This window comes from Streptomyces sp. SDr-06 (assembly GCF_003324565.1).
Classification (GTDB): domain Bacteria; phylum Actinomycetota; class Actinomycetes; order Streptomycetales; family Streptomycetaceae; genus Streptomyces.
Window position 1 is genome coordinate 1 of sequence record NZ_QOLA01000017.1, and the last position, 185652, is coordinate 185652.

166 protein-coding genes, 2 tRNA genes and 2 pseudogenes are annotated in these 185652 nt (G+C 72.5%); 97 read left to right on the forward strand and 73 right to left on the reverse strand.

Annotated elements, in window-relative coordinates; translation table 11 throughout:
• The 7 genes and pseudogenes from DT019_RS39195 to DT019_RS27820 all read right to left on the reverse strand — a co-directional run.
• Nucleotides 1-249: pseudogene (locus DT019_RS39195) on the reverse strand (hypothetical protein); the annotation flags it as partial.
• A gap of 53 nt (nt 250-302) precedes the next feature.
• The gene (locus DT019_RS27795; protein WP_114039682.1) at nt 303-872 is read right to left on the reverse strand and encodes a GNAT family N-acetyltransferase; all 570 of its coding nucleotides are present in this window, start codon (nt 870-872) and stop codon (nt 303-305) included.
• A 7-nt stretch (nt 873-879) separates the two neighbouring features.
• On the reverse strand, nt 880-1968 hold the full coding sequence (locus DT019_RS27800) for a sensor histidine kinase (protein WP_114039683.1): 1089 nt from the start codon (nt 1966-1968) through the stop codon (nt 880-882).
• Nucleotides 1961-2647, reverse strand: a complete 687-nt coding sequence (locus DT019_RS27805; protein ID WP_114039684.1) for a response regulator transcription factor — start codon at nt 2645-2647, stop codon at nt 1961-1963. Before DT019_RS27805 ends, DT019_RS27800 begins: the two co-directional genes overlap by 8 nt.
• Before the next feature lie 68 nt (nt 2648-2715).
• On the reverse strand, nt 2716-3411 hold the full coding sequence (locus tag DT019_RS27810; RefSeq protein ID WP_114039685.1) for a VanZ family protein: 696 nt from the start codon (nt 3409-3411) through the stop codon (nt 2716-2718).
• A gap of 129 nt (nt 3412-3540) precedes the next feature.
• Nucleotides 3541-3789: a DUF397 domain-containing protein gene (locus DT019_RS27815; RefSeq protein WP_114039686.1), complete on the reverse strand. Its 249-nt coding sequence runs from the start codon at nt 3787-3789 to the stop codon at nt 3541-3543.
• On the reverse strand, nt 3786-4622 hold the full coding sequence (locus tag DT019_RS27820; RefSeq protein ID WP_114039687.1) for a helix-turn-helix transcriptional regulator: 837 nt from the start codon (nt 4620-4622) through the stop codon (nt 3786-3788). Before DT019_RS27820 ends, DT019_RS27815 begins: the two co-directional genes overlap by 4 nt.
• A gap of 228 nt (nt 4623-4850) precedes the next feature.
• Here DT019_RS27820 and DT019_RS27825 point away from each other — a divergent pair, with 228 nt between their 5' ends.
• A complete protein-coding gene (locus DT019_RS27825; RefSeq protein WP_223279798.1) occupies nt 4851-5183 on the forward strand; it encodes a hypothetical protein in 333 nt (110 codons plus the stop codon).
• 5 nt (nt 5184-5188) lie between these two features.
• Here the strand turns inward: DT019_RS27825 and DT019_RS27830 are convergent, their stop codons facing one another.
• Nucleotides 5189-5884, reverse strand: coding sequence for an SDR family NAD(P)-dependent oxidoreductase (locus tag DT019_RS27830; RefSeq protein WP_114039689.1), 696 nt, complete (start codon nt 5882-5884; stop codon nt 5189-5191).
• 230 nt (nt 5885-6114) lie between these two features.
• Between DT019_RS27830 and DT019_RS27835 the strand changes: the two genes are divergently transcribed.
• A complete protein-coding gene (locus tag DT019_RS27835) occupies nt 6115-6714 on the forward strand; it encodes a TetR/AcrR family transcriptional regulator (protein ID WP_114039690.1) in 600 nt (199 codons plus the stop codon).
• An 18-nt stretch (nt 6715-6732) separates the two neighbouring features.
• Here the strand turns inward: DT019_RS27835 and DT019_RS27840 are convergent, their stop codons facing one another.
• A complete protein-coding gene (locus DT019_RS27840) occupies nt 6733-8340 on the reverse strand; it encodes a serine/threonine-protein kinase (RefSeq protein ID WP_114039822.1) in 1608 nt (535 codons plus the stop codon).
• A 95-nt stretch (nt 8341-8435) separates the two neighbouring features.
• Complete coding sequence (locus DT019_RS27845; RefSeq protein ID WP_223279799.1) at nt 8436-10586, reverse strand: MMPL family transporter; 2151 nt, start codon at nt 10584-10586, stop codon at nt 8436-8438.
• Between the two features lie 393 nt (nt 10587-10979).
• Here DT019_RS27845 and DT019_RS27850 point away from each other — a divergent pair, with 393 nt between their 5' ends.
• The 6 genes from DT019_RS27850 (at nt 10980) to DT019_RS27875 (ending at nt 18379) form a co-directional block, all read left to right on the forward strand.
• Nucleotides 10980-12200 carry a sensor histidine kinase gene (locus tag DT019_RS27850; protein WP_114039692.1) on the forward strand — a complete coding sequence of 407 codons (1221 nt, stop codon included), beginning with the start codon at nt 10980-10982 and terminating at the stop codon, nt 12198-12200.
• Nucleotides 12197-12889, forward strand: coding sequence for a response regulator (locus DT019_RS27855; protein ID WP_114039693.1), 693 nt, complete (start codon nt 12197-12199; stop codon nt 12887-12889). The genes DT019_RS27850 and DT019_RS27855 overlap by 4 nt, the downstream gene beginning before the upstream one ends.
• Nucleotides 12890-12985: 96 nt before the next feature.
• Nucleotides 12986-14347, forward strand: a complete 1362-nt coding sequence (locus DT019_RS27860; RefSeq protein WP_114039694.1) for an aspartate aminotransferase family protein — start codon at nt 12986-12988, stop codon at nt 14345-14347.
• A gap of 93 nt (nt 14348-14440) precedes the next feature.
• Nucleotides 14441-15112, forward strand: a complete 672-nt coding sequence (locus tag DT019_RS27865) for a GntR family transcriptional regulator (RefSeq protein ID WP_114039695.1) — start codon at nt 14441-14443, stop codon at nt 15110-15112.
• A complete protein-coding gene (locus DT019_RS27870) occupies nt 15109-17532 on the forward strand; it encodes a dolichyl-phosphate beta-glucosyltransferase (protein WP_223279800.1) in 2424 nt (807 codons plus the stop codon). The genes DT019_RS27865 and DT019_RS27870 overlap by 4 nt, the downstream gene beginning before the upstream one ends.
• 196 nt (nt 17533-17728) lie before the next feature.
• The gene (locus DT019_RS27875) at nt 17729-18379 is read left to right on the forward strand and encodes a hypothetical protein (protein WP_114039696.1); all 651 of its coding nucleotides are present in this window, start codon (nt 17729-17731) and stop codon (nt 18377-18379) included.
• Nucleotides 18380-18403: 24 nt separating this feature from the next.
• On the opposite strand, the gene DT019_RS27880 is transcribed toward DT019_RS27875, so the two are convergent.
• Nucleotides 18404-19144, reverse strand: coding sequence for an SLATT domain-containing protein (locus tag DT019_RS27880; RefSeq protein ID WP_388972532.1), 741 nt, complete (start codon nt 19142-19144; stop codon nt 18404-18406).
• A 382-nt stretch (nt 19145-19526) separates the two neighbouring features.
• On the opposite strand from DT019_RS27880, the gene DT019_RS27885 reads away from it, so the two are divergent.
• From DT019_RS27885 to DT019_RS27915, 7 genes are all read left to right on the forward strand, one after another.
• On the forward strand, nt 19527-19862 hold the full coding sequence (locus DT019_RS27885) for a YbaB/EbfC family nucleoid-associated protein (protein WP_114039697.1): 336 nt from the start codon (nt 19527-19529) through the stop codon (nt 19860-19862).
• A gap of 115 nt (nt 19863-19977) precedes the next feature.
• Nucleotides 19978-20577, forward strand: coding sequence for a recombination mediator RecR (recR, locus tag DT019_RS27890; protein ID WP_114039698.1), 600 nt, complete (start codon nt 19978-19980; stop codon nt 20575-20577).
• 47 nt (nt 20578-20624) lie between these two features.
• Nucleotides 20625-21284, forward strand: coding sequence for a DUF5063 domain-containing protein (locus DT019_RS27895; RefSeq protein ID WP_114039699.1), 660 nt, complete (start codon nt 20625-20627; stop codon nt 21282-21284).
• 252 nt (nt 21285-21536) lie between these two features.
• Complete coding sequence (locus tag DT019_RS27900) at nt 21537-22817, forward strand: aspartate kinase (protein WP_114039700.1); 1281 nt, start codon at nt 21537-21539, stop codon at nt 22815-22817.
• Nucleotides 22814-23872 carry an aspartate-semialdehyde dehydrogenase gene (locus DT019_RS27905; RefSeq protein WP_114039701.1) on the forward strand — a complete coding sequence of 353 codons (1059 nt, stop codon included), beginning with the start codon at nt 22814-22816 and terminating at the stop codon, nt 23870-23872. The genes DT019_RS27900 and DT019_RS27905 overlap by 4 nt, the downstream gene beginning before the upstream one ends.
• Before the next feature lie 267 nt (nt 23873-24139).
• A complete protein-coding gene (locus DT019_RS27910; protein ID WP_114039702.1) occupies nt 24140-24811 on the forward strand; it encodes a SigE family RNA polymerase sigma factor in 672 nt (223 codons plus the stop codon).
• A gap of 113 nt (nt 24812-24924) precedes the next feature.
• Nucleotides 24925-26031: a hypothetical protein gene (locus DT019_RS27915; RefSeq protein ID WP_114039703.1), complete on the forward strand. Its 1107-nt coding sequence runs from the start codon at nt 24925-24927 to the stop codon at nt 26029-26031.
• A 106-nt stretch (nt 26032-26137) separates the two neighbouring features.
• Here DT019_RS27915 and DT019_RS27920 read toward each other — a convergent pair whose 3' ends face one another.
• The 4 genes from DT019_RS27920 to tatA form a co-directional block, all read right to left on the reverse strand.
• On the reverse strand, nt 26138-26920 hold the full coding sequence (locus DT019_RS27920; protein WP_114039704.1) for an SURF1 family protein: 783 nt from the start codon (nt 26918-26920) through the stop codon (nt 26138-26140).
• Between the two features lie 522 nt (nt 26921-27442).
• Nucleotides 27443-29209, reverse strand: a complete 1767-nt coding sequence (locus DT019_RS27925) for a prolyl oligopeptidase family serine peptidase (protein WP_411292745.1) — start codon at nt 29207-29209, stop codon at nt 27443-27445.
• Between the two features lie 17 nt (nt 29210-29226).
• Entirely contained in the window at nt 29227-30240 is a 1014-nt protein-coding gene (locus tag DT019_RS27930) for a threo-3-hydroxy-L-aspartate ammonia-lyase (RefSeq protein ID WP_114039706.1), read from the reverse strand.
• Between the two features lie 22 nt (nt 30241-30262).
• Nucleotides 30263-30529, reverse strand: coding sequence for a Sec-independent protein translocase subunit TatA (gene tatA, locus DT019_RS27935; RefSeq protein ID WP_114039707.1), 267 nt, complete (start codon nt 30527-30529; stop codon nt 30263-30265).
• Between the two features lie 160 nt (nt 30530-30689).
• Between tatA and DT019_RS27940 the strand changes: the two genes are divergently transcribed.
• From DT019_RS27940 to DT019_RS27950, 3 genes are all read left to right on the forward strand, one after another.
• On the forward strand, nt 30690-32201 hold the full coding sequence (locus DT019_RS27940; protein WP_114039708.1) for an LCP family protein: 1512 nt from the start codon (nt 30690-30692) through the stop codon (nt 32199-32201).
• Nucleotides 32202-32346: 145 nt separating this feature from the next.
• Nucleotides 32347-33864 (forward strand): alkaline phosphatase, encoded by a 1518-nt coding sequence (locus DT019_RS27945; protein ID WP_114039709.1) that lies wholly within the window; start codon nt 32347-32349, stop codon nt 33862-33864.
• 98 nt (nt 33865-33962) lie between these two features.
• Complete coding sequence (locus DT019_RS27950; RefSeq protein ID WP_114039710.1) at nt 33963-34469, forward strand: hypothetical protein; 507 nt, start codon at nt 33963-33965, stop codon at nt 34467-34469.
• 15 nt (nt 34470-34484) lie between these two features.
• Here DT019_RS27950 and DT019_RS27955 read toward each other — a convergent pair whose 3' ends face one another.
• Both DT019_RS27955 and DT019_RS27960 read right to left on the reverse strand, forming a co-directional pair.
• Entirely contained in the window at nt 34485-35576 is a 1092-nt protein-coding gene (locus tag DT019_RS27955) for a type III polyketide synthase (protein WP_114039711.1), read from the reverse strand.
• Between the two features lie 29 nt (nt 35577-35605).
• Entirely contained in the window at nt 35606-36811 is a 1206-nt protein-coding gene (locus DT019_RS27960) for a cytochrome P450 (RefSeq protein ID WP_223279801.1), read from the reverse strand.
• 632 nt (nt 36812-37443) lie between these two features.
• Between DT019_RS27960 and pcaH the strand changes: the two genes are divergently transcribed.
• The 3 genes from pcaH to DT019_RS27980 all read left to right on the forward strand — a co-directional run bounded on the left by pcaH (nt 37444) and on the right by DT019_RS27980 (nt 39470).
• Nucleotides 37444-38184 (forward strand): protocatechuate 3,4-dioxygenase subunit beta, encoded by a 741-nt coding sequence (gene pcaH, locus DT019_RS27970; protein ID WP_114039712.1) that lies wholly within the window; start codon nt 37444-37446, stop codon nt 38182-38184.
• Complete coding sequence (locus DT019_RS27975; RefSeq protein WP_114039826.1) at nt 38181-38765, forward strand: protocatechuate 3,4-dioxygenase subunit alpha; 585 nt, start codon at nt 38181-38183, stop codon at nt 38763-38765. The genes pcaH and DT019_RS27975 overlap by 4 nt, the downstream gene beginning before the upstream one ends.
• Before the next feature lie 162 nt (nt 38766-38927).
• Nucleotides 38928-39470, forward strand: a complete 543-nt coding sequence (locus DT019_RS27980; protein ID WP_189389995.1) for a GNAT family N-acetyltransferase — start codon at nt 38928-38930, stop codon at nt 39468-39470.
• Nucleotides 39471-39527: 57 nt separating this feature from the next.
• Here the strand turns inward: DT019_RS27980 and DT019_RS27985 are convergent, their stop codons facing one another.
• Nucleotides 39528-40928 (reverse strand): PLP-dependent aminotransferase family protein, encoded by a 1401-nt coding sequence (locus DT019_RS27985; protein ID WP_114039714.1) that lies wholly within the window; start codon nt 40926-40928, stop codon nt 39528-39530.
• Between the two features lie 298 nt (nt 40929-41226).
• Between DT019_RS27985 and DT019_RS27990 the strand changes: the two genes are divergently transcribed.
• The 10 genes from DT019_RS27990 to DT019_RS28035 all read left to right on the forward strand — a co-directional run bounded on the left by DT019_RS27990 (nt 41227) and on the right by DT019_RS28035 (nt 51159).
• A complete protein-coding gene (locus tag DT019_RS27990) occupies nt 41227-42750 on the forward strand; it encodes an anthranilate synthase component I family protein (protein ID WP_223279802.1) in 1524 nt (507 codons plus the stop codon).
• A complete protein-coding gene (locus tag DT019_RS27995; protein WP_114039716.1) occupies nt 42747-43331 on the forward strand; it encodes an anthranilate synthase component II in 585 nt (194 codons plus the stop codon). The genes DT019_RS27990 and DT019_RS27995 overlap by 4 nt, the downstream gene beginning before the upstream one ends.
• A 233-nt stretch (nt 43332-43564) precedes the next feature.
• Complete coding sequence (locus DT019_RS28000; protein WP_114039717.1) at nt 43565-44353, forward strand: B3/4 domain-containing protein; 789 nt, start codon at nt 43565-43567, stop codon at nt 44351-44353.
• 47 nt (nt 44354-44400) lie between these two features.
• Nucleotides 44401-45615, forward strand: a complete 1215-nt coding sequence (locus DT019_RS28005; protein WP_114039718.1) for an ATP-grasp domain-containing protein — start codon at nt 44401-44403, stop codon at nt 45613-45615.
• 2 nt (nt 45616-45617) lie between these two features.
• Nucleotides 45618-46847 (forward strand): MFS transporter, encoded by a 1230-nt coding sequence (locus DT019_RS28010; protein ID WP_223279803.1) that lies wholly within the window; start codon nt 45618-45620, stop codon nt 46845-46847.
• Nucleotides 46848-46905: 58 nt separating this feature from the next.
• Nucleotides 46906-48210 carry a TrpB-like pyridoxal phosphate-dependent enzyme gene (locus tag DT019_RS28015; RefSeq protein WP_114039719.1) on the forward strand — a complete coding sequence of 435 codons (1305 nt, stop codon included), beginning with the start codon at nt 46906-46908 and terminating at the stop codon, nt 48208-48210.
• Nucleotides 48211-48314: 104 nt separating this feature from the next.
• The gene (locus DT019_RS28020; RefSeq protein ID WP_114039720.1) at nt 48315-48989 is read left to right on the forward strand and encodes a flavodoxin family protein; all 675 of its coding nucleotides are present in this window, start codon (nt 48315-48317) and stop codon (nt 48987-48989) included.
• A gap of 75 nt (nt 48990-49064) precedes the next feature.
• Nucleotides 49065-49409 carry an AraC family ligand binding domain-containing protein gene (locus DT019_RS28025; RefSeq protein WP_114039721.1) on the forward strand — a complete coding sequence of 115 codons (345 nt, stop codon included), beginning with the start codon at nt 49065-49067 and terminating at the stop codon, nt 49407-49409.
• Nucleotides 49406-49747, forward strand: coding sequence for a chorismate mutase (locus tag DT019_RS28030; RefSeq protein WP_114039722.1), 342 nt, complete (start codon nt 49406-49408; stop codon nt 49745-49747). Before DT019_RS28025 ends, DT019_RS28030 begins: the two co-directional genes overlap by 4 nt.
• Nucleotides 49744-51159, forward strand: coding sequence for a UbiD family decarboxylase (locus tag DT019_RS28035; RefSeq protein ID WP_114039723.1), 1416 nt, complete (start codon nt 49744-49746; stop codon nt 51157-51159). Before DT019_RS28030 ends, DT019_RS28035 begins: the two co-directional genes overlap by 4 nt.
• On the opposite strand, the gene DT019_RS28040 is transcribed toward DT019_RS28035, so the two are convergent.
• From DT019_RS28040 to DT019_RS28065, 6 genes are all read right to left on the reverse strand, one after another.
• Nucleotides 51140-52702 carry a PLP-dependent aminotransferase family protein gene (locus tag DT019_RS28040; RefSeq protein WP_114039724.1) on the reverse strand — a complete coding sequence of 521 codons (1563 nt, stop codon included), beginning with the start codon at nt 52700-52702 and terminating at the stop codon, nt 51140-51142. The two genes, DT019_RS28035 and DT019_RS28040, sit on opposite strands and share 20 nt — an antisense overlap.
• A 72-nt stretch (nt 52703-52774) precedes the next feature.
• Entirely contained in the window at nt 52775-55339 is a 2565-nt protein-coding gene (locus DT019_RS28045; protein ID WP_114039725.1) for an ABC transporter permease, read from the reverse strand.
• A gap of 72 nt (nt 55340-55411) precedes the next feature.
• Nucleotides 55412-56155, reverse strand: a complete 744-nt coding sequence (locus tag DT019_RS28050; RefSeq protein WP_114039828.1) for an ABC transporter ATP-binding protein — start codon at nt 56153-56155, stop codon at nt 55412-55414.
• A 168-nt stretch (nt 56156-56323) separates the two neighbouring features.
• The gene (locus tag DT019_RS28055) at nt 56324-57730 is read right to left on the reverse strand and encodes a sensor histidine kinase (RefSeq protein WP_114039726.1); all 1407 of its coding nucleotides are present in this window, start codon (nt 57728-57730) and stop codon (nt 56324-56326) included.
• 5 nt (nt 57731-57735) lie between these two features.
• Nucleotides 57736-58470, reverse strand: a complete 735-nt coding sequence (gene cseB, locus DT019_RS28060; RefSeq protein WP_223279804.1) for a two-component system response regulator CseB — start codon at nt 58468-58470, stop codon at nt 57736-57738.
• Nucleotides 58471-58896: 426 nt separating this feature from the next.
• Nucleotides 58897-59469 (reverse strand): hypothetical protein, encoded by a 573-nt coding sequence (locus DT019_RS28065; RefSeq protein WP_114039727.1) that lies wholly within the window; start codon nt 59467-59469, stop codon nt 58897-58899.
• A 226-nt stretch (nt 59470-59695) separates the two neighbouring features.
• Between DT019_RS28065 and DT019_RS28070 the strand changes: the two genes are divergently transcribed.
• Nucleotides 59696-60919 carry an amidohydrolase family protein gene (locus DT019_RS28070; protein ID WP_114039728.1) on the forward strand — a complete coding sequence of 408 codons (1224 nt, stop codon included), beginning with the start codon at nt 59696-59698 and terminating at the stop codon, nt 60917-60919.
• Nucleotides 60920-61021: 102 nt separating this feature from the next.
• Nucleotides 61022-61966, forward strand: coding sequence for an FkbM family methyltransferase (locus tag DT019_RS28075; RefSeq protein ID WP_114039729.1), 945 nt, complete (start codon nt 61022-61024; stop codon nt 61964-61966).
• 25 nt (nt 61967-61991) lie between these two features.
• On the opposite strand, the gene DT019_RS28080 is transcribed toward DT019_RS28075, so the two are convergent.
• From DT019_RS28080 to DT019_RS28100, 5 genes are all read right to left on the reverse strand, one after another.
• The gene (locus DT019_RS28080) at nt 61992-62753 is read right to left on the reverse strand and encodes a glycosyltransferase family 2 protein (protein ID WP_114039730.1); all 762 of its coding nucleotides are present in this window, start codon (nt 62751-62753) and stop codon (nt 61992-61994) included.
• A gap of 592 nt (nt 62754-63345) precedes the next feature.
• On the reverse strand, nt 63346-67404 hold the full coding sequence (locus DT019_RS28085) for an AAA family ATPase (protein ID WP_114039731.1): 4059 nt from the start codon (nt 67402-67404) through the stop codon (nt 63346-63348).
• A gap of 662 nt (nt 67405-68066) precedes the next feature.
• Nucleotides 68067-68140: transfer RNA gene (locus DT019_RS28090), tRNA-Pro, on the reverse strand.
• Nucleotides 68141-68169: 29 nt separating this feature from the next.
• Nucleotides 68170-68922 carry a Pr6Pr family membrane protein gene (locus tag DT019_RS28095; protein WP_114039732.1) on the reverse strand — a complete coding sequence of 251 codons (753 nt, stop codon included), beginning with the start codon at nt 68920-68922 and terminating at the stop codon, nt 68170-68172.
• A 159-nt stretch (nt 68923-69081) separates the two neighbouring features.
• Nucleotides 69082-70011, reverse strand: coding sequence for a metallophosphoesterase (locus DT019_RS28100; protein ID WP_114039733.1), 930 nt, complete (start codon nt 70009-70011; stop codon nt 69082-69084).
• Nucleotides 70012-70087: 76 nt separating this feature from the next.
• Here DT019_RS28100 and DT019_RS28105 point away from each other — a divergent pair, with 76 nt between their 5' ends.
• The gene (locus DT019_RS28105; RefSeq protein WP_114039734.1) at nt 70088-70552 is read left to right on the forward strand and encodes a GatB/YqeY domain-containing protein; all 465 of its coding nucleotides are present in this window, start codon (nt 70088-70090) and stop codon (nt 70550-70552) included.
• Between the two features lie 247 nt (nt 70553-70799).
• On the opposite strand, the gene DT019_RS28110 is transcribed toward DT019_RS28105, so the two are convergent.
• The gene (locus tag DT019_RS28110) at nt 70800-73064 is read right to left on the reverse strand and encodes a transglycosylase domain-containing protein (RefSeq protein WP_114039735.1); all 2265 of its coding nucleotides are present in this window, start codon (nt 73062-73064) and stop codon (nt 70800-70802) included.
• A 415-nt stretch (nt 73065-73479) separates the two neighbouring features.
• Here DT019_RS28110 and DT019_RS28120 point away from each other — a divergent pair, with 415 nt between their 5' ends.
• Nucleotides 73480-73848 carry a WhiB family transcriptional regulator gene (locus tag DT019_RS28120; protein WP_189390014.1) on the forward strand — a complete coding sequence of 123 codons (369 nt, stop codon included), beginning with the start codon at nt 73480-73482 and terminating at the stop codon, nt 73846-73848.
• Between the two features lie 13 nt (nt 73849-73861).
• Here DT019_RS28120 and DT019_RS28125 read toward each other — a convergent pair whose 3' ends face one another.
• Nucleotides 73862-75265, reverse strand: a complete 1404-nt coding sequence (locus DT019_RS28125) for an ArsA family ATPase (RefSeq protein WP_114039737.1) — start codon at nt 75263-75265, stop codon at nt 73862-73864.
• Nucleotides 75262-76224, reverse strand: a complete 963-nt coding sequence (locus tag DT019_RS28130; protein WP_114039738.1) for an ArsA family ATPase — start codon at nt 76222-76224, stop codon at nt 75262-75264. Before DT019_RS28130 ends, DT019_RS28125 begins: the two co-directional genes overlap by 4 nt.
• A 96-nt stretch (nt 76225-76320) precedes the next feature.
• Between DT019_RS28130 and DT019_RS28135 the strand changes: the two genes are divergently transcribed.
• From DT019_RS28135 to DT019_RS28150, 5 genes are all read left to right on the forward strand, one after another.
• Entirely contained in the window at nt 76321-76482 is a 162-nt protein-coding gene (locus DT019_RS28135; RefSeq protein WP_003975360.1) for a DUF4177 domain-containing protein, read from the forward strand.
• Nucleotides 76479-76946 (forward strand): RidA family protein, encoded by a 468-nt coding sequence (locus DT019_RS28140; protein ID WP_114039739.1) that lies wholly within the window; start codon nt 76479-76481, stop codon nt 76944-76946. The genes DT019_RS28135 and DT019_RS28140 overlap by 4 nt, the downstream gene beginning before the upstream one ends.
• A gap of 401 nt (nt 76947-77347) precedes the next feature.
• Nucleotides 77348-78232, forward strand: a complete 885-nt coding sequence (locus tag DT019_RS28145) for an NUDIX hydrolase (protein ID WP_114039740.1) — start codon at nt 77348-77350, stop codon at nt 78230-78232.
• Entirely contained in the window at nt 78229-78363 is a 135-nt protein-coding gene (locus DT019_RS40780) for a hypothetical protein (protein ID WP_262985343.1), read from the forward strand. Before DT019_RS28145 ends, DT019_RS40780 begins: the two co-directional genes overlap by 4 nt.
• Nucleotides 78360-79190, forward strand: coding sequence for an MBL fold metallo-hydrolase (locus DT019_RS28150; protein ID WP_114039741.1), 831 nt, complete (start codon nt 78360-78362; stop codon nt 79188-79190). The genes DT019_RS40780 and DT019_RS28150 overlap by 4 nt, the downstream gene beginning before the upstream one ends.
• Before the next feature lie 126 nt (nt 79191-79316).
• On the opposite strand, the gene DT019_RS28155 is transcribed toward DT019_RS28150, so the two are convergent.
• The 3 genes from DT019_RS28155 to DT019_RS39810 all read right to left on the reverse strand — a co-directional run bounded on the left by DT019_RS28155 (nt 79317) and on the right by DT019_RS39810 (nt 81811).
• Complete coding sequence (locus DT019_RS28155; RefSeq protein WP_114039742.1) at nt 79317-80108, reverse strand: nucleotidyltransferase domain-containing protein; 792 nt, start codon at nt 80106-80108, stop codon at nt 79317-79319.
• A gap of 265 nt (nt 80109-80373) precedes the next feature.
• Nucleotides 80374-81048 (reverse strand): Crp/Fnr family transcriptional regulator, encoded by a 675-nt coding sequence (locus DT019_RS28160; protein WP_017947815.1) that lies wholly within the window; start codon nt 81046-81048, stop codon nt 80374-80376.
• Between the two features lie 169 nt (nt 81049-81217).
• The gene (locus tag DT019_RS39810) at nt 81218-81811 is read right to left on the reverse strand and encodes a hypothetical protein (protein ID WP_189389997.1); all 594 of its coding nucleotides are present in this window, start codon (nt 81809-81811) and stop codon (nt 81218-81220) included.
• Here DT019_RS39810 and nth point away from each other — a divergent pair.
• The 4 genes from nth to DT019_RS28185 all read left to right on the forward strand — a co-directional run bounded on the left by nth (nt 81759) and on the right by DT019_RS28185 (nt 86283).
• Entirely contained in the window at nt 81759-82592 is an 834-nt protein-coding gene (gene nth, locus DT019_RS28170; RefSeq protein ID WP_223279805.1) for an endonuclease III, read from the forward strand. The two genes, DT019_RS39810 and nth, sit on opposite strands and share 53 nt — an antisense overlap.
• A gap of 427 nt (nt 82593-83019) precedes the next feature.
• Nucleotides 83020-83697, forward strand: coding sequence for an NUDIX hydrolase (locus DT019_RS28175; RefSeq protein ID WP_114039831.1), 678 nt, complete (start codon nt 83020-83022; stop codon nt 83695-83697).
• Between the two features lie 12 nt (nt 83698-83709).
• Nucleotides 83710-84909, forward strand: coding sequence for a MarP family serine protease (locus tag DT019_RS28180; RefSeq protein ID WP_114039743.1), 1200 nt, complete (start codon nt 83710-83712; stop codon nt 84907-84909).
• A gap of 21 nt (nt 84910-84930) precedes the next feature.
• Nucleotides 84931-86283, forward strand: coding sequence for a 6-phospho-beta-glucosidase (locus tag DT019_RS28185; RefSeq protein WP_114039744.1), 1353 nt, complete (start codon nt 84931-84933; stop codon nt 86281-86283).
• 12 nt (nt 86284-86295) lie between these two features.
• Here DT019_RS28185 and DT019_RS40420 read toward each other — a convergent pair whose 3' ends face one another.
• The 6 genes from DT019_RS40420 to DT019_RS28215 form a co-directional block, all read right to left on the reverse strand.
• Nucleotides 86296-86493, reverse strand: a complete 198-nt coding sequence (locus DT019_RS40420) for a hypothetical protein (protein ID WP_114039745.1) — start codon at nt 86491-86493, stop codon at nt 86296-86298.
• A gap of 116 nt (nt 86494-86609) precedes the next feature.
• Nucleotides 86610-87557: an alpha/beta fold hydrolase gene (locus DT019_RS28195; RefSeq protein ID WP_114039746.1), complete on the reverse strand. Its 948-nt coding sequence runs from the start codon at nt 87555-87557 to the stop codon at nt 86610-86612.
• On the reverse strand, nt 87554-88030 hold the full coding sequence (locus DT019_RS28200; protein WP_114039747.1) for a phage holin family protein: 477 nt from the start codon (nt 88028-88030) through the stop codon (nt 87554-87556). The genes DT019_RS28195 and DT019_RS28200 overlap by 4 nt, the downstream gene beginning before the upstream one ends.
• A gap of 74 nt (nt 88031-88104) precedes the next feature.
• Entirely contained in the window at nt 88105-89496 is a 1392-nt protein-coding gene (gene nhaA, locus DT019_RS28205; protein ID WP_189389999.1) for a Na+/H+ antiporter NhaA, read from the reverse strand.
• A gap of 254 nt (nt 89497-89750) precedes the next feature.
• Nucleotides 89751-91706 carry an acetate--CoA ligase gene (gene acs / locus DT019_RS28210; protein WP_114039749.1) on the reverse strand — a complete coding sequence of 652 codons (1956 nt, stop codon included), beginning with the start codon at nt 91704-91706 and terminating at the stop codon, nt 89751-89753.
• A 205-nt stretch (nt 91707-91911) separates the two neighbouring features.
• Nucleotides 91912-94236 carry a bifunctional SulP family inorganic anion transporter/carbonic anhydrase gene (locus DT019_RS28215; protein WP_114039750.1) on the reverse strand — a complete coding sequence of 775 codons (2325 nt, stop codon included), beginning with the start codon at nt 94234-94236 and terminating at the stop codon, nt 91912-91914.
• Between the two features lie 281 nt (nt 94237-94517).
• On the opposite strand from DT019_RS28215, the gene DT019_RS28220 reads away from it, so the two are divergent.
• Complete coding sequence (locus DT019_RS28220; RefSeq protein ID WP_114039751.1) at nt 94518-95822, forward strand: hypothetical protein; 1305 nt, start codon at nt 94518-94520, stop codon at nt 95820-95822.
• On the opposite strand, the gene DT019_RS28225 is transcribed toward DT019_RS28220, so the two are convergent.
• A complete protein-coding gene (locus DT019_RS28225; RefSeq protein ID WP_114039752.1) occupies nt 95800-96798 on the reverse strand; it encodes an ATP-binding protein in 999 nt (332 codons plus the stop codon). The genes DT019_RS28220 and DT019_RS28225 overlap by 23 nt on opposite strands.
• 102 nt (nt 96799-96900) lie before the next feature.
• Between DT019_RS28225 and DT019_RS28230 the strand changes: the two genes are divergently transcribed.
• Complete coding sequence (locus tag DT019_RS28230) at nt 96901-97719, forward strand: oxidoreductase (RefSeq protein WP_114039753.1); 819 nt, start codon at nt 96901-96903, stop codon at nt 97717-97719.
• Nucleotides 97720-98172: 453 nt separating this feature from the next.
• Here the strand turns inward: DT019_RS28230 and DT019_RS28235 are convergent, their stop codons facing one another.
• Nucleotides 98173-99009, reverse strand: coding sequence for an HAD family hydrolase (locus tag DT019_RS28235; protein WP_114039754.1), 837 nt, complete (start codon nt 99007-99009; stop codon nt 98173-98175).
• 457 nt (nt 99010-99466) lie between these two features.
• Here DT019_RS28235 and ssd point away from each other — a divergent pair, with 457 nt between their 5' ends.
• The 7 genes from ssd (at nt 99467) to DT019_RS28270 (ending at nt 104731) form a co-directional block, all read left to right on the forward strand.
• Nucleotides 99467-100570, forward strand: a complete 1104-nt coding sequence (gene ssd / locus DT019_RS28240) for a septum site-determining protein Ssd (RefSeq protein ID WP_114039755.1) — start codon at nt 99467-99469, stop codon at nt 100568-100570.
• 5 nt (nt 100571-100575) lie between these two features.
• Nucleotides 100576-101808 carry a TadA family conjugal transfer-associated ATPase gene (locus DT019_RS28245; RefSeq protein WP_114039832.1) on the forward strand — a complete coding sequence of 411 codons (1233 nt, stop codon included), beginning with the start codon at nt 100576-100578 and terminating at the stop codon, nt 101806-101808.
• Between the two features lie 11 nt (nt 101809-101819).
• On the forward strand, nt 101820-102692 hold the full coding sequence (locus DT019_RS28250; protein ID WP_114039833.1) for a type II secretion system F family protein: 873 nt from the start codon (nt 101820-101822) through the stop codon (nt 102690-102692).
• A complete protein-coding gene (locus tag DT019_RS28255) occupies nt 102689-103480 on the forward strand; it encodes a type II secretion system F family protein (RefSeq protein ID WP_223279806.1) in 792 nt (263 codons plus the stop codon). Before DT019_RS28250 ends, DT019_RS28255 begins: the two co-directional genes overlap by 4 nt.
• A 225-nt stretch (nt 103481-103705) precedes the next feature.
• A complete protein-coding gene (locus DT019_RS28260) occupies nt 103706-103906 on the forward strand; it encodes a DUF4244 domain-containing protein (protein ID WP_223279807.1) in 201 nt (66 codons plus the stop codon).
• Nucleotides 103907-103940: 34 nt separating this feature from the next.
• The gene (locus tag DT019_RS28265; protein ID WP_189390001.1) at nt 103941-104270 is read left to right on the forward strand and encodes a TadE family type IV pilus minor pilin; all 330 of its coding nucleotides are present in this window, start codon (nt 103941-103943) and stop codon (nt 104268-104270) included.
• Nucleotides 104271-104347: 77 nt separating this feature from the next.
• Nucleotides 104348-104731, forward strand: a complete 384-nt coding sequence (locus tag DT019_RS28270; RefSeq protein ID WP_223279808.1) for an Rv3654c family TadE-like protein — start codon at nt 104348-104350, stop codon at nt 104729-104731.
• Nucleotides 104732-104743: 12 nt separating this feature from the next.
• Here the strand turns inward: DT019_RS28270 and DT019_RS28275 are convergent, their stop codons facing one another.
• Nucleotides 104744-107221 (reverse strand): DEAD/DEAH box helicase, encoded by a 2478-nt coding sequence (locus DT019_RS28275; protein WP_114039759.1) that lies wholly within the window; start codon nt 107219-107221, stop codon nt 104744-104746.
• Nucleotides 107222-107300: 79 nt separating this feature from the next.
• Here DT019_RS28275 and DT019_RS28280 point away from each other — a divergent pair, with 79 nt between their 5' ends.
• From DT019_RS28280 to DT019_RS28335, 12 genes are all read left to right on the forward strand, one after another.
• Complete coding sequence (locus DT019_RS28280) at nt 107301-107654, forward strand: STAS domain-containing protein (RefSeq protein WP_053728100.1); 354 nt, start codon at nt 107301-107303, stop codon at nt 107652-107654.
• 105 nt (nt 107655-107759) lie between these two features.
• Nucleotides 107760-108206: an ATP-binding protein gene (locus DT019_RS28285; protein ID WP_114039760.1), complete on the forward strand. Its 447-nt coding sequence runs from the start codon at nt 107760-107762 to the stop codon at nt 108204-108206.
• 262 nt (nt 108207-108468) lie between these two features.
• Nucleotides 108469-110862 (forward strand): sodium-translocating pyrophosphatase, encoded by a 2394-nt coding sequence (locus DT019_RS28290; RefSeq protein WP_114039761.1) that lies wholly within the window; start codon nt 108469-108471, stop codon nt 110860-110862.
• A gap of 168 nt (nt 110863-111030) precedes the next feature.
• Nucleotides 111031-111690, forward strand: a complete 660-nt coding sequence (locus DT019_RS28295) for a small secreted protein (RefSeq protein WP_114039762.1) — start codon at nt 111031-111033, stop codon at nt 111688-111690.
• Nucleotides 111691-111786: 96 nt separating this feature from the next.
• Nucleotides 111787-113286, forward strand: coding sequence for a methyltransferase (locus DT019_RS28300; RefSeq protein ID WP_114039763.1), 1500 nt, complete (start codon nt 111787-111789; stop codon nt 113284-113286).
• 229 nt (nt 113287-113515) lie between these two features.
• Complete coding sequence (locus tag DT019_RS28305; protein WP_114039764.1) at nt 113516-113740, forward strand: hypothetical protein; 225 nt, start codon at nt 113516-113518, stop codon at nt 113738-113740.
• Between the two features lie 147 nt (nt 113741-113887).
• Complete coding sequence (locus tag DT019_RS28310) at nt 113888-114103, forward strand: hypothetical protein (protein WP_223279809.1); 216 nt, start codon at nt 113888-113890, stop codon at nt 114101-114103.
• A 188-nt stretch (nt 114104-114291) separates the two neighbouring features.
• Nucleotides 114292-117123 (forward strand): type I DNA topoisomerase, encoded by a 2832-nt coding sequence (gene topA / locus DT019_RS28315; protein WP_114039766.1) that lies wholly within the window; start codon nt 114292-114294, stop codon nt 117121-117123.
• A 140-nt stretch (nt 117124-117263) separates the two neighbouring features.
• A complete protein-coding gene (tmk, locus tag DT019_RS28320; RefSeq protein ID WP_114039767.1) occupies nt 117264-120602 on the forward strand; it encodes a dTMP kinase in 3339 nt (1112 codons plus the stop codon).
• Between the two features lie 179 nt (nt 120603-120781).
• Nucleotides 120782-121987: a DNA polymerase III subunit delta' gene (locus DT019_RS28325; RefSeq protein WP_114039768.1), complete on the forward strand. Its 1206-nt coding sequence runs from the start codon at nt 120782-120784 to the stop codon at nt 121985-121987.
• A 120-nt stretch (nt 121988-122107) separates the two neighbouring features.
• The gene (locus tag DT019_RS28330; protein ID WP_114039769.1) at nt 122108-123667 is read left to right on the forward strand and encodes an alpha/beta hydrolase; all 1560 of its coding nucleotides are present in this window, start codon (nt 122108-122110) and stop codon (nt 123665-123667) included.
• A 95-nt stretch (nt 123668-123762) separates the two neighbouring features.
• Nucleotides 123763-123836 (forward strand) — tRNA-Thr (locus DT019_RS28335).
• 67 nt (nt 123837-123903) lie between these two features.
• Here DT019_RS28335 and DT019_RS28340 read toward each other — a convergent pair.
• Nucleotides 123904-125163 carry an MFS transporter gene (locus DT019_RS28340; RefSeq protein ID WP_411292743.1) on the reverse strand — a complete coding sequence of 420 codons (1260 nt, stop codon included), beginning with the start codon at nt 125161-125163 and terminating at the stop codon, nt 123904-123906.
• Nucleotides 125160-126593, reverse strand: coding sequence for a GH1 family beta-glucosidase (locus tag DT019_RS28345; protein WP_114039770.1), 1434 nt, complete (start codon nt 126591-126593; stop codon nt 125160-125162). The genes DT019_RS28340 and DT019_RS28345 overlap by 4 nt, the downstream gene beginning before the upstream one ends.
• Nucleotides 126594-126678: 85 nt before the next feature.
• Here DT019_RS28345 and DT019_RS28350 point away from each other — a divergent pair, with 85 nt between their 5' ends.
• From DT019_RS28350 to DT019_RS28360, 3 genes are all read left to right on the forward strand, one after another.
• Nucleotides 126679-127338 carry a histidine phosphatase family protein gene (locus DT019_RS28350; protein ID WP_114039771.1) on the forward strand — a complete coding sequence of 220 codons (660 nt, stop codon included), beginning with the start codon at nt 126679-126681 and terminating at the stop codon, nt 127336-127338.
• Nucleotides 127339-127472: 134 nt separating this feature from the next.
• Nucleotides 127473-128000, forward strand: a complete 528-nt coding sequence (locus DT019_RS28355; RefSeq protein ID WP_223279811.1) for a SigE family RNA polymerase sigma factor — start codon at nt 127473-127475, stop codon at nt 127998-128000.
• Between the two features lie 83 nt (nt 128001-128083).
• Entirely contained in the window at nt 128084-129322 is a 1239-nt protein-coding gene (locus DT019_RS28360) for a hypothetical protein (protein ID WP_114039772.1), read from the forward strand.
• Between the two features lie 157 nt (nt 129323-129479).
• Here DT019_RS28360 and DT019_RS28365 read toward each other — a convergent pair whose 3' ends face one another.
• On the reverse strand, nt 129480-131198 hold the full coding sequence (locus tag DT019_RS28365; RefSeq protein WP_114039773.1) for a bifunctional 3'-5' exonuclease/DNA polymerase: 1719 nt from the start codon (nt 131196-131198) through the stop codon (nt 129480-129482).
• 91 nt (nt 131199-131289) lie between these two features.
• Entirely contained in the window at nt 131290-132594 is a 1305-nt protein-coding gene (locus DT019_RS28370; protein ID WP_114039774.1) for a LuxR C-terminal-related transcriptional regulator, read from the reverse strand.
• Nucleotides 132595-132757: 163 nt separating this feature from the next.
• Between DT019_RS28370 and DT019_RS28375 the strand changes: the two genes are divergently transcribed.
• Nucleotides 132758-133663 (forward strand): NADP-dependent oxidoreductase, encoded by a 906-nt coding sequence (locus tag DT019_RS28375; protein ID WP_114039775.1) that lies wholly within the window; start codon nt 132758-132760, stop codon nt 133661-133663.
• A 70-nt stretch (nt 133664-133733) separates the two neighbouring features.
• Here the strand turns inward: DT019_RS28375 and DT019_RS28380 are convergent, their stop codons facing one another.
• Nucleotides 133734-134414, reverse strand: coding sequence for a GDSL-type esterase/lipase family protein (locus tag DT019_RS28380; RefSeq protein WP_114039776.1), 681 nt, complete (start codon nt 134412-134414; stop codon nt 133734-133736).
• Between the two features lie 87 nt (nt 134415-134501).
• Here DT019_RS28380 and DT019_RS28385 point away from each other — a divergent pair, with 87 nt between their 5' ends.
• Nucleotides 134502-135476, forward strand: coding sequence for a WD40 repeat domain-containing protein (locus DT019_RS28385; RefSeq protein WP_114039777.1), 975 nt, complete (start codon nt 134502-134504; stop codon nt 135474-135476).
• A 57-nt stretch (nt 135477-135533) separates the two neighbouring features.
• Here DT019_RS28385 and DT019_RS28390 read toward each other — a convergent pair whose 3' ends face one another.
• The 8 genes from DT019_RS28390 to DT019_RS28425 form a co-directional block, all read right to left on the reverse strand.
• Entirely contained in the window at nt 135534-136193 is a 660-nt protein-coding gene (locus DT019_RS28390) for a DUF4360 domain-containing protein (protein ID WP_114039778.1), read from the reverse strand.
• A gap of 336 nt (nt 136194-136529) precedes the next feature.
• Nucleotides 136530-137648 (reverse strand): phosphoserine transaminase, encoded by a 1119-nt coding sequence (gene serC / locus DT019_RS28395; protein WP_114039779.1) that lies wholly within the window; start codon nt 137646-137648, stop codon nt 136530-136532.
• A gap of 353 nt (nt 137649-138001) precedes the next feature.
• Nucleotides 138002-139243 carry a cytochrome P450 family protein gene (locus tag DT019_RS28400; protein WP_114039780.1) on the reverse strand — a complete coding sequence of 414 codons (1242 nt, stop codon included), beginning with the start codon at nt 139241-139243 and terminating at the stop codon, nt 138002-138004.
• Nucleotides 139240-140469, reverse strand: a complete 1230-nt coding sequence (locus tag DT019_RS28405; protein ID WP_114039781.1) for a cytochrome P450 — start codon at nt 140467-140469, stop codon at nt 139240-139242. The genes DT019_RS28400 and DT019_RS28405 overlap by 4 nt, the downstream gene beginning before the upstream one ends.
• On the reverse strand, nt 140466-141065 hold the full coding sequence (locus DT019_RS28410) for a GTP-binding protein (RefSeq protein WP_114039782.1): 600 nt from the start codon (nt 141063-141065) through the stop codon (nt 140466-140468). The genes DT019_RS28405 and DT019_RS28410 overlap by 4 nt, the downstream gene beginning before the upstream one ends.
• Nucleotides 141046-141393, reverse strand: a complete 348-nt coding sequence (locus DT019_RS28415; RefSeq protein ID WP_114039783.1) for a DUF742 domain-containing protein — start codon at nt 141391-141393, stop codon at nt 141046-141048. Before DT019_RS28415 ends, DT019_RS28410 begins: the two co-directional genes overlap by 20 nt.
• The gene (locus tag DT019_RS28420; protein WP_114039784.1) at nt 141390-141791 is read right to left on the reverse strand and encodes a roadblock/LC7 domain-containing protein; all 402 of its coding nucleotides are present in this window, start codon (nt 141789-141791) and stop codon (nt 141390-141392) included. Before DT019_RS28420 ends, DT019_RS28415 begins: the two co-directional genes overlap by 4 nt.
• Complete coding sequence (locus DT019_RS28425) at nt 141788-143218, reverse strand: sensor histidine kinase (protein ID WP_114039785.1); 1431 nt, start codon at nt 143216-143218, stop codon at nt 141788-141790. The genes DT019_RS28420 and DT019_RS28425 overlap by 4 nt, the downstream gene beginning before the upstream one ends.
• Before the next feature lie 328 nt (nt 143219-143546).
• Between DT019_RS28425 and DT019_RS28430 the strand changes: the two genes are divergently transcribed.
• The 10 genes from DT019_RS28430 (at nt 143547) to DT019_RS28475 (ending at nt 158658) form a co-directional block, all read left to right on the forward strand.
• Nucleotides 143547-146417, forward strand: a complete 2871-nt coding sequence (locus DT019_RS28430; protein WP_114039786.1) for an FAD-binding and (Fe-S)-binding domain-containing protein — start codon at nt 143547-143549, stop codon at nt 146415-146417.
• Nucleotides 146418-146575: 158 nt separating this feature from the next.
• The gene (locus DT019_RS28435) at nt 146576-147526 is read left to right on the forward strand and encodes an EamA family transporter (protein WP_223279812.1); all 951 of its coding nucleotides are present in this window, start codon (nt 146576-146578) and stop codon (nt 147524-147526) included.
• Nucleotides 147527-147840: 314 nt separating this feature from the next.
• Nucleotides 147841-148656: a TIGR03084 family metal-binding protein gene (locus DT019_RS28440; protein ID WP_114039788.1), complete on the forward strand. Its 816-nt coding sequence runs from the start codon at nt 147841-147843 to the stop codon at nt 148654-148656.
• Entirely contained in the window at nt 148653-150347 is a 1695-nt protein-coding gene (locus DT019_RS28445) for an acyclic terpene utilization AtuA family protein (protein ID WP_114039789.1), read from the forward strand. The genes DT019_RS28440 and DT019_RS28445 overlap by 4 nt, the downstream gene beginning before the upstream one ends.
• Nucleotides 150348-150884: 537 nt before the next feature.
• Nucleotides 150885-152486: an acyl-CoA carboxylase subunit beta gene (locus DT019_RS28450; RefSeq protein ID WP_114039790.1), complete on the forward strand. Its 1602-nt coding sequence runs from the start codon at nt 150885-150887 to the stop codon at nt 152484-152486.
• Nucleotides 152487-152491: 5 nt separating this feature from the next.
• Nucleotides 152492-154396, forward strand: coding sequence for a biotin carboxylase N-terminal domain-containing protein (locus tag DT019_RS28455; RefSeq protein ID WP_114039791.1), 1905 nt, complete (start codon nt 152492-152494; stop codon nt 154394-154396).
• 47 nt (nt 154397-154443) lie between these two features.
• The gene (locus DT019_RS28460) at nt 154444-155595 is read left to right on the forward strand and encodes an acyl-CoA dehydrogenase family protein (RefSeq protein ID WP_114039792.1); all 1152 of its coding nucleotides are present in this window, start codon (nt 154444-154446) and stop codon (nt 155593-155595) included.
• 126 nt (nt 155596-155721) lie between these two features.
• Nucleotides 155722-157326 (forward strand): 4-coumarate--CoA ligase family protein, encoded by a 1605-nt coding sequence (locus tag DT019_RS28465; protein ID WP_114039793.1) that lies wholly within the window; start codon nt 155722-155724, stop codon nt 157324-157326.
• Nucleotides 157327-157348: 22 nt separating this feature from the next.
• Nucleotides 157349-158083 carry an enoyl-CoA hydratase family protein gene (locus DT019_RS28470; RefSeq protein WP_114039794.1) on the forward strand — a complete coding sequence of 245 codons (735 nt, stop codon included), beginning with the start codon at nt 157349-157351 and terminating at the stop codon, nt 158081-158083.
• On the forward strand, nt 158071-158658 hold the full coding sequence (locus DT019_RS28475; RefSeq protein WP_114039795.1) for a TetR/AcrR family transcriptional regulator: 588 nt from the start codon (nt 158071-158073) through the stop codon (nt 158656-158658). Before DT019_RS28470 ends, DT019_RS28475 begins: the two co-directional genes overlap by 13 nt.
• 71 nt (nt 158659-158729) lie before the next feature.
• On the opposite strand, the gene DT019_RS28480 is transcribed toward DT019_RS28475, so the two are convergent.
• Nucleotides 158730-159137 carry a rodlin gene (locus DT019_RS28480; RefSeq protein ID WP_114039796.1) on the reverse strand — a complete coding sequence of 136 codons (408 nt, stop codon included), beginning with the start codon at nt 159135-159137 and terminating at the stop codon, nt 158730-158732.
• 155 nt (nt 159138-159292) lie between these two features.
• Between DT019_RS28480 and DT019_RS39200 the strand changes: the two genes are divergently transcribed.
• Entirely contained in the window at nt 159293-159487 is a 195-nt protein-coding gene (locus DT019_RS39200; RefSeq protein ID WP_147267358.1) for a hypothetical protein, read from the forward strand.
• 141 nt (nt 159488-159628) lie between these two features.
• Here DT019_RS39200 and DT019_RS28485 read toward each other — a convergent pair whose 3' ends face one another.
• The gene (locus DT019_RS28485) at nt 159629-160039 is read right to left on the reverse strand and encodes a rodlin (protein ID WP_114039797.1); all 411 of its coding nucleotides are present in this window, start codon (nt 160037-160039) and stop codon (nt 159629-159631) included.
• Between the two features lie 312 nt (nt 160040-160351).
• Here DT019_RS28485 and DT019_RS28490 point away from each other — a divergent pair, with 312 nt between their 5' ends.
• From DT019_RS28490 to DT019_RS28505, 4 genes are all read left to right on the forward strand, one after another.
• Nucleotides 160352-160762 (forward strand): rodlin, encoded by a 411-nt coding sequence (locus DT019_RS28490; RefSeq protein WP_114039798.1) that lies wholly within the window; start codon nt 160352-160354, stop codon nt 160760-160762.
• 289 nt (nt 160763-161051) lie between these two features.
• Entirely contained in the window at nt 161052-161276 is a 225-nt protein-coding gene (locus DT019_RS28495; protein WP_114039837.1) for a chaplin, read from the forward strand.
• A 168-nt stretch (nt 161277-161444) separates the two neighbouring features.
• Nucleotides 161445-162518, forward strand: a complete 1074-nt coding sequence (locus DT019_RS40950) for a chaplin (RefSeq protein ID WP_147267359.1) — start codon at nt 161445-161447, stop codon at nt 162516-162518.
• A 363-nt stretch (nt 162519-162881) separates the two neighbouring features.
• On the forward strand, nt 162882-164111 hold the full coding sequence (locus DT019_RS28505) for a glycosyl hydrolase (protein WP_114039800.1): 1230 nt from the start codon (nt 162882-162884) through the stop codon (nt 164109-164111).
• Here DT019_RS28505 and DT019_RS28510 read toward each other — a convergent pair.
• Genes DT019_RS28510 through DT019_RS28545 form a run of 8 tightly spaced genes read right to left on the reverse strand, consistent with a single transcriptional unit; the run spans nt 164097 to nt 173466 of the window.
• Nucleotides 164097-165230, reverse strand: a complete 1134-nt coding sequence (locus tag DT019_RS28510) for a GNAT family N-acetyltransferase (RefSeq protein ID WP_114039801.1) — start codon at nt 165228-165230, stop codon at nt 164097-164099. The two genes, DT019_RS28505 and DT019_RS28510, sit on opposite strands and share 15 nt — an antisense overlap.
• Complete coding sequence (locus tag DT019_RS28515) at nt 165227-165895, reverse strand: lipopolysaccharide biosynthesis protein (protein WP_189390003.1); 669 nt, start codon at nt 165893-165895, stop codon at nt 165227-165229. The genes DT019_RS28510 and DT019_RS28515 overlap by 4 nt, the downstream gene beginning before the upstream one ends.
• Nucleotides 165892-167127, reverse strand: a complete 1236-nt coding sequence (locus DT019_RS28520) for a glycosyltransferase (protein ID WP_114039802.1) — start codon at nt 167125-167127, stop codon at nt 165892-165894. Before DT019_RS28520 ends, DT019_RS28515 begins: the two co-directional genes overlap by 4 nt.
• Complete coding sequence (locus DT019_RS28525; RefSeq protein ID WP_114039803.1) at nt 167124-167909, reverse strand: polysaccharide deacetylase family protein; 786 nt, start codon at nt 167907-167909, stop codon at nt 167124-167126. Before DT019_RS28525 ends, DT019_RS28520 begins: the two co-directional genes overlap by 4 nt.
• On the reverse strand, nt 167899-169515 hold the full coding sequence (gene murJ, locus DT019_RS28530) for a murein biosynthesis integral membrane protein MurJ (protein WP_411292744.1): 1617 nt from the start codon (nt 169513-169515) through the stop codon (nt 167899-167901). The genes DT019_RS28525 and murJ overlap by 11 nt, the downstream gene beginning before the upstream one ends.
• Nucleotides 169512-170834 (reverse strand): O-antigen ligase family protein, encoded by a 1323-nt coding sequence (locus DT019_RS28535; RefSeq protein WP_114039804.1) that lies wholly within the window; start codon nt 170832-170834, stop codon nt 169512-169514. Before DT019_RS28535 ends, murJ begins: the two co-directional genes overlap by 4 nt.
• 2 nt (nt 170835-170836) lie before the next feature.
• Entirely contained in the window at nt 170837-172261 is a 1425-nt protein-coding gene (locus tag DT019_RS28540; protein ID WP_114039839.1) for a sugar transferase, read from the reverse strand.
• 50 nt (nt 172262-172311) lie between these two features.
• Complete coding sequence (locus DT019_RS28545) at nt 172312-173466, reverse strand: glycosyltransferase family 4 protein (protein WP_114039805.1); 1155 nt, start codon at nt 173464-173466, stop codon at nt 172312-172314.
• Nucleotides 173467-173751: 285 nt separating this feature from the next.
• On the opposite strand from DT019_RS28545, the gene DT019_RS28550 reads away from it, so the two are divergent.
• From DT019_RS28550 to DT019_RS28590, 9 genes are all read left to right on the forward strand, one after another.
• Nucleotides 173752-174006: a chaplin gene (locus DT019_RS28550; protein WP_114039806.1), complete on the forward strand. Its 255-nt coding sequence runs from the start codon at nt 173752-173754 to the stop codon at nt 174004-174006.
• Between the two features lie 196 nt (nt 174007-174202).
• The gene (locus tag DT019_RS28555; RefSeq protein WP_114039807.1) at nt 174203-174442 is read left to right on the forward strand and encodes a chaplin; all 240 of its coding nucleotides are present in this window, start codon (nt 174203-174205) and stop codon (nt 174440-174442) included.
• A gap of 225 nt (nt 174443-174667) precedes the next feature.
• A complete protein-coding gene (locus DT019_RS28560; protein ID WP_114039808.1) occupies nt 174668-175276 on the forward strand; it encodes a hypothetical protein in 609 nt (202 codons plus the stop codon).
• A 300-nt stretch (nt 175277-175576) separates the two neighbouring features.
• Nucleotides 175577-175867 carry a hypothetical protein gene (locus DT019_RS28565; RefSeq protein WP_317617813.1) on the forward strand — a complete coding sequence of 97 codons (291 nt, stop codon included), beginning with the start codon at nt 175577-175579 and terminating at the stop codon, nt 175865-175867.
• 159 nt (nt 175868-176026) lie between these two features.
• Nucleotides 176027-176266 carry a chaplin gene (locus DT019_RS28570; RefSeq protein ID WP_114039810.1) on the forward strand — a complete coding sequence of 80 codons (240 nt, stop codon included), beginning with the start codon at nt 176027-176029 and terminating at the stop codon, nt 176264-176266.
• Between the two features lie 199 nt (nt 176267-176465).
• Nucleotides 176466-176966: a DUF5949 family protein gene (locus tag DT019_RS28575; protein ID WP_114039811.1), complete on the forward strand. Its 501-nt coding sequence runs from the start codon at nt 176466-176468 to the stop codon at nt 176964-176966.
• Nucleotides 176967-176999: 33 nt separating this feature from the next.
• On the forward strand, nt 177000-177647 hold the full coding sequence (locus tag DT019_RS28580) for a vitamin K epoxide reductase family protein (protein ID WP_223279814.1): 648 nt from the start codon (nt 177000-177002) through the stop codon (nt 177645-177647).
• Between the two features lie 312 nt (nt 177648-177959).
• Entirely contained in the window at nt 177960-178496 is a 537-nt protein-coding gene (locus DT019_RS28585) for a tyrosinase family oxidase copper chaperone (protein WP_114039812.1), read from the forward strand.
• Nucleotides 178480-179349: a tyrosinase family protein gene (locus DT019_RS28590; protein WP_114039813.1), complete on the forward strand. Its 870-nt coding sequence runs from the start codon at nt 178480-178482 to the stop codon at nt 179347-179349. Before DT019_RS28585 ends, DT019_RS28590 begins: the two co-directional genes overlap by 17 nt.
• 103 nt (nt 179350-179452) lie before the next feature.
• On the opposite strand, the gene DT019_RS28595 is transcribed toward DT019_RS28590, so the two are convergent.
• The 6 genes and pseudogenes from DT019_RS28595 to DT019_RS28620 all read right to left on the reverse strand — a co-directional run bounded on the left by DT019_RS28595 (nt 179453) and on the right by DT019_RS28620 (nt 183663).
• Nucleotides 179453-179725 carry a chaplin gene (locus tag DT019_RS28595; protein ID WP_114039814.1) on the reverse strand — a complete coding sequence of 91 codons (273 nt, stop codon included), beginning with the start codon at nt 179723-179725 and terminating at the stop codon, nt 179453-179455.
• 138 nt (nt 179726-179863) lie between these two features.
• Nucleotides 179864-180586 (reverse strand): hypothetical protein, encoded by a 723-nt coding sequence (locus DT019_RS28600; RefSeq protein ID WP_114039815.1) that lies wholly within the window; start codon nt 180584-180586, stop codon nt 179864-179866.
• A gap of 182 nt (nt 180587-180768) precedes the next feature.
• Nucleotides 180769-181629 (reverse strand): annotated as a pseudogene (locus DT019_RS28605) (glycoside hydrolase family 26 protein); the annotation flags it as partial.
• Between the two features lie 107 nt (nt 181630-181736).
• The gene (locus DT019_RS28610) at nt 181737-181967 is read right to left on the reverse strand and encodes a hypothetical protein (protein WP_147267360.1); all 231 of its coding nucleotides are present in this window, start codon (nt 181965-181967) and stop codon (nt 181737-181739) included.
• Between the two features lie 58 nt (nt 181968-182025).
• A complete protein-coding gene (locus DT019_RS28615; protein WP_114039818.1) occupies nt 182026-183297 on the reverse strand; it encodes a cytochrome P450 in 1272 nt (423 codons plus the stop codon).
• An 87-nt stretch (nt 183298-183384) separates the two neighbouring features.
• The gene (locus tag DT019_RS28620; protein WP_114039819.1) at nt 183385-183663 is read right to left on the reverse strand and encodes a hypothetical protein; all 279 of its coding nucleotides are present in this window, start codon (nt 183661-183663) and stop codon (nt 183385-183387) included.
• 165 nt (nt 183664-183828) lie between these two features.
• Between DT019_RS28620 and DT019_RS28625 the strand changes: the two genes are divergently transcribed.
• From DT019_RS28625 to DT019_RS28635, 3 genes are all read left to right on the forward strand, one after another.
• Nucleotides 183829-184329, forward strand: coding sequence for a hypothetical protein (locus tag DT019_RS28625; RefSeq protein ID WP_114039820.1), 501 nt, complete (start codon nt 183829-183831; stop codon nt 184327-184329).
• Between the two features lie 52 nt (nt 184330-184381).
• Nucleotides 184382-184987, forward strand: a complete 606-nt coding sequence (locus DT019_RS28630; RefSeq protein WP_189390007.1) for a hypothetical protein — start codon at nt 184382-184384, stop codon at nt 184985-184987.
• 236 nt (nt 184988-185223) lie between these two features.
• Nucleotides 185224-185517, forward strand: coding sequence for a hypothetical protein (locus DT019_RS28635; protein WP_114039821.1), 294 nt, complete (start codon nt 185224-185226; stop codon nt 185515-185517).
• The last annotated feature ends 135 nt before the right edge of the window (nt 185518-185652 follow it).

A 185652-nucleotide genomic window follows, 5' to 3' on the forward strand; every position in this document is an offset into this window, starting at 1 on the left:
CGCGTGCGCCTTGAACGAGTCGAACGCGACCTTCCCGGCCCCGTTGAACTTCCCCTCCAGCGGATCAGCGGCCGCGATCAACTGCCGGATCAACGCACCGAGATCACCACTCGACCCCTCGGTGCTCTTTCCCAGGTCGGACAGAGTCGTGGACCCCATGTCGAACTTCACGCACACACCCCCGTAATCGTCCTTGTCGTGATCTTCGCGGTTTCCGCGAATCGCCTCACGAGCCTCGTGCGACGACATATATGTCTATCGAACGCGTGTCGCGGGTGCAACGCGCTTCCGTCGCAGTTCTGTCACCAGAGTTTGTCGATGGGGCCCGGGTGCAGGGGGATGCGGGCTGATTGCAGGGTGGGGTGTGCCGTGTGGGACTTGGGGGTGAAGAAGGCGGCCAGGGTCACCTTGTCGAAGCCCGGGGCGTCGCTCGGGAAGGGGTCCTGCGGGGTGCCGCCCACGAGGACGGTGTCCGGCAACCGGCGCCAGCCCGCCGCCTCGTAGAACCCCGCGAGCGGGCGGTCGCAGGTGAACAGGCCGAGGTCGATCCCGTACCCGGGCATCGCCTCCCGGGCCGCGCTCACCAGGCGGTGGCCGTGGCCCCGGCCGCGTGCCGACCGGCGGGTGACCACCGTGCTGAGGCCGCCCGCGCGCAGCCGGTGGCCCGCGTGCTCGATGCCCTTGCGCAGGATGTCCAGCGCGGCCAGCACCACGCCGTCCTCCACCAGCAGCATCGACAGCGGGTCGAGCGCCGGGTCGTGGCTCGGCCCGCTGCTCGGTACGTCCGGCGGCCACGCCTCGTCCTGGAGCGCGAGCACCTGGGCACGCAGCGGGGCCGGGGTCTTCGCCTCGGGGTACGTCAGGATCGGCATCGCTCGATTATGAAGCCCCCGGCAGCCCCGGCAGCGTGACCGTGACCAGGAGGCCGCCCGCCGGGCGGGCGGCGAGGTGCAGGGTTCCGGCGTGGGCGCGCACGACGCTGTGCACGATGGCGAGGCCGAGGCCCACACCCGCGTGCTCGTCGCCGCGTACGCGTTCCGTGCCGCGCTGGAAGGGCTCGGTGAGGGTGGGGACCAGTTCCGGCGCGAGCGGCGGGCCCGTGTTCTCGACCCGCAGCACGCTCGCCCCGTCCCGCACCCCGGTGTGGACCGTCACGGCGCCGCCGTCGGGGAGGTTGTGCACGATGGCGTTCTGGACGAGGTTCGTCACCATCCGCAGCAGGAGCTCCGCGGACCCGCCGGTCCGGGCCGCCGTGCCGGTGACGTCGAGCGTGATCCGGCGCTGTTCGGCGAGCGGGAGCAGCGTTTCGGCGACCTCTTCCGCGATGAGCGAGAGGTCGACGCTCTCGCGCGTGAAGGAGCCTTGGTCGCTGCGGCTGAGCAGCAGGAGGGCCTCGGTCAGGTCGATCGCGCGCGTGTTGACGCTCTGGAGGCGGGCGAGGAGCTCGTCCCGGTCCCGCGTCGGGTCCTTGCGGGCGACGTCGAGCAGGGTCTGCGAGATGGCCAGCGGGGTGCGCAGCTCGTGGGAGGCGTTCGCCGCGAACCTCTGCTGCTCGGCCACGTGCGACTCGACCTGTTCCAGCATCGCGTCGAAGGCGTCCGCGAGTTCACGGAACTCGTCCTGGCGGCCCTCCAGGCGGATCCGGTGGGACAGCGACCCGCTCCCGGCCAGCCGCGCCGCCCCCGTGATCCGTGTGAGCGGCGCGAGCATCCGGCCCGCGAGGACCCACCCGCCGACCAGCCCGAACACCAGCAGGAAGGCCATCGCCACGGCCGCGGCGGGCATGAAGACCTGCAACAGGACGTAGCGGCTGGGCGAGATCCCCAGCAGCCCTTTCGGGTTGTTCGGTACGTAGCGCAGCAGGAACCACCACACCACCCCCAGCAGCAGCGCCCCCGCCACCGCGACGAACCCGGCGTAGCTGAGGGTGAGTTTCAGGCGGGCGCTGAGCCCCGGGCGTCTACGCATCCGTACGGTCCCCGGGCCCGGTGGTATCGATGCGGTAGCCCACCCCCGGCACCGTGGCGATCACCCAGGGTTCGCCCAGCCGTTTGCGCAGGGCGGAGACCGTGATGCGGACGGCGTTGGTGAAGGGGTCGGCGTTCTCGTCCCAGGCCCGCTCCAGGAGTTCCTCGGCGCTCACGACCCCGCCCTCGGCGGCCACCAGGACGTCGAGCACCGCGAACTGCTTGCGGGTCAGCGCCACATAGCGCCCGTCGCGGAAGACCTCCCGGCGGAAGGGGTCCAGGCGCAGCCCCGCGATCTCGCGCACCGGCGGCCGGGCGTGCCCGCGCCTGCGGTCGAGCGCCCGCAGCCGCAGCACGAGCTCCCGCAGTTCGAACGGTTTGGTGAGGTAGTCGTCGGCGCCGAGCTCGAACCCGGACGCCTTGTCGTCGATCCGGTCGGCCGCGGTCAGCATGAGGATCGGGATGCCGCTCCCGGAGGCCACGATGCGCCGGGCCACCTCGTCGCCGGAGGGGCCCGGGATGTCGCGGTCCAGGACCGCGAGGTCGTAGGAGTGGGTGGCGAGCAGTTCCAGGGCCGAGTCCCCGTCGCCGGCGATGTCGGCGGCGATGGCCTCCAGGCGGAGCCCGTCCCGGACGGCCTCCGCCAGGTAGGGCTCGTCCTCCACGATCAGTACGCGCACGTCCGCAGCCTAAGCACCCCGACATATCGCCGACGTATGCGACGACGCGTACACAGCGGACACGCCCCTCAGCTCACCAGTGCCGACGCGGGGCCGGGGGCCTCCTGCGGCGCCGTGCGCCACCAGCGGCGCGACGCCAGCGCGGCCAGTACGGCGCCCACGGTGTTGACCAGGACGTCGTCCACGGACGACACCCGGTCGAGCCGCAGCACGTACTGGGCCACTTCCACCAGGGTCGAGCACCCCGCCCCGAGCGCCAGCACCCTCGGCAGGGACGCCAGCGCCGCGAACCGCATCGGCGCGAAGAACCCCAGCGACGCGAAGACCAGCAGATTGCCCACGATCCCCAGCGGCCCCATCGTGACCAGGTCCCGCAGCGGCACCAGGCTCACCCGGCCCGGCACGACGCCCGCCCCCTGCCCCGGCATCATGGTCAGCCAGACGAACGGCACCGTCCCGTGGACCATGCCCACCTCCGCCAGCGACAGCCGCCCCGCCCCGGCGACACCCGCCGCACGCCGACGCAGCGCCAGGGCCCAGGCCACCAGCGCGGCCAACGGCAGCGTCACCAGCGTCATGAGCACCACGCCGTTGAACGTGTCGTAGCAGCCGTGCCACCGCCCGGCCATGCAGCGCGGAGCGGACATCATGAGCGGGCGCCGCATCACGACGAGGATGCCCGCCAGGGCGAGGACCGCCAGGACCGGAGGCACGAGGCCACCCACCCGGCGGAGCGGCTTCGACGGAGACGCATTCTGATTCATGCCCCCATGAGAGAGGGAGCGCGGTTGCGGGGGCGTATGCGGTTTTCGATACGTCCGCGATATGCGGCGGCGCCAGCGGTGTGCTCGCTCCGCCGGCGCCGCCTCAGCTCCGGTCGGACCGGCGCCGCCTCAACCGGCCGCAGTGCCTTCCCAGTTCAGGAACGCCGTCCACGCACCCGGCTCGACGGCCAACGAGGGCCCGTCACTCACCTTCGAGTCCCGTATGTGGACGGCTTGGGGGCAGGCGGCCACCTCTACGCAGTTCCCGCCGCTGTCACTGCTGTACGAGGACTTGCGCCAGGCGACGGCCACCTCGATGCACTGCCCGCCGCTGTCGTCGCTGTAGCTGGACTTGAACCACCGCAGGGCGTTGCTCATCTCTGCTCTCCTGCCAACTCCTCGATGAGGCCCATCGATTCGCGAGGACCCAGGGCCTGTGCTCGGATCTTCGCATAGCGCTGCGTGAACGTACTCACCTTTGCGGGGTCGGTGATGAGCAGGCTTTCGCCTTGGACTTCCAGGTACGCGAGGTGGTCGTGCTCCGGCGTCTCCACCAAGGTGATTCCGCCACGAGCTCCTGCGTGTTCACCGCCTGTGCCACAGTCCAAGGGGAGCACGAAGACGCTCACATTGCGCTTGCGTGTGCATGCGATGAGGTGGTGCATCTGAGCGCGCATGATCTCCGGGCTTCCGATGACCCTTCGCAGCACCGCTTCCTCCAGGATCAGCTCGATCGTGGCGACAGGGTGCCGGTCGAAGATCGTCTGGCGTTCCATGCGCGCCTGGACCAGTTCCTCGACCCTTTGCTCGGAGAGCGGCGGATAGCCTCCACCGATCAGGGCTCGCGCATATTCCTCGGTCTGGAACAGCCCGTTGATCACCAAGGTCTCGTACATCTGGAGCGCTACGGCCTGCTGCTCCAAGAGGGCGAAGTCCTTGAACTGCTCCGGGTACTTCTCAAGCCGTACCGGCGTCCGGGCGTCCTCGAAGATCTCCATGCCATCGCCGAGCACCCGCTCCAGCTCGACCAGCATCTGGTCGCTGGCGGGCTGGGCCAGGGTCTCCATCGCGCTGACCGCCGCCGCGGAGAAGCCGATTTCGGTGCCCAATTTCTCCTGCGTCCACCCCTTCCGCAGGCGCAATTTGCGGGCCAGTTTGGCCACCATCTGGGCGGTCGGACCCGCCGTCTCCTTGTTTTCCGCTCGTGCCATTTTCGATCACGCTCCGACTCAACCGGTCTCAACCGGTCTGTACTCAGCCCCGCCGAATTCAACTCGCCTCAAAGGGAGTTGGGGCTGATCAACGGCTGCCCGACGGTCCCCATGCGGCCATGGAAAACGCTAGCGGCGCGGATCGAAACTGTCCTTGTGGATACGCAAACTGGTGAGGTAAACCTCGACTGGATTCCGCTCTCCGGGTTCCATCTCAGAAAGGCGGGCGTGGAATTCGATGCCGTACGGATCGACGGGGACGCCGGGCGGTGCGTGGCGGACGTGATGGAGGAGCTGACCGGGGGCGACCCGGGTCCGATCGTCGCGGACGCCGCCGGGCGGCGGGCGGTGTACTTCCTGGTGCCGCCGCGCAGCACGTCCCACCGGTCGTGGCCCGCCTGTGCCGTGCCGTTCAACTCGGCTCCGGGGAAGGTGAGTTACGTACCGGTCCCGGCGATCGGTGGGAGGACCTGGCCGCTGTCGTGGTGGTGCCTGCCGTCGGGGCCTGACCGGTTCGTGCACACCCCGCTGCTGTGCTCGGTGGTGCGGCAGCTCCGCTGAGGGGGCTACCAGGGGACGGTCTCGCCGTGGCGGTCGAGGAACTGGAGCCCCGGGGCGCCGGCCTGGGCTTCGAGGACGTCGACGACGGCCGGGATGCTCTCCTCGGGGGCGAGCGGGGCGTCGGGTCCGCCGAGCCGGGTCCGGTTGTGGCCGGGGTCGATGAGGAGCTTGGTGTGCCCGTCGTCGCCGTGGCGGGTGGCGTAGCTGCGCATCAACTGGTTGAGCGCGGCCTTGCTCGCCTTGTAGAGCTCGTACCCCTCCTCGGTGTTGCGCGAGACGCTGCCCTGCTCGGAGGACATGACGGCGACGGTGCCGCCGGGTGCGACGAGCGGGCGCAGCGCTTCCAGGGCGCGCAGCGGGCTCAGCGCGTTGGTGGTCATGACCTCGGTGAACATGTCGGTCGGGACCTGGTCGATGGGCAGGTCGCCCCGGTCGATGGCGGCGTTGACGAAGAGCAGGTCCAGCCGGGTGCCGTGCAACGCCTGGCGCAGGGTGGCCAGTTGCTCGGTGCTGGTCATCTCCAGGGAGACGATCTCCAGCCGCTCCTTCCAGATGTCGGCGCGCTTCTTCAGCTCGCTGCCGTCCTGGCGGGTGGTGGCGATGACGTGCCAGCCGCGCCGGGCGAGTTCGTCGGTGAGGGCGAGCCCCAGCCCCCGGGAGGCTCCGATGACCAGGGCTTGACGGTGGGGCGTGGTGGACATGACGTGCTCCTTCTCGGTGCCTGCGGCGGCGGCCGTCTTCGGGGGCCGTCTCCGGCGTGCGTGGTCGGCGGTCGCGTGCGGCGTTCGTCTTCGGTGGTCGTCTTCCGGGTCTTCCGGGGTCGGCCTCGGAGGGTGCGTCTTCGAATCTAGACGAGACGGTGCGTCTCGTCTAGACGGTACGGTGCGTCTAGACAGCCGTGGGCCACGCCTCCCCGGGTACTGTGGTGCGCATGCCCGCCACCAGCCCATCGCCGGCCGCCAGACCCCGCTCCGGCCCCCGGCGCGACGAAGCCGCACGCCTGGCCGTGCTGCACGCCGCGGACGATCTGCTCGTCGAGCACGGCTTCGGCGGGCTGACCGTCGAGGCCATCGCGCGCCGTGCGGGCGTCGCGAAGCAGACGATCTACCGCTGGTGGCCCTCGAAGGTCGAGATCCTGCTCGACACCCTCATCGAGGACAGCGGAAAGAGCCTGCCCGTCCCGGAGAGGGCGACGGCGGCGAGCATCCGCGGCTATCTGCGCGGCTTCGCGCGATTCCTGACCCGCGACCCGGCGGGCAAGGTCCTGCTCGCACTCCTCGCCGAGGCGCAGCACGACCCGGCCACGGCCACGAGCTTCCACCAGCGCTATCTCGGCCCGCGCCGTGCCCAGGAACGCGAGCTGCTGAAGCGGGCGGCCGACGCGGGCGAGATCTCGCCCGCGCTCGGTCCCGACGCCGCGCTGGACGCGCTGCTCGGCCCGATCGTCTACTGCGCCCTGACGGGTTCCGCCGTCCCGCGCGCGCTGGTCGACACCCTCGTCGAGGAGCTGCTCAGGCCTCGCGCGAAGTGAGGCCCGCCGGGCGCGGGGCTACTGGCCGTCCGCGCGCGTGTAGTCGAGGAACTCGCCGGTGCCGTCGGTCTGGCGGTGCAGTCGGCCGTCCGGCAGCAGGCTGAGGGTGCTGGCCCTGCCCGGGTTGCAGGCGCCGGTCGAACCGGGGCCGACCTCGGACGGCCCGAGCCGGAGCGGACCGTCGCCCGACGCGGGCGCGGACGTCAACTCGGCCTGGAACACGCAGTGGTAGCCGCTTCCGTCGGCGGTGAGGGTGAGCACGGTGTCGCCCACCCGACCCGCGCGGATCACCAGGCGGCGCGGGTCGCCGCCGCTGCCGGTGGGCACGGTGGCCGTCCAGGCGCCCACGTAGCGCTGCGGCACGTCGTTGGTGGAAGGGGTGGGCTGTGCGCTCGAACTGGCTGAAGGTGAGGGTGGGTTGGGCTTGCTCGGGGCGGTGCTCGCCGTGCTGGTACCGGTGTCGTCCTTCGCGTTCCTCGGGTCGCCGCTGCTCATGAACGCGTACACCGAGCCGCCCGCGCCGACCGCCACCACCAGGGCCACCGCGATCAGCGCCACCGTGGACTTCGCGCTGCGGCGGGGCGGCGGCTCGGGGGCGGGGGAGGGGTAGTACGGGTCGTACGGCGCGGGCGCGGGGGCGCTGTACGGGGTCGGTATGAGGTCCGGGGCGGTCCGGGTGGGGGCGGCTGGCGCGGCTGGGGGTGGCGCGGCTGTGTCCGGCGGGCTCTCGATGTCCAGCAACTGGGCGGCGTGACTGCCCAGTTGGGCCACAAGGGGCGCGGGCAGCCACGGGTCCGGGGCGGTGTCCGGGACGCGTTCCAGGATGCGGTCGAGGCCGGGGCGGGCCGCCGGGTTCTTGTGGAGGCAGTCGCCGATCAGCTCCTGGAGGGACTCGGGGACGCCTGTGAGGTCCGGCGGCTCCTGCGCGATGCGGAACATCAGCGCGTGCACCCCGCTCGCCGCCTCCCCGAACGGCAGCCTCCCGCTCGCCGCGTACGCCAGGACCGAGCCGAGGCAGAACACGTCGCAGGCCGGGGTGATCCGGTCGCCGCGCACCTGCTCCGGCGCCATGAAACCGGGCGATCCGACCAGCGCGCCGGTCCGCGTCAGGCCCGCCTCGGTGCCCGCCTCCAGGGCGCGGGCGATGCCGAAGTCGATCACGCGGGGGCCGTCGATGGTGATCAGGACGTTGGAGGGCTTGAGGTCGCGGTGGACGAGCCCGGCCGCGTGGATGTCCTTGAGGGCATGGGCGAGGCCGCGTGCCAGGGCGCCAACGGAACGTTCCGGCAGGGGGCCGTGCGGGCCCGTCACCACGGACTGGAGGGAGGGGCCCGGCACGTAACCGGTCGCGACCCACGGCACCGGCGCCTCGGTGTCCGCGTCGAGCACCGGCGCCGTCCACCGGCCGCCGACCCTGCGCGCCGCGACGACCTCCTGGCGGAACCGGCCCCGGAACTCGTCCTGCTCGGCGAGGTCGGGGCGGACCAGTTTGACCGCCACGGTGCGGCCCCGGTCCGAGCGGGCGAGGTAGACCTGTCCCATCCCGCCGGACCCGAGCCGGGCCAACAGCCGGTAGCTGCCTATTCGTTCCGGATCGCCCGGTTCCAGCCGCTGTGTGCCGCCCATGCCCATGTCGGATGCGCCTCCCCGCTCACACCGCTCCAACGGGCCGAGGATAGTGCCGCCTCTCGGCCCGCGGAGCCGGGGGCGCCTTCGCGGGTTCAGTACGCCGTCACCCGGTCTGGCTCGGGGGCGGGGTGCGGGTGGGGGTCCGCGGTGCGGCGCGGGCGGACCGGCCACCACAGGGCCCGGCCCAGGAGGGCGGCCAGGGCGGGGACGAGGACCAGCGACAGGACGAGCGCGGAGAGCATGATGCCGAGCGCCATCGCGAAGGCGACCTGCTCGCTGCCCGGGGTCGTGGCGAGACTGGCGAAGGACGCGGCGAGCACCAGACCGGCCGTCGCGACGGCCGGGGCGGTGTGCCGCACCGCGCGGGCCACGGCGGCGCGGCCCGGGCCGGGGCGCCGCATCTCCTCCCGGATCCGGTCGGAGATCAGGATGTTGTAGTCGGTGCCGAGCGCCACGACGAACAGGAACAGCACGAGCGGGAGCGTGAAGCTGACGCCCGGCCTGCCCAGGGTGTGCTGGAAGAGCAGGGTGGCGGCGCCGAGGGTGGCGGCGAAGCCGAGGCTCACCGAGACCATGAGGACGACCGGCGCGAGCAGGCTGCGCAGGAGCAGCAGCAGGATCAGCGCGATCAGCGCGGCCGCGACCGGGAACACGACCTTGAGATCGTGGTCGACGGCGGTCGCGATGTCGGCGATGATCGCCGGGGTGCCGCCCACGTGCGCCGTCGTCCCGACGGGCGTATGCCGGGCCACCGCGTCCCGCACCGGCCCGGACGCCAGGTCGCGGGCCTCGTTGCTGTGCGGGTCGGCCGTCGGGTAGACGTCGATGCGGGCGGCGCGGTGATCCTTGTTCAGGACGGTCGGAGCGACCTGGCCGACGCCCTGGACCCGGCCGAGCGCACGCGCGAGGCCGTCGAGCCGGGCGGTGGTGAGGGTGGCGCCGTCGTCGGCGGTGACGAACACGCTGGTCGGGTCCGACACCCCGGCGGGCAGCGCGCGCGAGATCTCGGCCGCGGTGCCGGCGGCGGCGGTCTTGGCACCGGCATCGCCCTGGCCGTAGTCCATGCGGATGCCGATCAGCCCGGCGGCCAGCGCGGCGAGCAGGGCGACCGAGGCGCAGAGCATGGCCACGGGCCGCCGGGTCACCAGGGCGCCCAGCCGGGCGGCGCTGCCCTCGCGCGGCGCGCGGCGCAGGGCCCGGGAGGGCCAGAACATCTTGCGTCCGGCGGCCGCGAGCAGCGCGGGCATCAGGGTGAGACTGCCGAGCAGCATCACCAGGACCGCGACGGCGATGGCGGGGCCCAGCGAGCGGAACTGCCCGAAGCTCGCCACGCCCAGCGTCGCGAACGCGGCCACGATGGTGAGCGCCGCCGAGGTGATCGCGGTGCCCACCCGGGCGCAGACCTCCGCGGCCGCCTCGCGTGCGGGCTGCTCGGGCCGGGCCCGCAGATGCTCGCGGAAGCGGAACAGGAGGAACAGCAGGTAGTCGATGCCGATGCCGAGCAGCACCACGTTGATCAGGCCCGGGGTGCTCGCGTCCAGCTTGAGCCCGGTCAGCGTCGCCGCGCCCGCGACCGCCCCTGACGCGGCCCCACCGATCACGGCCACCGCGAGCAGCGGCAGCACGGCCGCGAGCACGCTGCGGAACACCAGGACGTTGAGCAGGACGATGAGCCCCGTGACGAGGACGCCCCCGATCGTGGTGGCGGTCTTGTTGGCATCGGCGTCGTCCACGGTGTCGGCGAGCGCGCCCGTGAACCCGGTCCGCATCCCCGCCTCCGAGAACTGCGTGCGGGCGGCGTCCCGGAAGGCCCGGTAGACGTCCTGGACGCCGGGGTCCGCGGCGTTTCCGGTCAACTCGACGGAGAGCAGTTCGAAGCTCCGGTCGGGCGCGGTCATCGCGGGGGCGACCCGGGGCGTCTGGGAGCGGTCCGGGAGCAGGAACTTCGGCTCGCCGTCCTTGACGGGCATGACGACCCGCCGCCCGGCCAGCTTCGCCGCCTCCGCCGCGACGCGCTCGTGATCGGCGGCGCCGAGGGGGGTGCCGTCCGCACGGGCGACCAGGACGGTCACGGTGGTGGCGTCGGGGTCCACCCCGAACCGCTCCTCGGCCATGCGCAGGGCCGCCGCGGAGTCGTAGCTCGGGGGCAGAAAGTTGCCGGTCTGGTTCTGGGTGACGCGGGCGAACAGGGTCGGGGTCAGGGCGATCAGGGCGAAGCCCAGCACGGCCCAGAGGGCGATCACCTTCCAGGGATGGCGAGTCGAGCATCTGGTCAGGGCGCGGATCACGGTGTCCTCCGAGGAGACGGGCTGGGTCGGGCCGGGGCTTTTGGCGGATCGGTCGGCAGGCACCGGCCCGGTGGCTGCCGGGGTTCTCCCGGACGTTCTCCAGACCATCAGCCGCGGGGGCGGGTCGGCGTCCTGGCAGCGGATGATCCGTACCGGGGCCCTGGGTCCCCGCCCGGTCCCCGACCAGGACCCTGGTCCTGGTCGCGATCCCGTCCCGCCGCCGGCGCGGTCGCCGTGGGCGACGTGACAGGCTGGTGCGGGGGCAGGAGGCGGCCGGACCGGACACAGAGGGCGGGCATGAGCGGGAGTCGAGACATGGGGTCCGGTGCTGCGCCGGGACCGGTGGGCATGGCCGGTGCGCAGGCGCCCGGCGGCCCGAGGCAGTGGTCGCGCGCCGGGGTGCTGTCGCTCCTGGACGGCATCGATCCGCCCTGGAACCGCAACGACGCCCTCGTGGCCGGCGGGGCCTGCGCGCTCAACCTGCTCAGCTACGTGTTCGCGAACGAACCCGGCGGTCCGGGTGCGGTGAGCGTGCCCGGGTTCCTCCTCGTCGCGCTGGCCGGCGTGCCGCTGCTCGCCCGGCGCACCCACCCGGTGGCCACGCTCGCCGCGGTCCTCGCGCTGGACGCGGTGGCCTCCCTGACGCTGCCGCTCTCCACCCACTTCGGCGCGGTCCTGATCGTCGCCCTGTACTCGGTCGCCGGGACCGGCCGCGTGCGGGTGACGGTGTCGGCGACCGCCGCGACGTTCGCGGTCACGCTGGTCAGCCAGAGCGGCGGCCGGGTCCCGCCCTGGCAGGACACCGTGTCCGCGATCCTCTCCCCGCTGATCGTGGTGGGCGCCGCCCTGGCGGTCGGCCGCTGGCAGCGCGAGGTGGCGGCCAACCGCAGGCTCCTGGCCGACCGGGCGGTGGCCGAGGAACGCCGCCGCATCGCACGGGAGTTGCACGACATCGTCGCGCACCACATCACCACCATGCAGCTGATGTCCGGCGGGGCCCGGGCCAACCTCGCCCGGCCGGAGGTGGCCCGGGACGCGCTGGTCACCCTGGAGGCCTCGGGGCGGCTCGCGCTGAGCGAGATGCGCCAGCTCCTCGACGTGCTGCGGGCCGGGGACGAGCCCGAGGCCGCCTCCGCGCAGCCCCAGCCCGGCGCCGACGACCTCGAACGCCTGGTGGCCGAGTCCCAACACGCGGGACTACCAACGGATTTGAGCGTGCACGGGACACCGCGCCCGCTGCCGCCCACCGTCGGCCTCACCGTCTTCCGGATCGCCCAGGAGGCCCTCACCAACGCCCGCAAGTACGCGGGGCCCGCCCGCGCGACCGTACGCCTGACGTACCGTCAGGACGGGGTCGGTGTCGCGGTGCTGGACGACGGCAGGGGAGCGCCGCAGGATTCGGCGGGCTCCGGCGGGTACGGCCTCATCGGCATGCGCGAGCGGGTCGCCCTGCACGGGGGCACCCTGACCGCCGGGCCGCGGGCCGACGGCGGGTTCGCCGTGGTGGCCGACCTGCCGCTGAGCACGGCCGAGGCGGACGCCGCGGCCGAGGAAGGGGTACGCCGATGACCGGGACCCCGATCAGGGTGCTGATCGCCGACGACCAGCCGCTGGTGCGGCGCGGCCTGTCGCTGATCCTCTCCCCCGACCCGTCCTTCGAGGTGGTGGGCGAGGCCGGGAACGGGGCGCAGGCCGTCACGCTGGCCCGCGATCTGCGGCCCGACGTGGTGGTGATGGACATCCGGATGCCCGTCCTCGACGGGGTCGCCGCGACCGGCGAGCTCACCGCCGCCGTGCCCGGCTGCCGGGTCCTCGCGCTGAGCACCTTCGACCTGGACGAGTACGTGGTGGGCGCCCTGCGCGCCGGGGCCTGCGGGTTCCTGCCGAAGGACAGCTCGCCCGAGGAGCTGAGCGCGGCGATCCGCACCGTCCACGCGGGCGAGGCCGTGGTCGCGCCGCGCCTGCTGACCCGGCTGATCTCCACCTACGTCACCGCGCCCCGGGAGGCGCGCCCCGCCCCCAGGGGCCTCGGCGAGCTCACGCCCCGCGAGGTCGAGGTGTGGCGGCTGATGGCCACCGGCCTCGACAACAGCGAGATCGCGCGTGCCCTGGACATCAGTGTGTCCACGGTCAAGAACTACATCACCAGCATCTTCGACAAGCTCGCCGTCCGTGACCGTGCCCAGGCGGTCATCGCGGCCTACGAGTCGGGTCTGGTGACCGCGCGCCCGGCGCCCGGCGAGGGGTCGGCCCGATAGCGGTGGCGCCGCACCCGACACCTTGCCGAGCGGGACCGGTCTCGGTGGACAGGATGGCCATGGCCGTTCCCACCTGGGCGTCCTTACCCTGGGGGCATGACCCCTCAAGGCACTCCCGATCCCCAGGCCGGCGCGGCAGTGAAGGCCGCCGACCGTGCGCACGTGTTCCACTCCTGGTCCGCCCAGGGATTGATCGACCCGCTCGCCGTGGCCGGCGCGGAGGGGACCTACTTCTGGGACTACGACGGCAACCGCTACCTCGACTTCACCAGCGGTCTCGTCTTCACCAACATCGGGTACCAGCACCCGAAGGTCGTCGCCGCGATCCAGGAGCAGGCCGCGACGATGACGACCTTCGCGCCCGCGTTCGCCGTGGAGGCCCGCTCGGAGGCGGCCCGGCTGATCGCCGAGCGCACCCCCGGCGACCTCGACAAGATCTTCTTCACCAACGGGGGCGCGGAGGCCGTCGAGAACGCGATCCGCATGGCCCGGCTGCACACCGGGCGCCACAAGGTGATGAGCGCGTACCGCTCGTACCACGGCGGCACGCACACCGCGATCAACCTCACCGGCGACCCGCGCCGCTGGGCCTCGGACAGCGGCGCGGCCGGTGTCACCCGGTTCTGGGCGCCGTTCCTGTACCGCTCGCCCTTCCACGCCACCACCGAGGCGGAGGAGTGCGAGCGGGCCCTGAAGCACCTTGAGGAGACCATCGCCTTCGAGGGCCCCGCGACCATCGCCGCGATCATCCTGGAGTCGGTGCCGGGCACCGCGGGCATCATGACGCCGCCGCCCGGCTATCTGCCCGGGGTGCGCGAGATCTGCGACAGGTACGGGATCGTCCTCGTCCTGGACGAGGTCATGGCCGGGTTCGGCCGGACCGGCAGGTGGTTCGCCTGCGAGCACTTCGACGTCGTACCGGACCTGCTGACCTTCGCCAAGGGCGTCAACTCCGGCTATGTGCCGCTCGGCGGCGTCGCCATCAGCCAGAAGATCGCCGAGACCTTCGAGCACCGGCCCTTCCCCGGCGGGCTCACCTACTCCGGGCACCCGCTGGCCTGCGCCGCCGCCGTCGCCACCATCAACGTGATGGAGGAGGAGGGCGTCGTCGAGCAGGCCGCGCACATCGGCGCGAGCGTGCTGGAGCCGGGCCTGCGCGAGATCGCCGAGCGGCACCCCTCGGTCGGCGAGGTGCGCGGCCTGGGCGTGTTCTGGGCCCTGGAGCTCGTCCGCAGCAAGGAGACGCGCGAGCCGCTCGTGCCGTACAACGCGACCGGCGCGGACGCGGCGCCGATGGCGGCGTTCGGCGCGGCCTGCAAGAAGAACGGGCTCTGGCCCTTCATCAACATGAACCGCACCCATGTCGTGCCGCCCTGCAACATCACCGAGGCCGAGGCCAAGGAGGGCCTCGCGGCGCTCGACGAGGCGCTCACGGCGGCCGACGAGCACACTGTGTGACGCGCCCCTGATCCGGGGGAAAAACCCGCTCTCCTTTGTCCGGTTTCCGGGCACCCCATAGGGTGGCCCGAAGCCGGAGGAGGGGAGCGAGTCATGCCCGCTAGCGGAGCGGTCACCCGCAGCACCCTTCGACAACAGATCGCGGACGCGCTGCGTGACGAGGTGCTCGCGGGGCGTATGCAGCCCGGCGAGGCGTTCACGGTCAAGCAGATAGCGGAGCAGTACGGCGTCTCCGCCACTCCGGTGCGCGAGGCGCTCGTCGACCTCTGCGCCCAGGGCCTGCTCGACTCCGACCAGCACCGGGGCTTCAGGGTGCGGGTGTTCTCCGTCGAGGACTACAAGGGCATCGTCGAGGCGCGGGCGCTGGTGGTCGACGGGATATTCCGGCGGGCCGCGGTCCCCGGCTCGATCGAGGCGTACGGACCGGCCCTGGTGTCGGTGCGACGGCGCGGCGAGGAGGCAGCGCGGGCCGCCCGCGGCGGTGACCTGAACATCCTGGTCGGCTACGACCTGCGCTTCTGGCGGGAGTTGTGCGCGCTCGCCGGGAACTCCTACATCTCCGAGTTCCTGCACCGCCTGCGCATGCAGAGCTGGGTCTTCGCGGTGCCCTATCTGCGCGGCCACGGCGAGCTCAGCGACTGGCTCTGGACCGGGCACGACGAGGTGGTCTCCGCGCTCGCGCTGGGCGACTTCGAAGCCGCGCGGGCCCTGATCGCCGCGTACAACGACGAATCCCTGATGTGGGCGGAGCGGCTGCCCCGGTGATCACAGACCCGGCCGGACAGGTCGAACTGAGCGTGGTGGTCCCCGCGTACAACGAGGAGCAGCGCCTCGCGCCCACCCTGGAGGCGATCCGCGGCCACCTCGGCGACAGCTGCTCCTGGGAGCTGATCGTCGTCGACGACGGATCGGCCGACGAGACGGTGCGGGTGGCCCGCGAGGCCGCCGCCGTCGACCCCCGCATCCATGTGGTGGTCAGCGAGTCCAACCGGGGCAAGGGCCACGCCCTGCGGCTCGGGGTGCTCGCCTCGTACGGCCGCCGCGTCCTGATCACGGACGCCGATCTGGCCACCCCCATCGAGGAGTTGGACCACCTCGCCAAGGCGATGACCGAGGGCGAGACGGCCGCCGCGATCGGCTCGCGCGCCCACCCCGAGGCCAACATCGAGGTCCACCAGAGCCGGCTGCGCGAGGTGCTCGGCCGGATGGGCAACCGGCTGATCCGGGCCGTGGCCGTGCCCGGCATCCGCGACACCCAGTGCGGCTTCAAGCTGTTCGACGGCGACAAGGCGCGCGCCGCGTTCGCCGACGCCCGCCTGGACGGCTGGGGCATCGACGTGGAGATCCTCCAGTTCTTCCGCCGCAAGGGCTGGGCGGTGTCCGAGGTGCCGGTGCGCTGGGCGCACCAGGAGGGCTCGAAGGTGGGGGCGGCGGACTACGGCAAGGTGCTGTGGGAGCTGGCCCGCCTCAAGGCGCGGGCGATACGCCGCGCCGACCTGGTGCTCGGCGCCCTCTACCTGCTGTCCTCGGTGCTGCTCTACAAGAACCTGTGGGGCGACCTCGGGCGGAGCTACCTCAGCGACTCGATGCAGGACCAGAACCAGTGGGAGTGGTTCTTCGCGGTCACCGCCGACAACGTGGCCCATCTGCGCGACCCGCTGTTCACGACCGTCCAGAACTTCCCCGACGGCGTGAACCTCATGGGCAACACCCCGATGCTGGGCCTGTCCGTGCCGCTGGCGCCGGTCACCCTCGCGTTCGGGCCGACCCTCACCTGGGCGCTCGTCCTCACCCTGGGGATGTCCGCGACCGCGTACGCCTGGTACTGGCTCTTCGCGCGCCGGGTCACCGAGAACCGGTGGGCGGCCGGGCTCGGCGGGGCGCTCGCGGCCTTCGCGCCGCCGGTGATCTCGCACGGCACCGCCCATCCGAACTTCTGCGTCCTGTTCATGATCCCGCTGATCATCGACCGCGCGCTGCGCCTGTGCGAGGGCCGGAACGTGCGCCGCGACGGCGTGATCCTGGGCCTGTTCACGACGTACCAGATCTTCCTCGGCGAGGAGGTGCTGCTGCTCGCCTCGCTGGGCATGGCCCTGTTCGCCCTCTCCTACGCCCTGGCCCGGCGCGACACGGCCCGCGCGGCGATCCGCCCGCTGGCCACGGGACTCGGGTACGCGCTCGGGGTCTGCCTGGTCCTCGTCGCGTATCCGCTCTACCGGCAGTTCGCCGGGGCGCAGAGCTACCACAGCGTCCTGCACGGCGACGACGCGGGCAATTCGCCGCTGGCGCTGATCGAGTTCTCCGGCCGCTCGCTGTTCGGCGACGAGGCGACCGCCGACAAGCTGGCCCTCAACCGCACCGAGCAGAACGCGTTCTACGGCTGGCCGCTGGTGGCGCTGGCCTGCGCGCTCGTCATCCGGCTGTGGCGGCGCCCCCTGGTCAAGGCGCTGGCGTTCACGGGCGCGGCGGCCGCGGTCCTCTCGCTCGGGCAGAAGATCCGCATCCCGTACACCGGTGTGGTCCTGCCCGGACCCTGGAAACTGCTGGCCCACAGGCCGCTCTTCGAGTCGGTGATCGAGGGCCGGGTCGCGATCATCTGCGCGCCGGTGCTCGGCGCGCTGATCGCGCTGGCCGCCGGACGGCTCGCGCTCGCCCGGACGCGGGCGACCCGGGTGGCCGGCTTCGCCGCCATCGCGCTGGCCCTGCTCCCGATCGTGCCGACGTCGTACCCGACGCACGCCCGCCCGGAGATACCCGAGTTCATCTCCGCGGGCCTGTGGAAGAAGTACGTGCGGCCGGGGGAGTCGCTCGTCCCGGTGCCGCTGCCCGACCCCGGCTCGGCCGAGGCCCTGCACTGGCAGTCGGCGACCGGCCTCGGCTTCTCCGTCCCGGGCGGCTACTTCAACGGCCCCTGGGGCCCGGACCGCATCGGCATCTACGGCGCCTCCCCGCGCTGGACGTCGAACCTGTTCAACGACATCCGCTCCGGCAAGCCCCTGCCGGACATCGGCGCCGACTGGCAGAACCAGGCCCGGGCGGACCTCGCGTACTGGCGGGCGGGCGTGCTGGTCCTGGAACCCCAGCCGCAGGCGCCCCAGTTGTACGAGGCGGTGACCCGGCTCGTGGGCCGCGAGGGCACGAAGGTCGGCGGGGTGTGGATCTGGGACGTCTCGCGGGTGCGCTGAGGTCGCGCGGCCGAACGGCCGGCGGGCCTTCGCCGGGTCCGAGTAACGGACGGCACCGTGGGTAAACCCTCCCGACCGGGGCGCGGGGGGATCCGGTCACCCCGCACCGGGAGTTGACGGGCACTCTTCGCGCGGCGTGCCCGGCGCACTACGCTGTCCCGACCATCGCATGAAACGAGTTGAGAGCGAGCCCGTCTTGGCCTGTGACCTGTGGCTGGTCCCCCTTGTCGATGTGCTGTGCCACAGCCCCGACAATCCGTTCGCGGAGGAGATCGCCTCGTACGACAAGGCGCTCGGCGACGCCGGGCTCCCGCCCGTACCGGTCTTCGCGTACATGCCGGGCCTCTCCGGTGACGTGGCCCCCGTGGCGGGGTTCGACTACGACGCGCTGCACTTCCTGCGCCGCGCCTACCTGCTCCAGCTGTGCGGCCTCGCGGTGACGCCCGTCGACGAACTCGGTGGCGACTACGAGCAGCTCCTGGAGATGTTCGAGCCGACCGCCCAGCAGTCGCACCTGGTGTGGCACTACGACCACGCCGGGGCCTATGTGCCGGTCGACTTCGCGGTCCCGCTCTCCAACGAGGAGCTGCTCGCGGGCGGCGGCCCGCTCGGCTCGGCCCAAGGGCTGCTGCGCGAGCTGGAGTTCGTGGCGCCCGCGATCGGGATAGATCCGGCCAACCCGCCGACCGCCCCCGCCCCGCCGGACCGGCCCACCTCCCTGGAGGAGCCCGCGGGTCCCATCCCGTACGACGAGAGCCCCTTCGCGCGTGAGCGGCACGTGTGGCTCGGGCTGCACGCGGCGGCGACCCGCAGCCTCGCCCAGGGCTCGATGATCATCTTCAGCTGAGGGCGCCCGCCCCCGGCCCCGTCCCTACCGCGGTCCCTCCGGCGGACGCTGGCGCGGCATGTTCGGCCGGGTGGCCGGGGGGAGGGGGAGGCGGCCGGGCCCGGGGGCCCCGTCCGTACGCGGGGCCGCCGCGCTCAGCGTCTGCATGACGAGCGGCGCGGGCCCCGAGCGGAACTCCACCATCCAGTCCGCCGTCTCCGAGCGCACCAGCTCCGTCACGTCCTCGGTGAACCGGCGCAGCACCGAGAGGCAGCGCTCGGCCGCCTCGCTCGCGGTGCCCTCGGTCGGCCCGAGCACCTCCCGCACGCTCTCCGAGGCCCAGTCGAACTGGAGGGCCTGGAGCCTGCGCTGCACCGCCTGCGCGGTGGCCACGTCCCGCATCCAGCCCGAGGTGAGCCCGAAGTAGCGGTCGCAGGCCATGCAGGCCGCGCCGAGCAGCAGGCACAGGTAGCCCCAGCCCGCCGCCCCCTCCAGGGCGTGCGTCAGATCGAGCAGCGGCAGAACGGCCCCCGCGATCGCGCCGGTGGCCGTGCCGCAGCGCAGGGCGCGGGCGCCGCGGCGCTTCCAGAGCCGGTCGGCGAGGTACCAGTCCGCGATGCGCAGGGCGTCGTTCTCGACCCAGCGGTACAGCTCGGCGAGGCGCTCGGCCGGCTCGCCCCAGTCGCCGAGCGGGAACGGCCTCCCGGTCAGATCGCCCGTCTGTGCGCCCTCGTCCCGCCGGGCCGGGCCCGGAGGCCCCTCGGGCTGCATGTCCGGCTGGCTCACCCGGCCGCTCCCTCCGCGCTTGCTGTGACCCTCTGTGACGTCGAGTGACGTAAGGGCACCTGGCTGTGTGCCTGACGCACTGGACGTCTACAGGACGTAGTAAATGACGTCACGCCCGGCGGCACCGGAGGTGCGCCTGCGCGTATTGACGCGTAGTGATGCGCCCGACCGCCATTCCTACCGCCGAATGGAGGGCCCAGGGGGCGATATCCAGGTATTTCCCCCCGGAAGGGGCCCTTGATCAGGTATAGGAACCCGCACGGCATCACTCGAAAGAGTTGCGGAGCAGGGCGCCTGTCGACCACGTAGGCTCGGAGTGCCGAAAGGGACGGCGCGGTGTGGCCGTCCTTGTGAACCGTTCTACCGAAACCCGGAGTGAAACGTGATCCCTGGTGGTGGCCAGCCCAACATGCAGCAGCTTCTCCAGCAGGCCCAGAAGATGCAGCAGGATCTCGCCCTCGCCCAGGAAGAGCTGGCGGCGACCGAGGTCGAAGGCCAGGCCGGCGGCGGTCTCGTCAAGGCGACCGTGACCGGCTCGGGCGAGCTGCGTGCCCTCGCCATCGACCCGAAGGCGGTCGACCCGGAGGACACCGAGACCCTCGCGGACCTGATCGTCGCGGCCGTGCAGGCCGCCAACGAGAACGCCCAGCAGCTCCAGCAGCAGAAGCTGGGCCCGCTGGCGCAGGGCCTCGGCGGCATGCCGGGCCTGCCGTTCTAGGTCCGCGACACCGGGTGTACGCCCGGCCTTCGGGGCCCGGCCGTGCGCCTGCCCTACTGAGGCGGACGCACACCAACTACCGTAGGCATCAGAGCAACCCACGAGAGGCGTTCCGTTGTACGAAGGCGTGGTTCAGGACCTCATCGACGAACTGGGCAGGCTGCCCGGCGTCGGTCCCAAGAGCGCGCAGCGGATCGCCTTCCACATCCTGCAGGCCGAGCCGACCGACGTGCGCCGCCTCGCGCACGCCCTCCTCGAGGTGAAGGACAAGGTCCGGTTCTGCGCGGTGTGCGGCAACGTGGCGCAGGAGGAGCGGTGTGCCATCTGCCGCGACCCGCGCCGCGACCAGAGCGTCATCTGCGTCGTGGAGGAGCCCAAGGACGTGGTGGCCATCGAGCGGACCCGCGAGTTCCGCGGCCGCTACCACGTGCTCGGCGGGGCCATCAGCCCGATCGAGGGCGTCGGCCCGGACGACCTGCGCATCCGCGAGCTGCTCGCCCGCCTCGCGGACGGGACGGTCACCGAGCTGATCCTGGCCACCGATCCGAACCTGGAGGGCGAGGCCACGGCGACGTACCTCGCCCGCATGATCAAGCCCATGGGTCTCAAGGTCACCCGGCTCGCCAGCGGCCTGCCGGTGGGCGGCGACCTGGAGTACGCCGACGAGGTCACCCTGGGCCGGGCCTTCGAAGGAAGGCGGCTGCTCGATGTATGACGCCCAGCAGGAGTACGCCCGGCAGGGCTACGAGGAAGGTCGACTCGATGTCTGACGCAACGCTGCACGCGACCACCCAGGACCCGGACTCCTTCGCGGTCCAGATCGCCGACCAGGTCGAGTCCTTCATCGTCGCCGTCACGGAAGTGGCCAAGGGCGACGAGCCCGACAGCGCGGTGCCGTTCCTCCTCCTGGAGGTCTCCCAGCTCCTGCTGGCCGGCGGCCGCCTCGGGGCGCACGAGGACATCGTCCCCGACGAGCGCTACGAGCCCGACCTCGGCCCGGAGGCGGACGTCGACGAGCTGCGCGAGCGGTTCGCCCGGCTGCTCGAACCCATCGACGTGTACTCCGAGGTCTTCGACCCGTACGAGCCGCGCAAGGCGCCGGTGCCGTGCCGGATCTCCGACGACCTCGCCGACGTCGTCACCGACCTGCGCCACGGCCTGGCCCACTACCGGGCGGGCCGCACCACCGAGGCCCTGTGGTGGTGGCAGTTCTCGTACTTCTCCAACTGGGGCTCGACGGCCTCCGCCGCGTTGCGCGCGCTCCAGTCGCTCGTCGCCCACGTCCGCCTCAACCAGCCGCTCGAAGCGCTGGACGGCCTCGACACCGACGAGGACCTGACGGAGGACGCCCTGGAGGAGGAGGCCGGCCGCGTCATGATCGAGGAGCTCTCCGGCCCGCTGGGGCTGCGCGACCTCAAGTAGGCCTGGTCCCGCGCGCGTTGGCGCGGGCCCCGGTCCGCGCCCGCCGCGAGGCCGGTCGCTCCCCCTTCTGTGACCCCGCCCACAAGTCGCGTACAACGGACCGGTCCGGGCAGATGGACCTCGCGAGCGGTCCGGAGAAACGCCCGGTGATCATGGTGTGAGCGGGACATCTCACGAAGTGATACGGCGCGGGCGATTCCGGCCCGCTCGTTAGACTGAGCCGACCAGGAATGAACTGAGCGAGGAGCGCACGTGGGCCTTGTCGTGCAGAAGTACGGAGGCTCCTCCGTTGCCGATGCCGAGGGCATCAAGCGCGTCGCCAAGCGGATCGTGGAAGCCAAGAAGAACGGCCACCAGGTGGTCGTCGTGGTTTCCGCGATGGGCGACACGACGGATGAGTTGATCGAGCTCGCGGAGCAGGTGTCGCCGATGCCTGCCGGGCGGGAATTCGACATGCTGCTGACCGCCGGAGAGCGGATCGCCATGGCCCTGCTGGCCATGGCGATCAAAAGCCTGGGCCACAAGGCCCAGTCCTTCACGGGCAGCCAGGCCGGTGTCATCACCGACTCGGTCCACAACAAGGCGCGGATCATCGACGTCACCCCGGGCCGCATCCGGACCTCGATCGACGAGGGCAACATCGCCATCGTCGCCGGGTTCCAGGGCGTCAGCCAGGAGGGCAAGAACATCACCACGCTCGGGCGCGGTGGTTCGGACACGACGGCCGTCGCGCTGGCCGCGGCCCTCGACGCCGAGGTCTGCGAGATCTACACCGACGTCGACGGCGTCTTCACCGCGGACCCCCGCGTCGTGAAGAAGGCGAAGAAGATCGAGTGGATCTCCTTCGAGGACATGCTGGAGCTGGCCGCGTCCGGCTCCAAGGTGCTCCTGCACCGGTGCGTCGAGTACGCCCGCCGCTACAACATCCCGATCCACGTGCGGTCGTCCTTCAGCGGACTGCAGGGCACCTGGGTCAGCAACGAACCACGTTCCCAGTCGGAGGGTCAGCAGGTGGAGCACGCCATCATCTCCGGAGTCGCCCACGACGTCTCCGAGGCGAAGGTCACGGTCGTCGGGGTGCCCGACAAGCCGGGCGAGGCCGCGGCGATCTTCCGCACCATCGCGGACGCCGAGATCAACATCGACATGGTGGTGCAGAACGTCTCCGCCGCGTCGACCGGGCTCACCGACATCTCCTTCACGCTGCCGAAGGCCGAGGGCCGCAAGGCGATCGACGCCCTGGAGCGGTCCAAGCCGGCCATCGGCTTCGAGTCGCTGCGCTACGACGACCAGATCGCCAAGATCTCCCTGGTCGGCGCCGGCATGAAGACCAACCCGGGCGTCACGGCGGGCTTCTTCGAGGCCCTGTCCGACGCGGGCGTCAACATCGAGCTCATCTCGACCTCCGAGATCCGCATCTCGGTCGTCACGCGTGCCGACGACGTGAACAACGCCGTCCGCGCGGTGCACTCCGCCTTCGGCCTCGACTCCGACAGCGACGAGGCCGTCGTCTACGGGGGCACCGGGCGATGACCCGCAGACCGGCGCTCACGGTCGTCGGAGCGACCGGGGGCGCCGGTGCGGTGATGCTCCAGATCCTGTCCGAGCACGCCGACGTGTGGGGCGAGGTCCGCCTCGTCGCCTCGGCGCGCTCGGCCGGCCGCAAGCTGCTCGTACGGGGCCAGGAGTGCGAGGTCCTCGCGCTGAGCGAGGAGGCCCTGGACGGCTCCGACGTCGTCGTCTTCCTCGTGCCCGCCGACATCGCCGCCCGCTGGGCGCCGGTCGCCGCCGCCAAGGGCGCGGTGGTGGTGGACAGTTCGGCCGCCTTCCGGATGGACCCGGACGTGCCGCTCGTGGTGCCCGAGCTCAATCCCCATGCCGTACGGATGCGTCCGCGCGGCATCGTCGCGAGCCCGCACGCCAGCACCCTCGCCATGATCGTGACGGTCGGCGCGCTGCACGCCGAGTTCGGCCTGAGCGAGCTGGTCGTCTCCACGTACCAGGCGGTCAGCGGGGAGGGGCAGCCCGGGGTCGAGGCGCTGCGCCGGCAGATCTCGCTGGTGGCCGGGACGGGGCTCGGCACGAGTCCGGGCGATGTGCGCCGGGCCGTGGGCGACGACCTCGGCCCGTTCCCCGCGCCGGTCGCCCTGAACGTGGTGCCCTGGACCGGCGAGCTCGCCGAGGACGGCTGGTCCTCGCAGGAGCTGGGGCTGCGCGACGAGTTGCGCAAACTGCTCGACCTGCCGCGGCTCCCGGTGTCCGCGACCTGTGTGCGGGTGCCGGTCGTCACCACGCACTCGGCGTCCGTGCACGCCCGCTTCGAGAACGAGGTGGACGTGGCGCGGGCCCACGAGATCCTGGCGACCGCGCCCGGCGTGGTGCTCTTCGACAACCCCGCCGTCGGCGAGTTCCCCACGCCCGCGGACGTGGTCGGCACCGACCCCACCTGGGTCGGCCGGGTGCGCAGCTCGCCGGACGATCCGCACGTACTGGAACTTTTCGTCTGCGGCGACAACCTGCGCAAGGGGACGGCGCTGAACGCCGCGCACATCGCCGAGTTGGCGGCTCGCGAATTCACCGCGCGATGAGCTCCACCCATTTGTAGGATCTGTGAACGCTCTGTGAGCAAGTCGCTGGTCTGTACCACTTGAACTGCGCCAAGCCCTTGTTACACGATTCATTTCCGTGTCCCTGCAACCGCAGTCCGGCATGGAGCGTCTATGCGGTCGCCCCTCAAGGTGCCGTAAAAATCGGGGCATTGGGGAAGAGCGGGTACGGATGAGGGTATGTGGCGCACCGCCAAAAACAGTGTCGTACGCGTACAACCCTGACGGGGAGGAACGTGTCCAACAGGCGTGGCAGAGGTACTCGACTTCAGAGCGGTACCGACGCGCGGTGGCACGGTCGTCCGCCCGCGTCGGCGACTCGGCGCGCCCGGTGGCATGCCGGTGATCGCGCCGATGCCCGCCACCCGTCCGGCCCGCGTTCCCGCGCAGACGACCTCGCGCGAGAGCGCTGACGAGGCCATGGCGGCCGGCACCACCGTCGATCACCTCACCGAGACCTACCGCGCGCACTACCGCTCGCTGCTCGGACTCGCGGCCCTGCTCCTGGACGACACCGCCTCCTGCGAGGACGTCGTGCAGGAGGCCTTCATCCGGGTCCACTCGGCCCGCAGCCGGGTGCGCGAGCCGGAGAAGACCCTCGCCTACCTCCGCCAGACCGTCGTCAACCTGTCGCGGTCCGCGCTGCGCCGCCGCATCCTCGGGCTCAAGCTGCTCTCCAAGCCGATGCCCGACATGGCGAGCGCCGAGGAGGGCGCGTACGACCAGCTGGAGCGCGACGCGCTGATCAAGGCGATGCGCGGGCTCCAGCGCCGCCAGCGCGAGGTGCTCGTGCTGCGGTACTTCGCGGACATGACCGAGGCCCAGGTCGCCGAGACGCTCGGCATATCCCTGGGCTCGGTGAAGGCGTACGGATCGCGCGGCATCGCCGCCCTGCGCGTCGCCATGGAGGCAACGGCATGAAAGGGCCCGACGGCAACGGCGACAGGTGGCAAGGGGAACACGGGGCATACGGAAAGAAAGGGCCGGACCAGCGGCCCAGGAATGACCTGAACGACCTGACTGGATACGGATTCGTGGACAAGACGCCGGAAAAGAACAGCACCGGCACCCCTCCCTTCGGCCTTCCTCCGGCCGCGTCGGGCCCCGACGCGGCCGACGAACAGGCGCTGCGCAGGCTGCTGCACGGCGCGGTGGACGGGCTGACGCCCTCGGAGGGGGCGCTCGACCACCTGCGGGCCGCGGTGCCCGTGCGGCGGGCCCGCAAGCGGCAGGCCGTCGTCGGCTCGGTCGCCGCGGCGCTTCTGGTGGCCACCGCGGTGCCCGCGTTCATCCATGTCGCCAACACCTCGGGCAGCGCGGGCGACCAGCCGGCCGTCGCCGGGCACGGCGAGCGGACGCACGGCACCTCCGGCGGCGCCTCGGGCGCGGCGGACGGCGTGCGGGAGGGCGACCAGCCCCCCGGCGCCTGGAGCCGGCCCGGCAGCCCCGACGCCAAGGGCCCCACGGCACAGCCCAGCAAGGGCGCCACGGGCGGCACCGCCGGCGGCGCGACCGGCGCGGGCAGCGGTCCCGTGCAGGCGAACTCGCCGGTGTGCGAGGCGGGCGAGCTGAGCGTGAAGTCGGCGAAGGTCGGCCGGCCCGACTCGACCGGCAAGGTGTACGGCGCGTTCCGCATCGTCAACGCGTCCAACAAGCAGTGCGCCATAGGCGGGGTCGGCAAGTTCAACGTCAAGGCGCAGGGTGCGGCCGACCCGGCGAAGATCACGGTCGTCGAGCACGCGGTGGGCGACCCGGCCCCCGGCCTCCCCGACCCTTCGCAGGACACCACCCGCCTGGTCCTGAAGCCGTCCGGGGCGTACGAGGTGCGGTTCGCCTGGGTGCCGTCGGACACCTGCCCGAAGACCCCGCCGTCGCCCGACCCGAGCCCGTCGGGCGGCAGCTCCGGCAGCACCAGCGGGGTCGTCGCCCCGACCACGGCGTCGGGCGGCGCGATGACCCAGCTCGGCGCGGACGGCGGCGCCCCCACGGCCGCGGCGGGCGGCACGGTCGCGGTCACCCACGTCGCCGAGCCGGGCGCGCCGTCCGCGGAGGCGAAGATCCCGAACGCCTGCGCCGGAACGATCTACAAGACGGGCGTCCTGGACGCGGGCACGGGCACGCCCGCGGCGGTCACGCCGTAGCCGGCGGCAGCACGACGGCTCCTCGTTCGCGGAGGGGGAGGAGCACGAAGGGGGCCGCCGACAGCGGCCCCCTTCGCTCGTTTTCGCCTCTGTGGTGCGCTGTTCGCTACTTGAGGACAGGCGCCGCGGGCGCCTCGTCCGCGTCCGGGACGAGCCCGAGCTCGGCGTCCTCCAGGGCCTCCGCCTCGCGCCGCACCAGGCGGAACCACATGAAGACCACGAACCCGGCGAAGACGAACCACTCGCCGGTGTAGCCGAGGTTCTGGAACGCCTTCAGGTCGAGCCCGCTGTTCTGCGGGGCGCTGGCGGGCACGGCGGTCATCCCGGCGTCCGCGCGGGGCAGGGTCACCCAGGCGTCGTACACCTGGTACGGCACCAGGTTGACCAGGGCCGCCGCGCTGATCATGCCGACCTGGCCCCGGGGCAGTCCGCCCTGCGCGTGCACGCCGTCGGAGCCCGCGTTCTCCGAGGCCTGGAGCACCCCGGTGACGTCCACCTCACCGGCTGGCGGGGCCGGGGCCTCGGCGCCCTGCGGGATCCAGCCCCGCACGACGGGGAGCGCCTTGCCGCCGTCGGTGCGCAGCAGGGTCAGCACATAGCTGCCCGACTTGCCGTCGACCTGACGGCCGGGGACCAGGAACTGCTCGGCGTACCGTCCGTGGGCCGCGGCGGGGCGGCCGGAGGTGCGCTGGTCCACGGGGAGCAGCGAGGCGAGCGGCTCCGCCTTTTGCGTGGCGGGGTCGGGGGCCTTCGCGGCCGCGTCGTGGGACTGCACGCGGTCCTCGAAGCGGCCCAGCTGCCAGGAGCCCATGAAGACGCATACGGGGATGGCGAGCAGGACGAAGACGTGGATTCCCCACCAGCGGGGTGTGAGCAGGAACCGGTACACACCCCCACGGTACGGCCCCCCTTCCCCCCGGGCTCCCCCCGACCCCCTCCCGGCGCTCCGCCCCGGGCCCCTCCCGGGGCTCCGCCCCAGACCCCCCGCGGGCTCCGCCCCCGGGCCCCTCATGGGGCTCCGCCCCAGGTCCCCTTACGGGGCTACGCCCCAGAACCCGCGCGGGCTGCGCCCCCGGGCCCCGGCTTCTGTTCATCCGCGGACCGTGCGGGGCTGGTCGCGCAGTTCCCCGCGCCCCTGGCGGTACGGGTGCTGGCCAGCATGGGCATCTTCAGCCCGTCATGGGGGTCCCCCCTGGCCCTTAAGGCCTTGGGGGAGTTTGAGGACGAGCGCCGTTCAGGCGCGAACGGGGGCTGGGGCGGAGCCCCAGGGGCGCCTGCGGACCGTGGACGGCTGGTCGCGCAGTTCCTCGCGCCCCTGTAGGGGGCCCAGCATGGGCATCCTCAGCCCGTCCGGCGTTTGAGGACGAGCGGCCTCAAGGCGCGAACGGGGGCTGGGGCGGAGCCCCAGGGGTCAGGGGGTCAGGTGGCGGGCGGCGAAGTCGAGTTCGAGGCGGACCTGCTTGATGCGCTCCTCCACCACCAACGACCCGTGCCCCGCGTCATAGCGGTAGACCTCGTGCCGAGCCCCCCGCGCGGCGAGCCGGTCGACATAGTTCTCGACCTGCCGGATCGGGCAGCGCGGATCGTTGACCCCGGCCGAGATGTAGACCGGCGCCCGCACCGCGTCGACGTACGTCAGCGGGGACGACGCGCGGAACCGGTCCGGCACCTCCTCCGGCGTGCCCCCGAGCAGCGTCCGGTCCATCGCCTTCAGCGCCTCCATCTCGTCGTGGTACGCCGTGACGTAGTCCGCGACCGGCACCGCCGCGAGCCCCAGCGCCCACGCGTCCGGCTGGGTGCCGAGGCCGAGCAGGGTCAGGTAGCCGCCCCAGGAGCCGCCCGCCAGGACGAGCCGCTCGGGGTCGGCGAGGCCCGAGGCGACCGCCCAGTCGCGGACCGCCGCGATGTCCTCCAGCTCGATGAGCCCGACCCGGTGCTTGAGCGCGTCGGTCCACGCCCGCCCGTACCCCGTGGAGCCGCGGTAGTTGACCCGGATCACCGCGTACCCGTGGTCGACCCAGGCCGCCGGGCCGGAGGCGAAGGCGTCGCTGTCGTGCCAGGTCGGGCCGCCGTGGATCTCGAACAGGGTGGGGAAGGGGCCGTCCCCGGCGGGGCGCTGCACCAGGGCGTGGATGCGCCCGCCCGGACCCTCCACCCAGGCGTCCTCGACGGGCACGGAGGGCGGCGCCTTGAAGCCGGGCGGGTCGAGCACGACCTCGCCGGTCGTGGAGCGCACCTCGGAGGGGCTCTGGGCCGACGACCACAGGTACTCCACCGTGCCGTCCGGCCGGGCCGTCGCCCCGGACACCGAACCGGCCGGGGTGTCGATCTCGATCAGCGAGCGCGTGGCGAGGTCGAAGCGGAACAGGCCGCTGCGGGCCTCGAAGCTGTGCACGACGAGCAGCGCCGAGCCGTCCGGGTACCACTCGGCCGAGACGTCGCCCGGCAGGTCGAGCGCGAGGTCGCTCTCCTCGCCGGTGGCCACGTCCCAGATCATCGGCTCCCAGCGGCCGCGCCGCTGGTGGGCCACGAGCAGCCGGGAGTCACCCGCCAGCGGCGCGAAGCCGAGCACTTCGAGGCCGAGCTCCTCGGTGCCGCCCTTCGTGTCGTCGAGTTCGGCGACCGGCGTACCGTCCAGTCGCACCACGCGCACCGCCGAGTGCATCGCGTCGCCGTGCTCGGTGTGCTCGACGGCGATCAGGGTGCCGTCGTGCGAGAGGTCGCCCACGCCCGCCGACTCGCGGTGCCGGTAGATCTCGACGGGGGCGGAGCCGGGGCGCACGACGTGGATCGTGGAGCCCTCGTCGTCGGTGGAGCGGCCGACCACCGCCGTGCCGTCCCGGCCGAGCGCGAGGCCCGCCGGGTAGGACGGGGCGAGGCCGGGCACGGCCGGCTCGTCGGCGCCGCCCCTGAACGGCTGGCGCTGCCACACCCCGAACTCGTCGCCGTCGGTGTCGCAGAACCACCAGATCCACTCGCCGTCGGGCGTCAGCACCCCGTCCGTGGTGCCGTTGGGGCGGTCGGTGGCCCGCCGCTGCGACCCCGTGGCCCGGTCCCACGCGTACAGCTCGTACGTCCCGGTCGCGTTGGACACGAACAGCGAGCGGTCCGGGGCGTCCTCCGCCCAGTCGGGGAGCCCCACCCTGGGCGCCCTGAACCGCTTCTCCCACTCCGGCATCTCGTTCATGCCCCCCATCATGCGCCGAACCGCTCCGCCGGGGTGGACAGGCTTCCGGCTCGTTGGCCGTCAGGGGCCACCAGCTCCGCGAACCGCGCCACGTCCACGTTCCCGCCGCTGATGATCACGCCCACCCGCGCGCCCCGGTACCGCTCGGCCAAGTCGCGGGCGGCGGCCAGGCCCAGGCAGCCGGTCGGCTCGACGACGATCTTCATGCGGCTCGCGAACAGCCGCATGCAGTCGGTGAGTTGGGCGTCGGTGGCCGTGAGGACGTCGGTCACGTGGTCGCGGATCACGGGGAAGGTGTGGGCGCCCAGGTGCTGGGTCTGGGCGCCGTCGGCGATGGTCGCCGGGGTGTCGATGTGCACGATCCGGCCCGCGCGCAGCGACTGCCGCCCGTCGTCACCGGCCGCGGGCTCGACCCCGTACACCGCGCAGGACGGCGAGAGCGCGCCCGCCGCGAGCAGGGTGCCCGACAGGAGTCCGCCGCCGCCGAGCGGGACGAACAGCGCGTCCAGGGGGCCGGTGTCCTCGAAGAGCTCCTTGGCGGCGGTGCCCTGGCCCGCGATCACGTCGGGGTGGTCGTAGGGCGGGATCAGGGTGAGGCCGCGCTCCTTCGCCAACGCCGCGCCGATCTCCTCGCGGTCCTCGGTGTAGCGGTCGTAGGGGACGACCTCCGCGCCGTACCCCCGGGTCGCGGCGAGCTTGGCCGCCGGGGCGTCGTGGGGCATGACGATGGTGGCCGGGATGGAGAGCAGGGCGGCGGCGAGCGCGACGGCCTGGGCGTGGTTGCCGGACGAGTAGGCGACCACGCCCGCGCGGCGCTGCTCCGCGTCGAAGCGGGACAGCGCGTTGAAGGCACCGCGGAACTTGAAGGCCCCCATCCGCTGGAGGTTCTCGCACTTGAAGTGGAGGCTCAGGCCGAGTTCGGCGTCGGTGAGCCGTGACGTCAGGACCGGGGTGCGGTGGGCGTGCGGGGCGATCCGCTCATGGGCGCGGACCACGTCGGCGTACGTCGGCAGCTGTTCCATGCCTGCCGAGCGTACGGCCGCGTCACTGGGCCGGGCGCGGGGGCGCGTCCGTGGTGGTGTGGACCGTCTGGACCGGGGCCGGAGCCGGGGTGACCTGCGGGGCCGGGGCGGCGGCGGGGGCCGGCTCGGTGCCGTCCTCGCGCATCGCCTTGGTCTCGCTCTTGAGGATGCGCAGGGACTTGCCCAGCGCGCGTGCCGTGTCGGGCAGCTTCTTCGAGCCGAACAGCAGGATCAGTACTACGGCCACGATCAGCAGGTGCCAGGGCTCGAGCCCGTTGCGCAGGAACATCCCGCCGTCCTCCCTCGTTCGCGTCCTACAGTCGTTTTCTCAGAACGACTGGGGCTGATGACTCTCCATGAGACTTGCTACATTGCGCAACTGTACAACCAGAGTGTGCGACTCACCGTCTCCTCTACAGAAGAGGCGTGAATGAGGGATGAGGGGTCCGATGGCCGGCAGCCACAAAGCGGGAGCGGCAAGCAGGCGTGAGAGCGGCGGCGCCGCCACGCCACGGCGCCGCAACAGACGCAGCCGAGCCCGTCTCGTCGGCGTCACGGTGCTGTCGGTCCTGGTCCTGGCGCTGGCGGGCGGTGGCTGGATCTACTTCCAGCTGAACGGCAACATCAGGACCTTCGACGACGGCGGCGTCTCCGCCAACCGTCCCGCCGCCTCGACCAAGGGCTCGAACGTCCTGGTCATCGGCTCGGACACCCGCTCCGGGGACAACGCGCAGTACGGCCACGGCACGGGCGACATCGGCCGCTCGGACACCGCGTTCCTGATGCATGTGTACGCCGACCAGAAGCACGCCGTCGCGGTGTCCATACCGCGCGACTCCCTGGTCGACATACCCTCCTGCAAGCTGCCGAACGGGAGCTGGACCAAGGAGAAGCACGATGTGATGTTCAACTCGGCCTTCGAAGTAGGAGAAACGGTTCAGGGCAATCCGGCCTGCACCCAGAACACCGTCGAGAAGCTGACCGGGCTGCGCGTGGACCACACCGTGGTGGTGGACTTCGCGGGCTTCGCGAAGATGACCGAGGCGGTCGGCGGCGTCCAGGTCTGCGTCCCCAACGACGTCTACACCGGCGACCTCAACCCCAACCTGCACCACAAGGGCACCCTGCTCTTCTCCAAGGGCCCGCAGACGGTCTCCGGCCAGAAGGCCCTCGACTACGTGCGCATCCGGCACGGCATCGGCGACGGCTCGGACATAGGCCGCATCCAGCGCCAGCAGGCCTTCGTCGGCAGTCTGCTCAAAAAGGTGAAGAGCAACGGCCTCGATCCGACCAGCCTGCTGCCGCTCGCCAACGCCGCCACCAAGTCGATGACCGTCGACCCGGGCCTCGGCTCCCCGAACAAGCTGATCTCGTTCGCGATGGGCATGAAGGACATCGACCTGCACAACACCAAGTTCGTGACCCTGCCCTGGCGGTACGAGGGCGCGCGCGTCGCGGTGGTCAAGCCCGAGGCCGACGCCCTGTTCGCGGCGCTCCGGGCGGACCGCACGGTGGACGGCCAGAACGCCTCCGCGAAGGGGTCCGAGGCCTCGTCGAGCCCGTCCCCGTCCGCCGAGGCCCCCGCCTCCGGCAAGGGGATCAGCGTCGCCGTCTACAACGGCACCACCGGCAAGGGCCTGGCGAGCAAGGCCGCCGACGAGCTCAAGAGCGCGGGCTTCACGGTGACCGGCACCGCGACCGCCGCCACCCAGGATTACACGCACACCGTCGTCGAGTACGGAGCCGGTGACGAGGCCAAGGCCAAGACGCTGGCCACGCACTTCCCCGGAGCGCTGCTGCGCCAGGCGAAGGTGCCGGGCCTGAACGTGATCCTCGGCACCCAGTACAAGGCGGGCGGGGCGGACGCCGCGCCCAGCGCCCCCGCCGCGGTGCCGTCCTCCGTAGCGGACAAGGCCCGCTCGGCCGACGACAACATCTGCTCCAACCTCTCCTACGGGTGAGGGCGGCCCGGGCTCCCCGGGTAAGGGCCGAGCACAGAGCGGGCAAAGGGCAGGGGCGGGAAGGTTATGGGAAGAGTAAAGGCGTTCGCCTCGCGGCCGCCTGAACCTCCCGGTCCGTTCACATGCGACTCATAGCTTCACGGCCATGACACACAAGGCACTGAAGACGCTCGCGGTCCTCGCGGCGGCCTCCGCGGTCGCCGCGGGCCCGGCCGTCACCGCCAACTCCGCGCCCCAGCACGGCGGTCACGGCGGCCGCGAGATACGCAACGTCATCTACCTGCTCGGCGACGGCATGGGCCGCACCCACGTCACCGCGGGCCGCGAGCGCTACTACGGCGCCCAGGGCAAGCTGAACATGGAGCGCCTGCCCTACACCGGCGCCGTCGCCACGTACGCCGTCGAGAAGGGCGGCGACCAGCCCGCCCTGGTGACCGACTCGGCGAGCGCCGCCACCGCCTGGGCCTCGGGCGTCAAGACGTACAACGCCGCGATCGGCGTGGACAGCCGCGAGAAGAAGCGCGCCACGCTGATGGAGCAGGCCAAGGCGGCCGGCTTCGCCACCGGCAACGTCTCGACCGCCGAGATCACCGACGCCACGCCGGCCGCCCAGTTCAGCCACGCGCTGCTCCGCGGCTGCCAGGGGCCCACGTACTCGGACGCGGCCTGCCTGCCGAAGAACGCCGACGGCAGTTACGAGAAGGCGCCCGCCGACAAGACGCTGATCACCCCGATCGCCGAGCAGATCGCCCGCAACGGCACCGCCGACGTGGTCCTCGGCGGCGGCCTCGCCCGCTTCGAGCCGGACGACCAGAAGGCGCTCCAGGCGCAGGGCTACCAGGTGCTCGGCTCGTTCGGCGACCCGAAGCTGCCCGCGCAGACCGCCGCCACCCAGAAGGTCGCCACCAAGGCCGACCTCGACAAGGCGCGCGGCCGGAAGGTCGTCGGGCTGTTCAACCGGGGCAACCTGACCGTCGAGCAGGCGAAGGCCTCGCTGCCCGCGGGCGCCCCGCAGAAGCAGGAGCCGACGCTCGCCGAGATGGCAAAGAAGTCGATCGACCTGCTGGACGGCCGCTCCAAGAAGGGCTTCTTCCTCCAGATCGAGGGCGCCCAGATCGACAAGCGCTCGCACGCCAACGACGCCGCCCAGACGCTCGCCGAGGTCAAGGCGTTCGACGACGCGGTCAAGGCGGCCACCGACTTCGCGAAGAAGGACGGCCACACGCTGGTCGTCGTGACCGCCGACCACGAGTGCGCGGGCTTCAACATCATCGAGAAGGGCACCTACACCAACGCCGAGGCGGCGGCGCCCCCGGCGAACACGGACGCGGGCAACCCGGCCAACAACTCCCTCCCCTCGCGCGCCACTTCGGGCGCCAAGGACCCGGCCCGCTCGACCGGCATCGTGAACGGCACGGGCTCCGGCGACGCGAAGAACTTCGGCCCGGCCACCTTCCGCACCCCCGACGACCCCCGGGGCGTCAAGGACGGCAGCCCCGAGGCGAGCCTGTGGCTGACCTATCTGTCCGGCAACCACACCGGCGCGGACGTCCCGATCTTCGCCTACGGGCCGGGCGCGGACCGCTTCGCGGCCAGCCAGCTCAACACCGACCTGTACGGGAAGATGTACGGCTCGCTGTTCGGCCGCGCCCCGCGCGGCTGACCACCCCGCCCCGCCGTCGCGGGGCCGCTTCCGGGGCCCGGGCGCGCTGCCCCCGAGCCCCGTTCACCGCAGCACCCGCAGGAGCAGGAGCACCCATCATGCGACGCACCGCCCCGGCCGTCCTGGCCGTCCTCACCCTCGCCCTGGCCACCGCGTGCGGCGGCGGCACCGGCGAGCGCGACGAGGACTCCCCGAGCCCCGTCCCGCCGGTGAGCTTCGCCGCCCCGAAGCAGGCCGCCGCCCCGGCCGCGTACCAGAAGCTGGGCCGGGGCGAAGTCCGCCTGGAACAGGGCCCGTTCACCGACCGCGTGAAGGTGAGCGGCAGCGCGCTCGGCGCGGGCTCCGCCGTCACCGGGCACCTCGCCGTCACCTCGGACGTCAGCGAGCTCATCGCCCTGGAGCTGCGCGCCGCCTACTACGACGCGGACGGCAGGCTGCTCGGCACCGGGTCGTTCCAGTACGCGGAGGAGGGGCACGACGAGCACAAGGGCGGCCACACCCCGGCCGCCGAGGGGCCCGGCATCGACTTCAAGGTCGAGCCCGGCGCGCTGACCGGCACGCCGACCAGCGCGGTGCTCTCCATCCCCGTGCTGGTCAACGAGTAGCAGTCCGGCGGCGGTTCAGAGCCGGGCGGCCACCGCGCTGAGCTCGCGCTCGATGTCCGGCCCGGCGTTCCAGCTGCCCACGCCGATCTCCGCGGTGATGCCGGGTCCGAAGCCCGCGATCAGGCCGCGGGCGCCGTCCTCCATGCCGCCCTCGTCGAAGAGGCGGGCCAGCGCGTCGAAGACCACCGAGCTCGCGATGTTGCCGCGTTCGGTGAGGGTGCTGCGGCTGAACCGGAACATCTCCGGACCGAGGTCCAGGAAGTGGCACAGGTCGTCCAGGATGCGCGGACCGCCCGCGTGCACGATGTAGAAGTCGAGCGCCCCTACCTCCCAACTGTGCTGCGCCACCAGCGTTTTGAGGGCCGGGGCGAGCATCTCCATGGTGCCCGGGACCCGCTTGTCGAGCTGGAAGTGGAAGCCCGTCTCGCGCACCGCGTACGAGATCCAGTTCTCGGTGTCCGGCACCAGGTGCGAGCCGTTGCGCTCGATCCGCATGCCGGTGCCGCCCTCGCCGCGTACCACCGCGGCCGAAAGGGCGTCCCCGAACAGGCCGTTGGACAGCAGCGAGCCCACCCCGATGTCGGTGGGCTGGTAGAGCAGCGAGCAGAACTCGCACGACACGATCAGCACGTTGGAGCCCGGGTAGGCGGTGATGAAGTCGTGCGCGCGGTTGATCGCGGCGCCGCCCGCCGCGCAGCCGAGCTGGGCGATGGGCAGCTGGCGGGTGTCGGAGCGGAAGCCCATCGTGTTGATCAGCCAGGCGGTGAGCGAGGGCATCATGAAGCCCGTGCACGACACGTAGACGATCAGGTCGATGTCGGTGGCCTCGACCTCGGCGTGCGCGAGCGCCTCGCGCACCACCGCGGGCACCCGTCTCTTCGCCTCGGCCTCGTACACCCGGTTGCGGGCCTCGAACCCCGGGTGGGACAGGGTCACTTCGAGCGGCTGGACCAGGTGGCGGGTGAGGACGCCGGTGTTCTCGATGAGGCGCAGGACCAGATCGCGCTGCGGGTGCCCGCCGTGCATCTCGCGGGCGAGCGCCAGGGTCTGCTCCTGGGTGATGACATGGTCGGGAACGGCGACCGCCGGTCGGCACAAGGTGGCCATCTGACTGCCTTTCTACGATGGGGGGTTGGTCACCAGGCGACCGGAAGGCTCAGCGGGTGGCGCCAGATGGAGTGGGTGTTCCAGGGCACGTCGCCGGGGGCGGCGACCAGGCGCAGGTCCGGGAAGTGGGTCAGCAGGGAGGTGAACGCCACCTCCAGCTCCATCTGGGCGAGCGGGGCGCCGAGGCAGTGGTGCGCGCCCCAGCCGAACGTCATGTGCGGGACGGAGCCCCGGTCGAGGTCGACCTCGTGGGGGCGGTCGAACTTGCGGGAGTCCCGGTTGGCGGTGAGGTAGGAGACGTGGACGATGTCCCCGGCCCGGATGGTGACCCCGCTCAGCTCCACGTCCTCGGTGGCGACGCGGGGGATGCCGACGCCCTTGCGGAACGGGATGAAGCGGAGCAGTTCGTCGAGGACGGCGGGGAAGCGCTCGGGGTGCGCACGCAGGGCATCGAGGATGCCGGGCCTGGTCAGGAGCGTGTACGCGATGTTCCCGAGTTCGTAGGTCGTGGTGTCCTGGCCGGTGATGAGCAGGACCATCGCCATCACGGCGAGCTCCTGGTCGTCGAGGAGCTCGTCGCCGTCGCGGGCGGTGGCCAGGGTGGAGATGAGGTCGTCGCCCGGGTCGCGGCGGCGGGCAGCGGTGAGGTCGGTGAAGTAGGCGCGCAGCTCGGCCTTGGCCCGTACGGCCGCCTCCCGGCCCGCGGCGCCGATGTTCATCATGGTCAGCGCGTGGCTGCGCAGCCAGTCCCGCTCGCCGTCCGGGATCGCGAGGACCTCGCAGATCGTGACGAGCGGGAGCGGGGCGGCGACGTGCTCGACGAAGTCGGCGGGCGAACCGTGCGCGGCCATCGTGTCGAGCAGCTCGTCCACCACCCCCTGGGTGCGCTCCCGCATCCGGGCCACGTGCTTGGGCGCGAAGCTCTTGGCGACCAGGCTGCGCAGCCTGCTGCTGGCCGGCGGGTCCATGAGGTTGATCGACTCGGCCTGCACGATGGGCTCGGGGGTCATCCGCGGGAAGTCCCGCCCGATGACCGCGCTGCGGCTGAAGCGGCGGTCGGTGGTCACCGTCCGCACGTCCTCGTACCGGGTGACCAGCCAGGCCTCGCCCTCGCCGTACGCCATCCGGATCCGCGCGACCGGTTCCTCGGCCAGCATCCGCTGGAGCTGCGGGTCGAATTCGAGCGCATCCGCAAAGTCGAAAGGGCAGCTCCACACGGTGTCTGTGGTCTCCACGAGGCGTACTCCGGGGGGTCAGGGACAGACTGGGCAGCGGACTAGCCCTGTATCCCCGACCAGCGTCATGGGCATGTCCGCATTCCCCTGAATTAACCGATTAGAGGGAGAGCTCGGGGAGCCGGGATGACAAACGCGCGCCGGGTGACCCGTGCGCTGCGGTGACCCGCGGAACCGGTGTCACAGGCGTTCCGGGCACGGCGGAGGGGGCCGGACGGCACGGGCGGTGCGTCCCGGCGGCGCGGGTCCGGGGGGCGCGACCGCGGCGACCAGGCCCAGATGGTCCAGTGTGATCAGGGCGCGCCGGGCGGTGGCGCGGGCCGGGCCCGTGGACTCGGCGCCCAGGAAGGGGCGCGTTCGGCGGCCACCGTGTGAGCCTCGGCATCGGGCTGCCCCCTGGCCCCGGCCATCTACCCCCGGGGGTGGATGGGGTGCTCCACTCGGAGAGCGGCATCCTCGCGTCGGTGGACGGCCATCTCGCCAACTGGGCGGTTCCCGGCGCCTGATGAAGGGGGCGGGCGGCGCGATGGACCTGGTGCACGGGGTGCGCCGGGTGATCGTTCGCGCGAGTCGGGGGCGCCGGTTCACCTCCGTACGGAGATCGGGTCGGGAGAGGGAGAGGTGGCAGGGCGATGACGCTCACGCAGGAGGGCCTCGCGAAGGGCCAGGACGCCACGGGGGCGGAGGGGGTGCCCGCGCCGCGCCGCGTGGACGCGTACCGCAGCGGCGCGTTGCGGGTGCCGACGCGGGCGCCCCTGGCCCTGGGCGGCGACCCGGAGGCGGTCGAGCTGTACGGCCCGGTCTTCGGCGCCACCGAGGTCACGGCGCTCGACGCGGACCTGACCCGCCAGCACGCGGGCGACCCGCACGGCGAGCGCATCACCGTGTCCGGACGGGTCGTCGACCGCGCGGGCCGGCCGGTCGGGGGCCAGCTCGTCGAGATCTGGCAGGCGAACGCGTCGGGCCGCTACGTCCACCGACGCGACCGGCACGCGGCCCCGCTCGACCCGAACTTCACCGGGGTGGGCCGGTGTCTGACGGACACCGAGGGGAGGTACGCGTTCACCACGATCAGGCCGGGCGCCTACCCCTGGGGCAACCGCGAGAACGCGTGGCGCCCGGCGCACATCCACTTCTCGCTCTTCGGCCGGGCCTTCGCCCAGCGCCTGGTCACCCAGATGTACTTCCCGGGCGATCCGCTCCTCGCCCACGACCCGATCCTGCACATGATCACCGACCAGGCGACCCGCGACCGCCTGGTGGCGGCGTACGACCCCGAACTGTCCGTCGTGGAGTGGTCGTTGGGCTACCGCTGGGACATCGTGCTCGACGGCCCGGCCGCCACGCTGCCCGACCCGGAGGTGACCGCGTGACCCCCGCACCCCGGGACCTCGCCCCGACCCCGGCCCAGACCGTCGGCCCGTACTACGGACACGCCCTGCCCGTCCCCGGCGGCGGGGAGATCGCGCCCACCGGCCACCCGGAGGCGATCACGGTCCACGGGTGTGTGTACGACGGCCACGGCGAGCCGGTGCCGGACGCGCTCCTGGAGTTCTGGCAGGCCCGCCCCGACGGCTCACGCGCGGGCGCCCCCGGCTCCTGGCGCCGGGACCCGGCCACCGGTGGCCACCTCGGCCGCGACGGCATCGGCTTCACGGGCTTCGGCCGGGTGCCGACGGGAGCGGACGGCCACTGGTCGGTACGCACCCTGCCCCCGCCGCCGTCCGCGCCCTACCTCGCGGTGTGCCTGTTCGCACGCGGCCTCCCGCGCCACCTGTTCACCCGGGCCTACGTCGAAGGGCTGGTCGCGGACGGCGAGTTGAAGGCGCTCGCGGGGGAGCGGGGCGAGACGCTGCTGGCCCGGCGCGACAGCGGCCGGGAGGGGCTCTTCCGCTTCGACCTCCATCTCCAGGGCGAGAAGGAGACGGTCTTCCTCGACTTCGGCGCCGCGTGAATGGGGGCCGGAGGCCGCGTACGGGGACGTCGGTCCGCTCGCCCCGGTGAGCGCGGGGAGCCCGGCCGACGCGTCGGCGAGGGGCGGGAGCGAGGGCGTCCTCGATCGATCCCCTCCTCGCCCCCTGTTCCGAGAACCGCCGTGACCTGCCACGCTGTTGCGATGACAGAGGTGTTCTTGCGGCGGCTGTCCCGATGGCAGGCCGAGCAGCAGCGGGAATCCGTCGCGGATCTGTACGTAGCGGCGTACGAGGGTGTGCGGGGCGCGGAGCCGCTGGAGCGGGGGGAGTTCCTGCGCCGGTTCGCGCAGGACGTGCAGCGGCCGGGCTTCGACATGGTCATCGCGGGCGACCCGTTCCTGGTGGGCTGCGCCTACGGCTACCCGCCCGGGCGCGAGGGCGAGTGGTGGCACGGCTTCCGGGGCGCGGAGACCGACGGCGACGCGGAACTCGCCACCGCCGACCGGGTGTTCGCGCTCGCCGAACTGATGGTGCTGCCCTCGCGCCGGCGCACCGGCATCGCGACCCGCTTGCAGCAAAGGCTCCTGGAACGCCAGGAGGCCGACATCCTGACCGCTTTGATCACCCCCGACAACGCCCCGGCGGCAGCGGCGTACAGGTCCTGGGGCTGGACCAGAACCCCCCGCCCGGCCACCCCCACGTCCACCCCGCCCCTGGACGCATGGAGCCGCCGACACCCGGGGTGACCGATCACCGATGCGTACGGGCCGGCCCGCCGGCCCGCCGGGACGGCGGTGGCGGGGTCAGCCGCCCACCTCGCGGTATGCCTCGCCCAGCGCCAGCATGCTCTGGGTCAGGCCCGAGCACGGGACCGTGGCGTAGCTCAGGACCAGGGCGGGTGGGCGGGTCGGGTCGGACAGGGTGTAGAAGGCGCCGCCCCGGGTGAGGACCGAGCGCTGGCGGGCGGCGCGCACCAGCAGCTGCTCGGGTATGTGGGGCGGGAGTTGGACGTAGGCCTGGAGGCCGCTGTCGCCTCCGGTGAGGCGCGCGCCGGGCAGGCACGCCTCCAGCTGGCGGCGGACGGTCTGGCGGCGCCGGTGCAGTTCCGTACGCAGCTGGCGCTGGTGGCGGTCGAGGGCGCCGGTGTCGATGAAGCGGGCGAAGGCGAGCTGCTCCAGGCCCGAGCAGCCGATGTCCCAGCCCGCGCGGACGTACTCGACGGAGGCCATCAGCTCCGAGGGCGCCGCGAGCCAGCCCAGGCGCAGCGCGGGGGCGAGTGTCTTGCTGGCGCTGCCCGCGTACACGACCCGGTCGGGCGCGAGGCTCTGGAGGGCCGGGAGCCGGTCCGAGCGGTGCAGGAAGGCGTTGTCGAAGTCGTCCTCGATGACGTAGCCGCCGACCTCGCGGGCCCAGGCGATGAGCCGCTCGCGGCGCGGCACGCTGAGCCGGACCCCGGTGGGGAACTGGTTGGCGGGGGTGAGCAGCACGGCGCGTACACCGCTCTGCTCCAGGAGGTCCACGCGCATCCCGTCCTCGTCGACGGGGATGCCGATCACCTTCAGGCCCGAGCTGGTGACGAACTCGCGCTCACCGGGGTGTCCCGGGTCCTCGACCGCGAGCCGGGTGTGCCCGCGGTCGAGCAGCACCCGGCAGATCAGGGCGAGCCCCTGGGCGAAGCCCGCGGTGACCATCAGGTCCTCCGGGCGGCTGCGCACGCCGCGCACCCGGCCGAGGTAGCCGGTCAGCACCCGCCGGGTCTGGGAGACCCCGGCCGGCGGGGAGTAGCCGAGCTCCTGGTGGCCCGCGTCGGCCACGACCGCGCTCATGCAGCGGATCCACTCCTGGCGGGGGAAGTCCACCACGTTGGACGTGCCGGTGCGCAGGTCCCACATCGCCTCGGGCGCGGACTCCGGGTCCGGCGGCACGAGGGTGGAGGCGGTGTGCGGGGCTCCGGCCCGCTCCGAGACCGTCGTGCCCGACCCGTGCCGCGTCTGCAAATAGCCCTCCGCCGAGAGCTGCTCATACGCCTCCACCACGACGCTGCGGGAAACCCCGATATCAAGGGCGAGTTGGCGGCTCGACGGGATCCGCGTGCCCGGCCATAAAGTTCCGTCCTCAATTAGTTTGCGCAGCGAATTGCGGATCTGAACGGCCAGCGGGAGGCGTGATTCGCGGTCCAGGGCGACGTCGAGCTGCAACGACAAAGTGGTCTCCTCTCGGAAGGCCGAAGTGGTATGGCTGACCCAGTGCCCCTTTTGATGAAGTCCTCACGAACACACATTCGTCGCCGGGGGGAAATCGCCGGGTGGGTGGCACGGGGGGGGGGGTCCGGACAGAGCGGTCCGGACCGCTGTGACGTGCGGAGCCGGGTCTTCGGTGCACCGCTGACGTGCTTGCTCATTCCCGAAGCCCCTACGGTCCGGTCGGATCAGGAAGGCTTTCGACGTGCCCTTGTTGTCGGACCCATCAGAAGTGCTGGAACTGCCAGCTTACGATGACGAATTGAGCCGCACACAAGTGGCCGCCACCATTCCGGTCCGGGTCGTTTCCGAGGAACTCCCGCAGGTCGACGCCCTGGGCCTGTACGAAGCCCTGGCCCGCACGCGGCAGGACGGCGATGTCTATCTTTTCGAAAGCCTCGACGGCCCCGACCAGGACCGGCACTACGCCGCCGTCGGCTACGGCCGCCTCGCCGAACTGCGCGTTCACGCCGACCGGCTGGAACTCGTCGCCGCCGGACTCCTGGGCGACCGGCTTGCCCACGCCCTCTCGTCGGCCGTGGGGGAGCCGGGCACGGTTGCGGACGCGACGGGCCGCGTGCGGCAGTGGGTCGTGGCCGACCCGGGCACCGTCTGGCGCGTCCTGCGGTCCGTCCAGGCCCTGTTCGCGGTCGACACCGCCCTGCCCACCGGCACCTTCGCCTTCGGCTTCCTCACCACGCTGTCCTACGAGGCGGCCTGGGCGATGGAGGAACTCCCCTCGGGCCAGGCCGAGTCGGGGCTGCCGCGCTGCACGCTCACCCTGTTCAGGGACACCGTCTGGTACGACCTGAAGCGCGGCGGCGTCCACCACCTGGCCGCCTCCGGGCCCCAGCTCCCCGACGACGCGGGCCAGGAACCGCTGCGCTCCGTCGTCGACGCCGTCCGCGCCCGGGGTGCGCACGACGACCTCGTACCGGAGGCCCCCGTCGCGATCTCCGTACGGGACACCGTCGACGAGGCCACGTTCATCGAGCGCGCCGAACGGTGCCTGCACCACATCGGCATCGGCGACAGCTACCAGATCCAGATCGGCCACCGCATCGACGTCGAGACCGAGTTGACGCCCCTCCAGGTCTACCGGCGGCTGCGGCACCGCAACCCGTCCCCCTACATGTACCTCGTCCCCTGGGCGGACCGCACCGTCATCGGCGCCAGCCCCGAGCTGTTCATACGGGTCGAGGACGACGCCATCTCCATGCGGCCCATCGCCGGGACCGCCCGCCGCGCCGCCGACCCGGCCGAGGACGCCCGCCGGGTGGCCGAGCTGCGCGACAGCGCCAAGGAACAGGCCGAGCACATCATGCTGGTCGACCTGTGCCGCAACGACATCGGCCGGGTCTGCGAGCCCGGCACCCTCTCCGTCGACACGATGATGGAGGTCGAGCCCTTCGCGTACGTCCACCACCTGGTCTCCACCGTGTCCGGCAAGGTCAGGAGCGGTACGGACGTGTGGGCGGCGATCTGCGCGACCTTTCCCGCCGGCACCATGACCGGCGCGCCGAAGCTGCGTGCCATGGAGATCATCAACGACCTGGAGGACCAGCCGCGCGGCATCTACGCCGGGGCGCTCGGCCTGGTCGACGTCCGGGGGTTCGCGGTGCTCGCGCTGTGCATCCGCACCGCCGTCCACGACGGCGCCCGCTACAGCACCCAGGCGTCGGCGGGCCTCGTCGCCGACTCCGAGCCCGCCGCCGAATGGCGCGAGACCCTGGCCAAGATGAGCGCCACGTACTGGGCGCTGACCGGCGAGGAGCTCCAGAAGTGAAGGTCCTCCTCGTCGACGCGTACGACAGCTTCAGCCACATCATCGACCAGTACCTGCTCAGCCTCGGCGCCGAGACAGACGTGGTGCGCTCGCGCACCCGCACGGTGGCCCAGCTGCTCGCCTCGGCGCCGGACGCCGTGGTCCTCGGCCCCGGGCCCGGCCACCCGGCGGACTCCGGACACGTGGAACTCGTGCACGCCTTCGCCGGGCGGGTGCCGCTGCTCGGCGTGTGCCTCGGACACCAGGCGATCGGGCTCGCGTACGGGGCGCGGATCGCCGTCGCCCAGCGTCTGATGCACGGCAAGACCAGCCCCGTCGACCACGACGGGCAGGGGGTGTTCGCGGGCGCCGCGCAGCCCCTGACGGTCACCCGCTACCACTCGCTGATCGTCACCGACCCCCCGGCCGAACTGACCGTGACGGCGACCTCGGGGGACGACGGCTACGTCATGGGAGTACGCCACCGAACCCTCGCCGTGGAGGGGGTGCAGTTCCACCCGGAGAGCGTGATGACCCAGGACGGCACACGCCTCTTCGCCAACTTCCTGGAGTCGGCGCAAGCCCCGGTCGTGGTCGGCTGAGGCGAGCGGGCGGGCGGGCGGGCCCGGTCCGGCAGCGGAGCCACCGCACCGGCTCGGTCCGGCCGTGGCGCCCCCGCACATGCGGCCATCCCACATGACCCCGCAAGTGGACTTCTGGAATTGCCGGGAATTGGCCACAGCCGGACCCCCGCCCGCTCCCTACTGTCGGACCGTCATCAGCGGTCCGCCTGGCACCAGCCAGGGAATCGACGGAATCGAAGGAACCCACGTTCATGGAGACCCCCCTCAGCAGCACCGGCAGCACCGGCAGCGTCACGGCTCTGACCGTCACGATCGACGCGCGGCTCTCCGAGCGGGTGCCCGGATATGTGCTCGGTCTGATCGCGGTGCCGGACGTCGACGTCGTCCGGGAGTCCGGTCTCGTGGCCCAGTGGCTCACCGCCGCCGAGGACGCGCTGCACGAGGCCGGTCTCAGCAAGGCCGACGTCTCCGCGCTGCCCCCGATCGCCGCCTGGCGGGACGCCTACCGCACGGTCGACGTCAACCCGAACAAGTTCCCCTGCGCCGCCGAGTCGGTCCTGCGCCGGGTCGCCAAGGGCGACCGGCTGCCCCGGATCAACGCCCTCGTCGACCTCTGCAACGCGGTCTCCCTGGACAGCCGCCTGCCCGTCGCGTCCTGCGATGTGGGCGACATCCAGGGCGAGTTGGAGGTGCGGCTCGCGCACGGGAACGAGGTCTTCGCGCCGCTGGGCGCGCCCGACGCCACCGAGAACCCCGACCCCGGCGAGGTCGTCTACGCCGACGGCCGGGGCCGTGCCCACTCGCGGCGCTGGAACTGGCGCCAGGGCGACGTGGTCAGGACCGACGTCGGCCGGCGCAGGCTGCTGCTCACCGTGGAGTCCGCGCACGAGGGCGGCCGGGCCGTCGTCGAGGAGGCCCTCGACCGGCTGGTGTCGGCGCTGACCGAGCTGGGCGCCGAGCCCGGACGGCCGCTGGTCCTCGACCGGTCCACCCCGGCCGGGGACCTGTTCACCGCCGCCTCGCCCGCGAGCGTCCGCTGATGGCGCATCCCACTCCGCTGGACCCGGACTCGCCTGAGGAGCACCGCATGAACCCCTCGATCCTGGTGGTCTACCGCCCCGCCGCGGGGCGCTACACCGCCCAGTTCCGCAGTGTCGTCGCGGCCGCCGCCGAACTCGGCCGGGCCACCGTGGTGCTGCTGCCCACCGGCTGGGAGGCGCCCGAGGCCGACGGGCTGCCCCAGTACCACGCCGACCTGGACGACACGGCGGCCGTGCGCGCGGCCGTCGACACCATCGTCGCCGAGCACCGCATCGAGCGGATCTTCCCGCTGTTCGAGGGCGACGTCCTGCCCGCGAGCCGCGCCCGCCGGGACCACGCGATCCCCGGCCTGACGCCCGACCAGGCCCTCAACTTCCGCGACAAGAACGTGATGCACCGCAGGGCCGAGGAGCTCGGCGTGCGGGTGGCCCGCTCCTGCCGCCCCGACACCGTCACGACGGTCGCGGAATTCGCCGACGAGGTCGGCTACCCGGTCGTCATCAAGCCGTACGCGGGCTGGGCGTGCGGCAACACCTACCGCGTCGACGGCCGGGCCGAACTCGACCGGGTCTGGGCGGAGATGGGGGACGACCGCCATGAGTACCGGGTCGAGGAGTTCATCCGCGGCACCGAGTTCCACGTCGACTCGCTCTTCCAGCGCGGCGAGGCCGTCTTCGAGCAGCTCTCCCAGTACACGTACTCCGTCCTCGACTACCGCGACGAGCCCGGCGGCACCATCTCCCGCAAGCACGACCTCACGCCGAGGGAGCGGCGCATCCTGGAGCTGAACACCGTGGTGCTGCGCGGCTTCGGCCTGAGCACCGGCGTCGTGCACGCCGAGTTCTTCCTCCTGGACGACGGCGAGATCGTCTTCGGCGAGGCGGGTGCGCGGGCCGGTGGCGGTTCGATCGTGCCCGCCATCGAGGCCGGGCGCGGCATCAACCTGGCGGGCGAGTGGTGCCGTCTCGAACTCGACCCCGACCACCGCCCCGCGGCCCGGCTCGGCCCGGAGATCGGCACCGAGTACCTGTCGTCCGGCGAGTACGGGCGGATCACCGCCATCACCTCGGCGGCCGAACTGACCGCCCTGGACGGCGTGGTGGACGCGGACGTGTGGAAGCGCGTCGGCGACGTGCTCGCCCCGCCGACCGCCTCCAACGACGTGCTCGGCTGGTACGTGTGCGAGGGCGCCGACTTCGAGGACGTGAAGGCCCGCTTCAAGACGGTGCGCGACAGCTTCCGCGTAGAGACCGGGGCGTAGCCATGGTGTGGATCGCGCGGTTCAAGGAACTCCCGCTCGCCTTACGGGTGTTGTTCCTCGCCTCCTTCGTCAACCGCGCCGGGATGTTCGTCTTCCCGCTGCTCGCCGTCTACCTGGTGCGCGGCAAGGACCTCAGCCCCGGCGAGGCGGGCCTGCTCATCTCCGTCGGCAGCACGGGCCTCCTGGCCGGCAGCCTGCTGAGCGGCCCGCTGTGCGACCTGAAGGGCAGGCGCACGGCGCTCCTGAGCGCGCTGATCCTCAACGCCGCCGGCTACCTCGGTCTCGCGCTACTCGACGGCGCGCCCTGGACCTACGCGGCGCTCCTGTTCGTCGCCCTGGTCGGGATGGGCATGTTCAGCCCGGCGTCCAACACACTGGTCGCCGATCTGACCACCCCCGAGCAGCGCCCGTTCGCGTACACGATCAGCTACGTCGGCAACAACCTGGGCATGGGCGTGGGCCCGCTGCTCGGCGGGGTCGCGGCCGCGTACTCCTACCACGTCATGTTCGCCGGGAACATCCTGGCGGGCCTGCTGTGCGCAGCGATGATCACGCTCTGGGTGCCGCGCGACCGCAGGGGGGCGGGCGCCAAGTCCCGTACGAAAGAGGCTCGTTCGGGTCCGCTCGGGCACGGTCATGTGTTGCTGATCGTGCTGGTCTCGTTCTTCTACGTCGTGCCGCTCATCGGCCTCGAATACGCGCTGCCGCTGGCGGTCACCACGGTGCTGCACGACTCGGCCGGTCTGGTCGGGGCCGTGTACACGATCAACAGCGTCGTCGTGGTGAGCCTCGGACTGCTCATGGAGAAGCACATGCGCGGGCGGGGCACCAAGGCGCTGCTCCTGGTCGCGGGGGCGCTGTGGACGCTCGGACTCTCGGTGATCGTCTTCGGCTTCTCGCTGCCCGCGCTGCTCCTGTCCACCGTGGTGTGGACGCTCGGCGAGATCATCGTGTCCGTCGTCGTGCCCACCTATGTCGCCGACCACGTGGACGAGGGCCGGGTCGGCAGCTTCATGGCGCTCAACGGTTTCGTCCTGGGCCTGGCCCGGCTCGTCGTGCCGGTCGGCCTGGGCGTCCTGTGGACGGCCGACGGCTACCGCCCCGTCTTCGTGACGCTCCTGATCGCCCCGCTCGTGGGCATGGCCGCGTTCGCGCTGCTGCGGATCAGGCCCTCCACCACCGCCCCCGCCGCCCCCGCGCCGGAGCCCGACGCGGCCCCGGCCGGCGCCTAGACCTCCCGCACGCTCCACCGCTCCGCACCGGTTCCACTTCACTCACAGGAAAGTTTTCATGTCCCAGACGAAGTTCCTGCTGTCCGAAGCCCAGATCCCCACCACCTGGTACAACGTGGTCGCCGACCTGCCCAAGCCGCTGGACCCGATGCTGCACCCCGGGACCCGCGAGCCCCTCACGCCGGCCGACCTGGAGCCCCTGTTCCCCGCGGAGCTGATAGCCCAGGAGTTCTCCACCGACCCCGAGATCGACATCCCGGGCGCCGTCATCGACGTCTACCGACAGTGGCGGCCGAGCCCCCTGGTGCGGGCGCGGCGCCTGGAGAAGGCCCTCGACACCCCGGCCCGCATCTACTTCAAGAACGAGGGCGTCAGCCCGGCGGGCAGCCACAAGCCCAACACCGCGATCCCGCAGGCGTACTACAACAAGCAGGCGGGTGTGGAGCGCCTCACCACGGAGACCGGCGCCGGCCAGTGGGGCTCCTCCCTCTCGCTCGCCTGCCAGTACTTCGGCCTCGTCTGCGAGGTCTACATGGTGAAGGTCAGCTACCAGCAGAAGCCGTACCGCCGCGGTCTGATGGAGACCTTCGGGGCCAGCGTCACCGCCAGCCCGAGCGAGCTCACCGAGGCGGGCCGCGCGGCCCTGGCCGCCGACCCCGACTCGCCCGGCAGCCTGGGCCTGGCCATCTCCGAGGCGGTCGAGGCGGCCGTGAAGAGCGGCGGCACCGCCAAGTACGCCCTCGGCTCGGTGCTCAACCACGTCCTCATGCACCAGACGATCATGGGCAAGGAGGCCCTGCTCCAGATGGAGCTGGCCGAGGACTACCCGGACATCGTGATCGGCGCGGCCGGCGGCGGCTCCAACTTCGGCGGGCTCGCCCTGCCGTTCCTGGGCGAGCAGCTGCGCGGCGGGCGTCCGGTGCGGGCCATCGCGGTCGAGCCGTCGTCCTGCCCGACCCTGACGAAGGGCACGTTCGAGTACGACTTCGGTGACACGGCCGGCATGACCCCGCTCACCAAGATGCACACGCTTGGCCACGACTTCGTGCCGCCGAGCATCCACGCGGGCGGGCTGCGCTACCACGGCATGTCGCCGATCATCAGCCAGCTCAAGGAGCTCGACCTCCTTGAGGCACGGGCCGTGCCGCAGACCGCGTGCTTCGAGGCCGGGGTGACCTTCGCGCGCAACGAGGGCATCGTGCCCGCCCCCGAGTCGACGCACGCGGTGCGCGCGGCCATCGACGAGGCGCTGGCCTGCAAGGAGTCCGGCGAGTCCAAGAGCATCCTGTTCTCGCTCTCGGGCCACGGCCACTTCGACATGCAGGCGTACATCGACTACTTCGCCGGAAAGCTCAAGGACTGACGGTTCGGGCCCAACGTGCCGGCGGCCCGGGGGTACCGGCCGCCGGCGGGAGGGGCGGGCAGGGATGCCCGCCCCCGTGGGACCCGTAGGCAGGGGGGAAGCACATGCAGGACGCAGTACGCAGTGAGACGCCCGTCATCCTCGGCATATCGGGGTCCGAGCGGGCGGGGGGCAACACCGATCTCGCACTCGACTACGCGGGGGAGCTGGTGCGGGCCAGGGGAGCCACGTTCCGCGCCATCCACCTGCGCGACCACCGCATCTCGCCGTGCAGCCCGTGCGGCGACTGCAACAACCGGACCAGCCCGTGCGCGCTGCCGGACGACATGCCCGCCATCGTCGAGGAGATGAAGCGCGCCGACGGGATCATCTACGCGGTGCCGGTGCACGGGTTCGGCCTCGCGCACCTGATGCAGATCTTCATCGAGCGGGCGGGCGTCGGCTTTCTGCGCTTCGACCGGCCGCTCGCCAACAAGGTCGGCGGCATCATCGTGACGGGCCGCCGCTACAGCGACGCCTCCGTGCACAACCAGCTCGTCGACAATCTGCTGCTCAACCGAATGATCCTGGTGGGCAGCGGCTTTCCCGCGCTCCTTCGCAACACCTCGGCGGAGCCGGGCCTGCACGACACCGAGGGCATCGACGCCCTGGAGCGGATGGCCCACCGGATGATCGACATGACCCTGCTGCTGCGCAAGCACCGCTCGGCCACGGGGGATCCGGTGCTCCCGCTGGACGACCGCAACGAGCGCGTGGCGCGCAGCCGTTCGGCGTCCTGAACCAACCGGGGGCGGCCCGCACGGGCCTCCCCCGGCACACCCTTCGCAACGACCGACTTGAGGAGAGCCCCGCCCATGACCACCACCACCCCCGCCCTGGTCGGCATCGACTTCGACGCCATCCCGTGGGAGAAGTGGCACAAGCCCGGTGCCGACGGCCGCGTGAAGATCGCCTACACCGGCGGGCTGCGGGTGCGCCTGATGGAACTGCCCGCCGGATTCAACGAGTTGGAGTGGTGCGAGCGCGGCCACCAGGGCTACGTCCTCCAGGGCGAGTTCACGATCCACTTCGACGACCGCTCGGTGCCCTGCCGCCCCGGCATGGGCTTCATCATCCCCGGCGACGAGCGGCACCGCTCGCAGGGCTCCGACCGCGAGCAGACCGTGGTGTACGTGATCGACGAGGTGCCCGCGCCGTGACCGGGCCGGAACGCATCGACGAGCTGCGGCTGTCCATCGACGCGCTGGACCGCCAGATCATCGCCCTCCTCGCCCAGCGCACGTCTGTCGTGCGGGAGTTGACGGAGTTCAAGAACGACGAGGAGACCGTGCGCTCGCCCGGCCGGGTGGCGCAGGTCATCGAGAAGGTGCGGCGCATCGCGGCCGACGAGGGCATGCCCCCGGGCATCGCCGAGGCGGTCTACCGCACCCTCATCCACGAGCTGACGGAGCTTCAGCTGGAGCGGCTGGCCGAGCGCAGGGCCGCCGCGGGCCGGGGCGAGGGAGCGCAGGACGCCGCCCGCGAGGGCGCGGCATGACACGCCGGTTCGCCGATCTGCGCACCGCGCTCGCCGGTCTTGACCTCCTGCCCGGCGAGCTGGTGCGGGAGCGGGAGGAGGTCCCGGCCCGGTTCGGGGTCTCCTCCCGGTACGCGAAGTGGGCCGGAACGCCCGCCCCGCCGCCGACCGGGCCGGGTCCCGCCGTGCTGTTCGAGCGGGTCACGCCCGGCGGCGACGCCGCCTCCCGGGCCGTCCTGATCGGCCTGTACGGGACCCGCCGCCGGGCGGCGGCCCTGCTCGGCACCACCCCGGCCGAGCTGCCGGGGCGCATCCTGGACGCGGTCGCCGCCCCGGTGCCCCCGGTGCGCGGCCGGGGGCCGGTGCGCACGCTCCTCGCCCCGGACCTGACGGCGCTGCCCGTGCCGGTCCTCACCGACCAGGACGCGGGCCCGTACCTGACCCTGGGCGCGGTCCTGGCGACCGACCCCGACACCGGCGTACGCAACCTCTCGGTCCACCGGATGTGCGTCCAGGGCCCCGACCGGCTCTCCCTGTGGATGGTGCCGGGCCGCGACCTGGAGGCCGCGCACCTCGCGGCGCGCCGCCGGGGCGAGAACCTGCCCGTCGCGATCCACCTCGGCCTGGGCCCGGCCGCGCTGCTCTCCTCGTGCTGCCCGACCTCCCTGGTCCCGGCGGAGGTGGACGAGCTCGCGGTCGCGGGCGCGCTGGCCGGGGCGCCGGTGGAGCTCACGGACTGCCGGACCGTGGCGGCGGAGTGCGTCGCGCACGCGGAGTACGTGATCGAGGGCGAGCTGCTGGGCGAGCTTGCGCCCGAGAACCCCCAAGGGCCCTACGCCACACCGGAGTTCCTCGGCTACCAGGGCCGGGCGCATCCGGCGCTGCCGAGCGTGCGGGTCACCGCGATCACCGCCCGCGAAGGCGCGATCTTCCAGACCGTCTCGGGCCCCGGGCACGAACAGTCGGTGCTGCTCGGCTTCGGCATGGAGTCGGCGGTCCTGGCCCGGCTGCGGGAGCTGGACGCGCCGGTGCGGGCCGTGCACTGCCACACGGCGGGCGGCGGGCAGCTCATGGTGGTGCTCCAGTGGCGGGCCAAGCGCTCGCCCGCGGACGACGAGGCGGTCCGCAAGGCGGCCGAGTCGGTCCTGGAGGAGTTCCGCATGGCCAAGCTGGTGGTCTCGGTGGACGAGGACGTCGACGTGGAGTCGGACGCCGACCTGTGGTGGGCCATGACCACCCGGCTCCAGGCCGACCGCGACGTGGCGGTGCTGCCCGACCGCCTCGGCTTCCCGCTGGACCCGACGCAGTCCCCCGCCTACTCGCCCACCCTGTCGGCGGACGGCCGCACCGCGAAGGCGCACTTCGACTGCACCGTCCCGCACGACCAGCGGTCCCGCTTCCACCGCCCGCGCTTCACCGAGCCTTCGGCGTAAGGGAGTTGGCCTCCCCGGGGCCGCCGTCGCCCGCCCGTCCCGTCGCCTCCCGCACCGCGTCGGCGAGCAGGGCGACGCCGCGGGTGATGCGCGGGGCGGGCAGGGCCGCGTAGCCCATGAGGAAGGTGGGTTCGGCGGGCGGATCCTGGACGAAGTAGCCCGACGCGGGGTAGATCCGTACCCCCCGCCCGGCCGCGACCCGGGCGATCCGCTCCTCCGGGACGCCGCGCGCGCCGGTCAGCGTGACCAGGACGTGCAGGCCCGCCGCCTCCCCGGAGATGCGGACCTCGGCCCCGAAGTGCTCGTACAGGGCCTCCAGGAGGCGGCTCCGGCGCTGGCGGTACAGCCGTGTCATGCGGCTGATGTGGCGGGCGTAGGCGCCGGTGGCGACGAAGTCGGCGAGCGCGTCCTGGGCGACCGTCGGCGTGAGCCGGTCGGTGATCCACTTGATGCCGAGGAAGGGCTCCACCAGGTGCGGCGGCAGGACCGCGTAGCCGATGCGCAGCGCCGGGAAGAGCGTCTTGCTGAAGCTGCCCACGTAGACGACGGTGTCGCGGTGCCGCTCGGCGGCCAGTGCGGGCAGCCGTTCGCCGGTGAAGGTGAACTCGTTGTGGTAGTCGTCCTCCAGGACGATCGCCCCGTGGTCGTAGGCCCATTGCAGCAGCCCGCGCCGCCGGGCGCCGGACAGGATGAACCCGGTGGGGAACTGGTGCGAGGGCGTCACGTACACGAGCTTCACGCGCGCCGGGTCGTGCCCGTGGGCGCGCACGCAGGCGTCGATGTCGCCGACGCGCAGCCCCTGTTCGTCCACCGGGACCGGCACCACGTGCGCCTGCGAACAGCCGAAGACCTGGCGCAGCACGGTGTGGCTGGGGTCCTCGATCACCACGACGTCACCCGGCCCGACCAGCATGCGGACCAGGATGTCGAGGGCCTGGGTGGCGCCGCTGGTCACCATGATGTGGTCGGGCGAGGCGTCCAGGGCCCGGCTCTGGCGGACCAGCGTGGCGATCTCGGTGCGCAGGGTGGGCGAGCCCTCGGCGGGCCCGTAGCCGAGGGAGGCGACGTCGGCGCGGCCGTAGGCGTCGTGCAGCGACTGGCGCCAGCGGGCCACCGGGAACTCGGCGAGTGCCGGGGTGCCGTGCCGGAAGTCGAGGGCGCTGCTCGGGTGGTGGGTGGGCGGCGGCTCCCAGGGCTGCCACAGTGCGCTGCTGCCGTCGGTGGCTCGGGGCGGCTGGGGCGCCAACGGGGCCTTCGCTGAAGGTGGTTGGGCCGGGGCGGCGGCAGCCGCCCGCTCGGCGACCTTGGTCCCGGAGCCGCGTTTCGCGGTGATGACGTTGTTGGCGCGCAGCAGCTCGTAGGCCCGGGTGATCACGGTGCGGGACACGTCGAGCTGGTGGGCGAGCTCGCGGGAGGCGGGCACGCTGTCCCCCGGCCGCAGCTGCCCGGCCCGGACCAGCGCCGTGATCTGGTCGCAGACCTGCTGCTGCAACGGCGTACCACCGTCCCGGTCGAGGACGATGAGCAACTCCGACGACCCCACGGCCTCCCCCTCCGCCGGCTGACCCTGCCGAGTCTGCCACTGCCGGGGCGGGAAGCCGTGGGGCGGGCCGGATCACCGCTCGGCAACCGCCTCCAGCGGGCCGAGGGCGGCGGCCCGGCGGGCCGGTAGGGCCGCCGCCAGGGCGCCGACCGCCAGGGACACCAGGCACACCAGGAGCAGGGTGCCCCAGGGCGGCGCGAGGGAGTACTCGCTCATCGCGCCGTTCGCCAGGGCGCCCACCGCCCACGCCCCGAACAGCCCGCCCGCCAGGCCCAGGAGCGTGCCGAAGGCGGCCACGGTCACGGCCTCCAGGCGGATCATCCGCCGGACGGCCGCCCGGCCCATGCCGACGGCGCGCAGCATCCCGATCTCGCGGGTGCGCTCGCCGACCGACATGGCCAGCGTGTTCACGATGCCGAGCAGGGAGATCACCCCGCCGATGGCGAGCAGCCCGTACATCAGGGTCAGCAGCTCGCCCATGGTGCCCGCCGCCTCGTCGACGAGCTCCGCCCGGTCCTTGACCTCCACCAGCGGGCTGTTGCCGGTGGCGGCGCGCAGCCGCTCCTCGGTCGCCCGCGCGTCCGCGCCGCCCTCGGTGCGGACCAGGATGCGCTGCACGGAGCCGGGCAGGAAGCTGCCGCGCTGCACCTCGGTGCGGTCACCGAGGGCGTCCTGGGCGGTGGGGTTGTCCCGGTAGACGCCGACGACGGTGTACGGCGTGAACCCCTGGCCGGGGCCGATGCGGGCGTCGACCACGGCGCCCGTGTCGATGCCCTGCTCCCGGGCCACGCTGCTGGAGAGCGCGATCCGGCCCGGCCCGAGGTCCTGGGCGGAGCCGCTGACGAAGTCGAGCTTCATGACCGTGTCCACGGTGGCGGGGTCGACGCCGGAGACGGACCGGACCCGGCCGCCGGTGAACAGGGTGGAGTCGGCGACGGCGGACGCGGTGCGCACCCCGGGGAGGTCCGCCACCCGGCGCTGGGCCGCCGGGTCGATCGCGGTCGTGGGGGTGCGGCTCGCGATCACGTAGTCGGCGCCGAGACCGGCCGCGGCCTGCCGGTCGAGGGCCTGCCCGCTGGAGTGGCCGATGACGGCGAGCCCGGCGACCAGCGCCGTGCTGACCATCAGCACGGAGGCGGTGGCGGCGGTGCGCCGCGGGTCGCGCAGCGCGTTCTCGCGGGCGAGCCGCCCGGTGATCCCGAAGCGTCCGGTCAGCCGCCCGGCGATCCGGATCACGGGGACGGCGAGCAGCGGCGCCAGCGCGATCAGGGCGGCGACGAGCAGGGCGCAGCCGGCCATCGCGTTCTGGAGGTTCGCGTCCGAGGCGTCCTTCGCCCCGGTCAGCGACACCAACAGCCCCGCGCCCGCGACGAGCAGGACCAGGCCCGCGATACCACGGCGGCGCGACGCGGTGGCGGTCGGCGGCTGCTCGGCCGAGCGCAGCGCCTCGATGGGCGCGATCCTCGCGGCCCGCCGGGACGGCAGCCACGCGGCGAGCACCGTGACGCCCACGCCGACGCCGAGCGCCGCGACAACCGGACGCGATCCGATCACCAACGGGCCGTGGGGGAGCGGGCCTTGAGCCGTGCCGAGCAGGTCGGGCAGCACGGAGGCGATGCCGAGCCCGAGCACGAATCCGGCCGCCGAGGCGGCGAGCCCGACCAGCACGGCCTCCCACAGGATCGAGCGGACCACCTGGCGGCGCGAGGCACCGATCGCCCGCAGCAGCGCGATCTCACGGGTGCGCCGCGAGACGAGCATGGTGAAGGTGTTGACGATGAGGAACGACCCGATGAACAGCGCCACCCCGGCGAAGATCTTCGGCATCTTCTGGTAACCCCGGGTCCTCAGGTCCACGCTGGTGGCCTGTTGGGCGGCCTGGGCCGCGCCGCTGGTGGCCTCGGCCCGGTCCGCCGGGAGTGCGGCGGCGACCTCGGCGGCCAGCGCGGACGGGGCGGTGCCGGGCGCGGCCGCCAGGTCGATCGCTCTGTAGTGACCCGGGGACGCGAACAGCTTCTGCGCAGTGGCCAGGTCGAACACGGCGAGCGTGCCCCCGGCGGTCACCCGGGTGTCCCCGGTGGAGACGACGCCGACCAGCCGCTTGGTCATGACGGGCCCGTCGACGGCCAGCGTCACCGTGTCGCCGATGCGCAGGCGCCCGGCCTCGGCGGTCCCGCGGTCCACGGCGAGCTCACCGCCGTTCACCGGAGCGCGGCCCTCGACCAGCGGATACCGGGCGTCCCTGCCGTCCTGGCCCGGTACGTACCCGGCGGCGAGGTGCGCCCACCCCCGGCCCGCCCGCAGTGGGCTGCCGTCGGAGGCGTTCAGGGTGGCCGAACCGTCGGCCGACGGCCGTACCGAGGCGACCCCGGGCAGCCCGGCCAGCTTCCGTACGAGCGCGTCGTCGAGCACCTCACCGCGCGGGCCCGCGGCGGCCCCGGGCGGGGGCGCCTTCGCGGTCACGGTGACCGCGATGTCCGCGAAGTCCTTCGACGCGGCCGCGCGGTGGGCAGCGGCGGAGGAATCGGCGAAGACGAGGGTGCCGCAGACGAACGCGACCCCCAGGCAGACCGCGAGCACGGTCATGACCAGACGGGCCTTGTACGCGAGGACGTTGCGCAGGGCGGTTCTCAGCATGGGGGGCTTTCGGTGTATGGGTGGGCGGCGGAGAAGCGGAACAGAATCGGCGAAAGATGAAGTGACGCATCGTCAACTGACGTGCGCACGCGCGTCGAAGGCCTTCATCCGGTCCAGGACGCGATCCGGGGAGGGGCGGATCATCTCGTCCACGAGGCGGCCGTCGGAGAGGAAGACCACCCGGTCGGCGAAGCCCGCCGCGACCGGGTCGTGGGTGACCATGACGACGGTCTGGCCGAACTCGCGCACGGAGCGGCGCAGGAAGCCGAGGGCTTCGGCCCCGGCGCGGGAGTCGAGGTTGCCGGTGGGCTCGTCGGCGAAGACGATCGAGGGCCGGGAGGCCAGCGCGCGGGCGACGGCGACGCGCTGCTGCTGCCCGCCGGAGAGCTGGGCCGGACGGTGGCCGAGCCGGTCGGAGAGGCCCACCATGGCGATGACCTCGTGGAGCCAGTCCCGGTCGGGCGCGCGGCCCGCGATGTCCATGGGCAGCGTGATGTTCTCCAGGGCGGTCAGCGTCGGCAGCAGGTTGAAGGCCTGGAAGACGAAGCCGAGCCGGTCCCGGCGCAACTCGGTGAGCTGCCGGTCGTCGAGCGTGCTCAGCTCGGTGGTGCCGATCCGCACGGACCCGGAGCCGGGCGTGTCGAGCCCGGCGGCGCAGTGCATCAGGGTGGACTTGCCGCAGCCGGAAGGCCCCATGATCGCGGTGAACTCGCCCTCCCGGAACCCGATGCTGACCTGGTCGAGAGCGACGACCCGGGTGTCGCCACTGCCGTACACCTTCGAGAGGTCGGTGGTGGCGGCCGCGATGCCGGGCATCTGATGCGGCGCGTACGGGGCAAGGGGTTCGGCGGTCACGAGGACTCCTCTTCGGGTGCGCGGGGCTGCACTTCGAAGGGTGTCCGGGCTACGTATCGGAGCCTGGGCCGGTGTGTATCGGCGCGGGCGCTGGTTCGTAGCGGTTGCGTAGGGACGGCGCCCGGGGTGTCAGTCCGGCAGTCGCAGGGTGGCGACGGCGCCGCCGTCCGGGGCGTTGTCCAGGAGGAGCTCGGCGCCGAGGAGGCGGGCCTGGCCGAGCGCGATGGTCAGCCCGAGCCCGTGGCCCGAGCCGCGCTCCCGGGCACCCGTGTGGAACCGGCGCGGACCGTCGCGCAGCAGCTCGGCGGGGAAGCCGGGGCCGTGGTCGCGCACGACGACCGTGCGGCCCTCGACGGTGACCTCGACCGGGGCCGCTCCGTGCCGGTGCGCGTTGACGACGAGGTTGGCGACGATGCGTTCGAGGCGGCGCGGGTCGGTCTCGACGGTGGCGCCGGTGCCGGTGCCGGTGCCGGTCCTGCTCCCAGTGCCGGGCGCGGGGCCGGTCTCGGTGGACTCCGCGCCGGACTGGGCAGGGGCTACGGTCTCGGTGGACTCCGCGCCGGGTCGGGCAGGGGCCACGGTCTCGGTGAGCTCCACGTCGAACCCGGTACGTGGCACGGCCCTCGTGAACTCCACGTCGAACCCGGTGCGTGCCACGGCCTCGCGTACGACGGCGTCGAGCGGGACGTGGGCGCGGACCGGCTGTTCGGCGCCGGCGTCGAGGCGCGAGATCTCCAGGAGGTCCTCGACCAGGGCGCGCAGATCGCGGACCCGCCCGCGCACCAGGTCCTCGGTCTCGCCCGGCGGCAGCAGGTCGACGGCGGCCAGCAACCCGCCGACGGGGGTGCGCAGTTCGTGGGCGACGTCCGCGGTGAACTGCCGCTCGGTGCGCAGTCGTCGGCCGAGGCTGTCGGCCATGAGGTCCACGGTGGCCGCGATGTCGGCCACCTCGTCGCCGCCCTTGGTGGGCCCGGTCCGGGCGTCGAGGTCGCCCGCGGAGATCCGGCCCGCGGTCTCGGAGACCCGCCGCAGCCGACGGCCGAGCAACCCGGCCCCGTACACCGCCAGCGGCGCGGCCGCGGCGAGGGCGACGAGCGAGGCCACCGCCATGACCGCGTCGAGCCGGCGCAGGTCGTGCAGTTCCGAGCTCATGTTGGCCCGGACCGCCAGCAGCGGGCTGCCCGGTCCGCCGGTCCGCTGGGCGGCCCAGACGCTGGGCCCGATGTTGCCGTCGACGCGCCCGTCGTAGGCGGTGTGCCGGGTGCCGTCGGAGGGGTGGCGCAGGGCGTCGGGCAGCTCGGGGGGATCGAGCTCGGCGCCGTCGGCGAGTGCTCCGGTGCGCCGGTAGACGTCCATGGCCGAGTACACGGCGTTGAAGGCCCGCATCCCGGCCCGCTCGCGGATGTCGGTCGCGGTCCACACGTGGACGAGGACGCCCACCGCGGCGGCGACGAGACAGGCCGTGGCGGCGGCAAGGGCGGCGATCTTCCAGCGCAGGGATGCCCGGGAGGGCCGCGGCCGGGGGAGGGAGGGCACCGGTCTCAGCGCCTGAACTTGTAGCCGAAGCCGCGGACCGTCTCGATGCGGTCCCGGCCCAGCTTCCGGCGCAGCCGCTGCACACACAGGTCCACGACCCGGCTGTCCCCGTCCCAGCCGTACTCCCAGACGTCGCGCAGCAGGGTGTGCCGTTCCAGGACGACGCCGGGGTGGGCGGCGAACTCGAGCAGCAGCTTCAGCTCGGTCGGGGTGAGCGCGACGGGGCTCCCCGCGACGAACACCTCCAGGCCCTCGGTGTCGATGCTGAGGTCCCCGAAGACCAGCGGCTCCCCCTCGGCGGGGCCCGTCCGCCCGTCCGCCGCGGCGGTGGCGGGCGCGTAGGTGGCCCGCCGCAGCAGCGAGCGGATCCGCGCCACCAGGACGTAGGTGTCGACGGGCTTGACCACGTAGTCGTCGGCCCCGGCTTCGAGCCCGGCGACGACGTCGAGCCCGTCGCCGCGCGCCGACATCATCAGCACGGGCACCAGGCTGCTCTCCCGCACCCGGCGGCACAGGCCGATCCCGTCGAGGCCGGGCAGCATCACGTCGAGGATGAGCAGATCGAAACCGTCGTCCCGGAAGGCCTCAAGACCGGCCAGCCCGTCGGCCGCGACCCGCACCTCGTAGCCGTACCGCTCAAGGGCGGTGGCGAAGGACCGGCGCATCAGGTCGTCGTCCTCCACCAGCAGCACGCGTACGGGACGCGGAGAGGCCGGGGCCGGGGTGGGCGACGACGACACGGGGTGGCTCCTTGCTCGACGGTCCGGTCGACCCGCCGCCCGCACGCGACTCGCCTGGTACGCGGATGGCGGCTCGAAGGGGTCGAAAGGAACGATACGACAGAGACCGGGCAGGGAGCCCGCCCGCGAAACGGACACGCACCCCCTCCCCGACGAACAAACGCGCAGGCCACGCCCTCGCCGAGCCCGCCCAGGCCGCCCGCCCCGACGCCGAACGGAGCGCTGGGCGATACACACCGGATGCAATCGCGCTGCCGGTCGAGCTTCCGCCGGACCGCGGCCTGCTCGTGCTCCGGGCCTGCGCCTCGCGCTGGGCCTCCCTCTCCTCTTCCTTCTTCCGCAGGAAGTCGGCGGTGGTGGTACTTCGGTGCTCCGGATGTGCCTGGTGGCGCCAAGCCGCGCGATCGTCTCGCGACCCAAGATGGGTCAGAAGTGCATCATCGCCATCACGTCGCCGCTGCGCGTGCCGGTCGGGACCTGGGGGATCTGCTCTCCCGGGCGCATCCAGCCCGCTGCCTCGGCGGCTGTGACGGCGGTCTTCTCGGCGGTGTCGGCCTGGGAGTTCAGGGTCTCGTTCGCTCCGAGGGCCGCCGCGGCCGAGGCGGCACCGGCGGCCTGGGCCGCTGTGACGGCGGCCTGGAAGGCGGCTGCGGAGAGCTCGGTGTCGCCGTCGTGGAGCCTGCCCATCTGGGCCGCCTGGGAGGCCGCCGCGGCGCAGTTCCTCGCGCAACGGGAGTCGGCGGCGGGGTTGGGGGTGCCTTCGGAGAGCACCGCGAGTGCTTGGGCCGCGATGCGGGCGGCGTGGGTGGTCTTGAAGAGGATCTCGGCCCTTTGGGACTCGTCGGGGGTCTCCGCGTCCGGTGCTTCGATGTGGCGGAGGACCGCGGCGGCGCGGGAGGCCGCGCTCCGGGCGCGCGCCGCGTGGCCCGCCCTGAGAGCCTCCGCCGTCCCCTGAGGCGCGGGCGCGCCCGCTTCTTGGTCGTGGTGCTGCTCGCTCATGCCGTCTCCTCGTCGACCAGGCCCGACCGTGCACACGCCGCTCTCCACCCCCGGCCCACCCCGAAGAGCACACGATGCGGGGCAGAGTGACATGCCGGGCGTCAACTGGCCAGGGGTGTGGGGGGATTCGGTGGGGCGCTTGCCGTCAGGGTCGTCGCGCCCATACGCTGAATCTGATGGGTCGTCAGAAACGGTCGGGAACGGGCAGGCAGTAGGGGGCAATCGCGTGGGCAGCAACGAAGCCGGCACCAAGGAACTTCCCCGGGTCATCAGCGTGGACGACCATGTGATCGAGCCTGCGCACCTCTTCGAGCGGTGGCTGCCGGCCAAGTACCGGGACCGGGGGCCGAAGCCCTTCACCGCGGGCATCGGCGAGCTGGCCTACGTCGGGGGGAAGTACCGGTTCACGACGGATCCGGAAGGCCAGGTCACCGACTGGTGGGAGTACGACGGCGCGATCTTCCCGTACAAGCGCATCATCGCGGCCGTCGGCTTCTCGCGGGACGAGATGACGCTCGACGGCATCACGCGCGAGCAGATGCGCCGCGGGTGCTGGGACCCCAAGGCGCGGCTTGCGGACATGGACCTCAACCACGTCGAGGCCTCGCTCTGCTTCCCGACCTTCCCGCGCTTCTGCGGGCAGACCTTCGCCGAGGCCAAGGACAAGGAGGTCGGCCTCGCCTGTGTGCGCGCGTACAACGACTGGATGGTGGAGGAGTGGTGCGGGGACAGCGGGGGGCGGCTGATTCCGCTGTGCCTCATCCCGCTGTGGGACGTGGAGCTCGCCGTCGCCGAGATCAGGCGCAACGCCGCGCGCGGGGTCCGCGCGGTGACCTTCTCCGAGATCCCGACCTATCTCGGCCTCCCGTCCATCCACTCCGGGTACTGGGACCCGTTCTTCGCGGCCTGCGAGGAGACGGGGACCGTGGTGAACATGCACATCGGCTCGTCGTCGCAGATGCCCGCGGCGTCCCCCGACGCGCCCCCGGCGGTCCAGGCGGCGCTCAGCTTCAACAACGCCATGGCCTCGATGATGGACTTCCTCTTCTCCGGTGTGCTCGTGAAGTTCCCGCGCCTCAAACTGGCCTACAGCGAGGGGCAGATGGGCTGGATCCCGTACGCCCTGGAGCGGGCCGACGACGTGTGGGAGGAGCACCGGGCCTGGGGCGGCGTGAAGGACCTCGTCCCCGAACCGCCGTCCTCCTACTACTACCGGCAGATCTTCTGCTGCTTCTTCCGCGACCGGCACGGCATCGAGGCCATCGAGACCGTGGGCGTGAACAACGCGACCTTCGAGACGGACTACCCGCACGTCGACTCGACCTGGCCGCACACCAAGGAGGTGGCCGCCGAGCACATGGCGGGACTGTCCGACGACGTGGCGTACAAGCTGCTGCGGGGGAACGCCATTCGCATGCTGGACCTGCCGCTCGATCAGGACCGGGCCTGACCGCCGCGGGCCGCGCGAGGGGAGGGGTGCCTCCCGGCCGGGAGGCATGTCCTGGGACCGCGCCGGGGGTTACGGTGACCGGGCCCCACGGAAGGCGGACACATGACCATCCCCCTCACCGACACCCTGGTCACCCTCGGCCGCGGATACGTCCGGCACGCTCCGGGCACCCTCGGCAAGGCCGCGTTGGCGGAGTGGTTGCTGAACTCCCGCCTGCGCGACCACCCCCGACAGCGCGTGGTCCAGGACCGCTCCGGCTCCCGATTCGCCGTCGACACCACCGACCTGATCCAGCGCTTCCTGTATCTCTTCGGGGAGTGGGAGCCCCACATGACCCACTGGCTTCGCGGACGGCTGCGCCCCGGTGACGTGTTCGTGGACGTCGGCGCCAACATCGGGGTGTTCGCGGTGCTCGGCGCCCGGCTCGTGGGCAGCGCGGGGAAGGTGGTGGCGATCGAGGCCTCGCCCGCTCTCCACCGCAGGCTGCTGCGGCACGCCGCCCTCAACGGGTGCGACACCATCCGCGCGGTCAACGCCGCCGTGTCGGACGAGCGCAGGACGCTGACGTTCGTGCTCGCCAGCTCCCACAACACGGGCGCCAACTCGATCGTGCCGTACGACGGTCCGGCGGAGTCCGCCTTCGACATGGAGGCGCTCGCGCTGGCCGACATCCTCCAGCCGGACGAGGTGGCCCGGACCCGTGTCATCAAGATCGATGTGGAAGGTGCCGAGGGCGGAGTCGTACGAGGGCTCGCCCCCGTGCTCGGCCGGCTGCGGCCGGACGTGGAGATCGCCGTGGAGGTCACCCCGGACCGCATGGCCCAACTGGGCGACTCGGTCGAGGAGTTGCTGGAGACCATGAGCAGGCACGGCTTCCACCGCTACCGGCTGCCCACCGACTACTCCCCGGCGAGCTACCCGCGCGCGATGCGGCACCCGGTGGCACCGGTCCGCCACCGGGGGCCGGTCGAGGGGGAGACGGAGCTGGTCTTCTCGCGGGTGGACGCCGAGCAGTTGACCGCTCTCCCCGGGTCCTCGCAGGGCTGAGGACGGCTGCTCGCTGCCGTGTGTCCTACTCGCCGTCGACCGGGTAGCGCCACCGGAAGCCCGCGAGCGCGCGCGCCCGGGCCTCCACGACGGCCATGCGGGCGTCGCGTTCGGCGGTGTCGGTGTGCGCGGCCTGGCCGGTGACCTGCCCCTCCCACTTGCGGTAGAAGAGCCCGACCTCGGACGAGAACCAGCCGCGCGCCACCGAGTTGAGCGCGAGCAGGAGGCCCGTGTCCTCGGATGCCGGAAGCGCCATCCATCCGCCGAGCGCGACCAGGAGGTCACGGCGAACGAACAGGGAGGCCGGGTGCACCGGGGCCCGGTAGTCGTGTGCCGCCCAGTGGTCGAGCACCGCCCCGCGCTCGATCGGGCCGTGGTCGGGGTCGCCGGGGAACCCGGCCGTCGTACCGTCGGGGAGGAGATCGAGCACGCGGGAGGTCGCCCACCCCAGGGCCGGGTCGCCTTCGAGCGCGGCGAGGTCGCGTGCCAGGGCGCCGGGGGCGAGCCGGTCGTCGGCGTCCAGGACCTTCACGTACGCGCCGTCGGCGCGCGCGAGGGCGATGGTGCGGGCGACCCCGGGGCCGCCGCGCCGCCCCTGCCGGAACGAGATCCGCTCGTCGTCGGGGACGTACGGCGCGACCTCGTCGCCCGTGCCGTCCTCCTGGATGAGCCAGCGCCACTCCCACCCCTCGGGAAGCCGCTGCTCGCGGAGCGACGTGTAGGCGTCGGGCAGGAAGCGCGCCGACGGGGCGTGAACGGCCGTGACGATGATGATGCGCCGGCTCACGGCTCACCACCTTTCCAAGTGCGTGGTGACGGGGTTGTCCGTGGAGGTCGGAGGGCTTCGGCGGGGCCCGCTCGACGGGGCAGGAGCGGCGCCGTCGCTTCCATGGGTGCTCACCGATCCGTCGTCCGACGCGCCTCAGCTTACGACTCCTCAAGAAGCCTCGATGAGCGGCCTCGTACGGGATCACGGGACGGCGGCGGTAATTCCGGAGGGTTTCCCGCCGGTTGCCTCCAGCGGTAATCGAGCCCGGGTCGATGACAAGTGGAGCCGGGCCCGGATGAGCGATATGCGGCGGGCATTGCGTGGGGTCATTGCCGTAATGCGGGCCCGTTATCCGCCGTATCGGAAAGCGCCGCGCCTATTGGACGGGGCACGGCGGACGGGTTCACCGCGGCCGCCGGACGCGGGGTCCTGGCACGTCAGAGGTCTGACGGACGCTTCCTGACGCCCTCGGGGCATGAAAGTGCCCGATCGCTGGCGACGGGGGATGCACCAGCGATCGGGCTGCCCCCAAGACTAGCAACGCTGCTTGCGGGGTGGGAATCGACTGCTCGACCGTAACGGCGATTTGTGATCGGGATCACAGTGCGTGTTAGTGCCCGCAAGGAGGCGCGTACGAGAGGCGGGGAAGATTTTCCTGCCATTTTTCCGGGGTCAGGACACCCCGTGTGGTGGAGCAAATACGGCTGATGGCCTCGCCCGCGTCCAAGTTCCACAGCCGGACGGTATCGCTGCCGCTCGACACCCCGAGCATGTGGGTTTTAGGACTGAATGACAGAAAATTGCCTGTCTTGGCGTTGGGGCTCATCGATTGCCCGATCGGCGAGGCCATGGACGGATGGGCGATGGCCCAGAGCCGGACCGTGTTGTCGTTGCCCCCGCTGGCCAGGGTGCGGCCGTCCTGGCTGAACGTCAGGGACACGACCGCTTCCGTGTGGCCGCTGAGCGGGGCGCCCAGACGGGTCGCCTTCGCGGGGTGGGCGATGTCCCAGAGCCGGACGGTGTCGTCGTCGCTGCCGCTGGCCAGGGTCTTTCCGTCCGGGCTGTAGGCGAGCGCGTTGACCGGTCCGAGGTGCCCGGTGAGCGGCGCACCCAACTGGACGGCGTGACGTGGATCGGCCACGTACCACAGGCGGATGGAGTCGTCCGCGCTGCCGCTGGCCAGAGTCCGCCCGTCCGGGCTGAAGACGAGGGAGTTGACGTAGCCCTTGTGTCCGGTGAGCGGGGTGCCGAGCGCGCGATGGTGCGACGGGTCGCTGACGTCCCACAGCTGGATGGTGCGGTCGTCATAGGCGGTCGCAAGCGTGCGCCCGTCGGGGCTGAAGGCCAGCGCGTCGGGACCCGAGAACCGCGTCATCAGCTCGACGGGCGGCCCGTAGGGGCTGGGCCTGGTCGGGTCGGTGACGTTCCACAGCCGTACGGAGTGGTTTCCCATCAGTACCGCCAGCGTGTGGCCGTCGGGCGAGAACACGAGCGAACGCGCCTCGCCGTCCCCGGGCGTGAAGGGCTTGCCCAACGACACCGGCCGCTCCGGGGCCTCCACGTTCCACAGCCGCACCCGGTCGTCCCGCGCCGCCGTGGCGAGTACGCGCCCGTCCGGGCGGAACACCCCGACCCGGCCGATCATGTCCGACGTCGGAATCGACCACAGGCGGACCTTGCTGTCACCGCTCCCGGTGGCGAGGGTGCGGCCGTCCGGGCTGAAGGACAGGGCGTACATCTCGCCGCTGCTCCCCGCCAGCGGCTCGCCGACCTGGGAGGGGTAGGCCGGATCGCTGACGTTCCACAGGCTCGCGGTACTGTCCGCGCTGCTGGCGCCGAGCATGGTCCCGGCGGGGTTGAAGGCCACGGACCAGATGGGTCCGGTGTGCCCGGTGAGCGGCGAGCCGATCGCCGCCGCGTGCCCGGGGTCGGCGACGTTCCAGAGGCGGATGGTGTCGTCCGAGCTGCCGCTGGCGAGGGTGCGGCCGTCGGGGCTGAAGGCCACCGAGTGCACCGTGGCCGTGTGGCCGGTCAGCACCGTGCCGATCGGCACGGGCCGGTTCGCGTCGGCCATGTCCCACATCCTGATCGAGCCGTCGTCGGCCCCCGCCGCCAGCGTCCTTCCGTCCGGGCTGAACGCCACGGAGCGTACGGCGGAGATGTGGCCCGTCAGGACGCCGTGGGCCTCCGGGCGGCCCGGGTCGGCCACGTTCCACAGGTGAACGGTGTGATCCTCGGTGGCGCTGGCCAGGGTGTGTCCGTCAGGGCTGAAGGCGAGCAGGTAGATCGTGCCGTCGTGGCCGGACAGGGGTGGGCCCAGCGGCCGCGGCCGGCCGGGGTCGCGTACGTCCCACAGGCGGATCGTGCCGTCGTCCGAGGCGCTGGCCAGGGTGGTGCCGTCGGGGCTGAAGACCGCGCTGCTCACCCAACTCGTGTGGCCGGTCAGAGGGTTGCCGAGCTGCCGGGGGCGGGCCGGGTCCGCCACGTCCCACAGCCGGACGGTCCGGTCGTAGCTGGCGGTGGCCAGGACCCGTCCGTTCGGGCTGAACGACGTGAGGTAGACGGCGCCGGTGTGGCCGATGAGCGGCGTGGCCAGCGGAGCGTTCACGATCGAGATCAGCCGGTTGTTCACGCCCTCGTCGTCCGGCCGCAGGCGGTGTGCCGCCAGGGCGAGCTGGGCGGACAGCGACGGATCGGAGTGCTGGACGCGGTCGGATTCGGCGACCACCTGCTCGAACACGGCGTCGTCCCGTTGCTGCCAGGCGACGACCGCCGCACCGACGGCCAGCAGCGCGAGGACGACCAGTGCCGAGATCGCGCTGCGGCGGAGCCATACGGTGCGCCTGCGCAGCTTGACCGAAGAGGCCAGGAACTCCACCGCGGCCCGGGCCAGGAAGGTGTCACCGGCGGACTTCGCCCAGGAATCGGCCTGTTCGAGGCGCGAGCCCCGGTAGAGCAGGGACGCGTCGCGGTTCGACTCCTCCCAGGTCCTGCCGTCCTCCTCCAGGCGCTGGCGCAGCAGGTTGCCGGCCCGGTCCTCATCGATCCAGTCGCGCAGCCTCGGCCAGGCGTGGAGCAGCGCCTCATGGGTGATCTCCACGCTCTCCGCGTCGAGCGTCACCAGGCGGGCGCGAACGAGGGCTTCGAGCGATTCCTCCGTCTTGTCGGAATCCGCCGACTCCTCCGACAGCTGGCGACGCGTCCCGCGCCGGCGGGTGGCCTGGGTGTCCTCACCCAGCCTGACCAGCCGGAGCAGGAGCAGCCGCGCGGCCGTGCGCGCCGCCGGGTCGAGACTCGACCAGGCCCGCTCGGCGGTCGCGGCCACCGCTCCCTGGATTCCGCCGGCCGCGCGGTAGCCGGCCAGCGTCAGCTTTCCCGCCTTGCGCCGCTGCCAGGTGGCGAGCAGGGCGTGGGAGAGGAGCGGCAGCGCCCCGGCGTTCTGCGCGCCCCGGGGGCCGTCGGCGCTCACCTCCCGGACGATCAGCTCGGTGAGGCCGGGTTCCAGTTCCATGCCCACCGCCTTGGCGGGGCCGGTCACCGCCTCGCGCAGCTCGGCGGCCGTCAGCGGGCCGAGCACCATGTGCCGGTGCTGCAAGGCGTCGGCCAGTTCCGGGTGGGCGAGGCACTGCTCGTAGAAATCGGCGCGTACGCCGAGGACCACGAGCACCGGGGCGGCCTCGTCCGGGCCGGCGGGCGTGCACGCGGCGTGGAGCACCTGGATGAAGGTGCGCTTGTTCGCCTCGTCCGAGCAGAGGGTGAACGTTTCCTCAAACTGGTCCACGATGACGACCGGAGGGGCGGACGAGGCCGGTTCGCGCCGCGCCCACGCCGAGACGGCCTCCCGCACCGCGTGCCCGAAACGCGCGGTGCCGGGCTCCTTCGCGGCCGGGTCCGCCGTGAGGGAGACGACGGTGCCGGGCTCGTTTGCGGCCGGGTCCGCCGCGGCGGAGACGACGGGGGCGAGTTCGGGGATCTGACGGGTGAGCTCCGCGAGGGGGTCGACGCCCGGCACGAGCTGGAGCGCCTTGCGGGCCCGCCCGTCCTCGTCCAGCGCGCCGTTCTGCAGCGTGGGCACCAGGCCCGCGTTCAGCAGGGAGGACTTTCCGGCCCCCGAGGCGCCCACGAGCATGACCAGGCCACCGGTCTTCTCCACCGCGCGCAGCTGAGCCACCAGGGCCTTGGTGCTCCGCTCCCGCCCGAAGAACCACCGGGCGTCCTGCTCGCGGTACGAAGCCAGCCCCCGGTACGGACACACGCCGCTGGGGACCGCCGGGGCCTCGGCCGGGGCATGGTCCTTGTCCTCCCCGGACGGCGCGGGGCGGTCGCCGACCGGATCGGCGACGGCACGCTCCCACAGGCGCTGCCACTGGGCCAGGTCGTACAGTCCCGCCGACACGGGCGCGGGGCGGGCGCGCCGCGCCTCGGGTATCAGGATGTGCAGCACCACCGCGAGGGCGGCGAACTGGGCGGGCACGTTCTTCGCCCGCCGCCAGTCGCTGATCCGCTGAGCGGACACCCGCACGGGCCGCCCCCGTTCGTCGACCCGCTGGAGCCGGACGACGGCCTCGGCGACGCGCTTGAGGGGAGGATCGCCGGCCTCCTTGTAGAGCAACGCGAGCCGTTCCGCGAAGGCCGTGCGTGCCCCTGAGTCGTGACTCAAGGTCTCCACCCCCTACTTCACCTCCGCCTGGACGTCCGGACCGGAAAACTCGCTCTACTGGGCTGACCTGCGGTTAAGCCGTGGACCCGGTGCCGGAGCCTCTACGGCGGGGGCGACTGATGACAGGATCGCGACGTAACAGCGCATCAACCGGGGTGCCGCCCGCAGGGGCGGCCGGCTCAGCGCTCGACGAGACAGCTCATGATGCCGCATGTTCTCGCAAGGCTTCCGAGGAGCCGCGAGGCGGTGGCGACTTCTCGCCGCACGAGGCCGAGCAACCGTGCGCCCGTCCCCCTCCGGACGGCCGCCGCACGACCCCGGCCGCACCTCGATCCGTGCCCCACGGACACGGATCGACACCGACCGTATGGTTCGGCACCGGTCCCAACAGGGGAGGGACTGGCGCCGAACCAAACGGTCGAGGGTCCGGATGCGCCCGTGGGGCGCGGGCCCACCCGCGAGCGCTTCCGCCATGCTGGGAGCCGGGGGTTGGATCGCGATCCGGGGCTCGGGCACCTCGCCCCTCAACGGAGTGGGCAGCCCTTCTTCACCCAAGTGGTTCGCGCACGCTGCCGCCTCGGCGGCGTGCGCCGCACGGACTGGCGCGCACGCAGAAACAGGTGAGGGCGCCTACGGTTTCCTGTAGACGCCCTCACCTGCTGTTTCGGCTGTCGGGGTGGCGGGATTTGAACCCACGACCTCTTCGTCCCGAACGAAGCGCGCTGCCAAGCTGCGCTACACCCCGATTGTCTCCGCTTGTCGCGGCGACGTCGTTTACTTTAGCCCACTGGCGGCCGGAGACGAAATCCGGTTTTCGGGGCCGCGCAGGTAGGGGAGGACGCGGTCCAGGCCCACGATCGCCAGGGCCAGCGCGTAGAAGGCCAGGCCGAGGACGACCGCGTTGCCCAGGACGCCCGCGTAGCCGTGCTGGTCGACGTCCAGGAAGGGGTACGGGTAGCGGGCCGGGCTGCCGGGGTGCAGCAGGGCGCCCCTGGTCAGGGCGAACGCGAAGTACGCCAGGGGGTACAGGAGCCATTGGGCCGCGTGGCGCGGGCGCAGGCCGCCGGGGCGGGTCAGGAGCAGCCAGTCCAGGGCCGCGCCGAGCGGTGTGACGGTGTGCAGGAGCTGGTTCGACACCGTGCGCCAGCCGGTGACGGTCACCGTCTGGTCGTCGGTCATCGAGAACCCGCTCGCGCTGTTCGCCAGGATCAGGTGGTACACCAGGCCGGTGATCGCGATGTAGAGGAGTGCGCCGCCGGTGACGCGGGCGGGGAGCGGTGGGCCACCCCTGACGGCGCGTACCGCCGACCAGCCGAAGGCGATCGCGATCAGCACGTTCGACTGGATCGTGAAGTAGCTCAGGACGCGGCCCGGGCTGCCCACGGCCAGGTCGATCACGATCCCCGCGACTGCCGCCGCGCAGATCAGCGCCCGGAAGGCGGCGGCGTACGGGCGGCGGGGCGCGGGAGGCAGGACGACGGAGGCCGGGACGTCGGACAGACGGGGGGAAATCTGGTCGTACCGCATCACTTCACGGTAGGGGGTTCCCCTTGTCGCCGCAGGGCCCGGGGGCGTTGGCCCTCGCGCTGCTCGTTGCGGAGGGCCGAGACCTCTCAGCGCCGCTGGCCACTGCCGTCCCCAGGGTGAGTTCTCTCGGTCGTGCCGCGAGCCCCGGGGCCGAGCGGCTCAGCCCCTCCGCTCCACCAGCGTCAGGAGCGTTGCCTCCGGGGGGCAGGCGAAGCGGAAGGGTGTGTAGCGGTTGGCGCCGCAGCCCGCTGAGACGTGGAGGTAGGCGCGGCGGCCCTCGGCGGAGTGGGTGGACAGGCCCTTCACACGGTCCGTGTCCAGGTCGCAATTGGTGACCAGGGCTCCGTAGAAGGGGATGCACAGCTGGCCGCCGTGGGTGTGTCCGGCCAGGATCAGCGGATAGCCGTCCGCCGTGAAGGCCTCCAGCGTGCGCAGGTACGGGGCGTGCACCACCGCGATCGACACGTCGGCGTCCGCCTCCGGGCCGCCCGCCACTTGCGCGTACCGGTCGCGCTTGATGTGCGGGTCGTCCAGGCCGGTGAAGGCCAGCTCAAGGCCTTCGAGCTTGAGGCGGCCCCGGGTGTTGCTCAGATTCACCCAGCCCGCCGTGTCGAACGCGTCCCGCAGGTCCTCCCACGGGTTGTGGATGACCCCGACGGCCGGCGCGTTCCCGTTGAGGCCGTGGCGGCCCTGGGCCTTCTCGAACAGGTACCGGGCGGGATTGCGCAGCTTCGGGCCGTAGTAGTCGTTGGAGCCGAAGACGTACACCCCGGGGAACTCCATCAGCGGCCCCAGCGCGTCGAGCACCTCTGGGACGCCCTCCGGGTCGGACAGGTTGTCGCCCGTGTTCACCACGAAGTCGGGGCGCAAGCCCGCCAGCGATTGGAGCCACGCCCGCTTCTTGCGCTGGCCGCTCACCATGTGGATGTCCGAGACCTGGAGCACGCGCAGCGGGCGGACCCCGGGAGGCAGCACGGGCACCGTCACCCGCCGCAGCCGGAACGATCTGGCCTCGAACCCGGCCGCGTAGGCGAGACCGGCGGCCCCGACCGCCGTGACACCCAAGGGAATTCCGTATCGCGCGCGCATAAGTCCATCGTCGCAGACGCCGACGGTGGCAGAAATCGGCGGGCGGGTACGGCGGGGCACCTGACACACTGGGGTCATGACCACGCTCAAGGCCCGACTCAAGGACGACCTCACCACCGCCATGAAGGCGCGCGACGAGCTGCGCTCGTCCACGCTCCGGCTGACCCTCACCGCCGTCGCCAAGGAAGAGGTCGCCGGTACGGCCGCGCGTGAGCTCTCCGACGACGAGGTCCTCAAGGTGATCGCCAAGGAGGCCAAGAAGCGCCGCGAGGCGGCCGAGGCCTTCGAGAAGGGCGGCCGCGCCGAGTCCGCCGCGCGCGAGCTGGCCGAGGGCGAGATCCTCGACGCGTACCTGCCCAAGCAGCTCTCCGACGACGAGCTCGGCGCGATCGTCGCCGCCGCCGTCGAGGAGGCGAAGGCGGCCGGTGCCGAGGGGCCGCGCGCCATGGGCGCCGTCATGAAGATCGTGAACCCGAAGGTGGCGGGCCTCGCCGACGGCGGCCGCGTCGCCGCCGCCGTGAAGAAGCTCCTGGTGGGCTGAGGCCCCAAGGCCCGGGGAGGCCTCACTCTCCGGGCGACGCCTCCTCGCAGGAGCCGACACCATCTCGCAGGGGCCTACGCTCCACAGCACGGCCGCGCTGAAGCACGTGAAGCACGTGAAGCACGTGAAAGGGGCGCCCCGGGAAGTGCATCCCGGGGCGCCCCTTCATATGTGCAACGTCCTGTACGCAACGTCTTACGTAGCGTCCCGTACGCAACGTCCTGTGCGTAACGCGGCCGCCTGGGCGCTACTGCGGCCAGCCGCCCGTGTCGCCGCCGATCACGCCCGGCGGGAAGGAGATGCCGGGGAACGGCTGGCCGCCCTGGTTCGGGGGCTTGTTGTCGCCGCCCGGCTTCGGCTTGTGCTTGCCCTTGTTCTTGCTCTTGTCGTTGTTGTTGCCCGGCGAGCCGGTCGCCGGGTCGCCGGCCGGCTTCTGGCCGGTGTCGGGGATGTTGGTACCGGCGAACGGCGCCGAACTCTGGCCCTGGAGCGCGCCCGTCATCGCGTCGCGCCAGATGGGGCCGGGGACCTGGCCGCCGTACACCTGGTCGTAGGTCTGGCCGCCGATGGTGATGTTGTTCATCTCGACGCGCTGGGACGGGCTGCCGACCCAGACGGCGGCGGACAGGTTCGAGGTGTAGCCGACGAACCAGGCGTTCTTGCGGGCGTCGGTGGTACCCGTCTTGCCCGCGTTGTCCCGGTCCTTGAGCCCGGCCTCCTGACCGGTACCGGAGTCGACCACGCCGCGCAGCAGGCTGTTGATGCTGTCCGCGGTGTTCTGCGACATCGCCTGCGAGCAGGACGACTTGGGCACCGGCAGCGACCTGCCGTCCGCCTTCTTGATCGACTCGATGGCGATCGGCGTGCAGTACGTGCCCCGGTTGGCGAAGGCCGCGTACGCCGAGGCCATCGTCAGCGGCGACATGCCCGTGGAGCCGAGGGTCAGTGCGGAGGGCACCATCGGCAGCTTCTCGCCGTTGCCCTGGAGCACGTGCAGCTTGTCGGTCATCTGCGAGACCGGGCACATGCCGATGTCGCCGAGCATCTGCACGAAGTACGTGTTGACCGACTTGGCCATCGCGTCCTTCAGCGAGAACGGCCCGACCTCGGACTCGTTCTCGTTCTCCAGGTGGTACGGGTTGGGCTTGCCGTCGTTGACCCACGGCTTGCCGGTGCAGGTCTGGACGGACGCCGGATAGTCCATCTCGTACGGGGAGGGGTACTGCTGCGTCGGCGGCTTGCCACCCTCGATCGCGGCCGCGGCCAGGAACGGCTTGAAGGTCGAGCCGACCGGGAAGCCGTAATTGGAGCCGCCCATCTGGCGGTTGACCGAGAAGTTGATCTGCGTCTCGTTGTCCCCGAAGCCGTACGGCTTGGACTGGCCCATCGCGAGGACCTTGCCGCTGCCGGGCTGGACCAGGGTGACCGCCGTGGCCACGCTGTCCTTCTGGTAGACGTGGTTCTTGATCGACTCCTGGGTCGACTTCTGCGCCTGCGGGTCGAGCGTGGTCTGGACGGTGAGCCCGCCCTGGTTCCAGAGCTTGGCCCGCTCCTCCTTGGTCTTGCCGAAGACCGGGTCGGAGAGGAACACCTCGCGTACGTAGTCGCAGAAGAAGCCCGCGCCGTCGACGGCGGTGATGCAGCCGTTCTTCGGCTTGCTCACGTTCAGCTTGATCGGCGCTTCCTTGGCCCTGTCGGCCTCGGCCTGCGAGACGTCCTTCATGTCGACCATGCGCTGGAGCACCGTGTTGCGGCGCTTCTTGGCCTCCTGCGCGTCGTTGACCGGGTCGTACCGGCTGGGCGACTGCACGATTCCGGCGAGCATCGCCGACTCGTCCAGGGTGAGGTCCTTGGCCGACTTGGAGAAGTAGCGCTTGGCGGCGGCCTCGATGCCGTACGCCTGCTGCCCGAAGAACGTGATGTTGAGGTAGTTCTCCAGGATCTTCTTCTTGCCGAGCTCCTCCTCGACCTGGATCGCGTACTTCAGCTCCTTGACCTTGCGGCCGATCGTCTGCTGGGTGGCCTCGGCGACCTTGTCGGGGTCGTCACCGGCCTCCTCGACGAAGACGTTCTTCACGTACTGCTGGGTGAGCGTGGACGCGCCCTGGGCCACGCCGCCGCTCGTCGCGTTCTTGTTCATGGCGCGCAGGACGCCCTTGAGGTCGATCGCGCCGTGCTCGTAGAAGCGCGAGTCCTCGATCGCGACGATCGCCTTCTGCATGTACGGGGAGATGTCCGCGAGCGATACGACGGTGCGGTCGCGGGAGTAGACCTGGGCGATCGTGCCGCCCTTGCTGTCCAGGATCGTCGTGCGCTGGCTCAGCGGCGGCGTCTTCAGATTGGCCGGGATCTCGTCGAACCCCTCAACCGTGCCCTTGGCCGCGAGCCCCAGCGCGCCGGCCGCCGGAAGGGCGATCCCCGCGAGCACGGCCCCCGCCAACGCACTCACGCCGAGGAACTTGGCCGCCTGCTGGGTCCCGGTCAGGCCTCCGCCCGATCGCTTCTTTGCCATGGGGGCAGCCTACGTTCTCAATCGCCGGACACAGGTGAAGGCTCTGGCCTAAGCTGCTCTCAACTGTCACAGCAGTGCGGTTCCGTTTCAAGCCCCCGGCCCTGCGCGGGAGTGTTCCGCCGTCCCCGAATCCGGCGGGAATCAACCCGGTTGGTGTCCGATTGCGCCTCATGCGTCGTCCGGCGTCCGTTGTGACTCAGCTGATTCGTCCCGTTATTCCGGATTCATCACGCATGTCCTCGGCTCACTCCGTTGGGTGATCTGCCGCGTACGCATAGTCCGTTCGGACCATTCAAGATTGGGCCCGACGGGGGTGTTGCGCTGTGCCCACCTTCCGTAACGTCCTCAACTGGCAGCGGTGAATATGCCGCTGCCGCCGTGGGGGAGCCTCGATTCGGGAGAGGACGGCGCCGGCATGGGCTGGGTAACCGACTGGAGTGCGCAGGCAGCCTGCCGCACTACCGATCCGGACGAACTGTTTGTACAGGGTGCAGCGCAGAACAGGGCCAAGGCGGTGTGCACCGGTTGCCCGGTGCGGACCGAGTGCCTGGCCGATGCGCTCGACAATCGCGTCGAGTTCGGCGTGTGGGGCGGAATGACGGAACGGGAGCGGCGCGCACTCCTGCGCAGGCGCCCCACCGTCACCTCCTGGCACCGCCTTCTGGAAACAGCGCGCACCGAATATGAGCGCAGCACGGGAATCCTGCCCGTGTGCGCGGAGGAGGAGTCGGAGTACGACTACCGGCATTCCTTCGGAGACGAGGCGTACGCGGCAGCGGGCTGACGAGGTCGGAGGATCAGGCAGCTCCGGCCGGGGCACCACCGGCCGCGAGCCGGTCCCCGATGGTCCGCAGTCCTGCGAGATCGTGCACATCACCGGGCAGGGCGGCCACTTCGGCGACCGCCACCTCGGGATGGAGCGCGGTGAAGCGGTCGCGCGTCCGCTGTTCACGCGCGAGCACCTGCATCCGCTCGGCGTGCAGCCGCAGGAGCCCGGCGGTCAACCGCTCCACGGAATCCTGGGAATCCTGGGCCGAGCCCCCATCGGCTCCGCGGGCATCGTCCGCCGTACGGGAACGGGCCGGTGACTCGGCTGAGCCGACACCGGGTTCGGCGCCAGCGCCGGGAGAGGAATCGCTGGGGCCACGATCCCCAGCCTTCCCGGCCTCCTGATCCACAATGCGACGGTCGTCAAGATTTTCCGCACGATGGTCCGGATCCTCCTCCGCGTGATCCGGAAGGTCCGGGGCCTCCGGCAGGTCCGGCAGCTCCTCAAGGCTCTCCGCCGCCGCGAGGGCGCGCTCGGCCGAGAGGCGGGCGGCCGCACTGCCGTGCACACGGTTGAGTACGAGACCGGCCAGCGGCATGTCGTCGGCGGCGAGGCGCTCCACGAAGTACGCCGCCTCGCGCAGCGCGTCCCGTTCCGGCGCTGCGACGACGAGGAACGCGGTGCCCGGCGCCTGAAGCAGCCGGTAAGTGGCGTCCGCCCTGGTCCGGAACCCGCCGAACATCGTGTCCATGGCCGCCACGAAGGTCTGCACGTCGTGCAGGAAGGGGCCGCCGAGCAGCTTGCCCAGGGTTCCCGTCATCATCGACATGCCGACATTGAGGAACTTCATCCCGGCCCGGCCGCCCATCTTCGCGGGCGCCATGAGCAGCTTGATGAACTTGCCGTCGAGGAACGACCCCAGGCGCTTGGGCGCGTCCAGGAAGTCGAGCGCGGAGCGCGAGGGCGGGGTGTCGACCACGATCAGGTCCCATTCGTCCCTGGCCCGCAGCTGCCCCAGCTTCTCCATCGCCATGTACTCCTGCGTGCCCGCGAAACCGGCCGACAGGGACTGGTAGAACGGGTTCGTCAGGATCGCCTTCGCCCGGTCCGGATCCGCGTGCGCCTCGACGATCTCGTCGAAGGTCCGCTTCATGTCGAGCATCATCGCGTGCAGTTCGCCGTCGCCCCGGACCTCCTTGACCCGGCGCGGGGTGTTGTCCAGCGAGTCGATCCCCATCGACTGGGCCAGCCTGCGGGCCGGGTCGATGGTGAGCACCACGACCTTCCGGCCGCGCTCGGCGGCCCGAACTCCCAAGGCGGCGGCGGTGGTTGTCTTGCCCACCCCGCCCGATCCGCAGCACACGATGATGCGGGTGCCCGGATCGTCAAGCAGCGGATCGATCGCCAGCGGCTCGGCCGCGTCCAAAGTCACTCACCCACCCCGAGCTTGCGCAGTTCCGAGGCCAAGCGGTAGAGCCCGGCCAGATCCATTCCCTCGCCGACCAGCGGAAGCTCGTACGTCGGCAGCCCCAACTCGGCCAGCACCGACCGCTGTTCGCGCTCCAGCTCCACCCGCTCCGCGTGCTCGGCTGCCTGCTCCAGGAGCGGTGTCACCAGCTTCGCCGAGCCGGTCACTCCGGCGCGCGTCAGCGCCTTGGCGACCTCCTTGCGCCGGTCGCCCGTGACCCCGCGCACCGCCGCCCCGTCCAGGACGTGCGGCCGGACCATGTTCACGATGACCTTGCCCGTAGGCAGCTCCGCGCCCCGCAGCTCGGCGATCCCGTCCACGGTCTCCTGCACGGGCATCTCTTCAAGCAGGGTCACCAAGTGCACCGCCGTCTCGGGGGACTTGAGGACCCGCATGACGGCCTGCGCCTGATTGTGTATCGGCCCGATCTTCGCGAGCCCGGCCACCTCGTCGTTCACGTTGAGGAAGCGGGTGATGCGCCCGGTGGGCGGCGCGTCCATCACGACGTAGTCGTACGCGTACCCACCCTGCTTGTTCTTACGGCGCACCGCCTCGCAGGCCTTGCCGGTCAGGAGCACGTCGCGCACGCCCGGCGCGATGGTGGTGGCGAAGTCGATCGCGCCGAGCTTCTTCAGGGCCCGCCCCGCGCCGCCCAGCTTGTAGAACATCTGGAGGTAGTCGAGCAGGGCCCGCTCGGCGTCGATGGCCAGCGCGTACACCTCCCCGCCGCCGGGCGCGACCGCGATCTTGCGCTCCTCGTACGGAAAGGCCTCCGTCTCGAAGAGCTGCGCGATGCCCTGTCTGCCCTCGACCTCGACGAGGAGCGTGCGCCTGCCCTCCGTCGCGAGGGCGAGCGCGAGTGCTGCGGCGACCGTGGTCTTGCCGGTACCGCCCTTGCCGCTGACGACCTGGAGCCTGCTCACACCTTCGAGCCTAACCAGTCCGCCCACGGCTCACGCATGTGGTCCGCGTAAGGCGCCCGCGAGAGCGGGCGTCGGCCAGCGGCTACAGTCGGGCCCATGACCAAGTGGGAATACGCGACCGTGCCCCTTCTCGTGCACGCGACCAAGCAGATTCTGGACACCTGGGGCGAGGACGGCTGGGAGCTGGTCCAGGTCGTCCCCGGGCCGAACAACCCCGAGCAGCTGGTGGCCTACCTGAAGCGGGAGAAGCAGGCATGAGCGCCGTCGAGGACAAGCTGGCCGAACTGGGCCTGACCCTTCCGTCGGTCGTCCCGCCCCTGGCCGCCTACCAGCCCGCCGTGCAGTCCGGGGTGTACGTGTACACCGCCGGCCAGCTCCCCATGGTGGAGGGCAAGCTGCCCGTCACCGGCAAGGTCGGCGGCGAGGTGACCCCGGCGGAGGCCAAGGAACTGGCCGCCACCTGTGCCCTCAACGCGCTCGCCGCGGTCAAGTCCGTCGCGGGCGACCTGGACCGCATCGCGCGCGTCGTGAAGGTCGTCGGCTTCGTGGCCTCCGCCCCCGACTTCACCGGCCAGCCCGGCGTCATCAACGGCGCCAGCGAACTCCTCGGCGCCGTCCTCGGCGACAAGGGAGTCCACGCCCGCAGCGCGGTGGGCGTCGCGGTACTGCCCCTGGACGCCCCGGTCGAGGTCGAGATCCAGGTGGAGCTCGTCGAGGCCTGAGGTGGTTGAGGCCTGAGGTGGTTGAGGCCTGAGGTGTGTGAGGTGTGAGGCCAGGCCCGGGTGTGGGTCGGCCTTGCGCTGGATCGCTGATCGCTGATCGCTGACGGCTGGCCTGTGACGGTTGGTTGCTGGTTGCTGGTTGCTGGTCGGTGGTTGTGGCGGGTGGCCGGTCGCGGTCGGCTGGTGGCCGCTGGTTGTTGACCGGTCGGTGGCTGGTGGTTGATATCTGTCGGCTGACATCTGACGCGTGTCGGTCGGCAGATGTCAGCCGACAGATGTGGGTCGGCGGGTGGCCGCTGTCGGATGACAGATGCCGCTGTCTGTTCGGCTGTGTGTGTCAAAGGGATGTCACCTACACGGACCCCCTCGAACATCCGCACGCCACCCCGTAGCATCCGCCCATGCCCAATGGTCAGTGGTACCCGCCGGAGTGGCCGGACCGCATCCGCGCCCTAGCCGCAGGCGAGCTCATCGCGGTCGAGCCGCGGCGGGCCGCGACCGTGATGCTGCTCCGGGACGGGGCGGTCGGCACGGACACCGGCCCCACCGTGCACATGCTGCGCCGACGCGCCTCCATGGCCTTCGCCGGGGGCGCGTACGCATACCCGGGCGGCGGCGTGGACCCCCGCGACGCCGAGGACGACCGGCTCGGCTGGGCCGGACCGTCCCGCGAGACCTGGGCCGAACGCCTCGGCACGGACCCCGCCTCCGCCCAGGCCATCGTCTGCGCCGCGGTGCGCGAGACCTACGAGGAGGCGGGCGTCCTCCTCGCGGGCCCCGACGCCGCCACTGTCGTCGGCGACACCACCGGCGACGACTGGGAGGCCGACCGCCAGGCGCTGGTGACCCGCGCCCTGAGCTTCGCCGAGTTCCTGGAGCGGCGCGGCCTGGTGCTCCGCTCCGATCTGCTCGGTGCCTGGGCGCGCTGGATCACCCCGGAATTCGAGCCCAGGCGCTACGACACCTGGTTCTTCGTCGCCGCGCTCCCCGAGGGCCAGGTCACCCGGAACGCCTCGACCGAGGCCGACCGCACCGTCTGGATCCGCCCCGCCGAAGCCGCCGCCGGCTACGACAAGGGCGAGCTCCTGATGATGCCGCCGACCATCTCCACCCTGCGTGACCTCCTTCCGTACGCCACTGCCGCCGATGCCCTCGCGGCCGCCGCCGACCGCGATCTGACCCCCGTACTCGCCCGGGCCCACCTGACCGAGAGCGGGGAACTCGTCCTGAGCTGGCCGGGCCACGACGAGTTCACCAAGCACATCCCGGCAGAGGACCGACCGTGACGAACCCTGCCGCCACCCTCATCGGCCTCGCTCGGGACGGCCTCGCGAGGCGCGGTCGCCGCACCCTGGCCCGTTCCGCGAGGCTTGCCCAGGTGACCACCGACTTCGTCACCCCTGGAGGTGCCGTATGAGTGATGCCGCCGCTCTTCCCGGGCAGCCGCGGGGCGGGGTCCTTTCGGGCCCGGCGACCGACCGCGCGACCAACGTCCTCGCGCCCAACGCCTCCGCGATGACCCTGGACGGCACCAACACCTGGATCGTCGCCGAGCCCGACTCCGACCTGGCCGTCGTCATCGACCCCGGGCCGCTCGACGACGCGCACCTCACTCGCGTCATCGCGATGGCCGAGAAGGCGGGAAAGCGGGTCGCGCTGACGCTGCTCACCCACGGGCACCCCGACCACGCCGAGGGTGCGGCCCGCTTCGCGGAGCTGACCCGTACCCCCGTGCGTGCCCTGGATCCGGCCCTGCGCCTGGGGGACGAGGGCCTCGCCGCGGGCGACGTCATCACCACCGGCGGCCTGGAGATGAGGGTGGTGCCCACCCCGGGCCACACCGCGGACTCCCTCTGCTTCCATCTGCCCGCCGACCGGGCCGTCCTGACGGGGGACACGGTCCTGGGGCGCGGCACGACCGTCGTGGCTCATCCCGACGGCCGCCTGGGCGACTATCTCGACTCCCTTCGCAGGCTGCGTTCGCTGACGGTCGACGACGGCGTGCACACCGTCCTGCCGGGGCACGGCCCGGTGCTCGACGACGCGCAGGGCGCCGTCGAGTTCTATCTGGCCCACCGCGCCCACAGGCTCGCCCAGGTGGAGACGGCGGTGGAGAACGGCCACCTCACGGCGGCGGATGTGGTGGCCCTGGTCTACTCGGACGTCGACCGGTCGCTGTGGCCGGCCGCCGAGCTGTCGGTGCGCGCGCAGCTCGAGTATCTGCGCGAGCACGGCCTCATCTGACGGCCCCGGCCCTGGCCCGGGCTCGGTCCGGCGTCAGGGCTCGGCTTCCTGCGGGGAGGGCGGGCCGGGCCCTTCCCCGCGGTGTGAACTCGGCGTCCCGTAGAGGAGAGTCGGGTGAGGCGGGTCTCAACTCTCGTACGGACGCGGCGACTTGGCGCCATGGGTCGTGAGGTATTCGGCGGCGAGCCACGGCCCGAGATCTTCGGTGTACATCGTGAGAACGGACCGGTCCGCCACCGGGTTCCCGGCCAGCGCGGCAATTTTTCTCAACTGCTCGGCCCGGTCCGGGTAGTAGCGGCCGAAGACCTCCGCCTGCTCCGCCAGATCGCTGGTCCAGTCGCCGTGGCGTGGCATGACGAGCGTGAACGCGGTCCGCACGATCTTGCGCGAGGCGCCGCGCACGAGCGACCGGAGCTGTGCGTCGTCGCTGGCCTCGGCCGCCTGCCGACGCCAGCGTGCCAGGGCGTCGCCGAGGTCGCCGTTGGTCTCCCGGGCGAGCAGCGAGGTCGGCCGGTAGCGCGGCAGGTGATCGGCGAGATCGTCCCCGAGCAGCGGGGTGCACAGACACGCCACGAACCAGCCGAGGTCGTGCCGCTCCAGCTCGCTCAGCAGCACGCTCCGGCCGAACAGCAGCATTCCGACGCCGTCGATCACCTCGAACCCCGCGTCCAGTTCCGCCGCGACAGCCCGCGCCTCCGCCCGGTCGGCCGGGGTGGGCTCCTCGTGCAGCGCGAGCAGCACATCCAGGTCGGACCGGCCGGGACGGGCGGTGCCGCGCGGCACGGACCCGTACAGGTACGCGCTGTGCAGGCGCGCGCCGAAATGGCGCTCCACCTGGTCGCGGAGGGCGGCGACGACGGGCTTGAACTCCGGTTGCAGCAGCCCGAGCGACCCCTCGCGCTCGATGTATCGGTCCATCAGGTGTCCTCGGGGTTCATCCGGTGTCTTGTCCCGTCCTGCCCGGCGCGCGAGAGGGCGGGGCGGGACTTGTCCGGGCACGGCCCCGTCGACATGCCTGTCGGCGGGCCTCATCGGCAGACCTCATCGATAGGCCTCCTCTGCAGGCCCCGTCGACACGCCCATCCGCATGCTCCATAGAGATCGGCCCATGCGTGAGGGGCCGGTCTCGCGTGGACCGGCCCCTCAGGCGCTGGGGCGGGGCAACCGCCGCGAGCGGCGTCGCTCAGCGCGAGCGCTTCGCCAGGCGCTCCACGTCCAGCAGGATGACCGCACGGGCCTCCAGGCGCAGCCAGCCGCGCTGGGCGAAGTCGGCGAGCGCCTTGTTGACCGTCTCGCGGGAGGCGCCGACCAGCTGGGCCAGCTCTTCCTGCGTCAGGTCGTGCACGACGTGGATGCCCTCCTCGGACTGCACGCCGAAGCGGCGCGACAGGTCGAGGAGCGCGCGGGCGACACGGCCCGGAACGTCGGAGAAGACCAGGTCGGACATCTGGTCGTTGGTCTTGCGCAGGCGGCGGGCGACGGCGCGCAGCAGGGCCGTGGCCACCTCGGGGCGGGCGTTCAGCCAGGGCTGAAGGTCGCCGTGGCCCAGGCCGAGCAGCTTGACCTCGGTCAGCGCGGTCGCGGTGGCGGTGCGCGGGCCCGGGTCGAAGAGGGACAGCTCGCCGATGAGCTCGCCGGGGCCGAGGACCGCCAGCATGTTCTCCCGGCCGTCGGGTGAGGTGCGGTGCAGCTTCACCTTGCCCTCGGTGACCACGTAGAGGCGGTCGCCGGGGTCGCCCTCGTGGAAGAGGGCGTCGCCACGGGCGAGCGTCACCTCACTCATCGAGGCGCGGAGCTCCGCGGCCTGCTCGTCATCGAGCGCCGCGAAGAGCGGGGCGCGCCGCAGAACGTCGTCCACGAATCTCTCCTTGTCGACCGGTATCAGAGGAGCGTGCTCCCCATTTTGCCGGACGGTCTACACAGTGCGATCAATCACAAGGATGACGTACTGGAGTGCCGGACCGTGAGCCAGGGGGCCGATTGGGGCGCTGATTCGCTGTGGCCGGGGCGGATGTCGGTGCCGGGCTTTAGGCTGGCCGGGTGTCCAATTCGCCGGTGAGAGCGCAGGCCAGGGGGGCTGGAAGAGTGTCCGCAGAGAACGATTCCGCTGTGGGCGAACAGCCCGCGTCCACGGCGAAAGAGCCCGTGAAGAGGGCAGCCAAGCCCGGGAAGCGGGCCGCGGAGCCCGCGAAGAAGGCCGCGCGGGTGAGCGCCGCCGCGGAGGTCGCGGGCAAGCCCGCCACGAAGGGGACGCCCGCGAAGGCCGGGACGAAGACCTCGGCGTCCTCGAAGGCCCCGGCGTCCTCGAAACCCGCGTCTGCGGAGCCCGCCCCCAAGGAGGTCGCCTCCAAGAAGGCGGCGTCTGCGGAGCCCGCCTCCAAGAAGCCCGCGTCTTCGCAGGCAGCCTCCAAGCAGGCCACCTCCAAGAAGGCCGCTTCTTCGAAGGCCGCGTCTGCGGAGCCCGCCGCCAAGAAGCCTGCCTCCAAGAAGGCGGCGTCGACGAAGCCTGCCTCCAAGAAGCCCGAGTCTTCGCAGGCAGCCTCCAAGAAGCCCGCCTCCAAGAAGCCCGTGGCTTCGAAGGCCGCTTCAAAGAAACCCGCGGCCACGGTGGCGGCGCCCAAGGCCGTGGCCGCCAAGCCCGAGTCGCATGTCGCGATGGTGCGCCGGGCGCGCCGGATCAATCGGGAGCTCGCCGAGGTCTATCCGTACGCCCATCCCGAGCTGGACTTCCGCAACCCGTTCGAGTTGCTCCTCGCCACCGTCCTCTCCGCGCAGACCACCGACCTCAGGGTCAACCAGACGACGCCGGCGCTGTTCGCGGCGTACCCGACGGCCGAGGACCTCGCGGCGGCGAACCCCGAGGACGTCGAGGCGATCATCCGCCCCACCGGGTTCTTCCGGGCCAAGACCAAGTCGATCATGGGGATCGCGACCGCCCTCAGGGACGAGTTCAGGGGCGAGGTGCCGGGCCGACTTGAGGACCTGGTCAAGCTTCCCGGGGTCGGCCGTAAGACCGCGAATGTCGTGTTGGGCAACGCTTTTGGGGTACCGGGGATCACGGTCGACACCCACTTCGGCAGGCTGGTGCGCCGTTTCAAGTGGACCGAGCAGGTGGACCCGGAGAAGGTCGAGGCGGAGATCTGCGCGATCTTCCCGAAGAGCGAGTGGACGATGCTCTCGCACCGGGTCGTCTTCCACGGCCGCCGCATCTGCCACGCCCGCAAGCCCGCCTGCGGCGCCTGTCCGATCGCGCCCCTGTGCCCGTCGTACGGCGAGGGCGAGACCGACCCCGAGAAGGCGAGCAAGCTCCTCAAGTACGAGAAGGGCGGCTTCCCGGGCCAGCGGCTGAGTCCGCCGCCGGACTACCCGGGGCGGCCCGCGCCGCCGCTCGGAGCGGGCTGACGTCACCCGGAAGGCGGACGCCGAGGCCGGCCGGAACGAAAGCGACCGGCACAGGCGTTGTGGACGATGAACGACGGGGGTGCAGATGACGCACACGAGCGAGACGTACGACGGTGATCTGAGCGGGATCGAGGGCCTCGGCCGCGTCGGCGGTCCGGCGGGCCGTACCGACGCCGACCGGGGCCGCACCGGCGGCCTGAGCGGTCGCATCGGCGGGCCCGGCCACGCCCCTGCCGCGAACGGCGCCGGAGATCCGGCCCGGCCCGGCACCCCGCGCGGCACAGGCGGCCCCGCCACGGATGCCGGACACCCCGCCACGGACGCCACGGCTGTCCCGGGCGCCGCCACGGCCCGGGTCCCCGGCCACACAGACCCCGCTGCCCCAGCGACCGGCACCGCGAGCAGCGACCACCCCCGACCGGACGGCGTGGGCGCGAGCGAGCTCGTCGTGACCAGTGAAGGGCTGCCCGAGTGGCTGGAGCCGGTCGCCCGGGCCGCCGAAGCGGTCGAGCCCGAGCAGATGAGCCGGTTCCTGCCGCCGGAGAGCGGGGACGGGCGGCAGTCCGCCGTGCTCATCCTTTTCGGCGACGGCCCGCGCGGCCCCGAGCTGCTCCTCATGGAGCGGGCCAGCCAGCTCCGCTCGCACGGCGGCCAGCCCTCCTTCCCGGGCGGCGCCCTCGACCCCGAGGACGGCGACCCGGCCACCACGGGGCCGCTGCGGGCCGCGCTGCGCGAGGCCGAGGAGGAGACCGGGCTCGATCCGGCCGGGGTCCAGCTCTTCGGCGTGCTTCCCCGGCTCTACATCCCGGTCAGCGGCTTCGTCGTGACACCCGTGCTCGGCTGGTGGCGCGAGCCGACGCCGGTGCGGGCGGTCGACAGCGGTGAGACGGCCCGCGTGTTCACGGTGCCCGTGGCGGATCTCACGGACCCGGCCAACCGCGCGACCGCCGTTCACCCGAAGGGCCACGCAGGTCCGGCATTCCTGGTCGAATCGGCGCTGGTCTGGGGCTTCACGGCCGGGGTGATCGACCGGATCATGCACTACGCGGGCTGGGAGCGCCCCTGGGACCGAGCCAAGCGGGTGCCGCTCGACTGGCACGCGTGACAGGCTGGGCCCGTGAACGTGCTGGACATCCTGTTGCTGGTCGCCGCCGTGTGGTTCGCGATCGTCGGCTACCGCCAGGGCTTCGTCGTCGGCATCCTGTCGGTGATCGGGTTCCTCGGCGGTGGTCTCATCGCCGTGTATCTGCTCCCGGTCATCTGGGACCAGCTGACCAACGAGTCCCAGGTCTCGACGACCGCGGCCGTCGTGGCGGTCGTCATCGTGATCGTCTGCGCCTCCGTGGGCCAGGCCTTCACCACGCACCTCGGCAACAAGCTGCGCCGGTACATCACCTGGTCGCCGGCGAGAGCCCTGGACGCCACGGGCGGCGCCCTGGTGAACGTGGTGGCCATGCTGCTCGTCGCGTGGCTGATCGGTTCCGCGCTGGCCGGGACGGCTCTGCCGACGCTGGGCAAGGAGGTCCGCAACTCCAAGATCCTGCTCGGGGTCTCCAACGTGATGCCTCCCCAGGCGTCCACCTGGTTCAGCGACTTCTCCTCGGTGCTCGCGCAGAACGGCTTCCCGCAGGTCTTCACGCCGTTCTCGAACGAGTCGATCACCGAGGTCCAGGCGCCCGACCCGAAGCTCGCGGGCAGCCCGGTCGCGGCCACCGCCAAGAAGTCGATCGTCAAGGTCGTCGGCATGGCCCCGAGCTGCGGCAAGCGCCTCGAAGGCACCGGCTTCGTGTTCGCCGACCGCCGCGTCATGACCAACGCGCACGTGGTGGGCGGCGTCGACGAGCCGACCATCCAGATAGGCGGTCAGGGGCGCACGTACGACGCGAAGGTCGTGCTCTACGACTGGCGGCGCGACATCGCGGTGCTCGACGTGCCGGAGCTGAAGGCGCCGCCGCTCCAGTTCACCTCCACCGACGCCCGCAGCGGCAACAGCGCGATCGTCGCGGGCTTCCCCGAGGACCACCCCTACGACGTCCGCTCCGCCCGCGTCCGTGGCCGCATCAGCGCCAACGGGCCGGACATCTACCACCGCGGCACCGTCCGCCGCGATGTCTACTCGCTGTTCACCACGGTCCGGCCGGGCAACTCCGGCGGCCCGCTGCTGACCCCCGAGGGCAAGGTGTACGGGGTGGTCTTCGCGAAGTCGCTCGACGACCCGGACACCGGGTACGCGCTGACCGCCGACGAGATCCAGGCCGACATTCAGCAGGGCCGCACGGCCAGCCAGCAGGTCGACAGCCAGCAGTGCGCCCTATGACCCCCTGACGAGAAGGCTGCGATGCGACTGACGATCCTCGGCGGCGGCGGCTTCCGCGTCCCGCTGGTGTACGGCGCCCTGCTGCGCGACCACGCGCCCGGGCGGGTCACCGAGGTGGTCCTGTACGACCTGGACGGGGCCCGGCTGCACGCGATCGGCAGGGTCCTCGCCGACCGGGCGTACGGAATCGAGGACGCGCCCCGGGTGCGCACCACCACCGACCTCGACGAGGCGCTGCGCGGCGCGGACTTCGTGTTCTCCGCGATCCGCGTCGGCGGCCTGGAGGGGAGGGCGGCCGACGAGCGGATCGCGCTCGCCGAGGGGGTCCTCGGGCAGGAGACGGTCGGCGCGGGCGGCATCGCCTACGGGCTGCGCACGGTGCCGGTCGCCGTGGAGATCGCCCGCCGCGTCAGGGCGGTCGCCCCCGAGGCCTGGGTCATCAACTTCACCAATCCGGCGGGCCTGGTCACCGAGGCGATGGCCGAGCACCTCGGCGAGCGCGTGATCGGCATCTGCGACTCGCCGGTGGGGCTGGCCCGCCGGGTCGCCCGCACGATCGGCGTCGACCCCGAGGCCGTGCGCCTGGACTACGCGGGCCTCAACCATCTGGGCTGGCTGCACGGGTTGTACGAGGGCGAGAAGAACGTCCTGCCGCGCCTGTTCGAGCAGGGCGACGAGCTGCTGACCTCCTTCGAGGAGGGCAAGCTGTTCGGCGCCGACTGGCTGCGCTCGCTGGGCTCGGTGCCCAACGAGTACCTGCACTACTACTACTTCAACCGCGAGGCGGTGAGCGCCTACCGGCGGGCCGAACAGACCCGCGGCGCCTTCCTGAAGGACCAGCAGGCACGTTTCTACGCCACGGCGGAGACCGTTCCCGACGCGTCGGTGTGGGCGGCCTGGGACCGCACGCGGGCCGAGCGCGAGGCCACGTACATGTCGGAGAACCGGGACGCGTCGGGCGCCGGTGAGCGCGCGGCCGAGGACCTGGAGTCCGGCGGGTACGAGAACGTGGCCCTCGCCCTCATGCGGGCCATCGCCAGGAACGAGGCGGCGACGCTCATCCTGAACGTGTGCAACGGGAACTCCCTGCGCGCGCTCGACGAGCGAGCCGTCATCGAGATCCCCTGCCGCGTCGACGCCGCGGGCCCCCGCCCGCTGCCCGTGTCGCAGCTGACGGGCCATGAGGCGGGCCTGGTCAACGCGGTGAAGGCAGTCGAGCGGTGTGTCCTGGAGGCGGCCGCGAGCGGGTCGGCGCGGGCGGCGGTGAAGGCCTTCGCGCTGCATCCGCTGGTCGACTCCGTCCAGGTGGCCCGAAGGCTCCTGGACGGCTACCGGGGCGCCCACCCCGGCCTCGGCTACCTCAGGGCCGACTAGGCACCGCGCCCGCTACGTACGGGCGTGCCGCAGCCGGGCCGAGACCCAGCGGGCCCGGCGCCGCAGAATGCGCGGAATCCCCACCTCCCGGGAATCGGGGGAGGGGTGTGGTGACCCCTGCCCCTGCGGGCCGCCCCTCTCGTACGAGACCGGCCCTGCGGCCGTTCGGCGGTTGCGTGCTGCGTCACCGTAGTCGTGCGTCCAGCCCATACCCCGACGTGTGCCCGGGGCCCATGGTCGGTAACCGCGTCAGAGGGGGCCAATTGGCCTATGCGCCGGGCAAGTGGCCGTTCGTAGGACAGCAGTTCCCCCACGGCCCTCGGAACTCAGCGATCCGGTTCCGGATCCTTCAGCCAGTTGACCAGTTCGGTCGAGAACGCGACCGGATCCTCCTCGTGCGGAAAGTGCCCCAGACCGTCGAACAGCCGCCAGCGGTACGGCGCTTCGACGTACTCGCCCGACCCGGCCGCGCTGCGGGTGCGCATCACCGGGTCCAGCGAACCGTGCAGATGGAGCGTGGGGACCCGGACCGGCCGCTTCATCCTCCGGTTGAACTGGATGCCGTCCGGCCGTGCCATCGACCGCACCATCCAGCGGTACGGCTCGATCGAGCAGTGCGCGGTGGACGGGATGCACATGGCGCGCCGGTAGGTCTCCACGGCCTCGTCCTCGGGCTGGCGCGGGCCCGACCAGTCCCGTACGAGCCGGGCCACCAACGCGCCGTCGTCCGCGACCAGCTGACGCTCCGGCAGCCACGGCCGCTGGAAACCCCAGACGTAGGACCCGGCCGAGGTCTGCTTGAAGTCGGCGAGCATCGCCGAGCGCCAGCGGCGCGGGTGCGGCATGGACGACACCACGAGCCGGCGCACCACCTTGGGCCGCATCACGGCCGCCGTCCACGCCAGATAGCCCCCGAGGTCGTGGCCGACCAGGGCCGCGTCGGGCTCGCCCAGGGACCGTACGACCCCGGTGATGTCGAGTGCCAGGTTGGCCGGGTCGTAACCGCGTGGGGTGCGGTCGCTGCCGCCCACCCCGCGCAGGTCCATCGCGACCGCCCGGAACCCGGCGTCGGCCAGCGCCGTCAGCTGATGGCGCCACGTCCACCAGAACTGCGGAAAGCCGTGCAGCAGCAACACCAGTGGGCCCTCGCCGAGTTCGGCGATGTGGAAGCGCGCCCCATTGGCCGCCACGTCCCTATGGGTCCAGGGACCATCGATGCGGACGGGGCTGCCGGTGCCGCCAGGGCTTCCGGTACCGGGATCGGGTGCGGTCATGCAGACGAGCGTGCCACAGTGGCGCCGGTGTCCGTGACCGTCACCTCGACGGTGGCCGGACGCGGGTGGGGCTTGACGCCCTGGAGGGCCGAGGCCGTCGCCTTGGCCGAGGCGATGGACTTCTCCGGCGGCTTCACCTTCTTGAACTTGGCCACGGCGAGCACCCCGAGCAGCGCGGCCACCACCAGGAACGCACCGCCCACGATGAGGAACGACCAGGCGAGCCCGAGCCCCAGGTTGTGGATGCCGTACGCCGCCGCGAAGCTCAGCACGGGCAGCGAGAACAGCGCGAGCACACCGGCCGTGCCGATGGCGAGGCCACCGATCGCGCCGCGCTTGGCGTCCTGGCGCAGCTCGGCCTTGGCCAGCGCGATCTCGTCGTGCACCAGCGCGGACATCTCGGCGGTCGCGGAGGCGACCAGCTGGCCGAGGCTGCGCTCGGCGCTGCCGGCGTTGTGGCTGGGGTCGCTCATCGCTGACTCCCTCATCTCTCTCGAATACCGACGGGTCGAACAGGGCCCACGGGTCCAACAGGTCCGTTGTCAGATCATGCCGGACTGTCGCCGTCGTCGCGCCCCGCCCCCGCCACTTGCGCCAGCCTGCGGTGCTCGGCCGCCTTGTTCTCGTAGATCTCGGCCATCCGCAGGTGGTACTCCGGCTTGTCCAGTTCGTACATGTCGGGGATGCCGTCCTGGTCGTCGTCGCGCTCCTCGTCCTCGACGAGCGCCTTGTACCTGCGCACCCGCATCTTGAGCAGGGCGGAGGCGAGGACGGCCGCCGTCAGGGAGCCCACGAGGACGGCGGCCTTGACCTCGTCCGTCAGCGTGGGTCGCCCGTCGAAGGCGAGTTCGCCGATGAGCAGCGAGACCGTGAAGCCGATGCCGGCGAGCGTGGCGACGGCGAACACGTCCGGCCAGGCCAGGTCGTCGTTGAGCTCGGCCTTGGTGAACCGGGCGGCGAGCCAGGTGCCGGCGAAGATGCCGAGCGCCTTGCCGACGACCAGGCCGAGGACGACGCCGAGTGTCTCGGGCCGGGTGAAGACGTCGGCCAGGGTGCCGCCGCTGATGCCCACGCCGGCCGAGAAGAGTGCGAAGAGCGGGACGGCGAGACCGGCCGAGACGGGCCGTACCAGGTGTTCGATGTGCTCGCCGGGAGAGTGCTCCTCTCCCTCGGTGCGATGGCAGCGGAGCATCAGGCCCATCGCGACCCCGGCGATGGTGGCATGGACGCCGCTGTTGTACATCAGCCCCCAGATGACGAGCGCCAGGGGGAGGTAGACGTACCAGCCGCGCACGCCCTTCCTGAGCAGCAGCCAGAAGACGACCAGGCCGACGAGGGCGCCGCCCAGGGCCGCGAAGTTGATGCCGCTGGTGAAGAAGACCGCGATGATCAGGATCGCGAAGAGGTCGTCGACGACGGCGAGGGTGAGCAGGAAGGCGCGGAGCGCGGAGGGGAGCGAGGTGCCGATGACCGCGAGGACGGCGAGCGCGAACGCGATGTCCGTGGCGGTCGGTACGGCCCAGCCGTCGAGGGAGCCGCCGCCGAGGACGTTGACGAGCGTGTAGACGAGAGCGGGGACCGCCATGCCGCAGAGGGCCGCGATCACGGGCAGCGCTGCGGCCTTCGGGTCGCGCAGATCACCGGCGACGAGTTCGCGCTTGAGCTCGATGCCGGCGACGAAGAAGAAGATGGCGAGCAGCCCATCGGCCGCCCAGTGCTGGATGGAGAGGTCGAGCCCCAGGGAGCTGATTCCGAGGTGGAAGCTCCGCACCGACTCGTAGCTCGAACCCAGGGTGTTCGCCCAGATGAGGGCGGCGATGGCGGCCACGAGCAGCAGCACGCCGCCGACGGTCTCGGCGCGCAGGGCGTTCGCGACGAAGGTGCGCTCGGGGAGCGAGAGCCGTCGGAGGAACTTCTGGGGCGGGGTGGGTATGGCCACGGGGCGACCTCCGGTCGGTTCGGCGGGCATGACTGAGCACGTTGCCGACCAGACTTCCCGGCGCACCTGACTTTCTTGTCGCGTCATTGACGCTTTGCTTACTTTACCTAACTTCATGGCGAGGTGTGCGGCGGGGCGGATCCGGTGATCGTCACTTTAGGGGCAGATCGGTAAAAAGGCGCGCGAACGTGGGCGGACGCACGCGCAGGGCCCGGCCGGAAGCCCGGCCGGGCCCTGCGATCGGCGGTCCTGGCTCAGTCCTCGCTGGCGGCGCTCGGCAGCTTGTTCTGGATCAGCGCCATCACCGAGGAGTCGGTCAGCGTGGTGACGTCACCCAGCTCACGGTTCTCGGCGACGTCGCGGAGCAGTCGGCGCATGATCTTGCCGGAGCGCGTCTTGGGCAGCTCCGCGACCGGCAGGACGCGCTTCGGCTTGGCGATCGGGCCGAGCGCCGAGCCGACGTGCGCCCGCAGCTCCTCGACCAGGCCCTCGCTCTCGGCGGCGGTGCCGCGCAGGATGACGAACGCCACGATGGCCTGCCCGGTCGTCTCGTCGGCGGCGCCGACCACGGCCGCCTCGGCGACCGAGGGGTGCGAGACGAGGGCCGACTCGACCTCGGTCGTCGAGATGTTGTGGCCGGAGACGAGCATGACGTCGTCGACGCGGCCGAGCAGCCAGATGTCGCCGTCGTCGTCCTTCTTGGCGCCGTCACCGGCGAAGTACCGGCCCTCGAAGCGCGACCAGTACGTGTCGATGAAGCGCTGGTCGTCGCCCCAGATGGTGCGCAGCATCGAGGGCCACGGCTCGGTCAGGACGAGGTAGCCGCCTCCGCCGTTCGGGACCTCGTGCGCCTCGTCGTCGACGACGGTGGCGCTGATGCCGGGCAGCGCCCGCTGCGCCGAGCCGGGCTTGGTCTCGGTGACGCCGGGCAGCGGCGAGATCATGATCGCGCCGGTCTCGGTCTGCCACCAGGTGTCCACGATCGGGCACGTGTCGGCGCCGATGTGCTTGCGGTACCACATCCACGCCTCGGGGTTGATCGGCTCACCGACCGAGCCCAGGACCCGCAGACTGCTCAGGTCGAACTTGGCGGGGATGTCGTCGCCCCACTTCATGAACGTACGGATCGCGGTCGGCGCGGTGTAGAGGATGGTCACGCCGTACTTCTGCACGATCTCCCAGAACCGCCCCTGGTGCGGGGTGTCCGGGGTGCCCTCGTACATGACCTGGGTCGCGCCGTTGGCGAGCGGCCCGTAGACGATGTACGAGTGCCCGGTGACCCAGCCGATGTCGGCGGTGCACCAGTAGACGTCGCTCTCCGGCTTCAGGTCGAAGACGGCCTGGTGGGTGTACGAGGCCTGGGTGAGGTAGCCGCCGGAGGTGTGCAGGATGCCCTTGGGCTTGCCCGTCGTACCCGAGGTGTAGAGGATGAACAGCGGGTGCTCGGCGTCGAAGGCGGTGGGCGTGTGCTCCACCGACTGACGGGCGACAATGTCGTCCCACCACACATCGCGTCCCTCGGTGAACGCGGTGTCCTGGCCCGTGCGGCGCACCACCAGGACGTGCTCGACCTGCGGGCACTTGGCGACCGCCTCGTCGATGGCGGGCTTCAGGGCGGACGGCTTGCCGCGCCGGTAGCCGCCGTCGGCGGTGATGACGAGCTTGGCGTCGGCGTCCTGGATGCGGGAGGCGACCGCGTCGGCGGAGAACCCGCCGAAGACCACGGAGTGCGCTGCGCCGACCCGGGCGCAGGCGAGCATCGCGACGGCCGCCTCGGGGATCATCGGCAGGTAGACCGCGACCCGGTCCCCGGCCCGGACACCCAGCTCCGTAAGGGCGTTGGCGGCCCTTGACACCTCGTCCTTGAGCTCGGCGTAGGTGAGGGAGCGGCTGTCGCCCGGCTCGCCCTCGAAGTGGATGGCGACCCGGTCGCCGTGGCCGGCCTCGACGTGCCGGTCGACGCAGTTGTACGCGACGTTCAGCTTGCCGTCGGCGAACCACTTCGCGAAGGGCGGGTTCGACCAGTCGAGGGTCTCGGTCGGTTCGGTGGCCCAGGTCAGGCGCCGGGCCTGCTCGGCCCAGAACCCCAGCCTGTCCGCCTCGGCCCGCTCGTACGCCTCCGCCGTGACGTTGGCGTTCGCGGCCAGCTCGGCGGGCGGCGCGAACCGCCGCTCCTCCTTGAGCAGGTTGGCCAGGCTTTCGTTACTCACGACATCTCCCTTTCCCAGGGCGTCCTATGTGCCTATGTGTCCCGGCCATAGCTCATCAGCCCAGCGGCCGGGTGACAAGAGTCTCCAGGGAATTGGTTTAGACCTGTAGGAGCGGCCGGTCGTCGGCGTGGCGCGCGTACGGCCTCTCCTGCGGGCAGGGAGCCGTGCGGGAGAGGCCGTACGCGATCGGAGAGGCGGGGCGGGTTCAGGCGTGCGTGTCCTCCAGGAGGTTGACGCCGATGCCCTCGAAGACCTCCGCGTGGTCGTCCGGAGCGAGCAGGTACGCCTGCGCCTCACCGACGTGGAAGTACATGCCGTGCAGCGCGAGGGTGCCGGCCGCGAGGGCGCGGGCCACCGAGTCGTGCCGGCGCAGATGCTCCAACTGCTGGACCACATTGGTCAGACAGAGCTGCTCCACGGCGTCGGCGGGCAGCCGCCCGGCGATGCGGGCCCAGGAGTGCCGCCGGCTCGCCATCCGCTCCAGACTCGGCTGCCCGTACCGCAGCCAGCGGCGCAGCGGGGTCATCGGCGCCCCGGGGCTGCTGTTGAGCAGCGCCTGCATCGCGCCGCAGCCGGAGTGCCCGCAGACGGTGATCGACTCGACCCGGAGGATGTCCACGGCGTACTCGATGGCCGCCGCGACGGAGTCGTCGGCGCCCTCGGTGCCCGGCGGCGGCACCAGGTTGCCGATGTTGCGCACGGTGAACAGGTCGCCCGGGCCGCTGGAAGTGATCATGCTGGTGACCAGCCGGGAGTCGGCGCAGGTGATGAAGAGCTGCTGCGGGCGCTGGCCCTCGCGGGCGAGCCGGGCCAGCTCGTCGCGCACCAGGGGCGCGGTGTTGCGCTGGAACGAGCTGAGCCCGCTGGCCAGTTGGTTCTGGTGGGTGTGCTGCGACGGGCGGTCCTGACAGTGGTGGTTGCGCCACGGCGTCCATGGGCGGCAGCAGGTGTGCGCGCTCGACGCGGGCTCGGCGATCCGCCCTCCGGCGCGCCCGGTGATCCGTACCGCGCCGCCGCGCGCCTGGTGGGTGCCTTGCCAGCTCTGCAGCGCCTCGAAGGCCGCGTGATCCATGAACGACCCGTCCAACTCCACCACGGCGTCGGCCCCTTGGGGGACGTGGCCGAGCGCCCGGGTCAGCCGGGGCACGGCGAGGAACGTCAACTGGCCGCGTGCGCGCACCAGATAGGTGCCGTCGGCCTGCTCCTGGGTGGTGATCCGCGTACGGGCCAGGCGGTGCAGCGCGACGGCCACGGCCACCGCGATGCCCAGGACCACTCCTTGCAGCACGCCCAGGACGAGCACCCCGCCCACGGACGCCACGTACACCAGGAACTCGCGGTGTTGGTGGACGTTGCGGATGTGCGCGAAGTTGACCATCTGGATGCCGACCATCATGACCAGGGCGGCGAGCGCGGCGAGCGGGATCCATTCGAGCACGGAGACGAGCAGCCCGGCCGCGAGCAGCACCCACACGCCGTGCAGCACAGTCGAGGCGCGGCCGGTCGCGCCCGCCCGGACGTTGGCGCTGCCGCGCACCGCCCCGCCGGAGACGGGCATTCCGCCGAGCAGCCCGGACACCGCGTTGGCGATGCCCTGGCCGCGCAGCTCGCGGTCGAGGTCGGCGCGCGGCGGGGCCGCGGCGCCCGGCCGCTCGGATGCCAGGCGGTCGACGGCGACGGCGGAGAGGAGCGACTCCAGGCTGGCCACCAGCGTCACCGTGAGCACGGCGGCGACGATGCCGAGCGCCGGGCCGTGCGGCAGCTCGGGCAGCACATGCGCGTCCCAGGAAGGCAGTTCGACCCGGGCGATGCCCGGCGCCGCGAGCGCGGCGACCCCGGTGGCGACCACGACACAGGCCAGCGCGGCCGGAACCTTGCGCAGCGCCTTTCCGGCCCGCCCGGGAACGCGGGGCCACAGCAGGAGCACGGCGATGGTCAGTGCGCCGATGAGCGGCGCGGCCGGGCCGACGTGGGCCAACTGGTCGGGCAGCGCGAGGGCGTTGTCCACCGCCGAGCTCTGCGGGGAGCCGCCGAGGACGATGTGGAGCTGGGCGAGCGCGATGGCGGCTCCGATGCCGGCGAGGGTGCCGTGCACGATGGCGGGGCTGACCGCCAGCGCGGAGCGCGCCGTCTTCAGTGCACCCAGGGCGACTTGGAGCAGCCCCGCGCACACGGTGATGGCGCAGCTGGTGCGCCAGCCGTACGTCTGGATCAACTCGGCGGAGACCACGGTCAGTCCGGCGGACGGCCCGCTGACGAGGAGGGACGAGCCGCCGAGGAGACCGGCGACGATCCCGCCGACACCGGCGGCGATGAGGCTGGCCTCCAGCGGCGCGTCGATGGCGACGGCGAGGCCGAGCGACATCGGGACGGCGAGCAGGAAGACGGTGATGGACGCCGACAGGTCGGCGCCCTGGAGGCGGAAGCGGCGGCGCCCGGGTCCGTCTCCCTGGGGAGCCGGGCGGCGCGGGCGCCGGATGCGAGGTGGGCGAGCTGGGGTCTTGGCGCGGGTGGGGACGCAAGCAGGCATGTTCCCGTCTCCTCCGGGGCAGCGCGGTCGCGGAACGAGGGGTCGCGGCCGTGGGTCACGGCAGTGCAGCGGCGGGATTCTCAACTCTCGGTAAATGAATCGTAATGCAGAGTAAAGCGGCTTCCTTCTCATTTAGGCCAAACAGGGCAATGATTCACTCTCAGGGGTGAATAGGCAGCTTTTCGTGCGGCTTGTCGTGCCGTTGTCCCTCAGTCTGCGTGCGACTTTTGCGGCGCCGTGACGGCATTCAACGCACATAACCGCAAGGAAGAGGTGGGCGGATGATCGCCGCCACGCACGCCAGGAAGAGGATCGCTGTCGGCGTCATCGCCGCGGCGCTGGCCGCCGGAGCCGCGGGCTGCTCCTCGGCCCCCGCCCCGACCAAGCCGGGCGCCCCCGCCGGTCACCAGGGCGCCGCCGCCCCCAACATCGCCCCGCACCTCATCGGGGACGGCTCCACCGCGTACACAGGGCTCCAGCCGCATCTGCTCAAGCCCGAGAAGCTGAAGCCGGGGCAGCAGCCGCCGCAGTTCGTGGTGTTCTCCTGGGACGGCGCCGGCGAGGACAGCCAGAAGCTCTTCTCGCACTTCCGCCAGGTCGCCAAGGAGTCCAACGCGACCATGACGTACTTCCTCAGCGGCGTGTACATGCTCCCGGACGCGAAGGCGAAGCTGTACACCGCGCCCAAGCACTCCGCGGGCACCTCGGACATCGGCTTCAACGACCTCAAGGGAATCAAGGACACCGTCACCCAGCTGCGCGCCGCGTGGCAGGAGGGCAACGAGATCGGCACCCACTTCAACGGCCACTACTGCGGGCCCGACGGCGGTGTCGGCACCTGGTCGGTGGACGAGTGGAAGAGCGAGATCGCGCAGGCCAAGTCCTTCGTGAAGAACTGGAAGACCAACTCCGGCCTGAAGGCGGAGGCCCCGCTCCCGTTCGACTACGACAAGGAACTCGTGGGCGGCCGTACCCCGTGTCTGGAGGGCCGCAAGAACTTCGTGGCCGCCGCGGGCCAGCTGGGCTTCCGGTACGACACCAGCGCCGTCAACGACCAGGTGTGGCCGAAGAAGAACGCCAACGGCGTCTGGGACCTGTCGATGCAGCTGGTGCCGGTCCCGGGCCGCGACTTCGAGACGCTGTCCATGGACTACAACTTCTACATGAACCAGTCCAACGCGACGACCGGTGACGCCGATCAGCACGAGTACTGGGGCAACCAGATGCGCGACGGCCTCCTCCAGGCCTTCGACCGCTCCTACAACGGCAACCGCGCCCCGCTGATCATCGGCAACCACTTCGAGTCCTGGAACGGCGGCGCCTACATGCGGGCCGTGGAGGACACCGTCAGGACGGTGTGCGTGAAGCGCGACGTCCACTGCGTCTCGTTCCGCCAGCTCGCCGACTGGCTCGACGCCCAGGACCCGGCGGTGCTCGCCAAGTTCACCTCGCTGAAGGTGGGCGAGGCACCGAAGGGCGGCTGGGCAGCCCTGGAGGCCGCCCAGCCCGCGGCCCCCGCGAAGCCGCAGGCTCCGCTGAAGCCGGCCGCGCCCCAGCCCGCCGTCAGGCAGGCTGCGGCTCACTGACCTCGGCGATCAGCGCCTCGCTCAGCACGAAGGCGGGGTCGACCTGCGCGGCCAGGTCGGCCCCGGTCTTCGCGTTGCCCCAGCTCTCCGCGTTCTTCAGGTGGAAGTGCACCATCTGCCGCGTGTAGCGCCCCCAGTCCCGGTTTCCGTACGAGTCGTCCGCCGCGTCCTGAAGGGACTGCAGGGCGAGCCGGTTGTCGGCCTCCAGGAGCTCGAAGCGGGGCGGGCGGCCCTTCTCCATGGCGCGCACCCAGTCGGAGTGACCGATGGTCACCAGCAGGTCGTCACCGACCTCGGCGCGCAGGAAGTCCACGTCGTCCTGGCCCTGCACCTTGTTGCCGACGACCCTGAGCGCGACCCCGTAGTCCCGGGCGTACTCCTTGTACTGGCGGTAGACGGAGACGCCCTTCCTGGTCGGCTCGGCCACCAGGAACGTCATGTCGAAGCGCGTGAACATGCCGGAGGCGAACGAGTCGGAGCCCGCCGTCATGTCGACGACGACGTACTCGTCCACCCCGTCCACCAGGTGGTTCAGGCACAGTTCGACCGCGCCGACCTTCGAGTGGTAGCAGGCCACCCCGAGGTCGGACTCGGTGAACGGGCCCGTGGCCATCAGCCGGATGTCGCCGTCGTCGAGCACGACCCGGCGCGCGCACGCCTCGTACACCGGGTTCGCCTCGCGCACCCGCAGCAGCCGGGAGCCATGGCCCGGCGGGGTCGTCTTGATCATGGTTTCGGTCGAGGCGATCCGCGGGTTGGTGCCGCGCAGGTACTCCTTGATGAGCGGCAGGTGCGCGCCCATCGCGGGCAGCGCCGCGGCCTCCTCCTCGTCGAGCCCGAGCGCGGCCCCGAGGTGCTGGTTGATGTCGGCGTCGACCGCGACGACGGCGGCCTCGTTGGCGGTGAGGTGGCGGATGAAGAGCGAGGACAGCGTGGTCTTGCCGCTGCCGCCCTTCCCCACGAAAGCGATCTTCATGTTCACCAAAGGTAATCGAATGGTGGCGTTGTGTATGCGAGGTGAGTGAAGAAGACCACTCGAAGGTGGGGTGCGGCTTGCGGACGCGTAGCCTCCTTACTTATGAGTACGAACGCCGCTGACCCTCTAGTCGCCCTCGGCGGGCTGCCGGGCGTCCCGGACGCCGTGGACTCCGTGCGCAAGGCCGTGGACCGGGTCTACGGGCACCGCGTGATGCGGCGCCGCAGCAACGAGATCACCTCGGAGGCGGCGCTGCGCGGGGCGCGCGGCAGTGCCGCCCTGTCCGGTGCGGACTGGGCGCTGGAAGAGGTGCGCAGGCGTACCGACTTCGGCAGCGAGCCCGAGGCGCGTGCGGTCGGCGCCGCTCTGCGGCTGACCGCCGAGGCGGGTCAACTGCTCTCCATCTGGCGGCAGTCGCCCCTGCGGGTGCTGGCCCGGCTTCATCTGGTGGCGGCCGCGGACGCGGATGACGCGGTCGGGCGGCCGAGGCAGCACGGCGAAGCGGTCGACGAGCCGCTCATCGAACTTCCGCTGCCTGGCGCGGACGAGGTGGCGGGTCGCCTCGAAGGCCTCTCCCGGCTGATCATCGCGGGCGGCTCGGCCCCCGCTCTGGTGACCGCGGCCATCGTGCACGGGGAACTGGTCGCGCTGCGGCCGTTCACCTCGTACAACGGACTCGTCGCGCGCACCGCGGAGCGGATCGTGCTGATCGGCAGCGGTCTGGACCCCAAGGCGATCTGCCCGGCCGAGGTCGGTCACGCGGAGCTGGGCCGGGCGGCCTACGCGGCGGCGCTCGAGGGCTATGTGTCGGGGACGCCGCAGGGCATGGCCGCCTGGATCACCCACTGCGGCAAGGCCGTCGAGCTGGGCGTGCGCGAGTCGACGGCGGTGTGCGAGGCGCTCCAGCGCGGCGCCGCGTAGGCGTCGGCCCGCTGTTCGGGGTCCCTCGGGGCTCGCCCTTTATGTGCGCGTCATGTACGTGTCGTGTCTTACGTACGGAAAAGGGTTGCGGCGGTATCGATGTCCGATACCGCCGCTGGCATGTCCACCGAGTTACCAAGCGTCCTCGAATGTTGCCCATCAGGCCGGGATTCTCTGCCCGTTCACCTGGTGCGGCTGGCCCGTAATCGACGGGTCGACGTCGCGTGGGTGCTCGATGTCCATGCTCGGTCCGTGGGGCCTTTATTGCGTAGAAGGTGATCCTCTCGGATGTCCCAGGTCTCGCGGGCCGTTGAGTCCTTTCTACTCCCGTCCGGCGAGAAGCGAAACCCCTGACCACAGTTCTTTACTTTTAGGTTCAAACAGGGGTGAAACGGACCTCTGCTTTCAGATGTGTTCCCCGGTCACGCCCTTCGGGCACGTTTACGCGCCGCCTCAGGCGGAGCCGGAGCCGCGCCGACGGCTGGCGTACCAGACGAGGCCGGCGGTCGCCGCCGCCGCGCCGACCCCCGCCGCGACCAGCAGGGCGGACCGGGGCGGCATGGTGAGCGCGGGCAGCCGTTGCTTGAGGCTGACGGGCCTGCTGAAGACGAGAATCGGCCATTCCCGCGCGGTCGCTTCACGGCGCAGGGCGCGGTCCGGGTTGACCGCGTAGGGGTGGCCGACGGACTCCAGCATCGGCACGTCGGTCGCCGAATCGCTGTAGGCGTAGCACCGTGCGAGGTCGTATCCCTCGGACGCGGCCAGCTCCTTGATGGCCTCGGCCTTCGTCGGCCCGTAGGCGTAGTACTCGACATCCCCCGTGAAGCAGCCGTCGTCGCCGACCACCATCCTCGTGGCCACCACCCGGTCCGCGCCGAGCAGTTCGCCGATCGGCTCGACGACCTCGGCACCGGAGGTGGACACGATCACGACGTCGCGGCCCGCGGCGTGGTGCTCCTCGATGAGGGAAGCGGCCTCGTCGTAGATGATCGGGTCGATCAGGTCGTGCAGGGTCTCGGCGACGATCTCCTTGACCTGCTGCACGTTCCAGCCCTTGCAGAGGGCGGACAGGTACTCGCGCATCCGCTCCATCTGGTCGTGGTCGGCACCGCCGGCGAGGAATACGAACTGCGCGTAGGCGGTACGCAGTACGGCGCGACGGTTGATCAGTCCTCCTTGATAGAAGGACTTGCTGAAGGTCAGGGTCGACGACTTGGCAATGACTGTCTTGTCCAAGTCGAAGAAGGCGGCGGTACGCGGCAACGAGTGGTTTTCCACGAGCCCGAGCATAGGCGCCCACCATTCGGCGTAAGCTGGGGCGCGTGGGTTTGCCTGAGAAGGCTCTCGGGTACACCATGGAAGTCACGGATCGTTCGCGACCGTGCTAACCCGGTCCGACTCCTCCCCCCCCGAGTCGGCCGTGGGGACGACCCCCGCTCTCCCCCCCGGCGGGGGTCGTCGCATGTCCGGACGCGTTTTCGGCCCCTCGAACCGACCGCCGTCCCCTCGCCTCGGCCTCGTTCTCCCCGCTCTGTACTGCCCAGGACTCGTCACTGTGTGTAGTGGTTGCGCTGCGCTCCGGGAGTCACCGGTATAGGTGAACGGGATATTCACAACGGGGATAGTTGTCCACAGATTTCGATCAAGATCCACATTATTTCGAGCCGCCCTCCACCGTGATTCCAGTGCGCGAAGTACGCGGACGCAGGAATCCGACTGAGAGGGGGCGGAAATCGTGGACGGAGCCATGGCATCCGACCGGCCGCCGGGCCCGGAGGGGCAGCGCGGCGGACCGCTGATCGTGACCGAGGACGAGGAACTGCTCGACGATCTGCTGCGGCTGTGCGCCGCGGCGGGCGCGGAGCCCGAGGTGTGCCACGGGGTGCCCGACCGCAGAGGCGGCTGGGAGAGCGCGCCGCTGATTCTGGTCGGTGACGACGCCGCTCCCCGGCTGCTCGGATCGGCCCGCAGACGCGGGGTGCTCCTGGTGGGGCGGAACCAGGACGACCCCGGTGTCTGGCAGACGGCGGTCGAGCTCGGCGCGGACCATGTGCTGCGCCTGCCCGACGCCGAGCCGTGGCTCGTCGACCGGATCGCGGACGCCGCCGAAGGCGTGGGACGACCGGCCCTGACGGTCGGCGTGATCGGCGGCCGGGGCGGCGCCGGGGCCTCGACCCTGGCCTGCGCCCTCGCGGTGACCGCCGCGCGTACGGGGCGGCGCACCATGCTGATCGACGGCGACCCGCTCGGCGGCGGCCTCGATGTGCTGCTCGGCGGGGAGCAGGCCGACGGCCGACGATGGCCGGATTTCGCCGCTTCGCGGGGCCGGGTCGCCGGGGGCGCCCTGGAGGAATCGCTGCCTCGGCTGCACCAGTTGAGGGTGCTGAGCTGGGACCGCGGGGACTGGGTGGTGATCCCGGGAGAGGCCATGCGGGCCGTGCTCGCGGCGGCCCGCCGCCGGGGCGGCGTGGTCGTCGTGGACCTGCCGCGCCGGATCGACGACTCGGTGGTCGAGGCGCTCGCCCAGCTGGACCTGGGGCTTCTGGTGGTCCCGGCCGAGCTGCGCGCGGTCGCGGGGGCCAACCGGGTCGCCTCCTCGGTCGGCATGGTGCTGCGCGATCTGCGCGTGGTCGTACGAGGTCCGTACGCGTCCGGGCTCGACGAGCAGTGGGTGGCCGGGGCGCTGGGCCTGCCGCTGGCGGGTGAACTGCCGTTGGAGCCAGGCCTGTTGGAGGCACAGGAGGGCGGCGCGCCGCCGGGGAGCGCCCCGCGCGGGCCGTTGGCCCGATTCTGCACGGCCTTCTGGGACCAGGCCCTCGCCGGTGGCCTCGCCGGGGGAGCGCTCTCGTGAACGCGATGCGCGATACGGGCCGCCCCTCCCCGGGCGCACCGGCGGGGGCCGCGGGAGGGGAGCGGCCCACAAGGTGGTCCGTCCAGGGCGCCGGGCCGCCGCTGCTGGACGCCGTGCGGCAGCGGCTGGCCGAGAGCGGCGCCGAGCCGACCCCGGCCAGGGTCGCGGCGGCCCTGCGTGCGCAGGGGCGGCTCCTGGGCGACGCGGAAGTGCTCGGCGGGGCCGAGGAGTTGCGGTCCGAGCTGGTGGGGACCGGGCCGCTTGAGCCGCTGCTGGCCGACCCGGAGGTGACCGATGTGCTGGTCTCCGCGCCCGACCGGGTGTGGGTGGACCGGGGCGCCGGGCTCGAACTGACCGGGGTCCGCTTCGCCGACCCGGCGGCGGTGCGCAGGCTCGCCCAGCGGCTCGCCGCGGTCGCGGGCCGACGGCTCGACGACGCCCGGCCCTGGGTGGACGCCCGGCTGCCGGACGGCACCCGGATGCATGCCGTCCTGGAGCCGGTGGCCGTCGGCTCGGCCTGTCTCTCTCTGCGGGTGGTGCGTCCGAGGGCGTTCTCCCTGGCCGAGCTCACCGCGGCGGGCACGGTGCCGCCCGGGGGTGAAAAGGTGCTGCGGGCGCTGCTCGAAGCCCGCGTGTCGTTCCTGGTGAGCGGCGGCACCGGCACCGGCAAGACCACGCTCCTGGCGACGCTGCTCGGCCTCGTCGGAGAGGGCGAACGGATCGTACTGACCGAGGACTCGGCCGAGTTGAGGCCCGACCATCCGCATGTGGTGCGCCTCGAAGCGCGGCCCGCCAATCAGGAGGGCGCGGGCCTGGTGACCCTGCGGGACCTGGTCCGCCAGGCCTTGCGGATGCGGCCGGACCGGCTGGTCGTCGGCGAGGTGCGGGGCGCCGAGGTGACGGATCTGCTGAGCGCGCTGAACACGGGGCACGAGGGCGGTTGTGGGACGGTTCATGCCAATTCCGCCGCCGATGTCCCGGCCCGCCTCGAAGCGCTGGGCACGGCCGCAGGGCTCGACCGGGCCGCCCTGCACAGCCAGTTGGCGGCCGCGCTGTCGGTGGTGGTCCATCTCGTACGCGACCGCGCCGGGCGGCGCCGGATCGCCGAGGTGCGCGTCCTGGAGCGGGACGCGGCGGGTCTGGTGGTGACGGTGCCCGCGCTGCGGTGGGGCAGGACGGGGTTCACGCGCGACTCGGGCTGGGAGCGGCTGCGGGCGCTGATCGGGGGTGCGTGGTGAGGGATCTTTCGATGGGGCTGCCCGCCTGGGCGGCGGTGTGCGCGGGCGCGGCCGCGTGGTTGTGGGCCGGTCAGGACCAGGGGGTGCGGCGGGCCCGGCTGATGTTCGCGGGTGCCGGAAGCGCAGGCGTGGGCGGGGCGGGCACCGAATTCGGCGCCGCACCTCTCGGGCGATGGTTCACGCGGGCGCGGCACAGGGCCCGGTGGCGTACGGAGTGGCTGTGTCTGCCGCTGGGGCTGCTGCTGGCCCTTCTCGGCGGATCGGTGCTGCCGCTGATCGCGGGTGCGGTGGCGGTGCCCTTGGTCGGGCGGCGGCTGCGAGCCCGGGAGCGCGAGCGGGCGAGGGCGCGGCGGGCCGACGAGGTCGTCGCCTGGTGCGCCGCGGTGGCCTCGGAGCTGCGGGCGGGCCGCCAGCCCGGCCAGGCGCTCGCGGCGGCCTGCCGGGACACGACGGCCCTGGGCGCGGTGACGGCCCCGGTGGTGGCGGCCGCGAAGTTCGGCGGAGACGTGCCCGGGGCGCTGCGGGAGGCGGCCAGGGAGCCGGGCGCCGAGGGCCTCGCGGGAGTCGCCGCGTGCTGGCAGGTCGCGGTGGACGGCGGTGCGGGCCTCGCCTCGGGACTTGAGCGCCTGGAGAGCGCGCTGCGGGCCGAGCGGGAGCAACAGGAGGCGTTGCGCTCGGAGTTGGCGGGTGCGCGCACCACGGTCCTGCTTCTCGCTCTGCTTCCGGTCCTCGGGATCGTGCTCGGCACGGCGATGGGCGCGCGCCCGCTACGGGTGCTGCTGCACAGCCCGGCCGGGTTCGGTTGCCTGCTGATCGCCGGGGTCCTTGAGGCCGCCGGAGTGTGGTGGGCGGCGCGGATCGTACGGGCCGGGGAGGGGCGGTGAGCCCGGTGCCGGAGGTTGTCCACAGGCTGGGGGTGGCGGTGGGGGCGGCCGCGCTCGTGTGGTGGGCGGCCCTCGGGGTGGCGCGGCGGCGCGACGAACGCACGCTTCGGCGCCGGATGGCGGCGCTGTTCGCCCTGGAGGCGCCGACCCCGCCCTCCCCCGGGCGCTGGAGACCGGCAGGGAAGGCGCGGATCAAGCAGTGGGGGCCGCCCCTGGGGGCGTTGGCGGCCTGTTGGGTGCTGGTCGGCGGGGTCGCGGGCGTGCTGGGCGGCCTGGCGGCGGCGTACGGCGCGTGGCGCTGGGGGCGCCGGCGTCGGGCGCGCGGGAACAGCGCCGAGGAGCTCCGTGCCGCTGCCCAAGAACTCCCGCTCGCCGCCGACCTGTTGGCGGCGTGCCTCGCGGCCGGGGCCGGGCCGCGCGAGGCGGCGGGGGCGGTGGGCGCCACCCTGGAGGGCCCCGTCGGAGCGCGCCTCGGCCGGGCCGCCGCCGAACTGCGCATGGGCGGTGAACCGGCCGACGCGTGGGGGAGGTTGGGGGCGATACCGGGCGCGGCCGAGCTGGCCCGCTGCCTGGAACGGGCCGCGACGTCCGGGTCGCCCGCGGCGGGCCCGGTCGCCCGGGTCGCCGAACGCTGCCGGGCCGAGCGGACCAGGCAGGCATCGGCGCGGGCCAGGCGCGCGGGCGTCCTGATCACCGGTCCGCTGGGCCTCTGCTTCCTCCCGGCCTTCCTCGCGGCGGGCGTCGCCCCGGTGGTGATCGGGCTGGCGGGCGGGCTGCTGAGGCGGTGAGGGGCCGTGCTCAGCGGCCCCGGTGCCACAGGCGCCGTTAGTGGCCCTCTCTGCGGGCTTGGCGTCGCCGGGCCTCGGGCCCGGAGTGCGGCGCTCGGCCGACACGACCCGGATGCGGTCATCTCCTGTCCACACACAGCACAACACATCAAGGCGCACGAAAGCGCTGACGAAGCAAGGGAGTTGGGATCAATGGACACGGTTTTCCATCGGCAGGCGAGTGTCATGAATCGGCGGATGCGGCGCTGGGGCGGTGCGCTGCGGCGGCGGGTGCGGGGTGACGCGGGGATGACGACCTCGGAGTACGCCGTGGGCACGCTCGCGGCCTGCGCCTTCGCGGCGATCCTGTACAAGGTCGTCACCAGTGGGGGCGTGGTGACCGCGCTGACCCAGCTGATCACCAAGGCGCTCGATGTGCAGTTCTGAGCGCGGCAGGCGAGGGCGGGGCGATCGGGGGTTCGTGACGGCCGAGGCCGCCGTGGCCATTCCGGCGCTCGTGGGATTCGCGCTGGCGCTGCTCTGGGCGCTGACGGCGGCCTCGGCGGAGATCCGGTGTGTGGACGCCGCCCGGGCCGGGGCCCGTGCGGTCGCCCGCTCCGAACCGGAGGCCGTGGCGGTGGCGGCGGCCAGATCGGCTGCGCCCAAGGGGGCGACGGTCACGGTGCGGCGCACCGGGGAGGTGTGGCGGGTCCGGGTGGAGTCCGCCACACCGGGCCCGCACCGCCTGGCCCTGACGCTGAGCGCGGAGGCGGCGGCCCTGGCCGAGGACACGGTGGGGGGCGTCTCGTGAACCTACCGGGACGGTGGAGGCCGGGAGCTCCGGCCGCGCGGGCGCTGGGCCGTGCCGGCTCGCTCATCCGGGGCCTCGTGGACCGGCTTGCGCGGGGCGGAAGCTGCCCCGACCGGGGCTCGGCCACGGTGTGGGTCGCGCTGTCGGCCGCCACGATGTGCGCGGTGTTCGCGGCCGTGCTGGGCCTCGGTCAGGCGGTGGCCGCGCGGCACCGGGCCGGCGGGGCCGCCGACCTGGCGGCGCTCGCGGCGGCCGACCGGGCTCTGTGGGGCTCGCCGGACGCCTGTGCCAAGGCCGCCGAGGTGGCCGCGGCGCAGGGTGCCCAGCTGGTGCGCTGCTCGGTGGCCGGGGAGATCGCGGACGTACGGGTGCGGGCGAGGTTCGGCCCGTACGCACCCAGCGTCCGAGCCCGGGCGGGACCGTCCCTGGCCGTGCCGGGGCCGCCCCCGGCGGTCCCGTGAGGGCGCGGCCGGTCAGGGCGCGGGCGGGGCCGGGTCGGGCTCGGCGGGGGCTCCCCTCAGCAGTTCCGTGAGGAGCCGCACCGCGCCCCGTTTGTGCAGGGGGTCGTTGCCGTTGCCGCACTTGGGGGACTGGATGCAGGACGGGCAGCCGGACTCGCACTCGCAGGACGCGATCGCCTCGCGGGTCGCGGTCAGCCAGCGCGCGGCGGTGTGGAAGGCGCGCTCGGCGAACCCGGCGCCGCCCGGGTTGCCGTCGTACACGAAGACCGTCGGCAGCAGGGTGTCCGGGTGCAGCGGGATGGAGACGCCGCCGATGTCCCAGCGGTCGCAGGTGGCGAAGAGCGGCAGCATCCCGATGGAGGCGTGTTCGGCGGCGTGCAGGGCGCCGCCGAGGATCTCCGGGTTGATGCGGGCGGCATCGAGCTGGTCCTCGGTGACCGTCCACCACACGGCCCGGGTGCGCAGGGTGCGGGGCGGCAGGTCGAGCTTGGTCTCGCCGAGCACCTCGCCGGTGATCAGTTTGCGGCGCAGGAAGGAGACGACCTGGTTGGTGACCTCGACGGAGCCGTAGCAGAGGCGGCCCGATCCCCACGGGATCTCGGTGTCGGTGGACAGGACGGAGATGGAGGTGGTGTCCCTGGCGACGGTCGAATAGGGCGGTACAGCCTCTTCGACGAGGGCGACGGAGTCCTCCAGGTCCAGGTGGTTCACCAGGTACGTACGGCCCTGGTGCAGATGGACGGCGCCGTCGTGGACGGTGGTGTGGGCGGCGGACTCGTCGACCGTGCCGAGCAGCCGTCCCGTCGAGGCCTCGACGACCTGGACGGGGCGGCCGCCGCCGCCCCGGATGTCGGTGAGGTCGGCGGCCCGCTCGCGGCGGGTCCAGAACCATCCGTTGCTGCGGCGCCGGAGCAGCCCGGCCCGCTCCAGCTGCGGCATGAGCTCCGGGCTGGCCGGGCCGAAGAGCTTGAGGTCGGCCTCGGTGAGCGGGAGTTCGGCCGCCGCCGCGCACAGGTGGGGAGCCAGGACGTACGGGTTGTCCGGGTCCAGCACGGTGGACTCGACGGGCTGCTGGAACAGCGCCTCGGGGTGGTGGACGAGGTAGGTGTCCAGCGGGTCGTCGCGGGCGATCAGGACGGCCAGGGCGCCCTGGCCCGAGCGGCCGGCCCGGCCCGCCTGCTGCCACAGGGAGGCCCGGGTGCCCGGGTAGCCCGCGATGAGGACGGCGTCGAGGCCGGAGACGTCGATGCCGAGTTCCAGGGCGGTGGTGGCGGCGAGGCCCAGGAGCTCGCCGGAATGCAGGGCCTGCTCCAGGGCGCGGCGCTCCTCGGGGAGGTAGCCGCCCCGGTACGCGGCGACACGCCGGGCGAGGGTCCGGTCGACCTCGTACAGGCGCTCCTGAGTGATCACGGAGATGAGTTCGGCGCCGCGCCGGGAGCGGACGAAGGCGACCGTGCGGACCCCCTGCACGGCCAGGTCGGTGAGGAGGTCGGCGGTCTCGGCGATGGCGGTGCGGCGCACCGGGGCGCCCTTCTCGCCGGGCAGCTCGGTGAGCGGGGGCTCCCACAGGGCGAAGACCAGCTCGCCGCGCGGGGAGGCGTCGTCGGCGACCTCGACGACGGGCAGGCCGGTCAGGCGGCCCGCCGCGAGGGCGGGCTCGGCGGCCGTGGCGGAGGCGAGCAGGAAGACCGGGTCGGCGCCGTAGCGCGCGCACAGGCGGCGCAGGCGGCGCAGGACCTGGGCGACGTGCGAGCCGAAGACGCCGCGATAGGTGTGGCACTCGTCGATGACGACATAGCGCAGGGCGCGCAGGAAGGAGGCCCACCTGGGGTGGGAGGGCAGGATGCCCAGGTGCAGCATGTCCGGATTGGTGAGGACGTAGTTCGCGTACTGGCGCACCCACTCGCGTTCCTCGACCGGGGTGTCGCCGTCGTACACGGCGGGGCGCACCGCGTTGCCGAGCGGGGTCGCGAGGGCCTTCACCGAGCGGCGCTGGTCGGCGGCCAGGGCCTTGGTGGGGGCAAGGTACAGCGCGGTCGCGCCGCGTCCGTTGTGCGCCTCGGAGCCGTCCAGGAGGGTGCTGAGCACCGGCGCCAGGTAGGCGAGCGACTTGCCGGACGCGGTGCCGGTGGCGATCACCACGGACTCGCCGTTCAGGGCGTGCTCGGCGGCGGTGGCCTGGTGGGCCCAGGGGTGCTCGACGCCGGCGGCCTCAATGGCGTTGATCACTTCCGGGCGGATGAGGTGCGGCCAGACTGCATGACGTCCCGCGCGCGGGGGCAAGTGCTCCGTATGAGTGATGCGCGCAGCCCGGCCCACCCCTGCGGTGAGCCGGTCGAGGACCGTGCCGGGGTCGGGTCGTTCACCCGTGCTGTCGGCGGGTGTTCTGGGGCGGTGATTCCTGGCCATCGGCACCGAGTGTGTCACTGGCGTAGCGGACAATGGTCCCAAGGCGTCGTGCAGCGCTGCCGGTAAGTGATTGAATGCCATCGCGGCTGGCTATCCGTTCTCTGGCTCCGCCGGGGAGACTCAGGGGGCGGCCGCTCGATAGCAAGGTGCTGGAGGATCCGTGGACCTGTCCCTGTCGACTCGCAATGTGTCCGGCCCTGGTGGCGACCGTACGGTCGTCGAGGTCGGTGGCGAGATTGATGTGTATACCGCGCCCAAGCTGCGCGAGCAGTTGGTCGAGTTGGTGAACGACGGCAGCTACCACCTGGTTGTCGACATGGAGGGCGTGGACTTCCTCGACTCCACGGGCCTGGGCGTGCTCGTGGGTGGGCTCAAGCGTGTGCGCGCCCACGAGGGCTCGCTGCGCCTGGTCTGCAACCAGGAGCGCATTTTGAAGATCTTCCGGATCACGGGGCTCACCAAGGTGTTCCCGATCCACGGCTCGGTCGACGAGGCCGTCAACGCGACCGACTGACGGTGGCCGTCCGCGGACGGCTCCGGAGGAAGGACAGGGGCGCCGGGCGGCACTGTGGCCCGGGGCCCCTGAGATGTACGCCCGTACGTTCGAGGGGGATCGCCCATGGCCACCGTTGAACTCCGTTTCAGTGCCCAACCCGAGCACGTCAGGACGGCCCGTCTGGTGGCGGCCGCGGTGGCGCGCCGGGCCGGGGTCGACGAGGCAGTGCTCGACGAGGTCAGACTCGCGGTCGGTGAGGCGTGCAGCCGGGCTGTCGGGCTGCACCACTCGCACGGCGTCGAGGCCCCCATCCGGGTCGTCCTGACCGAGGAGGAGAAGCTCTTCTCCATCGAGGTCGGCGACGAGGTGCCGGGTTCGGGCGGTGGCGCCGCGGCGGTGCCGGGCGTGCGCGGCCCGGGGCCCGACGAGGAGCTCGACGACAGCGGGGAGGACGAAATGGGCCTCGCTGTCATCAGTGGGCTTGTGGACGATGTGGAGGTCACCTCCGGGGCGTCGGGTGGTGTCATCCGGATGAGCTGGCCCACCACACCGGCCTCGGTGCTTCCCTGATCCACTTGTTTTCGATATTGAGACGGGCCCTGCTGAGCAGGGCCTTTTTCATTTCTTGATCCAGATTCCGACCCCGGTTCCTAGATCGCCGATCAAGCGTCAATGCTTTTGCCCCATTACCGCTTTCGGGGGGCCTTCTCGTGACCGGATCTCTCTCTGATGAGCCGATGAAGGTCAATTCCATTTGCGGCGCCCTGTTTTGATCGTGTTCCGCTACCTACAATCCGTCCACATCTTGAGCTCTGAGCGTCAAGGAGGACGAATGGCGGGGCTCTTCAACCCAACGGAACTCGACCACCCCACATCCCTGGCTGCCGCGGTCCTGACCGACGGCAACCGAACGATCGTCATCGTCATCGCGGCCGTCGCGCTGGCGGCCCTGATCGTGGCGCAATTGCTGGTGCGCCAGGTCCTCGCGGCCGGCGAGGGCACCGATTCGATGAAGAAGATCGCGGCGGCCGTACAGGAAGGCGCGAATGCCTATCTGACCCGGCAGTTGCGCACCCTCGGCATCTTCGCCGTCGTGGTGTTCTTCCTGCTGTTCCTGCTGCCGTCCGACAACTGGTCGCAGCGCGTAGGCCGTTCCGTGTTCTTCCTGATCGGCGCCGCGTTCTCGGCGACGACCGGATACATCGGTATGCGCCTCGCCGTCCGCGCGAATGTGCGCGTCGCGGCAGCCGCCCGAGAGGCGACTCCCGCGGAAGGCGAACCCGAAAAGGATCTCACCGCGGTCTCCCACAAGGCCATGAAGATCGCTTTCCGCACGGGCGGTGTGGTCGGCATGTTCACGGTGGGCCTCGGCCTGCTCGGCGCCTCGTGCGTCGTGCTCGTGTACGCGGCCGACGCGCCCAAGGTCCTGGAGGGCTTCGGCCTGGGCGCGGCCCTGATCGCGATGTTCATGCGGGTCGGCGGCGGCATCTTCACCAAGGCCGCCGACGTCGGCGCCGACCTGGTCGGCAAGGTCGAGCAGGGCATCCCGGAGGACGACCCGCGCAACGCCGCCACCATCGCGGACAACGTGGGCGACAACGTCGGCGACTGCGCCGGCATGGCGGCCGACCTGTTCGAGTCCTACGCCGTGACCCTGGTCGCGGCGCTGATCCTCGGCAAGGCGGCGTTCGGCGACTCGGGCCTCGCCTTCCCGCTGATCGTCCCGGCGATCGGCGTGGTCACCGCGATGATCGGTATCTTCGCGGTCGCCCCGCGGCGCGCCGACCGCAGCGGAATGTCCGCCATCAACCGTGGCTTCTTCATCTCCGCGGTGATCTCGATGGCCCTGGTGGCCGTCGCGGTCTTCGCCTACCTGCCGTCCTCGTACGCCAAGTTGAACGGCGTCACGGACAGCGTGATCAAGGGCCACGACGGCGACCCGCGGATCCTCGCGCTCGTCGCCGTCGCCATCGGCATCGTGCTGGCGGCGCTGATCCAGCAGCTGACGGGGTACTTCACCGAGACCACCCGGCGTCCCGTCAGGGACATCGGCAAGTCCTCGCTGACCGGCCCCGCCACCGTCGTCCTGGCCGGCATCTCCATCGGCCTCGAATCGGCCGTCTACACCGCCCTGTTGATCGGCCTCGGCGTGTACGGGGCCTTCCTGCTCGGCGGGACCTCGGTCATGCTCGCGCTGTTCGCGGTGGCGCTGGCCGGCACCGGTCTGCTCACCACGGTCGGCGTCATCGTCGCCATGGACACCTTCGGCCCGGTCTCCGACAACGCGCAGGGCATCGCGGAGATGTCCGGCGACGTCCAGGGCGCGGGCGCGCAGGTGCTCACCGACCTGGACGCGGTGGGCAACACCACCAAGGCCATCACCAAGGGCATCGCCATCGCCACCGCCGTCCTCGCGGCCGCGGCGCTCTACGGCTCCTTCAAGGACGCCATCGGCACGGCTGTGGGCGACGTCCACGCCAAGGCGAGCGAGCTGACCCTGAACATGGACATCTCGCAGCCCAACAACCTGGTCGGCCTGATGCTGGGCGCGGCGGTCGTCTTCCTCTTCTCGGGGCTCGCGATCAACGCCGTTTCCCGGTCGGCCGGTTCGGTGGTCTTCGAGGTGCGGCGGCAGTTCCGCGAGCACCCCGGGATCATGGACTACAGCGAGCAGCCGGAGTACGGGCGAGTCGTCGACATCTGCACCAAGGACGCGCTGCGCGAGCTGGCCACCCCCGGTCTGCTCGCGGTGCTCGCCCCCATCGCGGTCGGCTTCACCCTGGGCGTCGGCGCCCTCGGCTCCTACCTGGCGGGCGCGATCGGCACCGGCACCCTGATGGCGGTCTTCCTCGCCAACTCGGGCGGCGCCTGGGACAACGCCAAGAAGATGGTCGAGGACGGCCACTTCGGCGGCAAGGGCAGCGAGGCCCACGCCGCCACGGTCATCGGCGACACGGTCGGCGACCCCTTCAAGGACACCGCGGGGCCGGCGATCAACCCGCTGCTCAAGGTGATGAACCTGGTGGCGCTCCTGATCGCGCCGGCCATCGTGAAGTTCTCCTACGGGGACGACGCGAGCCCGGCCGTCCGGGCCGTCGTGGCGGTGCTGGCGCTGCTCGTCATCATCTGCGCGGTGTACGTCTCGAAGCGGCGCAGCGTGGCCGTGGGTGACGACGGCAACAACGAGCGGGTCGCGAAGTCACCGGACCCGGCGGTGGTTTCGTAGCCGTCGGCTGGACAAAGGGCGGGCGGACGGTGGGGTTTGACACACCGTCCGCCCGTTCTGCTTGGTGCAAATGGCTGCAAAAGGGTGCAGATCGCACAGGCGCCAGGCGTTTGTCGCCCACTTGGCGTGTATGTTCCGGGGCCGAGAGCCTTGGAAGGGACCAAACCGGTGAACAAGAAGCTTGCAGCCGCACTGTCCGGCGGTGCGGTACTGATGCTGACGTTGTCGGGCTGCAGCGACGACTCCAGCAAGAAGGTCGACGACTGGGCGAAGACCTTCTGCAACTCGGCCCAGCCCCAGTTCAAGAAGATCACCGACGCCAACGCCGCCATCCAGGCGCAGACGCGTGACGACAGCAAGCCGGCCGACGTGCAGAAGACCGACTCGGGCGCCTTCCAGCAGATCTCGGACGCTTACAAGGCGCTGGGCGCTGCCGTCGACAAGGCCGGTGCCCCGCCCGTCAAGGACGGCGCCACCACGCAGCAGGAGGCCGTCAAGGAGCTGAACGCCTCCTCCGTGTCGTACGCGAACCTGAAGAAGAAGGTCGACGCGCTCAACGCCGGTGACCAGGCGGCCTTCGCCAAGGGCCTGGAGGACATCGCGACCGAGCTCGGCAAGATCAGCTCGTCGGGCGACGCCTCGCTGAAGAAGCTGGAGTCCGGCGACGTCGGCAAGGCGATGCAGAAGCAGCCCGGCTGCCAGAAGCAGACGCCCTCCTCGCCCGCGCCCTCCGGGTCGGGTGCGGGCGCGCCGCCCGCCTCGCCGTCGCAGTCGGCCTCGCCCTCGGGGTCCGCGTCGCCCTCGGCCTCGGGCAGCCCCAAGTCGTAGGCCCCGTACGCGCACGGCCGCGGCCCGGTCCCCAGGCGGGGGCCGGGCCGCGGCCGTGATGGGGTGATTGTCGGTGGCAGCGGCCACAATGGGCGGGTGAGTACGACCAGTCTTCCCGCGCCCACTCACGCAGCCCGCCTGCGTGACGCCCTGCTCGCCGCCGCCTTCACCGCCGACGGCCTGCTCGACCTGCTCGGCGCGCCCGCCTACGCCGCGCTGGCCCGCAGCGAGACCGTCCCCGCCCTGCGCGCCACCCGGGGGCACACCCCGCTCGACACGCTGGTGCGGCTCTTCCTGCTCCAGCAGCCCGTCCCGTACGAGAGCGCCCGTGCGGCCCTCCCGCTGGAGGACGCCCTCGCGGACGGCTGGGTGGTCCGCGCGGGCGAGGCGGTGCGCGCCACGGTGGACGTGCGGCCCTACGGCGGGCCCGAGGGGCAGGACTGGTTCATCGTCTCCGACCTGGGCTGCGCGGTCGGCGGCGCGGGCGGGGCGAGCGGGCGCGACGAGGCCATGGTGCTCGGCGTCGGCGGCGCGTCCACGACCCTGGCCGGCCTCACCGTCCGGCTGCCCGTCGGCCCGGCCCTCGACCTCGGCACCGGCTCCGGCATCCAGGCGCTGCACGCCGCGCAGCACGCCACCCGGGTCACCGCCACCGACCTGAACCCGCGTGCGCTCGACTTCACCCGGCTCACGCTCGCGCTCTCCGGCGCCCCGCAGGCCGAGTTGAGGACGGGCTCGCTCTACGAGCCGGTGGGCGAGGAGACGTACGACCTGATCGTGTCCAACCCGCCGTTCGTGATCTCGCCCGGCGCCCGGCTGACCTACCGGGACGGCGGCATGGGCGGGGACGATCTGTGCCGCTCGCTCGTTCAGCAGGCGGGGGAGCGCCTCAACCCCGGCGGGTACGCCCAGTTCCTGGCCAACTGGCAGCACGTCGAGGGGGAGGAGTGGCAGGACCGGCTCCGCTCCTGGGTCCCGCGCGGCTGCGACGCCTGGATCGTGCAGCGCGAGGTCCAGGACATCACCCAGTACACCGAGTTGTGGCTGCGCGACGCCGGGGACCACCACACCGACCCGGCCCGGTACGCGGAGCGCTACGAGGCGTGGCTGGACGAGTTCGAGGCGCGCGGGACCACGGCGGTCGGCTTCGGCTGGATCACCCTGCGCCGCACCGACAGCGAGCGGCCGTCCATCGTGGTCGAGGAGTGGCCGCACCCGGTCGAGCAGCCGCTGGGCGACGCCGTGCACGCGCACTTCGAGCGCCAGGACTACCTGCGCGCCCACGACGACGCGGCGCTGCTCGCCGACCGGTTCCGCCTCGCCGACGAGGTGGCGCAGGAGCAGGTCGGTCTTCCGGGCGCCGAGGACCCGGAGCACGTGGTGCTGCGGCAGAACCGCGGCATGCGCCGGGCGACGAAGGTCGACACGGTGGGCGCCGGGTTCGCGGGCGTCTGCGACGGACAGCTGCCGGCCGGGCGGATCCTGGACGCCATCGCCCAGCTGATCGACGAGGACCCGGTCCGGCTGCGCGACCGCACGCCGGAGGCCATCCGGCTCCTGGTCGAGCAGGGCTTCCTGGAGCCGGTGGGGGAGTAACTACTGAGGAGGGGCGGGGGAGTACAGCGGTCCGGTCCGCCCCTGCCGGGAGGATCCGCGGGCGGCGCGCGGCCCTCGCGGACGCCTGCCCGGCTACTGGGGACGGGGCGTTGGGCTATCGGCGGCCCACGACGCGGGGTCGGGGAGGCCGAAGTCCGGTGCAGGGAAAGGACTTCGCGGCCGGGCCCACGGCGTCGGCTCCGCGCTGCTGCTGCTCACCGGGGCGAACGTGCCCCGCTCGTCGCAGCACGGGTGGACGCGTACGACGGGTGACGTACTGCCGCTGACGCATGCGGCGGACGCGGCCCGCCGACCGGCCGACGGCGGCGGCATCGCCCGGGGCCCAGTCGGTGCGGAGTGCGGGGCGGGGGCCGGGTACGCGCTGCTCGCGATGGGGCCGCTCGTCGTGTTCGAGCGGGGCGGCGGGCGGCGGGCCACGCCCGACGTGATGTGACGCTCGGCGCGCCCTGTGACGTCCGACGCGTCGAAGCGAGGGGATCTGGCTGAAATGTGCATGATCGGGTGACCGTTCACCCGGCGTTCTCCGGAATGCGGCCCCGGCTCTGCCCGGGGGTGCCGCGCGGTGACCAGGATCGCGCGCATGAACGCAATGGGTGGGACCGAGACGGGCCCGGCCGTCTTCGCGGGGACGGTGTTCGTGCTGTTCGGGGGCGCTCTGCTGCTGTGGACGGCGTCCTGTCTGCGCCGCCGCACGCCGGTCGCGCACGGCGTTTCGCCCGTCACCTCCGCCGTGCTCACGAGTGTCTCGGGCGCGGTCTTCCTGCTGCTCGGCCTGTGGTGCTTCGCCCGCATCTAGCCCGAAAGGGGATGAAACGCTTTTCGGAAGGCTTCGGGACGGTCCGGGCGGCAGGATCGCGGTAAGTCGGGTTACCGTTCGAGTGGCCGCTGCGGGCTTTTGCTGTTTGACACGGGGGCGGGTTGTACCGTCACACTCCGCAGCGTCACGTACTGACACCCGAGTGCCGACCGGAGAGAAGAGCGAAGTTGTCCCCGACCAGCGAGACCGCAAAGGGCGGCCGCCGACTCGTCATCGTCGAGTCTCCTGCCAAGGCGAAGACGATCAAGGGCTACCTCGGCCCCGGTTATGTCGTCGAGGCGAGCGTCGGGCACATCCGCGACCTGCCGAACGGCGCCGCCGAGGTGCCCGAGAAGTACACCGGCGAGGTGCGCCGGCTCGGAGTGGACGTCGAACACGACTTCCAGCCGATCTACGTCGTCAACGCCGACAAGAAGGCCCAGGTCAAGAAGCTCAAGGAGCTTCTGGCCGAGTCCGACGAACTCTTCCTCGCCACCGATGAGGACCGCGAGGGCGAAGCCATCGCGTGGCACCTGCAGGAAGTGCTCAAGCCCAAGGTCCCGGTCCACCGGATGGTCTTCCACGAGATCACCAAGGACGCGATCCGGGACGCCGTCGCCAACCCGCGCGAGCTCAACCAGCGCATGGTCGACGCCCAGGAGACCCGCCGCATCCTCGACCGCCTCTACGGCTACGAGGTCTCGCCGGTCCTGTGGAAGAAGGTCATGCCGCGGCTGTCCGCCGGGCGCGTCCAGTCCGTGGCCACCCGGCTCGTCGTCGAGCGGGAACGCGAGCGCATCGCGTTTCGTTCCGCTGAGTACTGGGACCTGACCGGGACGTTCTCCACCGGCCGGGCGGGCGACGCCTCCGACCCGTCCACGCTGGTGGCGCGGCTCAACACGGTCGACGGCCGGCGCGTGGCGCAGGGCCGCGACTTCGGCCCCGACGGACAACTCAAGAGCGACGTCCTGCACCTGGACGAGGCGAACGCGCGGGCCCTGGCCGCGGCGCTCGCCGACTCCTCCTTCGCCGTGCGCTCGGTGGAGTCCAAGCCCTACCGCCGCTCGCCGTACGCCCCGTTCCGTACGACGACGCTCCAGCAGGAGGCCTCGCGCAAGCTGGGCTTCGGCGCCAAGGCGACCATGCAGGTCGCCCAGAAGCTGTACGAGAACGGCTTCATCACCTATATGCGTACGGACTCCACGACGCTGTCCGACACGGCCGTCGCGGCCGCCCGGGCCCAGGTGACGCAGCTGTACGGCGCCGACTACCTGCCGGACAAGCCGCGCACGTACGCCGGAAAGGTCAAGAACGCGCAGGAGGCGCACGAGGCGATCCGCCCTTCGGGTGATCGTTTCCGCACCCCGGCCGAGACCGGCCTGACGGGCGATCAGTTCCGGCTCTACGAGCTGATCTGGAAGCGCACCGTCGCCTCCCAGATGAAGGACGCGGTCGGCAACTCGGTGACCGTGAAGATCGCGGGGCGCGCGAGCGACGGCCGCCAGGCCGAGTTCACCGCGTCCGGCAAGACGATCACCTTCCACGGCTTCATGAAGGCGTACGTCGAGGGCGCCGACGACCCGAACGCCGAGCTCGACGACCGCGAGCGCCGGCTGCCGCAGGTCGCCGAGGGCGACGCCCTGTCGTCCGAGGAGATCTCGGTGGACGGCCACGCGACCAAGCCGCCGGCCCGCTACACCGAGGCCTCGCTGGTCAAGGAGCTGGAAGAGCGCGAGATCGGGCGGCCTTCCACCTACGCCTCGATCATCGGCACGATCCTGGACCGCGGCTATGTGTTCAAGAAGGGCACGGCGCTCGTCCCGTCGTTCCTGAGCTTCGCCGTGGTCAACCTCCTGGAGAAGCACTTCGGGCGGCTCGTCGACTACGACTTCACCGCCAAGATGGAGGACGACCTCGACCGCATCGCGCGGGGCGAGGCCCAGGCGGTGCCGTGGCTCAAGCGCTTCTACTTCGGCGAGGGCGACGCGACGACGGCCGGTGCCGCCTCCGACGCCGGGAACGGCGACGGCGACCACCTCGGCGGGCTCAAGGAGCTCGTGACCGACCTCGGCGCGATCGACGCCCGCGAGATCTCCTCGTTCCCGGTCGGCGAGGGCATCGTGCTCCGCGTCGGCCGCTACGGCCCCTACGTCGAGCGCGGCGAGAAGGACTCCGAGAACCACCAGCGCGCGGACGTCCCGGACGACCTCGCGCCCGACGAGCTGACCGTCGAGTACGCGGAGGAGCTGCTCGCCAAGCCGAGCGGCGACTTCGAGCTGGGCACCGACCCGGTGAGCGGCCACCAGATCGTCGCCAAGGACGGGCGCTACGGCCCGTACGTCACCGAGATCCTGCCCGAGGGCACGCCGAAGACCGGCAAGAACGCGGTCAAGCCGCGCACCGCCTCCCTCTTCAAGTCGATGTCCCTGGACACCGTCACGCTGGACGACGCCCTCAAGCTCATGTCGCTGCCCCGCGTGGTCGGCGCCGACGCCGAGGGTGTCGAGATCACCGCGCAGAACGGCCGCTACGGGCCGTACCTGAAGAAGGGCACCGACTCGCGCTCCCTGGAGACCGAGGACCAGCTCTTCTCCATCACGCTCGACGAGGCGCTGGCGATCTACGCCCAGCCCAAGCAGCGCGGCCGCGCCGCCGCCAAGCCGCCGCTCAAGGAGCTCGGCGTCGACCCGGTCAGCGAGAAGCCGGTCGTGGTGAAGGACGGCCGCTTCGGCCCGTACGTCACCGACGGCGAGACCAACGCGACGCTCAGGACCGCCGACAGCGTCGAGGAGATCACGCCGGAGCGGGGCTTCGAGCTGCTCGCCGAGAAGCGCGCCAAGGGTCCCGCCAAGAAGACGGCCAAGAAGGCTCCGGCCAAGAAGACGGCGGCCAAGAAGACCGCCGCGAAGAAGGCCCCGGCCAAGAAGGCGGCGGCGAAGAAGACCGCCGCGTCCACGACCGCGGCCAAGAAGGCTCCCGCGAAGAAGGCGGCCGCCAAGAAGGCGACGGCCTCGGAGTAGAACCGACCGTGAACGGGGGGCCGGGGCACACGCCCCGGCCCCCCGTCGCGCGTTGAACACCGGTGGAGTCCCGGTGGTCCGCCCGCCCATATGTTCGGGCGCCCCCGCGAGGACCCGCGCGCTCCGGATAGGCTGGGCGGATGACGCGAGGAGCCGAGCCCGAGCATCCCCCAAGCTCTGTCGGACCAGGGGCGGGGGGGACCCCCACGGTCGTGAGCCCCATCTCCGACTCCCTGGCCGCAGATTCACGCGAGCGCGCCGTCCGCGCCCTGCTGCGCATCCCTTCGCTGCGGCGATTGTGGAGCGCCCAGCTCGTCGGCGGGATCGGCGACGCGCTCGCCGTACTCGTCACGCTGCTGCTGGCGTTGCAGGCCGCGGTGGAGCAGCAGTCCTTCGGCGGCGGGTACCGGGGCGCGGCGTTCGCCGTCGCCGCGGTCCTCGGCGCCCGGGTGTTCGCGACGGTGCTCTTCGGAGCCGCGCTGCTCGGTCCGGTCTCCGCGCTCACCGCGCCGGGCGGGCCGCTGGACCGGCGCTGGACGATGGTCGGCGCCGACGGCGTACGGGCCGCGCTCCTGATCGTCGCGCCGCTGTGGATCGACTGGACGCCGGCGCACGCGCTGCTCCTCATCCTCGTCACCGCCTTCCTGATGGGCGTGGCCGAACGGTTCTGGACGGTCGCCAAGGAGAGCGCGGCGCCCGCGCTGCTGCCCGCGCCCCCCTTGGAGGGCGCCGTGGTCCGGCCGCTGCCGGACCACCTGGACGCGCTGCGCAGGCTCTCGCTGCGTACGAGCTTCGTGGCCATCCCCCTGGGCGCGGCCGCCCTGCTCGTCGCGGCCCTCGTGAGCAATCTGCTCGGCACGGGCGTCGACTGGTTCAAGCTGCACCAGGCCGCGCTGGGTTCGTACCTCGCCGCCGGTCTTTTCGCCGCCTCGATCTCCGTCGTCGCGCTGCTCGAACTGCCCGACACCCGGACCCCGCGGGCCCGTTCGCCCCTGGAGGGGCTGCGCAGGCCCAGCACGGGCGACGGCCCCGACAAGGGGCGCACCGGCGCGGTCCCGCTGCTGGTGCTCGCCTGCGCCTCGGTCGCGGCGGCGATCGCCGCGGCCGCGTCCGTCGCCGTGCTGCACGCCGTGGACCTGGGCGGCGGCCCCGTCGCGTTCGCGCTCCTGATCCTCACGCTGGCCGGCGGCACGGTGCTCGGCATCCGCGCCGCCGCCAAGATCCTTCCGGTGCTTTCCCGGCGGCGCCTGCTCTCCCTCGCCATCGCCGTCACCGGCGTCGCGCTGCTCGCCCTGGGCCTGGTGCCGGACCTGGCGACCGTGCTGTTCATCGCGCTGATCGCGGGTGTCGCCGCCGGGGTCGCCGCGAACACCGGGCACGTCCTGATCGACCAGGAGACCGAGGAGTACCGCAGGGCCCGCACCACCGAGCACCTCCAGGCGGTCGTACGGGTCGCGGTCGGGCTCGGCGCCATCGTCGCGCCGCTGCTCGCCGCCGCGATCGGCAGCCACCGGGTGGAGTCGGGCTCGTTCGTCTTCGCGCACGGCGGCGCCGGGTTCACGCTGATGCTGGTCGGCGCGCTCCTGCTGCCGCTGGCCGCCGTGGTGCTCGCCAAGGCCGACGACCGCCAGGGCGTGCCGCTGCGGCGTGATCTGGCCGACGCGGTGCGGGGCGCGGATCCGGTGCAGGCACCGGCCGCGACCGGGTTCTTCATCGCCCTGGAGGGCGGCGACGGCGCCGGCAAGTCCACCCAGGCCGAGGCGCTCGCCGAGTGGATCCGGGCCAAGGGCCACGAGGTCGTGGTCACGCGCGAGCCCGGGGCGACGCCCGTGGGCAAGCGGCTGCGGTCGATCCTGCTCGACGTGTCGTCGGCGGGCCTGTCCAACCGCGCCGAGGCGCTGCTGTACGCCGCCGACCGCGCCGAGCACGTCGACTCGCTGGTACGCCCCGCCCTGGAGCGCGGCGCGATCGTGATCTCGGACCGCTACATCGACTCGTCCGTGGCGTATCAGGGTGCGGGTCGTGATCTGTCCCCGACCGAAGTCGCCCGGATCAACCGGTGGGCAACTGGCGGACTCGTACCGCATCTGACCGTTCTGCTCGATGTTTCGCCCGAAACGGCGCGCGAGCGCTTCACCGAGGCGCCGGACCGGCTGGAGTCGGAGCCGCCGGAGTTCCACGGCCGGGTCAGGTCCGGGTTCCTCACCCTGGCCGCCGCCGACCCCGGGCGCTACCTGGTCGTCGACGCGGGCCAGGAGCCCGAAGCCGTCACCACCGTCGTACGCCACCGGCTCGACCAGATGCTGCCGCTCTCCGAGGCCGAGATCAGGGCCCAGGAGGAGGCGCGCAGGAAGGCCGAGGAAGAGGCCAGGAAGCGCGCCGAGGAAGAGGCCGCGCGCAAGGCCGAGGAGGAGCGTCTGGAGCGCGAGCGCCAGGCGCAGCTCGCCAAGCTGCGCGCCGAGGAGGAGGAGCGCAAGCGGCGCGAGCTGGAGGAGGCGCGCCGCCGCGAGGAGGAGCGTCAGGCGGAGGAGGCCCGGCAGCGGGCCGAGGAGGCCAGGCGGCTCGCCGAGGAGGAGCGCGTCCGGCGCGAGGCCGAGGAGAAGGCCCGCGCGGCCGAGCAGGAACGGCTGCGCAAGCAGGCGGAGGAGGAGGCCCGGCTGCGCGCCGAGGCGGAGGCCCGCCGTCTGGAGAAGCAGCGCAAGGCCGAGGAGGCGCTGCTCCGCGCTGAGGAGGCCCGTCGGCTCGCGGAGGCCGCCGCCGTGGCCGCGGCCGCCGAGGCGGACGCCAAGGAGGGCGCCTCGGGTGCGGCCCGTCGGGCCGGGACTCCGGGCACGCCCACGCCGTCCCGCTCCGTCGGCTCGTCCGGTTCCTCCGGCGCCGCCAGGTCGGCCGGTTCGGCGGGCTCTTCCGGCGGCGCGGGTGCGGCCCGGTCCGGCGGTTCCGCCGACGAGTCGGCCTCGGAGACCACCGTGGAGACCCCCCTCGTCAGCCCGAACGAGGTGACCCAGCCGGTGCCGGTCGCCGACTCCAACGAGGTCACCCAGCCGGTTCCGGTGGCCGGACCGGACGCGGGCGCCGCGCCCCGCACCTCCGACGCCGAGGAGACGACCGTGCTGCCGTCGGTGCCGGACGCGGCGCGGGGCACCTCCCGCATCGCAGGACGCGACGCCGGCCCGGTCGCCCGGGACGCCGACGAGACCGCGGTGCTGCCGTCCGTGCGCGACCGCGATCCGGCGGACCGGGTGCCGCCGGGCCTCTTCCGCGACGAGCGGGCCGCCGCCCACCACGCCGAGGGAGGCAACGAGCGCACGCGCGAACTGCCCCAGATCGACCCGGTGACGGGCCAGGAGCGGCAGCGCCGGCGTTCGGACTGGGCGGAGGAGACCCCGCTGGACGACCTGCCGACGCTGGCGGACGAACTCCTCGGCCCGCACGACGACGAGGACGACAACCCGCGGGGCGGGCGCCGCGGCCGCTGACCGCGGCGGAGCCTCGACCCGATCGCCGGACCGGATGCGGTCCGGCGATCGGCGTTTCTCCGGGTGCCTTTTCCTCGCGGGTCGGTGCTTGACCTGCGGGATGTGCCCGTCGGCGTCCTTTGTCAGTGGGGTGCCGCACAATGGGGCGCAGGAGTGACGCAGGTACGGAGGGGCAGTCGATGGCCGTATGGGACGACCTGGTGGGTCAGGAGCGGGTGCAGGAGCAGCTGGGTGCCGCCGCCCGGGATGCCGACGCGCTCGTCACCGCCGAGCGTTCCGGTCTGCCGCGCCCCGAGGCGTCGAAGATGACGCACGCCTGGCTGTTCACCGGCCCGCCCGGCTCGGGCGGGCCCACCGCGGCCCGCGCGTTCGCGGCGGCCCTCCAGTGCGTCAGCCCGGACCGGGCGCTGGGCGGCGCCCCGGGCTGCGGCTTCTGCGACGGCTGCCATACGGCTCTGATCGGTACGCACGCCGATGTCACGGTCATCACCACCGAGGGCCTCACCATCGGCGTCAAGCAGACCCGTGAGCTGGTGCGGGGTTCCCAGCTGTCGCCGTCGGGCGGCCGCTGGCAGGTGATCATCATCGAGGACGCCGACCGCTTCACCGAGCAGGCCGCCAACGCCGTCCTCAAGGCCGTGGAGGAGCCCGCTCCGCGCACGGTGTGGCTGCTGTGCGCGCCCTCCTTGGAGGACGTGCTGCCCACCATCAAGTCCCGCTGCCGCCACCTCACCCTGCGCACCCCGCCGGTCGAGGCGGTCGCCGACGTGCTGATCCGGCGCGACGGCATCGAGCCCGAGGCCGCGTACGCGGCGGCCCGGGCCACCCAGGGCCACATCGGCCGCGCCCGCCGCCTGGCCACCGACCCCTCGGCCCGGGCCCGGCGCGCCGCGGTCCTGAAGGTGCCGCTGCGGGTCGACGACGTGGGCGGCTGCCTGAAGGCCGCGCAGGAGTTGGTCGACACCGCGGCGGAGGACGCCAAGCAGGTGGCCGAGGAGGTCGACGTCAAGGAGACCGAGGAGCTCAAGGCCGCCATGGGCGGGGTCGCCGGGGGGCGCATGCCGCGCGGGACCGCGGGCGTGATGAAGGAGCTGGAGGACCGGCAGAAGCGCCGCAAGACCCGCACGCAGCGCGACAGCCTCGACCTCGCGCTGACCGAGCTGACCGGCTTCTACCGCGACGTCCTCGCGCTGCAACTGGGCACCAGGGCGGCCATCGCCAACGAGGACGTACGGGACGCGGTGGACCGGATCGCCCGCTCGTCGGGCCCGGAGCGCACCCTGCGCCGCATCGAGTCGATCCTGGCGTGCCGCGATGCGCTGGACCGCAATGTGGCCCCGCTCCTGGCGGTCGAGTCCATGACGCTGGCCCTGCGAGCGGGCTGAAGCGGCCGGGGTCACCGACCATGGGGGAGGTCAGGGCGGACGAGGTTGACGGGATCACCCGTACGAGCCGCACCGCGGCGCACCGCATACATCACGTCACGGGGCGGATACGCTCCGGAGATGGACTCCAGGCGCCTGCTCCGCACTTCAGCCATCGCCGCCGCGACGGCCGGCCTGCTCATCTCCGGCTGCTCGTCGGGCAGTTCGTCCACGTCCGCGACCGCCTCCCCGCACGCCGCGACCAAGGCGGGTCCCCCTGACGCGCCCACGGCCGAGGCGCTCGCCCCGTACTACACACAGAAGCTGAGCTGGCGGGCCTGCGGGGTCGCCAAGTTCGAGTGCGCCACGATGAAGGCGCCGCTGGACTACGCGAAACCCGCCGGCCCCTCGATCGACCTCGCGGTGGCCCGGGTCAAGGCGACCGGCCCCGGCAAACGGATCGGGTCGCTCCTGGTCAACCCGGGCGGCCCGGGCGGCTCGGCGGTCGGCTACCTCCAGTCGTACGCGGGCATCGGCTACCCGGCGCCGGTCCGGGCCCGCTACGACATGGTGGCCGTGGACCCGCGCGGCGTGGCCCGCAGCGCGCCCGTGGAATGCCTCTCGGGCAAGGAGATGGACGCGTACACGGAGGTCGACCAGACCCCCGACGACGCGGCCGAACAGGCCGCCCTCGCCAAGGCGTTCAAGGACTTCGCGAACGGCTGCGAGGCCAAGTCCGGCAAGATCCTGCCCCATGTCTCCACGGTCGAGGCGGCCCGTGACATGGACATCCTGCGGGAGGTCCTCGGCGACCAGAAGCTGCACTACGTCGGCGCCTCGTACGGCACGTTCCTCGGGGCCACGTACGCGGAGCTCTTCCCGGCCCGCACCGGGCGGCTCGTCCTCGACGGGGCGATGGACCCCTCCCTGTCCTCCCTCGACATGAACCGCGACCAGACGGCGGGGTTCGAGACGGCGTTCCAGTCCTTCGCGGCGGACTGCGTCAAGCGGAAGGAGTGCCCGCTGGGCACCGACTCGCCGGCGGACGCCTCCGACCGGCTGCGCCGGTTCTTCAAGGCCGTCGACGCCAAGCCGATTCCCACCGGCCAGAGCCGCCGGCTCGGCGAGGCCCTGGCGACCACGGGCGTCATCGCGGCGATGTACGACCAGGCCGCCTGGCCGGAACTGCGGACCGCCCTGTCCCGCGCCATGAACGGCGACGGCGCGGGGCTGCTGGCCCTGGCGGACTCCTACTACGAGCGCGACGCGAGCGGGAAGTACGCGAACCTGATGTTCGCCAACGCCGCCGTGAACTGCCTCGACCTGCCGCCGTCCTTCTCCGGCCCGGCCGACGTGACGGCCGCCCTGCCCTCCTTCGAGCAGGCCTCCCCGGTGTTCGGCGACGGCTTCGCCTGGTCGGGCCTGAACTGCACGTACTGGCCGGTCAAGGCGACCGGCACCCCGCACCGCATCGAGGCGAGGGGCGCCGCCCCGATCCTGGTCGTCGGCACCACCCGCGACCCGGCGACCCCCTACAAGTGGGCCGAGTCCCTCGCCGCCCAGCTCTCCTCCGGCACCCTCCTCACCTACGAGGGCGACGGCCACACCGCGTACGGCCGCGGCAGCGATTGCATCGACACCGCGATCAACACCTACCTCCTGGACGGCGCCCCGCCCGTCAAGAAAAAGCGCTGCTCATAGCTCCCCGACCCCCGGCCCGGAGGCTGGTCGGGACCACTCCAGAAACTGTGTAGACTTGGCGACGCTGCTGCTCGCACCATGGTGCGCAGAGCGGTGCCGCCTTAGCTCAGTTGGCCAGAGCAACGCACTCGTAATGCGTAGGTCTCGGGTTCGAATCCCGAAGGCGGCTCTGTGGAAGCCCCAGGACTCACTCGCCGTGACCTGGGGCTTTTGCTTTGCTTCTGGTGGGGTGTGGCTTAGCGCACCCCCCGGATCCGCCCCACGAGTACCGACCCTCCCACCCCGATCACGCCCGCCAGTGCGTACAGCGCGGTGTAGCCGCCCAGGTGGGTTACCACCGGGGCGGCTATCGCGGGGGCCAGGACCTGGGGGAGGGCGTTGGCTATGTTGATGACGCCCAGGTCGCGGCCGCGGTCGGTGGCGCTGGGGAGGACGTCGGTGAGGAGGGCGAAGTCCACCGACGTGTAGACGCCGTAGCCGACGCCCAGGACCAGGGACGCCACCACCGCGCCCGTCCAGGTCTGCCGCACCGCGAGCAGCATCGTCGCCGCCGAGATCACCAGTCCGGACCAGACGACGAAGACCTTGCGCCGGCCCGTGCGGTCCGACCAGATGCCGCTGATCACCACCGTGCCGAGCAGCGTGACCGCGTCCAGGGCGGTCAGGATCAGCACCCCGGTGTCCGCGTCGCCCGCGTAGTGCACCGCGTCGCTCAGGTAGTACAGCAGGTACATCGTGCTGATCGAGTACGACAGGTTCATCAGGAAGCGCGTCAGCCAGGCCCAGCCGAAGTCCGGGAATTTCCGCGGGTCCATCCAGAAGCCCGTCAGGAACTCCCGCCAGCGGAACGGGTGTTGGGCTGACGCCGACAGGGGTGTGTCTCGGCGCATTGCCACGTACGGCAGGGCCGCCAGGAGCGAGAAGGCCGCGCAGGTTGCGTACCCCGTGCTGATCCCGCCCGCCGCCGTCGCCAGGGCCGTGCCCACCAGGATGCCGCTCACCTGCGACACCCCCAGCCAGCCGCCGACCATGCCGCGCTGCCGGTGCGGGACCTGGTCCGGGACGGCGGCCGTCAGCGCGGCGAACGAGGCGTTCAGGGCCAGCTGCACCAGGCACCAGCCCGCCGCCATCGTCGGCACATCCGGCGCCCACGCGAGGACGAGCAGCCCCGCGAACCCGCCCGCGCCACCCGCCACGACCCACGGGATCCGGCGGCCCACCCGCGCCCTCGTGCGGTCGGACAGCGCGCCGAACACCGGGTTCGCCACCATCGACACGGCGGCGCCGAGTCCCGTCACCAGGGCGAGAGTTGACGCTTTGTGATCGGGTGTGAAGCGTTCGGCCTGGCGAGCGAGCAGTAGTTGCAGGGGGCCGAACCAGCCCACCCACACCCCCAGGTTGGCCAGCGACAGCGCGCTCACAAAGCGTCCACCGGCCCGTTCCCCGGTGTCCTCCACCGGCGTGCCCAGGGCTCTGGCCCCGGGCTCCGCCGTCACCGGACGTCCCGCGCGTCCCCGGCGGCACTCCGCTCGCCGCCCCCGGGGGGGTGTCCCGCGCCGCCCCGTACGACGTCCCGGTACCAGGCGTACGAGTCCTTCGGCGTGCGCGCCAGCGTCTCGTAGTCGACGTGGACGAGGCCGAAGCGCTGCCGGTACCCCTCCGCCCACTCGAAGTTGTCCAGGATCGACCAGATGAAGTAGCCGCGCACGTCGATGCCCTCGGCCATCGCGCGGTGCAGGGCGCGCAGATGGCCGTCGTGGTACGCGATCCGCCGGGCGTCCCGCACCCGGCCCGGGTCGGCGGGATCGGGCCCGTCCCCGTACGAGCAGCCGTTCTCCGTGATGACGACCGGCGGCAGCGAACTCCCGTAGCGGGTGCGGAAGGTGAGCAGGAGCTCGTGCAGGCCGTCCGGGACCACCGGCCAGCCGAAGTCGGTGCGCTCGTGGCCCTCTATCTCGTGCAGGCCGAACGGCAGGTCCGGCGGCAGCGCGATCCCGGCCAGGCTGGTGACGGCGTCCGGCTTCGGCGCGCCGACCAGCGCCGGGTTGTAGTAGTTGATCCCGTACCAGTCGAGAGGTGTCGAGATGACCTTCAGGTCCTCGGCGACCGTGCCGGGCATCAGCTCGGCCCAGCCCTCGGGGTAGGCGCCGGTGAGGATCGGGTCGGCGAAGAGGCGGTTCATCAGGGTGTCGTAGAGCTCGGACGCCGCGCGGTCCTCGTCGGTGTCCCCGGCCGTCCACACCGGGCTGTGCGAGGCGGCGATGCCTATCTCCCGCGCCCCGGCGGCCCGCAGCGCCTCAACTCCCATGCCGTGGGCCAGCAGTTGGTGGTGCGCGACGGGCAGTGCGTCGAAGATCAGCCGCTTCCCGGGGGCGTGCTCGCCCAGCCCGTACCCGAGCAGGGTGATCTCCGCGGGCTCGTTGAGGGTGATCCAGCGCGGCACCCGGTCCGCGAGCCGCTCCGCGACGACCGAGGCGTACGCGGCGAACCGCTCGGCCGTGTCCCGGCTGAGCCAGCCGCCGCGCTCCTCCAGGGCGAGGGGGGTGTCCCAGTGGAACAGGGTGGGAACGGGCGTGATCCCTGCCGCGCACAGCTCGTCGACCAGGCGGTCGTAGAAGTCGAGGCCCCGCTGGTTGACCCGGCCCAGCCCGCTCGGCATCACCCGGGACCACGCGATCGAGAACCGGTAGGCCCCGACGCCCAGGTGGGCCATCAGCGCGACGTCCTCGCGGTAGCGGTGATAGTGGTCGGTGGCCACGTCCGCGTGCGAGCCGTCCTTGATCCGGCCGGGCTCCCTGGTGAACGCGTCCCAGGCCGACGGGCCCCGGCCGTCGGTGTCCACCGCGCCCTCGATCTGGAACGCGGAGGCGGACACCCCCCAGAGGAAGTCGGACGGGAAAGTGGGCAGCGGCGGCGGCGGCGTCATGGGGGAACCTTTGGGCCGCGGGAGGTGTCCTGTCAATGGAAAGTGAACAATTATCAGGTTCCAGCCGACGCCACGGAGCAGCGCCTTGAGCACGCAGCACCCCGCACCCACCACCACCCGCTACCTCTACCTGGCCCGCCACGCCGACGCCGGGCGCGAAGGGCCCGTGCTCAGCGAGACCGGGCGGCGGCAGGCCCGGCTGCTCGGGCGGCGGCTCGCTCGGGTGCCGCTCGACGCCGTGTATCACGGGCCGCTCGGCCGGGCCGCCGAGACCGCGCGGATCGTCGCCGCCGAGCTGGCCGGGGTGGCGCCGACGGAGGCGGAATGGGCCGGGGACTACGTGCCGTACTGGCCGGAGCGCGCGGAGCTTCCCGACGCGGACGCCGACCGCGTCCTCGGCTTCCTCGGCGCGCCCGGCCCGGGGGAGCGGGAGGCCGGGGACCGGCTCGTACGGGAGGCGACGGCGCGCTGCACCGGCCCCGCCGTGGGCGCCACCCCGCGGCACGAACTCGTCATCACCCACGCCTTCCTCATCGGCTGGCTGGTGCGCGCCGCGCTCGACGGACCCGGCTGGCGCTGGATCGGGCTCAGCCCTGCCAACACGGGCCTGACCGTCATCCGCTACACCCCGGACCGGCCCGCCTCCGTGCTGCTCTACAACGACATGGCCCATCTGCCGGGCGAGCTCCAATGGACCGGGTTTCCCGAGGAGTTCGGCGCCGAGTTCGGGCGTCTGGCGGTGTGAGGCGCGGGTGGTCGCCTCCCGGGGGGCCGTCGCGCGGAATCGGTTGAAACATCGCCGGGGGCCCGGCGCGTCAGTGAGGTGTAGGGGAACGCAGGTGAGGGGTGGGGGCGGCCGTGCGGCAGCGGTGGAGACAGGTGGAACCGGATCGGCCGGGCCGGTTGTCGCGGGCGGATGACTTCCTGGAGTTCGCGTCGGGGCGCGCCGGGCAGCTCTTCCGCTCGGCCTGCCTGCTGACCAGCGGCGACACCCATCTCGCCGAGGACCTGGTGCAGGAGACGCTGGGCCGGATGTACGTGCTGTGGGGGCGCGTCTCCAGGATCGACAACCCGGCGGGCTATGCGCAGACCGTGCTCGTACGGACCTTCCTCACGCACCGCCGTCGCCGCTCGGCCACCGAGCGGCCGCTCGGCGAACTCCCCGACCAGGCAGCCGACATGATGCACGACCCGGCCCTGCGCGTGGCGCTTCTCGACGCGCTCGGGCAGCTCTCGCCCAAGGACCGGGCGGTCGTCGTGCTGCGCTACTGGGAGGACCGCAGCATCGAGGAGACGGCGGACGCCATGAACGTGAGCTCGGCCGCCGTCCGCACCCGCTCGGTGCGCGCCCTCGCCAAGCTCCGTGAACGCCTCGGCGGCTCCCTCGCGGAGTACGCCGCACACTGACCGCGCCCCGCCCGCCCCGCAACCGTTCCCGCCCCGCTCAACTCCCGTTTTCCAGCGACCAGAACAGGAAGGTGTGGTTCGCCATGCCCTTTGAGGACCGACTCGGCGAGGCCTTGCGCCGCACCGGAGACAGCTTCGAACTCGGCGACCGTCGCGACCTGGTGGAGTCCGGCCTGCTCCGGGGCCGACGCCGACTGGCCCGGCGCCGTATGGCCGCCGTCACCGGCAGTGTGCTCGCGCTCGCCACGGTGGGACTCGGCGGCGCCTACGCCGCGGGCTTCGTCGGCGGCGACGGCGCGGGCGCCTCGGTGGCCGCGCCGCCGCCCCAACCCCAGGCGTCCGGGGGCATCGGCGGGCAGCGGATGATCGTGCTCTTCACGTCCTCGCTGCCCCCGGGCAAAGTCACCCAGGAGCAGGGGCGCGGACCGGCCGACCCGCAGGCACCGGGCGGGCCGGGCGGCGGGACCACGGCATCGGCGTCCGGCGTGTTCGACGATGGGAAGGGCGCGGGGCTCGTCTCGCTCGGGGTGAGCAGGGTCGACCCGGCCGCCGAGCCCAGCGGGCAGCAAGTGACCTGCCCCGCGCGCGCGTTCGTGGACTACGACGCCTGCAAGGCCGAGCAATTGGCCGACGGCTCCCGCTATCTGTTTCTCCAGGGCTACGAGTATCCCGACCGGCGCGAGCCGACCAAGGAGTGGCGGGCCGTTCTCATCACCCCGAAGGGCACGATGGTCGAAGCGAGCGAGTGGAACGCGCCCGCCGAGAAGGGGGCCGCGGTCTCCCGGGACACCCCGCCGCTCACCGCCGAACAGCTCAGGACCCTGGTCACCTCGCCCAAGTGGCTCTCGGTGGCGGACGGGCTGCGCGCGCCCGGGAAGCCGGACAGGCCCGCCGCGAACGGGCCGTCCGGCGAGGCGGTCCAGAAGCAACTCCTCGCGCTGCTCCCCTCGGGCAAGGGGCTCAAGGTCGTCGAGCGCGGGAACCAGGACGGCTATGCCTTCGCCGTGGTCGACGACGGCAAGGGCAAGAGCCTCGTGGAGATCAATGTGCAGCCCCGGATGTCGGACGTCTCCCCGCAGGGCGAGGCCTCGACCCTGCCGGACGGCACCCGGATCGGCCTGGACAAGAGGCCGGGCGAGAAGGGCGGCGACGGGGTGGTCGGATGGACCGCCGACACCGTGCGCCCCGACGGGTTCCGCGTCGTCGTCTCCGCCTACAACACCGGCAACCAGAGCAAGCCCGCCACCCGCACCGAGCCCGCCCTCAGCCTGGCCGAGCTGAAGGCCATCGCCCTGGACCCGCACTGGCTCACCTTCACGTGAGATCACCGGGCTCACCTTCACGTGGGGTCATGCGGCGCCGGTGTCGGGACGTTCTGTTCCCTGCCCGGCGTCCGCGCCGCCCCGCCCAGCGCCGCTCCGGCCCGGCGGCCCCCCGCGTGGCTCGAACCAGCACCCCACAGCCTCGCCCCAACCACCCCTACTTCGCGTCGGAATAGCGCTCCACGATCGCCGTCGTGAACGGGAACCGCACCGGCGTGTTTCCGAAGGCGATCCGCCCGGCCAGTTCGCCCGCCTCGCGGATCGCCTTCGCGACCAACTCGGCCTCCTCCGCCGGGCAGTGCACGATCACCTCGTCGTGCTGGAAGAACACCAGCTCGGCGCGGAGCCCGGCGGTGGAGATCGCCTGGCGCAGGGCGGCGAGCAGCAGCAGCGCCCAGTCCGCGGCGCTGCCCTGCACCACGAAGTTCCGGGTGAACCGGCCGCGGGCGCGGGCGTCACTGGAGGCGTACCCCGGGGTGAACTCTCCGCCCATGCCAGCGAGTTGGTCGTCCTGGATCTGGGGGAGACCCGCCTCTTCGGCGTCGCCCGCCCCCGCCGCGGGCGGGCTGGTCCGGCCGAGCCAGGTGCGGACCAGGCGCCCCTCCTCGCCCGCCTTCGCCGCGTCGTCCACGTACGCCACCGCGAGCGGGAAGCGTCTGCGCAGGGCCGCGAGGTTCTTCAGGCCGTCGCCCGAGGTCTGGCCGTAGATGGCGCCGAGCAGTGCGAGCTTGGCGTGTTCGCGGTCGCCGGAGAACGCGCGGTCGGACAGCGAGGTGTACAGGTCGCCGTCGTGGCCCGCGACCTCCATCAGGCCGGGGTCGCGGGAGATCGCGGCGAGGACCCTGGGCTCCATCTGGTCGGCGTCGGCGACCACCAGGCGCCAGCCGTCGTCGGCGACCACCGCCTGCCGTATCACCTTGGGGATCTGAAGGGCGCCGCCGCCGTTGGTCGTCCAGCGGCCGCTGACCGTGCCGCCCGGGGTGTACTCCGCGCGGAAGCGGCCCTCGCGCACCCAGTCCTGCAACCAGCTCCAGCCGTGCGCGGTCCAGATCCGGTACAGCTTCTTGTACTCGATCAGCGGCTCGACCGCCGGGTGGTCCAGCTCGGCCAGCTCCCAGCGGCGGGTGGACTTGACGCGGATGCCCGCCTCGCCGAAGGCCTTCACCACATCGGCGGGCAGGTCCGGTCTGACCCGGCGCCCGAAGGCCGCCGACACCTGCTCCGCCAGCTCGGCCAGTCGGCGCGGCTCGCCCCCGCCCCCCGTACGGGGCGAGCCGCTCGCGTAGCGCTCGCCGAGCAGGCCGTGCAGCACCTCGCGGTGGACATCGGCCCGCCACGGCAGGCCCGCGCGGTTCATCTCTGCGGCCACCAGCATCCCCGCCGACTCGGACGCGGTGAGCAGCCGCATCCGCCCTGGATGCTCGGCGCGGTCGTGGCGCCGCTGCTGGTCCGCGTACACCTCCAGGAGCGCCTCGAAGGGCAGGGTCGTGCTGCCGTGGGCCTCGAAGAGCGAGGACTGCGCGCCCGGCTCGGCCGCCCGGGGTGGCGGGTCGGCCGGGACGGGTCTGCGGTGCAGCCGGGCCCAGGCGGCCGCCGCCGAGCGGGGCTCGCCCGACCGGCCCTCGTGGCCGAGCAGCAGCAGCTCGGCGTCCTCGATGTCGTAGCACCGCTCGACCCTGACCCCGGACGCCAGCAGCCGGGGGTAGATCGCGGTGGTGGACCGCCACACCCAGCGGCCGACCTCGGGGCGCCCGCGAACGGCCTCGACCAGGTCGGCCTCCTCGCGCACCCCTGCCGTGGGCAGCCCGTCGTCCCCGAGGGGTGCCAGCCGTGCCCCGCCGCCCTCGGTCGCCTCGATGGCCCACCGTTCGTTCACGCGATCGAGTCTGGCACCCGCCACTGACAACGGCCCCGCGACGAGGCCGGGCAACCGCACCCGTACGGCCCGAGGACCCCCGGGCCTCCGCTCACGCCACCGCGTGCAGGACCGCCGCCGCCTCGCCCCGGGAGCTCACTCCGAGCTTGGCCAGGATGTTGGCGACGTGGAACTTCACGGTCGACTCGCTGATGTGCAGCTCCTGGGCGATCGTCCGGTTGCGGTGGCCCCGGGCGAGATGGGCGAGCACCTCCGCCTCGCGCGGGTGAAGCCCCGCCAGCGGGTCGGCGCGCGGGGTCTCGGGTGCGCCGAGCGGCAGGGTCGCGGTCACCGTGGTGCCCCAGCCGGGCAGCGCGTCGACGGCCAGGGTGCCGCCGAGCGCGGCCAGGCGCCGGCCCACCCGGTGGGTGTCGAGCGCGGAGCGCGGCAGTTCGCCGGGCCCGTCGTCCCGTACGGACGCGAGGAGTTGGCAGCCCGCGAGCTGCCAGCGGACGTGGATGCGGCGCACTCCTTCCTGGGCGGCCATGGCCAGGACGACGGCGCGTACCGCCGCGCGCGTGAGGTGCACGACGTCCCCCGGGACCGACATCTCGGCGGTCTCGGCCTCCGGCGGCGCGAATTCGAGCCGTACGTCGCTGTGGCGCAGCAGTGGCTTAAGCGAGTCGGCGAGCCGGGCGAAGGCCTCACCCGCCGGTTCCTCGGTGAGTTCCTGGTCGCGGTCGGCCTCGGCGCGCAGCGCGACCAGGGCGGACACGGCGAGGTCGACGGCGCGCGAGCGGGCCGCGCGGTCGTCGAGGTCCTTGGCGCGCAGCACGCCGAGCAGCGCGGTGAGCGCGGCCTCGTGCGCCTCGCCCAGCTCGGCGATCACCCGGGCCCGCTCCCCGGCGGTGGCCCGCGACTGGGCGAGCGCGCCCGGCACGGCCTCGTTGGTGATGCGGGTGCGGTGCCCGGTCACCAGGTCCCACAGGTGTTGGACGGCCTCGGCGTCCGCCGTCGGCAGTTCGGTGTCCGACCGCTCCCGTACGAGAACGAGCAGGGCCGGCCGGTCCGTTGTCGCACCGGCACCGCTCGCGACCGCGAGGACCGTCCGTTCCTCGCCACCGACCGCGGCGGTCCCCTGCCAGGGGTGGCCCGGCACGACCCGCGGGCCCAGCGCCTGGAGGTCGGTGACCGCGATCCGCGGGGCCGGCTCCGCCTGCCTGTGCGTCTTGAACGGCGAGTGGGCGCACTGCGGGGACAGGTCGGCGGCGACGGTGTGCCCGACGAGCGGCGCCAGTCCTTCGGAGAGGACCGGCAGGATCTCCTCCATCGGCACGCGCACCAGCTCCGCGGCGACGACGAGCAGGTCGGGGGCGCCAAGGGCGCGGGATGTACTGCGAATCGTGCGGGGCTCCATCGCCTCAGCCTACGGTCGGCGCGGCCGTCCGCGCCCGGCCTTGTGGCCAGGTCGAACCGGCCGTAAGGCGGGCCGGGTTGAGCCCGGTGACGGCGGACGCTTGAGCCACGACGAGAAGCACCACGGCGTGGACGGCGTGGTGGGCGATGCGAGGAGTGCAGTGATGGAAGCGATCGTGTACGAGCGGTTCGGCGGCCCTGAGGTGCTGGCCCTGGGCGAGGTCGAGAAGCCGCGGCCGGGCGCCGGTCAGGTGCGGGTGAAGGTGGTCGTGGCGGGCGTCAACCCGATCGACTACAAGATCCGGAACGGCTGGATGCAGGCCCAGCTCCCGACCCTCTTCCCGGCCGTGCCCGGCCTGGAGCTGGCCGGTGTCGTCGATGAACTGGGCGAGGGCGTCACCGGGTTCGCGGTCGGCGACGAGGTGTTCGGCCACGCCGACACCGGCGCCTACGCCGAGTACGCCCTGGCCACCCACATCGCGCTCAAGCCGGCCGCGCTGACCTGGGAGCAGGCCGTGGCGCTGCCCGTGGCGGGCGAGACCTCCCAGCGCGTGCTCGACCTGCTCGAACTCGCCGCGGGCGAGACCCTGTTGCTGCACGGAGCCGCGGGTGTGGCCGGTTCGGTCGGCGTGCAGCTCGCGGTGGCCCGGGGCGCCACGGTGATCGGCACCGCGTCCCCCGAGAACCACGCCTTCCTGCGCGAACTGGGCGCGATCCCGGTGGCGTACGGGCCAGGCCTGGTCGAGCGGGTGCGTGAGCTCGCTCCGCAGGGCATCGACGCGGTGTACGACGCGGCCGGTCAGGGCGCGCTGCCCGACTCGATCGAGCTGCGCGGCGGCACCGGCCGCATCGTGACCATCGCCGACCCGGCGGCCGCCGACCACGGCGTGGTCTTCAGCGGGGGCGGCACGCAGGCCCCCGAACTCGTCTTCGCGGCCCACGCCCGCCTCGCCGCGGAAGGCCGGCTGCGCGTCCGCCACGCCGAGACCTTCCCGCTCGCCGACGCGGTCAAGGCCCTGGAGCTGAGCGAGGGCGGCCACTCCAAGGGCAAGCTGGTCATCAAGGTGTGACGCCCGCCGATGGCGCCGGGCGTGAAGTCCGGCGCGGCCCTGGCCGGTTGGCGGCCAGGACCCGACACCCCTACAACGGGTAGCGGCCGCCCAGCTCCCAGGCGCCGTGCAGCGCGTCGGCGAAGGCGGCCGCCAGCTTGTGCTCGCCACTGGGTCCCGGATGCGTGCCGTCGTAGGTGTCGCGGTGGATGTCGTACGTGTCCGGCACGGTGGCCAGCAGCAGCGGGGACGCGGCCGTGTCGAGGTCGGCGACGGCCTTGGCGAGCAGCTCGTTGAAGCGGTCCACCTGGGCGGCGAACGCGGCGTCCTCCTCGGCCCGTACGTTCGGGATGACCGGCAGGGCCACCACGCGCACCCGCGGGTTGGCCTCGCGGGCGCCCGCGACGAACGCGCGCACGTTGGCGGCGGTCTGGTCGGCGTCCGTGTAGAAGCCGAGGTCTATCAGGCCGAGCGAGACGAGCAGCACGTCGGCCCGGCTCTCGGCGACCGCCCCGCCGATCACCGGGGCCATGTGCAGCCAGCCCTCGCCCCAGCCTGCGAGGTGGCGGCGGGCGGCGGGCGGGAAGGCGGGGTCGGCGTAGTCGTGCGAGACGGGAGCGCCGGCCGCCGGGTCGTAGAGCGCGGTGCGCGGTCCGACGATCTCGTACGGGCCGTCGAAGGTGGCTTCGAGGTGGCGCCACATGCGGTGGCGCCAGGTGAAGTCGCCGGGGCACCCGATGGTCATGGAGTCGCCGACGAAGAGAAAACGCATGGGGGTCATCATTACCGATCGGTACGCCGGGCGGCGACGTGACGGTGGACACCCCGGCTCCCGAAGGCGCCCGTGGACACTGGGGGGATGCGTTCGCTTCTGAGGGTGTGCGGGGTGGCCGGGTTCGTCCTGGCGTGGGCGGCGGGGCCGGCCGTGGCCGACGACGGCGGGTTCACCATCGAGGACCCCCGGATCACCGAGTCCAGCGGCCTGGCCGCGAGCCGGACGCACCCCGGCGTCTACTGGACGCACAACGACAGCGGGGACGGTCCCTACGTCTATGCCGTCGACGCGCGGACCGGGCGGACCGTCGCGCGGGTGACCATGGAGGGTGTCGGCAGGCCGCGCGACGTGGAGGCGATCTCGATCGGGCCCGACGGCGACCTCTACGTCGGGGACATCGGCGACAACCTGGACGGCTCCTGGAGCCACGTCTGGATCTACCGCTTCCACGAACCTGCCCGGCTCGGGGACCAGACGGTCAGGGCCACGCAGTACGTCGTCCAGTACGCCGACGGGCCGCGCGACGCCGAGGCGCTGATGGTCCACCCGAAGACCGGCCGCGTCTACATCGCCTCCAAGCGCGAGCGCGGAGGCGGCCTCTACGAGGGCCCCGCCCAACTCTCCGCCTCCGGCACGAACGTCTTCCGCCGGGTGAGCGAGGTGCCCTGGGTGACCGACGGGGCGTTCTCGCCGGACGGTGCGAAGCTGGCCCTGCGGGGGTACTTCGCGCTGGCCGAATACGCCTGGAAGGGCGGCCCCGGCGACCCGCTCGGCGACTGGGACGCGGTGCCGGGCACTCCGGTGCAGCCCCAGTCCGAATCGGTCACCTACACGCCGGACGGCACGGCCCTGATGGTGGGCACCGAGGGCGTGGCGAGCAAGGTGGTGCGCGTTCCCCTGAAGAAGGGGGTGGACAAGTCGGGCTCCGGGGGCGGAAGTTCCACTGGATCGGGTGACAGCGCGGGCCAGGGGAACTTCCTGTGGGGCGCGCTGGTTCTGGCGGGCGCCACGGCGCTCGGCCTGGGCGCCCAGCGAATGCTGCGGCGCCGGGCGGGCTGACCCAAGACCTGCCGCCGAGGGGCCCGCGCCTCGCGGCGCGGGCCCCAGGGGCGCTGCTCAGCGCCGTGGCGGGCACTGCTTCCAGGCCATGTGGTAGATGGTCTGGATGTTGCCGTCGGTGGAGTCCATGGCGATGAAGCTGTTGGTCTTCGGGTCGGAGGTCCCGGCGTTCGCGCGCAGTTCGGTGTTGATGTTGAAGTTGCGCTCGACGCCGCAGGGGGCCCAGACCAGTTGCCCCCAGTCGGTGGAGTCGGTGGCTTGCCAGTCGTCGTCCAGGGGGCCGTTGAACGGGTGCGTTCTGCTCGCCGTGTCGGGCGAGCCCTGGAAGTAGTACGAGGCCTTCTGGGTGGCGCTCGCGCCGCTCTCCAGGTGGGCGAAGCCCCGGTAGTCGGCGCTGGCGATGGCGTACGTGAAGCCCGAGGGGACGTGCACGATCAGGTTGAGCTGGCAGTTCTTGCGGAAGTCGGTCGGCTTGGAGCCGAGGCCGACCTGCGCCATGTACTGGCTGTAGGTGACCGTGAAGGCCGTGTTGTCCGGGGCGACGGCGACCGCGGCGGTGCCGATCGGACAGCCGGAGCCGTTGACGGTCGCGATCTCGATGACGATCTTGTCGGGCGGCGCGACGATGCCGGACGGTGCGGCCGGAGCCGCCTGGGTGAAGAGCGAGGACGCGAGGAACGCGGCGGTCGCGCCGCCCGCGAGGAGTGCACCGGGCATGATGCTCCGATCGGTTGTCGGTGGCCTTGCGTGGATGTGGGGAGTCCAGCCGAACGCCCGTGTCCCGGATGCGCCGTCGGAGCGGGGCGGCTTCGAGGCGACATAGTTGAGACATGGACATGTCAAACCTTCGGATCGGTCCGGCCGTGGTGCGGAACGCGCCGGATCGCTTTGGATGGTAGGGACGGAGTCCCTTGTGGCATAGGGCGGTTATCGGCCGTGCGGTGCCCCCCGTCCGTGCGGGCGGCACGCGCGAGGGCCCGGCACCGTGACGGGTGCCGGGCCCTCGTGGCTACCGGGTACGCGGAGCCGCTCGGCCCAGAGCTGCCGGGTTGTTCAGAGCTGCTCGATGACGTAGTCGACGCAGGCCGTCAGGGCCTCGACGTCCGCCGGGTCGATCGCCGGGAACATCGCGATACGCAGCTGGTTGCGGCCGAGCTTGCGGTACGGCTCGGTGTCGACGATGCCGTTGGCGCGCAGCACCTTGGCGACGGCGGCGGCGTCGATGTCGTCCGCGAAGTCGATCGTGCCGATGACCTGCGAGCGCTTGGCCGGGTCGGTGACGAACGGGGAGGCGTGCTTGGACTCCTCGGCCCAGCCGTACAGGGTGCCCGAGGAGGCGGCCGTACGCGCCGTCGACCACGCGAGGCCACCCTGGCCGTTGATCCACTTCAGCTGCTCGTTGAGCAGGAACAGGGTGGACAGGGCGGGGGTGTTGTACGTCTGGTTCTTCAGCGAGTTGTCGATCGCCGTCGGCAGCGAGAAGAACTCGGGCACGTGACGGCCGCTCGCGTGGACGCGCTGGGCGCGCTCCAGGGCGGCGGGCGAGAACGCCGCGAGCCACAGGCCGCCGTCCGAGGCGAACGACTTCTGCGGGGCGAAGTAGTAGACGTCCGTCTCGGTGATGTCGACGGGCAGGCCGCCGGCGCCGGAGGTCGCGTCCACCAGGACGAGGGCGCCCTCGTCGGCGCCCGCCACGCGCTTGATCGGGGCGGCGACACCGGTCGAGGTCTCGTTGTGCGTGAACGCGTACACGTCCACACCCGCCTCGGCCTTCGGGTCCGGGTGCGTTCCCGGGTCGCTGCTGATGACGGTCGGCTCGGCCAGCCAGGGGGCGAGCTTCGCGGCCTTGGCGAACTTGGACGAGAACTCGCCGAAGTTCAGGTGCTGGGACTTGTTCTCGATCAGGCCGTGCGTCGCGACGTCCCAGAACGCGGTGGAGCCGCCGTTGCCCAGGATCACCTCGTAGCCCTCGGGGAGGGAGAAGAGGTCCCGGATGCCCTGGCGCACCTCACCGACCAGGTTCTTGACCGGGGCCTGGCGGTGGGAGGTGCCGAGGAGGGAGGTACCGGTGGCGGCCAGGGCGTCCAGCGCCTCCGTACGCACCTTGGAGGGGCCCGCGCCGAAACGGCCGTCGGCGGGCTTCATGTCAGCGGGAATCTGGATCTCAGCCACGGGCGGAGCGTATCCGGTTCTGGGGCGGTGGGGGTTGCGGGTCCGCCCGATGAGACGCCCCCCACGGCGGGGGCTCCGCCCCCTGCACCCCCGTTCGCGCCTGAACGGCGCTCGTCCTCAAACTCCCCCAAGGCCTTAAGGGCCAGGGGGGACCCCCATGACGGGCTGAGGTTGCCCATGCCGACCAGCACGGTGCCGTTAGGGGCGCGGGGAACTGCGCGACAAGCCACGCACGACGCGAGGACGAAGGCAATGTCGGGCGGGAGCGGGCCCGTGCGGCGCGAGGGTGATGGCAAGGTCGGGCAGGCCCCCGTGGCGCGGCGGCGACGGTACGGGGGCCGGGGGACCCCGGGTCAGGTCAGGTGGACCGGGAGGGTGGCGAGGTCGTTCTGGGTCACTATCGGCTTGTTGCGGAGCTCCGCCCGCGGGACCGCCAGGGAAAGGGAGGGGAAGCGGGCGTACAGGGCCGGGAGGGCCACGCCGGCCTCCAGGCGGGACAGGGCCGCGCCCGGGCAGACGTGCGGGCCGTGGCCGAAGGAGATGTGCCGGACCGGGGCGCGGGTGACGTCGAAGTCGCCCGCCGTGGACCCGTGCTGCGCCTCGTCGCGGCCTATCGCCCCGAAGGAGACGATCAGCGCCTCACCCGCGGGCAGCACCCGGTCGCCCACCTCGACGTCCTCCGTCGCGAAGCGGAACAGGACGTGCGAGGTCGGCGTCGACCACCGCAGGGTCTCCTCGATCACGTTCTCCCACGGCACCGCCCCGTCGAGCACCAGCTTGCGCTGCTCGGGATGGGTCTCCAGGGCCACCACCGCGTTCACGACGAGGCTGATCGTGGTCTCGTGGCCCGCCGCGACCATGAGCTGGAGGGTGTTGGTGATCTCCTCCGTGGTGAGGTGGTCGCCGTCCTGCGACGCGGCGATCAGCGCGCTGGTCAGGTCATCGCCCGGCGCCTCCCGCTTCGACGCGACGATCCCCGCGAACAGCTCGGCGAGGTCCGCCATCATCCGCGGCACCTCCTCGGGCGGCGTCTGCGTGGAGAAGAACGTGTCGAAGAGGGCCTTGAGGCGAGGGTGGTCGGCCGCGTCCACACCCATCAGTTGGCCGATCACGTTCATGGGCAGCGGGTAGGCGAACTCCGCCTTCAGGTCCACCACTTCACCGGCGGGCCGCGCCGCGAGCCGGTCGAGCAGCGACTCGGTCAGCGCCTCGATGCCCGCGCGCAGCCGCTCCACCCGGCGTACGGTCAGCGCCTGCGCGACCAGGGTGCGCAGCCGGCGGTGCTCCTCGCCGTCGACCGTCAGCATCGAGCGGCCCGGGTTGGCGAGCCCGATCAGCGGCCAGTCCAGCGGGATCTCGCCGCGCTGCCAGGCGCCCCACACGTTGATGTCCTTGACCAGACGCGGGTCGGTCAGGAGCCGGCGGGCCTCCGCGTGGTGCGTCACGGAGTAGCAGCCCACCCCGCCCGGCAGCACGACCCGTGCCAGCGGACCGGCCGCGCGCAGCGCCGCGCTCTCGGCGTCGAGGTCGCCGACGAACGGGTCGAGGGTGATCGCGCCGGAGTGGTCCACGGGGCACTGCGTCGGTCTGCTCATCGGTCTGCTCCAAGGGCGGGAGTGGGAGTGAACGTCACGGGAAGCTCGGTCAGGCCCCGCAGCCACGGGGACGGGCGGCGCGTCAACTCCCCGGCGGTGGTGGCGAGATCGACGTCCGGCAGCCGGTCGAGCAGCACCTCGATCCCGGTGCGCGCGATGACCTCGGCCACTTCCTGGGCGGGGAAGGGGCAGCGGTGCTCGCCGTGCCCGAAGGAGAAGAAGGCGCTGTTGCCGCCGGTGAGCGCGCCCGCGTCGGTGCGTACCTGGGGATCCCCGTTGGCCGCGGCCAGGCCGAGCAGCAGGAGGTCGCCGGCCCGGATGTGCTGGCCGCCGAGCCGGTTGTCGCGGGCGGCCCAGCGGCCCGCCACGTTCTGGGTGGGGGTGTCCTCCCACAGCACCTCGTTCATGGCCTCGCCCACGCTGTGCCGGCCGCCCGCGAGCGAGGCCGCGAACCGGTCGTCGGTGAGCATCAGCCGCAGCGAGTTGCCGATCCAGTCCGCGGTGGGCTGGTGTCCGGCGGCCATCATCACCATCAGGTCCTGGCCGACCTCCTCGACGGTGAAGCCGTACGGGTTGGCGAGCATCCGGGACGCCACGTCGTCGCCGGGCTCGACCTGCTTGGCGGTGAGCAGCGCGTACATCGACTCGGCGAGATGGCGCTGGCCCTCCAGGGCGCCCTCCCTGCCGTTGATCATGTCGTTCATGGCGGTGACCAGGCCGGGGCCCTGCTCGTCGGCGAACCCGTAGAGCCGGGCCAGGACGCGGACCGGCAGGAGCATCGCGTACTGGCCGACGATGTCGCAGCTGCCGGCGCCGCAGAGCGCGTCGATGAGCTCGTCCGCGAACCGCTCGGCGTGGCCGCGCAGTTCGAAGGGGTCGACGGCCTCCAGGGCGTCGGAGACCATCGCGGCCCGCTCGCGGTGGCGCTCGCCGACCGTGTAGAGGATCGACGGCTGCTTGCGGCCGATCATGGGGAGCAGCGGCCAGTCGGCGGGGATGCGGTCCCACTGGTTCCACAGGTCGGAGTCGCGCGAGAACAGCACCGGGTCGCTGGTGACCTGGTGCAGCTCGCGGTAGCCGAGCACCAGCCAGGCCGGCACGTCGCCGTCCAGCACGACGGGCGCCACGGCTCCGTGGTCGCGCCGCAGGTCGCGGTACAGCGCGTTCGGCTCGGTCTGGAACCGGGGGCCGCTCAGCGGGACGGGGGCGGGGATCGGGCACGTCACGGTATGAGCTCCGGAGCCTTCTGCAGGCGTGCGAGATGTTCTACGAGGGTGATCAGGACGGTCTTGCTGGACTCGCGGGCGCGGGCGTCGCAGCGCAGCAGCGGCACCTCGGGCGGCAGGTCGAGCGCCTCGCGGACCTGGGCCTCGGTGTGGGCGGGCCCGCCGAAGTCGTTGCAGGCCACGACGAACGGCGTGCCGTGGTGCTCCAGCCGGTCGATGGCGTACCAGGAGTCGGCCAGACGCCGGGTGTCGACGAGGACGACCGCGCCGAGCGTGCCCGCGAACAGCCGGTCCCACAGGAACCAGAACCGCTCCTGGCCGGGCGCGCCGAACAGGTACAGGACGTTGTGCGCGTCCAGGGTGATGCGGCCGAAGTCGAAGGCGACGGTGGTGGCCGTCTTGGTGCGGACGCCGTCGAGGTGGTCCACGGACTCGCCCGCCTTGGTCATGGTCTCCTCGGTGTTCAGCGGACGAATCTCGCTGACCGAGCGCACCATGGTCGTCTTTCCGACGCCGAAACCACCGACGACGACGATTTTCAGGCCGTTGTCGGCGGTCCCCGCGAGGGCGGGCCGTTCAGAGATTTCGGAGGCCAACGAGCACCTGCTCCAGGATGTCGGGGTCGGGAAGGCGGTGGGCGGAGCGCGGGTGGCGGGCGCTGATGCCACCCGTGGCGTGCAGGTCGGCGAGCAGGATGCGGACCACCGTGACGGGCAGGCGGAGCTCGGCCGCGATCTCCACCACCGCCGTGGGGAAGCGGCACATCCGCAGGATCGCCGCGTGCTCGGACTGCATGCCGGGCGTCGGGTCGGACTCGGTGACCACCAGGGTGACCAGGTCGAAGGCGTCCGAACCGGAGCGGCTGCGGCCGCCGGTGAGGGTGTAGAGCCGGTCCGGCGAGTCGTCCCGGCCCGGCCTGCTCATGCCCGCGGCTCGGCGCTGAGGTGTTCGCCGAGCTGCTCCACCAGCTCGGACATGTTGTGCCCGACGAGCCCGGCGTCCGCGTCCTCGGCGGCGACCACGGCGAGGTGCGCGCCCTCGCCCGCCTCGACGATGAAGAGGATGCCGCCGTAGAACTCGGCCATCGCGGAGCGCACCCCGCCGGTTCCGTCGCCGAACTCGATGGACGCCCCGTGCGACAGGCTCTGGATGCCCGCGGAGATGGCGGCGAGCTGGTCGGCCTGGTCGACGGAGAGCTCCGGCGTGCGGCACAGCTTGAGGCCGTCGCGGGACAGGACCAGGGCGTGCCGGGCGCCGGGGGTGCGCTCGAGCAGGTTCTCCAGGAGCCAGTTGAGCTTCTCGTCGGTGGTGGTGCCGGTCATTCGGTGTTGCCTTCCGGGGTGGGTGAGTTCGCGCGTACGGCCTGGCGGAAGCTGCTGAAGCGGGCGGCCGCGTCCGACGCGGCGGTCGAGGCGCGGGCCGGGGCCGCCGGCGCGTCGGGGCCCTCGGGGTGAGCCGCGGCCAGCGCCCGCCCGCGCTTGCGCTTGGGCAGCCCGCTCTCGCCGAACTGCGGGAACTCACCACTGGTCTCGGCGCTGGTCCCGGTGCCGGGACCACCGGGGGTGCCGGTGGTGGAGCTCGTGCCGGAGGCTGGCTCGGCGGCCGGCTCGTGCGTGGTCTCGGGTTCGGCGGGCGTCTCGCTCGTGGTCCGGGACGCACTGGTGACGGCCGGGAGCTGCGGCGGAGCGGGTACGACGGGGGCGGGCGTGGCCGTGGTGACGTGGGTGATCAGCTCGTGCGGCAGCAGCATCAGGGCGCCGGTGCCGCCGCGTGCGGAGGGCCGGAACGAGACCGTGAGGCCGTGCTTGCGGGCCAGGCGGCCGACGACCGCGAGGCCGAGCCGGGTGCCGGAGAGTCCCGCGAGGTCCGACGACCGCCCGGACACGGCCTGTTCGGCCCGGCGCAGCTGCACCTCGCTCATGACCAGACCGCTGTCCTCGACGGTGATGATCACCCCGGCGGGCACTTCCTCGACGTACACGTGGACCTCGGCGGTCGGCGGCGAGAAGTTGGCCGCGTTGTCGAGGAGTTCGGCCAGGGCGTGCATGACGCCCTCGGCGGCGTGTCCGGCGACGGCCGCGTCACTGGTGCAGTGCAGCCGCACGCGCTGGTAGCCGCCGATGCGGCCCATGGCGCCGCGCAGGATCGACTCCATCACGATGGGCCGGGACCAGCGGCGGCCCGAACGCGCCCCGGTCAGCACGGCGATGGAGTCCGCGAGGCGGCCCGCCTGCGCGGTGCGGTGGTCGAGGTGGAGCAGGTCGCCGAGCACGTCCTCGTCGGCGTGCCGGTGCTCCATGTCGCGCAGGTCGGCGAGCATGCCGGTGGCGAGCGCCTGCATGCGGCCCGCCGCGTTGGCGGTCGCGGCGAGCGCCGCGGCACGCGCGGACTCGGCCCGGCGCAGCTCGGCGGTGTGGGCGGCGATCAGGGCCTTGCGCTCGGCGGACCGGGCCGCGTCCAGGCGTACCGCCTCGGCGCTGCGCCGGGCGGCGTTGGCCTCCTGGGCGCTGATCTGAGCGTTGAGCGCGGTGAGCCGGGCCCGCAGCACGCGGTTGCGCAGCACGGTGTGGGTCATGGCGTACGCACCGGCGCTGAGCAGGACCGCGGCGGCCCCGAGACTCCAGCCGAGTAGAGCACGGGTGCCGGGCGTGGCCGAGACCACCGCCACCGTGCAGAACGCGCCGGTGACCACCGCGGTGATCAGCAGGGCCAGCGCGGAGGGGCGGGTGGGGGAGGGCGACGCCGTCATCGATCAATGCCTCGGAGCGCTCATGGCGGGCGAAAGGGAAGGTCGTGTTCCTGTTCCAAGGGGAACGAGGGGCAACTATAGGAGAGTTGGTGATCGATTTGGATAGTTCTTGGTGAAGATTCCCGCCCCTTGGGGTCGTTGACCGGCCACATTCAGCTCATCTTGGGCTGTTTCCGGACAGGCGGCGGGGAGGTGACGGGCGGTCGGTGGCCGGACCGCGGGCCGGTGGGGACGGACGGCGGGCGGGCCGGGACCGGATGGCGGACACGCGGTCGGGCCGCGCGGTGCCGGACCCGCGCGGGACCCCGGGGCGAGGCATCCTGACCCCATGGCAGATGGCGCGAAGGGCCCGGGACCGGACGGCGCACGGGAGCGCGGGAGGCGGCGTGAGCGGGTGCGGACGCGGGACGGCGACCTGGAACGCGAGCTGTCGCGGGTGGTGCGGGGCCGGGTGGACTTCGGTCGAACCGCCCGCGCCCTGACGACGATGGACGCCTCCAACTACCGCCGGGTGCCGCTGGGAGTGGTCGCGCCGCGCGACGCCGAGGACGTGGCGGCGGTGCTCGACGTCTGCCGGACGTACGGGGTGCCGGTGGTGCCGCGCGGGGGCGGCACCTCGATCGCGGGCCAGGCCACCGGGACCGGGATCGTGCTCGACTTCACCCGCTTCATGCGCTCCCTCGTCTCGGTGGACGCCGAGGCCCGAACCGCCGTGGTCCAGCCGGGCGTTGTGCTCGACACCCTGCGGGAGGCGGTCGCGCCCCACGGGCTCACCTTCGGCCCCGATCCGTCGACACACAGCCGCTGCACGCTCGGCGGGATGATCGGCAACAACGCGTGCGGGGCGCATTCGGTGCGATGGGGGACGACGGCTGACAACATCCGTGATCTGACAGTCGTCAGCGCACAGGGCACGCTTCACCGGTTGTCGCAGGGATGGCAGAACTCGACAGCGCCTGTTGGTCTACGCGACTTCGTCAGCCGTCATCTGTCGATCCTCCGCACCGGCTACCCCCAGGATCTCCCGCGCCGCATCTCCGGCTACGCGATGGACGCCCTGCTTCCCGAGCGCGACACCGAGCTGGCCCGCGCCTTCTGCGGCAGCGAGGGCACGTTGGGGTTGGTCACCGAGGCGACGGTCCGCCTGGTGGAGGCGCCCCGCGCCCGCGCCCTCGCGGTGCTCGGCTACGCCGACGAGAGCGCGGCCGCCGAGGCCGCCCCCGGGCTGCTCCCGTACCGCCCGCTGACCGTCGAGGGCATGGCCGCCGATCTCGTACGGGTCCGGGGCGATGCCGGGCTGCCGCGCGGCGGGGCGTGGCTGTTCGTCGAGGCGGGCGGCGCGACCGAGGCGGAGGCCCGCTCGCGGGCCGATGAGCTGGCGCGGGCGGGCGACGCGCTCGGCACCGCCCTGGTGAGCGACCCCGCCGGGATGCGCGCGCTGTGGCGGATCCGCGAGGACGCGGCCGGCACCGCGACCCGGATGCCCGACGGCACCGAGGCCTGGCCCGGCTGGGAGGACTGCGCGGTGCCTCCCGCCCAACTGGGCCCGTATTTGCGGGAGTTCAGGTCCCTGCTCGCCTCCCATCAGCTGCGCGGCACCCCATACGGGCACTTCGGCGACGGCTGCATCCACGTCCGCATCGACTTCGACCTGCTCACCCCGGCCGGGATCGAGCGCTTCCGCTCCTTCTCCGAGGACCTGGCCGATCTGGTGGTCGCGCACGGCGGCTCGCTCAGCGGCGAGCACGGCGACGGACAGGCGCGCGCCGAACTGCTCCCGAAGATGTACGGGCCGGAACTGGTGGGCGTGTTCGCCGAGTTCAAGGACCTGTGGGACCCGGAGGGTCTGCTCAGCCCCGGCATTCTGGCCCGGCCCGCCCGGCTCGACGAGAACCTGCGCTTCGAGGTGCTGCCGAGGCGGCCGGTGGACGTGGAGTTCGGCTACCCGCACGACGGGGGCGACTTCGCGGCAGCGGTACGAAGGTGCGTGGGCGTCGCCACATGCCGTACCCAGAAGGGCAGTTCATTCGCTGTCATGTGCCCCTCCTTCCGCGTCACCGGGGAGGAGGAGCACTCCACCCGGGGCCGGGCCCGGCTGCTGCACGAGATGCTGGCGGGCGAGGTGGTCACCGACGGCTGGCGCTCGACGGAGGTGCGGGACGCGCTCGACCTGTGCCTGTCCTGCAAGGGATGCCGCAGCGACTGCCCGGTGGGCGTGGACATGGCGACGTACAAGGCGGAGTTCCTGCACCACCACTACGCGGGGCGTCGCCGCCCCCTCGCGCACTACGCGCTCGGACGGCTCCCCGAGTGGCTGCGGGCGGCGGCGCCGCTGGCCCGCCCGGTGAACGCGGCGGCCCGGGTGCGTCCGCTCGCCGCCCTGGCGAAGCGGCTCGCGGGGATCGCGCCGGAGCGCACGATCCCGGCCCTGGCGCCGCGTACGTTCCTGCGCGGGACGCGGAAGCGGCCGGAGCCGCGCGGGGCGGCGGTGACGCTCTGGCCGGACACGTTCACCAACCACCTGTCCCCGGAGGTGGGTCATGCGGCGCTGAGGGTGCTGTCGGACGCGGGCCTGGAGGCGGCGATCCCGGCCGGGCGGGTCTGCTGCGGCCTCACCTATGTGTCCACAGGACAGCTGGACCGCGCGAAGGTGGTGATGGGCCACACTCTGGACGCGATCGAGCCGTATCTCGCCGAGGCCGGGCGGCCCGTCGTCGTACTCGAACCGAGCTGCGCGGCCACCCTGCGCACGGACCTGCCGGAACTGCTGCCCGGCGACCCTAGAGCGGCCCGGCTCGCCGCCGCCGTGCGCACCTTCGCCGAGGCGCTGGAGGAGTGCGCGCCGCACTGGACCCCGCCGCGCCTCGACCGTCCCGTGGCGGGCCAGACCCACTGCCACCAGCACGCCGTCCTGGGTGACGAGGCCGACGGCCGCCTGCGCGCCAAGGCCGGTCTGACGGGCGCGCTCAGCGCGGGCTGCTGCGGTCTTGCCGGGAACTTCGGGTTCGAGCGGGGCCACTGGGAGGTGTCGGTGGCCTGCGCGGAGGACCAGCTGCTCCCGTCGGTCCGGGCGGCCGTCCCCGGCACGGAGATCCTGGCCGACGGCTACTCCTGCCGCACGCAACTGGCCCAGCTGGCGGGCCACAGGGCGAGGCACCTCGCGGAGGTGCTGGCGGAGGGCCTGGAGGGTGAGGGGTAGGGCGGCCGGGTGCCGCTTACATTGGATGGAGTGCGTCATTCCGCTCGCCGAAAAGGCGGTTGCGGAGCTCGGCGCAAGCAGTCCAAGATAATAAACATGAAGGTCCATTGAACTGGACTCAACGAACGATGCATGACGCTTTTCCGAGGGGAGTACCGGTGGACACGGTCAAGGGTGTGGGTGCGGCGGAGCCGGTCGCGGCGGCCGCCGTCGCCGTGCCGGAGGCCGCCGGTGCGCTGAAAGGCGAGGGCCGCGCCGGCCGCCGGGCCGCGCTCGGGCCGGTCGCGCTGGTGGTGACGGGCGGCATATCGGTGCAGTTCGGCGCGGCCGTGGCCGTGACGCTGATGCCGAGGGCGGGCGCGGCGGGAGTGGTGACGCTGCGGCTCGTCGCGGCGGCGATCGTGCTCATGCTGGTGTGCCGTCCGAAGCTGCGGGGGCACGCGCGGGCCGACTGGGGCACGGTGATCGCGTTCGGGGTGGCCATGGCCGGGATGAACGGGCTGTTCTACCAGGCCGTGGACCGCATCCCGCTGGGCGTCGCCGTCACCCTGGAGGTGCTCGGGCCGCTGGCCCTGTCGGTGTTCGCCTCCAGGCGCCTGGTCAACGTCCTCTGGGCCGCGCTGGCCCTCACCGGCGTCGTCCTCCTGGGCGGGGGCGGCTTCGGCGACCTGGACCCGGTGGGCGTGGCGTACGCGCTGGGGGCGGGGGCGTGCTGGGCGGTGTACATCCTGTTCAGCGCGCGTACGGGACGAAGGTTCCCGCAGGCCGACGGGCTGGCCCTCGCGATGGCGGTGGCGGCCGTCCTGTTCCTGCCGATCGGCATCGCGCAGGCGGGCAGCACCCTGCTCGTCCCGTCCACGATGGCGCTGGGCGCGGCCGTGGCGATCCTGTCCTCGGTCCTGCCCTACACCCTCGAACTCCTGGCCCTGCGCCGCCTGCCCGCGTCCACCTTCGCGATCCTGATGAGCCTGGAACCGGCGATAGCGGCGACAGCGGGCTTCCTCATCCTGAACCAGTCCCTGTCCTGGCCCCAGGCCCTGGCCATCGCCCTGGTGATCGGCGCGAGCATGGGGGCGGTACGGACCCAGATCAGAACGGTCTCGGGCTAGCCCCGGGCGCGGCAGCGTGCCTCCCTTGGCGGAGGCGCCCGCACCGCGCGAGGCCGGCCCGCTCGACGGGGGCATCTGTGCGCCGAGGGGGTCGACCTCTACAGGGCGCTCGTACACCGAGGGTGGGGTTGCTCGCCTGGGCGGCGCCTGCGCAGCCCGAGTCGGCGGGTCGGCGGCTCCCTCCCGGGGCCCGCTGCGGCGTCTCTCCGGGCCGGGCGGAACCAAGCCCCAAAATAAATGCAAGCACGCTTGCTTGTTTCTGGGTGGGGTGCCATGCTCCGGGGCACGCCCGCTGTCCCGGAGGGGAGCGCACCGTGTCCGAACCGGTCGGTCCAGCCGACGCCGTTCTCGCCGTCCTTGACGACCTGCGGGACGAAGGGGGTGAACTCGACGTCCTGATTGGTGAGTTGAGCCCGGTCCAGTGGGGCACGGCCACCGCCGCGCCCGGTTGGACCATCGCGCACCAGGTCGCCCACCTCGCCTGGACCGACACCGCCGCGCTGCTCGCCGTGACCGACCCCGACGCCTTCGCGGCCGAGGTCGAGAAGGCCGTCGCCGCGCCGGACCGCTTCGTGGACGACGGGGCCGAGGCGGGGGCCCTGCTTCCGCCCGCCGAGCTGCTCGCCTGGTGGCGGGACGGCCGCGTACAGCTTCAGGAGGCGTTGCGGGCGGCGCCCGCCGGGGCGCGGTTCCCCTGGTACGGGCCGCCCATGTCCACCGCGTCCATGGCCACCGGCCGGCTCATGGAGACCTGGGCGCACGGCCAGGACGTGTTCGACGCCCTCGGCCGCACCCGCAGGCCGACCGACCGGCTCCGCCACGTCGCCCGCATCGGCATCCGCGCCCGCGACTACGCCTTCTCCGTACGGGGATTGACGCCTCCGGCCGAGGAGTTCCGGGTCGAGCTGACCGCGCCGGACGGCGCGGACGTCTGGACGTACGGCCCCGAAGACGCCCAACAGCGCGTCACCGGGCCCGCGTTGGACTTCTGTCTGCTGGTCACCCAGCGGCTGCACCGCGACGACACCGCCGTACGCGCCGAGGGCCCCGACGCCGACCGCTGGCTCGACATCGCCCAGGCCTTCGCGGGCCCGGCGGGCCCCGGCCGCGCTCCCCGGGACGCCCGATGAACCAGGACGGGCCCATACTGCGCATCGGCAACGCCTCCGGGTTCTACGGCGACCGCTTCGACGCGATGCGGGAGATGCTGACCGGCGGCCCCCTCGACGTGCTGACCGGCGACTACCTCGCCGAGCTCACCCTGCTGATCCTCGGCCGCGACCGGCTGCGCGACCCACGGCTCGGGTACGCCAAGACGTTCCTGCGCCAGCTGGAGGAGTGCATCGGGATCGCGCGCGAGCGCGGGGTGCGCATCGTCACCAACGCGGGCGGGCTCAACCCGTCCGGACTCGCCGACGCCGTACGGGAGTTGAGCGAGCGGGTGGGCGTTCCGGTGCGGGTCGCCCATGTGGAGGGCGACGGGCTGCCGCTGCCCGAGGGCGCGCTCACCGCCAACGCCTACCTCGGCGGCGGCGGGATCGCGGCGTGCCTGCGCGGCGGCGCGGAGATCGTCGTCACCGGGCGGGTCACGGACGCGGCCCTGGTCACAGGACCGGCCGCGTGGTGGTTCGGCTGGGGCCCCGAGGAGTACGACGCGCTCGCGGGCGCGGTGGTCGCCGGGCACATTCTGGAGTGCGGCACCCAGGCGACCGGCGGGAACTACCCCTTCTTCGCGGGCCGCGACCTCACCCGGCCCGGATTCCCGCTCGCCGAACTGCACGCCGACGGCACCTGCGTCATCACCAAGCACCCCGGCACCGGAGGCTTCGTCGACACCGGCACGGTCACCGCGCAGCTCCTGTACGAGACCGGGGGCGCCCGGTACGCCGGGCCCGACGTCACCGCGCGGCTCGACACCGTACGGCTCGACCAGGAGGGGCCCGACCGGGTGCGCGTCAGCGGGGTGCGCGGCGAGGCACCGCCGCCGACTCTCAAGGTGGGGGTCAGCAGTATCGGCGGCTGGCGCAACGAGGTCGTGTTCGTCCTGACCGGACTCGACATCGAGGCGAAGGCGGCGCTGGTGCGGGAGCAGGTCGAGGACGCCTTCGCGCGTGCCAAGTCACGTCCCCAGCACGTCAGTTGGGAGTTGTCGCGCACCGATCGGGCGGACGCGCCCACCGAGGAGGGGGCGAGCGCGCTGCTGCGGCTCGTCGTCCGCGACGCCGACCCGGACGCGGTCGGCCGGGTCGTGAGCGGCGCGGCCATCGAACTCGCCCTCGGCAGCTACCCCGGCTTCCACGTCACGGCTCCGCCGGGGAAGGGGGCGCCGTACGGGGTGTTCTCGGCGGTGTACGCGGACGCGGGGTCGGTGGAGCATCTGGCGGTCCACGCGGACGGCGTACGGGAGCTGATCCCCCCGCCCGTCCGGACGGCGCCCCTGACGGCTGTCCCGGAGCCGCCCCTCCCGCCCTTCGACCCGGCGGAGCCGACTCGGCGAGTGCCGCTGGGTGCGGTGGCGGGGGCGCGGAGTGGGGACAAGGGTGGGGATGTGAACGTGGGGGTCTGGGTGTCCTCGGAGGCGGGGTGGGGGTGGTTGGCCCATGCGTTGACAGTCGACCAATTCCGTCAACTGCTGCCTGAGGTTGAGGGGTTGAACGTCACTCGTCATCTTCTGCCGAATCTGTGGGCGGTGAACTTCGTGGTGGAGGGGTTGTTGGGGGAGGGGGTCGCGTCTCAGGCGCGGTTCGACCCGCAGGGGAAGGGGGTGGGGGAGTGGTTGCGGAGTCGGGAGGTGGCGGTGCCGGTGGGTCTGCTGGGCTGAGCTTTTCCCCCCACCCCGCCCCTCCCCGAGACCCTCCGGGGGTGTGAAGGGCTGAGGGGGACTCCTGGGGCTCCGCCCCAGACCCCGTTCGCGCCTGAACGGCGCTCGTCCTCAATCTCCCCCAAGGCCTTAAGGGCCAGGGGGGACCCCCATGACGGACTGAGGATGCCCATGCTGGGCCCCCTACAGGGGCGCGGGGAACTGCGCGACCAGCCACGCACGGTCCGCGGTCGAGCCGCCTCCCCCGGGAGGTCCGCGCGGCTGCCAGCACCAACCCCCAGGGGGCGCGAGGAACTGCGCGAGCAGCTACGCACGGTCCGCGGTCGAGGTGTCTCCTCCGGGTGGGCCGAGGGGCTGCCAGCACCAACCCCCCGGGGGCGCGGGGAACTGCGCGAGCAGCTACGCACGGTCCGCGGTCGAGTCCTCTCCCCCGGAGGGTCTCGGGGAGGGGCGGGGTGGGGGATCCAGCCCTCCGCAGGCGACCCGCACCCACCCGACCCCGCCCCACCCACATCCCACCCTCACCCAAGGAGCCCCATGCCCACCCTCCCCAGCACCCTCAACCCCACCACCCCCGAATTCCGTCAGGCCGCCGCCGCCATGCGGGCCAAGCTCGCGGAGCTGGAGGGGGAGCACGCCAAGGCCCTCGCCGGGGGCGGGCAGAAGTACACCGACCGGCACCGAAGGCGCGGCAAGCTACTGCCCCGCGAGCGCATCGAGCTGCTGCTCGACCCGGACACCCCCTTCCTGGAGCTGTCCCCCCTCGCGGCCTGGGGCAGCGACTACCCCGTGGGCGCCTCGATGGTCACCGGCATCGGCACCGTCGAGGGCGTCGAGTGCCTGATCACCGCCAACGACCCCACCGTCCGCGGCGGCGCCTCCAACCCCTGGACGCTCAAGAAGGCCCTGCGCGCCAACGAGATCGCGTACACCAACCGCCTCCCCTGCATCAGCCTCGTGGAGTCCGGCGGCGCCGACCTGCCCTCGCAGAAGGAGATCTTCATCCCGGGCGGCGCGATCTTCCGGGACATCACCCGGCTGTCGGCGGCGGGCATCCCGACCATCGCCGTGGTGTTCGGCAACTCGACCGCCGGCGGCGCGTACGTCCCCGGCATGTCGGACCACACCGTGATGATCAGCGAGCGTTCCAAGGTGTTCCTCGGGGGGCCGCCCCTCGTCAAGATGGCCACCGGCGAGGAGAGTGACGACGAGTCGCTCGGCGGGGCCGAGATGCATGCCCGCACATCCGGCCTCGCCGACCACTTCGCCGTCGACGAGCAGGACGCGATACGCCAGGCCCGCCGCATCGTCGCCCGCCTCAACCACCGCAAGGCGCACCCGGACCCGGTACGGCTCGCCGAGCCGCCCAAGTACGCCGAGGACGAGCTGCTCGGCATCGTTCCGGAGGACCTGAAGACCCCGTTCGACCCGCGCGAGGTCATCGCCCGGATCGTGGACGGGTCGGAGTTCGACGAGTTCAAGGCGCTCTACGGGCCTAGCCTGGTCACAGGGTGGGCCGAGCTGCACGGCTACCCGATCGGCATCCTCGCCAACGCCCAGGGCGTGCTCTTCTCCGCCGAGTCGCAGAAGGCCGCGCAGTTCATCCAGCTGGCCAACCAGCGCGACATCCCGCTCCTCTTCCTGCACAACACCACCGGTTACATGGTCGGCAAGGAGTACGAGCAGGGCGGCATCATCAAGCACGGCGCGATGATGATCAACGCGGTGTCCAACTCCCGCGTGCCGCACCTCTCCGTCCTGCTCGGCGCCTCTTACGGAGCCGGTCACTACGGCATGTGCGGCCGCGCCTACGACCCCCGCTTCCTGTTCGCCTGGCCGAGCGCCAAGTCCGCCGTCATGGGCCCGCAGCAGCTCGCGGGCGTGCTGTCGATCGTGGCCCGCGCCTCCGCCGAGGCCAAGGGGCAGCCGTACGACGAGGACGCCGACGCCGCGCTGCGCGCGATGGTGGAGCAGCAGATCGAGGCCGAGTCGCTGCCGATGTTCCTGTCCGGGCGGCTGTACGACGACGGGGTCATCGACCCCCGCGACACCCGCACCGTCCTCGGGCTCTGCCTGTCGGCGATCCACACCGCTCCCGTCGAAGGCGCCCGCGGCGGCTTCGGCATCTTCCGGATGTGAGGGCCATGATCCAGTCCGTACTTGTCGCCAACCGGGGCGAGATAGCCTGCCGCGTCTTCCGCACCTGCCGTGAGCTGGGCATCTCCACGGTCGCGGTGTTCTCCGACCCCGATGCGGGCGCCCTGCACGTACGCGAGGCCGACGCCGCCGTACGGCTGCCGGGCTCGGCGCCCGCCGACACCTATCTGCGCGGTGACCTCATCGTGAAGGCGGCCCTCGCGGCGGGCGCCGACGCCGTGCACCCGGGATACGGCTTCCTGTCCGAGAACGCCGGCTTCGCGCGGGCCGTCACCGACGCCGGGCTCACCTGGATCGGCCCGCCCGCCGGGGCCATCGAGGCCATGGCCTCCAAGACCCGGGCCAAGGAACTCATGGGTCTGCCACCCCTCGACCTGGCGGATGTCACCGAGGCCGATCTCCCCCTGCTCATCAAGGCCACGGCGGGCGGCGGCGGACGGGGTATGCGTATTGTTCGGCAACTGACAGATATGGACAGCCAGTTGACGGCGGCGTGTGCCGAGGCGCTCAGCGCCTTCGGGGACGGCGACGTGTTCGTCGAGCCGTACATCGAGGGCGGACGCCATGTCGAGGTGCAGATCCTCGCCGACGCCCACGGCACGGTCTGGGTCCTGGGCACCCGCGACTGCTCGCTCCAGCGCCGCCACCAGAAGGTCGTCGAGGAGGCCCCGGCCCCCGGCCTCGACCCCGAGACCACCGCCGAGCTGTACACCCTCGCCGCACGGGCCGCGCGGGCCACCGACTACCGGGGTGCGGGCACCGTCGAGTTCCTGGTCGCCGGAGCGAAGGCCCACTTCCTGGAGATGAACACCCGCCTCCAGGTCGAACACCCCGTCACCGAGGCCGTGTTCGGCATCGATCTCGTCGCCCTCCAGCTCCGCGTCGCCGAGGGCGAGGCGCTGCCACCGACCCCGCCCGAACCCCGGGGTCACGCCATCGAGGCCCGCCTGTACGCCGAGGACCCGGCCCACGACTGGGCCCCGCAGACCGGCGTCATCCATGAACTCGCCGTCGACGGAGTGCGGTTGGACACCGGGTACGCGGGCGGCGACACCGTGGGCGTCCACTACGACCCCCTGCTCGCCAAGGCCGTGGCCCACGCCCCGACCCGCGCGGAGGCCGCCCGCACCCTCGCCCGCGCCCTCGAACGCGCCCGCGTCCACGGCCCGGCCACCAACCGCGACCTGCTCGTACGCTCCCTGCGGCACCCCGACTTCACCGAAGGCCACCAGAGCCCCGAGGCACCCGGCGCCGCGCGGGCCGCCCTGCCGCGCCTCGACACCGCCTTCTACGACCGCAACCTCGTCGAGCTCACCGCGCCCGCTCCCGGCGCCCGGTACGCCGCCCTCGCCGCGGCCCTCGCCGACGCCGCCTCCCGGGCCGGCCGGTTCGGCGGCGGCTGGCGCAACGTACCCTCGCAGCCGCAGGTGAAGCGGTACGGCGAGCACGAGGTCCGCTACCGGCTCACCCGCGACGGCCTCGAAGCCGACGACCACCCCGAGGTCCGGCTGGAGGCGGCCGAGCCCGGCCGCGTACGCCTCGAAATCGAGGGCGTGGTAAGGGAGTTCGGCGTCCGGCGGCACGGCGACCGGGTGTACGTCGACACCTCGGCCGGGTCCCACGCCTTCACCGCGCACCCCCGCTTCACCGACCCCGGCGACCTGGTCGCGCCCGGATCCCTGCTCGCCCCCATGCCCGGCGTGGTCGTGCGCGTCGCCGACGGGATCGAGGAGGGGTGCCGCGTCAGCGCCGGGCAGCCGCTGCTGTGGCTGGAGGCCATGAAGATGGAGCACCGCGTCCTGGCCCCCTCCGACGGCACCCTCACCGCGCTCCACGCGGCCCCGGGTCGCCAGGTCGAGGTCGGCGCCCTGCTCGCCGTCGTCGTCCCGTAGCCGTTCCGCAGTCGTCGTTCCGTATCCGTTCAGGAGGCCCGAGCAGCATGACCGGAGTCATCGAGAGCCAGGAGAACAAGGATCTGCGCGCCGCCGTCGCCGCACTGGGCGCCCGGCACGGCCGCGGGTTCGACCGCGCGGCCCTGTGGTCGGAGGCGGCCAAGCTCGGCTACCTCGGCGTCAACCTGCCCGAGCGGCACGGCGGCGGGGGCGGCGGAATGGCCGAACTGTCCATCGTTCTGGAGGAGTTGGGGGCCGCGGGCTGCCCGCTCCTGATGATGGTGGTCTCGCCCGCCATCTGCGGCACGGTCATCGCCCGCTTCGGCACCGAGGCGCAGCAGCGCGCCTGGCTGCCGGGGCTCGCCGACGGGTCGATCACCATGGCCTTCGGCATCACCGAGCCCGACGCCGGGTCCAACTCGCACCGCATCACCACCACCGCCCGGCGCGACGGGGACGACTGGATCCTCACCGGCCGCAAGGTCTTCATCTCCGGCGTCGACATAGCCGACGCCACCCTCATCGTCGGCCGCACCGAGACCGTGTCCGATGAGAAGACGGGCCGCACCGGATCCCTCAAGCCCTGCCTCTTCATCGTGCCGCGCGACACTCCGGGCTTCGGGCGCTCGCAGATCGACATGGAACTCCAGGCGGCGGAGAAGCAGTTCGAGCTCGTCCTCGACGAGGTGCGGCTGCCCGCCGACGCGCTGGTCGGCGACGAGGACGCGGGGCTGCTCCAGCTCTTCGCCGGGCTCAACCCCGAGCGGATCATGACGGCCGCGTTCGCGATCGGCATGGGACGCTACGCGCTCGCCCGGGCCGTCGACTACGCGACCACCCGCCAGGTGTGGAAGCTCCCCATCGGCGGCCACCAGGCCATCGCCCACCCGCTCGCCCAGGCCCACATCGAGCTCGAACTGGCCCGTCTGATGATGCAGAAGGCGGCCGCGCTGTACGACGCGGGCGACGACACCGGGGCGGGCGAGGCCGCGAACATGGCCAAGTACGCCGCCGCCGAGGCCTGCGTCAGGGCCGTCGACCAGGCCGTCCACACCCTCGGCGGCAACGGCCTGACCCGCGAGTACGGCCTCGCCTCGCTGATCACGGCGGCCCGCGTGGCCCGGATCGCGCCGGTCAGCCGCGAGATGATCCTCAACTACGTGTCACACCAGTCCCTGGGCCTCCCGAAGTCGTACTAGACGTACCCGGCGTTCCGCGGCCGCGGTGCGATGCGGCCGCGGGCCCGCCCGTGCCCGGTCGCGCGACTCCCCGCGCGCCCCTCGGGGCGCCGTCCACCAGCCCGTCGAGACGTAGCAGGAGACCCCATGGACTCCCGTATCTTCCGCAGCGAGTACGCCGACGTACCCCTCGTCGACGAGCCCATCCACGAGGCGGTCCTCGCCCGCTCGACCGCCACCCACCCCGACGCCGTCGCCCTCATCGACGGCACCTCACCGAGCGGCACGGGCGAGCTCACGTACGGACAACTGGACGTCAGGTACCGGATGTTGGCGGCAGCGCTGTCGGCCGCCGGGGTGCGCAAGGGCGACGTGCTCGCCCTGCACAGCCCCAACTCGGTGCTCTACCCGGTCGTGCTGTACGCGGCCAGCCGGGCGGGCGCGGCCGTCACCACCGTCCATCCGCTGTGCACGGCCGAGGAGTTCGCCCGGCAGCTGGCGGACTCCTCGGCGCGCTGGATCGTCACGGTGTCCGCGCTCCTGCCCGTCGCCCGCCGGGCCGCCGAACTCGTCGGCGGCATCGAGGAGATCCTCGTCTGCGACCGGGCCGAGGGGCACCGCTCGGTCGTCCACGACCTGCTCACCGTGGACGCCCCCGAGCGGCACGTCCCCATCGACCCGGCCGAGGACGTGGCCGTCCTGCCGTACTCCTCGGGCACCACCGGCGTCCCCAAGGGCGTCATGCTCACCCACCGCAGCATCGCCACCAACCTGGCCCAGCTGCACCCGCTGGTCCCGATGGTGCCCGGCGAACGCATCCTCGCGGTGCTCCCCTTCTTCCACATCTACGGCATGACCGCCCTCTTGAACGCGCCGTTGCGCTGCGGCGCCACGGTCGTCGTGTTGCCGCGCTTCGACCTCGACCAGTTCCTCGGCACGATCGAGAGGCACCGCATCACCGGCCTGTACGTGGCGCCGCCCATCGTGCTCGCCCTGGCGAAGCACCCGGCCGTCGCCCGGTACGACCTGTCGTCCCTGGAGTACGTCGTGAGCGCGGCGGCCCCGCTCGACGCCCGCCTGGCGGCGGCCTGCTCGGCGCGGCTCGGGCTGCCGCCGGTGCGCCAGGCGTACGGCATGACCGAGCTGTCCCCCGGCACCCACACCGTCCCGCTGTCCGCCCCGAACCCGCCGCCCGGCGCGGTCGGCAAGCTGCTGCCGTCCACCGAGATGCGCATCCTGCGCCTGGACGACCCGGCCCGCGACGCCGGACCCGGCGAGGAGGGCGAGGTCGCCATCCGCGGCCCCCAGGTCATGAAGGGCTACCTGGGCCGACCCGACGCCACCGCCGCCCTGATCGACGCGGACGGCTGGGTGCACACCGGCGACGTGGGCCGCGTCGACGACGACGGCTGGCTGTACGTCGTCGACCGGGTCAAGGAACTCATCAAGTACAAGGGCTTCCAGGTGGCCCCCGCCGATCTGGAGGCCCTCCTGCTCACCCACCCCGCCGTCGCGGACGCGGCCGTCATCGGCGTCTACGACGCGGACGGCAACGAGGTGCCCAAGGCCTACGTCGTACGCCAGCCGCTCGCGCCGGACCTGAGCGCGGACGAGGTGATGGCGTACGTCGCCGAACGCGTCGCCCCGTACAAGAAGGTCCGCCGGGTCGAGTTCGTCGAGAGCGTGCCCCGGGCCGCGTCCGGCAAGATCCTGCGGCGCGAACTGCGCCGACGAGAGAAGGACCAGACGTGAACCGAGAGAAGAGGGCCCGCGCATGACACTCGTCCGGGCCGCCCACGACCGGGGCATCACCACCCTCGCGCTCGACTCGCCCGCCAACCGCAACGCGCTGTCCGCGGACCTGGTCGCCGGGCTGGGCGCCGAGCTCGCGCGCTGCGCGAGGGACCCGGACGCACGGGCCGTCCTGCTCACGCACACCGGCACCACCTTCTGCGCGGGCGCCGATCTGAAGGCGCCGCCGGACCCGGCGGCCTTCGTGGCCCTGATGCGCGCCGTGGTGGAGCTCCCGAAGCCGGTGGTGGCCCGGGTCACCGGCCACGTCCGCGCGGGCGGGCTCGGGCTGCTGGCGGCCTGCGACATCGCGGTCGCGGGCCCCGGCTCCTCGTACGCGTTCACCGAGGCTCGGCTCGGCCTCGCCCCGGCCGTGATCTCCATGCCGGTGCTGCCCCGCATGGACCCGCGCGCCGCGAGCCGCTACTACCTCACCGGTGAGCGGTTCGACGCGGCGGAGGCGGCCCGCACCGGGCTCGTCACGCTCGCCGCCGACGACGTGGACGAGGCCCTCGCCCCGGTCCTCGACGGGCTGCGCAGGTCCTCACCGCAGGGCCTGGCCGCATCGAAGGCTCTGGTCACGGCTACCGTGGCGGAGACCTTCGACCGCTGGTCCAAGGAACTGACCGCCCGCTCGGCGTCCCTCTTCGCCTCCGCCGAGGCGCGGGAGGGAGTGACGGCCTTCCTCGAACGACGGGACCCCGCATGGGTGTTGTGACCCCACCGAAGACCCCGAAGCAGGACCGCAGCCGGGCCACCCGGCAGCGCCTCCTGGAAGCCGCCGTGGCCTGCCTGGCCGAGCACGGCTGGGCGGGCTCGACGGTGTCGGTGGTCGCCGAGCGGGCCGGGGTCTCGCGGGGCGCGGCCCAGCACCACTTCCCCACCCGCGAGGACCTGTTCACGGCGGCCGTCGAGTACGTCGCCGAACAGCGGTCCTCCGCCCTGCGGGCGCTGGACCGCACCGACCGCCGCCAAGTCGTGGCCGCCCTCGTCGGCCTCTACACGGGCCCGCTGTTCCGGGCCGCGCTGCACCTGTGGGTCGCCGCCGCCAACGAGCCCCAGCTGCACGCGCGGGTCACCGAGCTGGAGGCGAGGGTGGGCCGCGAATCGCACCGCATCGCGGTGGAACTGCTGGCGGCCGACGAGTCCGTGCCCGGCGTACGGGAGACGGTGCAGGGCTTCCTCGACATGGCGCGCGGCCTGGGCCTGGCCAACCTGCTCACCGACGACGCGGCCCGGCGGGACCGGGTGGTGGCGCAGTGGGCGGTGCTCCTCGACGAGGCGCTGCGCTGAGCGCGCCACCCGGGCCGGGATGACGAAAACGGCCGGCCCGGGTGACCCGGGCCGGCCGTCGCCGGTCATTTTCAGCTGCCGACGGCGCCGTTGCCGGAGAGCACCGGGATGTCGTCCACGATGTGCGACAGCGCCTCGTCGCGCTTGGCCTGGGTGGAGTTCTCGGTGCACTGCTGAGTCTGCGGCGAGGACAGGACCGGGATGTCCTGAACGCCGACGTTCACCAGGGCGAGGATGGACTGCACGTCTGCCTTGGCCGGGAGGCCGACACACAGCTTGTTCAGGGAGCCCTGGACCAGGGTCATCTGGGGGCTCATGTCGCCGTCGGTCTTCGAGTTGCCGAAGGCCTGCTTGGCGTCGTTGCCGCTGAGCGACGTCGTACCGCTGTCATTGCCGACGGCCATCGCCTGCGGCGCGGCCATCATCGCGACACCGGAAACGGCTGCGGCGACGGCTGCGGCCGACCACAACTTCTTCATGTCTACTCCTGTTGGTCTGACCCATTGATGGGGATCTGTGAAGAGAACGGTGAGAACTTCTTTTGGTTGCGCCGTGTCCCCCGGACAGGGCATTGCGGAATTGGCTCCGCCCGTCCGTGGTAATGAGGCAGTGACCACGGACCGATGGTGAGGACATGACTGAAACGCAGGGCGCCTGGCACAGGGAGGCATTCATCCCGATCAATCGTCGACGATTCGAGAGCCGGGCGGCGGCCGAACCCGTCTACGCGGACCTGGTGCGTTCCTGGGCCGCGGAAAGGCGTACGGTCCCGGGCCGGCCCGACTGGGAATGGAATGCGCTTGTCAACGGTTTCCATTGGCCGGACTGAAGGGCCGCGACGTCGCCCCGTGAGGTGCCGGGCGCGAAAAAGCCGGATCGTCGGAGAGCGCTGGCGATCCGGCCGAGGACCTCAGGGCGTCGGGCCACCGAAGGGATTGACAGCGGCCCGGACGTCCTGAAATCGCAGAACTCAACTGTGCGCGGCGCCGTTGCCGGAGAGGACCGGAATGTTGCTCAGGATGTGCGACAGCGCCTCGTCGCCCTTGGCCTGAGTGGAGTTCTCGGTGCACTGCTGGGTCTGCGGCGAGGACAGGATCGGGATGTCCTGGACACCGACGTTCACCAGGCCGACGAGGGATTGCAGGTTGGCCTTGGCCGGGAGGGCGATGCAGGGCTTGTTGAACGAGCCCTGGATCAGGCCGATCTGCGGGCTCATGTTGCCGTACGTGGCCGAGTTGCCGTACGCCTGCATCGCGTGGTTGCCGCTGACCGAGGTGGTGCCGCTGTCGTTGCCGATCGCCATCGCCTGCGGCGCCATAGCCGCGGAGGCACCAACGGCGGACACGCCGACGGCTGCTGCCGCCATAGCCTTCTTGATCACGCTTGTCCCTTTCTGGTGGATGCCCCAGACGGAGCCTCCTGACCAACCGTCCGCACGGCGGATCGGTTTCTTCCCTTCACTCTTTCGGCCGTACGAAAATAGGGCCGAACAAGTTCTCCGCGTCTCTGCGGGTTGGGATTATATGGAGATCCGACGGGGCGTTTCCGGTGCAGTGTCGGGCCTTCTTTTTGAGAACCGTTCGGGTGATGTGGCGGAACCAAACCGGTTCGGTGAAGTTGACCGTGCAGTAGTACGGCGCAGTGGATATGGGCGCGGTACTGCACGTGCTCTCCACCAAGAAAAGGGAAGAACATGCTCAAGAAGGTTATGGCCGCGTCCGCTGCCGCCGTTTCGATTGTCGGCGCCTCCGCCATGCTGGCCCCCCAGGCCATGGCCATCGGCAACGACTCCGGTACGACGTCGCTCAGCGGCAACGGCGCGAAGCAGGCCTTCGGCAACTCGAAGACCGACGGTGACATGAGCCCGCAGCTGTCGCTGGTCCAGGGTTCCCTGAACAAGCCGTGCATCGGCCTCCCGCTCAAGGCGGACGTGCAGTCCCTCGTCGCCCTGGTGAACGTCGGCGTCCAGGACATCCCGATCCTGTCCTCGCCGCAGACCCAGCAGTGCACCGAGAACTCCACCCAGGCCAAGCGCGACGAGGCGCTGTCGCACATCCTGGACGACATCCCGGTCCTCTCCGGCAACGGCGCCGCCGGCAGCTGAGTCCTTGCCGCCGCTCGGGCCGCCGCAGTCCTTTTCGGGCCGCGACGGCCCGAGTTGTTTGGGCGCGCATCGCAGGACGGCCGAGTTGAAGAGGCGTGGCGCGAACAGCCGTTCCTCCTGCCATTTGGGTGAGGAAAGCGGCGGCGCGGTTCCGCCTCGGTTTCTTTTGCCGGAATAAATCGTTACCAAGTCGTCAGCGGCTCCTTGGGCGAAAGCTCTGGCAACGCGCCGTGAGCAACGACTGGTTGCGCGACTTTTTGACTGAGGGAAGGAAATCCACGTGAAGTACATGAAGGCTGCGACGGTTCTGGCCGGTCTGGTCATCGCCGCTGGTGGTGCCGCCCCGGCGTTCGCCGACGCCAACGCCGACGGCGCCGCCGTCGGCAGCCCGGGTGTCCTGTCCGGCAACCTGCTGCAGATCCCGGTCCACGTTCCGATCAACGTCTGCGGCAACACCATCGACGTCATCGGCCTGCTGAACCCGGCGTTCGGCAACGTCTGCGTCAACAAGTGACGTAGAGCCAGACTCTCCACTCTGATTTTGGGGCGTGCGCATCGCACGCCCCAAAGTCGGTTCTTCCCCCAATTTCTCTCCCCCCCCCACGACACGGAAGACAGCCCATTGCGACAGGTCATCAGCAAGACCCTGTTCACCGCCGTGGCAGCCACGAGCGTTCTTTCGATGAGCGGCACCTACGCTCAGGCGGCCGGCACCGATGCCGAGACCATGGGCTCGCCGGGCCTTCTGTCGGGGAACACGATTTCGGCGCCGGTGGATGTCCCGGTCCAGGCGTGCGGCAACAGCGTGGACCCGGTCGGAGCGCTCAACCCCTCCTTCGGCAACCACTGCGAGACGCTCTCACCGTCCCGCGAGGAGCGCTCCGACGAGCGCGCGGAGCGGCGGGCCGACGAGGCGGGCGAGGACGCGGGCGGCTACGGCTCCGAGGAGGAGGGCTACGGCTCCGGGTACGGGCGTTCGTACGAGGAGGAGTACGCCGAGGCGTACCGGCCCCGGCACGAGCGGGCCGCCGCGAGCGAGGCGCGGTCCGTGACGAGCGACTCCCCGGGCGTCCTGTCGGGGAACTCCGTGGCGGCGCCGGTCGACGTGCCCGTGCAGGCGTGCGGGAACACGGTGAACATCATCGGCCTGCTCAATCCGGCCATGGGCAACCACTGCGCGACCGGGTCGACCGAGACCCCGCACACGCGCCACGCCCCGCCGGTCCACCACGCACCCCCGACCCGCCACGCCCCGCCCGTGCATCACGCGCCGCCGGTGCATGAGGCCCCGCCTGTGCACCACGCCCCGCCGGTCCACCAGGCACCCCCCATCCACCACGCACCACCCGTGCACCACGCTCCCGTTAGGGCGGTTCCGCAGCTGCCCGCTGCTCCGCCTGTGCACCAGGCACCTCCGGTGCATGAGGCCCCGCCTGTGCACCAGGCACCTCCGGTGCATGAGGCCCCGCCCGTGCACCAGGCACCTCCGGTGCATGAGGCCCCGCCCGTGCACCAGGCGCCCCCGGTTCACCACGCCCCGCCCGTGCACCACGCACCCCTCGTGCACCACGCCCCCTCGGCACCGCGCGCTCCTCGGGTCGTGGCTCCGCCGGCCAGGGCGCACGCTCCCGCCGTTCCGCAGCTCGCCGCCACCGGGTCCGACCCCGCGCTCCTCGCGGCCGCGGGCGGAGCCGTCGCTCTCGTGCTCGGCGGGGGCGTCCTCTACCGGCGCGGCAGGGTGATGGCCCGCGTCTGACCCCGTGGCACCCGCCAGGACTCCCATCCGCGGCAAGTGACGGCCGAGGGCTCGGAGTGGGGGTCGAGGCCCGCGCCGGGAGCATGGCAGGAGTGTTGACTGCCGTGCTGAGTAAGCGAGTTGGGCGTCCGGGCGACGCCTGTTGAACCGTACGTCGAAGGGCTCGGCTCCCATCCGGAGCCGGGCCCTTCGGCGTGCCCTCGCGCATCCGGTACGGATTCTGATGGGCCCTCAGATGGCGGAATCGAGGTGTTCCCCCGTTCGAGGGGCTTACGGCGTGGGCTGCTTATCTTCCCTATCGGCGCAATAAGAATATTTTCCAACCGGGACTCCGGGGAGGTTCTCAGAAACAAGGGAGCGCACATGCGTCTGCGACGTCGTCGAGCGGCGGCCTTCACCACGAGCATTCTGGCGGTGGGCGCCCTTTGCAGTCTGGCACTGGCACCCGGTGTGAACGTCCAGCAATCCGGGGCGGGCAACGACCCGCCTCCCGCCCACCCCTCGGTCGCGAATTTCGGGGCCTTTCTGGATTCCGGCCCGCTCGGTGTGAAGCGGATCGCGGCCCTGGAGAAATGGCTCGGCGGGGCCGACATCCGGGTCGGTCACACCTATCTGCCGGGGAACACCTGGTCCGACATCGAGGGCAGGGCGGGGTTCCTCGACTCCTGGGCCACCTGGCGCCGCGAGCGCGCCGACCGCACCCTCGTCCTCAACGTCCCGATGCAGGCCCTCAACGAGGCCGGGATTCCCGACGCCCGGGTGCGCCGACTGCTGGCGAACGGGGCCGCGGGCGACTACGACGACCACTTCAAGAAGCTGGCCGAGCGGCTCGTGGACCTCAAGATCCCGGACACGGTGATCGTGCTCGGCTGGGAGATGAACGGCACCACGTACACCCACCGCTGCGGCCCGGACCCGGCGGCGTGGAAGAAGTATTGGAAGAACGCGGTCACCGCCATGCGTTCGGTGCCGGGGCAGAAATTCCGGTTCGACTTCGCGCCGAGCCGCGGGCGCGACGCGGTGCCGTGGACCGAGTGCTATCCGGGCGACGACGTCGTCGACATCATCGGAATGGACTCCTACGACCAGCCCCCCGGCGAGGATTTCGACCGGCAGGTCAAGGAGCCGTACGGACTCCAGCAGCACGCCGACTTCGCCGCCGCGCACGGAAAGCCGATCTCCTTTCCGGAATGGGGGCTCTTCCGCAACGGCGACAATCCGGAATACATGCGGCGCATGCTGGCCTGGATGGACGCGCACAAGCCGGTCTACAACACCATCACCGACTACTGCCCGCACGGCGTGTGGGAGTGCACCGACAACCCCCAGGCCTCACAGGTCTACCGTTCGCTCCTGTACGGACGCACCGAGCCCACCCCGCAGCCGTCCGTGCCGGTGAGCCCCCAGCCGTCGGCGCCGGTGAGCCCGCAGCCGAGCACGGGTCCCAGCACGGGTCCGGGCACGAAACCGGCCGCGCCCGTCACTCCGACGCCGCCCCCGAACTGCTCGCCGATCGACCTCGGCCCCTGGGTCGAGCACTGGATCGGGGGCAAGCTCTGCCTCCGCCTCGACTGGTACTCACACCGGTCCTGACGGCTCAGTGGCGGGACGGCGGCGCCTTCCGTCCCGCCACTGTCTCCACGCCCGCAGCGCCGCGCCCGCCCGGCGGCGCAGCTCCGCGTGCAGCCCGGCGGCCCACAGCAGCGGCAGCGTGCGCCGCCGGGCCAGCAGGAAGCGCTGGTTGAACCGCACCTCCGGCCGCCAGTGCTGCTTGTACGGCTCGTTGCCGCGCAGCATGCTCAGCGCGGCCCGCCCGCTGCCGTCGACGCGCTGGGCGCAGGCGCGGAGCAGCATCGTGGCCACGTCGACCTTGCGGCCGCGCAGCCCCGGGTGCGCCCCGTACAGGTAGCCGCCCGCGAGCGCCGGGGAGAGCAGGGTCAGATCGGCCGCGACGACCTCGCCGTCGAGGCGGAACTCGGTGACCACCGCGTCCCCCTGCCGCGTCATCTCACCCACCGCGCGCGCCAGATGCTCCTCGAACCGGGGCCGCAGGTGCTCGCGCGTCACCCCCCGGCCCTGCCACTGGAGCCCGTGCAGTTCGAGCAGCGTCCGCAGCGCGCCGGGCACCTCCTCGGGCGGCACGTCGCGCTGCTCGATGCCCAGCGCGTCGATCTTCCGGAGTTTGGCGCGCGCCCGCTGGGCCCGGTTCGAGGGCAGCCGGGAGAGCAGCGTGTCCATGTCCGCGGCGGGCAGCTCAAGGCACCTCGAGTCGCTCAACTGCCGCTTCACCGACGGCCAGTTGGCGTGCAGGAGTTCGGCGCCTGCGCCCGGGCGCACCTCGCCCAGGTCGATCAGGGCGCCGCGCGCCGAGCCCATCAGGGCCTCCGTGAGGGCACGGGCGGCCTCCTCGGCACAGGTGTCGTCCAGGAGTACGTCCGCGTAGTCCGAGATGGTTCCGCCCAGCGGGACCAGCGCCGGAAGCGGGCGCAGCACCCGCATCAGCGGGGCCGCGCCGATCAACTCGCCGTCCTTGTGCACCACATGGACCCGCAGCCGTCCCCGCACTCCGTACGAGAGCCACCACGAGTGCAGCCACGCGTGGCTCTGGAACGGGGTCGCCGTGCCGCAATTGCGGTGCAGGCGGTGCCAGGCGGGGGCGAGGTCCGCGAAGCGCAGGTCGTCGGTGCAGACCTCCACGCGCAGGCCGGTCACGGGGCGACCTCCTGCGGCACCGGGGAGGCACCGGCCGGGCCCGGCACCGCCGCGGTGATCCCGGGCTCCGGCTCGTGGCGCCGGCGCGGCCGGGCCAGGAGGGCGAGGCCGCCGAGCAGCCCGCCCGCGCAGCCGCCCACCAGGGTGGTCAGCGAGGCCGACGGCGACGAGGGGGCCAGGGGTTTGGCCGCGCGCGAGAACTGCACCACGCGCACGCCGGTGTCGGCCTGGGTGTGCCTGCCGTTCAGGGTGAGGGCCCGGGCCACCGCGTTGGCCATGCCCGCGGCGTCCGCCGCCCGGGGCGAGGTCGCGGTGATCGCGATCATCGGCGCGTCCGGGGAGGTCGCGGTCTGCACGCTGCCGCGCAGCGTGGCTGCGCTCACCCCCGCCCACACCTGGGCGTCCCCGATGACGGCGACCTCGGTCGCGACCCGGCCGTAGGCCTGCGCGAAGCCGAGGGCCACCGAGGGGTCGGCCTTCTCGGCCGGGGTGACCACCACATAGCTCGTCGCGCTGTACTCGGGCGTCTTCACCACGCCGTACAGGCCGCCCGCACTCGCGCCGAGCAGCGCGCACACGGGCAGCGGCCACCAGCGCGGCAGCGCCCGGGCGCGCAGCGGGCCGCGGGTGCTCTGACGCTGCCGCGGGCCGGAGACTCTGCTCATCTGGACTCTTCTTTCTCCGAGGGGTTCGCCGGGAGGTTCGTCGGGGTGGACCGCGGGGCCGGGGGCGCCGTCCTCGCGTCCGGCAGCGGCGCGGGCGCGGGGCAGGGCAGCGGAGCGCGGGCCGCCGCCGCCTCGTACACCCGGACCAGCTGGGTCGAGGTCGCGCTGACGCAGTAGCGGCGCACGGCGTCGGGGACGGGCAGCCGGGGGCCGCCCGCCCGGCGGAAGCCGTCCAGCGCCTCGGCGAACGAGGCGGCCGTGCGGCCCGTGCGCAGCGCGCCGGGTGCCGAGGCGGCGGGCAGGTCGTCGATCGCCGGGCAGGTCACGTACGCCACCGGGAGCCCGGCGGCGAGGCCCTCCACGGCGGCCAGGCCGAAGGCCTCCTCGCCGGAGGGGGAGGCCAGGCAGTCCACCGCCGACAGGATTCCGGCCAGGGTGGGGCGGTGGCCCGCGGGGGAGGTGGTGTCCTGGACGCACTCGCCCGCGAAGACGACCCGTTCGGCGAGCCCGAGCCGCTCCGCGCGGGCCCGCAGTGGCTGCTCCTGTTCGCCGCCGCCCGCGAACACCAGCCAGGCGTCGGGGAGTTCGGCGAGCGCGTCGAGAAGGACGTGGAACCGCTTGCCCGCCGCCAGCCTGCCGACCGCGCCGATCACGAACGCCCCTGGGTGCAGACCGAGTTGGCGGCGTACGGCGGCGCGGGCGCGGGCGCTGAAGGCGAACTGGGCGGCGTCGATCCCGTTCGGCACCACCTGGAGGCGGCGCTCCGGTACGCCCCAGCGGGCGAGGCGGCGCGCGATGGTGGGGGAGACCGCGACGGTCGTGGTGCCGAGCCGTTCGCTCGCCAGGTACAGGCCGCGTACGCCGGGGCCGAGCGGGCGGCCCTCCATGCGGGCCTCGCCCAGGGAGTGCTCGGTGGCGACGATGGTGCGCACCCCGGCGAGCCGCGCGGCGAGCCGGCCGTACAGGCAGGCCCGGTAGAGGTGGGTGTGGACGACGTCGTAGCGGCCGCGGGCGATGAGCCGGGTGAGGCGGGGCAGCGCCGACAGGTCGCGGTTGCCCGCCATGTCGAGGTTCCGCACCCGGCCGCCGTCGCGCACGATGGCGCGGGCCACGGCGCCGGGGTTGGTGAGGGTGACCACGTCCGCCGGGTAGGGCAGGTGGCGCAGCAGCAGCCGCAGTTGCTGCTCGGCGCCGCCCACGCCGAGGCCGGTGATGACGTGCAGGACCTTCACGAGCCCTCCGGGAGGTCGGCGGGCGTCTCGCGGCGCCAGCGGTGCAGGCCGCGTTTGAGGTGCAGCCGCCAGCTGGTGTCGCGTTCGCCGACGTGGACGCGCGGCAGGGCGTAGCGGCCGGTGAGCGGGCCCGGATCGATGGCGCAGGCGTACTGGTAGCCGGCCGCGCGGACCGCGTCGACGGCCCGCAGGTCGACGGCGCCGTACGGGTAGCAGAAGCCCGTCACGTCGTGCCCGGTGAGGTCGAGGAGGAGCTGCCGGCTCTCCCGCACCTCGCGGCGCAGGGTGTCCTCGTCCGTGTGCGTCAGGTCGAGGTGGCGCAGGCCGTGCGAGGCGACCTCCATGCCCCAGGTGGCGGCCTGCTGGATGCCGCGCTCGTCGAGCAGCGGCCGGCGCGGGCCCAGCGGGTCCCACTCGTTGGTGGCGCCGAGCAGTCCCGGCAGGACGAACACCGTGGCCGTGCACTCGTAGCGGCGCAGCAGCGCGAGGGCCTCGGCGGTGAAGTCGGCGTAGCCGTCGTCGAAGGTGAGGCCGACCAGGCCGTGGGCGGTGCCGGTCGCGCGGGCCCGGATGAGTTCGGCCATGCTCACCCCCTTGAGGCCGTGTCTGCGCAGCCAGCGCAGCTGCCGTTCGAAGCGGCGCGGGGAGACGGTGATGTGGTACGGATCCTCCGTGGTGTGGGTCACCGAGTGGTACATGGCCACCCACAGCGGTGCGGCGGGTCGGGGTCTCGAACCAGTCAGTGGACCCCTCGGGTCGCCGACTGCCGTGTCAACGGGCATGCCAGAGCTTTCGTGTGACGGGACGGAACAGCAGACAGAACTCCCGGACCCGCAGCAGCCGCGCCATCACCGCGAAGACGAGCGTCGCGGCGGTGGCCCCGACCACCAAGGCGAGTACGGGATTTGAGAGTGCCGATGCCCCCCACCAGCAGACGGCCGTCGCGCCGCACGCGGCCGCGACGAGCCGGACGAACTGGCCGCACACCCAGCCGCTGGGCAGCGCCATGCTGCGGCGCCCGCTGCCCCACAGGAGCAGCAGCGCGGTCAGTGTGATGCCGAGCGCGTTGGCGGCGGCGATGCCGGGCGCCCCCCACACCGGTACGGCCAGCGCCCCCGAGGCGGCGGTCGCGGCGAGCCCGGCGAGCATGGCGCACGCCGGGAACCACAGGGGCCGGGCCTCGGAGAAGTACGAGCGGGCCAGCACCCCGACCAGGGTCTGGCCGAGCAGACCGAGCGCGTACACCCGCATGACGGCCGCGGTGGCCGCGGTGTCGTGGACGGTGAACGCGCCGCGCTGGAACAGGACTTCGATGATCCGCGGGGCGCCCGCCACCACCACCGAGGCGCCGAGCAGCACGATGGTGCCCGCCACGATCAGGTCGCTCTCCACCCGCCGCCTGGCCCGCTCGGTGTCGCCCGCGGCCAGCGCCCGCGCGATCACGGGGAAGGTGACCGTGCACAGCATCAGGGAGAGCACCATCGGCATCTGCGCCACCTTCTGGGCGTAGTTCAGATGCGAGATGGCCCCGGCGGGCAGGGGCGCGGCCAGGAACCGCTCGACGAGGACCTGGCTCTGGCGGCTGAGCGCGAACACCACGACCGGCGCGACCAGCGCGAGCCGCAGCGCCTGCGCCGTGGGCCGGGCGGGCCGGCGGGCGGCGGGCAGGACGACCGCGGGCTCCCGGCGGCGCCAACTGCGCCACAGCGCCGGGAGTTGGACGAGCACCATGAGTACCCCGCCGAGCGCGACCCCAGCCGCCGCGGCCCGCACCCCCCACGCGCCGCCGAACAGCAGGAGCAGGGCGATGATGCCCACGTTGTACGCCACGTAGATCGAGGCGGGGGCGAGGAAGCGGCCGTGCCCGCGCAGGGCGGCGCTGCAGTATCCGGTGAGTCCGAAGGTGAACACGCAGGTCGCGGTCAGCCGGGTGCAGTCGACGGCCAGGTCCGGGCGGGGCAGCCCGGGCGCGAGCACCGCGACCACAGCGGGCGCCGCGACGATCAGCGCGGCCGCGCCCGCGGTCAGGGCGAGCACGAGCCGGGGCAGGGTGGCCGCCACCAGGGCGCGTACCGGATCGGGGCCCGGGCGGCGGCCGCGCCCGGCCAGGGCGAGGCTGAACGCCGGTACGAGGACGAAGGCGAGCCCGTCCTCGATGAGCAGGGTGGCCGCGACCTCCGGAACCGTCCAGGCGACGAGGAAGGCGTCGGTGTCGGTGTCGGCGCCGAAGACGTGCGCGAAGGCCTGGTCGCGCAGCAGGCCGAGGAGGGCCCCGGCCACGGTGAGGACGGCGGTGAGCAGGGCGGCCCGCGCCAACAGCCGCCCGGACGGGCCGGGTTCGGGGGGAGCGGTGGGCGTCGCCAGGAGCGGGCGGGCGGTCTCCGTCACGGCCGTACCGCCCCTCGCGCGGCCAGCGCCCACCAGGCGGCGAGGCCGAGGACGAGCGCGGTCAGGGCGGTCGAGGGGCCGCCGATGTCGCCGTAGAAGAAGTCGACGAGCAGCCACACCAGCAGCCCGACGGCGACCAGCGCGCAGTCCATCGGCGTGCCCCGCCCGCGCGCGGCCCGCAGTCTGCGCACCCCGCGGACCAGGAGCGCCGCCCAGCAGCCGACGAGGGTGACCACGCCGAGCAGGCCCTGCTCGCTGAGGACGAGCAGGTACATGTTGTGCGGGGAGAGCAGCGGCTGGCGCTTGAAGGCGGCGCCCGCGCCCGCGGTGTCGCTGCCGGAGGACAGGGCGAGCGAGGAGTTGGCGTCGCGGTGGTCCGGGAAGCCCTTCAACCCGACTCCGGCGACGGGCGTCTGACGCCACATCAGCTCGGCGGCCGCCCACATCGTGTACCGGTCGGTGACGGACTGGTCGGGGGCGCTCTCGACCTGGGTGATGCTGGCGAGCCGCTCCTGGAGCAGCTGGGTGCCGGTCCCGCTCGCGCCGACGAGGACGACGGCGGCCGCCGCGGTGACCGCGAGGACGGTCAGCGCCCGGCGCACCCCGGACAGCAGCAGCAGGGCGCAGGCCGCGACCGCCGTCGCGATCCAGGCGCCCCGGCTGAACGACACGGCGAGCGGCAGGAGCAGCAGCGCCGCGCAGCCGAGCGCGGCCCGGCGCTGGGCGCGGCTCGTCCCGGGTGCGGGGTCGAGGGCGAGGCCGACCGCGCAGAGCAGCCCGCAGGAGACGACGGTGGCCATGCCCATGATGTCCGAGGCGCCGAAGGTGCCGACCGCCCGGATGTCCTCGCCCATGTAGGAGGCGCCGGTCGAGGTCAGGTACTGCTGGACGCCGACGCCGCCCTCGAACAGGGCGAGCGCCACCACGGCCGCCGCCACCAGGCGGAAGTCGTCGCGGTCGCGCAGCAGGAGCAGCACGGCGAGCGGCACGAGCACGAAGATCTGGAGGTAGCGGCCGAGCCCGGCGATCGCGGTGCCGGGGTCGGCGGCGCCCATCGCGGCCACGCAGATCCCGGTCACCGGGAGCCCCATGACGATCGCGGCCGTACGGGTCAGCGGCCGGGCGCCCGAGCGCAGGACCCGTACCAGCGTCCACACCACGAGGACCCCGCACGCGGCGTCGGCGGCGGTCGCCGAGCCGTCGCCGCCCAGCGGGGGAGTGGCGAGCAGGGCGATCACGGCGAGCAGCGGCGACAGGTGCGCGGCCCGGCGCAGCGGGGCCGCCAGGGGGGCCGGCGGCGCGGCGGCGAGGGCGTGCACGCTCAGCTCCCGGTGGGGCGGACGAGGCAGACGGCGGTGCGCAGCAGGATGCACAGGTCCTGCCACAGCGACCAGTGGTCGATGTAGTAGTTGTCGTAGCGGGCCCGGTCCTCGATCGAGGTGTCGCCGCGCAGCCCCTGCACCTGGGCGAGCCCGGTGAGGCCGACGGGCATCCGGTGCCGGGCCGCGTAGCCGGGGTGCGCCTGGCTGAACTGGGCCACGAAATAGGGGCGTTCGGGCCGCGGGCCGACGAGGCTCATGTCGCCCCGGATCACGTTCCACAGCTGGGGCAGCTCGTCCAGGGACGTCCGCCGCATGAAGTGTCCGGCCCGGCTCATCCGCTGGTCGTCGGCGATGGTCCAGCGGGTGGCGGCCTCGTGCGCGGTGTCGGGGCGCAGCGTGCGGAACTTGAGCAGGGTGAAGGCCCGGCCGCGCAGCCCGATGCGCTCCTGCCGGAACAGCACGCCGGGGCCGTCGCTGTGGCGCAGGACCACCGCGCACACCAGCAGCACCGGCGCCGCCGCGATCAGCGCGGGCACGGTGACGACCAGGTCGACGAGCCGCTTGAAGAAGAGCCCGGGCGCGGAGGCGGGGGTGCTGGTCAGCGGACGGCAGGGGAAGGCGGCCAGCTCGTCCGGCTGGCGCTGGGCCACGACGTGCCCGGGCGGCCGCGTGTCGAGCTGCCACAGCGTGCAGCCCATGGCCTCCAGGAGCGCCGGGGGAGCGGCGGCCGGGGCATCTGGGGCGTACGTGAACAGGCAGTCGCGCACCCCGTTCTGGATGACGGCGCGCTGGACGTCCTCCAGGCTGCGGAGCACCGGCACGGGGGCCGCCTCGACCGCGGCCTCGGAGGGCGGCACGACCATCCCGACCGGCCGGATGCCGCCGCCGGACCGGCGCACCAGCGCGGACGTGACGCGTACGGCGGTGGCCGCCGGGCCCACCACCAGGGCGGGCCGGGGCCTGCGGACGGCCTGCCGGCGCCGCAGCCACAGCGCGGCGCCGCGCCCCGCGGAACTCACCAGCGTCTGCACCGCGCACCCGGCCGCGGCCGTGGACACCGACAGCGGCACCGCCGACTCGTGCACGAGGGCGCTCTGGTGGGCGAGGACCGTCGAGAGGACGCACCAGGCGATCAGGGAGCGGAAGAACAGCGCGGGCACGTCGCCGAGCACGCCGCGCGCCATCGTCGGCCGGTAGAGCCCGGCCTGGGCGTTGAGCCCGAGCGCCGTGGCCACGAGCAGCCCGGCGGGCCCCGGCGGCAGCCCGGAGTACGGCAGGACGAGCATGGCGAGCAGCCCGGCCGCGCAGTCGGCGGCGAGCAGGACGGAGACGAACGCCTGCACCGCGCGCGGCCGCCCGGTCGGCGGGACGAAGTGGTCCGGCGCCTCGCGGGGCGTGACCACCGCGACGGATCCCGATGACATCCCGGAGCCGTGGGGCGGTCCTCCGGCGGAGGGGACGATGCTTTCCGCGGTCACTGGCTGATGGGTTCCCTGTGCTCGGAGCGCTGCAGAGCGGCCACGTCGCGGTACACCTCCGCGATGCTTCGGGCCGTCTGCCGCACGTCATGGGTGGTGGATACGTGCTCGTGCCCCTGGCGGGCCAGGACACCGCGCAGCGAGGGGTGCGTCAGCAGGTGCGTCACGGCGTGCGCCAACGCGTCCGGCGCGTCCGGCGGTACGAGGCACAGCGGGGCGTGTCCCGGCGCGAGGCTCTCGGCCGAACCCCCGACATCGGTCACCACCACCGGCCGTCCGCACGCCATGGCCTCCAGCGGGGCGAGCGCCATCCCCTCCCAGCGCGAGGGCAGCACGACCAGATCGGCCGCCCGGTACCAGGCGGCGGTGTCGGAGACCGAGCCGACGAAGGACACCGAGCCCGGCGCCCGAGCGCGCAGCGCCGCCAGGTCCGGGCCGTCCCCGACCAGCACCAGATGCGCGCCGGGCACCGACGCGTGGATGTCCCGCCAGGCGCGGAGCAGCACGTCCTGGCCCTTCTGTCGGCACAGCCGGCCCACGCACACGACCAGGGGCGCGCCCTCGCCGCAGGGAGTGTCGGGCGCGTTGTAGTGCTCCAGGTCGACGCCGTTGGGGATCACCGAGCAGGACGCCCGCACCCCGGCCCGCAGCCCGGTGGCCCGCTCGCCCTCGCTGACGCACACCACGCGCGAGGTCCACCGCACGGCCGCGCGCTCCCAGGCGCGGGACAGCAGCGCGACGAGCCCGCCGACGGCCTCGAAGGACCAGGCGTGCGGCTGGAAGACGGTGGGCACCCGGCCGCGCACGGCGAGCCGGGCGGCCACCCCGGCCTTGGCGCTGTGCGCGTGGACCACGTCGGGGCGTACGTGTCGCACCAGCCGGGCCGCCCGCAGGGTCTCGCCGAGCAGCGCGGGACCGGGCGAGCGGGTGGCCTGCCATGGACACACCCGGGCGCCCAGGCGCGTCAGTTCGGTGCTCAACGGGCCTCCCTCGGGGCATGCCACGGTGACCCGGAATCCGCTGCGCAGCTGGTCCCGCACCAAGTCCGTGACGACTCGGGCTACGCCCCCCTCAACGGGCTGAACCAGGTGCAGGACACTCAAGCCCTCCGCGGGCCCCGGCCCGCCGGGGGCGTTCGCTCTCGTCGGCATGTGCGCTCACTCCGGTCCGGCGCTCGAAATGAAAGCTGAACAAAGATGCTGCGGGACTGGGCCCGCAGTGCGGCCCGCCCATTGAATTCCGCGTGGTCCGGTACCCCGGCCGCCGGAGTTCCCGGCCTTCACCGGCGCTTGGGCGGGGGCAACTGTAACCGTATTTACAACCCGGTCCCGTCATGAATGCATGCGCCGGAGTGTCCCCTTCGGGCGATCCGCCGTATCCCGTTGACGGCACGGTCGTTGTATCGGTGGCCTCATCTCCACCCGAAAGGAAAAGCCATGAATCGAATTGCGAAGTCCGTCGCGACCGCGGGCGCCGGTGCGGCGGTCGTGCTGCTCGGAGCCGGTATGGCCGCGGCCACGGGCCACGGCAGCGGGGCGCACGCCGAAGGCGTCGCCGAGGGCTCGCCGGGCGTCCTGTCGGGCAACCTGCTGCAGATTCCGGTGCACGTGCCGGTGAACGTCTGCGGAAACACGGTGGATGTCATCGGGCTGCTCAACCCGGTCTTCGGCAACACCTGCGTCAACAAGTAAGCCGCCGGGGTGAAAGGCCCCGGGCCGTGGACGCGGGTCGCGTCCACGGCCCGGACAAGCCTCTTGACCATGCGCGCGGTCCTGGAAACCCGGGTTCACCCGTTAGGGGCAAAACCGGCCGCCCGGGTCCGCGTTGAGGTGTAGGTCGAGTGACAACACCCGGTCAATGACTTTCTCAACCTAGGAGTACTTCTCCATGTCGCGTACCGCGAAGGCCCTGGTCCTGTCCACCGCTGCCGTTGCCGCCATCGCCGGCGGGGCCGGCGTCGCTTCCGCCGACGCCGACGCGCACGGCGCGGCCACCCACTCCCCCGGCGTCCTGTCGGGCAACATGGCGCAGGTTCCGATCCACGTCCCGGTCAATGTGTGCGGCAACACGGTGAACATCATCGCCCTGCTGAACCCGGCCTTCGGCAACACCTGCGTCAACAAGTAGTCCCCGGCGAAGCCCCGGCCGCTCCCCTCCAGGAGCCGCCGGGGCTTCGTGCTGCCCCGGATGGCCGTAGCCCCCCAAGCCCGTCGTGGCGCGGAATCGTGCCGGTTGGGCGCGGTGGGGACGGGATCTGACGGTCACACAGGACGATCATCCGGTTGCGAGGGGTGTGGGTCGCCAGCACGGTGAGGGAAATTCGCGTGCCCCTCACCGAAGGAGACCCGCTCTATGCGTGCACGTACACCGCGGCGACTGGCCGCAGTGGTGCTTTCCACGGCGATCGTCGTCGGATCCGCCGGAACCGCCATGGCCGCCGACTTCCAGCCGCCGCGCTCGGTCCGTGCCGAAGCACCGGTACCGGGTGCCGACGCCCTGCTCGCACAGGTCAAGTCCCTCGCCAACATCGGTGGGGTGATCACGCCGGTGACCGACCTGGTGACCAAGGTGCTCGGCGGGGCGTCCCCGGCCGACGTCACGGCGCTCGCCGGCAAGGCCACCTCCGCCCTCGACGCCGTGAAGTCGGCGGCCCCGGCCACCCCCGCCAACCCGGCCACCTCCGCCACCCCGGCACTGCCCGCGCTGCCGGCCCTGCCGCTGGGCGGCGCGGAGAGAGCCGCCGCTCCCCTGGACGTCAAGGACGACGCCGTCGCGGCGCTCAAGAAGTCCATCGACGACCTGGTCAAGGCCGTCACCAGCGCCAATGTCGCGGCCATCCTGCCCGCCGCGACCGGGGTGGTCACCGGCCTCGTCGGCGTCGTCCTGGCCACCGTGCTCGGTGGCGGTCTGCCGCTGCCCTCGCTGCCCGGCCTGCCCCCGCTCCCCAAGCTGCCCGTCTGAATCCGTACTCCGTCGAGAGCGCCGGCCCGAGAACGGGTCCGGCGCTCTCGGCCGTCCGGGCCCGGCAATTCCCCTCCGACGGGCCGGAATTCATGAAATCCCATACGAGTATCGGCGGGTTTCCGCTATTGATCGACGGCTCACGAATCCGAGTCCCAAGGGTTTCCCAACCGTGCGGGAGTCGTTACCCAGGGCGAAGCAGAGCAATGCGTTCAGCGACACGCGCGGTGCCAGCGGTGCGCCGTGCGTGCGGCCCATACGGCGATCGAACTCGCCCCGGAAGGATTGATGATGAAGTCGATGAAGGTTGCCGCGGCACTCGCCGGTTCCCTCGCGGTCGTGGGCGCGGCGGCTCCGGCCTTCGCGTCCGGTGACATGCCGCGCATGAGCCTGAACGGCGGTCTCGACACGATCGCGCAGAACGTCGCCACCGCGCCCATGACCGACCTGGCACCGGTGCACACCAATCTGCTCGACCCCAAGTCGAGTGATTCGCTGCTCCACACGGCGGCCGGCGTGGCCAAGGACCTCAACAAGTCCCAGGGGGCGCCGAACCCGGGCCAGCTCCTCGGCGGCCTTCCGCTGGGTTAGTCACCAGCGGGTGAACGGGTCTTCCGTCGCGGCGAATTGATCGGCCGGTCGCCCATCCGTGCGCTGTACGAGGGAAAGACAATAAACCCGGCGTGTTCGCCTCCGGCGGCTCCTGGACATTTGCCTACTGTGAGGCAACCCCGAATGGAAGGTTTCACCATGAATTCTGTCAAGAAGACCGCGCTCGCCCTTGCCGCCGCCGGACTTGCCACGGGGGCCGCCTCCGGTGCCGCCTTCGCCGACGCGGACGCCCAGGGCGTGGCCGCGCACTCGCCCGGCGTCCTGTCCGGCAACCTGGCGCAGGTCCCGGTGCACGTGCCCGTCAACGTGTGCGGCAACACGGTCGACCTCGTCGGGCTGCTGAACCCGGCCTTCGGCAACACCTGCGTCAACGACTGACGCGCGGCCGGTTCGCGCCGGGCCGTCCGCAAGCGTGATTGAGCGGCTCCGGGGAGTTGGGGACCCCGGAGCCGCTTCGCTGTGCCCGGCGCCCGTGCCGCGGGAAGGGGCCCGCGCCCGGTGTGACCCGCCCCGGACGTTTCATCCGGATGAGTGACGGCTGCGAAGGGCTCGGCCCGGAATGTCCTAGAGTCCCGGCATGACTTCAGCCACCAGTGCCGTACAGCCTTCCCGGGCAGCCCTGTTGGGCTCGCTCATCGTCATCGCGTGGAGCGGTGAACACCCCGACGAGTCCGGCGACGTGCCCTTCCTCATGGCGTACCCCCTCGGTGACGGGGTCCAGGGGCCCGAGGGCGCCGAGGTCGCGGCGCGGGCACTCCTCGAAGAGATCGGCATGCCGGCCGGCAGCGTGGTCGACCAGAGTCACGGCGGCTCGTTCCCGCTGACCCTGATCGTGCAGGCCGGGCGGGCCGTCCTGACCATGCCGACCATGGTCGCCCAGTGCCCCGCGCCGCCCGAATGGCTGGAGGCCGCCGCCGGACGCGGCACCGTCCACTTCATGTTCGCCACCCGCTCCTGGCCCGAGGCCACGCCCGGAGTCGCCGTCACCAACGAGCAGTTGAGGGCCTTCGCGGGCGCCGAGGAGACCATCACCACCGCGGGCCACTGCGTCCTCCCCGTCCGCCGCCTGCGCGGCTGACCCCGCCGCCGGACGAGAAGGGAGCCCACAGCGATGTCCCTCCAGGGGATGCTTCCGCGGCAGGCGGTCACCGAGTCGTCCGGCCCCCCGCGCCCGGGCCGCGCCGCGTACGGCGCCGGGCGCGGCTTCGCCCGGCTGGTCGTGCTCACCGGCGCGGCCGGCCTGCTGGCGTCGTGGGTCATCACCCTCGACGAGTTCGCACTGCTGCGGAACCCGGACTTCGTGCCCGGCTGCAGCCTCAACCCGGTGATCTCCTGCGGCACCATCATGAAGAGCGCGCAGGCCTCCGTCTTCGGCTTCCCGAACCCGATGCTGGGTCTGGTCGCGTACGGGATCGTCGCCTGCGTCGGCATGAGCCTGCTCGGGGGCGGCCGGTTCGGGCGCTGGTACTGGCTGACGCTCAACGCCGGGGCGCTGCTCGGCGTCGGATTCGTCAGCTGGCTCCAGTTCGAGTCGCTCTACCGGATCGACGCGCTGTGCCTGTGGTGCTGCCTGGCGTGGGCCGCCACGATCGTCCTGTTCTGGCAGGTCACGTCGCTCAATCTCGTCAAGGGAGCGCTGCCCGCGCCGAGTTGGGTGCGCGGCCTGTTCGCCGAATTCGGCTGGGCGGTGCCCGTGCTGCACCTCGGCGTCGTCGGGATGCTGATCCTGACCCGCTGGTGGGACTTCTGGACCGGCTGAGGGTGCAGGAACGTTGGGCCGACCGCGTGAATCGTCGGCCCCCGCCGCCACGCCCCGCGCGCGCAAGCGTTGACTCCACTGACCAGTCGCATGGTTGAAGCCTCCCCGGGCCGTGCAACCAGTACCGGCCCGGGGAGCGCCCGGCCGCCGCGGCATCACGGCGGCGGCCGTTTCCTGAGACTCCGGGACTCGTTGAACCCGGCATCGATCAAGGGAGAGCGGACGCTTGGACGGGCCCCGGAACCAGCACGGTTACCGGGGCTCACGCATGTGCCGGGCGGGTCCGCGCGAGCGAGCACGAGGGAGACGCCCATGAGCGACGCGACATACTTCTGGCGCGCGTGCCGGACCGGCCGCACCCGCCCCCGGGGCCGGGCGCCCGAGCCCACCAGGCCCGGCACACCCCCACCCCGTACCAGCTGGCGCATCGCCCGGCGCGGCCTGCTGCGCGCCCTGTTCGCCTCGGCGACCGTCGCCTTCACCGCGGCCGCGCTCTCCCGCATCCCCTCCGCCGAGCCCTACGGCGAGCCGACGGGCTCGGCCGGGCCGGAGCGCGGGACGGGGCCGGAGGGCTCCACCTTCGACGAGATGTACGCCGGACACCGCATCCAGGGCTGGCCGGTCCAGACCGGAGCCGCCGAGATCGCCGTGTTCGTGGACGGCCGGCAGCTGAACCTGATGCGCCGCGCCGACGGCGGCTACCTGAGCTCCGTCGACCACTACGCGTCGTACGCCACCGCCCGGGAGGCCGCCCGCGCCGCCGCGGCGGAACTGGGGGCGGCCCGGCTCAGCTCCGTCCCCGTACACGGCAGCCACGAAAGGGGAGCCGACCGTGGTGTACACGCGTAAGAACCAGCGGAACCTGACCAGCGCCGAGCGCAAGGCCTTCGTGAACGCCGTGCTCGAACTCAAACGGAGCGGCGAGTACGACGAGTTCGTCCGCACCCACATCGAGTTCTACGTCCCGGACGGCGACGAGGGGCTGCGGGTCGCGCACATGGCGCCGTCCTTCCTGCCCTGGCACCGCCAGTTCCTGCTGGAGTTCGAGCGGGCCCTGCAACGGGTCAACCCCCGGGTGACCGTGCCCTATTGGGACTGGACCCGGGACAACTCGCCCGCCTCCTCGCTGTGGGGCGACGACTTCATGGGCGGCAACGGGCGCCGCGGCGACCTCCAGGTCATGACCGGGCCCTTCGCGTACGCGCACGGGAACTGGGAGATCTCGGTCAACGTCACCGAAGGACGCTTCCTGACCCGCGACATGGGCCGCCCCAAGGACCCCATCAGCCTGCCCACCCCCGCCGACGTCGCCCACGCGCTCGCCGACCCGGTGTACGACGTCGCGCCGTGGAACTCCACCAGCAGGAGCGGCTTCCGCAACAAGCTGGAGGGCTGGACCAACGGTTCGGGCAGCGCCCGGTTCCGTACGCACAACCGGGTGCACCGCTGGGTCAGCGGTGTGATGCTCGGGGCGGCTTCCGTCAACGACCCGGTGTTCTGGCTGCACCACGCGTACATCGACAGCCTCTGGGGGCGCTGGCAGGCCGCCCACCCCCGGTCCAAGCGGTACCTGCCGGACGTTCCCCCGCCGGCGGGGGACCCGCAGCACGGCCGGGTGGCGGCGCTGAACGAGCCGATGCCGCCGTGGGACGTGGCGCCCTCCGCGCTCCTCGACCACAGCAGGATCTACCGGTACGCCTGACACGGCGACGGCCTCCCGGGGGGAGAAATCCGGGAGGCCGTGTGTACTGCGCGCGTCGACCGTGCGGGCGCCGTCGCGACGGTGCCCGCACGGGACCGGGGAACTAGTCCCCGTAGCCGCCCTGGTGGTGGTGGCTGTCGTCGTTGACGCAGGTGTTGCCGAACGCCGGGTTCAGCAGCCCGATGACGTTGATCGTGTTGCCGCAGACGTTGACCGGGATGTGCACTGGAACCTGCAGCAGGTTGCCGGAGAGGACTCCGGGGGAGTGCGTCGCGACGGCCTCGGCGTTGGCGTCGGCAGCGGCGATACCCGCACCGGACAGCGCCAGGGCGCCCGCTCCGGCGACGACGGCGGCCGTCTTCGCGATACGAGACATCAAAGTTCTCCTTGATATGGACACGCGACCGCAGACTCGCAGTCGTCATTTCACTTCAACGTGTCGATCGGCCATAAGTAACGGACACCTTCGCCCAAAACGGTTCTGCCCCGCTGCCGGGCGCGTGCGGGGCGGCCGCTACTTGCCGTACTTGCCGCGCGAGGCACGCCGGGACAGCGCGAGGGCCGCGGCCCCGGTGACGACCGCGCCCACGCTCAGCGCGCCCAGGAGCGAGGCGTTGGAGTCGGCCCCGGTCTCCGCGAGGCGCGGCGGGGACGACGGGGACGGGCTCGTCTCGGGGGTGCCCGGCGGGGCCGTCTCGGGCGGGGCCGGTGTCTCGGACGGGGTGGTGTCCGGGTACGTGGGCGTGGGGGCCGGCGTCCAGGTGGCCGGCGGAGAGGTGGGCGGCCGCGTCGGCGGGGTGCTGGCCGGCGGGGTCGGCGCGGGCCAGGTCGGCGTGCCGGTCGGAGTCGGGCCGGAGGGCCAGGTGGGGCTGGGGACGGGGGTGGGGGACTGCTCGGGGGGCGTGCCCGTGGGGGCCGGTGAGCACGGCTTCTCCTGGCCGTACCCGGACTCCTCGGTGAAGCCGCCGTAGCCGGGCGGCGGTTGCTCCTCCTCGCCCCCCATGGCGGCGACGGGGTGGCGTCCTCGGTCCTTCGCGCCGTGCCGGGCGGAGGTGCCGGGGCCGGAGCGCGAGCCGTACTCCGTTCCCTCCCCGGCGCCGGACTGCTGGGCGCACGTGCCGTGCGGCGACGCCGTGACGGGGTGGCCCGCGGCGTGCGCCGCATACCCAGAGCCCAGCGCGGAGACCAGGCCCGCGACGAGGGCGGCCCGCGCTGCGGGACCCGTGAACTTGTACATGCCTGCGACCCTTCAACAGGAAATCCGGAGGGGGATCAGATGCTGATACGCATAATTGGGATCGGCGCCGACCCGGCCCCTGGACCACGCGCGCGGCGAGGCACAGACAACCCGTCCGGCGCAGCCCGCACCCCCGCACGGCCCACAGCCGGGCCGCCGGATCCGGTTGCGAGAGGTCACGGCGCGCGGTAGGCGCGCGCCGCCTCGGGATTGAGGCCGCACTCCCACACGCCGTGCGGGCAGTAGTCGGTCAGGGTCTGGTAGACGGGCCGGTACCGGTGGAACCAGGCGGCCATCCGGCGGACGTACTCCGCGTCGTCCCCGTTGCGGAAGAGCCCCCACTCCGGGTACGACACGGGCTTGCGGTGCCGGGCGGCGAACTCCACCTGGGCCCGCAGCCCGTACGGCTCCTCGACCTGGTCCCAGAACGACAGGCCCGCGGGCTGGTCGTAGGAGTCCATGCCGACGATGTCCACGACGTCGTCGCCCGGATAGCACTCCGTCCACGGCACGGCGTCCCGCCCCCGGTTCGGCGCGAAGTCGAAGCGGAACCTCTGCCCCGGCACCGAACGCATCGCCGTGACGACGCGGCGCCAGTACGCCCGCCACGCGGCGGGGTCCGGGCCGCACCGGTGGGTATAGGTGACGCCGTTCATCTCCCAGCCCAACACCACGACGGTGTCCGGGAGTTCAAGGGTCACGAGGAGTTCGGCCAGCTTCACGAAATGGCCGTCGAACGCGCCCCGGGCGCCTTGCCCGAGCAGTTCCCGTACCCCCTCGTCGGGTACGCCGTCCTCGTTGCGGTCCAGCATCGGCACGTTGAGGACGAAGAGCCGGTCCGCGCGCTGGTGGCGCCAGCGAGCCCAGGGCGCGAGCAGCCCCGGCGGGCCCTCGATGTCGCTCCAGGTCCCGCCCGGCAGATAGGTGTGCCCCGCGCGCAGCGGGCCCCGGCCGCGCCACTGCTCGACCGCCGCGATCCGGGCCACGCCCTCCTCGTCCGACCCGGTGAAGACGCCCGCCGCGGTGCTGGACGCGGGGGGCATCGGGCGCGGGGGGCGGCGGTCGTCCGAGGCGAGCGGCAGCAGCGCCGAGACCGCCAGGGCCAGCGCGCACAGCGCGGCCTTCCACGAGGGCGGGCCGCCCCGGGCCGTCAGAGCTCCCCGGCCGTGCCGCCCCCGCGCTGGAGGGCCCCGCTCAGCGAGGCGACGCCGGAGGTCAGCGTCTCGGCGACCTTGCCGTCGCCGCCCAGGACCTTGGGTTGGCCGAACTCGGTGACGCTGCCGTGGCCCGAGCCGGTGTCGGCCGCGGCGATCCCGGGCGCGGCCAGGAGGAGGAGCGAGGCCACGGCGGCGGCGCCCCTGAGGCGGTGGTGAGTGTTCATGCCCGGTACAACGCCGTGTGCGCGGGGAGGGTACGCGCGGCGGGGCGCACCCGGGAGTTCAGGGGTTGGTCACATCAAATGCGAAGTGCTGCCTGCGGACGCGGTGGTCGAAGTTGGACGTGCCGAGCTCCGGGGCGCCGAGCGCGCGCACGGCCAGCGGCCTCGTCAGCAGCTCCCGCAGCACCGCCTTGATCTCCAGCCGTGCCAGATGCGCGCCCAGGCAGTAGTGCGGTCCTCCGCCGCCGTATCCGAGGTGCGGATTGGGGTCGCGGGTGATGTCGAAGGCGTCCGGGTCGGTGAAGACGGACGCGTCGCGGTTGGCGGACGCGTACAGCAGCATGACCTTGTCGCCGGGCAGGAAGGTGTGGCCCGACAGGACGTAGCGGGTGGTGACGGTCCGGCGGAACTGGATGATCGGCGTCGAGTGCCGCACGATCTCGTCGACGGCGCCGTCGGCGTACCGCTCGAAGTCCGCTCGGAGCAGGGCGAGTTGATCCGGGTGGTCGGTGAGCAGGGCGAGCGCGTGGGCGATGGCGTTGCGCGTCGTCTCGACGCCGGCTACCAGCAACAGGGAGAAGAAGGAGCCGAGTTGGCGGTAGCTCAGGGACTGGCCGTCCAGGTCGGCGCGGACCAGGGCCGAGATGAGGTCGCCGGTCGGGCGCCGCCGCCGCTCGCGGCCGAGCCGGGCCACCGTCAGCTCCATCCGGGCCAGCGCCCGCAACCCCTTGCCGGGGCTCAGCAGCCGGGCGCCGAGGCCGCGCCGCACCCCGGCGTGCTCCGAGGCGCGGTCGATCTGCCGGGCGATCCGGTGCCGGTAGGCGTCGGGCACGCCCAGCATCGCGCAGATGACCTCGAACGACATCCGGGAGGCCACGGCGGAGACGAACTCGTCGGGCCGCGCGGCGACCATGTCGTCCACGATGCGTACGGCCAGCTCGCGGATGCTGACCTCGGTCTCGGCGAGGAGCCGCGGCGTGAAGGCCTGTTGGACGATGCGGCGCAGCCGGGCGTGGTCGGCGCCGTCCAGGTTGACCATCGAATCGCCGAACACGGCGCGCACCCAGCGCGCGGGCTCCGGCGAGGTGACGCCCGGGGCGCTCGCGAAGATCCGCGGCAACCGGCTGGCCTTGAGGACGTCGGCGTGCCGGACCAGCGCGTAGAAGCCCCGCTCGGGGCGGTGCCGGGTGGCCCGGCGCTCGGTGAAGAACGCCGGGCGCGGCTCGGCGCGCAACTCCGCGAAGCGCGCGAGGCGCTGAGCGGGGGGCAGCCTCCAGAACGCCGGGTCGGCGAGGTCGGCGGTGGGGGCGGGGGCCGTCGGGGGGTGTGTCACGCTCGCACCGTCCTGGCCGCCGCGCGGCTGGGGGGAGGGGGGGAGGGGGGAGGGGGGAGAGGATGGGGGGCGGGAAGTGCCGAGGGGTCAGCTGACCAGGTCGTGCCCGGCCTTCACCGCGTCGCGGGCGGCGGTGACCGCCTCGGTCCCGGCCTTGACGCCGCCCTTCACGGCGGTCACCTTCTCGCCCACCTTGTCCCCGAGGACGCTTTCGGCCGCGGGCTTGATCTGCCCGCCGGCGGCGCTCGTGGTCCGGGCCGCACTGCTGAGGGTGCCGCCCAGGTCGAAGGCGTGCGCGGACGGGGACAGGGCGGCGGCGAGCGCGGTTCCGGCTGCGGCGGCGGCAAAGTATCGACGTACGTTCATGTCGCCTACAACGCACGAGCCGGGCCAAGGGCACGCCCCGTCGGGCCACGCGCCGCGGATGGGCTCCGCATTGCTGCAAGCAGGCGAATTTTGCACTGATCCGGCAACCGGGGTCGTTCTTGCAGGGCGACACGGCCGAGTAGTCGAGAGAAGGAAAAGAACTCCATGGGAATCAGCACACGCGCGGGTCTGGCGAGCGTCATGGCGTGCATGGCGACCGCGGCGGCCGTGGCGCCGGCCGCGGCGGCCCCGGCCGTTCCGGTCGTCGTACCCCTCGGCGCCCTGAACACGGTCCTCCCGTTCGAGGCCCCCACCCTGAGCACGGGCATGCCGCTCCCCGTTCCCGGCGTCCCCGACGGCCCGCGCTATGTGAAGGGCAACCTGATGCCGAAGAACATGGTCCCGGCGGTGCCGATCGAGTCCGCGGTGCCCGACACCCACCTCGGTGCGCCGCTGCCCGACCCGCTGTCCTCCCGCGTCCTCGGCACCCCCGCGCTGATCAGCCCCGACAGCGCGCTGCACGTCGTCACGCCCGGCGCGGACCTCGGCGCCCCGCTCAGCCAGCCGCGCGCCGCGCTGTTCGGGCTGCCCGCCGTCACCCTGCCGAAGGCCGGTCTGACGGCCCCCGCCGTCCAGGGCGCACCCGCCGCCACGGCGAGCTTCTGACCTTCCGGCGCCCCGCGCACCGGTCCACCACCCCCAGCCCAGGAGCCCGGCCATGCCCCGTCCGCCCAGAACCGTCCTCGCCGCGCTGCTCGCCCTCACCGCCGTCACGGCGCTCGCGACCGGGGACGCGGCGGCCGCGCCCGGCCGGCCCGACCCGCACCGGGCGGGTGTGGGGCAGGACGCGCTGCCGCCGTGGCCCGCGCCCGCCGACGCGTCCGCGGCGGTCGCGGCGGCGGGCCTGGAGATGCTGTCCGCCGAGGGCATGGTGCAGCACACCCACACCCATCTGGACGTCCTCGTCGACGGCCGGCCCGTCACCGTCCCCGCCTCGATCGGCATCGACGAGCCGCGCCGCCGCATCAGCCCCCTGCACACCCATGACACCAGCGGCGTGATCCACGTCGAGTCGCCGCGGCGGGCGGAGTTCACGCTCGGCCAGTTCATGGCCGAGTGGCAGGTGCCGCTCGGCCAGGACCGCATCGGCGGCCTGCACGCGGGCCGCGGCCGCCATCTGACGGCGTACGTCAATGGCCGCAAGGCCGCCGGGAACCCCGCGGCGATCGTGCTGCACGCCCACGACGAGATCGCCCTCGTGTTCGCGCGGGACACCGACCGCGGGCCCGTCCCTAAGGACTACGCCTGGCCGCACGGCCTGTAGGAGGCGCGGCGCCGCCGGTGCGAGCGGTCCGACTGAGCGTTTCTCCGCACGGGTCGGCGGGCCGTGCGGAACAGGATCCGTGTCGCGGCGCGGACAGTGGGCCAGCAGCTCCTGCCCGGGGTTCTACTCCCCCCGGACAGGAGCTGCTGTCCTGTACGGCCGTCCGGGGAGGTAGGCCTGTCGGGTGAGAGCGGGGGTCGGCCGTGTCCGCTCCCGCCGCTCCCCGTTGTGCACACGTGATCTCAACACGACGTATCGCCACAGTCCTTGCCGTCGCCGCCGGTGTCTCGGGTCTCGCCCTGTCGACGGCGAGTGCCGCCGGGCCCCTCGACAAGCTGGTCAAGCCGATCAACCCGGTCAGCGAGCTCGACACCATCGCCACGACCAACATCCCCGCCCAGTACACGGCCCAGCTCCCCACGGTCAAGAACCAGCTGGCCGGGCTCAATCACCTCAACGACCTGCGCCAGCTGACCCAGCTCACCGACCAGGCCGCCCCGGTGCTCAACCTGCTGCCCACGGCGGGATGACGTACCCCCGCGCCCGTGCTGTGGAGCGGGGGTCCGCGTCAGAGGAGCCCCAGGTCCAGCAGGTGATGATCGCGGTCGTGGTGCCAGCCGTGGTGATGGTGGCAGTCACCGTCGTGATCGTGGTCGTGTGCCGCT

Excerpts from the sequence above, each read along its gene's own strand:
- DT019_RS27795 (WP_114039682.1), bottom strand. The coding sequence starts at position 872 with ATGCCGATCCTGACGTACCCCGAGGCGAAGACCCCGGCCCCGCTGCGT.
- DT019_RS27800 (WP_114039683.1), bottom strand. The coding sequence starts at position 1,968 with ATGCGTAGACGCCCGGGGCTCAGCGCCCGCCTGAAACTCACCCTCAGC.
- DT019_RS27810 (WP_114039685.1), bottom strand. The coding sequence starts at position 3,411 with ATGAATCAGAATGCGTCTCCGTCGAAGCCGCTCCGCCGGGTGGGTGGC.
- DT019_RS27815 (WP_114039686.1), bottom strand. The coding sequence starts at position 3,789 with ATGAGCAACGCCCTGCGGTGGTTCAAGTCCAGCTACAGCGACGACAGC.
- DT019_RS27820 (WP_114039687.1), bottom strand. The coding sequence starts at position 4,622 with ATGGCACGAGCGGAAAACAAGGAGACGGCGGGTCCGACCGCCCAGATG.
- DT019_RS27830 (WP_114039689.1), bottom strand. The coding sequence starts at position 5,884 with ATGTCCACCACGCCCCACCGTCAAGCCCTGGTCATCGGAGCCTCCCGG.
- DT019_RS27835 (WP_114039690.1), top strand. The coding sequence starts at position 6,115 with ATGCCCGCCACCAGCCCATCGCCGGCCGCCAGACCCCGCTCCGGCCCC.
- DT019_RS27840 (WP_114039822.1), bottom strand. The coding sequence starts at position 8,340 with ATGGGCGGCACACAGCGGCTGGAACCGGGCGATCCGGAACGAATAGGC.
- DT019_RS27850 (WP_114039692.1), top strand. The coding sequence starts at position 10,980 with ATGGCCGGTGCGCAGGCGCCCGGCGGCCCGAGGCAGTGGTCGCGCGCC.
- DT019_RS27855 (WP_114039693.1), top strand. The coding sequence starts at position 12,197 with ATGACCGGGACCCCGATCAGGGTGCTGATCGCCGACGACCAGCCGCTG.
- DT019_RS27860 (WP_114039694.1), top strand. The coding sequence starts at position 12,986 with ATGACCCCTCAAGGCACTCCCGATCCCCAGGCCGGCGCGGCAGTGAAG.
- DT019_RS27865 (WP_114039695.1), top strand. The coding sequence starts at position 14,441 with ATGCCCGCTAGCGGAGCGGTCACCCGCAGCACCCTTCGACAACAGATC.
- DT019_RS27895 (WP_114039699.1), top strand. The coding sequence starts at position 20,625 with ATGTCTGACGCAACGCTGCACGCGACCACCCAGGACCCGGACTCCTTC.
- DT019_RS27905 (WP_114039701.1), top strand. The coding sequence starts at position 22,814 with ATGACCCGCAGACCGGCGCTCACGGTCGTCGGAGCGACCGGGGGCGCC.
- DT019_RS27925 (WP_411292745.1), bottom strand. The coding sequence starts at position 29,209 with ATGCCGGAGTGGGAGAAGCGGTTCAGGGCGCCCAGGGTGGGGCTCCCC.
- DT019_RS27930 (WP_114039706.1), bottom strand. The coding sequence starts at position 30,240 with ATGGAACAGCTGCCGACGTACGCCGACGTGGTCCGCGCCCATGAGCGG.
- tatA (WP_114039707.1), bottom strand. The coding sequence starts at position 30,529 with ATGTTCCTGCGCAACGGGCTCGAGCCCTGGCACCTGCTGATCGTGGCC.
- DT019_RS27940 (WP_114039708.1), top strand. The coding sequence starts at position 30,690 with ATGGCCGGCAGCCACAAAGCGGGAGCGGCAAGCAGGCGTGAGAGCGGC.
- DT019_RS27945 (WP_114039709.1), top strand. The coding sequence starts at position 32,347 with ATGACACACAAGGCACTGAAGACGCTCGCGGTCCTCGCGGCGGCCTCC.
- DT019_RS27950 (WP_114039710.1), top strand. The coding sequence starts at position 33,963 with ATGCGACGCACCGCCCCGGCCGTCCTGGCCGTCCTCACCCTCGCCCTG.
- DT019_RS27955 (WP_114039711.1), bottom strand. The coding sequence starts at position 35,576 with ATGGCCACCTTGTGCCGACCGGCGGTCGCCGTTCCCGACCATGTCATC.
- pcaH (WP_114039712.1), top strand. The coding sequence starts at position 37,444 with ATGACGCTCACGCAGGAGGGCCTCGCGAAGGGCCAGGACGCCACGGGG.
- DT019_RS27980 (WP_189389995.1), top strand. The coding sequence starts at position 38,928 with ATGACAGAGGTGTTCTTGCGGCGGCTGTCCCGATGGCAGGCCGAGCAG.
- DT019_RS28000 (WP_114039717.1), top strand. The coding sequence starts at position 43,565 with ATGGAGACCCCCCTCAGCAGCACCGGCAGCACCGGCAGCGTCACGGCT.
- DT019_RS28005 (WP_114039718.1), top strand. The coding sequence starts at position 44,401 with ATGAACCCCTCGATCCTGGTGGTCTACCGCCCCGCCGCGGGGCGCTAC.
- DT019_RS28010 (WP_223279803.1), top strand. The coding sequence starts at position 45,618 with ATGGTGTGGATCGCGCGGTTCAAGGAACTCCCGCTCGCCTTACGGGTG.
- DT019_RS28015 (WP_114039719.1), top strand. The coding sequence starts at position 46,906 with ATGTCCCAGACGAAGTTCCTGCTGTCCGAAGCCCAGATCCCCACCACC.
- DT019_RS28020 (WP_114039720.1), top strand. The coding sequence starts at position 48,315 with ATGCAGGACGCAGTACGCAGTGAGACGCCCGTCATCCTCGGCATATCG.
- DT019_RS28025 (WP_114039721.1), top strand. The coding sequence starts at position 49,065 with ATGACCACCACCACCCCCGCCCTGGTCGGCATCGACTTCGACGCCATC.
- DT019_RS28035 (WP_114039723.1), top strand. The coding sequence starts at position 49,744 with ATGACACGCCGGTTCGCCGATCTGCGCACCGCGCTCGCCGGTCTTGAC.
- DT019_RS28045 (WP_114039725.1), bottom strand. The coding sequence starts at position 55,339 with ATGCTGAGAACCGCCCTGCGCAACGTCCTCGCGTACAAGGCCCGTCTG.
- DT019_RS28050 (WP_114039828.1), bottom strand. The coding sequence starts at position 56,155 with ATGCCCGGCATCGCGGCCGCCACCACCGACCTCTCGAAGGTGTACGGC.
- DT019_RS28065 (WP_114039727.1), bottom strand. The coding sequence starts at position 59,469 with ATGAGCGAGCAGCACCACGACCAAGAAGCGGGCGCGCCCGCGCCTCAG.
- DT019_RS28075 (WP_114039729.1), top strand. The coding sequence starts at position 61,022 with ATGACCATCCCCCTCACCGACACCCTGGTCACCCTCGGCCGCGGATAC.
- DT019_RS28095 (WP_114039732.1), bottom strand. The coding sequence starts at position 68,922 with ATGCGGTACGACCAGATTTCCCCCCGTCTGTCCGACGTCCCGGCCTCC.
- DT019_RS28100 (WP_114039733.1), bottom strand. The coding sequence starts at position 70,011 with ATGCGCGCGCGATACGGAATTCCCTTGGGTGTCACGGCGGTCGGGGCC.
- DT019_RS28105 (WP_114039734.1), top strand. The coding sequence starts at position 70,088 with ATGACCACGCTCAAGGCCCGACTCAAGGACGACCTCACCACCGCCATG.
- DT019_RS28110 (WP_114039735.1), bottom strand. The coding sequence starts at position 73,064 with ATGGCAAAGAAGCGATCGGGCGGAGGCCTGACCGGGACCCAGCAGGCG.
- DT019_RS28120 (WP_189390014.1), top strand. The coding sequence starts at position 73,480 with ATGGGCTGGGTAACCGACTGGAGTGCGCAGGCAGCCTGCCGCACTACC.
- DT019_RS28135 (WP_003975360.1), top strand. The coding sequence starts at position 76,321 with ATGACCAAGTGGGAATACGCGACCGTGCCCCTTCTCGTGCACGCGACC.
- DT019_RS28140 (WP_114039739.1), top strand. The coding sequence starts at position 76,479 with ATGAGCGCCGTCGAGGACAAGCTGGCCGAACTGGGCCTGACCCTTCCG.
- DT019_RS28145 (WP_114039740.1), top strand. The coding sequence starts at position 77,348 with ATGCCCAATGGTCAGTGGTACCCGCCGGAGTGGCCGGACCGCATCCGC.
- DT019_RS28150 (WP_114039741.1), top strand. The coding sequence starts at position 78,360 with ATGAGTGATGCCGCCGCTCTTCCCGGGCAGCCGCGGGGCGGGGTCCTT.
- DT019_RS28155 (WP_114039742.1), bottom strand. The coding sequence starts at position 80,108 with ATGGACCGATACATCGAGCGCGAGGGGTCGCTCGGGCTGCTGCAACCG.
- DT019_RS28185 (WP_114039744.1), top strand. The coding sequence starts at position 84,931 with ATGCGACTGACGATCCTCGGCGGCGGCGGCTTCCGCGTCCCGCTGGTG.
- DT019_RS40420 (WP_114039745.1), bottom strand. The coding sequence starts at position 86,493 with ATGGGCTGGACGCACGACTACGGTGACGCAGCACGCAACCGCCGAACG.
- DT019_RS28195 (WP_114039746.1), bottom strand. The coding sequence starts at position 87,557 with ATGACCGCACCCGATCCCGGTACCGGAAGCCCTGGCGGCACCGGCAGC.
- DT019_RS28200 (WP_114039747.1), bottom strand. The coding sequence starts at position 88,030 with ATGAGCGACCCCAGCCACAACGCCGGCAGCGCCGAGCGCAGCCTCGGC.
- DT019_RS28215 (WP_114039750.1), bottom strand. The coding sequence starts at position 94,236 with ATGCCTGCTTGCGTCCCCACCCGCGCCAAGACCCCAGCTCGCCCACCT.
- DT019_RS28220 (WP_114039751.1), top strand. The coding sequence starts at position 94,518 with ATGATCGCCGCCACGCACGCCAGGAAGAGGATCGCTGTCGGCGTCATC.
- DT019_RS28225 (WP_114039752.1), bottom strand. The coding sequence starts at position 96,798 with ATGAAGATCGCTTTCGTGGGGAAGGGCGGCAGCGGCAAGACCACGCTG.
- DT019_RS28230 (WP_114039753.1), top strand. The coding sequence starts at position 96,901 with ATGAGTACGAACGCCGCTGACCCTCTAGTCGCCCTCGGCGGGCTGCCG.
- DT019_RS28235 (WP_114039754.1), bottom strand. The coding sequence starts at position 99,009 with ATGCTCGGGCTCGTGGAAAACCACTCGTTGCCGCGTACCGCCGCCTTC.
- ssd (WP_114039755.1), top strand. The coding sequence starts at position 99,467 with ATGGCATCCGACCGGCCGCCGGGCCCGGAGGGGCAGCGCGGCGGACCG.
- DT019_RS28245 (WP_114039832.1), top strand. The coding sequence starts at position 100,576 with ATGCGCGATACGGGCCGCCCCTCCCCGGGCGCACCGGCGGGGGCCGCG.
- DT019_RS28250 (WP_114039833.1), top strand. The coding sequence starts at position 101,820 with ATGGGGCTGCCCGCCTGGGCGGCGGTGTGCGCGGGCGCGGCCGCGTGG.
- DT019_RS28260 (WP_223279807.1), top strand. The coding sequence starts at position 103,706 with ATGAATCGGCGGATGCGGCGCTGGGGCGGTGCGCTGCGGCGGCGGGTG.
- DT019_RS28275 (WP_114039759.1), bottom strand. The coding sequence starts at position 107,221 with ATGGCATTCAATCACTTACCGGCAGCGCTGCACGACGCCTTGGGACCA.
- DT019_RS28285 (WP_114039760.1), top strand. The coding sequence starts at position 107,760 with ATGGCCACCGTTGAACTCCGTTTCAGTGCCCAACCCGAGCACGTCAGG.
- DT019_RS28290 (WP_114039761.1), top strand. The coding sequence starts at position 108,469 with ATGGCGGGGCTCTTCAACCCAACGGAACTCGACCACCCCACATCCCTG.
- DT019_RS28310 (WP_223279809.1), top strand. The coding sequence starts at position 113,888 with ATGAACGCAATGGGTGGGACCGAGACGGGCCCGGCCGTCTTCGCGGGG.
- tmk (WP_114039767.1), top strand. The coding sequence starts at position 117,264 with ATGACGCGAGGAGCCGAGCCCGAGCATCCCCCAAGCTCTGTCGGACCA.
- DT019_RS28325 (WP_114039768.1), top strand. The coding sequence starts at position 120,782 with ATGGCCGTATGGGACGACCTGGTGGGTCAGGAGCGGGTGCAGGAGCAG.
- DT019_RS28330 (WP_114039769.1), top strand. The coding sequence starts at position 122,108 with ATGGACTCCAGGCGCCTGCTCCGCACTTCAGCCATCGCCGCCGCGACG.
- DT019_RS28345 (WP_114039770.1), bottom strand. The coding sequence starts at position 126,593 with ATGACGCCGCCGCCGCCGCTGCCCACTTTCCCGTCCGACTTCCTCTGG.
- DT019_RS28360 (WP_114039772.1), top strand. The coding sequence starts at position 128,084 with ATGCCCTTTGAGGACCGACTCGGCGAGGCCTTGCGCCGCACCGGAGAC.
- DT019_RS28370 (WP_114039774.1), bottom strand. The coding sequence starts at position 132,594 with ATGGAGCCCCGCACGATTCGCAGTACATCCCGCGCCCTTGGCGCCCCC.
- DT019_RS28375 (WP_114039775.1), top strand. The coding sequence starts at position 132,758 with ATGGAAGCGATCGTGTACGAGCGGTTCGGCGGCCCTGAGGTGCTGGCC.
- DT019_RS28380 (WP_114039776.1), bottom strand. The coding sequence starts at position 134,414 with ATGCGTTTTCTCTTCGTCGGCGACTCCATGACCATCGGGTGCCCCGGC.
- DT019_RS28385 (WP_114039777.1), top strand. The coding sequence starts at position 134,502 with ATGCGTTCGCTTCTGAGGGTGTGCGGGGTGGCCGGGTTCGTCCTGGCG.
- DT019_RS28390 (WP_114039778.1), bottom strand. The coding sequence starts at position 136,193 with ATGCCCGGTGCACTCCTCGCGGGCGGCGCGACCGCCGCGTTCCTCGCG.
- DT019_RS28400 (WP_114039780.1), bottom strand. The coding sequence starts at position 139,243 with ATGAGCAGACCGACGCAGTGCCCCGTGGACCACTCCGGCGCGATCACC.
- DT019_RS28415 (WP_114039783.1), bottom strand. The coding sequence starts at position 141,393 with ATGAGCAGGCCGGGCCGGGACGACTCGCCGGACCGGCTCTACACCCTC.
- DT019_RS28420 (WP_114039784.1), bottom strand. The coding sequence starts at position 141,791 with ATGACCGGCACCACCACCGACGAGAAGCTCAACTGGCTCCTGGAGAAC.
- DT019_RS28425 (WP_114039785.1), bottom strand. The coding sequence starts at position 143,218 with ATGACGGCGTCGCCCTCCCCCACCCGCCCCTCCGCGCTGGCCCTGCTG.
- DT019_RS28430 (WP_114039786.1), top strand. The coding sequence starts at position 143,547 with ATGGCAGATGGCGCGAAGGGCCCGGGACCGGACGGCGCACGGGAGCGC.
- DT019_RS28445 (WP_114039789.1), top strand. The coding sequence starts at position 148,653 with ATGAACCAGGACGGGCCCATACTGCGCATCGGCAACGCCTCCGGGTTC.
- DT019_RS28450 (WP_114039790.1), top strand. The coding sequence starts at position 150,885 with ATGCCCACCCTCCCCAGCACCCTCAACCCCACCACCCCCGAATTCCGT.
- DT019_RS28455 (WP_114039791.1), top strand. The coding sequence starts at position 152,492 with ATGATCCAGTCCGTACTTGTCGCCAACCGGGGCGAGATAGCCTGCCGC.
- DT019_RS28460 (WP_114039792.1), top strand. The coding sequence starts at position 154,444 with ATGACCGGAGTCATCGAGAGCCAGGAGAACAAGGATCTGCGCGCCGCC.
- DT019_RS28465 (WP_114039793.1), top strand. The coding sequence starts at position 155,722 with ATGGACTCCCGTATCTTCCGCAGCGAGTACGCCGACGTACCCCTCGTC.
- DT019_RS28470 (WP_114039794.1), top strand. The coding sequence starts at position 157,349 with ATGACACTCGTCCGGGCCGCCCACGACCGGGGCATCACCACCCTCGCG.
- DT019_RS28475 (WP_114039795.1), top strand. The coding sequence starts at position 158,071 with ATGGGTGTTGTGACCCCACCGAAGACCCCGAAGCAGGACCGCAGCCGG.
- DT019_RS28480 (WP_114039796.1), bottom strand. The coding sequence starts at position 159,137 with ATGAAGAAGTTGTGGTCGGCCGCAGCCGTCGCCGCAGCCGTTTCCGGT.
- DT019_RS39200 (WP_147267358.1), top strand. The coding sequence starts at position 159,293 with ATGACTGAAACGCAGGGCGCCTGGCACAGGGAGGCATTCATCCCGATC.
- DT019_RS28490 (WP_114039798.1), top strand. The coding sequence starts at position 160,352 with ATGCTCAAGAAGGTTATGGCCGCGTCCGCTGCCGCCGTTTCGATTGTC.
- DT019_RS28495 (WP_114039837.1), top strand. The coding sequence starts at position 161,052 with ATGAAGGCTGCGACGGTTCTGGCCGGTCTGGTCATCGCCGCTGGTGGT.
- DT019_RS40950 (WP_147267359.1), top strand. The coding sequence starts at position 161,445 with ATGAGCGGCACCTACGCTCAGGCGGCCGGCACCGATGCCGAGACCATG.
- DT019_RS28505 (WP_114039800.1), top strand. The coding sequence starts at position 162,882 with ATGCGTCTGCGACGTCGTCGAGCGGCGGCCTTCACCACGAGCATTCTG.
- DT019_RS28515 (WP_189390003.1), bottom strand. The coding sequence starts at position 165,895 with ATGAGCAGAGTCTCCGGCCCGCGGCAGCGTCAGAGCACCCGCGGCCCG.
- DT019_RS28525 (WP_114039803.1), bottom strand. The coding sequence starts at position 167,909 with ATGCCCGTTGACACGGCAGTCGGCGACCCGAGGGGTCCACTGACTGGT.
- DT019_RS28540 (WP_114039839.1), bottom strand. The coding sequence starts at position 172,261 with ATGTCATCGGGATCCGTCGCGGTGGTCACGCCCCGCGAGGCGCCGGAC.
- DT019_RS28545 (WP_114039805.1), bottom strand. The coding sequence starts at position 173,466 with ATGCCGACGAGAGCGAACGCCCCCGGCGGGCCGGGGCCCGCGGAGGGC.
- DT019_RS28550 (WP_114039806.1), top strand. The coding sequence starts at position 173,752 with ATGAATCGAATTGCGAAGTCCGTCGCGACCGCGGGCGCCGGTGCGGCG.
- DT019_RS28555 (WP_114039807.1), top strand. The coding sequence starts at position 174,203 with ATGTCGCGTACCGCGAAGGCCCTGGTCCTGTCCACCGCTGCCGTTGCC.
- DT019_RS28560 (WP_114039808.1), top strand. The coding sequence starts at position 174,668 with ATGCGTGCACGTACACCGCGGCGACTGGCCGCAGTGGTGCTTTCCACG.
- DT019_RS28565 (WP_317617813.1), top strand. The coding sequence starts at position 175,577 with ATGAAGGTTGCCGCGGCACTCGCCGGTTCCCTCGCGGTCGTGGGCGCG.
- DT019_RS28570 (WP_114039810.1), top strand. The coding sequence starts at position 176,027 with ATGAATTCTGTCAAGAAGACCGCGCTCGCCCTTGCCGCCGCCGGACTT.
- DT019_RS28575 (WP_114039811.1), top strand. The coding sequence starts at position 176,466 with ATGACTTCAGCCACCAGTGCCGTACAGCCTTCCCGGGCAGCCCTGTTG.
- DT019_RS28580 (WP_223279814.1), top strand. The coding sequence starts at position 177,000 with ATGTCCCTCCAGGGGATGCTTCCGCGGCAGGCGGTCACCGAGTCGTCC.
- DT019_RS28585 (WP_114039812.1), top strand. The coding sequence starts at position 177,960 with ATGAGCGACGCGACATACTTCTGGCGCGCGTGCCGGACCGGCCGCACC.
- DT019_RS28595 (WP_114039814.1), bottom strand. The coding sequence starts at position 179,725 with ATGTCTCGTATCGCGAAGACGGCCGCCGTCGTCGCCGGAGCGGGCGCC.
- DT019_RS28600 (WP_114039815.1), bottom strand. The coding sequence starts at position 180,586 with ATGTACAAGTTCACGGGTCCCGCAGCGCGGGCCGCCCTCGTCGCGGGC.
- DT019_RS28610 (WP_147267360.1), bottom strand. The coding sequence starts at position 181,967 with ATGAACACTCACCACCGCCTCAGGGGCGCCGCCGCCGTGGCCTCGCTC.
- DT019_RS28620 (WP_114039819.1), bottom strand. The coding sequence starts at position 183,663 with ATGAACGTACGTCGATACTTTGCCGCCGCCGCAGCCGGAACCGCGCTC.
- DT019_RS28625 (WP_114039820.1), top strand. The coding sequence starts at position 183,829 with ATGGGAATCAGCACACGCGCGGGTCTGGCGAGCGTCATGGCGTGCATG.
- DT019_RS28630 (WP_189390007.1), top strand. The coding sequence starts at position 184,382 with ATGCCCCGTCCGCCCAGAACCGTCCTCGCCGCGCTGCTCGCCCTCACC.